Below are 221,257 nucleotides of genomic sequence, written 5' to 3'. Positions count from 1 at the left end.
GCGCTGCTTGCCGCTCTGCCGTGTCACCGGCGCAGCCCCTGCCAAAGCGCGCAAGGCGTGGTAATTTCGTCTGCGCAGAGGCTCTGCGGCCTCGGCAAGCAGTGTGGCGAGATTGACCCTGCCGATTCCTGGCCAGGAGCGTAGGATCGTCACGTCGCACTGCTCCGAACTCTGCCCCGACGGATTCTCCTTGCCCTCGAGCTCGGCACAGAGACGGTCCAGACTCTGATGGGCCTCCTTGATCTGCTGATTGACCAGATGCAGCCGCGCCGCAAGGCTGCGGATGTGGGCACAGGCGGCCTCCGTCGTGCCCGGCGCCACGAACAGCGGTGCCTCGCGCAAAGTCCTGAGCACCGTCGCGGCGTCGAGACGGCGGATACGATAGGCAGTGAGAACGCGCGCGATGGCTTTCTCACTGGCTTTGGCCGCCCGGGCCGGGGTCGGCACCTTCTGCCAAAGCGCCAGGAACCACGCGTCGGCGACATCGTCGGTCAGCTTGGCGGCCTGCGGATAATACCGCCACAACTGCTGGCGCAGGCGATTGGCAAGACGCGTGCGCTCCTGCGTCAGCTCGTCCGCCATGCGCGACCACTCGCGCAGCTCGATGATCACCGGATCGTCGGCCGCAAGCTGGCGGAAGGCTGCACGGTCCGTGCGTAGCGAGCCTCCGAGCACATGGGCATCGCGGCGGTCGTCCTTGGCGCCAGCCACCGTGAAGCGATCACGGAAGCGGTCGAGCTGCTTGGGATTGATGGCAAAGACCGCAAATCCATGCTCGAGCAGCATCTCCACGACCGGGCCATGCGGCATCTCGATCGCCACTGCGATCTGTCCCGGAGCAGCCCTGGTTTTCTCAAGCAACCAATCGCGCAACTCCGTCAGCCCAGCGCCGCCATGGGCGAACTCATGCTGAGCTATTCGTCTTCCTTCGGCATCCAGCAGGCAAACGCTATGGCTCTGCGTTGCCCAATCGATCCCGACGAACCAGTGCACATCTTCCATCATTGTTGCGACCTCCGCGTTCTCAAGGCGGACCACCGCGATCTCGATCGATCCCTGTACTGGCGCTCTCGGCGCATGACCTCCTACTGGATCTCGATCGCGGCCGCTCCGCCGGGGCGCTGTTCCTACGGAGGTGCTCAAGGCACTGGTGGGCAAGGCTGCTCCCAGCGGACCGGTCCGCGCGACCAGTCTATATCAATAGACTGGTCTCGAACCCTCAGAAGGGTACAGGGTGGGCAAAGCGAAAGCGTGCCCACCATTTTGTTCTCCGCCGCCGATCGATGGCGGGCACGGCGCAAGCGCGCCTTTGCCCACCCTACGGCACCGTCACTCCATCACCAGCGCCACGCGCCCGATCGCCTTGCGGTCGAGCAACAGCCGCATCGCCTTGGCGTAATCTTCCAGCGGCATGCGGTGCGAGATATTCGGACGCAACTTGCCCTCCTCTGCCCATTGCAGCAGCGCCTTCAGGCGCACCTCGCCAAGCGCGGGATTTTTCCGCACGGCCTCGCCGGCGCGCACGCCGAGCACGCTGGCGCCCTTGATCAACAACAAATTGGTCTTGGCCGAGCCGATCCCGCCCGTAAAACCGATCACCAGCAGCCGCGCGCCCCAGGCGATGCAGCGCATCGAATTCTCAAACACCTCGCCGCCGACGGGATCGAACACCACGTCGGCGCCGCGGCCGTCGGTGATGCGCTTGACGGCATCGCGAAACGGCTCGCGATCGTAGCGCACGAGATGGTCGGCGCCGCGCGCTTTCGCAATCGCCAGCTTTTCGTCGCTGGAAGCCGTCGCAATCACGGTCGCCCCCAGCATCTTGCCGATCTCGACCGCCGCAAGACCGACGCCGCCGCCGGCGCCGTGCACCAGCAGCACCTCGCCCGGCTCGACCCGCCCGCGATCGATCAGCGCGTGATAGGCGGTGCCGTGACCCGCGAGATAGGTCGCCGCTTCCGCATAGTCGAAGGTCGACGGCATCGGCGTGAGCTGCGACGGCGTCACGACTGCTTCGTCGGTGAAGGCGCCATGGCGCATCTTGACGATGACCTTGTCGCCAACGGCAACGCTCTTCGCCTCCGCACCGACTTCGGTCACGTTGCCGGCGGCTTCCATGCCAGGCGTGAACGGCAGCTCGGGCTTGAGCTGGTATTCGCCGGCCGCCATCAGCACGTCAGGAAAATTCAACCCGGCGGCGCGGATCGCGACGCGAACCTCGCCCGGCTTCAAGGCGCGCGAGGGAAACTCTTCCAGCCGCAGCGTTTCGGGCGCTCCGAGCGCGCGGCAGACGACGGCCCGCACCATCAGGCTGCGCTCGCCTTGCTGCGCAGTAGCGCCTCGCGGATCAGCGGCAGGCGATCATTGCCAAAATACATGTCGGTCTTATTGACGAAGATCGTCGGCGAGCCGAAGCCGCCGCGCGCGACGACCTCTTCCGTGTTGGCCTTGAGCTGATCCTTGATCGCTTGCTCGGAGATACCGGCGAAGAACTTTTGCTCGTCGACGCCAACTTTCTTGCAGATCTCGGCCAGCACCGCATCCTGCGAGATGTCCTTGTCGCCGCCCCAATAGGTTTCGAACAAGGCGGTTGCGAACGGCACCATGTCCTTTCCCAGCCAGATGCAGCCGCGCATCGCCTTGACACTGTTTACCGGAAACACCGTCGGCGGCATCTTGATCGCCAGCCGCGCCGATCGCGCCCAGTCCTGCAGGTCCTTCTTCATGTAGCGCGCCTTCAGCGGCACCGGCTTCTCCCGCTGCGCGTAGACGCTCGGATTGACGGTGTTGAAGATGCCGCCGACCAGGATCGGCCGCCAGGTGATTGCTGCGCCGAGCTCCTTCGCCAAAGGCTGGATGTTGTGGAAGGCGAGATAGGTCCACGGGCTGGAACAGTCGAAGAAGAATTCGATCATGGCGTTTCCCTTGTCGCTTTTATTCTGTCTCGCTCTCTCCTCCGTCATTGCGAGCGAAGCGAAGCAATCCAGACCGTCTCCGCAGTGGCAGTCTGGATTGCTTCGTCGCAAGAGCTCCTCGCAATGACGGCGTGGCGATAAGTCGTCGCCTTTCTGCCCGAACAGTCCCTGCGCACCTCTGTACCCCGACGTTAAGACATGGCAGAAGGGGGCGCAACAGAACCCGCCGGGAGGGACCCATGCTGTTTCCAACGACGATCGCCGGCTCCTTGCCCAAGCCGGAATGGCTCGCCGAGCCCAACATGCTCTGGGCGCCCTGGAAGTCGCAAGGTGACGAGCTTCTCCGCGCCAAGCGCGACGCGACGCTAATCTGGCTGAAGATCCAGGAAGACGCCGGGATCGACATCGTCACCGAGGGCGAGCAGGCCCGGCAGCATTTCGTGCACGGTTTTCTGGAGAAGATCGACGGCATCGATTTCGCCCACAAGGTCGAGATGGGCATCCGCAAGGATCGCTACAAGGCGATGGTGCCGCAGGTGGTGGCGCCGCTGCGGCTGAAGGACCGCGTCCATGCCGACGAAGCACGTGTCGCGCGCACGCACACGAAGAAGAAGCTGAAATTCACCCTGCCCGGCCCGATGACCATCGTCGACACCATCGCCGACCGTTACTATGGCGACCGCGTCAAGATGGCCTTCGCCTTCGCCGAGGCCTTGAACGAGGAAGCCAAGGCGCTGCAGGCCGACGGCGTCGATCTCGTGCAGTTCGACGAGCCCGCTTTCAACGTCTACATGGACGAGGTCAACGACTGGGGCATCAAGGCGCTGGAGCGCGCCGCGCAAGGGCTCACCTGCGCCACCGCGGTGCACATCTGCTACGGCTACGGCATCAAGGCTAACACCGACTGGAAGGAAACGCTCGGCACGCAATGGCGGCAGTATGAGCAGATTTTTCCGGCGATCGATGCCAGCCCGATCCAGCAGGTCGCGATCGAGTGCCGCAATTCGAAGGTGCCGCTCGATCTGCTCGCGCTGCTCAAGACCAAGATCGTGCAGGCCGGCGTGATCGACGTCGCCAGCGATACGGTCGAGACCGCGGAAGACGTCGTGACGGTGATCGACGAGGTGTCCAAATTCGTGCCCAAGAGCAACATCATCGCCACCACCAATTGCGGCATGGCGCCGATGCGGCGCGAGATCGCGGAAGCCAAGCTGATGGCGCTCGGTGCAGGCGCGGCGCTGGCTCGGGAGAAGCTGGGGTGATGGTGGAGGGCAAGGCCGCTGCGCTAGGACGACGCGGTCGGATGCAGCACCGGCTGATAGCCAGCGTTCATCGTGCGTAGCGTCGACGGTGGCGTCAGCAACGCCGCTTCGTCCGGCGGATGCTCCACCGCGACATAACCGGCCGGCGACCACAGCAACGCCCTGCCTTGCGTCACCAGAAAACTCTCCTCGCCCGATTGCACCATCGCGCCCTCAGGCAATTGGTCGAACGGCATCAGCAGCACGTGCAACCGCTTCTTGCCGTGATCGAGCCGCTCATGGTGCAGCACCGTGTCGATATCGTGCATGCGGACGTCGTGCACGCGGTTGCCTTTCTCCCACGCGGCGCGGAAGCGATTGGCATCGTCGCGTCGGCAATAGAAGCACGGACGGTGCCCGGCGGCGAGCGCGGTGGCTTCATCGAGGAAAAACAGCTCGGTCCAGCTTCGCTGCGCCATCACCTCGCGGCGGCGGCCGCGGAATTCGCAGGTGCAGGTCAGCCAAGCCGGCGTCGACCAGCGCTTCTTCAGAAGCGTCTTCGTCGCGGGATCATGGATGATGCCGCGATTGCCGGTGAACAGACCGCGATGCGGGGTGGCGATGATGTCGCCGGTGGGCGTGACGCGGTTTTGCAGGGGCATGAGCGCGCCTATTCAACTGCCGTCATTCCGGGGCGGTCCGCAGGACCGAACCCGGAATCTCGAGATTCCGGGTTCGCGCTCGCGCGCCCCGGAATGACAATTCATCACGCAGCGCCGTCGCGAAGCGGCGGGTGGTAGGACAGCGCAGTGTCCCAGGGAAAGAATATCCAGGTGTCCTGCGACACCTCGGTGATGAAGGTATCGACCAGCGGACGCCCCTTGGGCTTGGCGTAGACGGTGGCGAAATGTGCGTCCGGCAGCATCTCGCGCACCAGCCTGCCGGTCTTGCCGGTGTCGACGAGATCGTCGACGATCAGCAGCCCCTTGCCGGTGCCGCCGCCCAGCTTCATCGCGGCCTCCGAAATGCCCTTCAGCACCTGAAGCTCGCCCTGCTTGGTGTGATCATAGCTGGCGATGCAGACCGTATCGATCACGCGCACGCCGAGCTCGCGCGCCACGATCGCAGCCGGCACCAGGCCTCCGCGCGTGATCGCGATCACCGCGTGGAACGGGCCGACCTCGTTGAGCCGCCAGGTCAGTGCCCGGCAGTCCCGGTGGAACTGGTCCCAGGAAACCGGGAAGGCCTTGCCGGCCTTCTCCTGCGCATTCGGTTCTGGAGCTTCACCAGCCATCGTCGTCTCCTGCATTCGTCTGCCGGCAGCTCCATTTGCTACCGGGTGATGTTCAATCCCGTCAGCATGTCCTTCACCGCCGCCATCGCGGCCGCGAGCTTATCCGCATCGCGCGAACGCACCACCAGATTGGTGTTCGGCTTTTGCTCCTCGTCCATGAAGGGATAGCTGCCGATGATGGTGTCGGGGTGCTCGGCCGCGATCGCTCGCAGCGGGCCGCCGATGTCGCCTTCCCGGGCATTGGCGCGGACCGATTCGGACAGCATGCGGACGCCGGACTTCAGCTTGGGCGAGACGATGTCCATCATCGCCTGCATGATCGAGGGCACGCCGGCCATGACGATGACATTGCCGATCTTGAAGCCGGGGGCGAGGATGGTCGCGCTCTGGATCAGCTCGGCGCCGTCGGGGATGCGGGCCATGCGCAGGCGGGCCTCGTTGAGATCCTGCTCGCTCCAGCGCTCGCGGAAACGCGCGACGACCTCGGGGTGGTGGTCGATGCCGACGCCGAACGCTTTGGCGACGCTGTCGGCGGTGATGTCGTCATGGGTCGGCCCGATGCCGCCGGTGGTGAACACATAGGTGTAGCGTGTCCGCAGTGCATTCAACGCGGCGATGATATCGTCCTCGTCGTCGGAAACGACCCGGACTTCCTTGAGGTCGATGCCGATATTGGTCAGGTATTCGGCGATGAAACCAATATTCTTGTCCTTGGTCCGGCCGGACAGGATTTCATCCCCGATGACCAGAATGCCCGCCGTGACGATCTCGCTCATGCCTTAAGTCCCTCACCTCTGGTCCCGACTTTGCCGAGGTAACGCGTTGAAGTCACGCGGTTTTGCTGCCGAAATAAGCAGTCCTCAGCCATTTTTTCAGGCACGCCGCCGGCCATCCCCGACAAATGCCTCTCCTCCATGCTTATCGCGCTGGCCCGGCCCTTGCTACCTCCTCAAAGTCATGCACTCTTGCCGCATGGCCAGGACGTTGCGGTCTTCACCGAGGCCTCGCGACCTGTCAAATGGCGCAACGCCTTGCGGAGACAAGTCGGGATCTATGGCAGTCGCGTTTGATGAAATGAATATTCCGGGTGGGGACCTTCGCCCCGCCTATCAGGAGCTGGCGCGCTGGCTCAAGGAGACGCCTCCCGAGGCGCTCGAATATCGCCGCCAGGAGGCCGAACTTCTGTTCCGCCGCATCGGCATCACCTTCGCGGTCTATGGTGACTCCGAATCCACCGAGCGCCTGATCCCGTTCGACGTGATCCCGCGGATCATGTCCGGCAAGGAATGGACGCTGCTGGAGAAGGGCCTGAAGCAGCGCGTCCGCGCGCTCAACATGTTCCTGCGCGACATCTATCATGGCCGCGACATCCTCCGGGCCGAGATCGTGCCCGACGATCTGATCTTCCAGAACCCGGTATTCCGGCCCGAGATGAATGGCCAGCAGGTGCCGCACGACGTCTACGTGCACATCGCCGGCATCGACATCATCAGGGTCGATGCCGAGGACTTCATCGTGCTGGAGGACAACGCCCGCACGCCGTCCGGCGTGTCCTACATGCTGGAAAACCGCGAGATCATGATGCGGCTGTTTCCGGATCTGTTCGCCCGCCACAGGGTGGCGCCGGTCGAGCGCTATCCGGATGAGCTGCTGTCCGCGCTTCGCTCGGTCGCGCCGAACAGTGCCTCGGGCGAACCGACGGTCGCTCTCCTCACGCCCGGCGTCTACAACTCCGCCTATTACGAGCACTCCTTCCTCGCCGACAAGCTCGGCATCGAGCTCGTCGAAGGCCGCGACCTCATCGTCAAGAACAACGAAGTCTTCATGCGTACGACGGAAGGGGTGAAACGGGTCGACGTGATCTACCGCCGGGTCGACGACGATTTCCTCGATCCCCTCACCTTCCGGCCCGACTCGGCGCTCGGCGTGCCTGGGCTGATGTCGGCTTATGCCGCCGGCAACATCACCCTCGCCAACGCCGTCGGCACCGGCATCGCCGACGACAAGGCGATCTACTCCTACATGCCGGAGATCGTGAAATTCTACCTCGGCGAGGAGCCGATCCTGAAGAACGTACAGACCTGGCGCTGCCGCGAACCGAAGGATCTCGCTTACGTGCTCGACCACCTCGGCGATCTCGTCGTGAAGGAAGTACACGGCTCCGGCGGCTACGGCATGCTGATCGGTCCTGCCGCAACCAAGGCGACGATCGAAGCCTTCCGCGAGAAGCTCAAGCGCGAGCCGGAAGGTTTTATCGCCCAGCCGACGCTGGCGCTCTCGACCTGCCCGACCTGCACGGCCTCCGGCCTCGCCCCGCGCCACGTCGACCTGCGGCCCTTCGTGCTCACCGGCAGCAAGAGCACGACGATCGTGCCGGGCGGGCTCACGCGTGTTGCGCTGAAGGAAGGTTCGCTCGTGGTGAATTCGAGCCAGGGCGGCGGCACCAAAGACACCTGGATTTTGGACGAGTAGAGAGATGCTGTCGCGTACCGCCGAAAACCTCTACTGGCTCGCCCGCTACGTCGAACGGGCCGAATACCTCGCGCGCACCATCGATGCGACCCTGCGCGTCACCGCGCTTCCCGCCGCCTATATCGGCAAAACCAACGAGTGGGATTCCGCGTTGCTCACCGCCGGCGTCGCGGAAAGCTTCTATCAGACCCACGAGGAGGCCAACGAGCACAACGTCGTCGACTACCTCTCGTTCTCGGCCGACAACCCGTCGTCGATCAGGAACTGCATCGAGGCAGCGCGGCTGAACTCGCGCTCGGTGCGCACCGCACTGACCAGCGAGATGTGGGACACCATCAACTCGGCCTGGATCGAGCTCCAGGCGGTCTGGAGCAAGGGCACCTCCACACGCGAGGACCTGGCAAAGTTCCTGCGCTTCGTGCAGGAGACCTCGCTGCGCTTCGACGGCTCGGCCTACCGGACCATGCTGCGGAACGACGCCTACTGGTTCTCGCGCCTCGGCCTGCATCTGGAGCGCGCCGACAACACCGCGCGCATTCTCGACGTCAAGTATCACGTGCTGCTGCCCGAAGAGGAGCACGTCGGCGGTCCGCTCGACTTCTATCAGTGGAGCTCGATCCTGCGCTCGGTGTCGGCGCTGACGGCCTATCACTGGGTCTACCGCGAGACGCTGAAGCCTTGGCTGGTCGCGGATCTGCTCATCCTCAACGGCACGCTGCCGCGCTCGCTTGCGAGCTGCTACGACAATCTCGTGCGCAATCTCGACCAGATCGGCGTCGCCTATGGCCGCCAGGGCCCGGCGCAGCGCCACGCCCGCGGCATCCGCAACCGGCTGGAACACAGCAACATGAACGACATTTTCCAGCACGGCGTGCATGAATTCATTCAGGAATTCATCGCGGACAACTCCAGGCTGGGCGAAATCATCACGAAGCAGTATTTGATCTAGTCAGGACCGAACCACTCACCCCTTCGTCATTCCGGGGCGATGCGAAGCATCGAACCCGGAATCTCGAGATTCCGGGTCTGGCGCTTCGCGCCATCCCGGAATGACCGACTTAGAAGCACCATGCGCCTGCGAATCCTGCACACCACCACCTATCGCTACGAGCCGGCCGCGACGAGCGTGATCCAGATCCTTCGCATGACGCCGTGCAGCCATGACGGGCAATATGTGGCGGAATGGCAGATCGACGTCTCGACCGACACCAAGCTCGACATCCATGAGGACGCCTTCGGCAATGTCACCCATGTGCTGTCCTGTGGGCCCGTCGACGACATCAAGATCACCGCCGAAGGGCTGATCGAGACCCACGATACCGGGGGCGTGCTGCGCGGCGCCGACGAGCGCTTTCCCGCCGACATGTTTCTGCGCACCACCGATCTCACGACTGTCAATCCCGCGATGGCAGCGGTCGCGCGCCAATTGCGCAGCGAGGCCGAGACCGACACGCTCGGCTTCCTGCACACGCTGATGTCGCAAATCAGCGACCACATGACCTTCGACGAAGATCCGACCAACAGCGGCACGTCGGCGGCCGAGGCGTTCACGCTCAAGCGCGGCGTCTGTCAGGACTACGCGCATATCTTCATCGCCTGCGCCCGCACTGGTGGCGTGCCGGCGCGCTTCGTCTCCGGCCACTTCCTGCGCTCCGACGGCAGCGTGCACCAGGACGCCGGCCACGCCTGGGCTGAGGCTTACGTCGATGGCCTCGGCTGGGTCGGCTTCGATCCCGCCAACAGCATCTGCACCACCGACGCCCATGTCCGCGTCGCGATCGGGCTCGATTATCTCGGCGCAGCACCGGTGCGCGGCACCCGGTATGGCGGCGGCGCAGAGACGCTGACGGTCGCGGTCAAGGTCGAGCAGGCCGGCCGCGGCGGGCAGTCGCAATCGCAGTCGCAGCGGCAGAGCTAGTTTCTTTACCTGCCCCGGAATGACCTCGTCGCGCCCCGGGAATTGGGGTTGGACCAGCCCTTTGAAATTGGCTAGTAATTCCGCGCAAACGCGTTCGGGGACTGGAAATGACCTATTGTTGTGGAATCCTGGTTCGGGACGGGCTGGTCATGATCGCCGACACCCGCACCAATGCCGGCCTCGACAATGTCTCGACCTTCCGCAAGCTGCATATCTTCTCCAAGCCCGGCGATCGCATCATGGCGATCGCCAGCGCCGGCAATCTCGCCATCAGCCAGTCAGTGCTCTCCACCCTGACCGAGGGCCTGGAAGACCCCAACACGGGTGAGATCGAGACGCTGATGAACGCGCCGACCATGTTCCAGGCCGCCCAGCGCATCGGCCGGGCGATCCGGGCCGTGCACGCGACCGAAGGGCCGGCGCTGAGATCCGAGGATGTGTCCTTCGACGTCTCCTTCCTGTTCGGCGGCCAGATCAAGGGCGCGCGCATGCGCCTGTTCATGGTCTACACCGCCGGCAATTTCATCGAGTGCACCACCGACACGCCATACCTGCAGATCGGCGAGCACAAATACGGCAAGCCGGTGCTCGACCGCGCCATGCATTACGACGTCGAGCTCTACGAGGCGCTGAAGACCGGCCTGATCTCGATGGACTCGACGATGCGCTCGAACCTCGGCGTCGGTCTTCCCATCGACGTGCTGGTCGTGCGCGCAGACGCTTGCGATGCCGATCTCAACCATCGCATCGAGGCGGGCGAGCCCTATTTCCACGATCTGCGCTCGCGCTGGTCGGCGGCGCTGCGCGCGGCGCATCAGAACATTCCGCGGCCGCCCTACAAGAACGAAAAAGAACCCAAAACCTGACAACTGAAGAAAAGGCAGGAAACGATGAGTGAAGCAAAAAAGATCGCAGTGGTGACGGGTGCGGGCACCGGTGTCGGGCGCGCGGCGTCGCTGGCGCTGATGAACACCGGCTTCACCGTGGTGCTGGTCGGGCGCAGGCTCGACATGCTCGAGGAGACCGCGAAGCTCGGCCCCGCAGGCAAGAGCCTGTGCGTCACCGCCGACATGACCAAGCCGGAGCAGATCGCCGCGCTGTTCGACAAGGTGAAGGCGACCTACGGCCGGCTCGACGTGCTGTTCAACAACGCCGGCATGGGCGCGCCCGCCGTCAACTTCGAGGACCTGAGCCTCGAGCAGTGGCAGGCCGTGGTGAACACCAACCTCACCGGCCCGTTCCTGTGCACCCAGCACGCCTTCCGCATCATGAAGGACCAGAGCCCGCGCGGCGGCCGCATCATCAACAACGGCTCGATCTCGGCCCATGCGCCGCGGCCGTTCTCGGCGGCCTACACCTCGACCAAGCACGCGATCACCGGCCTGACCAAGGCCTCCAACCTCGACGGCCGCATGTACGACATCGCGGTCGGCCAGGTCGACATCGGCAATGCCGCAACGCCGATGACCGATCGCATGGTCAACGGTCCCGGCGTGCTGCAGCCGGACGGCACTACCAAGCACGAGCCGCGCATGGATGCGAAGGCGGTCGGCGATGCCGTCGCCTACATGGCCGGCCTGCCGCTCGACGCCAACGTGCTGACCATGACGGTGATGGCGACCAAGATGCCGTTCGTCGGACGCGGCTGAACTCAAAACGCGAAAACAACCCCATGCACAGTAGACGGCGGTCTCACCCTGTAAACGGGGTGAGACCGACTAAGCGACTGCGCTGCTTCCACAATCGTCATTGCGCGCGCCACGTCGCGAAATCAAGCTAACGAGGGTGGCTTCGGATTGATCGGCCGACCTTCTGCAAGGCCTCGAAGGCTGCAAAGCGTTCGGTGTTCCAGCTTGCCAGGTCCGCGCGGGGTGGATGTATTTCTCCCAAAGCCGACATCGCTTCCATCGCCTGGCTGACATTGGCGTGATCGCCCGAAGCAACCGATCCGAGCATCGCGGAGCCGAGCAACACGGGCTCTGGAGATGCCGAGGCAGCAACCGTCAAGCCGGTCGTATCAGCGAGCACCTGCCGCACGAGGCGGCTCTGGGCCGCACCGCCGCTGACGACGATCGTATCGATGGCGATGCCCTTATCGTGCTGGGCGCGCACGATCTGTCGCGCGCCGTAACCAAGGCCGCACAGGCCGGCAAGATAGAGGGCCAACAGGCTCTCCAGGTCCGAACGCATCTCGAGTCCGGCGATCAGCGCCCGCGCACCGGGATCGGCAAAGGGCGCGCGGTTGCCGAGGAATTCGGGCACGACATGAAGCTCGCCGACCAAATCACGGACCATCTCTGCACCGCCGCGCGCGTCCACCTGGGCGGCGAGCCAATCGGCGAGCGTCCGCTGGTCCTGACGTGCCGCATGTGTCGCCTGTGCGGAATACGGATGCATCTGTATGAGATGGTCAATTGCGGCACCAGCGACCGACTGTCCGCCCTCATTGAGCCATAACCCCGGCACCATGGCGGAGAAATAAGGTCCCCAAACGCCGGGAACGAAGACCGGTTTCTCAGTGGTCGACATGGTGCAGGCGGACGTTCCGAACACATAGGCCATGCGCGTGAGCGCCGTACCCGCAGCTCCGCGCGCCCCCACCGTGCCGACACCGCCCGCATGCGCGTCGATGAGGCCCGCCGCAACTGATGTGCCCAACTTCAGACCAAGGTCGGCCGCTGCCTCCGCTGTCAGGCCGGCAGCCAGCCGTGTGCCGCCGGGCACGATCTGGGTGCCGATCCGGCAAAATTGCTCGTCCGCCAGCGTGCCGAGACCGACCGAGCGAAAGAAGCCGGCATCCCAGCGGTCTTCGTGGTCCAGATAGGTCCACTTGCACGTGACGGTGCAGGTGGAGCGGGCAAGGCTCCCTGTTGCGCGCCAGGTGAGGAAATCAGTCAGGTCCATGAACTGCCAGGCGTCTGCAAAGCAGCCGGGCATGTTTTCGGCAAGCCACAACAGTTTCGGCGTCTCCATCTCGGGTGAGATCGCTCCCCCGACATAGTCGAGAACTTTCGCGCCCGTGCGGTTGATCCGACGCGCCTGATCCACGGCGCGGTGGTCCATCCATACGATGATGTTGCGGGCGGGATCGCCGGACGGGCCGACCGGAAGCGGCGCGCCGCCGCTGCCCAGCACCACCAACGAGCAGGTCGCGTCGAAGCCGATACCGGCAATGCTGTCAGGCGCGATGCCGGCCTTTCCGACCGCGCCGCGCACGCTGCGGCATACGGCGCGCCAGATGTCCTCGCTCGACTGCTCGACAATATCGCCGGCCTCCCGCCACAACGTGATGTCGGCCTTATCGGTGGCGACAAGTCCGCCAGAGCGATCGAACACCCCGGCTCTCGCACTGCCCGTGCCGACATCGATGCCAAGAAAATGACGGGTCATCGCGGAGTCCCTCACCATGAAGCAAGATCGCAGATGCGGGAGCGCTACAAATCGTTGCTCTGCGGCAGGATAACGAGGTCGCGGATCGTGACATTTCTCGGACGGGTCAACATGAAGAGCACCGCCTGCGCAACTTCCGTCGGCTGGATCAGGCCACCTGCCGCCATTTCCGCCTCGAGCTTCTCCTTCGGCCAGTCGCTGATGAGCGCGGTCACGACCGGGCCGGGCGCCACCGCGCCGACGCGGAGGCCATATTTGGCGACTTGCCGACGCACGGTATGGACAAAAGCCTGCACGGCGTGTTTCGAGGCGGTGTAGATTGGCTCCCAGACGACGGGGACGAGACCGGCGATCGAGCTGGTGACGATGATGTCACCGCTCTTGCGCTCCACCATATGCGGCAGCACCGCGTGGATCGAGCGGAACAGCGCGTTGACGTTGAGGTTGAGCATGCGGTCCCAAGCGTCGGGATCGCCATCGAGCACCTCGCCGCCAATATAGGCTCCGGCATTCGCATGGAAGATGTCCAGCCGGCCGGCCTTTTCCAGCACCTGCGGCATCATGCCCGCCATGCTCGCCTGATCGGTGAGGTCGATACGCAACGGGATCGCGTGGTCGCCCAGTTCGAGGCAGGCACTGTTCAGCGCATCCTCGGCCCGGTCGACCAACACCACGCGCGCGCCTGCTGCGATCATCGTCCTGGCGCATTCGAGACCGATGCCCGAGGCAGCGCCGGTAATCGCGGCAACTTTTCCTGCAAGTTCCTGGCCCACGGTCGGTCCTCTTGTTGGAGTTTGTCTAGGCTCGGCCATGAGAGACGCGCGAGCGTCGTGCCAGCGAGTCGACGATGACCGCGACGGCAAGCACCGCTCCCGTGATCATGTACCGAAGCGACGAAGAGAGATCGAGCAGCGTAAGGCCGCTGGCGATCGACTGGATGACGATGATCCCGAGCAGTGCGGAATAGGCGCTGCCGCGGCCGCCAAACAGGCTGGTGCCGCCGATGACCGCGGCGGCGATGGCGTTGAGGTTCACGTCTCCCGTGCCGGCCTGCTGACTGGAAGATGCCAGCCGCGCGGCGGCAAGGATACCGCCGGCGGCTGCCAGCGTGGAGCACAGCATGAAGGCGCTCGTATGGATCCGGCGAACGTTGATGCCGGCACGACGGGCGGCCTCGCGGTTGCCGCCGACCGCGCTCATTGAGCGGCCCCATTTGGTCCGCTTCAGCGCATAGTTCATGACCACGCACAAGCCGACGAACAGGCCGAACATCCACGGAACGCCGCGAGCGAGATTGAGATAGTAGACAATGAATTCGAGCACGACGACGACCAGCGCACCCTTCAGCAGCAGGCGGCCGAGCGAGCTTGCAGATAGTCCCGCCGCTCGCCTACGTGCGGCCATGCGGTAGCCGGTCGCGAATACGACCACGCCGGCAAGTGCGGCCAGCGTGTAGGATACGATTGGCGGCATGACCAGCATCTGTCCGAAATTGACCAGCGGGGATCCGTAGGGAAGATTGATCGAGCCGGACGAGCCGAGCAGATAGAGTTGCAGGCCGAGCCATGCCAGCAGGCCAGCCAGCGTCGAGACGAAGCTCGGCATGCCAAGGCGGTTGAACAAGAAGGCATAGAGCGCGCCGATGGCGGCACCGAGCCCCAGCGCCGTGACGATCGCCACCGCCACGGGCCAGTCCTGATTGACCCACAGCACGCCAACCAGCGCGGAGGAGAACCCGCTCACCGAGCCAACCGAGAGGTCGATCTCGCCGACCATCAGGATACAAACGATGCCGAGCGAGATGACGCCCACGGTGGAGCAATCGAACAGCAGGTTGACCAGATTGTCGGGCGCCAGGAAGACCGGGTTGAGGCTCTGGAATGCGGTGCAGATGATCAGCAGCCCGACCACCACCGGCAGAGAGCCGAGGTCGCCCGACCGCACGCGGTCGACAAAGGCGCCGATCGTGCTGCCGATCGTGTCCGCATGTGCGACGCGCTCGTCGCGACGGTCCAGCAACCGCGCGGTCGAAACCCGTTGCGTGTTGTCGATCATGGCCGCACCTCCCGCGACTGCTGCGCGCGGCGCCGGCTGGCGCGCCGGGAGACCGAGTTCTCGTCGGCGCCCGTGATGGCCGTGACCAGATCCTGGTTGGAAACGTCGGGTCCGAATTCGCCGTTGTTGCGGCCGAGGCGCAGCACCACGATCCGGTCGGCGACCGCGCGCACGTCCTCCATGTTGTGGCTGATCACGATGACGCCGAGGCCGCGGGCACGCACACGCTCGATCAGGTCGAGCACCTCCGCGGTCTGGGCAACGCCGAGCGCGGCGGTCGGCTCGTCGAGCAAGATGAGCTTGGGCTCGGTCAGCAGTGAGCGCGCGATCGCCACGGTCTGGCGCTGGCCGCCGGAGAGCGACGCAACGGGGTCACGCACGCTCGGAATGCGCGCCGACAGTTCGTTGAGCAAGGTCCAGGCCTGGACCTCCATGGAAACCTCATCGAGCTGGGCGGGATTGAGCTCGCGGCCCAGGAAGATGTTGGCGACCACGTCGAGATTCTCGCAGAGCGCCAGGTCCTGGAAGACCGTGGCGATGCCCAGACCAAGGGCCGTCGCCGGATCGGACAGGACGACATGTTCGCCATCGAAGGCGATCGTCCCCGAGGTGGGCTGGTGCACACCGGCAAGGATCTTCACCAGCGTGGATTTCCCGGCGCCGTTGTCGCCGACAAGCGCCACGACCTCGCCGGCATGAACGTCGAGATCGACGTCGGTCAGGGCGGACACGGCGCCGAAATTCTTGGAAATGCCGCGAAGGCTCAGGACCAGTTCGCCTGGCCCCTGCTGCGGGTGATCGATATCCGAGATCGTGGACATTTCCGCGTCCGCCTTCCCTTCGTTCATCCCGGCCGCGGTGAGCGGCCGGGATCCTGCTTCGCTTACTGCGTGATGCCGAGTTTCTTGCATCCGGCGGCATATCTGCCCGTGCAGAGCTGATCGGCGGTCTGGATCTTCTTGTCGATGATCTCCGCCTTCAGGTTCTGCTCGGTCACGACCGCCGGAATGAACAGCTTCGACGGCGTGTTGAACAGCGTGGTTTCCGCCTTGGGCGTACCGCCCGAGAGGAATTCCATCGCCGCCTGGGCTGCGGCACCTGCAACGATCTCGCTGGGTTTGGAAATCGTATTGTACTGATCGCCGGCGATGATGAGCTGAAGCGCGGCAATCGTGGCATCGTTGCCTGTCACCGGAGGCACAGGATCGACACCGGCGGCCTTGAGAGCGGCAATTGCGCCACCGCCCGTACCATCATTGGCGGCAACGACGCCGAGAATCTTCTTGCCGAAGCGGGTGACCTGGCCGCTGGCCCATTGCTGCGCCTTGGGCGGCGCCCAGTCCGGCGTGTCGTATTCGGCAAGAATTGGATAGCCACTCTTGTCGAGGCCCGCGTGGATGCCCTTCTTGATGAGTCCCGCTGCGGCATCGGTCGGCGATCCGTTGATCTCAAGCACCCCTTCGCCTTCCTTCGGCGTGACCTTGGCGTCCTTCAGATGCTTGACCAGCGATTCGGAGATGGCCTTGCCGATGCCTTCATTGTCGAAGGAAACGTAGAAGTCGGCCTTGGCGTCGGGGATCGGGCGGTCATAGGCGATCACCTTGATGCCCTGGGACTGTGCCATCTTCACCAGCGAAGCGGCCGCGGTCGAGTCGACTGGATCGAGCACGATCACCTTGGCGCCCTGCGAGATCACCGAGTTGAATTGCTGCTGCTGGCGCGCGGCGTCCGCACTGGCGTTCTGGTAGATGACCTTGCAGCTCTGGCAGAGCTTCTTCATCTCGGCAGCAAAGCCTGGATAATCGTGCTGTTCGTAGCGGGTGGAGGCCTGGTCGGGCATGAGGAAAGCAACGGTTGCGTCCTTCACCTCCGCAGCCTGCGAGAACGAGGTCGTTGCGCCGAGCAGCGACAGGACGAGCGCGGCTGTGCCCGTGGTCTTGAACGAGAGTTTCGTCATTCGGACTTCCCTTTCCGAGACTGGGTGTTAGAGTGCTACTCATTGATCTCTAGGAGACACGCCTTCCCTGCTTCCGCAGCCGGACGGCAACGGCGGTCAACGCCGATATCCTCCGAAGCCACGCGGAATTTCCAGACAAGAAATCTCCTTCGCAGGCTGCCATCGGCGCGCCCACGTCATTCTTCCCGTAATCGTCCTCCTCCCTTGCTCCTCCCGGTTAGGCGGCGCGTGCCGCGTTGATGTTGTCCGCCAGCAATCGTCTGAAGCGCGAGGGCGGCATGCCCTTCTCGGCCAGGAACTGGCGATTGAAATTGGAGAGATTGTTGAAGCCGACCTGGAAGCAGATGTCGGTGATGGACGCGTGTTCGTCGCTCATCAGGATCTGGCAGGCCAGATTGATGCGGAGCCGCTTGACGTATTGCACCAGCGACATCCCCGTGTGCCGGCGGAACGAGCGCGAAAACGCGCTTTGCGACTGGCCGGCGATCGTCGCGAGATCTGCTTCGCCGAACGGCTGCGTCAGGTTCTCGCGGATGAAGGCGAGCGCCTTGTTCATTCCAATCGACATGTAGCCGGACGGGTCGGGCAAATAGTTTGGGCTGGAGAGCGGCAGTGCACCTCGGGCGCGGCAGAGCGTCCCCAGGATCATCATGAATAGCTCGATCCGACGCACGCCCTTCGCCGCCACGATCTCCTCCATCAGCGGCGCGAGCTCCTTGCTCGTGTTGCCTGAGAAAAGCACGCCACGCCGGGAGGATTCCAGCAGCGCACCGAGGCCCGAAAGCTCGGGCATCAGCTTCATCGTATCGCCGATGAATTCTTCGCTGAACTGGATGATGCGGCCGCGCAGGGGGATGGCGACATCCACCGGCAGATCGCTCACCCAATTGTGCGGCAGGTTGGGTCCGGTGAGGACGAGATTGCCCGGCTCAAACTGGCCGATGAAATCGCCGACAAAGTAGCGACCGCTCGTCGCCACGACCTGATGGATCTCGTATTCCGGATGAAAATGCCACCTGACCGTATGGAAGGGATAGCCGTGCGACCAAGCCTTGAACGACTCACCGCGCCGTATCTGGACGACTTCCAGGTCTGGTTCCATATCTGTTCCCTCCTGGGCCGGCCCGGTCTGTAAACGCCAGGGCTCGTCCCCGATGGCTGAATTTTGCTCAGCTCTAGCTATTGCAGGAACCGTATCGGGTGGCAGCCGCCGCCGCCACCACGATTCAGATGCCCAACCGATACTCTTTTGACATTCGTTGCCTGGGCGCCGCAATATCGGCCGCCTTCAGGCCTCGTCCTGCTCCCCTATTCCAGGCTCTCCACCTGGCGCAGGCTGGGGAACAGCTTCATCCAGAGCAGCGCCACCGCAACGGTGCAGACGCCGCCGAGCACGGCGGCGGGCATGGCGCCGAACAGGGCGGCGGTGAGCCCGCTCTCGAACTGGCCGAGCTGGTTCGAGGCGTTGATGAAGAGGAAATTGACCGCGCCGACGCGGCCGCGCATCTCGTCGGGCGTTGACAGCTGGACCAGCGAGAAGCGGATCACCACGCTGATCGTGTCGGCGGCGCCGAGCACGGCGAGCGAGAGCACCGACAGCCACATCCACGACGACAGCGCGAACACGATGGTCGCGACGCCAAACACGATCACCGCCTGGAACATGCGCAGGCCCACGTGGCGCGTGATGGCGTGTCGCGCCAGCACCGTCGTCATCAGCAGTGCGCCGACGGCCGGCGCTGCACGCAGCAGGCCGAGCCCCATCGGGCCTGTCTGGAGGATGTCGCGGGCATAGATCGGCAGCAGCGCGGTGACACCGCCGAACAGCACGGCGAACAGATCGAGCGAGATGGTGCCAAGGATCGCCGCATTGCTGCGGATGAAGCGGACGCCGGCGAAAATGTTGTCCGTGACCGTATCCTTGGCGACCGCCTGCGGGCGCGGCCGGATGAAGCCGGTCAGGATCATCCCGAGGATCCAGAACAACAGCATCACGGCATAGGCGAGATGCGGCGCGATCGCATAGGCAAAACCGCCGAGCGCCGGCCCGGTGATGGTCGCGACCTGCGCCGCGCCGCTGGAGACGGCCGTGGCGCGCTGGAGCGATCCTTGCGGCGCGATCAACGGCAGAAGTGCCGCCGTGGTCGGGCTCTCGAAGGCGCCGGCAATGCCGAGCACGAACGTCGCGATGAAAATCTGCACCTCGCTGACTGCGCCGAGATAGGTGATCGCGGCAAGATAGAGCGCGGTCGCGGCTTCCACGAGCTGGCAGAGCTGGACCACGCGCTTGCGCTCAAAACGGTCGGCGGCGTGGCCGGCGACGAAGACGAGCAGCGCAGTGGGCGCAAACTGCACGAGCCCGACCATGCCAAGTTCGAAGGCCGAGCCGGTGAGGTCGTAGATCTGCCAGCCGATCGCGACCGCCGCGATCTGGCTGGAAAAACGTGACAGGCTGCGCGAGAGCAGGAAGAACAGAAAGGCGCGGTGGCGGAGGAGCTCGCCGGCACTGACCGGCGGATTGGCTGAAACTGGCTCGTCTGGCATCGCCGCTTCGGTCACGCTCGGATGGTCCGCCCCTGATATCGACGTGCCCCGCGTGGCTGACGCGGGCCTGCTTGTCAACAGCGGGCAGCGCCTGGAGCCATCCGGCATTGCGTTTGCAACGCAGGCGCGGCCATAATCATTGGGGGCTTGGGGACATCATGCTGCGGCTGCAATCGACACTCGGCGTTTTCGCATTGCTGCTGATCGCCTTCGCACTGGCGGAGAATCGCCGCGCGGTCTCCCTGCGGCAGGCGCTGATCGGCCTGGTCGTGACCTTCGTCACCGCGATCGTGCTGTTGAAGGTGCCCGTCGTCGCGCATGCCTTCGGCGCCATCAACGACGCGGTCGGCGCCATCTCCGCGGCCTCGCGCGCCGGCTCCTCCTTCGTGTTCGGCTATGTCGGCGGCGGTCCCCTGCCCTTCGACCTCAAGGCGCCGGGCGCCGATTTCGTCCTGGCGTTCCAGGCACTGCCGATCGTGCTGGTCATGAGCGTGCTGACGACGCTGCTGTTCTATTGGCGCGTGCTGCCGCCGATCGTGCGCGGCATGGCCTGGCTGCTCGAGCGCACGCTCGGCGTCGGCGGCGCGGTCGGGCTCTCGACCGCCGCCAACATCTTCCTCGGCATGGTCGAGGCGCCGCTGTTCGTGCGGCCGTATCTGGCGCAGATGAGCCGTAGCGAGTTGTTTCTAGTGATGACCGGCGGCATGGCCGGCATCGCCGGCACGGTGCTGGTGCTCTATGCGACGCTGCTGGCGCCGCTCATCCCCGACGCGGCCGCGCATTTCGTCATTGCGTCGGTGCTGGGCGCGCCGGCTGCGATCCTCGTCAGCCTGATCATGGTGCCTGAGACATCCGACAAGCGCACCGGCGGCGCGCTGGAAGATCCCGAGATGGAAGTCTCCAGCACGATGGACGCGATCGTGAAAGGCACGAGCGCTGGCATCGAGCTGCTGATCAACATCGTCGCGATGCTGCTGGTGCTGGTGGCGCTGGTCTATCTCGTCAACGCCATCCTGGGCCTTCTGCCGAACATCGGCGGCGCCGCGATCTCGCTGCAACGGCTGCTCGGCCTCGTCATGGCGCCGGTGTGCTGGCTGATGGGATTGCCCTGGGACCAGGCGGTGACCGCCGGCAGCCTGATGGGCACGAAGACCGTGCTCAACGAGCTGATCGCCTATGTCGACTTCTCAAAACTGCCGCCCGATACTCTCGATCCGCGCTCGCGCCTGATCATGCTCTACGCGATGTGCGGCTTCGCCAATTTCGCCAGCCTCGGCATCATGATCGGCGGGCTCGGCGTCATGGCACCGGAACGGCGCGACGAGATCAATGCGCTCGGGCTGAAGTCGATCGTATCAGGGACGCTGACGACGTGTCTGATGGGCGCGATCGTGGGGGTGTTGAGCTGACTTATAGCAGTGGTCATCCCAGGGCACGGTTAGAGCCTTTTCCGTTCCGATGGAATCGGAACGGGGCTCTAGATTCTTGTTTTGACGCGTTTTCTTTACGCGAACCGGTATCCACTTCGCTCGAAAACGCTCTAGTGTTTCACTTTGGAAACTGACGTTTTTCTTGAGAGACTGCGTGATTTAGATCTTCTTCTTTTTCTTCAATGGCCTGACCTTCGCGGCGTTCTGGGCCGCTGTCCTCGCTTTCCCAATTGCGCGTTCACGCGCATCCCTTTCTTCCGGAGTAAGCTCTCTCAATTCCAATGGTTTCAACGCCATTCGATCCTCCTGTCTTTCGCTAAAACATAATATAGCTACCCCGACAAAGTCGCGAGCCCGGCATCCATTGAGAGCCAGCGTTTGCGGTGAAATGGATTCCGGTTCGCGCTGTGCGCGCCCCGGAATGACAGAAAGCTACGCCTTCAACTCCACCGTCCTAAACTCCGCCGGCAAAATCACCTCCAGCAGTTCGACGTCGTCGGAATAATCCAGGATCATGTGCTTGATCTTCGGCGGCTGGGTCCAGGCGCTACCTTCTTTCATCAAGGTCTCGCCCTGTCCGTCCATGTAGGTCTTCACCCAGCCCTTGAGCACATAGACCATCTGGAAGTCGACATCGTGGAAGTGCAGTTTCGAGACCTCGGCCGGATCGCAAGGGCCCTGCAGGCGGATGACGTGGGCTTGCGCGAGGCCATGGCTGGCGGCGGCGATGCCGAGGTCGCGGTATTTTGCGTAGGCGCGCAGGCCGTCGGCTTTGAAATCTTCCTCGCGGTGATGGCTGATGGCGATGCGCTGCTTCGGGCGCGCGGGTTTCTGTGCCGCAGCCTTGGCCATCGTCGTGCGGGCCTTCGCCTTCACCGCCTTGCGTGCGGAGGATCGCGCTACGGCTTTGGTCGCGGTCCGCTTCTTCATTGCGGCTTGGGCTGCGCTGCGCGATTTTGCTTTCTTGGCCATGGGCCGCCTCCCGTGTTGTTATGAATGGAGGCTAGCACGGAAACAGGTCTCGAAGGGTGGGCAAAGCCACCGGGTCGCGCGAATGCGCGCCCGATGACAGGCTCAGCGTGCCCACCATGGCAGATGCGAGCGCGAGAGACGGTGGGCACGGCGCGCGAAGTGCGCGCGCCTTTGCCCACCTACGAGACCGGTGTCGCCTTCAATTCAGCCGGAACACGCCATCCACGGCACGCAGCTCGGCGGGCTTGATCAACTTGGAATGCGCCACCGTCACCGAATGCAGCGGGCCGTCGAGCTGGTCCTGCCAGAACGCCAGGAAGTCGGTCAGCGCCGGGAATTTCGGGAACATGTCGTAGTTCTGCCAGACATAGGTCTGAAGCAGCGACGGGTGATCCGGCATCCGGTAGAGAATTTGGGCCGTCGTCAGCCCGTAACCCAGCAGCTGTTTCCGGAAATCATCGGAAACGGCTCCAACCCGCAATCCCATGCCAACCTCCTTTGCAGGAGCGCATTCAGGGGGTGGCTTGATCCGGTACGCTTCTTACGAGCCACCCGGTGGAGATGCGCTTACATGAGAAATGTGACGCAAACTGACAACCCATCTCAAGCCCAAAAGTTTAACAAGCTGTTGAAATTCAATGCTTTAGCAGCAGAGGCACCTCCGTGCTAGTACGGATCGCCGATCCGGTTAACGATGGTAAAGGAATCTGGCAGGCGGGCCTTCAGCGTGCCGATTTTTCTGCTAGAAACCCTTGCCCCCGCAAAATTCCTGTCCTATTTCAGCCTCGCCTGTGCTAGCACTCGCTGGCACAGATTGCTAACGACCTAAAATCATCAACTCGTGCAAATGCTTAGGAGAGCTGCATGAAATTCCGTCCGCTTCACGACCGCGTCGTGGTCAAGCGCATCGACGCAGAAGAGAAGACCGCCGGCGGCATCATCATCCCCGACACTGCCAAGGAAAAGCCCTCCCAGGGTGAAGTCGTCGCCGTTGGCCCGGGTGGTCGCGACGAGGCCGGCAAGCTGATCCCGATCGACCTCAAGGTCGGCGACCGCGTGCTGTTCGGCAAGTGGTCCGGCACCGAAGTCAAGATCGACAACGTCGATCTCTTGATCATGAAGGAAAGCGACATCATGGGCGTCCTCGACGTCCCCGCTTCCAAGAAGAAGGCGGCCTAACAGCCCCTTTCTCCCTCAGTCAAACACCTCAAGGAAAAAATCCAGATGGCAGCCAAAGAAGTCAAATTCTCGGTTGAAGCGCGCGACAAGATGCTGCGCGGCGTCGACATCCTCGCCAACGCGGTGAAGGTCACGCTCGGTCCGAAGGGCCGCAACGTCGTGCTCGACAAGTCGTTCGGCGCTCCCCGCATCACCAAGGACGGCGTCACCGTCGCCAAGGAGATCGAGCTCGAGGACAAGTTCGAGAACATGGGCGCACAGATGGTGCGCGAAGTCGCCTCCAAGTCCGCTGACGCGGCCGGCGACGGCACCACCACCGCGACAGTGCTCGCGGCCGCGATCGTGAAGGAAGGCGCCAAGTCGGTCGCCGCCGGCATGAACCCGATGGACCTCAAGCGCGGTATCGACCTCGCGGTCGAAGCCGTCGTTGCGGACCTCCAGAAGAACTCCAAGAAGGTCACCTCGAACGACGAGATCGCCCAGGTCGGCACCATCTCGGCCAACGGCGATGCCGAAATCGGCAAGTTCCTGTCCGATGCCATGAAGAAGGTCGGCAACGAGGGTGTCATCACCGTCGAGGAAGCCAAGTCGCTCGAGACCGAGCTCGACGTCGTCGAGGGCATGCAGTTCGACCGCGGCTACATCTCGCCCTACTTCGTCACCAACGCCGACAAGATGCGCGTTGAGATGGACGACGCCTACATCCTCATCAACGAGAAGAAGCTCTCCTCGCTGAACGAGCTGCTTCCGCTGCTGGAGGCCGTGGTGCAGACCGGCAAGCCGCTGGTCATCGTCGCCGAAGACGTCGAAGGCGAAGCCCTCGCGACCCTGGTCGTGAACCGTTTGCGCGGCGGTCTGAAGGTCGCGGCCGTTAAGGCTCCGGGCTTCGGCGATCGCCGCAAGGCCATGCTGCAGGACATTGCGATCCTGACCGGCGGCCAGGCGATCTCGGAAGATCTCGGCATCAAGCTCGAGAACGTCACGCTCAACATGCTCGGTCGCGCCAAGAAGGTGATGATCGACAAGGAGAACACCACGATCGTCAACGGCGCCGGCAAGAAGGCCGACATCGAGGCGCGCGTGGCCCAGATCAAGGCGCAGATCGAGGAAACCACCTCGGACTACGATCGCGAGAAGCTCCAGGAGCGTCTCGCCAAGCTCGCGGGCGGCGTCGCGGTGATCCGCGTCGGCGGCGCGACCGAGGTCGAGGTGAAGGAGCGCAAGGATCGCGTTGATGACGCGATGCATGCGACCCGCGCGGCTGTCGAGGAAGGCATCGTCCCGGGCGGCGGCGTCGCCCTGCTCCGTGCTTCCGAGCAGCTCAAGGGCCTGCGCACCAAGAACGACGACCAGAAGACCGGCGTCGAGATCGTGCGCAAGGCGCTCTCCGCGCCCGCTCGCCAGATCGCGATCAACGCCGGTGAAGACGGCTCGGTGATCGTCGGCAAGATCCTGGAGAACAAGGCCTACGCTTACGGCTTCGATTCCCAGACCGGCGAATATGCCGACCTCGTCAAGAAGGGCATCATCGACCCGACCAAGGTGGTCCGTACCGCGATCCAGAACGCAGCTTCGGTTGCGGCGCTGCTGATCACCACGGAAGCCATGGTCGCCGAGCTGCCGAAGAAGGGCGGCGCCGGTCCGGCAATGCCCCCGGGCGGCGGCATGGGCGGCATGGACTTCTGATCCAGCCACTCAGGCAAACGACGGAATGCGAAACCCCGGCAGCGATGCCGGGGTTTTGCTTGTGGGCGAAACGCGCGCCGACGATTAACTCTGCGCCAGATCCCGGAAGCAGTGGCGAATCCAGTCTATGGTCACGCGGGTTGCGGCGTCGCGCTTGAGGTGGTTTTGCACGAGCAGCCAGGCGTCGCGCCGCTTCGGCAGCAGCGTGGCGCGCAGGCGGCGATCGCCGAGCAAGTCCGCGCAACTATACTCCGGCAACACGCCGGCGGCCTGATGCGCGCGGATCAGGTTACGGATGACGCGGACGTTGTCGGTGACGCAGCGCGCGCGGGTCTTCTTGGCGCGCAGGAATTGCATCTCGGGAATGTCACCGAGTTCGTCCGGATAGGCGCACAGCACCGGTTCGCCCTCGGTCGCGACAGGCTCGAAATAATAGAGCTTGACGTCACCGAGCCTGGAGATCGCGAAGTCGCCCTTGTCGGGCTTGCGCAGGCGGATGGCGAGATCAGCCTCCCAGCGCGAGAACTTCACGTTCTCGCTCGAGGTGAGGAATTGCAGGGTCAGACCGGGATTGCCGCGCAGGAAATCGCTCGCGCGCGGCGACAGCACCTCCTCTGCGACCGTGTTGGTGGACGCAATGCGCAAGCAGCCGACCGGACCTGCCAGGCTCTCGCCGACGCGACCGATCTCGGCGGCATGTGCGGCCATCGCCTCGACATGCGCCAGCACAGCCTCGCAACTCCGCGTCGGCCGGCGCAATCCGTCGACGGCCTCGAACAGGCGCAAACCAAGCGCACGCTCGATGCGCGACAGCCTGCGCCCAACCGTCGTCTCGTCGATGCGCAGCCGCGCGCTGGCCCCGGCATAGGTGCCCTCGTCCCTGACGGCAGCGATGATGCGCAGATCGTCCCAGTTCATTGCGTGAGGTTATACCGGCTGGAAGGAGGCCTGCAATATCGCAGCCACCCGCTGCAATATCCCTGCATATCGGCAGGCATTCCGCGGGCTATGTTTGTCCAGCCTTTTGCCCCCGGAGATTTCCAAAGCGATGTCGACCGCAAAGACTCTGCTGCAGCTCGCCGGTGCCGATCTCAACCCGCCGCGTCTTGGCGACGCCGCGCTGGTGCTGATCGATATCCAGAACGAATATCTCGCAGGCCCACTCGCTTTGCCCGACGCCCGGCCTGCGATCGCGCGGGCCGCCGCGCTCCTGGCACGCGCACGCGAGAGCGGAGCCGCGATCATCCATATCGCCCATCGCGGCAAGGCCGGCAGCCTGTTCGATCGCGGCGCCGACCGGGGCGCGATCGTCGCCGAGCTCGCACCCGGTGCCGGCGAGCTGGTGATCGAGAAGGAGCTGCCCAATGCGTTTGCCGGCACTGATCTGCAGGCACGCCTTGCCGCAACCGACAAGAAGAACATCGTGCTGGCCGGCTTCATGACGCATATGTGCGTCTCCTCCACCGCCCGCGCCGCGCTCGACCTCGGCTTTCGCACGACTGTTGACGCCGACGCCTGCGCCACGCGCAACCTGCCCGACGGGCGCGGCGGCACGCTGGACGCCCGGACCATCCACGAGGTTGCGCTCGCCGAGCTATCCGACCGCTTCGCGATCATCGCGCGCGGCGATGCACTGAAATAACGGAGCAACGCGATGCTGCAACTCTATTTCTCGCCGATGGCCTGCTCGCTTGCGAGCCGCATCGCGCTGATGGAAGTCGGCCTCGAGGCGCGCTATCATCAGGTGCATCTCTCGACCAAGAAGGTCGCGGACGACGACGGCGATTTTCGCGGCATCTCGTCGAAGGGCGCGGTGCCGGTCCTGGTGCTGGACAACGGCGAGCGGCTGACTGAGAGCGCGGCGGTGCTGCAATACATCGCCGACCTGAAGCCCGAGCGCGGCCTTGCGCCGCCGCCTGGCGATCCCGATCGCTACCGCCTGCAGGAATGGCTGAGCTTCATCGGCGCCGAGATCCACAAGGCGTTCCTGTTTCCGACCTTCTGGTACAAGGACGACGGCTCGCTCGCCAAGCCGCGGGCGCGGATCACGCAGACGTTGTCGGTGCCGTCGGCGCATCTCGCGGACCGCGAATTCGTTGTTGGTCAACGCTTCACCGTTGCCGATGCCCACCTCGCCTGGGCTTTGTTGCTACTCCGCCCCGCGGGCGTCGACATCGCGCAATGGCCGTCGCTGTCGGCCTATCTCAAACGCATGCAGGCGCGGCCTACGGTGCGAGATGCGATCGCAACGGAGATCGCGCTGCGCAAGACCATGGCGGCTTGAGCGCGCCTTACTCCACCCGCGCCAGCACCGCGAGCTTGCGGATGCCCTTGTTGCGATAGGCGTCGAGGAACGCGTAATAGTCCTTGAACGACACGCAGCCGTTGGAGTCGCCGTTCGGCCCGAGCATGAAGGTGTGGGCGAGCAGGCCGTCGCGGCCGTAGATCGCGCTCTCGCCGCCGATCGGGGTCAGACGCAACGCCGGCACGCCGTGAAACAGCGCTTCGCGCGGCTTCAGATTGTAGATGTGCGGCGGCGTCACGCCGCGCATACGGACACGCGAGGAACGGGGATCGTCGAGATTGGAGCCAAGGCCGGAATGCGCTTCGAGCTTGGTGCCGTCGGGCAGGTAAACCGTCTTGGCGGTAATGTCATAGACCGCGGTGTCGCGCTCATAGGGCGCCGAACCGCCGAGCATGGGGTTCTGCTCCTTCGGCGCGATGGCCGAGGTCACGCTGGCATCGGCCGACGCGTAAGCGAGCAAGCCGCCGGACGGCTCACGCTTGCCCCAGAGCTTTTCAACCATCGACTGGCGCGGACCGGTGATCGACATCACCGCGGCCTTGGCGCGATCGGCAAAGGGCTTTGGCTTCGCTTCAGGCGCCGGCACGATCTGGGCCGGATCGGCCGAAGCGAGCTGCACCGGCGCATCAGCGCGCTTGGTCTTCGCGGCGTCCGCGATCTTCTCGACGACCTTGGCCGGGCCCTTCAGCACTTCCGCGACCTTGGCGACGACGGTCGGCTTCGCTACTTCCTTGGCTTCGGCGACCTTCGTCGCGGGCGCAGCACTGGCCGCGTTGGACTCGACGCCCTGCGTCGCTGCCGCGGCAAAGCGCTCGTTGAACATCTCGCGTGAAATCGGTGCAGCCACCTGCAGCCGGTCGGGCAGCAGCGCAAAGGTTTCCCGGATGGCCTCGCCTGCCTCGCGCAGCGCGACCCTGGGCGCGCGCTTGACCACGGGCTCGTCGTAGCCGGAGCTGCCGACAGTCGGATAGACGCTGGCGGCGAAGATGTTGTTGTAGACGGTCCAGCCGGCAAGCACGACGCAGCCGATCACGGCGGCGCCAAGCACGTTTTGGGTGGTCATTTTCCGGGAAGACTTCCGATGAGAATGCTTACTCGGATTCTTGTTCGGATTCTTGGGCTTCCGTGCCGCGTAACTTTGCGCAGCGATACTCGTACTCATTCGCCTTGCGTCCAGGACGGTGTCACTCAGTCCCCCTTCGAAGTGCCGCTGGTCACGTTCCGGAACCAGCATCTCGCAGAGGGTCGGAGCGTCATTAAGGCGACTTTTAGTTAAATGCGGATTAAGTTCGGGCAGATGTGGGGCAGGTCGTTAACGCTGTGCCATTTCGAGAAAAACGCCCGCAGAACTACGGACTTAGGCGAATCTGTTAACTATAATTCTCGGCCGGTTCGGCACGGTCGGCGGACGTCTCCGGCCGCCTCTCTAGACGCACCAACCAAGTCGTTTTCGTGGTCATCAATACCCGGAAGATAGCGGGGAAACGTTGCGCGAGGCTGGCGCGGTCAGCTGCCGATGTCAGCAGCGCAGCAGCACACTCACATCACACATTGCGCGACGATCGCTCACGCGGCACGGCGCCTTGACTGAAAGTTGATCGCGCCGATCTGGAAATGCCCGGGGCGAGAAAGTAGCTACGACCTCGGCACTTTTCAGCAGCCTCTGCGCGTGATACGGTACCGTATCAACATCGCCTTGAACTGTGCCGAGCACGCAAACGGAGGCTCGCATGAGAGGGTTTTCGCACGCTGGGTTTTGCGCCCTGGCGTGGTCATTTGTGTTGATCGGACCCGCAACCGCACAGAATGCCGCCAATGCGGGCTGCACGGCATCGCCGTCGGCCGCAGGGACGCAGACATGGCGCTGCGACAACGGCATCACGATCGTTGCCGAAAGCGGCGCCCGATTTGAACTAAACGACGCCAACCGCGACGGACATATAGACTCCGTGGAGTTGAGCAGCAAAGCGCTGCAGGTCGAGGTGCCCAGGAAGCCCGGCGGCAATCCCTTCAAGGTCCTGACGCCGCAAGCCATCGCCGCCGTGCGCGGCACCAAATGGGCGGTCGATGTCGCCGAGGCCAAGACCTCCGTGTTTGTCGCCAACGGCCGCGTCGGCGTGACCCGCAGGGCGGTGCGTGGACGCGGCGTCGTGCTGGGAGTCGGCGAAGGCGTCGACGTGGAAGCGACCGGTCCGCTGACCGTGAAGACATGGGGGCAGCCGCGCGTCGACGCGCTGATGACAAGGCTGGGTCAATAAGGCTGGGCCAATAAGCTCTGTCGACGCGACCTGCTCAGGCAGGTCCCGACAACAAAAAGAAGATTGCAGTACGACGGAATGAAGAGACGCGTTCAAATTCTGGTGGCACTCGTCCTCACCGCACTGTGGGGGGCGGGCATCTATGCGGGCCACGCCAACGGTCATCTGCGCTTTCTCGACAGGCTCGAGGCTACGCTGACGGATTGGCGAACGCAGGTCCGCGGCGTGCAAGTTCCGCCCGATCTCGTCACCATCGTCGCCATCGACGACACCGTGGTGAAACGCGGCGGCAGCTACCCGCTGCCGCGCGCCGATCTCGCCCGCGTGGTCGACACCATCGTGCAGTTCAAGCCGAAGGTCGTCGCGATCGACCTGCTGCTGGTCGACCGCAGCGCCGCGATCGGCGACGCCACGCTGGCCCACACGCTCGCCACCGGTCCCATGGTGCTCGCAGCCGCTGCGATCTTCCCGAGCGCGAGCGAGACTGTGGCGCCCGGCAGCAGCGAGCCGCTCGCCGCCCTGCCCCAGGCCGAGCGCTTCCTGCTGCCGTTGCCGGCGTTCGCCGAGCACGCCGACGTCGGAATCGTCAACGTCGCGACCGGGCAATCCGGCTCGCCGCTCTCGGTGCCGATGCTGTTCCGGACAGACGACAAGGTCGAACTGTCGTTTCCGCTGCGGGTCGCAAGCCGCGCGCTCGACAAGCCGCTGACGATCGCGCCGGATCATCTCACGCTCGGCGATCGCGCCGTGCCGACCGACACCGACTTCGCGCTGCCGATCACCTATTACGGCCCGCGCCGCACCATCCGCACCGTGAGCGCGCAGAGCATTTTCGACCGCACGCTCGACCGCAAGGCGATCGAGAACCGGATTGTCGTGATCGGCGCCGCCGTCGCCGGCGGCGGCGACTTCTTCCCGACGCCGTTCGATTCTCTGATGCCCGGCGTCGAGGTGATCTCGACCGCGATCACGCACCTCGTCGCCGGCGACAGCATCGTGCGTGACCGCAAGGTTCACATCGCCGATGCGCTCATCGCGATCCTGCTGCCGATGCTGCTGGTGGGCTTGCTGGCCTGGCGCCGGAGCGCGCTCGGCTTCGTCTTGGCAGCCGCGGTGATGGTCGCCTGGGCCGGGCTCAACCTGTTCGCGTTCACGCACGGCGTCTGGCTCGATGCCGCGACCACGCTCGCGGCGGCGGTGCCGCCGGTTGCGGTGTTCATCGGCGTGCAGACGTGGGCCGGAGGCCGCCGCACGCAATATCTCGCCGCCAAGAGCCGATCGCTGGCGCAATTCCAGGCGCCGGCCGTGCAGGAGTGGCTGGCACGCGATCCCAATTTCCTGGCGAAGCCCGTCCGGCAGGATGCGGCCATCGTCTTCATCGATCTCTCCGATTTCACCGCGCTGAGCCAACGGATCGATCCGGAGCAGCTCCAGGACATCCTGCAAGTGTTCCACGCGCTGATCGACCGGGCCGCGGTCGATTGCGGCGGCATGATCACGAGCTTTCTCGGGGACGGCGCCATGATCCTGTTCGGCCTGCCGAGCGCGATGCCGGATGACGCGGCCCGTGCGCTGAAATGTGCGATCGGCCTGCATCGCGGCGTCGAGCGCTGGATCGCGTCACTGCCATCCGAGATCAGCGGCCGGCTCGGTTTCAAGATCGGGGCGCATTTCGGCCCGATCGTCGCCTCCCGTCTCGGCGAGAGCCACCAGCACATCACGGCCAACGGTGACACCGTCAATCTCGCGAGCCGGCTGATGGAGGTCGCCGCGCACAACGGTGCACGGCTCGCATTGACCGACGCGCTGCTCGATGCGGCCGACTTTCACGGGGCGCCCGACGGTGTCCTGTCGGGCCCCCTGCTCACGCAGATCCGTGGCCGCTCCGGCATCGTCACCGTCTGGTTCTGGCGCGACCAGGACAGGCCGAGCCAGGACGCGGCCAAAGTCGAGATGATCGACTGAGGCCGCAGGTGCTTCCGCCTACTACGCCTTGCGCCTCAGTACGCCCAAGCCGCCCAGCTTGCCGCGCGACATCAACTCGCGGAAGCTGTCATTGAGGAGGATCTCGTCGACCTCGTCCGAGATCAGCTTCGCTTCGGCCTCGGTCATGACGTTGGACGTGAATGAGCCGCTCACCTTCATGGCGTTGAGCACATCCTTGACCAGGGGCGCGCCGTTGGACGCGATCTCCGGCGGCTGCCAATCCAGATCCTCGATCACGAACAAGCCGCCCGGCTTCAGCGAGGGAAACAGCACGCCGAGCGTCAGGTGCTGGTGCACCGAGGCGTGAGAGCCGTCATCGATGATGATGTCCAGCGGCTTTTCCTTGGCTGCAAGCTGCTCCAGCAGGTCGCGATCGCCCTGATCGACACGATGGATCCTGACCCGCGGGTGGGAGAACCAGCTGAAATCCTCGATGTCGGCGCCGATGACCTCGGCATTCGGGAAGTAGTCCAGCCACATCTGCAGCGACGGCACCTGATCTTGAGTCCAGCCTTCGACCCGCCCGCGGCACAGACCGATTTCCAGGATGCGAATGGGCTCGAGAGCCTTCGATCGGAACAGCTCGTGATAGATTCGCGTATAGTGATGGGCAAGCTGGCCTTTGTAGACTGCGCCCTTGTCGGAATCGTATTTCGCCGCAAGCTGCGTCAACCAGTTCGGCTCGAGCACCAGCTTCTTGAGATAACCTGCCACGCTCTGTTCGGGGACCGCATCGAAGCGCAGTCCCCTCTCGGCCCACATTTTTCCCCAGAGATGGACACCGGTCACGCGGGGATCGCTCAGGAGGTCGAAGCCGGCCCGGCCCTCGGCGGCGAACAAATCCACTTCGCGCCAGTCGATCGCGTTGAAGGTTGTCGGCGGCAGGATCGACGATTGGAGCTCCTCGTCGCCTGCGACGAGCAGATATTCGCTCAGCAACAGCGGCCCCACCGCGCCGTATTCGACGCGCTTTTCGCTGAACAGCCGCTGCAGTGACAGCGCATACAGATTGGCCATGTGAAGCGAGCCCTTGGGCGCGCGCATCACGTCGCCGACGCACACATGGCCGTTCTCGACGCCCGACCATTGCGCGGAAAACACGTGCTCCCTGCCAAAATCCAGCGGCTTCACGAGCACGATGTCGGTATCGAGCCACCAGCCGCCGAATTCATGAAGAACGGCATAGCGGAAGATGTCGCTGAAGTAGCGGATCTCGCTGTTCACGACGGCATGCTGGTAGATCGCACCCGGCACGAGATTTCCGGCATCGACCACCATGACTCCCGGCGGCACACGCCCCTGCATGGCGGCGACGTTGTCGTAGGTGTACAGCTTGACCGGATGGCCCTGGCGGACCATCGACTGAAGCGAGAGACGCGACATCTCGCTCAACGGCGCGTTCGACCAGAAGCAGTGAATGGGATCGCGGGCTTGTTCCGACCGGGGGCTACTCTGAAGATGAGAGTTGAATTGCGCCGTCAGCGCATTCCAGCCGCTGCGAGGGACCGAACGGCACTCGGCAAGGAATGGCAATTTCTGATACGCGCGAGCGATCAGAAAGCAAAGGCTGGCCTGATTGACATGCCCCGCCCTGTTCAAGGCATTGCCAAAGTTCTCCCAGATTGACGGGTCAACGGGATCGAGCGCCACCGCGCGCTGAAACGCCTCCAATGCCTCCGCCTGAAGCCCCTTCCCTTGCAGAGCCGTTCCGAACGTCGCGAGATAGGTCGCCTTCATCTCGTTCGTCAGCGCACGGCCGGCCCACTCCAGGGCGGCATCGAAATTCCCGTTGAGCAAAGACACACCGGCCATCAGATGAAGTAGGCCGGCATGGTTCGCGTCCGAGGCCAGCCCCTCCCGGCAACGGGCTTCGGCCTGTTCGAGCTCGCCCGTCTTCAGGTGACGAAGACAGATCTGGTAATATTCCTCCCGCGTCGGCGAAGACGGCTCTGTCGAGATCTCGTTTGTTCTTGCGAGAGTGCCGTCGTGATAATTCATCGGGACCTTCCGGATCAAGGGAGAGCGGGCAGCAGCAACCCGATTCCCGAGACTGCAGGAAGGTTGCCCCTTTTCAATTATCCCTTGGAGCTTGCTCGAAGCTGGACACCGCTTTCGCCTCAGCGCGCCGGCGCGTGGCGAATCGAGGGGGCCGTTGATATGGCTGCAACCAGCGATCGGCGCTTTATTCGATCTTTGAATCTGGTCCTTGCATGAAGAACTTTGTCGTCAACCTCAACCGTCAGCCGGAAAAGTACGAAAGCTTCCTGAGACTGAATGCCGGGTCGAAGATCGCCTTCGAACGATTTGAGGCGTCCGATGGCGCATCGTTCTCATCGCAGGATGTGCTCGGGATGAACCTGGTCGTATCAGGAGCACAGTTCACGCCGGGTGCTGTCGGTTGCGCGGCCTCACATCTCCGCATCTGGCAACAGACGGCTCAATCCGAAGTGCCGGCGCTCGTGTTCGAGGATGATGCGATTGTCCGCAATGACATCAGCGAGCGTCTGGATGTCCTTCGCCGTCTCAAGGACTGGGATTACGTCGCGCTCGGCTACAATACGGACTCCATTCTCGAGCTTGAGCTCACGCCCGGCTTCAGGTCCGCGATGGTGTTCACGCCCAAGCAGCCAAGCGACGAAAGTGCGGAAGTTTTTCAGAGATCAACCGCAGAGATCGCCGCGTTTCGGCTCATCAATTGCTTCGGCACGGCAGGCTACGTGGTTTCGCCCCGAGGCGCGAAGAGACTGCTGGAGCTCTGCTTTCCGATGGAGAACCGGTTTCTTCGGGTTGCAGCACTCAATCGCACGATCCCGGTCATGGGGGTCGATGGCATGATGAACTTCATCTACAACTCGATCGAGGCCTTCGCCTGCCTCAGTCCGCTTGTCATTCCAAAGAACAACAACGCGGTCTCGACAACCGTTCCGACCGGCGAAATCCCCCGCTGGTGAATGCAGCCCGCACCGCCAGGTGCGGCCGGGTTCACGGCAGGAGTTCGGGCGGCAGCGAGCGATCCAGCACGTCGCCCTTGGCGCCCTCGAGCAGGTCGACGCCGTAGGTCTCGACCACCAGCGGCCCGCGCTTGCGCTGCAGCTCTGCGACACGCGTCACCTGCGTGAAGAGCTCGTTGAGGGACGGATGACCGTCGGGACGCAGCTCGTCGACATAGATCAGCTTGCCGGCGAGCAGCTTTGGATCGGGCTCGGGCATGTTGACCCAGCGGATGCGCTGGTTCTGCTGCACCACGCAGCTGCCGCGTGGCAGATAGAAGGCAAGCCACCCCGTAGTGCCGTAATCCGGCGTGAGCACGCAGGTCGCACCGCTGCTGACACGCGCCGCTTCGATGCCGGCGGCGAGCTCGCGCCAGCCGACGCCGACACTGCGCACGGTCGCATCGCGGCGATAGCCGGATAACCAGCCCGTATTGGCCTGCAGGATCAGCGCGGCAAACATCACGATGCCGGTTGGCGCAGCCCAGCGCAGGCAAAAATCCACCAGGCGTCGCGCACGCGGCTTCCACTGCACGAGGTTGGCTGCGGCCGCGGCGGCGACGATGAAGGGCGGATAGACCGGCGCAAACCAGTTGGCCTCGACGCGGGCATGCAGCGAATGCCAGACGAAATAGGCGACGATGGTCCAGAACATCGTCTCGATCAGCACGCGCGAGGCCAGTGCACCCGCCCTCCGCCAGGTCAGCGCATGCAGGCCCATCGCGCCGAGGATGAAGACGAGCGGGGTCGCAAACGCGATCTGGGTCGGGATCAGCTCGGCAATGAAGACCGGGCGAAAATCCTCGATCCTGGCGCGCCCGAGCTGCTTGACGAACGAGACCCATTGATGATCCGCATTCCAGAGGATCACCGGCGAGAACAGCGCGAGCGCAACGAGGCCGCCGAGAGAGGGCCAGGGCGACAGGAACCAGCGCCGCAGTTTCGGCACCGAAGCGAGCCAGATCAGGATCGCTGCGCCAAAGAACATCGCGGTGTACTTCGACAGCAGCGCCGCACCGACGGCGGCGCCGACCGCAAGCCACCAGACGCCGCGACCGGTCTCCAGCACTTTTGCGAGGAAGAACAGCACGAAGCTGGAGGCGACCAGCAACGGCGCATCCGGCGTCACGATCAGCGTGCCGACCGAGGCCATCATCGTCGCGTTGAGCAGGATGGCGCTGGTCGCGGCCACCCGGGCGCCGCCGAACAGGATCGCGGCCGAACGATAGATCGCATAGCTCATCGGCAGCGCGAGCAGGATCGAGACCAGACGGACGCCGAGCTCGGTATCGCCGGCGATCATGGTGCCGGCGCGGATGACATAAGCCACCATCGGCGGGTGGTCGTAGTAACCTCCCGCCAGGTTCTTCGACCACATCCAGTAATAGGCTTCGTCGAAGGTGATCGGCGTGAAGGCGGCCGCGACCAGCCGCAATGCGACCAGCGCAAGGACCACCAGCGCCGTATTGCGGACAATCCGCGCGTCAGCCCCGCCCATACAAGCTTCCTTGCAAGCGTCCGTGACGCGCTATTTCTTGCGCCAGACGAACAGTCCGGACATCGCGTAATTCCACACCACGCCCATCAGCGCGCCGGCGAGGCCGGCCAGCCACCAGATCGGCTCCTGGTCGTAGACCGAGAAGGCGACGCCGACATTGGCGAGCAAGCCGACGCTGCAGACGATATAGAACATGATCAGGCCGCGCAGGATCGCAAAGCCCTTCAGCCGCTGGTCGCGATAGGTGAGGAAGTTGTTCAGGACGAAGTTGCTGGTCATCGCGACGATGGCGCCGGCGGCCTGCGCCTCCGCGAACGGCGCCTTGAACAACTCAAGTCCGATGAACAGCGTGGTGAGATGCACCACGAGCCCGATGCCGCCCACCATCGCGAACAGGATGAAGCGCAGCGAGACGATATCGTTGGTCAGCTTCGCCAGCACGAGGCCGAGGAAGTCGAGCGCGACCATGGAATCGAGCTTGCTCTCGCCATGCTGGCGGGCACCGAAGGTGTAGGGAATTTCGACCGCGCGCAAATTGCCCTGCGCGCTTGCGACGAGATCGAGCAGGATCTTGAAGCCGTGCACCGAAAGCTTCGGCGCCAATTGCTCGAAACGGTCGCGGCGAACCATGAAGAAGCCGCTCATGGGATCGGCAATCGCGACCTGGAGCACCTTCCTCGCGACCTCGGTCGCGAGCGCACTGGCGCCGGCGCGCTGCTTGTTGAAACCTTCGCTCTTGTAGCCCTCGATGTAGCGGCTGCCGACGACGAGGTCGGCCTGGTCGCTTGCGAGCAGCAGCAACATCTTCGGCAGCTGTGTCTCGTCATGCTGGAGGTCGGCGTCGATCACGGCTGCGTAAGGCGCGCTGGAGGCCAGGATGCCCTCGATGCAGGCGCCCGACAGGCCGCGGCGGCCGATGCGGCGGATGCAGCGCACGCGGCTGTCCTGCTGCGCCAGCGCCCGCACCACGTCCGAGGTGCCGTCGGGCGAATTGTCGTCGACGAACACGACTTCCCAGGCGACGTTGACAAGCGTCGCCTCCAGCCGCCGGTAGAGCACCGTGACGTTGTCGCGCTCGTTGAAGGTCGGGACGATGACCGACAGTTCCGGCCCCTCTTGAGCCTGCCCGTCGACGCCCGGTCTGATCGCTTCATTCATGACGGCAGCGTATATCCGCAGCGTCTTGCGATGCCAAGCTAGGGATTGTTTCTGTGGGGAACGACCCAAAAGGGGCCTTAAAATACCGACGACCCCGGAATGGCGGACCGCGCGTACATCCGGCGCAAGCCCAAGCTATTCCAAGGTCGTTCCAGCAACGGAGATTGTTACTCAACGTTGCCGTTACAAGCTAAATGGGGACGACACAGCGGCTTCGCAAGGGGCGAAACTGCCTTTTTCGGGCCGCTATTGGTTCGGGACTTCCCGGATCACCGGGCCCCGCGGCGCCGGCGCCGCAGGGGCCATGGCGGAGGGGGCCGGCTCGACCTTGGCCGGCTTCGGGGGTTTTCCGTACTGCCCGATCGGCCCGAAGACGACGGCGACCGCAAGCACGATCGCCGCAACGATCGCGCCACAAATGCCACCTACCGATTCAGACGACATGCCACCCGCCCCTGCTCCAGATGCGGCCAGTCATACCACGGATGAGCGCGCGGCCGGAAGGCCCCCGGGGGCGAGTAGCGAATGGCGAGTAGCGAATGAGGAAGGCGGGTCTTCTTGCCCTATTCGCCATTGGCCATTCGCCATTCGCCACTTCCCTACTTCTGCGGCGGCCGGTGCTTGACGAAGGCGGTCACGATGTCCTTCTGCGCCGCCTCCACCGCCCTGTTCGCGGTCGCGAGATGGGCGCCGGATTCGATGTTCGGATATTGGGAGGTGAGATAGTCGAGCAGCGCCACCCGGTAATATTGCCGCTCCGACGGGCAGGCCCCCGCAACCGACCGGCCAAAATCCTGTTCCGACTTTCCCTGATTGCCGTCGCGCGAATATTCCCGCGCCAGGCAATGCCAGTAGTCGTCGCGGCCCTGCATGGCGAGCTTCTGTGCGCCCTTGGCGTCATCGTCATCCGCCTTGGCAGCAAACGTCATGGCAGCAGATGTCATCATCGCGAGCGCCGCTCCCAGCATCAGCATCCGCATCTTGTTCTCCTTTTTTGCGCAGATTTGTTCGTCAGCTTAGACGGGACACGACAACTGGCCAATCACTTCTGGTTTGAATAGGATACGGCCCTCCCCTTCCCGTCGATGCGAGAGATCCCCGTGGCCAAAGCAAAAACCGCGACAAGAAAATCCGGCAACATCTTCATCGGCGTCGGCGGCTGGACCTTTGAGCCGTGGCGCGGCGTGTTCTATCCGGAGAAGCTGACGCAGGCGAAGGAGCTATCGTATGCCGCCTCGAAGCTGACCTCGATCGAGATCAACGGCACCTATTACGGGTCGCAGAAGCCGGAGAGCTTTCGCAAATGGGCAGCCGAAGTGCCTGATGGTTTCGTGTTCTCGGTGAAGGGGCCGCGCTTTGCCACCAATCGCCGCGTGCTGGCCGAGGCCGGCGATTCCATCAAGCGGTTCTATGATTCCGGGGTGCTGGAACTCGGCGACCATCTCGGCCCCGTGCTCTGGCAATTTGCACCGACCAAAAAATTCGATGGCGCCGATTTCGGCAAGTTTCTGGAGCTGTTGCCGCGCAAGCTCGACGGCCGCGCGCTGCGCCACGTGGTGGAGGTGCGGCATGACAGCTTCTGCGCACCCGACTTCATCGCGCTGATCCGCGAATTCGAGACGCCCGTGGTGTTCGCGGAGCACGGAAAATATCCGGCGATCGCCGACGTTGCCGGCGACTTTGTCTATGCCCGTCTGCAGAAGGGCAATGACGAGATCAAGACCTGCTATCCGCCGAAGCAGCTCGATGCCTGGGCCGAACGCTTCCAGGCCTGGGCCGCGGGCGGTGAACCCGACGACCTTCCGAAGGTCGACAAGGCGAAGCCGAAGAAGGAGCCGCGCGACGTGTTCGCTTACGTCATCCACGAGGGCAAGGTGCGCGCACCGCACGGCGCCATGGAACTGATCGCGCGGGTGAGCTGAGGATCATTCATGGCGAGGGCGAAGAAGCTCTTCACCATCGGCTACGAGCAGACGCCGCCAAAGGCCGTGCTCGACGAACTGGAGCAGGCCGGCGTCAAGCTCGTGGTCGATGTGCGCGCGGTGACGTCGTCACGGCGGCCGGGCTTTTCCAAGAAACAGCTTGCCGCAGGCCTCGACGAGCGCGGCATCGCCTATGTCCATCTCGCAGCGCTGGGCACGCCGAAGGAAGGCCGCCTCGCCGCGCGTAGCGGCCAGTATGACGTGCTGGAGAAGATCTACTCAAAACACCTCAAGACGCCGCAGGCCAGAGAGGAGATGGACGAGCTCTCGGCACTGGTGGAGAAGGCCGGCCCGGTCTGCCTGCTCTGCTACGAGCGCGATCACACTCACTGCCATCGCCAGATGATCGCGGAGATCATCGAGGAGCGCGATGGCGTCGCGGTGAAGAATCTGGCCGGGCGGCAAACTTGATTGTCGTTCCGGGGCAGCCCACAGGGCTGAACCCGGAACCTCGAGATTCCGGGTTCGCGCTTACGCGCGCCCCGGAATGACGAATTACCCCTCCCCCGCCAGTTTGAACGTCCCCTCCATCATCTGCACGCAGCTGCCGCCGACATGGGCGGAGACGATCTTGCCGTCCTGCTTGCGCACGCGGGTCTGGAGGATGCTGGGCCGGCCCATGTCAAAACCCTGGCCGACCGTGAGCTTCAACTCGCCGTCGCGCGTGGGATCGAGATCGGCGAACAGCGCGGCGGCCGCGACCGTCGCGCTGCCGGTGGCGGGATCCTCGGTGAGGCCGCTGGCGCCGCGCATGAACATCCGCGCCTGCCGCTGGCAGGGCGATTCGGCCGCAGGCACGTCGCGCGTATAGAACCACACCGAGCGGGCGCCGTCGCGCGGCAGGACCTTGCCGTAGGCCGTAGCATCGGGCCGGGCCCGCTTCAGCGCCTCGCGCGAATGCAGCTCCATCACCAGAAACGCGTTTCCGACGGTGACGATTTGCGGCGCATGGTTGTCGGTCTTGATGTCCTCTGCACTGAGCGAGATGCAGCTCGCGGCTTCGGCAGCCGGCAGCTGCGACAGCCGCGCCAGCGGCTGCGGCGCAGTGAGCTCGGTCCTGATCACCCGGCCCTGCTCTCTCACGATCTCGACCGGCACGAGCCCGGCCTTCTCCTCGAACAACAGGCGCGGCTTCGGCTCCTTCGCGAGCGAAGCGAGCACGAAGGCGGTGCCGACATTGGGATGGCCGGCAAAGGCAATCTCCAGCACAGGCGTAAAGATGCGCACCTCGGCGTCGTTGGCCTTGTCGCGCGGCGGCAGCACGAAGGTCGTCTCGGAATAGTTGAACTCGGTTGCGATCGCCTGCATCTCACGCGTCGAAAGCCCGCCGGCATCCAGCACCACGGCGAGCTGGTTGCCGCCGAAGGCACGGTCAGTGAACACGTCAACGGTGATGTAGCGGCGCTGCATGTAAAATCCTCACGCATATGGCGGCCGCGACCGGCCGCGTCGCGCAGCACTCTACAAGCCGGTGACATCGCCCGTCATGCCCCAAAATTCGGAGCAATCGGAGCAATCACGAATGACGGATCAGAACCGAAAAAGCTGTCGCGGTGATGCCAGAACCTGTGCGCGCTCACTCTTGTTGACGATCAGCGTGTCGAGGAATTCGCGGTTCTTCGCATAACTCTGCGTTGCCTCGAACTGCGTGTGCGGCCAGTCGCTGCCCCATAACAGGCGATCGAGGCCGTAGGCATTGCGAAGCAGCGGATAAGCCTCGTTCGCAAAGCTCTCGCTGGCCGGACCGTTGCGGTACGGCGCGGAGATCTTGACCCAGACGTTCTTCGTCGCGCCGAGCTTCAGGACCGACTGGAAGCCGGGATCGGCGACGCCGAGCTTTGGATCCGGCAGCGCGTAATGATCGAGCACGACGGTGACGCCGTGATCGAGCAGCTGCGGCGCGAGCGCAGCGAGATCGGAGGCGTTGCGCTGGATCTCGACCTGCCAGCCCATCGCCTTCACGTTCGCAAGCAATCCCCTCCATTCGCTCGCCGCGAGATCGGGCAAGAGCCGGCCAACGAGATTGAGGCGAATGCCGATCACGCCAGCGCGATCGAGTTCGCGCAGCTCCTCTGTGGAGACATTGGGATCGACGACGGCGATGCCGCGCAGGCGAGCGCTGGTCTGCTTCAGACACTCGACCAGATAGGAATTGTCGGTGCCGAGGAAGCTCGGCTGCACCAGCACGCCGTTGGTGATGCCGTTGTAGTCGAGCTGCTCGAGATAGAGCGACAGTGGCGCATCGTAATCCGGCGCGTAGCGCCGGCCGGGCGCGAGTTTCAATCCGCGACGGAAGACATGGGCGTGGGTGTCGATAGCAGGCAAGGCCGTCTCACTCATGGCTCTGGTTGCGGTTGCCGTCGCGAGGGACACCAGGCCCACGCTGAATTGACGGCGCGTCAGACCGCTCTGGGCAAATGTCATGGTTGTTCCTCCCCATTCCCGTCAGACGCGCGCGGCCGCGGTCTGCTCGAAGACCTTGCCGCGGGTTTCGGGTAGCAGCACCACCGCGATCAGGACCAATGCATAAGCAAAGGCAGCATCGATACCGATCGCCGGCCCAAGCCCGATGTGATCGCTGAGGAAGCCGACCAGGAACGGGAATGCGGCGGAGACGATGCGGCCGAAATTGTAGCAGAAGCCGACACCGGTACCGCGCACGCCGGCCGGATAAAGCTCGCTGAACAGCGCGGCCATGCTGGCGGGAATACCGGCCGAGAAGAAGCCGAGCGGAAAGCCGAGCACCAGCATCTCTCCGTTGGTCAGTGGCGCGAAAATGTAGACCAGCACGGTGGCAATGCAGGCGCTGGCGAAGAACGCGACATTGGCCCTGCGGCCGATGCGGTCGCTGATGATCCCGCTCGCGACACAGCCGCAGAAGAATGCGGCGATGATGACGGCGAGATAGCCGCTGGAGCCGAGCACCGACAGGTGGCGCACCTCGCGCAGGTAAGTCGGCAGGAATGTCGTCAGCGCGGCATAGCCACCATGGGCGCCGATGCCGAACAGGCCGCCGACCAGGGTTGAGCGCAGCACGTCGTGCTGGAAAATGCCGGAGAGCGTGGCGAGGAACGGCGTTTCAGCGTCCCTTGCAACGGCGCGCGGCGGCTCCTTCAGCCCACGACGGATGAAGATGATGAGGAGCGCCGGCAACAAGCCGATCGCAAACAGGATGCGCCAGGCGATGTCTGCCGGCGCGTAGGTGAAAACCAGTGCGGACAACAGCACGGCCGCGCCCCAGCCGATCGCCCAGGCGCTCTGCACGGAGCCGAGCGCCTTGCCGCGATGCTCGGAACGGATGATCTCGGCCATCAGCACCGCGCCGCAGGCCCATTCGGCGCCGAAGCCGAGACCCTGGATTGCCTTGAGCACCACGAGCTGGGTGTAGCTCATCGCAAATGCTGAAGCGAACGTCGCAAGCGCGAAGGTCGCGACCGTGATCTGGAGCGCACTGACGCGACCAAAACGGTCGCCGAGCGCGCCCCCGAGCCAGCCGCCGAACGCGCCGAAGAACAGCGTGACCGAACCGAGCAGGCCGGCATCGGCCTTGCTGATGCCGAAGGCCGCGATCAGCGCGGGGATGGCAAGGCCGAACATCTGCACATCGAGCGCATCCAGCGCCCAGCCGCCAAAGCTTGCCCAAAACGTGCGCCGCTCCAGCGGCGAGCTTTCACTGTACCAGTTCGACATGTTTCCTACCCTGTACTCGTTTATTGCTTGATGTCGTTGAAAGTCGCCGTCACCGGATCTCGGCGTGGTAGCGGAAGCGATCCGCCGGCCCGCGCGAGCGGCGCCATTCGATCGGCCGCCGCTCCAGATCGAGCGCGAGGCGCTCGATCACGATCAGCGGTGCGTGAGCTTCGAGCCGCAACAGGCGCGCTTGCATCTCGTTCGCCATCTCAACCGTCAGGATTTCCTCGGCGAAGACCACGACCGCGCCGCAGCGCTCCTCGTAGAGCGGATAGAGCAAGTCGCCGAACTCGGCCGTGTCGATCTCGAGGATCTCGGCGAAACGCGATTGCTGGAGCCAGATCTCTTCGGCGAGCAGCGGCACGTCGTCGATCAGCCGCAGGCGCGACAGGCTGATCACGGGCTCGCCAATGGGAATACGCAACGCCGACGCCACGGCGGATGTCGCCGGCACGCTCTTGCGCCGGATGATGCGGCTCTTCGGCACGCGCCGCTCGCCGCTTTCGGACTGGAAGCGGAAGAAGCGGAACAGCGAGGAGTTGAAGCGTGCACGCCGCACGAAGGTGCCGCGGCCCTGCTGCCGCTCCAGCACGGCGTCCGCGACGAGCTGGTCGATTGCCTTGCGCACGGTGCCGATGGCGACACCATAATGGGCGCCAAGCTCGGCCTCCGACGGAATCGGCTCGCCCGGCCGCCATTCATTGCGGTTGATGCGCGCGGCGAGGTCGTCGCGCAGGCGCTGGTAGCGTGGCAGGCGGTCATCGCGCGGGGCTGAATTCATATGGTCATATAGATGACTAGATGAAAACAGAGTCAAGCACTACTGGAATACCGCGCTTTCGGAGCGCGGTCGCGCTGACTGCCTTGGCCAACCCGACCGCGTCTGACTCGATCGTCAGTTGGTCGTCTTCGGCATGCAAGGCGGCTCCTTGTAGGGCGCAGTGGCATACGCACCCACGGCCGGAGCCCTGACGCAATCCGCCGTTGTCTGAACAGCGGCGCGCCGCGCAGGGGCAACGCCGCGTGCGGCCGCGGACTCGGTTTGATAGACGGCCGCCGCGATCAGGGCGGCTGAGACGAAGGTCAATCGGGTCATGGATTTTCTCCGCGTGGCAAATGGACGACGAAGAATTCCGACGTCCTGAGTGCAAGAGCGGAAGGCAGAGAAAGATATTTCAGCGCGCGTCTTCAAAGAAGCGCGAGCGGCTCCCTCACCCCAATTGAAACACGGCGACCTTCTGTTCGTAGCCGCGCACCGTGACCTCGCCGAGCGCGACCGCATCCTCGCCGTCCTCGCCCAGCGCCTCCCGCACGGACGCGGAGATCAGGAGCTGCGAGCCGAACTCCTTGTTGAGCGCCTCCAGCCGCGAGGCGAAGTTCACGGTGTCGCCGATCACGGTGTATTCCTTGCGCCGGGGGGAGCCGATATTGCCGGCGACGACCTCGCCGAAATGGATGCCGATACCGATCCTGAGCGGCCAGCTCGTCTGCGCGTTGATGCGGTCCATCGCGGTCAGCATTTCGCGGCCGGCGGCGACCGATCGGTGCGCGGCGTCGGAGGCTTCCAGCGGCGCGCCGAACAAAGCGAGAAAGCCGTCACCGAGAAACTTGTTCACGATGCCGCCGTGGCGGTCGAGAATATCGACCAGCACCGCGAAGGCGCCGTCGAGCCGGTCGACGACCTCCTGTGGCGTGCGCGACTGTGCGCCTGCGGTAAAGCCGCGGAAATCGACGAACATCACGGCGACGCGGCGAAGATCGCCCGCCGCGCTCGTCCCCTCCGCCATCAGTCGCTCGACCACCTGCGGCGAGACGTGCTGGCCGAACAGATTGGTCACCCGGTCGCGCGCCGTGGCCGCCGCGATGCTCGCGGCAAATTGCCGCCGCAACTGCGCGCCGACGGAGCCCGCCAGCACGCCGCAGACCAGGATCACCAGACTGCGCACGGTGTGAAAATAGATCAGCGGCTCGCCGTCGTCGCCGGCCGAATTGTAGTACAGCGCGACAGCCAGGAGTTCGGCTGCGGCGACAAATCCCGTGAAGGTGGACAGCCAGAAATCGAGCCGCAGCGTCGAAAGAATGACGAAAATGAAATAGACCAGGGGCAACACAAAGCCGAGCGCCTGGCTCGCGCCCATGCTGCGGATCTGTAGGATCAGGATGAGCGTCGGCAGCGACGTCTCGATGAAGGCGCCGATATAGCGCCTGATCACCGGCAGGTCGCGATCAAGCTTGAGGTTGCGCTTGATCTGGCTGTGGACCCAGACCTCGAAGAGCAGGAAGCCCGTCAAGAGAGCGTATTCGCGGACCATGCCCTCCGTCCCGCGCCAGATCCGGTTCGCGATGGCGGGATCGATCACGAAGGTTGCCGTGAGCAAGACCATCATGACGCAGCCCGTGGTGATCAGCGCCTTCACCCGCAACAGCTCGGTGCGCAGCACCTCGCGCGTCAGCTCCCGCTCGAACTCCTCCGAGAGAACGGCGCGCCCACGGCTCTTCCAATTCGCAAAGCTGACCATCATTCCCCCAGGTCGTTCCGGGGCGACGCGACAGCATCGAACCCGGAATCTCGAGATTCCGGGTTCACGCTTCGCGTGCCCCGGAATGACGTCAGCTATTGTGCCTCAATCCAGCGTGCGGCGGAAGCGCGTCACCGCGATGGTCATGGCGACCAGCATCAGGGCGGCCAGCGCCAGCGTATCGTAACGCAGGTTCTGCATGGTCGCCCCCTTCAGCATGATGGCGCGGACGATGCGCAGATAATGCGTCAACGGCAGGCACTCGCCGACATATTGCGCCCAGACCGGCATGCCCGCGAACGGGAACATGAAGCCGGACAGCAGGATGCTCGGCAGGAAGAACATCATCGACATCTGCATGGCCTGGAGCTGGTTCTGCACCAGCGTCGAGATCGTGTAGCCGATCGACAGATTGGTGGCGATGAACAGCGTCGAGAGCAGCGCCAGCAGGAGAACGTTGCCGAACAGAGGCACGCTGAACAGCAGCACGCCGATGCCGATGATGAGGAAGGCCTGGATGAAGCCGACCAGCACGTAGGGGATGATCTTGCCGAACATCACCTCGACCGGCTTGATCGGCATGGATAACAGGGCCTCCATGGTGCCGCGCTCGACCTCGCGCGTCACCGAGAGCGCGGTGAAGATCAGCATGGTCATGGTGAGAATGGTGCCGACCAGGCCGGGCACGATGTTGAGGCTAGAGTTCGCGGCCGGATTGTAGCGGGCATGCGCCCGGATCTCGAACGGCATCTCGGGGGGATTGCCGATATAGAGATCGTGCGCGAGCGCGGTCTGCACGAGCATACCAAGCGAGCCGAGCGCGGCGCTCGCCGCGACCGGATCGGTAGCATCGGCCGCGACCAAGAGCGCAGGCTTGTCGCCGCGCCGCACCGCGCGCTCGAAGCCGCGGGGGATCTCGACGCCGAACAGCACCTTGCCGGACTTCAAGAGGTTGTCGAAATCGTCGACGTCGTGCACCTCGTAGATGAAGCGGAAATAGGCGGTGTTCTCCATCGCCTTCAACACCGAGCGGGCGAGGTCGGAATCTTCCTGGAGCAGCACGGCGCTCGGCAGATTGTGCGGCGTGGTGTTGATGGCATAGCCGAACAGCAACAGCTGCATCACCGGCAGCATCACGATCATCGCGAACGAGACGCGGTCGCGCCTGAGCTGGATGAACTCCTTGACCAGCATCGCATAGGAGCGCTTCCAGAAGCCGAAGCGCTCCCGGATTTCATGCGCTGGCGCGATACGATCGACGGCGCTCATTGGAACTATCCTTCAAAATTGTCCTTGGATCGGCCCATCAGCTCGATGAACACGTCCTCCAGCGAGGGCGCCGATTTGTGCCAGCGCAGACCGCTCTTGTCGCGCCACGGCGCGATGCTGGCCTCGAGCGCGGCGACGTCGCGCCCGGAGACGTGCAGCGAGGTGCCGAACGGCGCCACCATGTCGACACCGGGCTTGCCGGTGAGCGCGCCCGTGAGGTCGTTCAAATCCTCGCCTGTTACGGTGTAGGTCGTGAGCGCAGATCCCGCGATCACCTCCTCCACCGTGCCATGCGTCAGCAGATGGCCGTAGGCGATGTAGGCGATCTCGTGGCAGCGCTCGGCCTCGTCCATGTAATGGGTCGAGACCAGCACGGTGAGCCCTTCGGCGGCGAGCGCATGGATCTCGTTCCAGAAATCGCGCCGCGCCTTGGGATCGACGCCGGCGGTCGGCTCGTCCAGCAGCAACAGTTTTGGACTGGGCAGCGTGCAGGCCCCGAGCGCCAGGCGCTGCTTCCAGCCACCGGAGAGCTCGCCGGCAAGCTGCTCCTCGCGCCCCGACAAGCCGAGCCGCTTGATCATGTCGCGTGCCGCACCGCGTGCGTCGACGAGGCCATACAGTCGCGCGACGAATTCGAGATTCTCGCGCACGGACAGGTCCTGGTACAGGCTGAATCGCTGGGTCATGTAGCCGACCTGGCGCTTGATCTTGTCGGCGTCCTTCAGGATGTCGTAGCCGAGGCAGGTGCCCTCGCCGCTGTCGGGCGTGAGCAGGCCGCAGAGGATGCGGATGGTCGTGGTCTTGCCGGAGCCGTTCGGCCCGAGAAAGCCGTAGATCGAGCCGCGCTTCACCTGCATCGACAGATCGTGCACGACCTCGCGGCCGCCGAACGATTTAGTCAGCCCCTTGACGTCGATCGCGATATCGTTGCCGGCGTTCATCGCTTGTCCGCTACCGGAGTTTTGGGATTGAGATAGACGTTGATCGGTTGCCCCACGCGAAGCGCGTCGGGCCGCGACGGCCGCGCCTGGATCAAATAGACGAGCTTGTTGCGCTCTTCGAGGCTGTAGATCACGGGCGGCGTGTATTCGGCCGAGGTCGCGATGAAATAGATCTTTGCGGTGAGATCGGCGGCGCAATTGTCGCAGGCAACCCGCACCTCGTCACCAATCGACAATTTCGGCAGCTCCGTTTCCGGCACGAAGAAGCGCAGCTTCATGTTGCCCGGCGGCATGATCGAGAGCACCGGCCGTTGCGCAGCCACCATCTCGCCCTCCCGGAAGTAAATCTGCTGGATGGTGCCGGCAACCGGCGCAAAGCCCTTGCGCCGTGCCAGTCGAGTCTCCGAGGTCACCACCCGCGCTTCCGCAACCCGCAGGTCCGAGACGGCGGAATCGAGCGACGCCTGCGTACCGGAGCCGGTCTTTCTCAGCGACTCCGCGCGATCATGGGTCTGCTGCGCGTTCGCCAGCGTCGCCTTGGTCTGGTTGAGATCGGCAAGCTGGAGATCGTCGTCGACCGAATAGAGGTGATCGCCGACCTTCACCGTGTCGCCCTCGCGGACGTTCAGCTTCGTCACCCGGCCGGCCTCGTCCGGGCTGACATAGATCATGTCGGCCTCGACCCAGCCCTGGAAACCGGGATCGCGCTTCTCATTGCAGCCGGCGAGCGCGGTTGTGAGGACCAGAACCGCGATCGAACAGAGGCGCGGCAGACATTGCTGTCTATCCCTCACCCTGAGGAGCCGAGAAGCGGCGTCTCGAAGGGCGAGAAGCCACAGCCGGGCCTGCATCCTTCGAGACGCGCGTTCCGCGCTCCTCAGGATGAGGTGAGAGATGGTTCGCGACGACCTCATGTCGTCCTCCGTTCGCCAAAAATCAAATCGAGATGGACGCGCAGCATGTCCTGCGCGTCCAGCGGCGCGTGCCGCTCAAACAGGCTTTGCCAGATCACCGCGATCATCGCCGGCGCGACCAGGATCTGCGGATAGCGCGCAAGGTCCTTCTCGCGGATCTCGCCGCGGGCAATGCCGAGCTCGATCAGCGCGCGCATGCCGGCGATCCCGCGCGAAACCACCTCGCGGTAGTAGAAATCGGCGACGGCCGGAAAGCGCGGTCCTTCCGCAACGATCAGGCGCACGAGATCGCCGCGGCGTGTGCCGATGACCTCTTTCAGGAAGTTGCCGGCAAAGGCTTCGACGAGATCGCGCACCGAGCCGGTTGGTGGCGGCAGCGCATTCAGCTTCGCCACGACAGGCACAATCACCGTGCGCACCAGCTCCTCGAACATCGATTCCTTGTCTTTGAAGTGCAGATAGATCGTGCCCTTCGCGACGCCCGCGCGCTTCGCAATGTCGTCGAGCCGCGTCGCGGCAAAGCCGCGCGCGATGAATTCCTCCATCGCCGCCTCGACGATCGCGTCGCGCCGCTCCGCCGCGCGCATCGCACGGTTCGACGCCGGTGCGGTGGCTTCTCCGCCTGCGTCCGGCTTGGGCTTTGGTGTTTTGGCCGCCGCCGCTTTGGTGGGGTTCTTTGTCATTGATTATTTATGACTGACTAGTCAGTCATAGTCAACCGATATCCCCAGCTCGGGACATGCTGATGAATTAGTATTGACTAATGAATTAGCGCCTGCTAATTGATCGACATGATCGAAATCGCCCCTAATCCCGTCACCGCCGTGATGCGCGCCCTCGCCGATCCGACCCGCCGCGCGGTGTACGAGCGCGTCTTCGATAGCAAGGAGATCAGCGTCGCCGAGCTCACGCGCGGCAGCGGCGTGACGCAGGGTGCGATCTCGCAGCATTTGAAATCGTTGAAGCAGGCCGGCCTCGTCGCCGAGCGCGCCGAGGGCCGCAACGTCTACTACCGCGCCGCCCCGCAAGGCCTCGAGCCGTTGGTCACCTGGATGGATCATTACGGTGTCTTCTGGCGCGAGCGCTTCGAGAACCTGCGTGACCTCTTGAAGGAGATCGACCCATGAGTGCAGCCGAGCTGAAAGCCGAGACCCAAGACAAGATGCGGGACATCGTCATCGACGAGGTGGTCCCTCATGCGCCCGAGACGGTCTGGAAGGTACTGACCAGCGCGCAATTGATCGCGCGCTGGCTGATGAAGCCAACCGGTTTTGAGGCCATCGAAGGCAAAGCCTTCACGTTCCAGACGACGCCGGGTGGCAACTGGGACGGCGTCATCCATTGCCGGGTTCTGGAGGTCATCGCGAACCGGCGTCTCGTCTACGCCTGGAAGGGCGGCGATGAGCGCAATACCGGGTATGGCGCGCCGCTCGACACCGTCGTGACGTGGTCCCTCAGCCCAGTCGAAGCCGGCACACGAATCCAGCTGGTTCACGCGGGTTTCGTCATGCCCAGGAACGAGAGCGCCTTCACCGTGATGAGCGGCGGCTGGAAGAAGGTCGTCCGGCAGCTCGACGAGATCAGCGGCGAAGACAGTTAAGGAGTGATCACGATGGATAAGCCCTATACCGGCGGCTGCGCCTGCGGCGCGGTCCGCTATTCGATCACGAGCGAGCCCCTGTTCGCCAACCACTGCCAGTGCCGGGACTGCCAGCGTGAAAGCGGCAGCGGCCACGGCTCCTACGCCACCTTCGCGCGCGCCGGCGTCACCGTGGCGGGCGAGGCCAAGACGTGGGACATGGTCGGCGACAGCGGCAACGTGAAGACGCGCGCCTTCTGCCCCACATGCGGCCTGGCCGTTTACATGACCTTCGCAGCGATGCCCGACATTTTCACCATCCGCGCCGCGAGTCTCGACGAGCCCGCCCGCTACAAGCCGCAAGCGGTCACCTACGCGGCGCGCGCATATGACTGGGATCATCTCGATTCCAGCCTGACCAAATTCGAGACAATGCCGCCGGGCTGAGCGTTTGAGGCCGCACGCGAGGTGCGCTCCCTCTCCCGCTTGCGGGGCCGACCTCTCCCGCAAGCGGGAGAGGTGAAAACAACCAGCACTTGCCTTCAGCTATGGAACTTCAAACCGTCAACAATCTTGTCGATCACCTTGCGCTCGGCGCGCATCGCGATGCCGACGAGATTGAGATCGGTACGCGAAACCGCCTTCACCGCTTCGCGATTCGCGGCATCATGCGTGGTCTTGAACATGTCCTCGGTATAGACCGCCGGCGTGACGTTGCGCGTGAGCGCACGATCGAGTGCGCGCGACAAGGCCGGACCATCGGCACCGTAGATCAGGATCGGCTGTCCGATCAGCGCAAGATATTTCGTTTCTGATGCGTCTTCATAGGCTTCACCGATGCATTCCGGAAAGGCGGCCGCGACGCCGCTCGTCAGGAACGATGCGACATTGAGCTTCTGCCAGGCCGGAAGATCGTTGCGAATGACAACGGCAATCTTGGTGTCGAACTGCATGAATTCTCCCCAACACATATCCAAGCGTCGGGAAAGAAAAGATAATTCCTCGCTCGCCAGCGGCGGACACGAACGTAACCCGGATTGACCCATCGATCACAGCGCGGAAATTTCAATGGAGATGCGACCGGCTGCGCTTCTCCTCGCGAGTCAAGTCGGGTATACGTCGGCGGTCTGTCACCGAACTGTCATAAACTGAGCATGTCCGAAACTGGCGCGATCAAGCGAGCCCTCGACCCCGTACAACGGCTTGCGAAGGCCAACGGACATTCGATCCCCGATGACGGGAAGAAATCCAGCAGTTTCGTTGTTCCCGCTGCTGATGACGCGCCCGGTTCCGCGTTCCCTGACAACGCGTCTTCGCACAATGAGTCTGTTCTGGCTGACCTCCCTGCTGATGAAGCTCGTGCGCCGGAAAGCGCGCCTTCCCGCGATGCCGCGCCTCACGCCGCCGAAATCGAACTCAAGCTGATCGTGGCTTCCGATCGCTTGGCGGATTTCAACGATGCGCCGATCATCGCGGCCAATGCGCGCAACAAGGGGACGCGCAAGCGTCTCAAGGCCGTGTATTACGACACACCCAAGCGCGCGCTTCGGCGCGACGGTTTCAGCTTCAGGGTTCGCCAGAGCGGCGCGCGATTCACGCAGACGGTAAAATCTGAATTCGGCAACGATCCACTGCGCCGCGGCGAGTGGGAGGCAGCGGTCCCGTCGACGACGCCGGACATCGCGCTGGCCATGCCGCTGGTTTCAGACAAGCTGCGCGCCGATCTCGAACGTCACCCCGTCGAAGCCGTCTTCAGCAGCGACATCCACCGGCATCAGCGCCTCGTCAACTTGCCGTCCGGTACCATCGAGGTCGCCTTCGATCACGGACTCCTCACATCCGGCGATCGCTCGCTGCCGGTCAGCGAGATCGAGCTGGAGCTCAAGAGCGGCAGCCCGTCCGCCGTCTGGGAGTTGGCGCTGCGGCTCGCCGAGCATGGTTCGGTGAAACCTTCGATCCGGACCAAATCGGCACGCGGTTTTGACCTGGCGGCCGATACGCCGCCACGGGCACCGAAGCCGCCAAAGCTTCGTCTCGATCCATCGACATCGCTCGATGAAGCATTTTCCGAGATCCTGCGCTCCTGTCTTTTGCATCTGCTGCAGTCGTTGCCCGCCGCCGAGGACGGGCGCGATCCCGAGGGGATGCATCAGCTTCGTGTCGCGCTGCGGCGCCTGCGATCCGCACTCGACCTGATGCGGTCGGTGGTGTCGTTGAACAAGCTCGACCTGATGCGCGCCGAGACGAAGTGGCTCGCCGGAAGTCTCTCCGGCGCACGTGATTGGGACGTGTTTCGACAGGAGACGTTGCGGATCGTCGCGGATGGCTGCCCGTCGGTCGCAGGCTTCGACACGCTGGGTGAGCTCGCTGACGAACGTCGCGCGACCTGCTACGACAAGGCGCGCCTCGCCCTCGCCGACCGGCGATGTCAGTATTTCGTGATCGGGCTCGGCGCCTGGATCGAAGCGCGCGGCTGGCGAAGCGAGGTGGCTCCCGAAGGTCTGGCGCAACTGGCGGAGCCGGCGATCAATTTCGCACGCAACATCCTGTCGGCGCAGCATGCGAAGGTGCTGAAGCGTGGCCGCAGATTCAAGTCGCTGCCGACGGAGGAGCGGCATCGTGTCCGTCTCGCCGCGAAGAAGCTGCGCTACGTCGCCGACTTCCTGCTTCCGCTCTGCGGGCAGCGCAAATCCGCAAGGCGATTTTCGCGCAGGCTCGCCGACCTCCAGCAGGAGCTTGGGGTCTACAACGACATGGCGACGACGACGTCACTGCTTGCGGATGTCGACGCGGGCTCGACCGGCAGCGGCATGGCGGCGGCGGCCATCGCCGGTTGGCAGGCCCATGCCATGGTCGGCATCGAAGCGCGTCTGCTCAAGGCCTGGTCCGAATTCGCTGGGGCCAAGGCGCCGTGGTCGGTGGACGCGCCGGAGCAACCGGCAAAACTGCTGCAAACCAACGCGGGATGGCTGCGCTAGCGGTTCATCGCTGCGCTAGCCGTTGGTTAGCCCTTGGCGTCGCAGGCCCAGGCGCGGATCACGCATTCCTTGCCGCCATATTTGTAGCATTCACGCGTGGCAGCGTTGAGCGTGGCCGAGATCTTCGGCTTCACGGCATAGCCATAGGCGCCGCAGGGGTTGGCCATATCGACCGACATCGCCGCACAGGCGCGCTTCATCGTCACCGTCGTGCAGTCGCCCTTGCACTGCTTTTGTGCAGCGGCACGCGCCTCGTGCTCGGCGCCATAATCATAGGCCTGGCCATAGGCGCCGCACTTGCCGACGGCAAACGCGCCGGCCCCATGGGCTTCGGTGACATGACGGGCGCCGGCGACACACACCGACAGCGCAAAGAAAAACATCGCGCAACGGCGCGCGACGACGTTCGAAACCATGGAAAAGCCCCTCCCCCCAAGGCAGGTGGAGAGGACTCTAAGCGCCGGTCGTTTCCAGATGGTGAACGGGGAGTTGAAATCGCGAGGATTGGGAGGTGCCAATTGGTGGGTTGCAGCGTAGAGAGATGGTGGGCACAGCGCTGCGCGCCTTCCCACCTACGGCACACCGTCATCCGCGTCTCGCCGCTTCCAGCGCCTGCGGAGTGTCGATGTCGAGGAAGGCGCCCTCGCCGTCAACGGGCACTTCGGCGACCGCCTCCGTGTGCTTGGCGATCAGGTGCCGCGCGCCGATGTCGCCGTCGAGCGTCATCAGCTCCTTAAAGAAGCGGCGCGACCACAGCACGGGATTGCCCCGGCGGCCATCGGCTACCGGCACGACAATGAGGTTGCCGCGGTCCGGCGCAAAGCCGTCGATCAAGCGGTCGATCAGACCGGCATCGATCAGCGGCATGTCCCCGAGACAAACCACAGCTCCATCGCTAGCCTCAGAAACGGCTGCGATGCCGGCCTTCACCGAGCTCGCGATGCCGCCGGCGAAATCCGGATTCCTGGCGAAACGCACCTTCAGGCCTTGCAGCGCCTGCTCGACCAGCTCGGTCTGATGGCCGGTGACGACGATCACCTCGGATGCCCTGGAGGCCAGCGCCTGTTCGGTCGCGATCCGCACCAGCTTCTTGCCGTCGAGCTCGGCCAGGAGCTTGTTCGGCCCGCCCATGCGGGTCGAGCGGCCCGCCGCGAGCACGATGGCCGCGATATTGCTGTTGCCGTCGATCTCCGGCTTTGCCCGCGGCTGCGGCCGCGTCACGATCTCCATCAGGAGGCCGCCGACGCCCATGCCCATCAGCTCGGAGCGCGTCACCTTGATGCCAGCCAACAGCCGCATCAGTACCCAGTCAAAACCGTTCTCGACCGGCGAGCGCGCACAGCCCGGCGCACCCAGCACCGGCACGCTGCCGGCGCGCGCGATCAGCAGCAGATTGCCGGGATCGACCGGCATGCCGAAATGCTCGATCTCGCCGCCGATCTCGGTGACCGCGGCCGGGATCACATCGCGGCGGTCGGCGATCGCCGACGCGCCGAACACGATCACCAGCTCGGCGCCGAGTGCGAGCAATTCCTTGATCGCAGCCGAGAGCGCGCGCTCGTCATGCTGCACGCGACGCTCGGCGATGATGCTGGCGCCGGCCGGCGCGAGGCGTTCGGCGGTGACGCGCAGGGTCTTGTCGACCACCTTCGAAGAGAGCCCCGGCAGCAGCGTCGAGACCACGCCGACGCGCTTGATGACATAAGGCACAATTTTCAGCGCGTCCTTGCCGGCGGCCTTCACCGCGGCATCGCGCAAATTTCCTTCAACGCCGAACGGAATGATCTTGACGGTGCCGACCATCTCGCCTTCGACCACCGGCTTGTAGGCGGCGAGCGTGGCGAAGGTGATGGCCTCATCGATATTGTTGATGCGGTCGACCGCGGCGCGGTCAATCACCAGGAGGCCGGGACGCGCAGCAAACAGATTGGCGCGGCCGGTGAAGGCGCGCTCGACATGAATACCCTCGCCGCCGATCGCGAGCGCGATGCTGGCAGCCGCGACGTCCTCGGAGACGTCGCCCTCTTCCATTCGGACCACCACGACGTCCTTGATGCCGGCGCGGGTCAGTGCATCGACCTCGGCAGGCCCGATCGTCGTACCTTTCTTCAGCACCAGCGGACCCTGGCGCAGCGTGTGGACGGTCACCCCGCCGATCGCATCCTTGGGGCTCGCCGGTCCGAACTTCATGCCGCTTCTTCTTTTTCTTTTGGCGGCAGCCGAAGCACCGCGGTGATCTCGGCCATGATCGATACCGCAATCTCGGACGGCGAGACCGCGCCGATCGCAAGCCCAATGGGCGCGTGGATGCGCGCGATGTCAGTGTCCTTTGCGCCCTGCGCGCGCAGCCGGTCGCCGCGCTTGGCATGCGTCTTCCGCGAGCCGAGCGCGCCGATATAGAAGCAGTTGCGCTCGAAGGCGTGCAGCAGCGCGGGATCGTCGATCTTCGGATCGTGCGTCACCGCGACGAAGGCCGTGTAGGCATCGACATTGAGCGGCGGCAGCGCCGTGTCGGGCCATTCGGCGACCAGCGGAATATCGGGGAAGCGCTCGGGGCTTGCAAACGCCGTGCGGGGATCAACGACGGTGACGTCGTAACCGAGCGAGCGCGCCAGCGGCGCCAGCGCTTGGCTGATATGGACCGCACCGACGATGACGAGCTTTGCGGTCGGCGCGTAGACATTCAGGAAGAGCTTTTTGCCACCGACCTCGACATTGGCGCTTTTGCCTATGCGAAGCTGCTTGTCCAATTCGGCGCGGAGCGGATCCTTGGAAAAATCCGCTGACTTCACCAGGCGCTGCTCGCCGCTCTCGGTGTCGGTCACCAAAATCACCGGCCGGCGCGCGGCGCGCTCGGCATTGAGTTCGTGCAGGATTGCGAGCTTCACGGCTAGCCGACCTTCTCGACGAAGACGCGGATGGTACCGCCGCAGGACAGACCGACATTCCAGGCGGTCTCGTCGGCGACGCCGAACTCAAGCATTTTGGGCTTGCCGCTCTCGATCACGTCCATGGCCTCGGTGACCACGGCGCCCTCGACGCAGCCGCCGGAGACCGAGCCGAGAAACGTGCCCTCGTCATTGATGACGAGGCTCGAGCCTGCCGGGCGTGGGGCCGAGCCCCAGGTCTCGACAACGGTCGCCAGCGCGACGCCACGGCCGGCCTTTTGCCAGTCCTCCGCCGCCTTCAGAATATCCTCGTCGCGATCGAGCATGGCTTTGCCTCTCAGGCTGCGGGGCGGATCAGGCTGCGGTGATGCGGCGGCAGCGGCCGGGACAGCGTAGTGATCAGCTCCTGGATCGAACTCAAATTATGTACCGGGCGGAATTCGTCAACGTGCGGGAGCATCATTTTGATGCCCTGGGCCTTGGCTTCGAAGCCGCCGAACCGCAACAGCGGGTTGAGCCAGATCAGCCGCCGGCAGGACCGGTGCAGCCGGTCCATCTCGAAGGCCAGCTTGGAATCGGCCTCCCGCTCCAGCCCGTCGGAAATCAGCAGCACGATGGCGCCCTGGCTCAGCACGCGCCGCGCCCACAATTTGTTGAAGTTGTGCAGCGAGGTCGCAATCCGCGTGCCGCCGGCCCAGTCCTCGACCGCGGCCGAGCAGCTTGCCAGCGCCTCGTCCGGATCGCGCTGGCGTAACGCGCGTGTCACATTGGTGAGTCGCGTGCCGAACAGGAACACCGAGACGCGCTTGCGTGCGTCGCCGATGGCATGCAGGAAGTGCAGGAACAAGCGGGTGTACTCGCTCATCGAGCCGGAGATATCGAGCAGCGCCACGATCGGGGCCGGCTTCTCGATCCGCCCCAAGCGGTGGATGTCGATGATGTCGCCGCCGGTGCGCAAGGACGCGCGCAACGTGCGGCGCATGTCGAGCCGCAAGCCGCGCGGATCGGGCTGGTGCCGGCGCGTCCGCAGCTCCGCCTGCGGCAGCCGCATCATCTCGATGGCACGAAGCGCCTCGGCGATCTCGGCCGCGCTCATCTGCGCAAAATCCTTCTTCTGAAGGATCTCCTTGTCGGAGACCGACAGGCGCAGATCCTGCTCCTGGTGCTGCGGTGTCTCGGTCATGCGCGGCTGCGACATCGCCTCCTGAACCCGGCGCGAGGCGGCCGGCGGCTTCTTCTTGGCGCCATCCGGCAGCGGCACCGAATCCAGCATGTGCTTCCACTCTTCCGAGGCGCGGAAGAACAGGTTGAAGGCCTGCTTGAAGATCAGCGCATGCTCATGGCGCATGACGAAGATCGACTCCAGCGTGGTGAAAACGTCGGCACGGCTGCCGATGTCGATCACCTGCAGCGCGTTCATGGCATCGATCACCGCACCCGGGCCGACCGGCATGCCGGTCGCGCGCAGCGCACGGGCAAAGCCGACGATGTTGTCGGCGAATTGCTCGGTCTGCTCAGGCGCCAGGTGATTGATGGCCATGGTTTGCTACCTGCACCGTTATTCCGAGGCACGCGCAGCGTGAACCCGGAATCTCGAGGTTCTCAGGTGCGCAATTGCGCACCATAGTTCGATGCTTTGCATCGCCCCGGAACGACAATCAATTCTCGCTCGTCGCTTCCTTCAGCACCTTCTGCAGGGTGTCGCCCTGCATCCGCGTGATGTCGTCTTGATACTTGAGCAGCGCGCCCAGCGTGTCGCCGACCACTTCCGGGGTCAGCGAGCGGGCGTCGAGCTCCGACAGCGCGGTCGCCCAATCGATGGTCTCGGCGACACCAGGTGACTTGTAGAAGTCCTGGTTGCGCAGCGCCTGCACGAAGCGCACGACCTGCTGAGACAGCTTTGCCGAGATGCCGGGCACCCGCGACTTGACGATCGCGAGCTCGCGATCGGCGGCGGGATAGTCGACCCAGTGATAGAGACAGCGCCGCTTCAGCGCGTCGTGAATCTCGCGGGTGCGGTTGGAGGTAATGATGACGATCGGCGGATGCGGCGCCTTCACGGTGCCGAATTCGGGGATCGTCACCTGGAAGTCGCTGAGGATTTCCAGGAGATAGGCTTCGAACGCCTCGTCGGCGCGGTCGAGCTCGTCGATCAGCAGCACCGGCGGACCGGCCACATCAGGCTCCAGCGCCTGGAGCAGCGGCCGCTTGATCATGTAGCGGTCGGCAAAAATGTCGCTCGAGAGCTGCTCACGATCGGTATCGCCGGCGGCTTCCGCCATCCGGATCGCAATCATCTGCGCGGCGCTGTTCCACTCATAGACAGCGGAGGAGACGTCGAGGCCTTCGTAGCATTGCAGGCGGATCAGCTTCCGCCCCAGCGCCGCCGACAGCACCTTTGCGATCTCGGTCTTGCCGACACCGGCCTCGCCTTCGAGAAACAGCGGCCGTCCCATGCGCAGCGAGAGATACGTCACCGTCGCCAGCGACCGTTCGGCGAGATAGCCGCGCGAGGTCAAAAGTTCGAGCATCGCATCGACCGATGCCGGCAAGGTCGCTGAAGTCATGAAAGAGCCAGTCTCGCTACGCCCTCACAAGGGGCAGGTATTGGGCCAAAGCGTGAGGGCCACTCACTCCTTGACGTTGGCGGCGTCGACGGCACGCCGCGTCAGCACACCGATGAGATGTGCGCGGTATTCGGCGCTGCCGTGGATGTCGCTGTTCAGCCCCTCCGCCGGCACCTCGATGCCATCAAGCACCTTCGACGAGAACCGCTTCTTCAGCGCCTCCTCAAAGGCCTCGACGCGGAACACGCCGTCCGAGCCGGCACCGGTAACGGCGACGCGCACGTCCGAGGGACGCCGTGCCACGAACACGCCGACCAGCGCATAGCGCGAGGCCTGGTTGCGGAACTTGATATAGGCAGCCTTCTTCGGCAGCGGGAACATCACCTTGGTGATGATCTCGTCGGCTTCCAGCGCGGTCGAGAACAGGCCCTGGAAATACTCCTCGGCCTTGAGGCGCCGCTTGTTGGTGACGATGGTCGCGCCGAGCGCCAGCACGGCGGCCGGGTAATCCGCGGTCGGATCATTGTTGGCGAGCGAGCCGCCGATCGTGCCCTTGTGGCGCACGGCGGGATCGCCGATCTGGCCCGCGAGATCAGCCAGTGCCGGGATCGCTTCGCCGACGATGCCAGAGGCCGCGACCTCGGCATGCCTGGCGGTGGCACCAATCACCAGCGAACGGCCCTTCATCTCGATCGTGTTCAGCCCCTCGATATGGGAAAGGTCGACCAGATGCGGGGGGCTTGCGAGCCGCTGCTTCATGACCGGAATCAGCGTGTGACCGCCGGCGATCACCTTGGCGTCTTCGTTCTTCACCAGGAGGTTGGCAGCCTGCCGCACGGTCCCGGGGCGATGGTATTTGAATTCGTACATCTGAATGTCCTGATCGCGGGATGCGTGCGCGGGTTACGCGAGATCGGATTTCGCCATCGCCTTCGCGCCGGCGGCGATCGAGGCGACGATGTTCTGGTAGCCGGTGCAGCGGCAGAGATTGCCTTCCAGCTCCTCGCGGATGGTGTGGTCGTCGAGCTCGTGGCCCTTGCGATGCACGAGGTCGATCGCGGTCATGATCATGCCGGGCGTGCAGAAGCCGCACTGCAGGCCATGGTGCTCACGGAAGGCCTCCTGCATCGGATGCAGCGGCGCGCCGTCGGCCGCCAGCCCCTCGATGGTCTTGACCTCGTGGCCGTCGGCCATCACGGCCAATGTGGTGCAGGATTTTACGGCCTTGCCGTCGAGATGCACGACGCAGGCGCCGCACTGCGATGTATCGCATCCGACATGGGTGCCCGTCAGCCGCAGATTCTCGCGCAGGAACTGCACCAGAAGCGTACGCGGGTCGACGTTGCCGGTAACAGGATTGCCGTTCACGATGAGGGAGATTTTTGCCATAAGCACTCTCTATCAGCGCCCCGACGGGTCCCGTCGAAGCGGTTCTTTTTTATAATTATTCCAACCCATCATATGGACCATTATCGCCGGGGGCAATATTGCCCCGGGCGCAAGGTGCCATGACGAAAAGCACTATGCTCAAGGTATTTGGGCGTTCAGCCCTGTACCGCCTTGGCGAAATTCGCGAAAAACTCGTCGGCCAGCTTCTTGGCGGTACCGTTGATCAGGCGCTGCCCGAGCTGCGCCAACTTGCCGCCGATCTGCGCCTCGACCTCATAAGAGAGTAGCGTGCCGCCATCCTTCTCGGCGAGCTTGACCACTGCGCCGCCCTTGGCGAAGCCGGCCACCCCGCCCTCACCCTCGCCCGAGATCTTGTAACCGTTCGGCGGGTCGAGATCGCTCAGCGTCACCTTGCCCTTGAAGCGCGCCGAGACCGGGCCGACCTTCATCTTCGCGGTTGCGCGAAAACCGCCGTCGTCGGTCTTCTCCAACTCCTCGCAGCCGGGGATGCAGGCCTTCAGCACCGCGGGCTCGTTGAGCTTTTCCCACACGGCCTCACGCGGCGCCGCAAGCTGGACTTCGCCGTTCATCGTCATGGCCATGGGGCGCCTCCGGGGATATCGAACTTGGATCGCATCAGAATAATATTGCTCAAGTAACGCACGAAGGCCGCAAAGGAAAGGGCAGCCCCCGGTCACGTGCAATGCATATTCGCACCTGCAAAATGTCTTGTGCGGTCGGTCAGGAATTGGCAGAGCCGGAGCATGGTGATTAGGTCCGGCGCAACATGAGCACAGCCCTCTCCCCCCTGCTTGCGCCGATGCTGTCGAGCGCAGCCATGCGCGCCGTCTGCGACGACCGGTCCACGCTGCAAAACATGCTCGATTTCGAGGCAGCCCTGGCCCGGGCCGAGGCCGCCGCGGGTGTGATTCCTGCATCCGCAGTGGGCCCGATCGAAGCCGCCTGCAGGGCTGACACCTTCGACACGGCTGCGCTGGCCGAGGCCGCGACCCGGTCGGGCAATCTCGCGATCCCCTTGGTCAAGGCGCTGACCGCCAATGTCGGCAAGGCCGACAGCGAGGCTGCGCGCTATGTGCATTGGGGTGCGACCAGCCAGGACGTCATCGACAGCGCGACCATGCTCGGCCTGCGCGCTGCAATCGATGCACTGGACGCCGATCTCAGCCGCGCCATCAAGGGCTTTGCGACACTTGCCCGCGCCCATCGCAACACCGCGATGGTGGCTCGGACCTGGCTTCAGCACGCGCTGCCGATGCCGTTCGGGCTGAAAGCCGCCGAATACGCATCGAGCCTCGCCCGCGCCCACTGCCGCCTGCGGCGGCTCCGCCGCGAGGGCCTTGCGCTACAATTTGGCGGCGCCGCTGGCACGCTCGCAGCCCTCGGCGACAACGGGCTCGCGGTGGCCGAACGGCTGGCGCAGGAGCTGAACTTGCCGCTGCCCGAAGCGCCCTGGCATACCCATCGCGACCGCATCGCCGAGGCCGCCTCACACTTCGCGATTCTCGCCGGCAGCTGCGGCAAGATCGCGCGTGACGTCTCGCTGATGATGCAGACCGACGTCGGCGAAGCGTTCGAGCCCGCAGGCGAAGGCCGCGGCGGCTCCTCGACCATGCCGCACAAGCGCAACCCGGTCGCGGCCGCAAGTGCGCTTGGCTGCGCGACCATGGCCCCACAGCTCGCCGCGACGATCTTTGCAGCCCAAGTGCAGGACCATGAGCGCAGCGCCGGGCCCTGGCATGCGGAATGGCCGACGCTGCCGCAATTGATGCTGGTCACCTCGGGCGCGCTTGTGGCCATCGTGGACATCGCCGAAGGGCTGGATGTCGATGCCGCGCGCATGCGCAGCAATCTCGATGCGACGCACGGGCTGATCATGGCGGAAGCCGTCACCTTTGCGCTCGCCGACAAGATCGGCAAGAGCGATGCCCATCATCTGATCGAGGCCGCAAGCAAGCGCGCGGTTGCCGAGAAGAAACATCTGCGCGAAATTCTCGCCGCCGATTCGCAGGTCACTGCGCATCTGACGCCCGAGAAAATAACGGCATTGTTCGAGCCGATGGCCTATCAAGGGGCGTCGCAGGCCTTGATTGACCGGCTGCTCGACAGCCTCGACCGCGAATAGATTCGGAGACGCCGCATGCCCATGATCGATGCCGACGGTTGCCTGATCAACGTCTCCGTCGAGGGCCGTGACGGCGGACCGACCTTGATGCTCTCCAACTCGCTCGGCTGCACTTTGCAGATGTGGGAGCCGCAGATAAAGGCCCTGACGCAGGTATTCCGCGTCATCCGCTACGACCGCCGCGGCCACGGCAAGTCCGGCGTGCCGCCCGCTCCCTATACGATGGAACGTTTCGGCCGCGACGTGCTCGCGATCCTCGACGATCTCAACATCGAGAAGGTGCATTGGTGCGGCCTGTCGATGGGCGGCATGGTCGGGCAATGGCTGGGCGCCAACGCGCCGGAGCGCTTCGGCAAGCTCATCCTCGCCAACACCTCCTGCTATTACGCCGAGCCGACCAAATGGCTGGAGCGCATCGACGCCGTGAAGAAGGGCGGCATTGCTGCGGTCGCGGATGCCGTGATCGCCGGCTGGCTCACCCAGGATTTCCGCGAGCGCGAGCCCGACATCACCGCCAGGATGAAGGCGATGCTGCTCGCGACCCCGGTCGAGGGCTATCTCGCCTGCTGCGAGGCGCTGTCGACCCTCGACCAACGCGCGCTGCTGCCTGACATCAAGAGCCCGACGCTGGTGATCGCCGGCCGCCACGACCAGGCAACCCCGATCTCCGCGGGCGAACTGATCCGCTCGAACATTCCCGGCGCCAGCATGACCATCATTGACGCCGCTCACATTTCCAATGTCGAGCAGCCGCACGCGTTCACCGACGCGGTGGTGGGATTCCTGACGCAACGCTGATTGCTATCGTCGTCATTCCGGGGCGCCTCGAAGAGGCGAACCCGGACTCTCGAGATTCCGGGTTCGATGCTTCGCATCGCCCCGGAATGACTGATCCGGAGGAAACAACATGGACGACCAGAAGCGCCGCGATGCCGGCATGAACGTGCGCCGGAAAGTGCTGGGCAATGCCTGGGTCGACAAGTCGATCGCCAACCGTAACGCCTTCAACACTGACTTCCAGGACATGATCACCCGCTACGCCTGGGGCGAGATTTGGACGCGGCCGCATTTCGACGAGCGTACGCGGCGGGTTCTGGTGATCGGCACCATGGTCGCGCTCGGGCAATGGGACGAATTCCGCCTGCACGTGCGCGCGGCACTGGCCGAGGGCGGCTTCACCCCCGACGACATCAAGGAAATCCTGCTGCAGCAGGCGATCTATTGCGGCGTGCCGGCGGCGAACCACGCCGTCAAGGAGGCCTCAGCGATTGTGCAGGAACTCGGCCTGCTCAAGAGCTAGCAGCGCGGTGTCCGCGACGTCGACGGTCTTTGGCGCAGCCGCGGGCCGCTCGATCACCAGCACGACCGCGGCACCAAGCAGCAGCAGAAGCTCGGTGGCGTGCAGCCGAAGCGCGGCCATCTCGCCGACCTTCGAGGCCATCACCATGCTCACAAACGAGATCAGGCTGCCGATGGCCAGCGCAATGCCGAGCGCCTCGTCGCTCGCGCCGCTCTTGCGGGTGCGCGGAATGGCAAGCAGCGCGAGATAGATCGCGAAGAACGCCACCACGGTCACGCGCCCGAGCGCCAGCAGCCAGGCGGCGCGCACGGTGCTCATGCCAGACATCTGAAGCTGATCGCTGAGGAAGAGCGCCACCGCAACGCTCGGCCGCTCATAGAGGCCGTGCACCGGCGCCATCATGATGTCGAAGGCGACCATCGTCCAGGCCGGAATGAAATAGGCCGCCAGCAGCGCGCCGTTGACCGAGCCGATCCGCCAATTCTTGAACATGCCGCTTCCCGCTTCGCCTGCTACCCGCGCCTTCGACGGAAGGCTTTGCCGGGAGCTAACTCGCATCGGACTGTGGCGGCAATTTAAACCATTTGTTTACCTTAATCGCCCGGCTGGCCGGTTCATCCAATGAAAAAGGCCCCGCCTTTCGCCGGGGCCAGCCTCACTTCACAACCCTTGGTGCTCGGGCTCCCTACTTGTCCTGACCGTGCTGGCCACCCTGCTGCTGGCCGGGCTTATCGCCCTGGCGCATCGGGTCGTTCTGCTGCTGCTGTCCGGGTTTTTGCCCGCCGCCCTGCTGCTGCCCTGGGCGCTGCTGGCCGGGGCTCTGGTTTTGCTGGCCCGGATTCTGGTTCTGCTGCTTCGGCATGGGGAAACTCCCTTGTTGGACGCGGTCCGAGGTAACAACCGGCAGCCGATTTGGTTGCTGTGCGGAACCGGGTTCCTCGCGGTTGCGGGAATTGGGATATGAATCCATAGCCGAAATGATCTCTGTACAAGCCTTTATGCCAAGGCATGGCCAGTTGCAGCCACCAGTTCCCTCCTGTTACAAAACCGTTAGAACGCTCAAGGGCTGCCGGGGCCCGAGAAGAAACTTATCACTCTCTCGAAGAGCTCCCTTTGAGCCGCGTCAGGTTTGGTAACGGCAGCCCATGGACCAGTTCGACTATTTCGCCCAGCAGCTCATCAACGGTCTCGTGCTCGGCTCGATCTACGGCTTGATCGCGATCGGCTATACGATGGTCTACGGCATCGTCGGCATGATCAACTTCGCCCATGGCGACATCTTCATGATCGGCGGCTTCATCGCCCTGATCACCTTCCTGATCCTGGTCTCGATCGGCCTGACCACGGTGCCCGTGATCCTCTTGATCGTGCTGCTGGTCGCGATGGCGATCACTGCGCTCTATGGCTGGAGCATCGAGCGCATCGCCTACCGGCCGCTGCGCCACTCCTTCCGGCTTGCCCCGATGCTGTCGGCGATCGGCATGTCCTTCGTGCTGACCAACTACTCGCAGGTGGCACAGGGCGCGCGCGTCAAGCCGATCCCGCCCCTCATCACCGGCGGCTACACGCTGCATGAAAGCCCCGACGGCTTCGTGATCCAGCTCTCCAACATCCAGATCGTGGTCGTCATCACCACGATCGTGCTGCTGCTGATCTTCAACTGGCTCGTCCTGCGCACGCGGCTCGGGCGCGACATGCGCGCCTGCGAGCAGGACCAGACCATGGCGGCGCTGCTCGGCGTCGACGTCGATCGTACCATCTCAATGACCTTCGTGATCGGCGCGGCGCTCGCCGCCGTCGCGGGCCTGATGTACCTGCTCTATTACGGCCAGGTCGATTTCAACATGGGCTTCGTCGCCGGCATCAAGGCCTTTACGGCCGCGGTCCTCGGCGGCATCGGCTCGCTGCCCGGCGCGATGCTCGGCGGGCTCGCTATCGGCCTGATCGAGACGCTGTGGTCGGCCTATTTCTCGGTTGAGTACAAGGACGTCGCCGCGTTCTCAATCCTGATCATCGTTCTGATCTTCATGCCGACCGGCCTGCTCGGTCGTCCCGAAGTCGAAAAAGTCTGACGAGCCGCGCGTGACAGTCCTCTCGCACGAAACCACCAAAGCCAATCGCACCGCGGGCATCTCCGTCATCCTGAAAAAGGCTTTCTTCAACGCTCTCGTCGCGCTGGTGCTGTTCTCGCTGATGGTCGGCATCCGCACCGAGGCCGGTCCCACTGGGCAACTGACTTATTGGGGGCGCTTCGGCGAGCTCGCCTCCCTCGTCGCCATCGTATTCGGCGGCTCCATCTTCATCGAATTGCTGCGGCAATGGCTCGGGCCGGTGGGGACCGAGAAGCTGGTGCCGCCGGCCGTGCAGCGCGGCCTCGCGTTCGCGGGCCGTTTGGTGGCGCCGGCGCTGCTCATCTTCACGCTGCTGGTGCCGGTTATCTTCTACGACCAGCGCTACATTCTCGACCTCGCAATCCTCGTGCTCACCTATGTGATGCTGGGCTGGGGCCTGAACGTCGTGGTCGGGCTCGCGGGCCTGCTCGATCTCGGCTATGTCGCTTTCTACGCGGTCGGCGCTTATTCCTACGCGCTGCTCGCCACCAATTTCGGCTGGTCGTTCTGGATCTGCCTGCCGCTCGCCGGCATCCTCGCCGCCCTCTGGGGCGTGATGCTCGGCTTCCCCGTGCTGCGGCTGCGCGGCGACTATCTCGCGATCGTCACGCTTGCCTTCGGCGAAATCATCCGACTCGTCATCATCAACTGGCAGAGCCTGACCGGCGGGCCGAACGGAGTCTCCGGCATTCCGCGCCCGACCCTGTTCGGCATCCCGCTCGACAACAGTGATGATGGGCTTGCCGCAAAGCTCGGTATCGAGTTCTCGCCGACCCACCGCATCGTCTTCCTGTTCTACCTGATCTTGGCGCTGGCGCTGCTGACCAACTGGGTGACGATCCGGCTACGCCGGCTGCCGATTGGCCGCGCCTGGGAGGCGCTCCGCGAGGACGAGGTCGCCTGCCGTGCGCTCGGCATCAACACCACGACGACCAAGCTCACGGCATTTGCGACCGGCGCGATGTTCGGCGGCTTTGCCGGCGCGTTCTTCGCGACCCGCCAGGGCTTCATCAGCCCGGAATCCTTCACCTTCCAGGAATCGGCGCTGGTGCTCGCCATCGTCGTGCTCGGTGGCATGGGCTCGCAGCTTGGCGTGGCTCTTGCGGCTCTCGCCATGATCGGCGGCTTCGAGCTGTTCCGCGGGCTGGAAGGCTACCGCATGCTGGTGTTCGGCTGGGCCATGGTGCTGATCATGATCTGGCGGCCGCGCGGCCTGATTGGCCATCGCGCGCCGACGGTCTATCTGACCAAGGCGCAGGCGATCTCCTCCGACCTCGTCAAGGAAGGCCACGGATGAGCGGCCAGCGGATCCTGAGTGTCGACCAGCTCACCATGCGTTTCGGCGGCATCGTCGCCGTCCAGGAGCTGTCCTTCGCAGCGGCGCGGCGCAACATCACCGCGCTGATCGGGCCGAACGGCGCCGGCAAGACCACCGTGTTCAACTGCATCACCGGCTTCTACAGGCCGACCGGCGGCACCATCCGCCTCAGCCACGAGGACGGAAAGACCATCGCGCTCGAACGGCTGAACGATTTCCGCATCGCCAAGCAGGCCAAGGTCGCGCGTACCTTCCAGAACATCCGCCTATTCCCCGGCATGACGGCGCTGGAGAACCTTATGGTGGCGCAGCACAACGCGCTGATGCTCGCCTCCGGCCTCACTTTCCTGGGCCTGATCGGCGTACCCTCCTACCGCACCGCCGAGAAGCGTGCGATCGATCTCGCCACCGCCTGGCTGAGACGGGTCGGCCTCTTGGACCGCGCCGACGACGCGGCCGGCAACCTCGCTTATGGCGACCAGCGCCGGCTCGAGATCGCGCGCGCGATGTGTACCGAGCCCGCCCTGCTGTGTCTGGACGAACCCGCCGCCGGCCTCAACGCGCGCGAGAGCGCCGCATTGAGCGAACTGCTGCTCTCGATTCGCAACGAACAAGGCACCTCGATCCTCCTGATCGAGCACGATATGTCGGTGGTGATGGAGATCTCCGACCATATCGTGGTGATGGACCACGGCGTGAAGATCGCGGAAGGAACGCCGCGCGAGGTCCGCGACGATCCCAAGGTGATCGCCGCCTATCTCGGCGCCGACGAAGAGGAAGCCATGGCCGTCATGGAGGGCGGGTCGTGACGGCGGTATCCCCTCTCCTCGCGATCAGGGGCCTGCGCGCGGCCTATGGCAAGATCGAAGCCCTGAAGGGCGTCGACATCGAGATCAATTCCGGCGAGATCGTCGCGCTGATCGGCGCCAACGGCGCCGGCAAGTCGACGCTGATGATGACGATCTTCGGCAAGCCGCGCGCCCGCGCCGGCCAGATCCTGTACGAGGGCAGGGACATCAGCGCGATCCCCACCCACGCGATTGCCCATTTGCGCATCGCGCAATCGCCGGAGGGACGCCGCATCTTCCCGCGGATGAGCGTCGCCGAGAATCTTCAGATGGGTGCCGACGCCACCGACTGCACCGAGGCGGAACGGGAGACCACGCTCGAACGCATATTCGCGCTGTTTCCCCGGCTGAAGGAACGCATGGCGCAACGCGGCGGAACCCTGTCCGGCGGCGAACAGCAGATGCTGGCGATCGGGCGCGCCCTGATGAGCCGACCGCGCCTGCTGTTGCTCGACGAGCCCTCGCTCGGACTGGCACCCCTGATCGCGCGGCAGATTTTCGACGCCATCCGCACGCTGAACCGGCAGGACGGCCTGACCGTGCTGATCGTCGAGCAGAACGCCAACCACGCGCTCAAACTCGCCCACCGCGGCTATGTCATGGTCAACGGGCTGATTACGCTCGCCGGCAGCGGCGCCGAGTTGCTGCAACGCCCCGAGATTCGCGCAGCTTACCTCGAAGGCGGCCGGAAGGTCTGAAACCCGCGGCCGCCCACGGCGGAACGTTGCGGGATATCTTTGCAATTGCCCGTATTTTGCCGGTGACTTCTCTGCGGATTCATTCAAGAATGCGGCCGGTTTGGACCGGGCATGCCCGGCAATTTCCACAGGCGACCACCCACGAGGTATCTCATGAAGTCACTGAAGCTCATCGGTCTCGCATTCGGCGCATCGATCGCGCTGTCGAGTGCGGCATTCGCGCAGGATCTCACCATCGCAGTCGCAGGCCCGATGACCGGCACCGAGTCCGCCTTCGGCCGCCAGATGAAGAATGGCGCCGATCTGGCTGTTGCCGACATCAATGCCGCCGGCGGCGTTGCCGGCAAGAAGCTCGCGCTCGACGCAGAGGACGATGCCTGCGATCCCAAGCAGGCGCGCTCGGTGGCGGAAAAGATCGCCGGCGCCAAGATCCCGTTCGTCGCCGGCCATTTTTGCTCTTCGTCGTCGATTCCGGCCTCGGAGGCCTATGCCGACGGTAATGTCCTCCAGATCACGCCGGCATCCACCAACCCGCTCTTCACCGAGCGCAAGCTGTGGAACGTGGCGCGCGTTTGCGGCCGCGACGACCAGCAGGGCCTGATTGCCGCCCAGTTCATCGCGAAGAACTACAAGGGCAAGAACATCGCGATCCTCAACGACAAGACCACCTACGGCAAGGGGCTCGCGGACGAGACCAAGAAGGCGCTCAACAAGGCCGGCATCACCGAGAAGCTCTATGAGTCCTACAACAAGGGCGACAAGGACTTCAACGCGATCGTCTCGCGCCTGAAGAAAGAGAATATCGACCTCGTCTACGTCGGCGGTTACCATCAGGAAGCGGGCCTTATCCTGCGCCAGATGCGCGACCAAGGCCTGAAGACGGTGCTGATGTCGGGCGACGCGCTCGCCGACAAGGAATACGCCTCCATCACCGGCCCCGCCGGCGAAGGCACGCTGTTCACCTTCGGACCCGATCCGCGCAACAAGCCGAGCGCCAAGGCGATCGTCGAGCGCTTCAAGGCCAAGGGCATCGATCCGGAGGGTTACACCCTCTACACCTACGCGGCGATGCAGGTCTGGTCGCAGGCGGTGAAGAAGGCGGGGACCACGGACGCCAAGAAGGTCATGGAGACGATCAAGGCCGGCAAGTGGGACACCGTGCTCGGCCCGATCGAGTATGATGCCAAGGGCGACATCAAGCAGATCGACTATGTCGTCTACAAGTGGGATGCCAAGGGCAACTACGCCGAGATCGGCGCCAAGGGCGCCTAAGGACAGCCAACCTGACCTTTCCGTCAGTTGCCGACGCCCCGGTTCGCCGGGGCGTTTTCTTTTCCGATACAGCTCAAACGGCTGCGGACAATTCGCCGCCCGCAGCCCCTTGCGCCTTCCGGAGCGCTTGCAGCAGGTCATTCGGCCGAAACGGCTTTTGCAGGCAGACCACGCCGTCAAGGCCGGGGGCCTCGCCGACGAAGTCCAGCGCCGTCATGCCGGATACCGCCACGATCGGAAATCCGGGGACCCGCTCGCGAATAGCGGCCATGACCTCGATACCGCTGGTGTCGGTAAGAAAAATGTCGACAATCGCTGCGTCGAAGACGTTCTCGCCGAAGGCCTTCAGGCCGGCCGCCCCGCTCTCCGCTTCAACCACGTCATAGCGGTTGACCCGAAGGACAATCGAGACCATGGCGCGGACGTCCTTCTGGTCGTCGACAATAAGGACACGGGGCATGGGAACAACTCCCGGATTCGTATCATGAATTGGTTCAATTCAACGGCAACGTGCGCCGAGGCAGTATGGGTCGGTCAAGTAAAGCCAACCTTACCAATTCCCTGCTCCAAGTACCTGTCCAGGTTAAGTAAGCTGTAACCCTCGGTTGAGTCGCGGGCGCGTCCTTTCGGGGACACGCACCCCGAGCGGGCTACCATGGAGATCAAGGCAGCCGGCCAATGAAGTCACGTGGACTACCCATGCCGACCCAGCGAGAGGTCAACGTGCACGCAAAGAACGACCGAAGCACATTCCTTTCGACCTTGCCGGCCGCGCAGAGCGATCGCACTGCAGCATTGGCAATCATCGGCATCTCGGCGATCCTGTTCGCGCTGGCTGTCCCCTTCGCAGGCAAGCCGCTGGTCCAGGTGCCTGCCTTCGTGGCCAGCTACCAATCGGCGCTCGCCGTCAGCGACATCATCACCGCAGTTCTGCTGCTGTCGCAATTCACCGTGCTGCGCAGCCGCGCGCTGCTGCTGTTGTCGACCGGATATCTGTTCACGGCGGCAGCGGCGGTGACCCACGCCCTCACCTTCCCGGGACTGTTCGCACCGACCGGACTGCTGGGTGCCAGCACACAGACCACCGTCTGGCTCTACATGATCTGGCACGGCGGATTCCCGCTGTTCGTGCTGGCCTATGGCTGGCTCAAGGACGGCAACGGCGGCAACAGGATCGACGGACCGGCCGAGCGTCCCATCGTGCTCGCTGTCCTCGGCGTGATCGTCGCGATGGTCGCGATCGCCTGGATCGTCACGGCGCAGCACGATCTGCTTCCGGTCCTGCTCAGGGACGGCCGCTACACCAACACCATGATCGGCGTGGTGTCGTTCGTCTGGTCCTTGAGTTTTGCGGCGCTGATCACGCTGTGGTTCCGCAAGCCGCATACGGTGATCGACGTCTGGCTCATGGTCACGATGTGCGCCTGGCTGTTCGACATCGCGCTGTCGGCGGTCGTCAACGTGGCCCGCTACGATCTGGGATTCTATGTCGGCCGTCTCTATGGCCTCTGCGCCGCGAGCTTCGTGCTCGCCGTGCTCTTGATCGAGAATGTCCGCCTCCAGGCGCACACGGTGGGCCTCGTCGGCCGGCTGCGCGAACAGTCGGCCTCGGATCGCGACTTCTACTCAAAACGTCTCGCGCTGTATGGCGCCGTCGTCGAGTCCTCCAACGATGCGATCATCACCGAGTCGCTCGACGGCATCATCACCGGCTGGAACAAGGCTGCCGAGCACCTGTTCGGCTATTCTGCCGCCGAGGCCGTCGGCCAGTCGATCTACCTCGTGGTGCCGGAAGACCAGAGGGCCGAAGCCAGGGGCATTCTCAACCGCATCAGCAACAACGAGTCGATCGCCCAGCACGAGACGGTTCGCATTGGCAAGGACGGCCGTCGACACGACGTCGTCCTGAACGTCTCGCCGCTGCGATCGGACAGCGGGCAAATCATCGGCGCATCCAAGATCGCCCATGACATCACCGAAGAAAAGCAATCGCGCGAGAAGCTGCGTCGCGAGATCGAAGAACGCGAACGGATATTCGAAACTTCGCGCGACCTGATCCTGGTCACCGACGGTTTTGGCAATTTCATCCAGGTCAGCCCAAGCGTGAAGGACATTCTCGGCTTGAGCCCGGACGACATGATCGGGCACAGCGCGACCGAATTCATCCATCCCGACGACCTCGAGAAGACGCGCAACGAAATGCGCGCGGCGCGCCACGGCCAGACCAAGCGCAGCTTCGAGGCGCGCTACTACCATTTTGACGGTCACGAGGTCTCACTGAACTGGATGGGGACCTGGTCCGAGCCGGTGAAGCGCCATTTCTTCATCGGCCGCGACCTCACCGAGAAGCAGGCCGCCGAAGCGCAGTTCCGGCAAGCACAGAAGATGGATTCGATCGGCCAGCTGACCGGCGGCGTCGCCCACGATTTCAACAATGTGCTCACCGTCATCACCGGCACGATCGGTATTTTGGCGGAGGCGGTCGCCGACCGGCCCGAGCTCGCCGCCATCACCAAGCTGATCGACGATGCCGCCGAGCGCGGTGCGCAACTGACCAAGCATCTGCTCGCCTTCGCGCGCAAGCAGCCGCTTCAGCCGCGCGAGATTGACGTCAATGCCCTGACGCTCGAGGCGGCCAAGCTGCTGCACCCGACGCTCGGCGAGCAGATCTCCATCCTGCCGCAGCTCACCGAGGATGCCTGGCCCGCTCTGGTCGATCCGGGCCAGCTCTCCACCGCGATCCTCAATCTCGCGCTGAACGCGCGCGATGCGATGCCCGACGGCGGCACGCTGGTGCTGGAGACCCGCAACATCTTCCTCGACGACGGCTATGCCAGCATGAATCCCGACGTCGTCGCCGGCAATTACGTGATGATCGCGGTGAGCGACACCGGCTCGGGCATTCCGGCGGACCTGATCGAGCGGGTATTCGATCCCTTCTTCACCACCAAGGAAGTCGGCAAGGGCACCGGCCTCGGCCTGAGCATGGTGTTCGGCTTCGTCAAGCAATCCGGCGGCCACATCAAGATCTACAGCGAGGAAGGCCACGGCACGAGCGTGAAGATCTACCTGCCGCGTTCCACCGGCGTGCAGGAGACCGAGTACGAGGCGCTCCAGAATGTGCCCATCGCCGGCGGCGACGAGAGAATCCTCGTCGTCGAGGACGACGCGCTGGTGCGGCAGTATGTCATGACCCAGGTCAAGAGCCTCGGCTATACCGCGCTCGAAGCGGCCAACGCGGCCGAAGCCCTCGTCATCATCGATTCCGACAAGGACATCGACCTGCTCTTCACCGACGTCATCATGCCCGGCAACATGAATGGCCGCCAGCTCGCCGACGAGGCGGCGCGGCGGCGCCCCGAGCTGAAGACGCTGTTCACCTCGGGCTATACGGAAAACGCCATCGTCCATCACGGCCGGCTCGATTCCGGCGTGCTGCTGCTGGCAAAGCCCTACCGCAAGTCGGAGCTCGCCAAGATGCTCAGGACGGCGCTGGCGAGTTGAGCGTGCCGCTCGCCTGCGCTATCGCTGAGGCGATGCAGCGGAGTGCCGTCCTTGAAAAACCTCCTCACCGATATCGCCGGCGTCCGCGTCGGCCACGCCCATGATGCAAAACTCGCCTCGGGCACGACGGCGGTCGTGTTCGACCAGCCGGCCGTGGCGGCGATCGACGTTCGCGGCGGCGGTCCCGGAACGCGAGAGGAGGCGTTACTGGATCCTGCCGGCACGGTCGAACGTGTTGACGCGATTGCGCTGTCCGGCGGCTCCGCCTTCGGAATCGAGGCGGGCGGCGGCATCCAGGCCTGGCTCGCCGAGCAGGGCCGCGGCTTCCGCGTGCGAGAGGCGCTGATCCCGATCGTGCCGGGCGCGATCCTGTTCGATCTGCTCAACGGCGGCGACAAGGCGTGGGGCCGCTTCGCGCCCTATCGCGATCTCGGCTACACCGCGGCCGTCTCCGCCGGGACGGAGTTCGCGCTCGGCAGCGTTGGCGCCGGCTGCGGTGCCACCACAGCGACATTCAAGGGCGGGCTAGGCTCGGCGTCCGCCGTCACCAGCAGTGGCATCACAGTCGCGGCGCTCATCGCCGTCAATGCGGTCGGCAGCGCCACCGTCGGCGACGGACCGTGGTTCTGGGCGGCGCCGTTCGAGGTCGATGGCGAGTTCGGTGGCCGCGGGCTGCCTGATGCGTTCACGGACGACATGCTCAGGATGCGCATCAAGGGTGGCCCTGCCGCGACCGAGCGCGAAAATACCACGATCGGCGTCGTCGTCACCGACGCGGTGCTGACCAAGCCCCAGGCCAAGCGGCTGGCGATGATCGCGCATACCGGCTTCGCGCGCGCGATCTATCCGGTGCACGCCCCGATCGATGGTGACGTGCTGTTTGCCGCCGCGACATGCGCAAAGCCGATCGATCCGGTTGTGGGCCTCACCGAGCTCGGCATGGTCGCCGCCAATGTGGTCGCGCGCGCGATCGCCCGCGGCATCTACAGCGCGACCGCGCTGCCGTTCCCGGGCGCGCTACCGGCGTGGAAAGATCGGTATGGTTAGGGCTTCAGAACGCGCTTACACGCTCATCGACATCGAGGAAGAGGCCGCGGTAGCGGACGATACTTGCCCCTGGCGCTGCATCATCTGCGCGAACCAGTCATAGGGCGAATTGCCGGCGCCCGATCCATTTGAAGAGCTCGATGCGCCCGGCACCGTCGTCGTCATCTTGAAGCCGTCGGCATAGGTCACGGTGGTGGTGGTCGAGCCGTCGGCGCCGGTCGTCGTGGTCGAGGTCGAGCCGCCGCTCGAGGAAGACGACGAGGAATCGGAGACGCTGCCTGACGCATCGCCCGAGCCGCTCGCCCCCTGCGCGTGGTGGTGACCGCCGTGATGGCCGCTGCCCTTCAGCGCCTTCGACATCTCGTCGAGGCCGACGTTGCCGTCGGAATTGCCGTCAAGCTTGGAAAACACGTCGTCGGCCTGCGCCAGATTGGTGCCGCCGGCGCCGAGCGCGTTCTCGAACTCCGACTTGGTGATCTGGCCGTCGCCATTGGCGTCGATCTGCGAGAACAGATCTTTCAGCGCATCGTCCTGGCTCGACGAGGTCGAGCTGCTCGTCGCATTCGTGCTGTCCGACGATTGGCTCTGCGCAGCGATCAGCGCGCTCATCGTCTCCGGCGATATCTGTGCGCAGTTGCCTGAATTGACCGAGGAGGTCGCGCCACTGCTCGTGCTGTTGCTGCTGGTGTCGATCGCGAACGGATTGGTCGTCGCGTTTTGCGACGATCCCGTCTTCTGCGTCGACGACGAGGATTTCGAGTTCGTCAGCGATTGAATGGCATCGAGCGCACTCGAGACGGCGCCAAGGGCAAACAACATTGCACAACTCCAACCGATGCGGCATGCCGCGGTCAATGTTCTGGCCGTGAGGTCAGCAAGCGTCGTGCCAGCGCAAAAAGCTCAATGAAATCCGTATCGGCCGCACTCTCTGGGATCGGGGAACATCGGCAATTCATGCCGCCGGCGGCAGAATTTTCCGCCCACAGGAAGCTCATCCTCCGTGCATTGCCCGGCCGAGGGGCCCATGTTAGGCGAGGCCATTCGCTTTTCGGCCGCCACGGGAAACCACGCCATGACCCAAGCCTTCGCCCCCCGCCCCCTGGCAATCGCGCCCTCGATCCTGGCCTCGGATTTCTCGAAGCTCGGCGAAGAGGTCCGCGCGGTGGACGCCGCGGGCGCCGACTGGATCCATCTCGACGTGATGGACGGCCACTTCGTTCCCAACATCTCCTACGGCCCCGACGTCATCAAGGCGATGCGGCCGCACACCAGGAAGGTGTTCGACGCCCATCTGATGATCTCGCCCTGTGATTCCTATCTCGAGGCCTTTGCCAAGGCCGGCTGTGACCACATCACCGTGCATGCCGAGGCGGGTCCGCATTTGCACCGCTCGCTGCAGGCGATCCGCGCGCTCGGCAAGAAGGCCGGCGTCTCGCTCAATCCGGGCACGCCGATCAGCGTGCTGGAATACGTGCTCGATCTGGTCGACCTCGTGCTGGTGATGTCGGTCAATCCAGGCTTCGGCGGCCAGGCTTTCATTCCCTCCGCGATCGGCAAAATCCGCGACATCCGCGCGATGACGGCGGGCCGGCCGATCGACATCGAGGTGGATGGCGGCGTCGGCCCTGATGTCGCGGGCGCGCTCGCCGCTGCCGGCGCCAATGCCTTTGTCGCCGGCACCTCCGTGTTCAAAGGCGGCACGCAGGATGCGTACAAGACCAACATCGCGGCGATCCGCAACGCGGCCGCGGGCGCCCGCGGCGAGGCGATCTGAAGCGTCATAAGCGCGCGCAAATCTGCGGTTCTTGCGGGCGTTGCGAAACGCAATGCCTAAAATTGCAACCACGATCCGTACTCCTCCGGGCTTCTCTGATTCGTGCAAATCACCGCTAGTGATTCCTGCCTGATTTGACAGGAGCACATCATGACGACGACCCTGGTTTGGACTGGCGTAGCGTTGTCGATCGGTTTTTGTGTCTTCGTTGTGTTCGGCCCCTCGGCTGGACCGGTAAGGGCCCCGGCGCGTTCGACCCGCATCATCGGTCGCGACCGCTATCGGGCCTGACGCCATGCAGATCGCCCTCGTGAAGCGTCGGCCGAAACGCAGGTGCCGCATCCCGCGACGTCCGCATCCGAATCTCGACTACTTCTTCGGTCGGCTCGAACGCACCGAGGGCGAGATGCACGATGATCCAGGCGGCGAGACCGCGGACCTGGATCACCCGTTCCGGTCACCGCGCCGGCATTGAAATCTTTTTCCGGACCAAGACTTATGAAACCGCATTGCCCGAACTGCCTGAAGGAGATGACCAAAGCGTCAGCGTCGCGTAACCTCTTCAACTGCGAACCCTGCCGCGAGATCATTCAGCACTTCGGCGGCAGCGCGGATCACGGCGAGGCTGGTCCACACTTCACCTGGCGGATCCGCCGCAGGCGCTCGGTCCACACCGCCCACGCGGCGTGATCGCTTTCCCGACGCCGCCCGCGCGCGGCTTATCCCGCCGCCTCGCCCGCGTCGGCTTCTCCCGCATCCGCAGCCATCCGCGGCGGCCGCACCACAGTGACGGTGCAGGCCGCCTCCGCAGCCACCTTGGCCGACACGCTGCCGAGCAGCGTGCGCCTGAACGAGCCCTGCCGCGCGCCGATGATGACATGGTCGACCTGGTTGACCTCGGCGAACTCCAACAACGCAGCCGCGGGATCGACGGCCTCCAGCACATGAACCGACAGCCGGCTCTCGTCCAGCTTCAACGGCGTCGCCCAATGCCGGAGCGCGACGAGGCGGTCGATGTGCTTGTTGGAGCCCTGCTCGTCCAGCGTCTTGTCGATAGCGATGCGATTAAGCTTCAACACATTGACGCAGGCGAGCCGCGCTGACGGCAGCGTCGCCAGGATGCGTTCCGTGGTGACCCGCAGCGACTCGTTCAGTTCCGGCGCACCTTCCGCCGTGTCGAGCGCGACCGTGACGATCGGGCTCTGCGCGATTTGCGTCGCAAGATCCGATCTCGCGCCCTGTGGCTTGACGTCGGGGTTGAAACGGCGCCGCCAGGCGACGCTGAGGGGATCGCGCTTCATCCGCTCCGCGCGCGCAGTGAGCTTGACCTGGTCTGGATGGGTCAGATCAAAGGCGAGCTGGGCCGCGGTCGGATAACGCCAGTCCGGCTCGATCTCGATGCACCGCAGCACCACCTCCTGGAGCCAGGGCGGATAGTCGCTGCGGAGCGCACGCGGCGGATACGGATCGCGCCACAGCCTTCGCCGCATCGCGCGCAACGTCTCGCCCTCGCCGAAGGGACGTTCGCCGGTGGTGAAAAAATACAGCAGCACGCCGAGCGAAAACAAATCGCTTCGCGGATCGTCGCGGACCCCAAGCAGCCGTTCCGGCGCCATATAGGGTGCGGTGCCGTAAGGCAGGCGAAACTCCGCCTGCAACAGATCTGGCAGATGATCGTGGTGCGAGAGGCCGTAATCGATCAGCACCGCATCACCGCTCTCACGGAACATGATGCTGCTCGGCTTGATGTCGTGATGGATCACGTTCTGCCGGTGCAAATCGGCGAGCGCGGTCGCGATCTTCGCGACGATCAGCCGAACTTCGTCGTAAGGCAGCGGCAGGTCGGGCAGCCGCTTGTAGAGGGTTGTCCCCGAAATGCGCTCGATCACGGCGTAGGCCTGATGCGCGAAATCGCCGGTACCGAAGCAGTGGGGCACATGGGGTCCTGTCAGCCGGGGCAGGATCATCATCTCCATCTCGAAGGAGACGATCGCCGCCGGGTCCTCACCCTCGGACGCTCTCGGAATCTTCATCAGCAGCGGCGCGTCAATGCCGGCATGGGTGACGGTCCAGAGCGTCGCCATGCCGCCGGCATGCACGCATTCGCCGATGGTGTAGCCGTCGATCACGGCGCCGGGTTTGACCAGGGGTTTCGGCATCGGTCTCTAGCGCCCCTCCGACAGCCGGTCGGCGAGTCGATGCGGCAGGCCGTTCTCGCGAATCCGGTTCGCCGCGCTCGCGACGTCATAGGCCGCGCGGCAATACGTGATCTGGCATGAGATCGTGTCGAACAGCACGAAAGCCGCCGATGGATCACCGTCACGCGGCTGGCCGACCGCGCCGAGCACGGCCAGCCATTGCCGCCCGCGCAGGAGTGGCACGGACACATCGGTCTTGGGCACGAGGCCTGTCATCTTCGCCGTTACCGACATCGAATAGAGCGCGGGACGGTGAATGTGGCCGCAGAAGGTCACGTGGGCGGGGGTCGATATCAGGCTCTTGGCAGCATCCGCCGTCGAGCGAATGTAGTGCCAGCGCTGGGGATGAGAGGCTTCCGAGTGCACGAACAGACGGTCGCCGTCCTCGACGAGCATCGGCAGCTCGGCAAGAAACCGGCGCTGTGCGGCGTCGAGCCGTCCGCGCGTCCATTCGATCGCAATCTGGGCCTCATTGTTCATGGTCTCCAACGAGGAGCTCACCGCCTGATCGTGATTGCCACGGACGGCGACGGCGCCCTGGGCAACCAGCTCCATCGCGGTATCCACGACCCATTCCGGATCGGCACCATAGCCGACGAAATCGCCGAGCATGACGAACCGCTCCGCGCCTTTCGCGCGGGCCGCCTTCAGGCATGCCTCGAACGCCTGCCGGTTACCGTGGATATCCGAGAAGACAGCGAGAAGCACGCACCCTCCACCCTCAAATTCTTAATCGATGCCGATAAAGCCAATTTGAGGGAGGTCAACAAGATGCGCCAGCGCGGGGCGGTTTACCAGCGGCACGCTGGCGCAATGGTGAAGAGGCTATTGCTCGTCCTTGGGCGGCATCCGGGGAGGCGGCAGCGGCGTGAAGACCGCTGCTTGCGCGCCGGCCGGCGGGGCATTGAACTCCCCGGTCGAGGAATCGCCGCCGCTGGTCTCGAGGATGACCTTGGGCGTCACATATTCCCGGACCATGTCGATCAGGCTGCCCTCGCCGCCGCCGAAGTCCGCCGCGCGTCCGCCTTGCGGGTGGCCCGCCGCGATCTCGTTCTCGGCTGCATGGGTCTTGTCGGCCAGAGTGTCGTTGTAGGGGACGCGGAAGGCGCGCGGGATGCCGCTCGGACGGTGATCCTCGTCGAGTTCCTCGACCCACAGATAGATCGAGCCGGGATCGCCCTCCAGCGAATGCGGCTCGACGATCCGCGCCTTGAGCAGCTTGAACGCGGTGGGCAGCCTGTCGCTGCTGGCCCAGCCGAGCAGCCCGCGCATTTCCGTGAAGCTGACGACATAGAAGGCGCTGGTCACCACCACCGCGACCGCCTTCAGCGACCAGTGCAGCCGTGCATAGACCAGCACGACCAGCAGCAGCGCGCCGATCACGGCATAGGCGACCGACAAAGTGAGGATGACCGCCTGCAGATTAATCACGACGGATCCTCACACCGGTCTTCGGATCGACGTCAGCGCCGTTGCGCCAGGTGCTGCGGAAGGTTTCCAGCAGCGATTTCGGCCGCTGGTCCACATTGACCACCTTGCCTTCGGTATCGAGCCGGAACCGCACCGCGGTCTTCTCGTCGCCAGTATGGTTGAGCGTGAATTTGTTGTCGAAGACCACCTGCGCAGTCGGATTGAGTTTCTGCACCTTCACATTGGCCGTCACGGGCTCGCCGGTCGTGGCGACGAAATGCGAGACGTTGACGGTGTATTCGCCGGCGACGATGCCGCGCACCGTCACGATCTCCTCGCGGATGGGTGAAGCGATCTTCTTGCCGTTGACCATGATGAAGTCGTTGGCGCCTCCGCGATCGTCGCGATCGAGCGTGAGGAAACCGGCCTCGCGATGGCGATACCAGGCGATGTTGCCGGCGGGATCCTGCACGAACAGGTCGAGATCGTCAGGATGGTTGTCGGGCCAGTCCAGCGTGATCATGAACTCGGCCTTGGAGTCGATCTTGCCTTCCTTGGCGTCGGGAGAGACCGCGAGCAGCGCGAGGAAGAACAGGAAGGCGACCACCTGGAGCGCCTTGAACAGCATCACGCCCAAGGGATCGAACGGCTCCTCGCGCGGATAGAGACCGAAATCATCCATCATGACGGCGTTCCAGCGCCTTTGCGCTCCAGCACCGGCGTCACATAGGTCTCGGTCAGGACCACGGCATCGGAGAACACCCGCTGGGTCGCGGAATCGAGCATGTAGTACTGGATGCGGACCAGGATGGAACCGACGAGACCCGCCAGCGTCGTGTACATCGCAACCGCCATGCCGTCGCTCATCAGCCCCATCGAGGACCTCATCGCGACCTTGTCGGCGGCATCCAGCCCCGCAATCGGCGCCAGCATGATGATAAAGCCGATGATGGTGCCGAGCAGCCCGAGCTTCATCAGCGTATCGGAGACGAAGGCACCGAACCCGTTGGAGCCGCGCAGGCGGTCGGCCAGTGTCCGCAGCAAGAGCGTCTGGTCGACCGGCCGGTAGCCCTGCGCCGCGGCCTTCGTCACAAGGCTCTCGATATGATCGCGCACCAGCCCGCGCGGCAGCGCGGGTGCGCTCGCATCGAGCACCCTGCTGCCGTCGGGCGCCGCCAGCACCGCGCGGCAACGCCGTGCAGCCGCCCCCTCACGGGCGATCGCCCGTGTGCGCAGGAAGCAGTGACCGCAGGTCAGGATATAGAGCACCGCGATCACACTCGAAATATAGGTCCGATCCGAGGTCAGCATCAGATGGATCAGGCCGAACCGCCACAGCAGCACGACGGCAAAGATCGATAGCCCCGTGAAGATCATCCAGAACAGGAGCGCGCTGCGCTCGGATGGGTCGGTCGCGGTGTTCGCAATCGGTCCAATCGTCATCGAACTCATGCGCATTGCTCCTGACCTGCAGGGATTGGCCTGCAACGATTCCACTCGATTAGATCAAAGTCGCCGCGCCCGGTCCAAAGAGCCATGCCCAATCCGGCTTGGGAAATTTGCCCGAGCTGCAATCCGGCCCAAACCTCGCAATTGGCAAGGCCAGGCTGCGTTGTTAGGCTGAGCTTACCAAACTTTGGGGTGATCGCATGCGCCTGGTGCTTCAGCTCGTCGCCCGTCTGCTTGTCATCGTTGCGCTGTGCCTGGGCGCAGCGACCGTGTGGGCCACGTTCGATGCCTACCGCAGCGTCGACCGGGCGACTGCGGCCTCCGCGCAGCGGGTCGCGCAGGCGCTTCAGGGACTGTACTGGCACGAACTCTTGCTGCGCAGCAGCAGAATGCGCGACCATCTCATGCCGGTTCCGGAGTGGCGGACGCTGGAGACGATGAAGCTGATCTCGCCCGGTGTGTGCGTCGAGTTCCAGCCGGCGACTGCATTCGAAAAGCCGCTCTGCGGCCAGAGCCAGGGGATCGGCAGGGCGCCGCCGCACTGGTTCGCGGCCATCGTACCGACCTTCCTCGGCAGCCACGCCGAGGTGGTGCGGCCCGTCAGCCCCCGCGCCGCGGCGGCCGGAACGGTGGTAGCGACCCCGGATGAAGCGGCCGCAATCTCGCTCGCCTGGGAGTACATTCTCAACGTGATCGACGTCGCGCTGCTGATGGCGGCCGCGATCGCGCTGCTCGCCTCGCTCGCGATCGCGCACACGCTGGCACCGGCGCGGACCATTGTGCTTGCCCTGCAACGAATGGCGCGCGGCCAATATCGTACAAGACTGCCGCGCTTCCGCTCGATGGAGCTTGCCATGATCGGCGACGCCGTCGATGCGCTTGGGAGCCGACTGGAAGAGGCCACCGAACAGCGCGCGGCGCTGACGCGTCGCCTGATCGAGATTCGCGACGACGAGCGGCGCGCGCTCGCGCGCGAGCTGCATGACGAGTTCGGGCAAAATCTCTCGGCCATCCTCGCGTTCGCCAACACGATCGAGATGGCGAGCGCGCAGCAGTGCAAGGACCATGGCATCGCGCAGGACGCGCGCATGATCTCGCAGGCCACGCACCATCTGATGGCCTCGCTGCGCGACGCGCTGAAGCGCCTGCGCAATCCCCTGCCCGAGGAATTCGGGCTGGAAGCCAGCCTCGTCAACCTCGTCGACAGCTGGCGCTCGCAGAGCGCGACACAGCCGACGATCCAGCTCGATCTCAAGGGCGACCTCACCGACATCAGCGGTCCAGCCGCCACGACCGCCTATCGCGTCGCCCAGGAATGCCTGACCAATGCGCTGCGCCACGGTGCGGCCCGCGAGATTTCGTTGCACGTCGAGCGGTGCGCGGGCGACGACGATGCGCTTCTGATCCGCGTCGAGGACGACGGCGGCGGCGATGCGGCACGCGTGGCGCGCTCGACCGGCTTCGGCCTCACCGGCATCCGCGAGCGCCTGGCGGCCGCCGGCGGCTCGCTCACGATCCTACCCGCAACCCGCGGCCTCAGCGTCGCTGCAACAATACCGCTCGCCGCATGAGGCCGGCATGAACGAGGTCGCAGCAACAGGTATCTCGGTGCTGCTGGTCGACGACCACCCGATCGTGCGGCAAGGCTACCGGCGCGTGCTGGAGAGCCAGGGCGATCTCCACGTCGTGGCGGAAGCCGACAACGCCGCGGACGCCTACGGCGCCTTCAAGACACACGATCCCGACGTCATCGTGATGGACATCTCGATGCCCGGCGCCAGCGGCCTCGAGGCGATCCGCAATATCCGCGCGCGCAATCCGCGGGCGCGGATCCTCGTCTTCACCATGCACAACGAGGCCGTGCTGGTGAAAGCCGCCTTCAGTGCCGGCGCTTCCGGCTTCGTCACCAAGAGCAGCGCGCCTTCCGCCGTCGTCAATGCCATCCGCAGCGTCGCGCGCGGCGAGCGCGCCATGAGCGACGACATCGCGCATGTGCTGGCCGAGGACAGCCTGTCGACAGGCTCAGCGCTGGATCAATTGGGCGAGCGCGAGATCGAGATTTTGCGCCAGTTCGCCGGCGGCGCCACGACCGAACAGATCGCAACGCATCTCAATCTCAGTGTGAAGACAGTCCAGAACTATCACTATCTGATCAAGACCAAGACCGGCGCGCGCACGGATGCGCAGCTCGTGCGGCTGGCAGCGAGTTGTGGGCTGACCAAGATATAGCAGCGAGGCTGCCGGAATCCAGCCGAACGTACGATTCTTCAATCTGCTGAGCGAAATGGAACGGACACCATCCGGCTTCGGTTAGTAGCCAAGTGGAGGAGTACAACGCCATGAGTAAGGCCCATCATAAGGCAGTCGACCATCCCCCGATCATCACCGTAGGCGAACTCATCGACGAACTTTGCCGCCTGCCGGACACAGCCGTCGTCCACTTCCGTTGCCCTATGCTCGATCAGGAGCTGACATTCTACCACCTTCGCAAGCGGTCAAAGGACGCCGTCGAAATCGCAATCAACACCTACCCGCAGAGCCCGCCGGTCGTGCCGACATCCAACGGCGGATTTCACCGGCGCAGGCAGATAGACGCCTCGTCCCCGGTGCGCGAGGGCGAAGTTCTCCACAAGGCAAGGGGGTAAGTCAGGCGGAGCGATCAGGCCGCTTTCAACCCGCGCAGCAGCAACGCGAGCGTCGCATCGACGCGCGCCGGCAGCTCGGCATCCTTCCACTCGTCGGCATGAGCCGGATGGTGGAAGCGGCAGGTCGCATCGAACAGCGCGCGTGCAGTCGTCTTGACGTCGTCTACAGCGAACACGCCTTGCTTCACGCCGTCGGCAAGGATCGCGGCGATCTGGTCGATCATGGTGTCCTTGTGACACTTGACCGCCGCACAGGCCTCGCGTGCCAGCGTCAGATAGGTCTCGAACATTTCGGGGTCGTCGAGCACGCGCGAGCGCTTCGCCGCGAACAGCGTGCGCAGCCAGCGGTCGAGCCGCGCGGGCGCAGGGCCCTGCTCCTCGGCGATGGCCAGCAGCGGAGCGTCGATGCGGTCGAGCCAGCGTTTGGCGACGGCCTCGCGCAGCGAAGCTTTGCTCGGGAAATGGCGATAGACGCTGCCGTGGCTCACATCGAGCGCACGGGCAACGTCGACCACGGTGGCCTTGGCGAGTCCGTAGCGCCGCAAAACGTCCTCGGTGACTTCGAGGATCCGCTCCGGCGTCAAGACAACGGCTTCGTTCATGCCAGCACCATGTTCCCATTCAGGGCCCAGTTATCCGGCGATGGATGCTTACCGAAGCGCCCATACCGGTCGGTTCGGAAAGCTCTCGCCTAGAGCATGATCCGGAAAAGTGTGTAGCGGTTTTCCAACAAGATCATGCTCAACTCTTAATGAGGCAGTTTTGCAGCCTGCGCCGCGATCTGGCGCGCCACCAGTAAATTGAGCCAATGCCCAATCGTCCCGGTGAGATTGATGATTTCGGTCGTCATTGTCGTAAGTCTCCATTCATCCGCAGTCCCCATCCCCAAACTACGCCCCTCGATCCGCATTCGTTTCGGACCTCAGGCCCCCGGGAGGGACAACCACGGGACGCCCAATCGGAGCGCCCGGGAACGGATATACACGTCTCGCTGACAGATTTCAATATCTGTCATTCAATGATCCGTGATTGACAGTTAATTTCTCAGGGGACCTATGCCTCCCCCAAGCGGATAGCGCGGTGTGATCCGCCTTTCACCCCGATATCGCGGCAGGCTACGCTACGCTGACTCGCCCTACGAACAAGAAACGGACCCAACCCCATGCCCATCGTCAACCGTATCGCCGCCCTTTCCGACGAAATGGCCGCCTGGCGCCATGACTTCCACGAGAACCCGGAGCTGCTCTACGAAGTCCATCGCACTGCCGGCATCGTCGCCGACAAGCTTCGCGAGTTCGGCTGCGACGAGGTGGTGACGGGTATCGGCCGCACCGGCGTGGTCGGCGTGATCCGCGGCCGCAAGTCGGCCTCCGGCCGGACAATCGGCCTGCGCGCCGACATGGACGCGCTGCCGATCGTGGAAACCGCCAATGTGCCCTACGCCTCGAAGATCCCGGGCAAGATGCACGCCTGCGGCCATGACGGCCACACCGCAATGCTGCTGGGTGCCGCAAAGTACCTCGTCGAGACGCGCAATTTCGACGGCACCGCGGTCGTGATCTTCCAGCCCGCCGAGGAAGGCGGCGGCGGTGGCAAGGCCATGGTCGAGGACGGCCTGATGACACGTTGGAGCATCGACCAGGTCTACGGCATGCACAACATGCCGGGCCTCGCCGAAGGCCATTTCGCGACCACGCCGGGTCCGCTGCTCGCCTCTTCCGACAACATCCGCATCACCGTGCACGGCAAGGGCGGCCATGCCGGTGCCACACCGCACCAGGCGATCGACAGCGTCCTGATCGGCGCACAGATCGTCAATGCGCTGCAATCGATCGTAGCGCGCAACGTCGATCCGCTGAAATCTGCGGTGATCTCGGTTACGCAATTCCACGCCGGCACCGCCTTCAACATCATCCCCGAGACCGCCGAGCTCAGCGGCACCGTGCGCACGCTCGATCCTGATGTGCGCGATCTCGTCGAGCGCCGCATCGGCGAGGTCGCCGACAGCATCGCCTGCGCCTATGGCGGCTCGGCGGAAACGAAATACACGCGGATGTATCCGGTGACCTTCAATCATGCGCGCGAAGCCGGCGTCGCCGCCGACGTGGCCCGCGACATCGTCGGCGCCGAGCGCGTCAACGACAAAATCATCCCGATGATGGGTGCGGAGGATTTCTCATTCATGCTGGAGGCGCGCCCCGGCGCGATGGTGCTGGTCGGCATGGGCGACAGCCCGGCGTGCCACCACCCGGCCTATGTCTTCAACGACAACATCCTCGGCCATGGCGCCTCGTTCTGGGTGCGCCTGATCGAGACGGCTATGCCGGTGGGGTAGGAGCTTCATTCGGTGGGTTGGCCGAAGGCTTAACCCAACACGTCCGGCTAAGCGGAAACCATCGCGAGTTGCTTTACGCCTGCACCACCTCGTGCCGCATCACGAACGGCGCGAGCAGCGTGTGCACCTCGCCGGCAACGATTTCGCGCTGGTCCGGAGACAAGCCTGCAAGCGTGACGGTTGCGATCGAGCCGTGGCTGCCATGGGGGCCGACCTTGACCTTGCAATCGATGCCGCGCGCGACGAGCGGCGTCAGCACCTTGGTGAACACGCGTTGCGCCGCATCCCAGCGCAGTTGCGGCTTGAACACCTTGCCGACGCCGGTCACTGGCATCGGGTCGATCGGAATGACCTGCACCGGAACGGCGGCGCGCTCCGGCGTGCGCTCGCGCACCCACGTCTCGAGCTCGCCGGGCTCGACCGACGCGCCGGGCTTCAACTGCACATAGCCCACCGGCAGCTCGCCGGCATAAGCGTCGGGCTGGCCGACCACCGCGGCAAATCCGACGGCGGGATGGTGGAACATGATCTCTTCGATCGGTGCCGGATCGATGTTGTGACCGCCGCGGATCACGAGGTCCTTGGCGCGGCCGGTGATCCAGAGATAGCCGTCGGCATCGAGCCGGCCAAGATCGCCGGAATTGACCCAGACCTCATCGACGAAGGCGCCCCTGTTGTGGGCGTCGTTGAGATAGCCGCCGAACACGCCGGGCCCGGCCATGATGACGACGCCGATCTCGTCCGGCTTGCAGTCGCGGATGAGGCGCCCATCGGCATCGAGTTGCACAATACGAACACGCGCGTAAGGCATGGGCAGACCGACCGAGCCGAGTCGGATCGGCCGTGACGGATAAGCGAGCGTGTGCACGCTCGAGGTCTCGGTCATGCCGTAGACCTCGACCACCGGCAGCTTGAGTTTTTCCTGGATCGCCGAGCCGACCGCGACCGGAATCGCCGAGCCGCCGCCGGCTGCGTATTTCAGGCTGGAGATGTCGGCATTGCCGGGCGGCACCGCGAGCGTCGCGGCGAGCACCGTCGGTACGCTCGACAGCGCCTCGGGCTTGAAGCGCTCGACCAGGCCCCAGATGTTCTTTACCGCATTCGGATTGCGCCAGCCGCTCGGCGACAGCACGACCAGCGATCCGCCTGCGGACAGCGTCAGCAGCACCTGCGTCAGCGATCCGCCGACATGAAACAGCGGCATGCCGAACAGCATGTTGGCGCCGGGCTTCGCTTTCAGCAGCAGATTGAGCGCCCAGGCCTGATAGACTTGGTTGGTGTGGGTGTGCCGCACCAGCTTCGGCGTGCCGGTGGTGCCGCCGGTGTGGAAATAGGCGGCGATGTCGCTGCCCAAAATCTTGCGCCCGCCAACAAGCCGGTCGGACGGCTGCTGCTTGATCAGGTCGTTGAACGCAAAGATTCCGTTGGCGGGATCGCCGCCGCCGGCCACCTGCACGATCGCCTTGAGGTGTTTCAGCTGCGGGCGGATCTGCTCAACCTTTTGCCAGATATCTATGCCCGGCATCGGCCCGAGCGCCACCAGGATCTTCGTGTTCGCCGCTTCCAGGATTTCCGCGATCTGGTGCGGCTCGAGTAGCGGGTTGACGGGATTGGCGATGCCGGCGGCCTCCGCACCGAACAGCGTCACGAAAGCATCGGGCAACAGCGGCAACATAAAGGAGACGACGTCGCCCTTTTCCGCGCCCAGCGCGTGAAACATGTTGGCCGCCTGAGTCACGCGCGCGATGAAGTCGCGGTAGGTGACCACGAGCGGCGTATCCGCCGGATCGGCATTTTGCAGAAACTGGATCGCCGCCCCGTCGGGGTTACGCGCAGCCCCGAGCTTGATGGCATCATAGGTGCTCTCGGCCGCGACACGGTCCGCGTAAGGGACCTGCTCGAAGGCCCGGACCTCCTCGTCCGTCAAGAGCTCCGGATAGTCGTTGCCGATGAGCCGATCGAGCGCGTGTATGCCCGCCATGGAATTCCGTCCTCCCTCAGATGCATTCCCTTGCCGCCTGTCTTTTCGACATTCTGGTTCGGCGAGACCTCGACCGGTGGCCGGTCGAGCGCGGACAGAATGATGGATGATTTGGCGTTCGTCCATGGCTTAACGGCTACGGTCGTAGCGCTCGGGTGCGCGGGCTTTGAACCTCCGCGCCCGATCCGGGGACCAAGAACATGGGGTCGGATTCGCCTGCCAGCGTCCTGCCGCAAGACCTGAGGTGATCATGACCACGCTCCCGCGGGACCGCGCCACACGGCTGATCGTCGCACTAGCCATGGCAGCTGTGATCGCCCTGCCACGCGCCGCACTCGCCGACGACCAGTTCGACAAGATGCGCGCCAAGATCGTGGCCTTCGTCGGCGACAAGATGGAAAAGCTGGGCGGGTCACGCATCATCTACGAGGTGGACAGCTCTGGCCTGCGCGAGAGCGTCGTCACGGATCTGCGCGACGACGTCTACAAGAATTTGCACGACGGGCATATCGCCTTTTCCAATCTTGCGATCCGCGACGGCGGCGTCGATGTAACGATCGCGGACGCCAAAGGCCGCGACCAGCTCGCGCGCAAGCTCGCCTCAGCCGCGGACGGATTGCCATCGCATGCGCTCGCCGTGACCGACGGTGGCGACGGAGCGGTCAGGCTCGCGCCGACCAATGCCGCAGCCGCGGCACGGCTAAATGAACTCGTCGAAGATTCCATCGCCATGATCGAGCAGCGCCTTAAGGATTCCGGCATCACACTTGTCAGCGTCGTCCCCGACGGGACCGACCGCATCCGCATCTTCCTGCCTGGCGTGACCGACCCCGAGCGCATCACCGCGATCTTCGCCCGGAAGGTCAAGGTCAGCTTCCGCCCGGTGGATCTTTCGATACCACCGGAGCAGGCGCAATCCGGCACGCCACCCGAAGGCTCGGAAGTCCTGCTCGGCTTCAAGGACAAGAAGCCCTATCTGGTCACCAAGGAGAGCGCGCTCGATGGCGAGGATATCAGCTATGCGGCCCCCGGCTTTGCGGCCGGCACCAAGGTCCCGGTCGCCATGTTCCACTTCAACGGACACGGCACGCGGCGCTTCGCCCACGTCACCGAAGAGAACGTCGGCAAGCCCTTCGCCATCGTGCTCGACGACAAGGTGATCTCCGCCCCCGTGATCCGCGAGCCCATCACCGGCGGCTCGGGCCAGATCTCGGGGAATTTCACGCTCGAGGAGGCCAACAGCGTCGCCATGTTGCTGCGTGCCGGGTCCTTGCCAGGGCATCTCAACTTGATCGAACAGCAGGTGATCCAGCCTACCGCCAAGCCCTGAGGCGGAGGTAGCCCCGTGTCCGCCTCGCCGGGGCGCCTACGTCCCGTCCCCGACGTCCAGGTCGGCACCCCGGCGACCCCGAATCACGGGCGCGCCGCAGCCATACGCGCAACCAACGGGCAATTGCCGAAACGCCCGATCAGGCTAAAATTTGCCTCTTGCGGCATGGCGGCCGAAGGCTTCATTCAAGCGGTCGTCATTCGATTTCGGCTATACGAATACCGAGCAGGACTGAAAGCCTTACGCAGGGATAGTACCATGCCGTCCGGCAGTGCAGACATTTCCTCGATCCTCGACCGCATTCTGGATGCGGCGACGGATAACCTCAGGATCGCGAAGATTCTGGTCCAGATGGGCCTCGATCCCAACAACGTCACCTACGACGCGATCTTCAGCCGGCTGCTGGAGATCTTCGTCCACAACATCACGCTGGCCAACATGTTCGCCGCGATCGGCGCCGGCTTCTTCGTCGCCACCCTGCTGATGCGGACGATGGTGCCGCTCCGCGTCGCCAACATGATCGGTTGCGGCTTCTTCGCCATCTTCGGCGCGCTCTCGGCCAATGTCTCGACGTTCCTGCTGTATCTGCTGCTGCTTCCGATCAACGCCTTGCGCCTGCGGCAGATGCTCAAGCTGGTCAAGAAGGCGCGCCATGCGGCCGAAGGCGACATGTCGATCGAATGGCTCAAGCCGTTCATGACCGAGCGCAAATATCGCAGCGGCGATACGCTGTTCAAGCTGGGCGACCCGGCCAAGGAGATGCTCCTTACCGTCACCGGCAAGTTCCTGGTCAAGGAGATCAACGTCGAGATTCAACCCGGCGCGCTGATGGGAGAGCTCGGCTTCCTCACGCCCGACAACCGGCGCACCGGAACGATCGAATGCATCGAAGACGGCCATGTGCTGACGATCACCTATGACCGCCTGCTCGAGATCTACTTCCAGGACCCGCAGTTCGGCTATTATTTCCTGGTGCTGACCAGCCAGCGGCTGCTGCAAAACATCGATCGCTTGCAGAATCAGCTCACCGCAGCGCGATCGGCGACCACGAACAGCATCGCGTGAGCACGGGCGACCGGCTGTGCTTCGGCCGCCCGGCTTCCAGTTATTCCCGCGATCAGGCGTTGGTGCCGCCGTCGACCGTGAGGTTCGCGCCCGTGATGTAGGACGCCTCGGGGCTGGCGACGAAGGCGACAAGTGCGGCCACCTCCTCCACCTTGCCGTAGCGGTTGAGCGCGGTCGCCGCCTTCTGCGGGGTCGCCCAGTCGCCGGAGGCAGGGTTCAGATCAGTGTCGATCGGCCCCGGCTGCACGTTGTTGACGGTGATGCCGCGGTCGCCGACCTCACGCGACAGCCCCTGCGTGAACATCCGGATGGCAGCTTTGGTCGCCGAGTAAGGTACCAGCCCGGGCGTCATCATGCGCTCGCCGACGCAGGAGCCGATCGAGATGATCCGGCCGTTGTCGTTCATCTGCTTCAGTGCGGCCTGCGTCGCAATGAACACGCCGCGGATGTTGAGGTTGATCACCTGGTCCAGCTCCTCCAGCGTGGTCTCCCCGAACGTCTTGGGGATCGCCGTGCCCGCATTGTTCACGAGCACATCAAGCTTGCCGAGCGCGCTGACGGTCTTGTCGACCGCGGCCTGCACGGCCTTGGGATCGGTCGCATCCGCCTGGATCGCGACCGCCCTGCCGCCCGCGCCATCGATCGCCTTGACAACGGCGGCAGCAGCGTCCGCACCCTTGCTGTACGTGATGGCGACTTTGGCGCCATCGGCGGCGAGCCGCTTGGCGATGGCGGCGCCTATGCCGCGTGAGCCGCCGGTGACGAGTGCCGTTTTGCCTTCGAGCTTCTTTGACATGGTAGAGTTCCTTGATGGGGGTGGGGGAAAGGACGGCGGCGGCCGGCTCAGAGTTTTGAGCCGCCGTCGACGTGGATGGTGTCGCCAGTGATCCAGCGCGCGTCGGGAGAGGCGAGGAAGGCGACGGCGCCGGCGATGTCGTCGGGCTCGGCGATCCGCTTCAGCGTCTGCATGGCGAGCGTGTAGTCGCGCCCCGCATCGGTCTTGGCGAAAGACGACATCTCCGTCGCCACCACGCCGGGCGCCACCGCGTTGACGCGCACGCCGCGCGCGCCGAGCGCTGCAGCAAAGTGCTTCACCAGCGTATCGATCGCGCCCTTGGTGGCGGCATAGGCCGGCAGCGTCCCGACCACCGCATGGGCCGCGAGCGAGGAGACCAGCACGACACTGCTGCCCTCATGCAGGATCGGCAGCAATTGCTGCACCAGGAAGAACGGCGCGCGGACATTGACGGCAAACAGCCGGTCGAAATCGGCAACCGTCGTCTCTTCGATTGCAGCCGCCTTGCCGACGCCGGCATTGGCCACAAGAATGTCGAGCCGGTCGCCGACGATGTTCTTCACCTGCGCGGCCAGCTGGTGCGGCCCCTCCAGCGCGCTCAGATCAGCCCCGATGGCATCGGCACGGCCGCCGGCTTTGCGGATTTCGGCGACGACAGCCTCCGCCTCCTTGGCGCTTTGCCCGTAATGCACCAGCATCTGCGAGCCGCGCTCAGCCAGCGCCAGCGCCGAGGCGCGGCCGATGCCGCGTGAGGCACCGGTAACGAGCGCAGTCTTTCCCTTGAGATCGGCCATGGTCACTCTCCTTCGCGGCCGGCTGCCTCCCCTCCCTGCCAATCAGGTATGGTTTGGAGCAGCGGCCCTCGTCGAAGTGCTATTTGGTGCAGGCTGGCGATCCTGAAAAAGACTTTGTAAGCTGCGGGACATACCTGCGAGGCATGTACCATGGAGCTACGTCATCTCCGCTATTTCATCGCGGTCGCCGAAGAGGGCAGCCTCACGGTCGCCGCCGAGAAGCGGCTGCACACGGCGCAGCCCTCGCTCAGCCGGCAAATCCGCGATCTCGAATACGAAGTCGGCGTGCCGCTGCTTTCGCGCAGCGTGCATGGCGTCGCGCTGACGGCGGCGGGAAAGATTTTCCTGGATCACGCACGCCTCGCCCTGACGCAAGCCGACGTGGCGATTGAAGCGGCGCGTCGCGCCGGCCGCCCCGAAAAGTCGCGCTTCGCGCTCGGCTTTCTTACCGGCCAGGAGATCGACTGGCTGCCCGAAGCGATGCGCGTCCTACGCAATGAGCTGCCGACGATCGACGTGAGCGTGACGAGCGACTTTTCGCCGATGCTGGCCGAGGGTCTCATGCGCGGCAATCTCGATCTCGCCTTCATGCGGCGCGAAACCGGCGCTGGCGACATCATCTACAGGACCGTGGTCGAGGAAGCGCTGCTTGCCGTGCTGCCGAGCGACCACCGCCTGGCCAAGCTCGACAGCATCGACTTGGTTAAGCTGGAGGGAACACCCTTCATCAACGTGTCGGATACCGCGCCTGCACTTCGCAAGGTCATTGACCGTTATCTCGGCGCCAGCGGTCGGTCGATCGCGGCGGCGCACGAGGCCGACAACCTCGCCATGGCGGTGTCGATGGTCGCCTCTACCCGCGGCTTCGCCCTGATACCGGGCTACATCAAGAACTTTCTTCCCTGGTCCGTCGTCAGCCGCCCGCTCAGGGGCAAGGCGCCGACGATCGACCTCGTCGTCGGCTACCACAAAGCCAATATCTCGCCGATCCTTGCAAAGTTTATCTCGAGGCTGGACGACCTGATCGAGCGCGCAACCAAACACATGCCGCGCTGATCGCGGCTCTGCTCAGCTCAGCAGCAGCGCCATGCCGGGATCGCCCTTGTCCATCGCGCGCCGATAGGCCGGACGTACGCCGATGCGACCGAGATATTTGACCACGTTCGGGCAGCGCGCGAGATCGTAGGGCTGGAAATAGCGCATCGTGGTGAGCGAGAAGCCCGTCATGATGTCGGCCGTGGTGAAGGTGCTGCCGGCCAGATATTCCGCATCGCGCACGCGGGCGTCGACGAGATCGAAGGCACGGTCGACGCGCGCCCTGGTCGCGGCCAGCATCGGATTGTCCTCGGCGAGCTTGAGCCGGTTCAGCATCATCAGCCGGCCCATGCCGGCTTGCAGCGTGCCGTTGGCGAAGTGAAACCAGTACAGGAATTGCGCGAAGCCGGGATCTTCGGCGCGGAGCACCAGGCGACCCTTGCCGTATCTGGCCATGATGTAGTCGACGATGGCGCCGGATTCGGCGAGCACGAGATCGCCGTCGACGATGACGGGGGCCGCGCCGATCGGATGCAGCGCCTTATAGTCGGGCGGCGCCAGCATGGTGACGGAATCGCGCGCATAGCGCTTCAGCTCATAGGGAATCTCCAGCTCCTCACAGAGCCAGACGATGCGTTCGGATTGCGATTTGCCGAGGTGATGGACGGCGAGCATGGGCGTCTCCTTGCGACGTCAAATTGGATTAGCCGCGATGCCACATCATACTCTGTCACAGGGAAGACAGCGTCGATCACCGTCAGCTTTCGTGCCTTTACCCAGCCTCGTCGGTCACCATCCGCGCCACGACGCGGTCGCGGCGAACGAAGTGGTGCCAGAGGGCTGCGACCACATGGACCGCGATCAGCGCGAGCAGCACATAGGCAAAGAAGATGTGCCGATCCTCAAAGGCATCCGCCGCCGCCTTGTCCGGAGAGGTGAACTGCGGCACGTGAAACAGGCCGAAGAAGTCCGAATAGTTGGTCGCGCGCGCGCCGGAATGCGCCCAGCCCAGCGTGGCGACCAGGATGACGACGAGATAGAGCGCGCCATGGCTGACATGGGCCGCGATCTTCTGCCAACGCGAGGTCTCGGCCGGCAGCGCCGGGGTCGGGTTGACCGCACGCCAGACGATCCGCAGCACCGAGAGCAGCAGGATCACGTAGCCGATGTCGGCGTGGATCGAACGGTAGAAGAACTTGTCGGCGCGCGCCGGGATGTGGTTCATCCACCAGCCGAAGCCGATCATGCCGAGGATCGCCAGCGCGAGGCCCCAGTGAAGCCACCGGGCAACGCTCCCCCAGCCGGTCCTCGTGTTTCTGATCATGTCGGCTCCCGAAAATTTACGGATGTCCCGGCCGCAGCGCAGCACGGCTGCAAATAGCGGGAACATACGGCAAAGGTGAAATTGAATCGTTCCAAACTGGGCGCCGGCCGGCCCCGCCGCAAAACCGCCCCAAAAACCGAATGGTAACCATGGCGCCTTAAGGTAACGCCGTGACCAATTCCCCGACGATCCTGGTATTCGATTCCGGCCTTGGCGGCCTCACCGTGCTGCGTGAGGTCGTGGCTGCGCGCCCGGATGCGCATTACGTCTATGTCGCCGACGACGCCTTCTTCCCCTATGGCCATCACGGCGAGAACGAGATCATCGCCCGCGTGGTGCCGCTGATGGGGGAACTGATCGGCACCCATGATCCTGACCTCGTCGTCATCGCCTGCAACACCGCCTCCACCCTGGTCCTATCGCATCTGCGGGCCGCTTATTCCGTGCCCTTCGTCGGCACGGTGCCGGCGATCAAGCCGGCCTGCGCCCGGTCGAAGACCCGCCGCGTCTCGGTGCTCGGCACCAAGGGCACCGTGAAGCGCGAATACACCAAGGCGCTGATCCGCGATTTCGCGCAGGGCTGCGAGGTCACGCTGGTCGGCTCGCCCGAGCTTGCCTCGCTTGCGGAACGCGAGCTCAGCGGCCACCCGATCAGCGACGGCGACATTCTCGCCGAGCTCATCCCCTGCTTCGTCGGCGATGCCGGGGATGCGACGTCGCGCACCGACACGGTGGTGCTCGCCTGCACGCATTATCCGCTGCTGCTCGGCCGGCTGGAGCAGCTGGCGCCCTGGCCGGTCGACTGGATCGATCCTGCGCCCGCCATCGCCCGCCGCGTCTCGGATCTGCTCGGCCCGCTCAATGGCAACATCGTGCAATCCGGCGCCGAGATGATCTTTACGTCGAACCGCGCACATGGGCTCGGGGCGACTCTGACGCCGTTCTTCGGCGGCCGCGCGCTGGTCTGACTTTTCGCAGACACGGCGCGCTGCTAGGCTTCGCCGTCGTCATCTCGCGCAAGGTCATCCCATGCCGGTCCCCGCAACGCCGCTCAATCGCCTCCGCCAATTGTGGAGCGAAGGCCGCCCCGCCTTCGGCGCGATTGCAACAATCCCGAGCGTGCAGATGGTGCAGATCATGGCGCGCTCGCTCGACTGGATCATCGTCGATCTTGAGCACGGCCCGATTGGATTGACCGAAGCGCATGCGATGATCGCCGCGACGACGGGCACGCCGTGCACGCCGCTGGTGCGGATCGCGGCGAACGAGCCGTGGCTTGCGAAAGCGCCGATGGACATCGGCGCCTTCGGCATCAATTTCCCGATGATCACGAACCGCAGCGAGGCCGAGAAGGCCGTGCGCAGCGTACGCTATCCGCCGCGCGGCGATCGTCTGTGGGGTCCGTTCCACGCGCCGTTCCGCTGGGGCCAGTCGATGCCGGACTACATGGCGTCAGCCGACGACGAGATGCTCTGCATGATCACCATCGAGCATGTCGATGCGGTCAACCGCATCGACGAGATCATGGCGACGCCCGGCATCGACGTCGCCGTCATCGGCCCCGGCGATCTCGCCACCTCCATCAACAAGCGCGGACAGATGGACGATCCCGAGCTGCTCGAACTGGTCGCCCGTGCGGAAGCCGGCATCCTCAAGAGCGGCGTGCCGATCGGCGGCGTGGCGCGCACCGCAGGCCAGGCCAACGCCCTGATCGATCGCGGCTACCGCGCGATCGCGCTTGGCTTTGACTGGTCGCTGTTCCAGCGCGGCATCATGGCGGCGTTCGACGGGATCAAGCGTTGAACAGGCCGTGCCATCTTGCCGAAAGCGGGCGATTCCGATCAGATCCCGGCCGGCTGCGTGTATGGCTCCAAGGTGAAAGACACAAGTCTTTGAAATTGCTTGTAATTTACGAAATCGACAAAACCAAGCCGCTGGCTTCGCCGGCGCCCTGATGCGGCGAACCGACCGGCCCCAAAACGGTTGGTTCGTGCTAGAGCAGGCGGCGAGCGGGAACCGGCTCGCTGCCCATATTTTAATCCGCGGGAACCGAAAGAGCGATGCGCGGGAAATCCAAGACCATTTCGCTGCCGCGCCGCCTGATTTGCGACCTCATGCGCGCGTCGATGGACGTGCCGTTCGTCTCGCTGTCCCGTTCGCTCAATATCCGGCCCCTGCTGGAGGCCCGCGCGGGCGCGATGGCGCCGGCCGGCTGGGCCGCGATGTTCGTTAAGGCCTTCGCCCTGGTCGCCCAGGACGAGCCCGTCCTGCGCACCGTCTATGCCAAATGGCCTTGGCCATCGCTCTACGAGCTGCCGAAGAGTGTGGCGCTGATCGCCATCGCCCGGGTCGAGGACGGCGAGGAATGCGTGATGCCACAGCGAATCGCGGCCCCGGAGGCCATGGCGCTGGCTGCGCTCGATGCCGAGATCCGGCGCGCCAAGACCGCGCCGATCGATGACGTCCCAATGTTCCGCAAGATCATGCGGGCGACCCGCCTGCCCCTGCCGCTGCGGCGGCTGTCCTGGGCGGTAGGGCTGAATTTCGGCCGCCAGCGCGGCAACTGGTTCGGCAGCTTCGCGGTGAGCTCGGTGGCCGCCTATGGCGGCGGCGAGCTCCACCCTGTTACGCCCGGCCCCTTCATCGTCAGCTATGGGGTGGTCGAGCCCGACCAGACCATCCATGTCGTGATCCGCTGGGACCACCGGGTCACCGACGCGGCCCCGATCGCCAGGGTCCTGACCCAGCTGGAACAGGTTCTGAACACTGAAATTGCTGCCGAATTGCGGGCGGCCGGCTCCAAACCGATCCGGGCGGTCGGGACGTGAAGTACCGTCGTTCCGGGGCGGCTCGCAGAGCCGAACCCGGAACCTCGAGATTCCGGGTTCGATGCTTGCGCATCGCCCCGGAATGACCGGCTAATGAATTGACAGCGAGCCCCAAACTCCCCTAAAAGCCCCCTGCTCGCGGGCCGATTTCGGCCCGCGAAGCGTTTCGCGACCCGTGGTCCTGTCCCTTCAAGCTTTGGGGATCGGACCTGTCAGTGCCGGGGGTAGCCCGGCACCCAGGAGGGCGCGTTTCCTCAAACCATGTACCTGAAGAGGACGCGATGACTAAGCGCAGTGAGGCGAAGTACAAACTCGATCGCCGTATGGGCCAGAACATCTGGGGCCGCCCGAAGAGCCCCGTCAACCGCAGGGAATACGGTCCCGGCCAGCACGGCCAGCGCCGCAAGGGCAAGCTCTCCGACTTCGGCGTGCAGCTGCGCGCCAAGCAGAAGTTGAAGGGCTACTACGCCAACATTTCCGAGCGTCAGTTCCACGGCATCTATGTCGAGGCGAGCCGCCTCAAGGGTGACACCGGCGAGAACCTGATCGGCCTGCTCGAGCGTCGTCTCGACGCGGTCGTGTACCGCGCCAAGTTCGTCTCGACGATCTTCGCCGCCCGCCAGTTCATCAACCACGGCCACATCAAGGTGAACGGCCGCAAGGTCAACATCTCGAGCTACCAGATCAAGGTCGGCGACGTGATCGAGGTCAAGGACGCCTCCAAGCAGCTCGCCCACGTTCTCGAAGCGAGCCAGCTCCCCGAGCGCGACACCCCCGACTATCTCGAAGTCGACCACGGCAAGATGACCGCCAAGTACGTGCGCATCCCCGGTCTCTCCGATGTGCCGTTCCCGGTGCAGATGGAGCCCCATCTGGTCGTCGAATTCTATTCGCGCTGATAGTTCGGCAGATCAACACTCAAAGGCCCCGGTTTTCCGGGGCCTTTTTGTTTGCGGTAGCCACTCCCACGTCTCGGACCATCCGTGCTATCCTTGCACATAGCGGAGTTGACCATGACGCGTCTTCTGGAAGAGGCCTTCAACAAGGTTTCCGGCTTGCCCGATTCAGAGCAGGACGAACTGGCGCGAGCCCTGCTTGAACTCGCCGGGGTTGATCAGCCTCCGATCCAGCTGACAGCGGCAGAAGAGGCCGACCTCGCCGAGGCCGAAGCTGAGATCGCTCGCGGTGAGCTGGCCAGCGCCGACGAAGTCCGCGCCATGTGGGCCAAGCACGGGCTGTGAAGGTCCGTTACACGAAACGGGCGCTCGCCCAAATCGACGAAGCTCTGACCTACATCAATGCGCGCTCGCCCCAGGGAGCCACGCACGTCCGCGACCGCATTGTCGCGCTCATCGCGCTGCTTGAGGATCGCCCTTATGCAGGACGTCAGACCACTCGCGCATACGTCCGTCGCTTGCCGGTCAACCCTTATCCATATCTGATCGATTATCGTGTTACCTCGACAGAAATCGTTATTATGCGATTTCGCCACGCCGCCCGGCGTCCACCCAGAACTCGTTGACCGCGAGTGAAGCCATTCTCTCAGGGAGCAAGTTGATGCTCTACACCCCTCCCCCGATCGATCCCAAGGCGCCGCCGGTGCGCATCAATCTGCTGTCGGATACGCAGACCAAGCCGACGGCTGCAATGCGCGAGGCGATGGCGCGCGCGGAAGTCGGTGACGAGCAGGTCGGCGACGATCCGACCGTGAATGCGCTGTGCGGGCGCGTCGCCGAGCTGATGGGCAAGGAGGCCGCGGTCTACATGCCCTCCGGCACGATGTGCAACGTCACCGCAACACTGGTGCATTGCCGTCCCGGTGACGAGATCCTCGCGCATGAGACCGCGCACATCATCGCCCGCGAAGGCGGCGCGCATGCCGCGATCGGCGGCTTCCAGGTGACGCAGCTCAAGGGCGCCGACGGCCAGTTCACGCCGGAAACATTCCGCAAGGCGCTGCACCCACGCACGCGCTACCAGCCGACCCAGACGGTCGTCAGCGTCGAGCAGACCGCCAATATCGGCGGCGGCACGATCTGGAAGAAGGCGGCGCTCGACGAGATCGTCGCGATCGCCAAGCAACATGGCCTCCTCACCCACATGGACGGCGCACGCCTGCTCAACGCGACAGTGGCAAGCGGCATCTCGCCGCGCGACATGACCGCAGGCTGGGATTCGGCCTGGATTGATTTCTCCAAGGGCCTCGGCGCGCCGATCGGCGGCGTGCTCGCTGGCACCCGTGCCTTCATCGATGCGGTCTGGCAGTGGAAGCAGCGGCTCGGCGGCTCGATGCGGCAGGCCGGCGTCTGCGCGGCCGCCTGTATCTACGCGCTCGACCATCACGTCGACCGCCTCGCCGACGACCACGCCAATGCGCACGCGCTCGCCCGCGGCCTGTCGCAGATCTCGGGCGTCGAGGTGCAGGAGCCCGAGACCAACCTCGTGTTCTTCAAGCCCGACGGCGCCGGCGTGCCCGGCGACAAGATGGTCGCCGCACTGCGCCAGCGCGGCGTGACGCTTGCGATGATGGACGGCCGCATCCGCGCCTGCACCCATCTCGACGTCAATGCGAGCCAGATCGAGGAGACGATCGGCTATGTCAGAGAGATCGTGCGCGGGGCGTAACGCGCCAAAACAAGAATCTATCGCCCCATCGCCTGATAGATCAGCGTCTTCAGCGCGAGCTGAATTCGGCCGCGTTGCGACGGGGTCTGCACCATGAAAATCCCGAACAGATCGTCTTCGGGATCGATGAAGAAGAAGGTGCCGCCGACGCCGTCCCAGCGATATTCGCCGAGCGGCCACGACGTGCCCGGTGGCACCGAGGTGCGGACGGCGACGCCGAGGCCGTAGCCGGAGCTCTCGCCCGGGTAATAGTTCTTGTCGCGCTCGACGTGAGTCTCAGGACCGACGTGATCCGACGCCATCACGGCGAGGCTCTCCGGCTTGAGATAGCGCCGGCCCTCATAGCTGCCGCCGTTGAGCAGCATCTGTGAGAAGCGTGCATAGTCGCCGACGGTGCCGACCAGGCCGCCACCGCCAGACTCCCACTTAAGCGGTTTCCTGATATCGCGGACCCGCGTCATCGGGCTGATCGCACGATCCTCCGGCATCGGCTCGGCGATGCGCGGCCACTTGGCGGGATCTGCGACATAGAACGCGGTGTCCTTCATCCCGAGTGGATCGAGCAGCCGCTCCTTCGCGAACTCAAACAGCGATTTGCCCGATATCACCTCGATGATGCGGCCGAGCACGTCGGTGGAGTGGCCGTAATCCCAGATCGTGCCGGGCTGTTCGGCGAGCGGCAACGCGGTGATCTTCGCGACCAGTTCGGCGTTGGTCGAATCCTTGTCGAACAGACCGGCGTCTGCATAGAGCTTGTTCACCAGGCCCCCGCCATAATAGCCGTAGGGGATCCCGGCGGTGTGGCGCATCAAATCCTCGATCGTCACCGGACGGTTGAGCGGCTCCAGCTCCAGCGAGATCTTGTCGTCCTCGGCCTTCTTCTCGACGCCGACCTTCATGCCGGCAAAGGCCGGAATGTACTTCGAGACGGGATCGTTGATCGCGAGCTTGCCCTCTTCGACCAGCATCATCGCCAGGACGCACGTGATCGGCTTCGACATCGAATAGAGCCGGAAGATCGTGTCCGCGCTCATCGACATCTCGGTCGCGACATCGCGAACGCCGAAATTCTCGCAATAGACCGGCTTGCCGTGCTGCTGAAGCAGCAGGATCGCGCCCGGAAACTTGCCGGTCGCGATCTCGTTCCTGATGTAATCGGAGACTTTTGAGAGGCCCTCCGGCGTAAAGTTGTGCGCGCGGCCCTCGGAGCCCGCTTGCGCACCGGCAACGCCGAACAAAAAGACGAGCGCCGCAATCAGCCCGCGGCGCCCGAACATGTCACTTCTCCATGGCTTCATAGACTAGCTGCTTCAATGTCCGTTGGATGCGCTGGCGCTCGGTCGGGGTCTGTTCCAGCAGCACAAAGAACATGTCCTGCTTGGGGTCGATCACGAAATAGCAGCCGGAGGCGCCGTCCCACTTCAATTCCCCGAGATCGCCGGGCGGCGGCGGTTTTGCGTTGCCGGGATCAGTGCGGACGGCAAGGCCGAGCCCGAAGCCGAAGCCATCGCCGGGGAAATAGAAATAATCGCGATCGACGCCGGAGCCGGGGCCGATCTGATCGGTCACCATCAGCTTGAACGTCTCGGGCTTCAGGATGGTCTTGCCGTCGAGCGAGCCGCCGTTGAGCAGCATCTGCGCGAAGCGCTCGTAATCGGCCATGGTCGTCACCATGCCGCCGCTGGCGAACTGGATCTTCTTGACGACCGTCGGATCGTTGATGCGGCCAACACGAAAATCGGCGTCATTCGGCACCGGCTGCGCCAGCAGTTTCTGCTTCTCGGGGTCCGTGACGAGGAAGCCCGTGTCGACCATGCCGAGCGGACCGAGCAGCGTCTCCCGCTCAATATCAAGCAGCGGCTTGCCGGCGGCGACTTCCATTACGCGTGCAAGGATGTCGGTGGAATGGCCGTATTGCCAGAGTGCGCCCGGCTGGTTGTGCAGCGGCAGCTTGGCGATTCGCTCGGCGAACTCGGCGAGGTCGAAATCGCCGTCATAGATCTTGGCGGCGCGATAGGCCTGGCGAACGAGGCTGTCGCCATAGAAGCCGTAGGTGATGCCCGAGGTGTGCGTCATCAGATCGCGCACCGTGATCGGCCGGTTCAGCGGCACGAGCTCGAGCGACCTGGTGCCGTCCTCGGCCTTCTTCTCGACGCCGACCTTCACATTGGCAAAGGACGGGATGTATATGGAGACGGCATCGTCGAGCTTGATCCTGCCGTCCTCGACCAGTTTCATCGCGGCCACCGAAGTGATCGCCTTGGTCATCGAGAACAGGCGGAAGATCGTCTTGTCGGTGATCGGCGTCTTGCTGACCACGTCCTGCACGCCGAAGGCCTCATGATAGGCCGGCTTGCCGTGCTGCTTGATCAAGACGGTTGCGCCGGCGATCTTGCCGGTCGCGACCTCGTTCTTGAAGAACTCGCTGATCCTCGCGAGCTTGTCCTGATTGAAATGCGCAGCGGCCGGAATCTCGTAGGTGCCTTCCGCACGCGCGAGCGACATCGCGCCAAACGATACAAGCGCGCCGCAGACGAGCGCACGTAGTCCAAAACGTAAAATCATATCCCCTCCCCGGAACATGGCCGGGCGCAGTGTACTGACGGCGTCATCAGGCACAAGGGTTGCCGTGCCGCGCGAGCGCATCGGCATGGAGTTTGGCGCTTGGCTCGGAGAAGCAGCAGAAAACGACCCGACCAACGGATGGCGCGGCGGGCAACATGTCGACCGTCGTGCGGACGGCGATCTCGGCCGCCCGGTCGGCTGGAAAACGATAGATGCCGGTTGAAATCGCAGGGAACGCCACTGAGGCCAGCTTGTGCGTTCCGCACAGCTCCATCACGCGGCGATAGCAGGAGGCGAGCAGATCGTCCTCGCCGGTTGTGCCGCCATTCCAGACCGGTCCGACGGTATGGATCACATGCGCCGCCTTGAGCCGATAGCCCTTGGTAATCTTGGCATCGCCGGTCTTGCAGCCATGGAGCATCCTGCATTCGGCGACGAGCTCGGGCCCCGCCGCGCGATGGATCGCACCGTCCACGCCGCCCCCGCCAAGGAGCGACGTATTGGCGGCGTTGACGATAGCGTCAATGCTCAGTGTAGTGATGTCAGCAACGATGATTTCGAGCTGGACGCCGCCGATCTGGCGCGTCAGCACCGTCACGTATCAGGCCGCGACCGCGACGCCCTTCTCGGAGAAGAGCTGCTGCAATTCGCCGGCCTGGAACATCTCGCGGACGATATCGCAGCCGCCGACAAACTCACCCTTCACATAGAGCTGCGGGATGGTCGGCCAATTCGAATATTCCTTGATGGCGTTGCGCAGTTCGGCGGATTCGAGAACGTTGAGGCCCTTATAGCCGACGCCGATGTGGTCGAGGATCTGGACGACCTGGCCGGAGAAACCGCACTGCGGAAATTGCGGCGTCCCCTTCATGAACAGAACCACGTCGTTCGACTTCACTTCGTTGGCGATGAATTCCTCGATGCTCATATCCGTGTCCTTTTGGGGCGGAGCCCTTAACAGCCAATTCGGGCAGGCTCAGCCGATTTAACCCGATACCTGCCTATATAGGTAGCCCAAACCGTTGTGCATCCAAAGTAAAATGGCAGCGAATGACCCCTGGGCGGCCGGGCCTGATGGCCCCGGCCCCATTGCATGACGGCACGAATATCATCACCGGGGAGGACTTTCATACCGTAACGGAGCCCCTATCTAGGACGAACCTTGGTTTTGGAACCGGGTCTCGCCAACAACGTTCTCTTGTCCTGTCTGGAGAAAAACGTGACGAAACAAGCCTCCGCTACGGCCAGTCCGCCGCTTTCGTCACCGTCGGCCGACCCGGGCGGCCTCGCCCCGAGGCTGGAGACCGCTTTTCTCGCCGTCCGCAACGAAACCGAGCGCCGCGCCGCGCCGCTCTCGCCGGAAGACCAGCAGATTCAGTCCATGCCGGATGCGAGCCCCGCGAAATGGCACCGGGCGCATACCACCTGGTTCTGGGAGCAATTCTTGCTCGGCGAGCACGCCCCTGGCTACCGGCCCTTCCACCCCGACTTCGCCTTCCTGTTCAATTCCTATTACGTCAGCGCCGGCCCCCGCCATGCCCGCAATCATCGCGGCGACATCACCCGGCCCAGCGCCGACGAGGTCGGCGCCTATCGCCGCTATGTCGATGCGGCGGTCGTCAAATTCTTCCGGGAGGCCGGCGAGGACACGCTCCGCGCGATCGCGCCACTGGTCGAGGTCGGGCTCAACCACGAGCAGCAGCATCAGGAATTGATGTTCACCGACATCCTGCACGCCTTCGCGCAGAATCCGGTTTATCCGGCCTACGATCGCGACTGGCGCTTTCCGTCCGCGACTCGCACCGGCGACGAATGGCTGACGCTCAACGAAGGCATCCACACCGTCGGCCATGGCGATGACAGCTTTCATTTCGACAACGAAAAACCCGCACATCGCGCGCTCGTCGGCCCGGTCAAAGTCGCCCGCAATCTCGTCACCAATGGCGAATGGCTCGCCTTCATGCGCGACGGCGGTTACCGGACCGCAACGCTGTGGCTGATGGACGGTTTTGCTGCCGTCAGCAAGGAAGATTGGCAGGCCCCGGGCCATTGGCGCGAGGTCGATGGCGCGTGGCAGGTGATGACCCTCGCCGGCCTCAAGCCAATCGATCCCAACGCGCCCGTCTGCCACGTCAGCTATTACGAGGCCGATGCGTTTGCGCGCTGGGCCGGAAAACACCTGCCGACCGAGATGGAATGGGAGGTCGCCGCGCGTGCGGGCGCGCTCAACGACGCCTTTGGCATCGTCTGGCAGTGGACGCGTTCTTCGTATTCACCCTACCCCGGCTACCGCGCCATCGAGGGCGCGCTCGGCGAGTACAACGGCAAGTTCATGGTCAACCAGCTGGTGCTGCGCGGCTCCTCGCTGGCGACGCCCGACGGTCACAGCCGCGTCACATATCGCAACTTCTTCTATCCGCACCACCGCTGGCAGTTCACGGGACTGCGGCTCGCCGACTACGAGTAAACATTATCCGACGACAAATACGCGCCGGACAGCGCGTTCAGGAGAGTATCATGAATGTGCACGCCAGCGCTTTGGCCGAAGCCCATCTGCCTGACGAACAGACGACCGCCTTCGCCCGCGAGGCCATCGAGGACCTCTCGCAGCAGCCAAAAAAACTGTCGCCGAAATATTTTTATGACGCGACCGGATCGGAGCTGTTCGAGGCGATCACGCGCCTGCCGGAATATTATCCGACGCGCACCGAACTTGCGATCCTGAAGGAGCGCGGCAGCGAGATCGCAAAGATCATTCCTGAGCATGCGGCGCTGGTCGAGTTCGGCGCAGGCGCGACCACGAAAGTCCGTCTGCTTCTGAATCAGTCCAGGTTCGCGGCCTATGTGCCCGTCGATATCTCCGGCGATTTCCTGAAGGCGCAGGCCAACGGGCTGAAGCGGGACTTCCCCTCGCTCGGCATCTATCCGGTGGCCGCCGACTTCACCACGCCGTTCGAGCTGCCCAAGGCGGTCGCGACGATGCCCAAGGTCGGCTTCTTCCCCGGCTCGACCATCGGCAATTTCGAGCCGCATGAAGCCCAGGCGTTCCTGAAGAGTGCACGCCAAATCCTCGGCAAGGGCGCGCAGATGATCATCGGCGCCGACCTCGAGAAAGAGGAGCGCCTGCTCCACGCCGCCTATAACGATGCCGCCGGCGTCACCGCACGGTTCAACCTCAATGTTCTGGTGCGGATCAACCGCGAGCTCGGCGGCAATTTCGACCTCTCCGCCTTCACCCACGGCGCGATCTACAATCACGCGCGGCACCGCATCGAGATGCACCTGATCAGCCGAAAGAGCCAGACCGTGCGCCTGCTCGGCACCAGCTTCTCGTTCAAGCCGGGCGAGAGTATCCACACCGAGAACAGCTACAAATACAGCCTCGAGCGTTTTGCTGTGCTGGCGCAAGGCGCCGGCTGGCGTGTTCGCGAGAGCTGGACGGATGCAGCCAGGATGTTCTCGGTGCACGCGCTGGAGGCGGTGGAGTAAAGCTCCAGCGCGTCCGGCGGCTCAGTGCTCCTCGGCCTGTTCCGGCTTCGATCCCAGCGACACCGACTCCCACACCGCGACGACGATCATGACCACGCTCGTCGCGACCGACAACCAGAGTGGCGAGAGATCGGCAGCGAGCCACCACAGCGCCAACAGCAGGATGATGCCGATGCCGTGCGAGAGCTGAAGGAAGCCGCGGATCGAGTGCTTGAACAAAATGGTGCCAACCAGGAACACCAAGGGACCACCGATCGTGCTGACGATGGTGCGGACGCCGGAATGTCCGGTCGGGTGCTTCAGCACCAGCTCGTCCGAGACCGCAGTCAGGATGATGCCGGCGATGATCGGCATGTGCAGATAGGTATAGGCCAGCCGCGCCAGCCGGCCCGAATCGGCGGTCTTCGAGATCAGCTCGGCGCCGGCCTCGGCGCCCTTGTGGAAATAGATCCACCACATCGCAATGCTGCCGACGAGCGCGGAGACGAATGCCAGGATGTTGCCCGCGGTCCAGTCTAGCTCGGCAAAGGTCGTGCCGTTGACGACGACGGCCTCGCCGAGCGCGATGATGACGAAGAGGGAGCACCGTTCGGCCATGTGGCCGCCTTCGACGCGCCAGGCCTCGACCGACGAGAAGCCCAGCCTCGGGACCCAGAAGCGCACCGCGGGCGCGATGTACTCCCAGCTGACCGCTGCGATCCACAGCCATAGCCGCGTCTCTCCCTCGGACAGGCCGCCCGCGATCCACAACACCGCGGAGATTGAAAGCCATGTCAGGATCCGGATCGCGTTGTGCCGCACGGCGGTTCGATGCCGCGGGGTCGCCAACAGCCAGAAGGCGGTCCGTCCGACCTGCATGGTCGCGTAGGCGATCGCGAACCAGAGGCCGCGGCCATCGAACGCGGTCGGGATCGTCGTCGACAGCACGAGGCCGCCCAGCATCATCAGGAAGACCAGGATGCGGACCGGCGTCAGCTCGGGGTTGAGCCAGTTGGTGACCCAGGCGGTGTAGACCCAGACCCACCATACCGCCATGAACAGCAGCGTAACCTCGACCGCCCCAAGCGGCGTGAAGTGGTGCAGCAGCGTGTGCGACACCTGCGTAACGGCGAAGACGAAGACGAGGTCGAAGAACAGCTCGGCATTGGTGACGCGGCTGGGCTGGTTCGGCAGGATGACACGAAACAACGCGCCGCGTGGGTTGTCCGCAGCCATCATCGCCCCCGTCGCGCGGTCAGGTCACGTGCCCTCAGATCAAGCGCCCGGCACGCCGGTTTGCAGCGCGAGCGCATGCAGCACGCCGCCCATCTGGCCCTGCAGCGACCGATAGACGATCTGGTGCTGCTGGACGCGGGATTTGCCGCGGAAGGATTCCGAGATCACGGTCGCGGCATAGTGGTCGCCATCGCCGGCGAGGTCACGGATGGTCACCTCGGCATCGGGGATCGCTGCCTTGATCATCGCCTCGATATCGTGGGCGTCCATGGGCATTCGGGTCTTGCTCCTCAGTGTCGGCTTTACAGCCTCGGCGTCGAATCGCTTGCCGGGGTCCCCTCGCCGGCTGGGCCAAACTTAGCGTGAACGGCCTTCTACGTCACGCCTTCAGGCACTATATCCCTGATCCCATCAGGATAAAGGCACGACAAAGTGCCGCGCGCGGCAGATTGATCGAAAAGGCGTGAAATCATGAAGCTTCCAGGCCCCGACCACCCCATCACCATCACCCAAAACCCCCGGCGCGTCCGCGTCACGGCGGGCGATATCGTGATTGCCGAGAGCACCAAGGCGCTGACGCTGAAAGAGGCCAAATATCCGGCGGTGCAATATGTACCACGGGCGGACGCCAACATGGCGCTGCTGGAGCGCACCGAGCGTACCACCCACTGCCCCTACAAGGGGGACGCCAGCTATTACAGCATCAAGGCCGACGGCAAGACGCTCGACAACGCCATCTGGACCTACGAGACGCCGTTCCCCGCGATGGCGGAGATATCAGGCCATCTTGCCTTCTATCCGGACAAGGTGAAGATCGAGGAAGTCGGCTAAGCCCTCTGGCGCCCTGACGCCGGGGGATCATTGGGTCGCCTCCCCTCTGTCGACACAAGGCACGAGATGCCGCGCAAGGCCGCAAGACTAATCGGGGTCTCGTTGCTGGGGTTGGCCGGCGTCCTCGTCGCATTGTCGGCTGCTGGGCTAGGGTTTCGCGCCTATCGTCAGCACGTTGCTGCCGAAACTCTCGCGATCCGCTCGCCGAAGGGCGTGCAGGAAGGCGCGTTCGTCGAGATCGGCGGCATCAAGCAATGGATCCAAATTCGCGGCGAGGATCGGGATAACCCGGTCCTCTTGTTCGTCCACGGCGGCCCCGGAGGCTCCAGTTGGCCAATGTCGTCGGGCTGGCGCCCTTGGGAAAAGCATTTCACCATTGTGCAATGGGATCAGCGCGGCGCCGGTCGCACCTATGGCGCGGCTGGAGACGCACTCGCACCGACGATGACACTCGAGCGAATGACGCAGGATGGCGTCGAGCTGGTCGAATATCTGCGGGCGCATCTACAGAAGGACAAAATTGTCCTTGTCGGGCATTCCTGGGGCTCATTCCTGGGCATTCATATCGTCAAGCAGCGCCCGGATCTGTTTTATGCCTATGTCGGCACGGGACAGGTGGTCGGCAGGGCGACATTCGAGAAGTCATTCGAGCTCGCGATCACGCATCTGCAAGAGTTGGCGCAGTCCGCTGGCAACAGCGAGGCCCTGACGGAATTGGCGCCAATTGCGGCACGACCGCTGATGAATCCGCAGAATCGACTGGTCGCTGACAGGTGGAGCAAGGCGCTGGCCCTGCCATCCATCGAGAGCTTCCAACTGGCGGGTCCAATCCCGCCTCCATTCATGCCGGATTTCTCGCTGCTGGATTGGTACTACTGGCGCAAAGGCATGGCCTTCTCCGCAAGATATCTGCGCGGACGAGAGGGCCCGATGTTCAAGCGCGACGTCGCCTCGCTCGGACTCGCATTTCCGATCCCGGTGATCTTCATCGAGGGCGATGCCGACTACAACACGCCGAGTGAGCCGGCCGAACAGCTATTCAACCAGATCACGGCGCCGCATAAGGAATTCGTGCGGATGCACGGCGGGGGTCACTTCATCCCGTTCGATCGTCCCGATGAGTTCTTGGCGGAGCTGGTTGCCCACGTGAGACCACTCACAGACAATTGAGAGCCGGCGCGACGGCCCGTTACGCCCTGAAGATCGTGAGCCCGAGTATCAGCAGCACCAGGAAGATCACGACGAAGATGTAGAACAGGAAGCGCGCGATGTCGGCGGAGGCGGCCGAGATGCCGGTGAAGCCGAGCACACCTGCCACAATCGAGATCAACAGGAAGATCAGCGCCCATTTCAGGATCGTCATTCGCCAGCTCCGCCGCGTCTGTGCCGCCTTTTGGCGGCCCTCAAGCATTTCGTGAACGCTAACTTCGCCACCCGGAACTGGTTCCTGAGGGTACCGGCCGGTGCAACGAATGGCCCAAACTGGGCTTGCTGAATTCGGTTCCGGGCGGCAGAGTCGTGCAGGGGACAGAGACACAACCGGGGGCCACCATGAGCACGATCTCACAGTCAGCGACGATTGGCGCCGAAGCGCATGCCTCGCCAAAAAGCAAGACACGCAACCTGTCGCTCGATCGCGCCCGCACCTTCCTGACGCTGGTGGTGCTGCTGCACCATGCCGTCATCCCCTATACCTATTTCGGTCACACCGACCCGAAGTTCTTCTTCAGCTTCGACATGATCGTACTCGCCACCGACAGCTTCTTCATGGCGATGTTCTTCTTCCTGTCGGGCTTGTTTGCGTGGTCAGGCATCGCCCGCAAGGGAGCGCTGAGCTATTTGGCAGATCGCCTGCTGCGGCTTGGGCTGCCGTTCGTGATCTGCGCATTCACGATCATTCCACTCGCCTACTACGCCATCTCGCTCCGGCAAAATCCCGAGATCGGCTTCTCGGAGTACTGGTGGAATATGGTCACGAAGGGCCCGTGGCCGAGCGGGCCGATCTGGTTCCTCTGGGTCCTGCTTGGCTTCGACGTGGTTGCCTGCATCCTGCATCGTCTGTCGCCCAACCTGCTCGATCCGATCAATCGCCTGTCGCTGCACGGCCGCCGCCGGCCCGCGGTGTTCTTCGCGGTCATGCTTGCCGTCACCGCGGCGTTCTACGTTCCCGGGCTGATGTATTTTGGGCCAAGCAGCTGGCTCGAGTTCGGGCCGTTTTCGGTCCAGCATGGGCGCGTGATGCTCTATGCGACCTACTTCTTTTTCGGCGCCGGCATCGGCGTTGCGAATATGGATCGCGGATTGCTCTCGGCTGAAGGCAGGATGGCCAAGGTGAGCTGGGACTGGATGGTCCTGGCAATCGTTCCGTATTGCCTGCTCTGGGTGCTGATCTTCATCAAGCGAGTGATACTCGGAAATCCGTCACCGCTGCCGAACTGGTATGAGGGGCTCTATGCCGCCTGCTTCGCTGTCTTCAGCGTGGCCATCATGTTTCTGATCCTGGCCTTCTTCCAGCGGTTCAAACAATCGGGTTCGGCCAGACTACTCGATCCGATGCAGGCGGACGCCTATGGCATGTTTTTGGTGCACTACCCGATCGCGCTTTGGCTGCAATACTTGCTGTTCGACTATGACCTGCCAGCGATCGTCAAGGCGACGGTTGGATTCGTGCTGACAGTCGCGTTCAGTTGGGCGCTGACGCGCGCCTTGCGCCAGATCCCCGGGGCAACGCGGATATTGTAGGGTACGCCATCCCCCGGTCATTGCGAGCGTAGCGAAGCAATCCAGGCTGTCTCCGCGGAGAGATTCTGGATTGCTTCGCTTCGCTCGCAATGACGGAGAATGCGGAAACAGCTTACGCCGTCTTCCCGCCCATATAATCCGGCAGCCAATGCTCGTGCGACCTCCGCAAGCTCTCGATCGACACGGGCGTCTCGCCCGCGATCGCGATCGCATCGCCACCGGTGGTGCCGATCCGCACGCAGGGTACCTCGCAGCCGCGCATCTTGGCGAGCACGCGGCCGGCTTCCGTTTCCGGCACGGTGACGAGATAGCGCGCCTGGTCCTCGCCGAACCAATAGCCGTGCGAGACAAGCGAAGTCGGCGCAGCCAGCAGCTTCGCGCCGAGACCGCCGGCCATCGCCATTTCGGCGAGCGCGATCAGCAGGCCACCGTCGGAGAGGTCGTGCACGGCGGTCGCGGTGCCTGCATGGATCATGCCGCGCACGCAGTCGCCGTTGCGCTTTTCGGCAGCGAGGTCGACCGGCGGCGGCGCGCCCTCCTCGCGACCGCAGATGTCGCGCAGATAAACGGACTGGCCGAGCCAGCCATGGGTGTCGCCGATCAGGAGGATCGCCTCGCCCTCGGCCTTGAACGCGAGCGAGGCCGACTTGGTGAAATCGTCGAGCAGGCCGACACCGCCGATCGAGGGCGTCGGCAGGATCGCGCGGCCGTTGGTCTCGTTGTAGAGCGAGACGTTGCCTGAGACGACCGGGAAGTCGAGCGTGCGGCACGCTTCCGAGATGCCCTTCAGGCAGCCGACGAACTGGCCCATGATCTCGGGGCGCTCGGGATTGCCGAAGTTGAGATTGTCGGTGATCGCGAGCGGCTTGCCGCCGACCGCCGTGATGTTGCGCCAGGCTTCCGCCACGGCCTGCTTGCCGCCCTCAAACGGATCGGCCTCGCAATAGCGCGGCGTGACGTCGACGGTCAGCGCCAGGCCCTTTGGCCCGTCCTGCACGCGCACGACCGCGGCGTCGCCACCGGGGCGCTGCATGGTGTTGCCGAGGATGACGTGGTCGTACTGCTCCCAGACCCAGCGCTTGCTGCACATGTCGGGCGTGCCGATCAGCTTCTCCAGCGCCGCACCGAGCGTGATCGGGGCCGGCACCTCGCGCGCATGCACGATCGGCAGCGCGGCGGAGGGGACATGCGGACGGTCATAGAGCGGCGCCTCGTCGCCGAGCTCCTTGATCGGCAGATCGGCCATGACGTCGCCGCCATGCTTGACCACGAAACGCTTGCTCGGCGTGGTGTAGCCGACCACGGCGAAGTCGAGGCCCCACTTCTTGAAGATCGCCTCGGCTTCCTTTTCCTTCTCGGGCTTGAGCACCATGAGCATGCGCTCCTGGCTCTCCGAGAGCATCATCTCGTAGGCGCTCATGCCGGTCTCGCGGGTCGGCACCGCGTCGAGATCGAGGTCGACGCCGAGGTCGCCCTTGGCGCCCATCTCGACCGCCGAGCAGGTCAGGCCCGCCGCGCCCATGTCCTGGATCGCGATGACGCAGCCCTTCTCCATGATCTCGAGGCAGGCCTCGAGCAGAAGTTTTTCGGCGAAGGGATCGCCGACCTGCACGGTCGGGCGCTTCTCCTCGGACTTGTCGTCGAACTCGGCCGAGGCCATCGAGGCGCCGTGGATGCCGTCGCGGCCCGTTTTGGAGCCGAGATAGACGATCGGCATGTTCACGCCGGAGGCGGCCGCATAGAAGATCTTGTCGGCATCGGCGAGACCCACCGCCATCGCGTTGACGAGGATGTTGCCGTCATAGCGGGTGTGGAAGCGCACCTGGCCGCCGACGGTCGGCACGCCGAAGGAATTGCCGTAGCCGCCGACACCGGCGACGACGCCGGACACTAGGTGCCGGGTCCTGGCATGCTCGGGCGCGCCAAAACTCAGCGCGTTCAGGCAGGCGATCGGACGCGCGCCCATGGTGAAGACGTCGCGCAAGATGCCGCCGACGCCGGTGGTCGCGCCTTGATAGGGCTCGATGTAGCTCGGGTGGTTGTGGCTCTCCATCTTGAAGACCACGGCCTGGCCATCGCCGATGTCGATCACGCCGGCGTTCTCGCCGGGGCCCTGGATCACCCAGGGCGCCTTGGTCGGCAGCCCCTTCAGGTGGATGCGCGAGGATTTGTACGAGCAGTGCTCGTTCCACATCGCCGAGAAGATGCCGAGCTCGGTGAAGGTCGGCTCCCGCCCGATCAGCTCCAGGATGCGCTCGTACTCGTCGGGCTTGAGCCCGTGGGCGGCAACCAATTCGGGGGTGATCTTTGGTTCGTTCTTCATGGATTTTGGGCTTTCGGCGGGCTTTGGCCGTTCTTAGGAACATCGGGGGCTCACGAAAAGCCCTTTATGGCGCATTTTCCCGCTGTCCCGCATTTTGCGGCCGGAGGATGCGGGAACAGGAATTGCAAGGCGCTGACGGATCGGATTTAAGGGCTAACGACCCGCAATTGAAGGCCCATGTCCTTGCACGAATTGACCAAAGCCCCCTCTACCCGCCGTCCCGACCTGCACGTCGCCACCGAGGGCGAGTTCAAGGGCTGGCGGACCTGGATTCGCGACAGTTTTGAGAGCCATATCGGTCCGTTCTGGCATAAGATCGAGGACGACGGCAGCGTCCGCTCAGCGTTCCGGGTCGAGAAAAAGCACCTCAACGGCTCCGGGAACGTCCATGGCGGCTGCTTCATGGCCTTCGCGGACTATTGCCTGTTCGCCATAGCCACCCACGAGCTGGACGGCCCGGCCGTGACCACCAATTTCGCCTGCGATTTCCTCGAAGCGGCGCGCGAGGGCGAGCGGGTCGAATGCACAGGCGAAGTGTCCCGCGCGGGCGGCTCGCTGATCTTCCTGCGCGGCAAGCTGACCTCGGCCGGCCGGCCGCTGTTCACGTTCTCCGGCACGATCAAGCGGGTGAAGCGGAAGTCTCAACCGAACACTTAGCATCAAGCAGCAATCCGCTCGCCAACTGTCGAAATGCGTCCACGGCCTTGTTCAGCACGGCTTTCGGATCGTCGGCTGCGGCGACCCATAATGCGGCACTGAGCGCGGCGCCGTTCAGCAATCGCCCCGCCGCTTCAACATCCACAGGCTTCACCACCTTCTCGTCGATCAGTGAACGGATCGTTCGCATGGTGATGTCCAGGCAGGCGTTCTCGCCGGGCCATTTGGATGGATCACCGAGTACGGCAGGCCCATCCAGAAGCATGATGCGCTGAATCTCAGGATCGAGCGCCATTTCGATATAGGCGCTGCCCTCTGCGAGCAGGCCTTGCCACAAGGTGGGCGCTTGCTCCCGGATCGCACGGAGCCGTTCCGCCATTTCGCCGTCGATCTGCTCGATGACGGCCCAGAGCAGTCCCTTCTTGTCTTCGAAATTGTGATAGAGCGCGCCCCGCGTCAGGCCGACCGAGGCCGTCAGCTCATCCATCGACGCGTCTGCATAACCTTGCGTGGCGAACGCCTTGCGCGCGGCGCGGATGAGCTGGCTCCGATTTTCCGCCATGGCTGCGGCGCGCTTTCCCTCGACCATGCTCGCTCGGTTTCTGGTTGACATACGCCCCGTATGTGAGCGACATCTCACATACGAAGCGTATATGAATGATGTCACGGCCGGCGCCGCATGGCAATTCGGCCGTCTGCTCCACCGTTCTGTCGAAAGGCTCAAGACATGCCCCAACGCGAGGCCATCTTTCCCGCTAACCGCCATGCGCTTTACCAGGCGCATCGGTATTCCCCGGCGATCCGGTCCGGCGACTTGCTCTTCGTCTCAGGGCAGGTCGGCAGTCGTGAGGACGGCTCACCCGAGCCGGTGTTCGAGGACCAGGTCCGGCGTGCGTTCGCCAATTTGCGCGCCGTGCTCGCAGCTGCCGGATGCACGCTGGACGATGTGGTGGATGTCACCACGTTTCACACCGATCCCGACAAGCAGGTCGAAACGGTGATGGCTGTCCGCAGCGCGGAGATTGGTGACGCGCCCTATCCGAACTGGACGGCTGTTGGCGTGAATTGGCCTGCCGGGTTCGACTTCGAGATCAAGGTCGTCGCCCGGATTCCTTCAGCCGCCTAAAGCCTCTCCCGGCAATGCTGGAGGCGCCTAGGGCTTGACGTCATCAGCCAGCATCTTCCGGTATTTCTCGACGTCGCGCGTTACGAGCTTCTGGAGGACCTCGGGCGTGTGCTCGTCGGGATCGGGCGCGACGGTCGAAAGGTCGGCAAAACGCTTCTTCACCGCGTCGGTTTCCACGGCCGTGCGCGCAGCCGCGTTCAGCTTGGCGATGACGGCCGGCGACGTGCCCTTGGGCGCGAACAGGCCGTTCCAGCCCTGCGCCTCGAATTCGGGCAGGCCGGCTTCAGCGGAGGTCGGCAGATCACGCAGCGTCGTGAGCCGCACTGTCGAGCCGACCACGAGCCCTCTCACCAGCTTGTCGTTGATCGACTGCGACACGGAGGCCGCGGCATCGCAGACGCCGTCGATCTGGCTGCCGATCACATCCGTCAGCGCGGGCGAAGCACCGCGATAGCCGACCAGCGTCGCGTCGATGCCGGCGGCCGTCACGAAGCTCTTGCAGATGAGGTAGTTCGACGAGCCGACGCCGGCATGGCCGAGATTGATCTTGCCCGGATTGGATTTGGCGTAGGCGATGAACTCCTTCAGATCCTTCGCCGGAAAATCCTTGCGCAGCGCGACGATGCCGAATGTCTTCGCAACCATCGCAGTCGGCGCGAAGGAGTCCGGCGTGAACGGGAGCTTGGGATAGATCGTGTAGGTCGCGGCATTGGTGCCGGCATTGCCGATCGCGATGGTGTAGCCGTCCGGCTCGGCGCGGGAGGCACGCGCCAGCGCGGTCGAGCCACCGGCCCCGGCAACGTTCTCGATCACGATGGACTGGCCGAGCGCCACGCCCATCTGCTCTGCGACCGTGCGCGCGATCACGTCCGAGGTGCCGCCGGCCGCGAACGGCACGATCATGGTGATCGGACGCTTTGGGAAATCCTGCGCAAACGCAACCGTCGCAAACGACAGCGCCGCGATCGCGGCGAGAGCACGCTTCACCACGAACGAAATCACGCGGCCTTTTCCAGATGCGCGGTGAGGCCTGCGAACAGGCCGCGGCCGTCGGTGCAGCCCATGATGTCTTCGACGTGGTTTTCCGGGTGCGGCATCATGCCGAGCACGTTGCCCTTGTCGTTGACGAGGCCGGCGATGGAATGCGCCGCGCCGTTGATGTTGTGGCTCTCATCGACGGCACCGTCGGCCGCGCAGTAGCGATAGAGCACCCGCCCCTCGCCTTCGATGCGCTTGATGGTCTCTTCGTCCGCTTCGTAATTGCCCTCGCCATGCGCGACCGGGACGCGGATCACCTGGCCCGCATTGTAGCCGCGGGTGAACGGCGTGTCGGAGCGCTCGACGCGCAGATGCACGTCCTTGCAGATGAATTTCAGCCGCGCATTGCGCATCAGCACGCCCGGCAAGAGGCCGGATTCGCAGAGGATCTGAAAGCCGTTGCAGACGCCGAGCACGAGGCCGCCCTTGGCCGCATAGTTGCGCACCGCGTCCATCACCGGCGCCCGCGCCGCAATCGCACCACAACGCAAATAATCGCCGTAAGAGAAACCGCCCGGCACCACCACGAGATCGGTGCCCGCGGGCAGCGAGGTCTCGGCGTGCCACACCATCGCGGGCTCGTTGCCGGAGATCAGCCTCAATGCGCGCGCCATGTCGCGCTCGCGGTTGATTCCGGGAAAGACGAGGATGGCGGCTTTCATGCTTCGGGTTCCGACGGTGACGGGAATCGGACTGGCCAGAGGGCCAATTCGCCTGGAGACATAGCCATTTGACGGGGATTTTACCAGTGCTAGCCTTGCCAAACCGCCTTGTGCACAGGCCATAGCCACGGCGTCCGGCCGCGCGATTTACCCCGGGATTGAAGCCATGAATGTCCCGTCGCTGCCCGCATTCCCCTCTGAACCGGTGTCCACCGAGGGCGTCGTTGCTGCCGGTGCCTATGTCGACGGCCGGCGCGTCGCCAATATCGCCGTCAGCGAAGCCTCGAGCTGGCGGGCCAAGCCCGGCCATGTGGTGTGGATAGGCCTTCACGAGCCCGACATGGCGCTGCTCGGCGCCGTGCAGAAGCAGTTCGACCTGCACGACCTCGCCATCGAGGACGCCAACAACGCCCATCAGCGGCCGAAGATCGAGCAATATGGCGAGGCCCTGTTCATCGTGGCGCGGACCTCGCAGCTGATCGAGGGCCGGATTGCCTTCGGCGAGACGCACATCTTCATCGGCGAAGGCTATCTGGTCTCGGTGCGCCACGGCGCTTCGACGTCCTACACGCCGGTCCGCGAACGCTGCGAAAGCTGCCCCCGGGCGCTGGCGCGCGGCGAGGACTACATCCTCTATGCCATCCTCGATTTCATCGTCGACAACTACTCACCCGTGCTGGAAACGATCCACGAGGAGGTCGAACAGATCGAGGACGACGTGCTCGCCAATCCGATGACGCGGGAGCAGATCGAACGGCTCTATATGCTTCGCCGCGATCTGCTGCGGCTACGCAACGCGATCGGGCCGCTGGTGGAAGTCTGCCGCCGGCTCGAGCACGACAATTTGCCGATGGTGCGCGCGACCATGCAGCCGCTGTTTCGCGACGTCACCGATCATGTGCGCAACATTCAGGAACGCATCGATTCGATGCGCGAGGTGCTGGCGTTTGCGTTCGAGGCGAGCCTTCTGGTCGGCCAGGCCCAGGAGACCGCGGTCTCCAAGAAGCTGGCCTCATGGCTTGCCATCATCGCCGTGCCGACCGCCGTTGCCGGCATCTACGGGATGAATTTCAAATACATCCCCGAGCTGCAATGGGAGTACAGCTACTTCGTCGTGATGGGAATGATGGCGCTCACCTGCGCCGGCCTGTACTGGCGCTTCCGCCGCGTGGGGTGGCTGTGAGGGCGCGGCGAACGCGCGTCGCGCGGTCGCCCCTAGCTTAGGACCTCGACCCGATAATTCTCGATCACGGTATTCGCCAGCAGCTTGTCGGCGGCGTCCTTCAGCGCGGCTTCGGCCTTGGCCTTGTCGGCGCCGGCGAGCTCGATGTCGAACACCTTGCCCTGACGAACGCTGGCGACGCCGTCGACGCCGAGCGACTTCAGCGCACCCTCGATCGCCTTGCCTTGCGGATCGAGGATGCCCGTTTTCAACGTAACGGTAACACGTGCCTTCACGTCACAATCCTCTTCAGCTCTTCACCAGCACCGGACCGGTGCCCTGCGGGCGCTCGTTCTCCATGAGGATGCCGAGACGCTTGGCGACTTCGGTATAGGCCTCGAGCAGGCCACCGAGATCCCTGCGGAAACGATCCTTGTCGAGCTTCTCGTTCGACTTGATGTCCCACAGACGGCAGCTATCCGGCGAGATCTCGTCGGCGACGATGATGCGCATCATCTCGTTTTCGAACAGCCGCCCGCACTCCATCTTGAAGTCGACGAGGCGGATGCCGATGCCGAGGAAGAGGCCGGTGAGGAAATCGTTGACACGGATGGCGAGCGCCATGATGTCGTCGATCTCCTGCGGCGTGGCCCAGCCGAAGGCGGTGATGTGCTCTTCCGACACCATGGGGTCGTTGAGCTGGTCGTTCTTGTAATAGAATTCGATGATCGAACGGGGCAGCTGGGTGCCCTCCTCGATGCCGAGGCGCTGCGACAGCGAGCCGGCGGCGACGTTCCGCACCACCACCTCGAGCGGCACGATCTCGACCTCGCGAATCAACTGCTCGCGCATGTTGAGGCGGCGGATGAAGTGGGTCGGCACCCCGATGTCGTTGAGGTGCTGAAACAGGTACTCCGAGATCCGGTTGTTGAGGACACCCTTGCCCTCGATCACCTGATGCTTCTTCGCATTGAACGCGGTGGCGTCATCCTTGAAGTGCTGGATCAGGGTACCGGGCTCCGGACCTTCGTAAAGAACCTTTGCCTTGCCTTCATAAATGCGACGCCGACGGCTCATTGGGATGTACCGTGTTTTGTTGAAATCCATGTATTTGGTGTGCTCCGGTTACCAGGTTACGACCCACAGCGGAGCTGCCGTGAACGACCCGGAACCCATCTGAAACCGAAGGAAAATTCTAAGGAAAATTCCAAGGAAACAGAACGGGAACCAAGCCTTTAGGCAACCTATCCGATTGGCTGTCCCAGCACAATCGATCCGGCCCATCCGACGCTGACTTATACCGCCTTGCCTGCGGCTTTGCGGCTCGTTGTTTCGCCGACTGTGCCCCCTATCTAGGCATGCGCCGGCGTCCTCGCAACGAGGGTCGCCACGTCCAGCCAGCAGGGAAACGGAAGACGCATGAGCGAAATCAACAAGCGCGAGGAAGGCTTTGAGAAGAAGTTCGCCCTCGACGAGGAGCAGAAATTCAGGGCCGAGGCCCGCCGTAACCGGTTGCTGGGGCTGTGGGCGGCCGAAAAGCTCGGAATATCAGGCGAAGCCGCCGCCGCCTATGCCAAGGAGGTCGTCGCGGCCGATTTCGAGGAGGCCGGCGATGGCGAGGTCCTGCGCAAGATCATGGCCGATTTCGCCGCCAGGAACGTCGCCGTCACCGAACAGGCGATTCGCGGCAAGATGAGCGAGCTGATCGCCGTCGCGGCCGCCGAGGTGAAGGCCGGGAAGTAAGCTTAACAACGAGCGGCGGATGGCCAATGGGAGGCCCCCGCCGCTCGGCCTCTCGGGCTTGCAGCCGGCCCCTGGCAATGCCAAATGGGCGGCATGTCCCAGGATCGCACCCAAGATCGCACCCAAGATCACATTTCCAACGTTCTCGCCCAACGCTATGCCTCGCCCGCCATGCGCGCCATCTGGAGTGGCGAGGGCAAGGTTCGTCTCGAACGCGACTACTGGATCGCCGTGCTGAAAGGCCAGCGCGATCTCGGCATTCCCGTGCCCGATGGCGTGATCGAGGCTTACGAACGCGTGAAGGACCAGGTCGACCTGGACTCCATCATGCGACGCGAGCGCATCACCCGCCACGACGTCAAGGCGCGGATCGAGGAGTTTTGCGATCTGGCCGGTCATGAGCACCTGCACAAGGGCATGACCAGCCGCGACCTCACCGAGAACGTGGAGCAGTTGCAGGTCTACCGCGGGCTCCAGCTCGTCGAGACCAAGAGCATCGCCGCGCTCATTCGCTTTGCCAGGCATGCAAAGCAATTGCGCGACATGCCGTTCACCGCGCGCACGCACAACGTCGCCGCGCAGGTCACGACGCTCGGCAAGCGCATCGCCATGTTCGGCGAGGAGATGCTGGTGTCGCATCAGAGCCTGGTCAACGTGCTCGACACCTATCCCGCGCGCGGCCTGAAGGGCGCGGTCGGCACCCGGCTCGATCAGATCACTTTGTTCAACGGCGATGCCGGCAAGGCCCGCGCGCTCGAGCAGCGCATTCTCGTCCACCTCGGCCTGCCCAGGAGTTTCGATGCGGTCGGCCAGGTCTATCCGCGCAGCCTCGACTTCCGCGCGGTCAGCGTGCTGACCGAGCTCGCCAGCGGTCCCGGCAATTTCGCCAAGACGTTACGTCTGATGGCGGGCCACGAGCTCGCCAGCGAGGGTTTTGCCAAGGGCCAGGTCGGCTCGTCGGCGATGCCGCACAAGATGAACAGCCGCTCCTGCGAGCGCATCAACGGCCTGCATGTCGTGCTGAAGGGCTATCTCGCCATGGCCGCCGGCCTTGCCGGCGATCAGTGGAACGAAGGCGACGTCTCCTGCTCGGTCGTCCGCCGCGTCATGCTGCCCGATGCCTTCCTCGCCATGGACGGCCTGCTCGAAACCCTGCTGTCCGTGCTCGACCAGATGGAAGTGTTCGACGCCGTCGTCGCGACAGAGCTCAACCGCTATCTGCCCTTCCTGCTAACCACCACGGTGATGATGGAAGCGGTGAAGAAGGGCGCCGGCCGCGAAGGCGCGCATGAGGCGATCAAGGAGCACGCGGTCGCCGCCATCCGCGACCTGCGCACCGGCAAGATCGTGCAGAACGACTTACTCCAGCGCCTCGCCGCCGATCAGCGACTCGGCCTAAGCGAAGCCGAGCTGCAGCGCGTGCTCGATCACGGTCGCGCCAATTCCGGCGATGCCGGCGCCCAGGTCGACTATTTCGCCGAGCAGGTTGACGCGCTGGCGAAAGCGAAGCCTGAAGCGGCCAGCTACATGCCGGGCGCGATTTTGTAAGCGAATGGTGAGTAGCGAGTAGCGAATGGAGAAGAAATTCCACTCGCTACTCGCCATTCGCTATTCGCCCTCTTTAAATCCATACTCCGGCACATTGCCGCTGGCGCCGTAATATTTGTACGGCAGGAATTTGCCTGACATCGTGATCTTGACGCGGTCACCCTTCGGGTTGGCGACACGCTCGATCGCCATGTCGAAGTCGATCGCCGACATGATGCCGTCGCCGAACTCTTCTTCGATTAGCGCCTTCCAGGCCGGGCCATTCACCATCACCATCTCGTAGAAGCGGTAGATCAGCGGATCGGTCGGCGGCATCGGCGTGCCGGTACCGCGCATCGGCACCTCGTTGAGCATCGCGGTCTCGGTCTTCGACAGGCCGAACAGCTCGCCGGCATTGGCCGCCTGCGGCTTGGTCAGCTTCATCTGTCCCATGATCGCGCCAACGATCAGCACCTCGGAATAGCCGCCGATCTTCTCGCAGATATGTTTCCAGCTCCAGCCCTTCTCGCGCTTGATGTCGAGCAGCTTCTCGGTGAGGTCTTCGCGTTTCATGTCAGGGTCTCCTTTGGTTAGGCACGTGACGGGCCTGGAGGCACGAAACGTGCCAATAAATGAGGCTTAGGGCTTCAGAGTTTCCGTAAATCGCCTGATCGACTCCAGCACCGGCTGCTGATCGCCGGCAAAGAACCAGCGATCATGGCCGTCGAGCTCGACGAATTGCGCATCCCTGATCCGGCTCGCCACGTCGCGGCCGGCCGCGATACGCACGGCCTTGTCGTCGCGCCGGTGCAGCACCAAGGTCGGCACGGTGATTTGCGGCAGCAGGTGCCGCACATCGGCGTCGCGAAATGCTTCGAGCACGGCCGAGATGCCGCCGGGACTGGACGCCGCGCGCAACAGCCCCGCCCACCAGGCGCGCGCCTGCGGATCGCTCGCAAGGCTCGGCGCAAAAGCTTCGATCCCGACCGGGCCGCCCCATTGCGCGATGAGATGCTTGCTCCAGGCATCATACTGGCTGGCGCGCAGCGCGTGCGGATAGTCTTCCGCCCAGCAGCCCTTGGCCAACGCACCGAACAGAATGAGCCCGGCAACGCGGCTGGGGTCATCGACCGCGAATTTGACGCAGGCGGGCCCGCATTCGGAGGCGCCGAACAGCACGACGCGACGCGAGCCCGCAGCCCGCAGTACGGTGCCGATATCCTCCGCGGTGACATCGATGTCAGGCGCCGAGCCGACGCGGTCGGACAGCCCGATGCCGCGGCGATCGAAAACGATCAGGCGCCCGAGCTTCATCAATGACGCCAGAAATGTCCGGCTTGCGGGATGCTCCCAGGCGCGCTCCACATGCGAGACGAAGCCGGGCATGACCAGGATATCGAGCGATCCGCTGCCGTAGGTCTGATACGCCAGATGCACGCCAGCCCCCTTGACGTAGCGCGTCGTCGGAAGCGCATGCGGCGCGGTGGCGGGGCTCATTAGCGCTTCGGTCTCGGCTTCCGGCGCAACACCAAGCTCGTCGCGCAGCCGCTGCGCCAGCGCGGCGTGATGCCTCTCCGCGGCGCTGCGGTCGCCTGATAGCAGCAGGCTCCGGATCAGATGCCGGCCATAGACTTCGCTGAGCGGATCGAGCTCGACCAGACGCCCCGCATGCGCGGTCGCGGCAAAATGATCGCCGGCGGCATTCTTGTCCTGCACGAGCCGCTCCAGCGCATGCACGAGCCGCCCCCGCAACGCCTCGCGGCGAAAGAACGCCCAATCGTCGAATTCGGGGGAGTCCTCCGGCGAGAAACCGGCCAGGAAGTCGCCCCGATAAATCTGGCAGGCCTGTTCAAACGCGCCGTGGTCGCAGGCGCTCTCGAACAGATGCGAGTCGACCTTCAATTCGGTCTCCGACGACCATCGCACGCTGGTGCGGTCGGTCTCGAAGACCGGCTCGCCAAGCGCGAGTTCGATGCGATGAAGCAGGCGCCGCAATCGCGCCAGCCCAGTCTCGCGGTCGGCCTCGGGCCACAACTGCGTGGCGATCACGTCCCGCGCAACGGCGCCCTTGGCCTCGGCGAGATAGACGAGCAGCGCAAGCCCCTTGCGCAGGGCAAGCTTGATCGGGCGGCCGTCGGCTTGGACCTCCGGGAACCCGAACGTCCCGAGCGAGAAAGCCGTCATGGATATCCTTCCTTCCTCGCAGCAATCCCGGGGGACGCACAGGGGACGGTCGCGCGGTAGCCATCGGGTCAGATCGAGCCCCTTCGCCAGCGAGCGATTCAGGCTCCTGCATGCGGCACCGCTGTCACAGGCACAATAGGAAAAAACATGGTCTCGCGCGTCCTCATCCTGCTCTACGCCCTCGTGAGCTACGCCCTGTTCACGATCTCATTTCTCTATGCGCTCGGTTTCGTCGGCAATTATGTCGTGCCCAGGTCAATCGACAAGTCGATCGACATCGGCAGTCCTTCGAATTTGAGCGAAGCCATCGTCGTCAACCTGCTGCTGATGAGCCTGTTTGCCATCCAGCACAGCGTGATGGCGCGCCCCGCCTTCAAACGATGGTCGGCCAAATTCCTTTCCGCGGCCTGCCAGCGCAGCACTTACGTGCTGCTCTCCAGCCTGATCCTCCTCGTGCTGTTCTGGCAGTGGCGGCCGATCCCGACGCCGATCTGGCAGGCGAGCGGGCTTGCGGCCTGGTTGCTGACCGGCATGCACTGGCTCGGCTGGCTGATCGCGTTCGCCTCGACCCACATGATCGATCATTTCGATCTGTTCGGCTTGCGCCAGGCTGTCTTCGCGTGGCGCGGGGCCGAGATGCCCAGCCAATCTTTCCGGACACCCCTGTTCTACAAGATCGTGCGGCATCCGCTCATGCTCGGCTTCCTGCTCGCGTTCTGGGCCACGCCCGAGATGACCGCCGGCCATCTGCTGTTCGCGCTCGCCAACAGCGCCTACATCCTGGTCGCGCTGCAGTTCGAGGAGCGGGATCTGATCGCCAAGTTCGGCGCGACCTATCAGGACTATCGCCGGCGCGTTCCCATGCTTGTGCCGCGTCTGTTCGCTCGTCGTCCCACGGAAGATCGCAAGCCTGTCGGAGCGCCCCGATGAGAGCAGTGCAGTGCCATTCGTTCACAGGACCGCAGGATTTGCGGCTCGGTGAGATCGCCGAGCCGAAGCCGTCGAGTGACGAGATTCTCATCGACGTTCATGCGGCGTCGGTGAGCTTCATGGACCAGTTGCTGGTCTCGGGCCTCTACCAGATGCGGCCACCTCTGCCCTTCGTGCCCGGCACGGAAGCATCCGGTGTCGTCGTCGCAATCGGCGACAAGGTCACAAAATTCGCTCCCGGCGATCGCGTGGCGTGCAGCAGCTGGACCGGCGGCTACGCCGAACGAATGATTGCCAAGGAATCAAAGAGCGTGCGCCTGCCTGACGGCGTCGCGTTCGAAGCGGCAGCGACGGTGCTGCACAATTACGGCACCGCCTATTATGCGCTGGTCGAGCGGGCACGGGCGCGAGCTGATGAAACCGTGTTCATCACGGGCGCGGCCGGCGGGGTCGGGCTCGCCGCCGTCGACCTCGGCCGCCATCTGGGCCTGGACGTCATCGCAGGCGTCGGCTCCGACGACAAGGCCGCGCTGGTGCGCAGCTACGGCGCCAATGACGTCATCAATTATCGCAGCGAGGATCTGCGCGACCGCATCAAGTCGATCACGTCAGGACATGGCATCGACATCGGCTTCGACACTATCGGCGGCGCGATCCTCGAGCAGATGGCCCGGCTAATGAACTGGGGCGGCCGGCTGATGCCGATCGGCTTCACCAGTGGCGCTATTCCCTCGATCCCGATGAACCTGCCGCTTCTGAAGAACTATGCCATGATCGGCGTCTTCGCCGGCGCCTGGGCGGAGAAATTCTCCGCCGAGGCCGCGCGCATGAACGACACGCTGATGCAATTGCTGGCCGACGGAAACATCCGCCCGCACATCGATCGTGTCCTCCGTTTGGAGGAGGCCGCTGACGCCATGCGCGCCATCGCCAATCGCACGGTTCAGGGAAGAATTGTGCTCAAGATCCGATAGTGTGCGCGTGGCCTAGCAAGACAGGAAGGCAGTTTTGACCGAGATCATCATCGACAAGCGCTTTTGCGGCCCTCCGCACTCCGGCAACGGCGGCTATGTCTGCGGCCGGCTGGCCCAGCACATTCCTGGCGGGGCCGAGGTCACGCTGCGCGCGCCCCCTCCTCTGGACACGCCGCTCGCACCAATCGCGACGGACGACGGCACATGGGAGCTTCGCGATGGCGCCAAGGTCGTCGCCACCGGGCGCGCGGTGGGTGTCGAGCTTGCACGACTGGAGACCGCCAGCTTCGCGGAAGCATCCGCCGCCGAGCTGCTGACGCCGGTCAAGCCGTGAACCGGCCTGTTGCGAACAAGGCCGGGCGCTGCAGAGCGGGTGGGCGGGCATGCTGTTAGAGTTGAGGTCGCTGCGGCGGCAAGCGGTTGGATCAGCGTCCGCCGGTCTTTTCATCCTGATTGCATTCTTCCTGATTGCGACGGCCTCGGTGGCCCACGCGGATTGTACGCCGGCGTCCGCCAACGGCGTGACGGCGACCTGCACCGGCACCACCATCGACCAGGGCGGCGGCGCACCCGGCACCAGTGCCGGCACGGCCGGCTACGGCACCGGCACCGAAACCGGACTCACCGTCAATGTCAGCAGCGGCGGCAGCGTCACCGGCACCGGCAACGGTGGCATCTGGATCGCGGCCGGAACGGTCACCAACAACACCGGCGGTAGCATCAGCGGCGCGGACGGAATTCTTGCCGCCGCCGGCTCCGCCGACGTCACCAATTCCGGCAGCATCACCGGTACGAGCAACAACGGCATGACGCCACCACCGACGCGAAGGTGACCAACAATGCCGGCGCCAGCATCACCGGCGCCAATGCCGGAGTTGACGGTGGCTCAGTCAACATCACCAATTCCGGCAGCATCATCGGCACGGCCGTCTACGGTATCAGGTCAGGCACCAACGCGACGGTGATCAACAACGCCGGCGCCAGCATCAGGGGTGGCCAGTATGGAATTGCCGCCAACGCCGTTGCCGACGTCACCAATTCCGGCAGCATCACCGGCACGAGCACTTACGGCATCGCCGCCGGCACCGACGCGAAGGTGACCAACAACGCCGGCGCCAGCATCAGCGGCGGCGCGGACGGAATTGTCGCCAGCAGCGGCTTTGCCAACGTCACCAATTCCGGCAGCATTGCCGGTGCGAGTACCTACGGCATTTTCGCCAGCACTGACGCGACGGTGACCAACGCCGCCGGCGGCAGCATCGCGGGTGGACAGTACGGAATTTTTACCAGCGCCGGCTCCGTCGACGTCACCAATTCCGGCAGCATCACCACTCAGTCGTCTTCCGCCGTCAGCGCCGCCATCCGTGCCTTCAGCGACGCGACGGTGATCAATAATGCAGGTGGTGTCATCACCGGCGGGAGATTCGGAATTGTTGCCAACGGCTTTGCCGATGTCACCAACTCCGGCACCATCTCCGCCAGCGCTGCCGGCAACGGCTACGCTATTTCTGGTCAAACCGGTGTGGCAGTCACCAACAATGCCGGCGCCAGCATCTCGGGCCTGGGGTACGGGATTTTTAGCGGTGCCGGCGGCTCGTCGGTGTTCAACGCCGGCACCATCAGCGGCGGCACGAACGCGATCCGGTTTTCCGGCACCGGCAACACGCTGACGCTGGCGGCGGGCTCGGTCATCTCGGGCACCATGCTCGGCACCGGCAGCGATACCTTCCAGCTCGGCGGCAGCGCCGCTGCGACGTTCGACGTGTCGCAGCTCGGCGCCGCCGCGCAGTATCAGGGCTTCGGCACCTTCAACAAGATCGACAGTTCGGTGTGGACGCTAACCGGCACCAGCACCTATGCCGGCACGGTCAACGTCAATGGCGGCATTCTGGGCGTCAACGGCGATCTCACCTCGGCGTCGAGCCTCACGGTGAACGCGGGCGGCACGCTTGGCGGCAACGGCATTGTCGGCACCACGCTGGTCAATGGCGGCACGCTGGCGCCAGGCAATTCGATCGGCACGCTCACCGTGACCGGCAGCCTGACGCTGACCGCGGCCTCGACCTACCTGGTGCAGGTGTCGGGCAGCAGTGCCGACAAGACCATCGTCACCACCACCGCCAATCTCGCAGGGAAGGTGGTGGTGGCTCCGCTGACACGGGTGGCGGCGACCACGACCTTTACGATCCTGACCGCGGGCACCGTGAACGGCAGCTTCTCCGGCGCGGACTTCCTCGCCGCCAGCAATTTCGCCCGCAACGCCCGGCTGAGCTATGTCGGCAACGACGTACTGCTGACGCTCGATGCCGGCCTGCTGTCGCCGGCGGTGTCCGGCGGCAACATCAACCAGCGCAATGTCGCGACGGGAATCGACAACGCGCTGACCGCCGGCGGCGCCATGCCGGCCGGTTTCAACGCGCTGTTCGCGCTGTCGGGAAATCCGCTGCTCAATGCGCTGACCCAAGCCTCGGGCGAGACCCCTGTTGGCGCACAGCAGACCACGTTCGATGCCATGAACCTGTTCATGGGCGTGCTGACCGATCCGTTCGTCGCCGGGCGCGGCGATCCGCTTGCATCGCCCGGTGGTGCGACGGGTTATGCCGACAGCGACGCGCTGGCCTATGCCGCTGGCCGCAACCATACGGGTGCCGCGCGCGAGGCCTACGCCGCCATTTATCGCAAGGCGCCGCTGGCGCAGGTCTACGGGCCGCGCTGGAGCGTGTGGGCGGCCGGCTTCGGCGGCTCGCAGGCCACCGACGGCAATGCGACCCTCGGCTCCAACACCACCACCAGCCGCATCGCCGGCGCCACGGCCGGTGCGGATTACTGGTTCTCGCCCTATACCGTCGCGGGCTTCGCGCTCGCCGGCGGTGGCACCAGCTTCTCGGTGGCGAACGGCGGCACCGGCCGCTCCGATCTGTTCCAGGCCGGCGCCTTCGTCCGCCACAACAGCGGCCCCGCCTATGTCACCGCCGCGCTGGCCTATGGCTGGCAGGACGTGACCACCAATCGCACCGTCACCATCGCTGGCGTCGATCAGTTGCAGGCGCGCTTCAATGCCAACACCTGGTCCGGTCGCCTCGAAGGCGGCTACAGATACATCGCGCCGTGGACCGGCGGCGTTGGCCTGACGCCCTATGCCGCGGCGCAGTTCACCACCATCGACCTGCCGGCCTATGCGGAGCAGGTGCTCTCCGGCGCCAACACCTTTGCGCTGAGCTACGCATCGAAGAGCGTCACCGCCACGCGCTCCGAGCTTGGCCTGCGCGCCGACAAGTCGTTCGCGCTCACCGATGCGATCCTGGCCCTGCGCGGCCGCGCAGCGTGGGCGCACGACTTCAACGCCGACCGCGCCGTCGCCGCGACCTTCCAGGCGCTGCCGGGCGCGAGTTTCGTGGTCAATGGCGCGGCGCAGGCGCACGATGCGGCGCTCACCACAGCATCGGCGGAAGTGAAGCTCGCAAACGGCCTTTCGCTCGCAGCCACCTTCGAAGGCGAATTCTCCGACGTCACCCGCAGCTACGCCGGCAAGGGCACCATGCGCTACGCCTGGTGAGGGCGAGCGACGGAGCAGGCGCCGCAATGGACGAGCTCTGAGGAGTGGTTTCGACAGCACCTCAAGACAATTCAGCGCATCGGGGAGTAGTTAGTTGCGGGTCCGGGCTCAGGTCGATTGCGTAATCATCCCCTCGAGCCGCACCAACTCGGCCTCGATATCCCGCTCCACATCGGCGGCCCGGATCTCCAGCACCCGATAATCTCGCGCCTCCAGCCACGCCCGCCGCGAGGCGCGGTCAGCGGCGATCGTCTCGCCCTCGCCCGGATTGACCAGCTCGATCGCGATCCGGTGCTGGAAGGAGACGAAGTCCGGGATGTGGCGGCCGACTGGGGTCTGGCGCTTGAACCCACCTGCGAAGCGGCGATCACGGGTCAACGCCTGCCAGAGCAGGCGCTCGGCATCGGTCGGGTTGCGGCGGAGCAGGCGGGCGAGGCCGCGCACGGTCGAGCCACTGTCGGGGACGCCGCCGCCCTGCCCGTGCTCGGCCAAGAGCGCGCGCAGGCGCGTGGCCTGCTCGCCGTCGAGCACGCCGCCCTTGGCCGGGCCCTTGCGCCCTTCCGCGATCGCCATCACCACGCCGTGGAGGGTGTGCATGTCCTGCTTGGTCGGCTCCATCCGGCTGAAGATGTTGCGCAGGTTGACCAGCATGGTGTCGCGTTTCTCGGCCGGACGCAAAAATTCCACGCGATCGAGCTCGCGGATGAGGTTGTCGAAGAAGGCCTGCATCTGGTGCTGCGAGGCGCGCTCGGAGCGCTCGGGCATGGCGTGCGGCAACTCACCGGACGTCGCCCGCTTGAACCATTCGTAGCCGATCAGCAGCACGGCCTGCGCGAGGTTGAGCGAGGCGAAGCCCGGATTGACCGGGAAGGTGATGATGCGGTTGGAGAGCCCGACCTCCTCGTTGGTCAGGCCCCATCGCTCCCGCCCGAACAGGATGCCGGCCTTGCCTCCGGTCGCGACGTGCCCGGAGATTTCGGCCGCCGCAGCTTCCGGCCCCACCACCGGCTTGGCCTGGTCATGCGGGCGCGCGGTTGTCGCGAACAGCAGCTCGAGATCGGCAACCGCCTGTTCGACCGTGTCGAACAGTTCGACCTTTTCCAGAATGTGGTCGGCGCCGGCGGCGGCCCGCTGGGCCGCGATGTTGGGCCAGCCGTCGCGAGGGTTGACGATGCGCAAGCGGCTCAGGGCAAAGTTGCCCATGGCGCGCGCAGCCATGCCGATGTTCTCCCCGAGCTGCGGCTCGACCAGGATCACGATGGGACCGTCGAGGGCGTGCCCTGCCTTGGTCTTGTCGGTGCCGGACATCTCGTCTCGCTTTCACGCTGGTTCTCAAGGCCTTGTCAGGGCGCTCTCAGGAATTGATTCAAGGCCGCACTTGGGCTCGGTCTTGCCCCGGTCCCAGCCCGGCTGCCGGTCCGCCCGTCGTTTGCCTGTCCTGACAAAATTCTCAAGCGAAATAACGGGTTGGATTCGACTTTTGAATCTCGCCTGAAACTTTAACCCGCCCCACCGCGGGGTCCGCTCCCCGCCCCCCATCTGCGGAAGCTGGATGAGCTAAAAGTGCATAATCCCTTGGCTTTCGCCCGTCGCGCGGCGGTGCTAAGAGGCGCCGGATATTCACGTTGGCGCCGCCGGCGCCGTTCCCAAGAGGGCTTCTCCGATCATGGCAAAAATCAAGGTATCCAATCCCGTCGTCGAGCTCGATGGCGACGAGATGACCCGGATCATCTGGCAGTACATCAAGGACAAGCTGATCAACCCGTTCCTGGATGTCGAGCTGCAGTATTTCGACCTGGGCATGGAGCACCGCGACCACACCAACGATCAGGTGACCATCGACGCCGCCGAGGCGATCAAGAAGGTCGGCGTCGGCGTCAAGTGCGCCACCATCACCCCGGACGAAGCCCGGGTGAAGGAGTTCAACCTCAAGCAGATGTGGAAGTCGCCGAACGGCACCATCCGCAACATTCTCGGCGGCGTGATCTTCCGCGAGCCGATCATCTGCAAGAACGTGCCGCGCCTGGTTCCCGGCTGGACCAAGCCGATCATCATCGGCCGCCATGCCTATGGCGACCAGTACCGCGCCACCGACTTCAAGTTCCCGGGCAAGGGCACGCTGTCGATGAAGTTCGTCGGCGAGGACGGCACCGTCATCGAAAAGGAAGTGTTCAAGTCCCCCGACGCCGGCGTCGCGATGGGAATGTACAACCTCGATGATTCCATCATCGACTTCGCCCGCGCCTCGCTGAATTACGGCCTGCTGCGCGGCTACCCGGTCTATCTCTCGACCAAGAACACGATTCTGAAAGTCTATGACGGCCGTTTCAAGGACATCTTCCAGGACATCTACGACCGCGAGTTCAAGAAGGAATTCGAGGCCAAGGGCCTGACCTACGAGCACCGCCTGATCGACGACATGGTGGCGTCGGCGCTGAAATGGTCCGGCGGCTATGTCTGGGCCTGTAAGAACTACGACGGCGACGTCCAGTCCGACACGGTGGCGCAGGGCTACGGCTCGCTCGGCCTGATGACCTCGGTGCTGCTCACCCCCGACGGCAAGACGGTCGAAGCCGAAGCCGCCCACGGCACCGTGACCCGCCACTACCGCGAGCACCAGAAGGGCAAGGAGACCTCGACCAACTCGATCGCGTCGATCTTCGCCTGGACCCGTGGCCTGTCGCACCGCGCCAAGCTCGACAACAACGCCGAGCTCGCGAAGTTCGCGAACACGCTGGAGAAGGTCTGCGTCGACACCGTCGAGGAAGGCTACATGACCAAGGACCTCGCGCTGCTGGTCGGCGCCGACCAGCGCTGGCTGTCGACCACGGGCTTCCTCGACAAGGTCGCGGACAACCTCACGAAGGCGTTGGCGGCCTAAGCCGGCAACCGCAATTTCGCCCGACTGGGCCAGACATCATCACGGGCCGCGTCTCAACGCGGCCCGTTCGCTTTTATTGGAGCCCTTCGCGGAGACGCGACCATGTCGACCAGGTTTGCTGCCCCCTGCCTGCTGATGCTCGCCACCTTGGCCAGGCCGGCTTCTGCCGCGGAGACGCTGCCCGAGGCCATCGCCGCGCCTGGCGAGAGCGTCGTGCTGAGCGTCCACGCCGAGGGCGCGCAGCTCTATGAGTGCAAGGCCGGCACCGACGGCAAGCTCGCCTGGGCGTTTCGCGAACCGATCGCAACGCTGCTGTCCGAAGGCAAGACGATCGGCCGTCACTATGCCGGCCCGAACTGGGAGCACACCGACGGCAGCACCGTGACTGGCAAGGTCATCGGCAACGCGCCCGGCGCAACGGCTGCCGATATCCCCTGGCTGAAGCTGGACGTCACCTCCCACCGCGGCAGCGGCGTGCTGACGCCGGTCACCACGGTCCAGCGCATCAACACGCACGGCGGCAAGCTCGACGGCGCGTGCGACAAGGCCGGCGAGTTCAAGAGCGCGCCCTACTCGGCCGATTACATTTTCCTGAAGAAGGACTGATCGCTCAGCGGTCCGTGCCCTCGCGCTCGGCCTGCGCCAGTTCTGCCGAGGCGAGATCGCCGGTCTCTTCCAGCCGCGCTTTCGCGGTCTGGTGGACGTGGGCGGCGAGCGTCGGCATGCGCGCGATCAGGGCGTGAAAATCTTGGGCGTCGAGCACGAGCAGGCGCGTCCTGCGCGTCGCCGTCACGGTGCCGCTGCGCTTCGTCTTGTGCAGCAGCGCGATCTCGCCGAAGAAGGTGCCGTCGGTGAGCCGCACATGCTGGCTGGGCAGTGCGATCTCGACTTCACCTGCGGTGATGAAATACATCGACGAAGCCACATCGCCCCGCCGCACCAGGATCTCGCCCTGCTCGATGGTGCGCGCCCGCAACAGCCGCATGATGTCGGCGATCTCCGCAGCCGCGAGATGCGAGAACAGCGGCACCCGCGCCAACATCCCCCAGGTCACGACGAAGTCGCGCCGCTTCACCTCTTCGGCAAAGGCGGTGGAGATGATCGCGACCGGCAGCGCGATCATGGCGAAGCCTGAGATGATCGTGAACACGGAGATGATCTTTCCGAGCGCCGTCACCGGCACGACGTCGCCATAGCCGACGGTGCCGAGCGTCACGATCGCCCACCACATCGCGTCCGGAATGGTGCCGAGCTTGTTGGGCTGCACGTCGCGCTCGATGGCGTAGAGCAGCGAGGCAAACGTCAACACCGCGCCCGCGAGGATGACGAGGCAGCCGATCAGCGCGCGCCGCTCGGCATGCACGGCGGCGAGCAGCGAGCGCATCGCCGGCGAATAGCGTATCAGCTTGAAGAACGGCAGCACGCCGAGCGCGGCCAGCGTCGCGTGTCGTCCCGTGACCAGCACCACTGCGGCCGGCAGGAACGCCAGGAGGTCGATGATGCCGAGTGCTGAGAAGACATAGCCGAGCCGGTCGGCGAGCGGCGAGCCCTTGCGCGGCGTGTGGCCCGCCACCGTCCAGAGCCGCGCGGCATATTCCAGCGCGAACACGATCACGCAGAGGATGGCGACGGCCGAGAACAACACACCGAACTGGGCATCCAGCTCCGGCACCGAAGCGAGGATCATCGCGGCGACGTCGAGCACGATGACGCCAATGATGATCTGGATGAAGCGCGACCCGATCGAATAGGCCAGCGGATCGTGCTCCAGCAATTCGTAGAGGCGATCCCTTAGGTTGGGATCGCGAAGCCCAATTCCTCGCGGAACGAGGCGCATGGCGTTTTACGTGCCCGCCGCTTTTTGTTCGAGCATGGCTTTTTCGATCGCGGCAAGCGCTTCGGTCGCCTTGGCGCCATCGGGGCCGCCGGCCTGCGCCATATCGGGCCGGCCGCCGCCGCCCTTGCCGCCCAGCGTCTCGGAGGCAACGCGCACCAGATTCACGGCGTTGAAGCGCGCGGTGAGATCGGCGGTGACACCGACCACGACGCCGGCCTTGCCGTCCTCGGTCACGCCGATAATGGCGACCACGCCGGAGCCGATCTGCTTCTTGCCGTCGTCGGCAAGGCTCTTGAGATCCTTCATCTCGATGCCCTCGACCGCACGCGCCATCAGCTTGACGCCGCCCGCCTCGCGCACGCCGCTGGCCGCGCCATTGCTGCCGGCTGACGCACCGCCGCCCATTGCGAGCTTCTTGCGGGCGTCGGAGAGTTCGCGCTCGAGCTTCTTGCGCTCCTCCATCAGCGCGGTGATGCGCGCGGGGACGTCGTCGATCGACGTGCGCAGCTCGTTGGCCGCCGTCTTCGCCAGCGCCATGGTCTCGTTGGCGTGCTTGCGCGCATAATTGCCGGTTAGCGCCTCGATCCGGCGCACGCCAGAGGCGACCGCGCTCTCGCCCGTCAGCGTGATCAGGCCGATATCGCCGGTGCGCCGCACATGGGTGCCGCCGCAGAGCTCGACCGACCAGCCGAGTGCGTTGGCGCCGCGCTCGCGCGCGGTCCGGCCCATCGAAACGACGCGAACCTCGTCGCCATATTTCTCGCCGAACAGCGCACGAGCCCCGGCCTCGCGCGCTTCATCGACGCCCATGACGCGGGTGGTGACCTCGTCGTTCTCCAGCACCACGTCGTTGGCGATGTCCTCGACGCGGGCGAGCTCTTCCGCCGTGATCGGCTTCGGATGCACGAAGTCGAAGCGCAACCGATCTGGCGCGACCATCGAGCCGCGCTGGGCGATGTGGTCGCCGAGCACCTGGCGCAGCGCCTCGTGAATGAGATGCGTCGCCGAGTGATGCGCGCGGATCGACGAGCGCCTGCCGTGATCGACCTCGAGCTGCAGCGCGGTGCCGACCTTCAGCTCGCCGCTCTCCAGCGTGCCGACGTGAACGAAGAAATCGCCGAGCTTCTTCTGCGTGTCGGTGACGCGGAACTTGACGCCGCCCTCACCCGTCAGCACGCCGGTATCGCCGACCTGGCCGCCGGACTCCGCATAGAACGGCGTCTGGTTGAGCAGAAGCGCCCCGGTCTCGCCGGCCTTGAGGCTCGCGACTTCCTGGCCGTCCTTCACCAGCGCGGACACCACGCCTTCGGCGCTCTCGGTCTCGTAGCCCAGAAATTCGGTGGCTCCGAGCTTCTCGCGCAGCGGGAACCAGATCGCCTCGGAGGCCGCCTCGCCAGACCCCTTCCAGGACTCGCGCGCCTTCGCCTTCTGGCGCTCCATCGCGTCGGTGAAGGCGGACTGGTCGACGCCGATGCCGCGCGACTTCAGCGCGTCCTGGGTCAGGTCCAGCGGGAAGCCGTAGGTGTCGTACAGCGTGAAAGCGACGTCGCCGTCGAACATGTCGCCCTTCTTCAAGGACGCGCTCTTCTCGTCGAGGATGGCGAGGCCCCGCACCAGCGTCTTGCGGAAGCGGGTCTCTTCCAGCCGCAGCGTTTCCTCGATCAGATTCTCCGCGCGCATCAGGTCGGGATAGGCCTGGCCCATCTCGCGGACCAGCGCCCACACCAGGCGATGCATCAGCGGCTCTTTCGCGCCGAGCAGCTGCGCATGGCGCATCGCGCGGCGCATGATCCGGCGCAGCACATAGCCGCGGCCCTCGTTCGAAGGCAGCACGCCATCCGCAACCAGGAAGGCCGAGGAACGCAGATGGTCGGCGATGACGCGGAACGAGGCGACGGTCTGCGCGTTCGGCCCGCTGCCGAGCGCCGACGCGGTCGCGTCGATCAGGTGGCGGAACAGATCGGTCTCGAACACGCTGTCCACGCCCTGCATGATGCAGGCCATCCGCTCCAGCCCCATGCCGGTGTCGATCGAGGGACGCGGCAGATCCACGCGCTCCTCTTTCGTCACCTGCTCGTATTGCATGAAGACGAGATTCCAGAATTCGAGGAAGCGGTCGCCGTCCTCTTCCGGCGAGCCCGGAGGCCCGCCCCAGATGTGGTCGCCGCGATCGATGAAGATCTCCGAGCACGGGCCGCACGGCCCGGTGTCGCCCATCGCCCAGAAATTGTCCGAGGTCGGGATGCGGATGATGCGGTCGTCGGAGAAGCCCGCGATCTTCTTCCAGAGCCCGTGCGCCTCGTCGTCGGTGTGGTAGACGGTGACGAGCAGCTTGTCCTTGTTGAGCCCGAAGTCCTTCGTGATGAGCTTCCAGGCCAGCTCGATCGCGCGCTCCTTGAAGTAGTCGCCGAACGAGAAGTTGCCGAGCATCTCGAAGAAGGTGAGATGGCGCGCGGTGTAGCCGACGTTGTCGAGGTCGTTGTGCTTGCCACCGGCGCGCACGCATTTCTGCGACGTGGTGGCGCGCTGATAAGGCCGCTTCTCGACGCCGGTAAAAACGTTCTTGAACTGCACCATGCCGGCATTGGTGAACATCAACGTCGGATCGTTGCGCGGCACCAATGGCGAGGACGACACGATCTCGTGGCCGTTCTCGGCAAAGAAGTTCAGAAAGGTCGACCTGATCTCGTTGACGCCGCTCATGTTCATCCAATCGGGTGTGCTTGGACCCGGAAATACGCCATCCAAACCGGTGATTTGGGCTGATATCTGCGGGCCAAAGCGCTTTTAGACAAGGCCAGCTTCGCTGTCCAGAAACTGTGCAGAGAGATCAGTGGGTTGCCGCAGGCGCGTCCTCCCCCTTTGCAATCCCGTTGAAAGCCGCAAAGGGCGCGTTGACAGGCTTGGCCGGGCTGTGGTCTGTACCCATCTGTATCGTACGGCCACGTCGGGAGAGACCGGCTTCACTGCCGGCGCCGAAGGAGCAACCGCCCCGGAAACTCTCAGGCAAAAGGACCGCGTGGCTTTGACGACATCTGGAAAGAGGCGCCGACGGGCAAATACCTTTTAAGAGGGGTTGGCCCGGACTGCGTCCGCCGACGGGATAATACTCTCAGGCACAGCGACAGATGGGGCTTCGACTGGTTCGTCTCGGGGAATCATCCCCGGGGAACCGCCGAGGGCCCCTGTGATGCTTGCGCGCGACGACCAAGATTCCCTCCGACGTACCCCCCTTTACGACCTGCATGTGTCGCTTGGCGGCAAGATGGTGCCGTTCGCGGGCTATGACATGCCGGTGCAGTACCCTGCGGGCGTGCTGAAGGAGCACCTCCAGACCCGCACATCTGCCGGCTTGTTCGACGTCTCCCACATGGGCCAGATCGCGCTTCGGCCGAAATCCGGCAAGGTCGAGGACGCCGCCCGCGCGCTGGAGCGGCTGGTCCCGCAGGATATTCTGGCGATTGCACCGGGCCGTCAGCGCTACGCCCAGTTCACCAATACGGATGGCGGCATTCTCGACGATTTGATGGTCGCCAATTTCGGCGATTACCTGTTCTTGGTGGTCAACGCTGCCTGCAAGGCCGAGGACGAGGCGCATCTGCGCGCGAATCTGTCGGACATCTGCAGCATCGATTCGCTCGCCGATCGCGCGCTGATCGCCCTGCAGGGCCCGAAGGCCGAAGCCGCACTGGCGAAATTGTGTGCAGAGGCTCCCGCCATGAAGTTCATGGATGCCGGCCCGCGCGAGGTTGCGGGCCTCGCCTGCTTCGTCTCGCGCTCCGGCTACACCGGCGAGGACGGGTTTGAGATTTCGGTGCCCGCTGCGGACGCCGAACGGCTCGCGAAGACGCTGCTGGAAAACTCGGACGTGATGCCGATCGGCCTCGGCGCCCGCGACAGCCTGCGGCTCGAGGCCGGGCTCTGCCTCTACGGCCACGACATCGACACCGCGACCACGCCGGTCGAAGCTGCGCTGGAATGGTCGGTGCAGAAGAGCCGCCGCACTGGCGGCGCCCGCGCCGGCGGCTTTCCCGGCGCCGAGAAAATCCTCGCGCATTTCGATCACGGCGCGTCCCGCCGTCGCGTCGGCCTGCGCGCCGAGGGTCGTGCGCCGGTGCGCGAAGGCGCGCTGCTGTTTGCGGATAGCGCGGGCGGCGAGCCGATCGGAAAGGTCACCTCGGGTGGTTTCGGCCCGAGCCTGAATGCGCCGGTCGCGATGGGCTACGTCCCCACCACCCTGAGCGCGCTCGATACAAGACTCTTTGCGGAAGTGCGCGGGCAACGCCTGCCGCTCGCCGTCGCCGCCATGCCCTTCGTGAAAAACACCTACAAACGCTGAGGATCGAGAATGACCACGACGCTGTACACCACCGACCACGAATGGCTCGCGATCGACGGCGATGTCGCCACGGTCGGCATCACGGATTACGCGCAGTCGCAGCTCGGCGACGTCGTGTTCGTCGAACTGCCCAAGGTCGGCCGCGCCCTGAAGAAGGCCGAAGCCGCCGCCGTGGTGGAATCGGTGAAAGCCGCCTCCGACGTCTACGCGCCAATTTCCGGCGAAGTGCTCGCGACCAACCCCGAACTCGCCGCCGAGCCGGCGCTGATCAATTCGGACGCGCAGGGCAAGGCCTGGTTCTTCAAGATCAAGATTACCGACAAGAGCGAACTCGGCGGCCTCATGGATGAAGCCGCCTACAAGGCCCACACGGCTTAAGGACGATGGAGCAAGCGATGACCGCGCACCGTAAATCCAGCGGCGACACCGCCGCCAACTTCGCTCGCCGCCACATCGGCCCGTCGGCGCGCGATGTCACCGCAATGCTAGAGGCGGTCGGCGCCAAGAGCGTCGACGCACTGATGGCGGAAACGCTGCCGGCCTCGATCCGGCAGGCAGCCCCACTCGATCTCGGCAGGCCACTGAGCGAGACCGAGGCGATCGCGCATATGGCCGAACTAGCGCGCCAGAACCAGGTCTTCACCTCGCTGATCGGCCAGGGCTATTCCGGCACGATTTTGCCAGCGGTAATCCAGCGCAACATCTTGGAGAACCCGGCCTGGTACACGGCGTATACGCCCTACCAGCCCGAGATCAGCCAGGGCCGGCTGGAGGCGCTGTTCAACTTCCAGACCATGATCTGCGACCTCACCGGGCTCGACGTCGCCAACGCCTCGCTGCTCGATGAGGCGACTGCCGCAGCCGAAGCCATGGCGCTCGCCGAGCGGCACTCCAAGGTCGAAGCCAAAGCCTTCTTCGTCGACAAGGACGTGCATCCGCAGACGTTAGCTGTGATGCGCACCCGCGCCGAGCCGCTCGGCTGGTCGCTGGTCGTCGGCGATCCCCTCACCGATCTCGACAAGGCGGACGTGCTTGGTGCGCTGCTGCAATATCCTGGAACCTCGGGCGCGGTGCGCGATCTCAGGCCCGCGATCGCGGCGCTGAAGGCCAAGGGTGCGCTCGCGATCGTTGCCGCCGATCTGCTGGCACTGACATTGCTCGCCTCGCCCGGCGAGTTAGGTGCCGACATCGCGATCGGCTCCGCGCAACGCTTTGGCGTGCCGATGGGCTATGGCGGACCGCACGCGGCCTATATGGCGGTGCGCGACGCGCTGAAGCGCTCGCTGCCCGGCCGCATCGTCGGTCTCTCCGTGGATTCCCGCGGGATGCCTGCCTATCGCCTCGCGCTGCAGACCCGCGAGCAGCACATCCGTCGCGAGAAGGCGACGTCCAACATCTGCACCGCGCAGGTGCTGCTGGCCGTGATCGCCGCGATGTACGCGGTCTATCACGGCCCGGAGGGCCTTGCGCAGATCGCGCGCAATGTGCATCGCCGCACCGCCGTGCTCGCGGCCGGCTTGCGCAAGCTCGGCTTCACGCCGAGTAGCGAGGCCTTCTTCGACACGCTCAGCGTCGATGCCGGCGCCAAGCGCGCCGAGATTGTTGCGCGCGCCGCCGCCGAGACAATCAATCTCGGCGTTGGAGAAGCGGCGCTCCGCATCGCGCTCGACGAGACCACGACGCCTGCCACGGTCGAAGCCGTCTGGCGCGCGTTCGGCGGCCAGCTTTCCTACGCCGAGATCGACGCGACCACACGCGAAGCGCTGCCGGAGACGCTGAAGCGCGCGACCTCTTTCCTCACCCATCCCGTGTTCCACGCGCATCGCTCGGAGACCGAGATGCTGCGCTACATGCGCAAGCTCAGCGATCGCGACCTCGCACTCGACCGCGCCATGATCCCGCTGGGGTCCTGCACCATGAAGCTGAACGCGACCACCGAGATGATGCCGCTGACCTGGCCGGAATTCGCCTCCTTGCACCCCTTCGCTCCGCGCGAGCAGGCCGCCGGCTATCATGCGTTGTTTGCGCGGCTGGACAAATGGCTGTGCGACATCACCGGCTATGACGCGATCTCGCTGCAGCCGAACTCCGGTGCGCAAGGAGAATATGCCGGGCTGCTGGCCATCCGCGCCTATCATGCCGCGCGCGGAGAGACGCAGCGGAAAATCTGCCTGATCCCCTCCTCCGCCCATGGCACCAACCCGGCCTCGGCCGCGATGGTCGGCATGGACGTGGTGGTGGTTGCCTGCGAGGCCAACGGCGACGTCGACGTCAACGATCTCCGCGCCAAGGCGGAGAAGCACTCGAACGACCTCGCCGCGGTCATGATCACCTATCCCTCGACGCATGGCGTGTTCGAGGAGCACATTCGCGAGATCTGCGACATCGTGCATGGCCATGGCGGCCAGGTGTATCTGGATGGCGCCAACCTCAACGCGCAGGTCGGCCTGTCCCGGCCCGGCGATTACGGCGCTGATGTCAGCCATCTCAATCTGCACAAGACCTTCTGCATCCCGCATGGCGGCGGCGGCCCCGGCATGGGCCCGATCGGCGTCAAGGCGCATCTCGCCCCGTTTCTGCCCGGTCACCCTGCGACGCAGGCCGATGCCCCAGTCGGCCCGGTCTCGGCCGCGCCATTCGGCTCGGCCTCGATCCTCACCATCTCCTATATCTACATCCTGATGATGGGCGGCGAAGGATTGAAGCGCGCCACCGAGATCGCGATCCTCAACGCCAATTACGTCGCAGCCCGCCTCGATGCGCACTTCCCGGTGCTCTACAAGAACGCCAAGGGCCGCATCGCGCATGAGTGCATCGTCGATCCGCGTCCGCTGAAGACGACATCCGGCGTCACCGTCGACGACATCGCCAAGCGCCTGATCGATTACGGCTTCCATGCGCCGACCATGAGCTTCCCGGTGCCGGGCACGCTGATGATCGAGCCGACCGAATCGGAATCGAAGGCGGAGCTGGATCGCTTCTGCGACGCCATGATCGCGATCCGGAACGAAATCGCCGAGGTCGAGGCTGGCCGCTTCAAGGTCGAAGCGTCGCCGCTGCGCCACGCCCCGCACACCGTGCATGACATCGCCGATGACGACTGGAAGCGCGCCTATACCCGCACTGAAGGCTGCTTCCCTGCAGGCACCTCGCGCACCGACAAATACTGGTGCCCGGTGGGCCGTGTCGACAACGTCTATGGCGATCGCAACCTGGTGTGCTCGTGCCCGCCGGTGAGCGATTACGCGGAAGCCGCGGAGTAGTGGATTCGTAGGGTGGGCAAAGCGACTTGTCCGCCGTAGCTCGGAGAGCGAAGGCGGAAGCGTGCCCACCTCTTTCGTTCGCGTTGAAACTGGTGGGCACGGCGCTTGCGCGCCTTTGCCCACCTACGGGCGCGACTTAGGGTGCAACCAGCGAACGGGTCTGCGGATTCCAACGCCAAAGCCGTTCGTTGGTGAGAAGCGTACCACCCCACCAGCGCCGAATCGGGTTGTGGCGGCGGAAATCCTCCCGGCCTTCAAGGACCGCTCGGCCCAGTTCGGTCAGCGACAGCCGGCTCCGGCGAAAGGCTGCGTTGCGACCTCGTGCATTGTCCGGATCGAGTGTCGCCAGCTTGCCGTCCAGACCTGCAATGGCGGGCGCCGGGCCGAAAGCAAGTCCTTCGAGCAACGCACCCAACTCCCACGGATCGAACACGCGTGACCCGAGCGCGCCCGGCCGAAACAGCGCGTCGGTGCGATTGTGTCCACTCGCGATCAGTTCGAGAAGCCGCGCCTCGGTCGCCCCCAGTCCCGTCGCCGACGACGGCAGTTCTGCGAGCAGGTCCTCCATGGCCGGCTTCACGAAGGACAGCTTGCCGAGCGGCCTGTCGAGCAGCCCGGCGCAGAGCGCGGGCGTCGGCGCGCGGTAGGCCTCCCAGGCCATGCTGGCGATCTCAAAATCGCCTTCTGCGATATCGAACTCCCGCACGTCGCGATGACGAATCTCCGCGGGATCTGCTGCACGCAGTTCGAAATCGACAAATCGTAATCTCAGATTCGCTGGTATGGATGGCCGGGAACGCAGATAGTCGAGGATCCAGATCAACTGCAGCTGACTGTTTGGTTCAGGGTCGAACCAGAGCTCGATGAACTCGACGCCGTAAGTCTCGCAGAAGCAGAGTAATGCGCCTTCCCGATCCAGACGCTGGACATAGGGCAATTGGCGGACGCAATCAGACCAGATGATCTCTTCAAAAATTCTGTTCGCGCGTCCACCGAGATAGCGATTGAGGTGTTCGGCCGAGGGAAGTGGCCCCGACACGAAGCGAAAGATGAACGGGACGACCATGTCGGCGCGATCCGCATGAGCAAGACCAACGCCCGACGAACTGGTCAGGATCACGCGCCTCATGGCATCGAGCGCCCCAAAAAGAAACGGGCACAGACGACGTCGGCAACTCAACGTCCTCAGCGCCCGCTCCTCGCGAAAACTCTACCGGTCAGACTTACTCTTCCGCCGGCTCCTCGCCGTCGGCGTCACGCTCCGGCGCGCCGGCCAGGATCTGCTCTGCGATCAGGCCGGAGTTCTGGCGGATCGAGGTCTCGATCTTGGCGGTGATATCGGGGTTGGCCTTCAGGAACGCTTTCGAATTCTCGCGGCCCTGGCCGAGGCGCTGGCTGTCATAGGAGAACCAGGCGCCCGACTTTTCGACGATGCCGGCCTTGACGCCAAGATCGAGGATCTCGCCCATCTTGGAGACACCCTCGCCGTACATGATGTCGAACTCGACCTGCTTGAACGGCGGCGCCAGCTTGTTCTTCACCACCTTCACGCGCGTGGTGTTGCCGACCACTTCATCGCGCTCCTTGATCGCGCCGATGCGGCGGATGTCGAGGCGGACGGAGGCGTAGAACTTCAGCGCGTTGCCGCCGGTCGTGGTTTCCGGCGAGCCGTACATCACACCGATCTTCATGCGGATCTGGTTGATGAAGATCACCATGGTGTTGGACTTGTTGATGGAGGCCGTCAGCTTGCGCAGCGCCTGGCTCATCAGACGGGCCTGCAGACCCGGCAACGCATCGCCCATCTCGCCCTCGAGCTCGGCCTTCGGCACCAGCGCCGCAACCGAATCGACCACCAGAACGTCGACTGCACCCGAGCGCACCAGCGTGTCGCAGATTTCCAGCGCCTGCTCGCCGGTGTCCGGCTGGGAGATCAGGAGCTCGTCGATGTTGACGCCGAGCTTGCGGGCATAGACCGGGTCGAGCGCGTGTTCGGCGTCGATGAAGGCGCAGATGCCGCCCTTCTTCTGCCCTTCCGCCACCGTGTGCAACGCCAGCGTGGTCTTGCCCGAGGATTCCGGCCCGTAGATTTCGACGACACGTCCCTTGGGCAGGCCGCCGATGCCGAGCGCGATATCAAGCCCGAGCGAGCCCGACGAGACCGCCTCGACATCCATCGACCGGTCGTTCTTGCCGAGCTTCATCACCGAGCCCTTGCCGAACTGGCGCTCGATCTGGGAGAGCGCGGCGGCCAGAGCTTTACTCTTGTCCATGGAAGATCCTTCGACGATACGCAGGGCAGTGGTGGACATTGGTCGTGCTCCTTATGGCGAGGATTCGGGTGCGGGACAAACGATTGGCGCGGCGGGTCGTCGATAAAAACAACGTACACTATTTGTTCTAGGTTCGCAATATGTTCTTTTGCAGATTTCGGTGCTGGCCTGTTTTGACCCCTAGTGGCCTAAGTTGAATTTCGCAGTGGCCTAGTTTGAATTTTGCGCATTGTCTTGTGATGCGCGAGTCCGATGCAGACTGGTTCCTCAATCAGGCTCAGGAGTGCCTGCGAGAGGCTGAGGGAACTAGGAACCCGATCGATAAAGAAGCGTGGTTGCGGCTTGCCGAGGATTGGATGAAGCTCGCGCAAGCCGCCAAAGACCGGGAGCAATAAGTCGGTATAGGCTAAGGAACGATCGCCTTCGTGGCGCGTCTGTTTGGAGCCCCCAGCCAGACAGGTAGCCCCCCGACTGCTGGAGGAAAACTCGCATCAGGCGGGTTGGCGGCCCCCACCTTGGGGCCGTTTAAATTTTCCTAAGGCCGCCTCAGTGGGCGGCCTCTTTCGTTTCAGGCGGCGGCAAACGCTCCATGCCTGCGTATGTAGAATGGAAGTTGTGGCGTCTCATTAAATCGAGGCAGCGAGCGGTCGAGCATTTCGTAGAATTCCGCCCAATTGCGAGCACCGCGCATAGTGGCTAGGACTTCCTTGAAGTGATCGACCAGTTTTGGATGACCTGTCTCTGGCGTCAGCATTTGAAAAAGTTTGTGCTTCGGTCGCCCTTTGTCGTCTCTCGGAATTTTTCGCTTCAACTCCTCAAGCACTGCCGGGGCAAGGCGAGCATAAATGATATCGTTCGTCCAATGGCCGATCACTCCGGGACGCTTTGACGACTCAGAATTGTAGCTCCAGTTGTTGAGCCTGTAGATGTGCTCGTAATAGGCGGCTGGGAACGTCTTGACGTAGGGCTGCAAAATCTTTGCGACAAACTTCTCAAGGATCGCAGCAATACTTTGCTCGGTTCTGAGCCTGTCATAACCAGTCGCGCGGTCGATCAGATCGTTGATGGGCGTGATTAGTGAGCGCCTTACGGTCCGCACCCTCGGTTGATTTTGCGAGTATCCTAATTTCGATCCCGACCATCCCCCGGCAATGTATCAAGGAATTTGCTCCCGACGAACGAATTGCGAGCCGGTGTCTCCGCTGATTGAACACTTGCGTTTTAATGTTCCGGATCGAACTCCAGCGCCCCGAAAAGGTTTATAGTGGAACCTGGTTTCAAGCGGGAGGAGGTCATGACGCGCCTCCGGTTCAAACAGGACAGATCGCTAGGCGAACGGCTCATCCAAGAAGCGCGGCAAGCACGCGAGAAAGCTAAACAATTGCCGCCGGGAGAGGAGAGCGAAATCCTCCTCAAGAAAGCCCGGGAAGCCGAAATCACGGCCAGCATCGATCAATGGCTGAACTCGCCGGGCCTCAAGCCTCCGATTTAAAAGTAAGGCCGCCTCGGTTGGCGGCCTCTTTCATTTGGATAGCTCGTGATTGCCGGCCTCATCCAACTCCTCTTGGTCGGCCAAGAATCCGCCTCTGCGGGTGCGGAAGACGACAGTAAAAGGCCCCAACTCGGGGCTGGCGGAGCTGAGGCCAAGTTACTGGACCAGCTAGGCTTACGCCGGTTCAGGCACGTCAACATGCACTAAGACAGCCTTGTGCGCGATACAGCGGGCGGCGTACCTCGAAAGGGCAGGATGTTCGCTAATTCCCCTCCGCGGGTGTCCTAACTAGCTAGGCCAGCCTGATTCCGGTGCTGTCCGCGTTCGATGACCTCCAGTCGCATGAACGAGATCAGGCAAACCGTCAGAGCATCACCGCGCTCTGGGCTCAACGATCACTGCGGAGGACTGATCCGCCTCTACGGGCTGGTCCTAGCACCGGGCGCTAGAGCCGCTTCGGCGCAGCCGAATCGAGGCGCGCGTTTGCCAGTTTTTGCTCGCGCCCAAATAGTGCGCACCAACAAATGATGAAAAAAGGGCCCCAGCTCGCGAATTGGGGGGCGATGGAGCTGGGGCCAACTTGGGGTCGCCCTTGGGGAAGGGCACCGGGAAAACTTGGCAACGGCGCGAAGGTTCCTATCCTAATTTCAAATCGCGGATGTCCCAATTGGGACAGCCGGATTTCGGCGCTGGCGTGTTTCCGGCCTCAGTGCCCTGACTTGAAAACGGCCGTGGCCTGATTTGAATTTCAAGCATTTGTTAATGACGGAACCACATGGCGGGGCTAACATTTTATCTGCAGATCCAACGGTTAGGACCCGTATGCACGAGGCCCGTCATGCAGCACCGCCGCCGGTTCAAGCAAACCCTGTCCCTTGAAGAACGCCTCGCCCAGGAAGCCGAACGCCTAAGAGCACAGGCCCAGAGGCTCCCGCCCGGCTCTGAGCGCGAAGCCCTCCTCCTCAAAGCCAGACAGGCTGAAACAGGCTCGCACATGAGCGAGTGGCTGCGATCTCCCGGATTGATGCCGCCCGCCTGACGTTCGCATGGCATGAAGGCAACCGGCGCCCCTGCCCTTCGCAAAATGTGAGACCAGCTTCTCCTTCGAAGATGACGCGCATCAAAGACGCGCCGTCATCACTCCGCAATCTTGTGGCACCGAACCTTTCCGCGGCTGCCGACTTGAAACGGGCCGTCGCAATGGGGGATTGGATCATGACGGAAAATACGCAGCACCATGCTGGCAGGCGCAATTCCCGGCTCGAGATGGCGCTCGAGGAGATGCGCAAGTTCGAGCGCAAGGAGAGCGAGTTCCGCAAGAGGGACCGCGCGGAGCGTGCCGCCGATCTGCGCCTGCCGCTGGACGAGATCAAGGTGCACTAGGAAACGCCAGGCGAAACAGGCTGTTGCCTACTATGCATGGGGTTGTTTTCGCGCGGCACGTGCCGCCACAGCTGCGGTTACATCAGCGCCAGCAGCACGATGCCGATGACCAGAATCACGAAGCCAGCCGCCGTCGCGGCGGCGAATGACCGCTCTACCTTATCCATGATGCCACCCCGCTAGCAGCGCGCCACGTTTCCCCCATGGCTTCGCCGTGCCCGCGAAGTGTCGCTAACGGATGTGTCTGAAGTTGTGCGGGGCGATGTCTGAATTGGGACGTGAGAGCGGCTCTCGACGTGGCCGCTAGCTCCATGCCCAGTCGACCCCGCTCTGCCCCGAGCGGGGTTTTCTGTTTCCGGCGATCGGATGCGCGGCCGACTCATCGAAGCGACTCGCGATCCATCGCGGACTGTCAGGCTGTCGTAAGCTGAACCGGCTACGGTCGTCTGGCTATGGTGTTGCAGCCCAGCACCTCAGCCTCCAATAACCTGCTACCCCGCCCGGCTCTCCCCTGGCGGGGTTTTTTCTTGCGCGCATGCATGGATCCATCGTGCACGCTGTGCGTATTTTCCGTGTGAAAAACGCATCCATCAGTTCCATCTTTCGGAATTCGATTTCGCTTGTTTCGAGCTGCGCGCGCTTGCTGAATTCCGATGAGCTATCCGCGACTTAACGGCAAATTTTGCTTGTCGAAGGAATATTTCGACGGCCAACATGTTACCCGACATGGCAAGGTGAATCGTGGAGGTGACCATGAATCACAGGGGCGTCGAGTTCACGGTTGCAAAGACGGCGATCCCAGGCGTCTGGCAGTGGCAGTTCCGGATCGGCGACGAGACCAAGACAGGCAAGACCGAGACGAAGATCGACTTGCTGGCGATCCGTCGCGTGCAGTTGCGCATCGATCGGGAGCTGAAGGCCATCGGCCGCAAGACGGCTGAACCGGCAGGTTGAGAGGCCGGATCAGGGCTAGTCGGCGCTGGGCAGCCGCCGCATGGTGAACTCGATGTCGCCGCCGGGCAGTTCGCGCCAGGTCTCGACTTCGCTCATGTAGCCGGCCTTGGGATAGCGCGCGAAGAAGGCCTGCGCCTTCGCCCGTGCCGCGGCGCGCGGCAGGGTGAAGCTCTCGCGCAGATAGCCGTCGCCCGCATTGCCGCCCGCCCCAGGCGCCGGCTTGCGCCGGCGCGCCATCCGCTCGGCGAGGTCCCGCGGGCGATCCGCCATATCCTGCCTCCTCAACGCAACACTGCGAGGGAATGTAGGATCAGGGCCGGGCCAAGGGGAGTCCCGAAAGTCCGCTTTCGCCGCCGCCCACGGTCAATTGGCGGCCGTACCGGCCTTGGTCCTCTTGGGCGCGCTGGTGGCGGCTGCGGCCTTCGGCGCGGGCTGCTTTGGCGGGTCGGCCCGCATTCCGCCCCAGGGATCGTTGGACGCCTTGGCGTCCGGAATCTTCTTCAACGTGTCCTTGTAGGCCTTTTCGCGCGCAGCATCCGCGGCCTTCTCGTCCTCGGTCTTGGACGGGCCGTCCGCCATCAGATTGATATGGGGCGAATCCTGCGCGAAGGCCGGTCCGGCCACCAGCGCCAGCACCGCCGCCATACGGAAAAGCTTCATCAGTCACTCCTTGATCATTGATAGTGGGGGCGGATGCCGCACCCTGACCTTGTTCATGGCTCCGAGCGCCGCTTCAATCCGCTAGAGCCGGTCCGATCTGCACGATTTCGGCCCGTGGAGCCAGTCGTCCCAGATCGGGCCGCACCTGGTGCAACCGTTCAGCGCCAGACCAAGCGCGGCCAGACAAATGACAAGGACACATCGACGCAACATCGTCCACCCGCTCCCAAGCCCGGCATCATATCGGGCGAAGTCGGGCATTTTCAAGCCGACGGATCACGGGTGACTTTGCCGCGCCCAAACGGGCAGAATGAGCGAAACATCCGACAACACAGGAGCGAACGACAGCCATGTCCGCGCAGCCAGACGTCGAGTTCGGCATCACTGAGGCCAGACGCATCCTCGGCGAAGTCTTTGCGCCCTGGATCCACGATCTCAACCTCTCCGTCGAGCGCCTCGAGCACACCGGGCCTGCCGACGTGCCGGGCTGGCAGCCGGGCGCGCTGCTCCGCATGCCGTTCTCGGAGCGGCTGTGCCGCAATGGCGGGGTGGTCTGCGGCCAGGCGCTGATGGCGCTTGCCGACACCGCGATGGTGATCGCGAACCTCGCCGCCAATCGCGGCTATCGTCCGATGACGACGGTGGATCAGACCACGCATTTCATGCGGGCGGTCTCCTCGTCCGACGTGCTGGCGGATGCGCGCGTGGTGCGGCTCGGGCGCACCATGAGCTTTGGCCGCGTCACCCTGCTCTCCGCCACCGACAACAAGCAGGTGGCGATGGTGTCGAGCGCGTTCGCGATGCTGCCGGGCTGAGTATCATCCAAAAAGAAGAGAGCCGCGTGAGCGCAAATGCTGGCGCTCGGATTCTTTCCGCAATAGGCACCGACCTTCTTGGCGTTCTCGATGAACACGTCGGTTTCGATGATCGCAACGTCGTAAACGAAGTCTGAATCGCTGTGCAAGTAGCGCCAGTATTGAGTTTAGTTCAACGTAATTTCTATGCTCTATTTCACAATCGTGGTCATGGATTAATGCGGATGATCGAGAAGCGCGCATCGCAGCGTTACCGTGTTTTCAAGGGTGGCACGATCACCTTTGAAAATAGCGGTATCGCGTGCACCGTACGAAACATGTCCGACAGCGGCGCCGCGATCGATCTCGAAAACCCTATCATATTGCCGCAATCGTTCACACTGTCGATCGCGCGCGACAATTTTGTACGGAATTGCCGCCCGGTGTGGCGCAACGACAAGCGCGTCGGCCTCGCATTCGTACAGTAGTACATATCGTGTGAATGTCTGTTCGCATCGCGCGCGCGATGCAGCGTCATGCTCGCGCAATATGACGACGGCGACGCATCACCGCAGCCGGCCCGCCACCACGCGCCTCGCGCTATTTCGGTTTCTTGGCGGGCTCGCTCGGACGCGCCCCGCCCCACGGGTCATACTTTTCCTTGGACTCAGGAATGCGCTCAAGCGCCGCCTTATAGGCCTTCTCGTCGACCTTGGGCTTGTTGTCCGCCTTCTGGCCGCTATCCTGCTGCTGGCGCCGGCCGCCGCCCATCTGCGCCTGCGCGGAGGCAACCGTCAGCGCCAGCCCCGCGGCTGCTATGACCAGAATTTTCATTGGTGCAATCCCCCTCATCCAGAGGGCAAACTATCCTGCAATCCCGTAATAGCAAACATGATGGGTTCCACCCCTTCAGCAAATGTTGATCGGCCGGGACTTCGTCCCGTCGGATTCGCGCCTATCTGTTGGCCCGCAGGGGACCTTCACGAATGTTGCGGATTGTTGCTCATGTGGCGCTGCTCGCCGGCGCGCTCGCGCTCGGTGCGTGCGGCTTTGCCGACAGCCGCGCGCCCGTGCCCGACTTCATGCGCCTCAAGGAAGCCGACCAGCCGCCACCCGAACCGCCGCCTGACATCAAGCGCGTGGTCCGCGAGCAGATCGAAGTGGTCTTCCTCAACACCGCCTATCCGCGCGAGGTGCAAGTCGCCCTGCCCCATCACGAGGTCCGCGGACCGGGCTGGACGGCCTGTGTCCGCGCGCAACTCGCCTCGGCCACCGGCTCGGCGCTGGGCACCCAGACCTACATCGTGACAATCAACGGCGGAAGGGTCGTCGACAGGCGGCGCGCGGAAGCCGATGACATCTGCGGGTCGGAAGCCTACGAACCGATTTAGCAATCGATCGTGCCACGACAATCCGATTCCGGGAAAAAGCTGTAATTCACCCGGAACGATCGTCGCCTCCCCTTCTTGTTACCGCCGAGGGCAGTTTCGGAGGAGGAACAGGATGAGGACGTTCACGATTGCATTGCTGGCTGGTGTCGGGGCTCTCGCTGCGGCGAGCGGAGCGAAGGCTGCGGATCTGTACACGACCAGCGAATACACCAACCCCGATCTGATTCAGGAGGTCCGGCTCGTCTGCGACGACGCCGGCAATTGCTATCGCACCCATCGCGGCGCGCGCGTGATCGTGCGCGACTCCTACGCGACCATGCCGCGCGAGCGCTATTACGAGCGCCGCACCTATCGCGACTGGGACGATGGTCCGCGCGCCGGCTTCGGCGTCCGCGCGCCCGGCGTCAGCGTTGGCGTCGGTGTCGGCGACGGCTGGTAAGCGACACAGCATGACTGAAAGGACCGGACGAGACTGCTCGTCCGGTCCTGTCTGCGTCAGGACTCGAGCGGATGAACCGGCGCAGCGATACGCGTCGCTGATTGCAACTGAGCGATGACGCGGGCAAGCACCATGCCGGCGCACATCGCGGCGACGAAGATGACGGCTGAGGTCGAGCCGAAGCCGAGCGCGGTCAGGGCCGGTCCTGGACAGAAGCCGGCCAATCCCCAGCCGATGCCGAAGATCGCGGGACCAACGATGATTTTTGAATCGATGTCGCTGCGCGTCGGCACGTAGAAGCGTTCGGCGAAGAACGGGCGTGCAAGCTTCAAGACATGCCTGAAGCCGGCGAAGGTCACGGCGACCGCGCCGGCCATCACCAAAGCGAGGCTCGCGTCCCATGTCCCTGCCGGGATGCCGCCGAGGTCGAGGAAGTTCAGCACCTTTGCCGGATTCGACATGCCGGAGACGATGAGCCCGAGGCCGAACAGCAAGCCGATTGCGAATTGAACGAGAATGGTCATCGCCGTCAGCTCCAATGCCGGATCACGAAGACCGTGGCGACGCCCGTCGCCATGAAGGTGATGGTCGCGACCAGCGAGCGCACCGACAATCTCGACAGACCGCAGACGCCATGGCCTGAGGTACAGCCGCTGCCCCACACTGCGCCGAAGCCGGTGAGTAGTCCTGCGACAATCAGCATCGGCGTTCCCGCCGCGATCGTCTGCACCGGCAGGCTTCCGGTCACGAGCCGCACCAGCACGGGTGCGGCAATGAGGCCGGCGACGAAGGCGAGCCGGCCGGCAAATTCGCCGTCCTCGTAAGGCGGAAACAACCGCGCCGCGATGCCGCTGACGCCGGCGATCCGTCCCGTCGCCCACATCAAGAGTATGGCGGACAGGCCGATCATCGCGCCCCCGAGCAGCGAGGCAATTGGCGTGAAAGACGTGGCGACCATGTGATCCTCCGGACCGAGGGTTCTCATCATAGCACTCGGAGGCACTCGGAGGCGGGCCAGCCGGATGCTCAATGAGACGTTAACAATACCACTCGAATTGAAGCGGCGTCCCAACGGGATTTTCCAATCTTTTGCGCTAAGCATGACCGCGTAACGCCGGCGACTGCCTGGCGTGAACGGGGACGACGGGACGTGGTCGATATCGCGCATCAGGCTGCGATCAATCCGGCATCGACCAAGGATGCAACGCCCGCGCTCGTCCCGCTCACGGCGATCGAGCCCGGCCAATGGCGCGCGCTGGCGCAGCGGGCGGCCGAGCCGAACGGCTATTATTTGCCTGCCTGGGAGCTCGCCGTCAGCGCAACCGCGCGCAGCCGTATGGGTGCCTCGGCCTTGTCCGTTTACGGCGGTTCCTCGACGCGGCTGATCGGCCTGATGCCGGTAGTTTCGCTTTGGCGAGCCTGGAAGATCCCCCTGCCCGCGCTAGTGAGCGCGCATCCCTATGGCACGCTGTGCAGCCCGCTGATCGACCGCGACGTTTCGATCGAGGCCGCGACGCGCCTGCTGCAACGGGCGCGCGAGGCCGGCGCCCATGCGCTGATCCTGCGCGACGTCGCGCTCGACGGCGCTGCGATGGCATCGCTCGCGGAAGCGCTCGGCCAGTCCCGCCTGAAGCCACGCGTCCTCGGCTCGTATGTCCGCGCCAGCCTCGATGCGACACAGAACGGCGACAGGCTGCTGCACGAGGCGCTCGGCGCCAAGAAGCTCAAGGAGCTGCGCCGGCAGCGCCATCGCCTGGAGGAGCACGGCGCGATCAGCTTCGACGTCGCGCGCAAACCCGACGAGATCAAGCCCGCGCTTGAAGCCTTTATGCAGCTCGAATCCAGCGGTTGGAAGGGCGAGCGCGGCACTGCACTGATTCAGGACGCAGGCGATGCGACGTTCATCCGCCGCGCCGTGCCCGCACTCGCCGAGACCGCGCAATGCGAGATCGTCACTCTGCGCGCAGGCGCGATGCCGATTGCCGCCGGCATCGTGCTGCGCCACCAGGATCGCGCCTTCTTCTTCAAGCTCGGCATCGAGGAACGCTTCGCAAAATATTCGCCGGGCGTGCAGCTCACGCTCGATCTGACGCGCCATCTTTGCGCCGATCCCGCCATCGCAAGCGCGGACTCCACTGCAAGCGCCGATCATCCCATGATCAACCCGATCTGGCGCGGCCGCTTTGCGATCGGCGATGTGCTGATCCCGCTGCGGCGGAACGATCCGATGGTGGCACTCATCCACGCGGCGCTGGTCGCACGTGATTACGCACGCGAGACAGCGCGTCGCGCGACTCACCTGCTGCGCAAATAGACGTACGCTACTCCGCCGCCTGCGCGTTGATCTCGGCCGAGACCTGGCGGATGGCGCGGGCGAGCAGGTTCGGATCCTGCGCGCCCGAGACGGCGTATTTTTGCGCGAACACGTAGGTCGGCACGCCGGAGATGCCCTTCTCGGCCGCCTCCTGCGCATCGGCCGATACGCGCGCGACGTCCTCGTCGGTGGCAAGCCGCTTGCGCACGTCCTCGGCATCGAGGCCGACATCGGCCGCAGCCTGCACCAGCACGTTGATGTCGGTGAGATCGCCGCCATCGCGGAAATACAGCTCCATCAGGCGCTGCTTCATCTCGGGCGCCTTGCCGATCGCGTCGGCCCACAGGATCAGGCGGTGGCAGTCGGTCGTGTTGGGCTGGCGCGCGACCAGCTCGGGCTTGTAGACGAGGCCCTCTTCGCTGGCGGCGGCGACCACGCGCCCCGCAATGCCCTTATAGGCCTCGACCGAGCCGAACTTGGTGGTGAGATAATCCTCGCGGCTGATGCCTTCGCGCGGCACCCACGGATTGAGGAAGAAGGGACGGAAATTCAATTTGACCGGAACGTCGGGCACGAGCGCGAGCGCGCTCTCGATCCGGTGCTTGCCGATATAGCACCACGGGCACACCACGTCGGAGACGACATCGATCTGGAGTGGTTTGAGGGTGCTCATTGGCGCCTCCTTCGGACGGTGCGGTTTTGTCGGAAGATAAGCCGAGAGCCGCCCGAGGCAAGGGCGCTAGGCCACATTTGCGGCCGTCTGTCTTAGCCATTCGGCGGTGCGTTCGTCGGCGGGAAAGAACGTCTCCAGCGCCAGCTCCGACAGGGTGATGTCGACCGGCGTTCCGAACACCATGGTGGTGGAGAAGAAACTCAGGATCCCCCCGTCATGCCGAAGCTTGAACGGGATCGCGACATTGTCGCTCGACAGCGGCCCTGAGCGCGCCGGAATGGGGTAGCTCTTGAGGTCGTGATACAGCTTGATCAGCTCTGGATCGGCCGTCGCCTCGCATTGCCGGTGCAAACGCTCGAGCAGATGCGCACACCATTGTGCGAGATTGACCGTGCGCGGCGCCAGCCCCTCGGGATGAAAGGCGAGCCGCAGCACGTTGAAGGGCTGGCCAAGCAGCCGCTCCGGGATGCCGGCGAGCAGCGGCGCCACCATGCGATTGGCCGTCACCAGATTCCAGTGCCGGTCATAGGCCAGCGCCGGATTGGGTTCGTGGGCTCTCAGCACGAGGTCGATCGCCTGACGGGCTGACTTCAAGGCGGGATCCTCCAGCGAGCGTTGCGGAAAGGCCGGCGCGTAGCCGGCCGCGACCAGCAGCACGTTGCGTTCGCGCAGGGGCACGTCGAGGCGCTCGGCGAGCCGCAGCACCATCTCGCGCGAGGGCGCTGAGCGACCGGTCTCGACAAAGCTGAGATGCCGTGCGGAAATCTCGGCGTCGCCGGCGAGATCGAGCTGACTCATGCGGCGGCGCTGCCGCCATTCGCGCAGATGATCGCCGATATGAACCGGCTGGCTGGGTTCGGCGCGTGCCGTGGATGCATGTGTGGTCATGGTCGAAAACCTACCACGTGCGTTTCGGCCCATCCATTACTCCCGAGGTAATCGAATTGGGGCCCCGACCGGCGCATCTTGCTGGGCACAGGAGAATGACCATGATCGCGCTGCTGCTTTACCGTTCTCTCGCCGACCACCTCATCCCCCTAGTCCTACCTTGGGCCGTGACATTCGCGACCCGGATGCTGGCGCGCAGCCTCAACATGCCCGAGCCGCTGGTGCATTCGACCGGCGACTATGTCGTCGCGCAGGTCACGGCGTTCGAGCACAGCGTCGGCAGGAGCCTCTGCCCATTCCGCCTCGCCCGCCTGCTCCGCGCCTGGTGGCGTGGATTGCATTGAGTTCACCCTAGCCAACCCAACCATGGAGACCTCAGATGATCGACGCATCCACCTTCCTGCGCCGTGCCCTGCTCGCCGACGCCGTGTTCAGCGGTATCGCCGCGCTCGGCTTCACCTTCGGCGCCGGCGCGTTCGCGACTTTGTTCAACCTGCCTGAAGCGCTGTTGCGCGAGACCGGCCTGTTCCTGATCGCCTACACCGCACTGGTCGGCTGGCTCGGCTCGCGCACAGCGGTGCCGAGGCCACTCGTGCTCCTGGTCGTGGTCGGCAACGCGGCCTGGACGGTGGGCAGCATCGCGCTGCTGTTCTCGGGCGCGGTGTCGCCGAACCTCGCCGGCGAGCTGATGGTCGTGGCCCAGGCGATCGCCACCGGCGTGTTCGCCGAGTTGCAATATGTGGGGTTGCGCAAGAGCGGGAGCGTTGTGGCGGCGTGATGCTCTCGTGTCCCGGACGCGCTGCAACGCCGTTCGCGTTGCTGCGCAGAGCCGGGACCCACGCTGCACGGACTGCGCTCGCAATGACGGCGATCGCGAACGCCCCTTTCACGGATCATGATGGACACAGCGATACTACAAAACCGAAGTTCGGTAAATAAGAATATTTTGATCGGTGCGGATTGACTCGGTGGTTTGCCCGACGGGTCGGCGGCTCGCGCAGGCGTTCGGGCCGCGGCCCGTGGAGGCACCGCAGCCTGAGGACCAATCAGGACACTTACGTAAAGGCTGGTACGTAAAGGCTGGCGGCGGTCGAAGCTAAGCCCTTGTGCGGCCGACCTTGCCGGAAAAATGCTTGCCGTTCAGCTTCTTCTTTTTCACCGCGGTGGTTTTCGCGCCCGCCCTCTGCGCCTTGCGCTCCGCGCGCGCCTTCACCTTGGCGCGTTCGGCGCGCGCCTCGGCGCGCTGCTTCTTGCGCTTGTTCTCGCAGGAGGGGCACTTGCAGCCGATCGGCTTCAGATAGGCTTTGAAATAGTCGGTGCCGTAATCGTAGTTGATCTCTTCGCCCGGCTCGATGTTCTTGATGGCGCGGATGAAGACCTTGCGCTCGCGCGGACGGACATCGGATTCCGCGTTGGGCCGGCAGGAATGGTTGATGTAGCGCGCAATGTTCTTGCGCACCGAGCCGTCGATGGTCCAGCGGCCGTTGAGCTCGAACAGATATTTGTTCTCGATGTCGTCCTGCGCAGGGATTCGGCAGTCCAGGATCGGTCCGAAATAACGGATGATCCGGGTGCCCTTCTTGATCGGCATGGTGGCGAAGAGGCCAAGTCCGGTCTTGGAACGGCCGACGCGATAGGATTTGCTGGAAGCGATGACTGGCATGATCAAGTGGAACGAGGACGCGGACCAGGCTGCATGAGCCCAAGCGAAGCCGCTCTTCTAGAACGATTCCGCGCCGCTGTCAGGCCTATCCCGACCGCGCTTGATGCTTGCCCACAGTGAAGATGCCTGATGCGCGCGAGTTCCGCATCATCACTCGCCTGCGCTGGTACCGATGTTCCGCCGATGCCCAATGCTTGGGCGCGACAGCTTGCTCGGGCCGAACGGGCAAGCGGGACGAGAACTGCGAATGTTTCGTTCGATCAGGTTGTTGCCAGCTTTGCTGCCACCGTCGATTTCAGGATCGCCTCAAGGAGTTGCTCCGCCGTGGTGCCAGCCGGCAGCCGTTCCAGAATATCCTCAAGCCGTCCGTCGAGCAGCAGCATGGTGAAGCCGTGCACCATCGACCAGGCCCGTGCGATCGCCGCGCCCTGCTCGATGGTCAGCCTGTCGCCGCTAATCGGCTCCTGCCGCATCGCGCCGATGGCATTGGCAAGGCCGGCAAACGAGGATTCCGCGGCCTCGTGCAGCGAGGGCCTGGAATAGTCGAGCCGCTCGGTGCGGAACATCAGACCGTACATGCCGGGATGGGCCTGGGCGTAGGCGACGTAAGCTTTGGGCCGCGCCAGTGTCCGCTCCAGCGGCGAGGTGGCTGCGTCGCAAGCCGACGCCATCGCTGCGTTGAACTGGCGGAAGCCGATCGCGGCGAGTTCGCTGACGAGGCCGGTGAGATCGCCGAAATGATGGGTCGGCGCCGCATGCGAGACGCCCGCCTCGCGCGCCACCGCGCGCAGCGTCAGGCCGGCGAGCCCATCGCGCTCCAGCACCCGTTCGGCCGCCTGCAGCAGCGCCTCGCGCAAGGCGCCGTGGTGATAGGGCGTCTCGGTCTTCGCGCTCGCCGCACGGCGCGCCGGGCGTGATGCTGCCGATGTTTTTTTGGAGGCACGTGCAGGGCGCGCCGTTTCGCTCTTGGTGTCGGCAGTGGTGTTGCTCTTGGCCATTTGCAAGCTATATGACGCAATATTGACAGTGTAAAGATTTCACTTGACGGAAGCCGCGCATGGCTCTATTTCATCTTTACGATGTAAAGATAGGGAGGGATTCGCCGTGCAGCAGGATGCCATCGCCGAGCGCCGCAACAATATCGCGCCGATTCCCTTCGAGGCGGATGCGCCTTTCCTCAAGATCATCGGCGAATTGCCGCGCGAGCTCAACGGCACGCTCTACCGCAACGGCCCCAATCCGCAGTTCGACGCGCCCGGCGCACATTGGTTCGTCGGCGACGGCATGCTGCACGCCTTTCATCTCGAAGAGGGGCGCGCCTCCTACCGCAACCGCTGGGTCCGCACACCGAAATGGCTGGCCGAGCACGATGCCGGCCGCGCGCTGTTCGGCGGCTTCGGCCGCAAGCTGCCGGATGCGCCCGCCGATCTCACCGACGGCGGCGTCGCCAACACCAACATCGTCTTTCATGCCGGCAAGCTGCTCGCGCTGGAAGAGGGACATCTGCCGACCGAGATCGAGCCGGGCACGCTCGCGACCCGCGGCTATTGCAACTATCAGAGCCGCATCGCCGGCGCCTTCACCGCGCATCCGAAGGTCGATCCGGTCACGGGCGAGCTGGTGTTCTTCGGCTACAATGCGGCGGGACCGCTGACACCCGCCCTTTCCTACGGATCGATCGATGCAAGCGGCAAGGTGACCCGCTTCGAGCGGTTCGAGACGCCCTATGCCAGCATGGTGCACGACTTCATCGTCACCGAAAAACACGTGCTGTTTCCGATCCTGCCCCTCACCGGCAGCATGGAGCGCGCGATGAGCGGCAAGCCGCCCTATGCCTGGGAGCCGGAGAGGGGCTCTTATGTCGGCGTGATGAAGCGCAATGGCGCGGCAAAGGACATCGTCTGGTTCCACGCTGAGGCCTGCTACGTCTTCCACGTCATGAATGCCTGGGAGGACGGCGACCGCATCGTCGCCGATGTCATGCAGTTCGAGCAAGCGCCGCTGTTTCCGCATCCCGACGGAAGGCCGACGGATCCGGAGAAATCACGCGCCCGCCATTGCCGCTGGACCTTCGATCTCTCCGGCAATACCGACCGCTTCCAGCAGACCTATCTCGACGATCTCACCGGCGAATTCCCGCGCATCGACGATCGCCGCGCCGGCTTGAAGAGCCGTCACGGCTGGTACGCCTGCGCCAATCCGCGGCTGCCGATGTTCGGTGCGCTGTCGGGCATCGTTCATGTCGACGGCACCGGCAAGCGGCTCGGCCAGTATCTGCTGCCGGCCGGCGACACCATCTCCGAGCCTGTCTTCGTCGAGCGATCGAAGGATGCTCCGGAAGGCGACGGCTGGCTGCTGGCGGTGGTCTGGCGCGCGCGGGAGAACCGCAGCGACCTCGTCGTGTTCAATGCCACCGACATCGAGGCCGGCCCCGCCGCGCTGGTGCAGCTCGGCCATCGCGTGCCCGACGGCTTCCACGGCAATTGGGTGGGGGCGCAGTAGCTCCCTCTCCTTGTCATTCCGGGGCGCGCCACTTGGCGCGAGCCCGGAATCTATCGAGCCGCAGAGACTGTCTCACGATGGATTCCGGGTTCGCACTGACGTGCGCCCCGGGATGACGGCAAAAGGAGACTTTACGTGCACGTCCCCACCATCACGGCGAACTATCTCGCGATCCTCGCGCTGATCTACGCCGCGCTTGCGCTGCAAGTCATCCGGCTGCGGCGGAGCAACGCGACTCCGTTCAACGACGGCGGCAATGAAGGCCTGCGCAGCGCGATCCGGGCCCATGGCAATTTCATGGAATACGTCCCCATCATCGTGCTGATGATCGCGTTTCTCGAAATGTCCGGCGCATCCTTACGCATTCACCTGCTGATGGGGGCGCTTGTGCTATCGCGGCTGTTGCATCCGCTCGGCATGTACGCGACGCCGGGCTCGCTCAAGTTCATGATCTGCCGCGGCGGCAGCATCTTCCTGACCATCGGCCTATTGGTCTCCTGCGCCCTGACCATCCTGTCGCGCCTGCCCTGGGGCGCATTCGCCGATGAGATTTCAGATCAAGCCATTGCAACAATTGAGTTTTTACAGGTCATTCACGTAATTTTGACACTGTAAAGATTCTGCTTGACCCGGCGCCGGCCCTCCACTATCAATCTTGACATCGTAAAGATTGGCTCGACCGAGGCGTCCATGACGATCTTCCTGATCCTTGCCCCCTATGGCGTCTACACCTTCCTGATGCTCATGACCTCGGCCACGGTCAGCGTGTTCGCGGCCTCCGCGATCTGCTTCGCCACGATCGCGATCGACGTGGCCCGCGGCCGCTCGGTGAAGATCCTGGCAACGGGCTCGGCGATCCTGTTCGCTGGCCTCGGCCTCACCCTCGCGCTGTTCGATCCGAAGCTCGGCAGCCTCGGCGTCAAGCTCTCGGTCGATATCGGCATCTTCATCATCTCGCTTGGCTCGATGATCGCGCGCCGGCCCTTCACGCTGCAATACGCGGTCGAATCCGTGCCGGCCGAAACTGCGGCGATGCCCGGCTTCCTCACCGCCAACTATGTCATCACCGGCGCATGGACCGTGGCCACTCTGCTGATGATGGCCGCCAACATCGTGCTGCTCTACTTCCCGGGCCTGCCGGTCTGGCTCGGCCTCGCGGTCGCCTTCGCCACCCGCAACAGCGCGATCTATTTCACCAAGTGGTATCCAGAACATCACCGGATCAAGTATGGTGCGCCCGCCGGCGCGCTGCCCGAAGCCCAGTGAGACAGGACCGACAATGAAGGACGTATTCGCCCGCCTCGCCTCCGACTTCCTGTCTGCCATCGTCTTCCTGGTGATCTATCTCGTCACCGACAACGTCATCCTGGCGACGTCGGTCGCGATTGCCGGCGCGATCGCGCAGGTGATCTACGCCCGCATCAAGGGGCGCGAGCTCGGCTACATGACCTATGCGAGCGTCGCGCTCGTCATCGTGCTCGGTACGGTCACACTGCTGACCAACGATCCCCGCTTCATGCTGGCCAAGCCTGCGATCGCGCATTTCGCGATCGGCGCGATCATGCTCAAGCGCGGCTGGATGCTGCGCTACATGCCGCCGCTCGTGGCCGAGACCGCGCCTGAATACGTCACCGCTGCGGGCTATGCCTGGGCCGCGCTGATGTTCGTTCTCGGCGCCGGCACCATCGCGGTCGCCGCCACCGGCGATCTGAAGCTGTGGGCGTTCTACATTTCGGCGGTCGCGGGCGGCGCCAAGGCCCTCGCCTTTGCCGTGCAATACGTGCTGTTCAGGCTCGTCGCCACCAGCCGGCGGCGCGCTGCCGCCCGCGCCTAAAGCGCGATATGATCGCGCTTTAGGTTGTTGTTTGAGCATGATCTTATCGGAAAACCGCTGCACACTTTTCCGGATCATGCTCGTATGCCCTGATCGACAGGTTAGGCAGCGGCTTCAAGTTGCGCTATAGGCTCGGCCCAGGATGGGTTGCGGATCATCGCAGCCCGCCGGGACATTGTTCGGGAGACGCGAATGGCCGTGGACGGCAACTGGAATCTGACCATGACGACCCCGATGGGCGAGCGCCAGGCGACGCTGAGCCTGAAGCAAGCGGGCGGCGCACTGACGGGCACGCAGGGCGCGGAGGGCAACACCGCCGAGATTTTCGACGGCACCGTCAGCGGCGACGCCGTCAACTGGAAGGTCTCGATCACCAATCCGATGCCGTTGACGCTCGAGTTCATCGGAACGATTTCCGGCGACAGCATGAGCGGCGAAATGGGCATCGGCCCGATGGGCAGCTTCCCGTTCAACGGCGTAAGGGCTTGAGGCCGCTCCGCCTCACTGTCATTCCGGGATGCGTGCGAAGCACGCAGGCCCGGAATCTATTCTTCTGCACAGACTGAGGCCCGCTGGATTCCGGGTTCGCGCTACGCGCGCCCCGGAATGACGACATCGGAGCATGCCTCAACCCAGATTCAACTCCTTGAAGAAATCATTGCCCTTGTCATCGATGATGATGAACGCGGGAAAGTCGACGACTTCAATGCGCCAGATCGCTTCCATGCCGAGCTCGGGATATTCGAGCACCTCGACCTTCTTGATGCAGTGCTCGGCGAGGTTCGCAGCCGCACCGCCGATCGAGCCGAGATAGAAGCCGCCATATTTCTTGCAAGCCTCACGCACCGCAGGCGCGCGGTTGCCCTTGGCCACCATCACCATCGAGCCACCGGCGGCCTGGAACTGGTCGACGAAAGAATCCATGCGGCCCGCAGTGGTCGGGCCGAATGCGCCGGAGGCGTAGCCTTCGGGCGTCTTGGCCGGGCCAGCGTAGTAGACCGGATGGTTCTTGAAATAGTCCGGCAGCGGCTCGCCCTTGTCCAGCCGCTCGCGCAGCTTGGCATGCGCGCTGTCGCGCGCGACGATCATGGTGCCGGTCATCGAGACCCGCGTCTTGGTCGGGTACTTCGAGAACGTCGCCAGAATGTCCTTCATCGGCTGGTTGAGATCGATCTTGACGACCTCGCCGCCGAGCGACTCCTCCACCTCAGGCAGATACTGCGCCGGGTTGTGCTCGAGCTCCTCGAGATAGACGCCGTCCTTGGTGATCTTGCCGAGCACCTGGCGGTCGGCCGAGCAGGATACGCCAAGCCCGATCGGCAGCGAGGCACCGTGACGCGGCATGCGGATCACGCGCACGTCGTGGCAGAAATACTTTCCGCCGAACTGCGCGCCGACGCCGAGCGACTGCGTCATCTTGTGGATTTCCTTCTCCATCTCGACGTCGCGGAAGGCGTTGCCGTCAGGCGAGCCATGGGTCGGCAGCGCATCGAGATAACGGGCGGAAGCCAGCTTCACCGTTTTCATGCAGAGCTCGGCCGAGGTGCCGCCGATCACGATGGCAAGGTGATAAGGCGGGCACGCCGCGGTGCCCAGCGTCAGTATCTTCTCTTTCAGGAAGGCAAGCAGCCGGTCCTTGGTCAGCACCGAGGGCGTGGCCTGGAACAGAAAGCTCTTGTTGGCGGAGCCGCCGCCCTTCGCCATGAACATGAACTTATAGGCCGAATCTACTTCTGAAGAGCCGCCCTCGGCGTAGATCTCGCACTGCGCCGGCATGTTGTTGGCGGTGTTCTTCTCCTCGTACATCGAGAGCGGCGCGACCTGCGAGTAGCGCAGATTGCGACGGAGATACGCATCGCGCGCGCCTTCCGACAGCGCGGCCTCGTCGTCACCGTCGGTGATGACGTTGCAGCCCTTCTTGCCCATGATGATCGCGGTGCCGGTGTCCTGGCACATCGGCAGCACGCCGCCGGCCGCGATGTTGGCGTTCTTGAGGAAGTCGAGCGCGACGAACTTGTCGTTCGGGCTCGCCTCGCCGTCCTCCAGGATCGCGCGAAGCTGCTTCAGATGGCCGGGGCGCAGATAATGGTTGATGTCGCCGAAAGCCGCTTCCGACAGCGCCCGCAGCGCCTCGCGCGACACCACCAGCATGTCCTTGCCCAAGACCTTCTCGACCCTGATACCCTCGGCCGTGATCTTCTTGTAGGGCGTCTCGTCCTTGCCCAGTGGGAATAGTGGGGTGTGCTTGTAGGGCGGAACGGGTTTTGAGGCATCGGGGAAGGCGGTGGGAGCGTTCATGGGGCGTATCTCGGGGTTTTGGAGCCCTCGCGGGCCTCTAAGCATAGAAGCGTTCTAAGCATTTTTGCCGCAAAGGGAAGGCGTTCTGGCGCGGCCGGGGCATCCCGATTCGGTGCCATGGCGGCCATTTTCCGGTCCCCCTCCTTCGATCAGCGGTTGGCTATGGTTGTGCCCAGCCAAGCCGGGTTGCACCCCTTGCGCTTCGCGCGCAGCGACGGTTGAATGCGCGCGCTCAAGGGGCTTTTGATCATGAATTTCAAACTGCACGTCCGCGGCGCGATTGTTGTCGCCGCCGCCATCACCGGCCTTGTCACCCTCGCCGCGCCGGCGCGCGCGGACCAGTGCGATGACATCGCAAAACAGCTCGCTGGCGGCATCGACGGGCTGAAGGTCAACTTCAAGGCCAGCAACATCATCTACCTCACCCACCCGGCGGCGAAGGAGCTGTCGCTCGGCTGCCGCGCGCAGGGACAAAACTATTCCAACGAGCTCTATGCCAAGGGCGACCGCAAGCCGACGCCGCACTTCTATGATCTGGTCGCCTCCGCGGCCGCGATCATCTTCACGGTAACGAAGGACGACACCACGACCGGCGCGACGCGCTGCCTCAAGCGCATGGGCCTCTTGCGCGGCGACAAGGTGGCGATGCGCTACAAGCGCCTCAACATGGAATGCACGCGCACCAAGACGGACGCCGCGATCGCGATCACGCGGCCGAAGGACGAGTAGGCCGGGCACGATGAAGAGGTCAAATCCCTCGCATTTTAACGATTGGCTTGACGGAGCTTTCGTCCGCTCCGGGGCAGGATCAATTGTTTCAATCTGTGAGGATTTGTGGATGAGCGTTTCCAGCGTTGCGCCGCCGCCTGTAACGATCGTGGTCCCGAGCTACGACACGACCAAGCAGCCGGACGACCAGACCAGGGCCAAGGACAACGACCCGGCCTATCAGCCGACGCCGCCCGCGCCGCTGCCGCCGGGCCAGGGCACGCGGATCGATCAGCTCGCCTGATCCGGCCTGCCTGCGATGGATCGCCCGGTCCGGTTGACCGGGCCTTTCGCACGTCCGGCCGCATCTTCGCCGGATAGCGGGACCATTATCGTGCGCGGCTACTCAGGGAGCTGTGCATGATCGCACGCCTGCTGTTGCAGAACACGGTTCTCACCGCCGGGATGGGCGCGCTGCTGTTCGCCGCCGCCGGCACGTTGCATTGGCCGGGCGCATGGGCGTTTCTCGTCACCTCCGTTCTGCTCGGCCCGCTCTGCGGCTGGTGGCTCTACCGGATCGACCCGGCGCTTCTGGCCGAACGTCTGCGTCCTGTTCTGCAGCGAGATCAACCGGCCGCGGACAAGATCTTCATGATCGTGTTCGTCGTGGCGATGCTGGGCTGGCTCGTCGCGATGGGGCTCGACCGGCGCCATCTTGCGTCACACATGAACGTCGCATGGCAGGTGCTCGGTCTCGTGCTGTTCCTCGCCTCGACACTGTTCACGCTGTGGGTGTTTCGCGAGAATTCGTTCGCAGCACCCGTGGTGAAGCTGCAGGCCGCGCAGCGCGTGATCTCGACCGGGCCGTACGCCTATGTCCGGCATCCCATGTACAGCGGCATGATCCTGTTCTTCGCCAGCGTGCCGCTGATCCTCGGATCAACGTGGGGATTGGCGATTGCGCCGCTCTTCCTCGTGCTGCTTGCGGTCCGCATCCACATCGAGGAGCGCACGCTCATCGCAGGCCTGCCCGGCTATGCCGACTATGCAGCGCGGGTGCGCTACCGCCTGCTGCCGGGACTGTGGTGATTCACACGTCGAGCTCTTTGTAGCGGCGGAAGACGCCCTGCTCGTTGAAGGGAATGCGGCGCTCGCTTGCGAGATAGGCCTTGATGTTCGGCCGCGCCGCGATGCGGTCGTGCAACCCAACGAGACCGGGGATGTTTTTCTCGAACGCCTTCATGCGCTTCGGAAAGGCGTAGCGCAGGCCATCGACGATCTGGAACAGCGAGAGGTCGACGTAAGTCAGGCGCCGGCCGGTGACATAGGCGCCGCCATTGTCGTCGAGCGACTGCTCGAAATAGCCGAGATATTTCGGCACGCGCTCGTCCCAGAAATCGGCGCTGCGCTTCTTCGCCGGCGGCTTCTGGTCTTCGTAGTACATCGAAGGTCCGAGCGGATGATGGGTGTCGTGGATCTCGACCACAAAGTCGGTGATCGTCAGTTGAAGCTGGTGCACCCAGAGTTTTCCGGCTTCGGTCTTCGGCGCGAGGGCGTGACGGGCGCCGAGATAGAGCAGGATGTTGGCGGTCTGGCCGATGACGAGCTTGCCGGCCTTCAGGAACGGCGGCGCAAAGGGCGGCGTGCCCTTGTGGGCCTCCATCATCTTCATCATCGCGCCCGAGCCACGCGGGCCACGTGCGACGTCGTCGTAAGCCGCCCCCGCCTCCTCCAGCGCCAGCCGCACATATTCGCCGCGGCCCTGGATCTCGGGCCAGTAGTAGAGCTCGTATTTCATGGGAGGGGGTCCGTGAGCGTGGAAGCGACGGAACCAATGTAGCATGCAGCCGAAGGTTCCGTCAGCGCGGCGCAATGACGGGCCGAGAGAGCCGGGTCCCAAAAGAAAAAGGCGCCGTGCAAGAAGCACGACGCCTTGATGTCTCCGATCGCGCGCGATCAGTTGGTCTGCTGGATCGCCGACAATTCCCAGGGGCTGCCGGGGCGGCGGGCAAACGTCCAGACTTCGGTGACTTCGCCCGGCTGCTCGCTGCCGGCGACGATCGCGCCGGTGTTGCGGTCGACCGTCTTGTCGATGAGTGCGAAGCGCAATGCCACCGTCGCGTAGTCGGTCTCACCTTCGCGCCAGGCTTCCGCGAGGTCGCCCTGCAGCAGCTTGACATTGGTCACCTTGTTGACGGCATTGCGCGCGCGGTTCTCTGCGAGATCCCTCTCGAAATAAGAGACCATTTCCGGCGTCGCGAGCGTGTGCAGTTTTGCAACATCCTCGTTCGACCAGGCGGCCTGGATGTCGCCGAGCAGACGCTCGAATGCTTCGTAGTCATCAGGCTTGATCTCGAGCGGCGCATTGTTGGCGCCGAAGCCGAAGCCGCCGCCAAGACCACTGCCGAGGCCGCTGCGATAGCTGGTCTGCGGTCCCGGACCGGCGCCGGCGTCAGCGCCGGCATAGGCCGCCTGCGGCGCGTTGCGGCGCTGCCACCAGGACATCGCCAGCCGCACCACGAACACGACGAGCACGATCTGGATGATCAGACCCAGGATCGACGAGAGCCCGCCGAGGCCGCCGAACAGGCCACCGCCGAACAGCATGCCCAGAAGGCCAGCGCCGAGGAAGCCGGCCGCAAGACCACCCAGGAAGCCGCCGCCACGGCCGAACAGGCCGCCGCGCGCGGGCGCAGCCGTGTTCATGCCGGCGCCCGGCTGGCTGTAGGTGCGGTTGAACTGCGAAGTCGAGCCCGGCGCGGTCGTGGTCGACGGCGGGGCCGAGAAGGTCCGCGAACCGCGCGAACCCGACGAGACGCCGCCGCCGACGCGGGCGTCAGCCGACGAGATCGCCAACGCCGTCGGCAGCGCGAGCGCCAGAACGACGGCAATCGTCTTCACGAGAGTGCGGGACCATTGCGAGAAATTCATGTTCGTTTCCCAAATCCCCGGCATGGGGACGTGCCAGTAAGATGGGCAGCCTTTACCAAAAGGGAAGCCGGTTTCGGCTCCCCCGGCTGCGGCCCTCAGTCGCGGGGATGTGGCAAAAGCCCATATTTGCCGGGGGTTTGGTCGGATGCGGGGCGGGAACTAAGGTCGCGGGTTACCGGTGATTTAGACGCGATATCTCCACGACGTCGTCCTGGCGAAGGGCCAGGACCCATTACCCCAAGGGAGCGGTTTGGCGAAAACTGGTCGTTCGGGATTGGCGGCACGCGCAATCGAGAGATCACGCGGTATGGGTCCTGGCTTTCCGCCAGGACGACGGCAGAGCCTCACCCCTGCTTCGTCATCGTCTCCTTCACCGCCGCCACGAGCTGGCTGAGCGTGAACGGTTTTGGCAGGAAGTCGAACTGCTGTCCCTCGGGCAGGCTCTTCTCGAAGGCGTCCTCGGCATAGCCGGAGACGAAGATGAAGCGGATGTCTGGGTTCTTCTCCCGCATCGCCTTGAGCAGCGTCGGGCCGTCCATCTCCGGCATCACGACGTCGGAGACGACGAGATCGATCCCGCCGCTTTGCTCTTCGAGCACCTCCATCGCCTCGACGCCGTTCTCGGCCTCGACCACGGTGTAGCCGCGCGAGCGCAGGCCGCGGGCGTTCAGCGCGCGCAGGCCCTCTTCGTCCTCGACCAGCAGGATGGTGCCCCGCCCGGTGAGATCGGTACGAGCCTTGGCCTCCGCCGTTGCAGGCGCAGCTTCCTTCGCAGCGCCATTCGTCGCGCTCGCCGCGGGCTGCTCGACGTGCACCTCGGACTCGGCGTGATGGCGCGGCAGGAAGATATGGAACGAGGTGCCCTGCCCCGGCTCGGAATCGACGTAGATGAAGCCGCCGGTCTGCTTGACGATGCCGTAGACGGTGGACAGCCCGAGGCCGGTTCCCTTGCCGACTTCCTTGGTCGAGAAGAACGGCTCAAAGATCTTGTCGCGGATGTCGGCGGGGATGCCGGTGCCTGTGTCGGCGACCTCGATCCGCACGTAGTCCGCCGCCGGCATGCCCTTGTAGGCGAGCTTGCCCGCCTCGTCGGTCGCGACATTGGCGGTACGAATGATCAGCTTGCCGCCGTCGGGCATGGCGTCGCGCGCGTTCACCGCGAGATTGACGATGACCTGCTCGAACTGGGAGACGTCGACCTTGACCGGCCAGAGATCGCGGCCGTGGATCAGGTCGAGCTTGACCTTCTCGCCGATCAGTCGGCGCAGCAGCATGGTGAGATCCGACAACGCATCGCCGAGATCGAGCACCTGCGGCCGCAGCGTCTGCCGCCGCGAGAAAGCGAGCAGCTGCCGCACCAGTGTCGCGGCACGCGTGGCGTTCTGCTTGATCTGCATGATGTCCTGGAACGACGGATCCGTCGGCTTGTGCGCGTTCAGCAGGAAGTCGTTCGCCATCATGATGGCGGAGAGCACGTTGTTGAAGTCGTGAGCGATGCCGCCGGCGAGCTGGCCGACCGTCTCCATCTTCTGCGACTGGTTGATCTGGTTCTCCAGCGCGCGCCGCTCGGTGGTTTCGAGCATGTGGACGATCGCGGCTTCAGCATCGTTCTCAGCCGCATCGACCGGCGTGACGAAGAACTGGCCCCAGCGGTCCCTAGTACCCTCCAGCGCCACCTCGACCGGCGCGATGTCGGCCTGGTTTTCGGCGGCCTGGTTGATCGCCGCGATCAGCAGATGACGATCGCGCGCATTGACCGCGCGGAAGATCGACTTGCTGGCGCTATCGAGCCCGAGGCCTTGCGCGAGCTTGGCGTAGCGCGCGTTCGCCCGCACCACGTTGCCGCCGCGGTCGACCGTGGCGATCGCCATCGGCGTGTGGTCGAAGAAGCGCATGAAGCGCACTTCGGCTGCGCGATCGGGATCGCTGCGCTCGTCGCGGGCCCGGCTGATGACGAGCGTGCGCGACGGCCCCGGCGCGCCGTCGGCACCGAAGGCGAGCTTGTGATAGAGCCGGACCGGCATGGTCTTGCCGGTGCGCATGCGGAAATCGATGTCGAAGACTTCCGTCTTCACCTCGCCCGGCACCGCAACGATCGAGCTCAGCAGCGAAGCGCCGTCGCCCGAAACGATGTCGGCAAGCTTCAGCCCACCCGAGCCGATCTCGGCAAGATCATAGTCGAGCCAGTTCGCCAGCGTCGCGTTGACATATGCGAGCTCGCCAACGGGATTGACTGAGAAAAAGCCGCACGGGGCGTGATCGAGATATTCGATCGCGTGCTGCAGCTCCTGGAACACGTCCTCCTGGCGCTCGCGGTCGCGGGTGATGTCGGCAATCGACCACACCGCATATTTGGCCTCGCGCTTTCCGGTGCCGAGCGGACGCACGCGCATGCGCAGCCAGCGTCCGTGGCTGCCGTCCTGGCCGGAAATGCGCACCTCTTCCTGCTGCCTCTTGCCCTCGCGCGCCGCCTTGAGCAGGCGGAACACGGCTTCCGAGACGTCCGGGTTGCCGATGAAGACGCGCTCGACCGGTCGCACATCCTGCGGGCCGGAAGCGCCGGTCAGCGTCAGATAGGCCGCGTTGGAATAGACCACATGGCCGCGCGGATCGGTCACCGCGAGGCCGTCGAAGGCGTGATCGGCGATACGCCCCATCACGGGATCGTCGAGATTGCGGTCGACGAAGCGGATGATGCCGGCGGCGAAGGCGAACAGATTGAACAGGCCGATCATCGCCAGCACGGCGAGGATGCCGAGGATATAGGGCTGCGCCTGCGCGCGCCCGAGCGTCATCAGCCCGACGGCGACCGCGACGAGGCCGGTGGCCACCAGCAGCACCAGCGCAATGCTGCCCGAGCGCGGCGACGGCTCATGCGCCGCAACGGGCTCGCGTGACAGGTCGTGGTCGGTCTCGGCAGTCATTTCACGCTGGCATGGCCTGTCGGCAGAGAATCAACGCGCCACGGGGCACGTGGGGTCCTCCCTGCCTGAATCGGACCCGCGGACGCAAGGGCGGCAGGGGCGAAACCTACGCTGATTCCCAGTTTACCGCCATTTCCGGTACTTTCGGGGGTTTTATTGCCGCGCGGCGCTAAAACCGCGCTTCAGCCGGATGACGTAGCCGATGACTTCGGCGACCGCATGGTAGTGCTCGACAGGGATTTCCTTGTCGATTTCGGCGGTCGCGTACAGCGCACGGGCCAGCGGCACGTTCTCGACGATCGGGATGTCGTGCTCGCGGGCGATCTCCCGGATCTTGAAAGCGAGGTTGTCGACGCCCTTGGCGACGCAGATCGGCGCCGACATGCCGCGCTCGTAGGACAGCGCCACCGAATAGTGGGTCGGGTTGGTGATGATCACCGAGGCCTTGGGAACCGCAGCCATCATGCGCTTCTTGGAGCGCTGCTGGCGCAACTGCCTGAGCTTGCCCTTGATGTGCGGGTCGCCTTCGGACTGCTTGAACTCTTCCTTGATCTCCTGGAGCGACATCTTCTGCCGCTGGAACCAGCTGCGATATTGGAAGAAATAGTCGCCAATGGCGATGATCGCGAGCGCGGCGACCACTGCGCCGAGCAGATGGACGGTCAGGCTGGTGGAGGCGCCCAGCATGGCCATCGGATCGAGCTTGACCATCGCCTCCATGCGGTGCCGTTCCGGCCACAGGATCGTGGTCATGACCGCGCCGAGCACGACGAGCTTGCCGATGCCCTTGAGAAAATTCGCCCCGGCCTGCTTGCCGAAGATCCGCTTGAAACCCGCAGCCGGCGAGAGCTTGCTGAATTTGGGCGTAAGAGATTCGGCCGACCACACCAGCCGGTGCTGGAGCATGTTGCCGGCAATCGCCGCCAGCACCAGCATCAGCAAGGGCACGCCGACCGCCGCGAACACCGCGACCTCGACCTGCTGCATCAGCGCGAGCAGGTTCCCGGGGTCGGTTTTGATCATCCAGGAATTGGCCAGCAGATTGCGCATCGGCGTCAGCAGCCCGCTGCCGACCGAGCCGGAAAAGGTCGAGACCACGAGCGTGCCACCCGCGATCATGAACCAGGTGTTGATCTCCTGGCTTTTGGCGACGTCGCCGCGTTCAAGCGCCTCTTCGAGACGTTTTTGCGTCGGGTCTTCTGTTTGACTTTCTGGATCGTTGTCGTCCGCCATCGACCCCTCTTATTTCAACGGCATCATCTGGTGCATGACACCGATGAAGTAATCGAGGTAAGTGCCCATCATCGCCGTGAGCACCACGGCCAGCACCATGAAGCCCGCGAAGATCGATAGCGGCACGCCGACGAAATAGACCTGCATCTGCGGCATCAGCCGCGCCAGCACGCCAAGCCCGATATTGAAGACGAGGCCGAACACCAGGAACGGCCCCGACAGCTGCAAGCCGAGCAGGAACGCCGCGGAGAAGGCCCGCGTGGCGAGCGAGGCGACGTCGCCGCTCGATACGGTCTCGCCCGGCGCGAATATCGAGTAGCTGTCGTTCAATGCCGCGATCACCAGATGGTGGCTGTCGGTGGCGAACAGCAGCGTGACACCCAGCATGGTCAGGAAATTGCCGACCAGAACGCCCTGCTGCCCTTGCGTCGGATCGACCGAGGTGACGAAGCCTAGTCCCATCTGCTGCGCGATCACGGCGCCTGCGACCTGAAGCGCCGACAGCGTCACGCGCGCGGTCGCGCCCAGCACGATGCCGATCACGATCTCATGCAGCATCAGCACCAGCATCGGCGCCAGCGAGCCCATGTCGACCTGATAGGCGTTGCGATGCAGCGGCAGGATGATCAGCGTCAGAACAAGCGCGATCGACAGCTTCACCCGCGTCGGGATGTTGGTCTCGCCGAGCCCCGGCAGCAGCATCACCATCGCGCCGATCCGGGCGAAGGCGAGCATGAAGGCCGCGGCAAGCGCCGGCAGCAACGAGACGTCGATGCGCATGGTGGGCGCATAGTGCCTCAGCCGCCGATGATTCGCGACGAGATCCGCAGCATGTGGGAATGGAGGGCGTCGGCCATGAACGGCAGCGCCAGCAGCATCGTGGCAAAGATGGCCAGGATCTTCGGCACGTAGACCAGCGTCTGCTCCTGGATCTGCGTCAGCGCCTGGAACAGCGACACGATCACGCCGACCACGAGCCCGACCACCATCAGCGGCGAGGACACGATGACGATGGTCCAGATCGCATCGCGGGCGACGTCGAGGGTCTCGGGTCCGGTCATTGCAAGCTTCCTTTGTTCATTTCCTCGCCTCCCCACCGCCATCCCAGGCGACACGAAGGCCTACCCCCCCGTCATTGCGAGCGAAGCGAAGCAATCCAGGCTGCCGCCCGCGGAAGGATTCTGGATTGCTTCGCTTCGCTCGCAATGACGGTGGGACGAGCACCGAAATCAGATCGGCATCTTCATGATGTCTTCGTACGCCGCGATCACGCGGTCGCGGACCGAGACCAGCGTGGACACGGCAACGTCAGTGTCGGCGACCGCCGTCACCACATCCATGACGTTGGCCTTGCCGGAGGCCATCGCAACGGTCTGCGCGTCCGATTTGCGGCCGGATTCCATGACGCTGCCAACGGCGTCTTTCAGCAGCGAGGCAAAGGACTGCCCGCTCGCCTCGCTGCCCTTGCCGGCACCGGTGTTTTCCAGCACGCGGGCAAGGTTGGCATAAGCATTGGCCGCGATTGTCGGTGTTGCCATGGCTTAGTTGTCCTGTTCAGCTCTTGAGGATGTCGAGCGTGCGCTGGATCATCCGGCGCGTTGCACTGATGATGTTGACATTGGCCTCGTAGGACCGCTGCGCATCGCGCATGTCGGTCATCTCGACCACCGAATTCACGTTGGGATATTTGACGTTGCCGGTGGCATCCGCCGCCGGACTGCTCGGCTCGTATTTGACGCGGAAGTTGGACTGGTCGGGCTTGATCTTGCCGAGCGTGACGACCTGCGCATCGAGCGTGCGATCGAGCGCCGAGGAGAACGTCGGCACCTTGCGCCGATAGGGATCGCCGCCTGAGGTCGACGCAGTCGAATCCGCATTCGCGATGTTTTCCGAGATCACCCGCATCCGCCCGGCCTGCGCCCGCAACCCGGAGGTCGCGATCGCCATCGAGCGGGCAAAGTCGCTGCTGTCATTCGCCATGATTTACCTCCAGCTCTAGCCCTTGCCGATCGCGGTCTTCAGAAGATGCAGGCTCTTCGAATAGAGCGAGGTGACCGCCGCATAATCCATCTGGTTGTTGGCGGACTTCATCATCTCCTCTTCGAGATTGACGGCGTTGCCCGCAGGACGGGTCTCGAAGCCCGCATTCCTGTTCTGGTCGAAGCTCGAGGCCGCGCCCGATGGCGTCATGTGCGAGGTGCTGGTGACGGCCATGGCCAGCGGCCCCATCGAGCCCGCGGGCGCGCCGGTCTTGTCGAATTTCGGCTCGACCAGCTCGCGCGGCCGGAAATTGGGGGTGTCGGAATTGGAGACGTTCTCGGACAGGACGCGCTGGCGTTCCTGGTGCCACTGCATCTTGGTGCGAAGCGCCGACAGCACCGGAAGATCGTTGATGGACATCGTTGCGGCTCCTTGCGCCTCTTGCGGACCCTGAGGTCCGAAGCTAGGCAGAATTTGCCGCGTGTATGGTTAACAGGTGGTTAAGGCGCGGCGGATGCGTGTTTCCGATTGAGACAAGCCATGCTTCCCCCGTGATTTGACCCATTCCAAAAGCCGCATTAACCCAACCGCTTGGCGCCCCCTGCAGAGGCCAAGAAGTCATTTTGGATCGGGCGATTCATGGGTTATTAAGAGTTGGGGACGGCAAAACTTGCCGCGGGACGTTAAAAGATCGCAGTTTTTGGGGCATCGCACGCCGGTGGTCGGCGCATCCGACCATAGGCACGAGAGAAGCGCCATTTGCCGGGGACAGGTATGAACGGTAGCCCTATCACTTTCATCGTCGCGTTCATCGTCGTGCTGGCGTTGATCGGCGTCGCGGCGTGGCTGGTCCGCCGATTCGCGACCACCCGGCTCGGCGCCAACACCCAGCGCGGCAGGATGCCCCGGCTCGCCGTGATCGACGCGGCCGCAGTCGATGGACGCCGGCGCCTGGTGCTGGTGCGGCGTGACAATGTCGAACATCTCCTGATGATCGGCGGCCCGACCGACATCGTCGTCGAGCCGAATATCGTGCGCGCCGCAGCCGGCCGCGACCAGATTCCGCAGCGTCCCAGCGTAGCCGAGCCGCCGCGCCTCGCCCCGATGCCCGATGCCGGCAGCTGGGCCGACGAAGCGCCGCGCCCCGAAGTGCTCGATCATCCCGAGCCGCAGATGCCCGAGCCGCCGCCGCAGCCGGCACGTCCGTCCTTCGCCGACGAAGTCCGCCGGCCGGCGCCCGCTCTGACTGAGCGCCGCGGCGAACCGGCGCTTGGCGGTTTTTCGCCCGACCCGATGCCGCCGCGCGTTGCGCGCAGCGAGCCGCCGCTGATGCCGCGCCCGCCGCGTCAGAGCGAGCCGGTGAAGGTGCCGCCGGTGCGTGCCGAGCGCGCGGCCGCGCCGCCGCCACCGCCTCCGCCGCCCGTGCCGCAGGCTCCGCCCGTTCCGCCGCCGGCGGCTAGCGCCGCGCCGTCGAGTGCCGAGCAAAATCTCGCCGAGATGGCCCAGCGCCTCGAGGCGGCGCTCCGTCGTCCCGGCGGCGAGACCATCGCCCCGCCGGTTGCCCCGGATCCGCCCGCGCCGCCGCCGCGCGCTGCCCGCGCCGAGCCGCCGTCCCCTCCTCCGGCGCCGCCGGCCAGGCCGGCTCCGGAAAAGACCAGCTTTGAAAATCTCGAAGACGAGATGGCCTCGCTGCTCGGCCGTCCGAAGCCGTCTTCGTGAGGCTGCCGTCATTCCCGCGTAGAGTTCTTGTTCCTTCTGTTCTGATCGCCGCGGCCTTGCTCGCCACCCCTGCGCATGCGCAGGATATCAGCATCAATCTCGGTGGCCAGGGCGGCGGTGGCGTCACCGAGCGCGCGATCCAGCTGATCGCGCTGCTCACGGTGCTGTCGATCGCACCGTCGATCCTGATCATGATGACGTCGTTCACGCGCATCGTGGTCGTGCTGTCGCTGCTGCGCACCGCGATGGGCACGGCGACCGCGCCGCCCAACTCGGTGATCCTGGCGCTGGCGATGTTCCTCACCTTCTTCGTGATGGGACCGGTGCTGCAGAAATCCTACGACGACGGCATCCGCCCGCTCGTCGCCAACCAGATCGGCGTCGAGGACGCGCTGCAGCGCGCCGCCGTCCCCTTGCGCGGCTTCATGCAGAAGAACGTGCGCGAGAAAGACCTGAAGCTGTTTCTCGATCTCTCCGGCGAGCCGCCGCCGGCGACACCCGACGAGCTCGCGCTGCGCATCCTCGTCCCCGCCTTCATGATCTCCGAGCTGAAGCGCGCCTTCGAGATCGGCTTCCTGCTGTTCCTCCCCTTCCTGATCATCGACCTCGTCGTCGCCTCGGTGCTGATGTCGATGGGCATGATGATGCTGCCGCCCGCGACGATCTCGCTACCTTTCAAGCTGATCTTCTTCGTGCTGGTCGACGGCTGGTCGCTGGTGGCGGGAAGTCTGGTGCAGAGTTACGGGGGGTAGTGGCGGCGACTTCCGCTGTCATCGCCGGGCTTCGGTCGAGAGGCCAGCAGCAGGGGTCCTACCGCGTCATCTTGATCTGCCGCACGACGGGGATCGTCGGTAGCGAGCCGGTATGATCGGTCTCGTCCTTGGCCTGCGGAGCGGCGGGTGCGCGCGCAGTGGCATCGGGGAAGCGCTGCTTCATCTCGCGGAGGAAGCCGTCGAGCGTGTCGACGCTTGCGGCAAGTTTCGCAATCTCGGCGAATTCGGCGCTGGACGCCGCGGCCGGCTTGCTGGCGATGTCGAAGGCGAGCCGGTCGGCGCTCTCGCTCATCAGGGGGGCGTATTTCTCGCGGAAGCGCGACAGCCCGATCGAGTCGTCGGCGAGCGCATAGCCGACGGCGGCACGGATGATGTCGCTCTTCTCCACCGCGTTGAGCGGCTTGAAGTCGCGGAAGCGGTCGCCGTAATAGAGCTCGATCTGCTCGGCGGATTCGCGCCAGCGCCGCCCCGCCCAGAAGATGTCGGACCGCAGCCGCAGCACCTCGCGCCCACTGACGTTGGAAACGATGTCGAGCGCGAGGTCATGGCGGCCGACATCGCTCTGCGCGCGCGCCTCGAGCAGCAGGCGCTGCTGCCGCAACTCGCCGGAGAGGTCGCTGATGCGGCTTGCGCGCAGCGCCGTGATCGCCATGTCGGGCTTGCGGTTGGCGAGATAGATCATGGCAAGACGCGCGGCGACCTGCGCGCGCGCCGCGCCTTCGAGCCGGTGGTCGACCTGGTATTGCAGGAGCTCGGCGGCCTGGTCGAGCAGATCGATCGAGGCGAGACGATCGGCCAGGCGCCGGATCAGTTCGTCACCGCGTCGGCCGATCGGCGTCAGCTCGCGGAACTCGTAGAACATCCCGAGCGCCTCGACCGGCGGCAGCTCATCGCCCTTCGGCCCGAGGAAGATCTGCGTGAACAGGTCCGACGCCAGATCCTGCGCCTGGCGCGAGGCTTCCGCGTTCGGCTGCAGCCTGGTCGCGGTGCGCGCCGCGGTGAGCGCGTCGCGATAGCGTCCGTTCTCGGAATAAAGCTGCGACAGCATCTGCAGCGTCTTGACCTCGATCGCGTCGCCGCGCCAGGTCATCGACAGCGTCTCGAGCTCCTTCAGCGCGTCTTCCTTGCTGATCTCGTCACGCTTCTGCCGCAGCGCGACCTGGAGCTGCTTGGCTTCGGCGGCGGCCGGCCGGTCGTTCGAGGCGGCGGCGAATTTGTAGTCGTCGAGCGCGTCCTTGTCGTGGCCGAGCGCCTCGGCGAGCCGGCCGTGCAGCACGGCAAAGCCGGGCCCGGCCTCTGGCGACACGCCGACCACCTCGATCTCGCCGCGGCGCTTGGAAGCGCCGGCATAGTCCTTCACCTCGAGCGAGGCGCGCATCGCATCCATCGTCACGATGCGCTGGATGTCGAGCGGCAGCGAGGCGATGGCGAATTCGACATTCTTGAATTTTTCGCGGGCGTCCGCCCATTTGCCCTGGCGCGCATAGGCGAGCGCCTTCCAGAGCTGGGAATCGTGACTGTTGCCGATCACGGGATTGGCGAGATCCTTCAGGCCCTGTGCCGGCCGCCCGATCAGGATGCTCGCGATGGCGTGGATAATCAGCGCACTGCTCTCCTCCTTGTTGAGGGGATCGCTCAGCATCAATTCGGTCACGGACTTGGCTTCGTGATACATCGCGCGCGACATGTAGAACTGGGCGAGATCGAGCCGCGGCAGCGAACGCTGCGCCGGCTCGACGGCCGAGATCGCCGTGATCAGATCGCTCTGGCGGGTCCAGAAATCTTCCGCCTGGCCCTTGCGCCAGCCCTCGGGATTGAAGACCGGCCGCACCGCCGTCGGTGCGCGCTCCGCCGAGACGTCGACCGGCGACAGCGTCAGGCCACTCTTCTTGCCGAGAATGACCTTGTCCGATCCGACCTCGACGCCGACCTCGTCCGAGTTCGGCCGGATCGCGATGCCATGGGCGGATTCCAGCAGCGAGAGATCGACGAGATCCTGCCGCTTGATGAAGCCGCGGACCGGCCGCTGCGCGGTGACGACATAGAGCATGTCGCCGGCATCGGGGTCGGTGAGCTTGTGCAGCAGGCCTGGATTGGCAAAAGGAATGGCGATGTTGGCGAGCGCGGGATCGGTGATGTTGCGCGACATCATCAGCGGCAACGGCGTTGCCTGGATCTTGTCGGCGAGCGTCAACAGCCAGTTGGTCTCCTTGCCGACCTCCTCGCTGGTCAGCGAGTAGACCAGCGGACGGGTGAGACGGATGCGCACCGCCTGCCCCTTCGCGAGCGGCATGCGGCTGACCTCGCCGATCATCGCGCCGCCTCGGGCGCGGATCGCCTCGACGTCAATCGGCTTTGGCGTGTCGAACACCAGCCACACCGTGTCGCCGCGGCGGAACGCGGCGGCCGGCGTTGCAACAGGAATCGGGAACGTCACGCGCAGGCCGTCGCTGTCGCGACGCGCATCGACGCTGGCCGCCGCGGGCGGTGGCGAAGCTTGGGCCTCGACGGGCGCAGGCTTGATCGCCTCCCTGGGCGCTTCCTTGACCGGCTCCTTCGCGGCTTCCTTCACGGCCTCGTTGACAGCTTCGGTTACCACCGGCTTCGCAGGAACAGCCGGCGCGGCGGCTTCCATTGCGGGCGGCACAGGCTTGGGCGCTTCCGTGACGTGCGGAGCTTCGGTCGAGGTGATCGCCGGTGCCGGCTTTGGCGCCTCGGCGGGCGGCATCGCAGCGGGCGCTTCCGGCTTCGCCTCCGATTTCACCTCGGGCTTGACCTCGATCTTGGCTTCGCGCGCGATCGTCTCCGAGGTCGGCGGCTTGATCTCGCCATGAGCGTCATTCGGCTTCGCGGCCGCCGGCTTTTCAGCGGCCGGCCCATGACCGCCGGCTTCGGCTTTCGCGATCGCGGCTTCGGGCGTCGCCGCCATCTTGCCCTTGTCGGGCTGGAAGGCGATGTCGACGACGTAGTTCTTGTCGTCGCGGAAGGAGTGCACGTCGGAATCGCCGATCAGCGCGATCTCGATGCTGGTCTGGTCGATATCGGACTTCTGCTTGATCGAGGCGACGTTCGGCGGTGCGGCGACGACGGCATCCGCGAGGTCGAAGCTGAGATTGGCGTTGAAGGCGAGCGTCAGCTTCTGCTCGTTGAGCACGGAGGAGACGCCGACGCCGTCGGGCATCTCGAACACGAAGCGCACGAAGGTCGGCTGCATCGAGGCGCGCACGCGGATCGGCGGACGCTTCTTGCCTTCGGCCGCGGCGCGCTGGGCGCGTAGTGCGCGCTCGGCGGCGCGCGCGCGCTCGGCGAGTTCCTTGACCACCTCCTGAGGCAGGCTCGGTGGCGGCCCCTTCCAGCCTTCCGGCATCAGATCGACGAAGGTACGCTCGCCGGCATTCATGGTGTTGACGGTGACGCGCCGCGCCAGCGACAGCCGGATAGCGCTGCCGTCGGGATCGCGCCGGGCAGAGTTGACGTAGTCGGGCGCGCCTTCCGGCACGCGTTCGACGGGAACGTCGACGGGACGGTCGAAGCGGATGATGAGAATGGAGCCGGCGGTCGTCACCTCGGAGGGAACGTCCTCGCCGAGCTTGATGACGAGACGGGCAAAGCCGCCACCGGCCGAAAAACTCGCCTCGCCCCGGACCGCATCAGCGGCACGCGCGGGCGCTCCAAGGCTGATCAGGAGGCAGGCTGCCAGCACGTGCGCTTTCCGGACATGGCGCGACAGCCCCAGCGCCGAAGCGCGGGCTCGCGACACAATTCCAGCGGCAGCCTCTCGCGCCATTGGCAATTCTTCCAGCTCGACGGGTCCACGCCGGCACTGGTGCCGGCCCATGCCTTCGAATGTAGGTTTTGCCAATTAAGGACTTCTTAAGTATGAGTCCTCAATTCGGCTTTTGCGTCGGCTTGCCGTCGATCTTGGGAAGATCGCCGGCGGAAGCAGCCTGATCCCCGCCCCCATTGGCGCGGCGCGCCATCTCGACCGTCAGCCGCTCGGCAGCTTCGGACGACATCAATCCGAGGATGTCGGACATCTTGCGCGGAGCGATCGCCGAGGCGATCTCGATCAGCACGCCCATTTCCAGCCGGTCGAACACCCGCGCGGCGTCCTTGGGCTTCATGCCCTCATACATGGTCACGAGGCCCTTCAAGCGCTGGGCCTCCGCGGCCTTCTGCTCGGCCTGAGTCGCGGTGATGCGGGATTCCACCGCCTTCATCTCCTCGACCTTGTTCTCGATGCGCTTCTCGGCCGACTTCAAAAGGCTCTCGCGGATATCGATCTCGCGCTGGCGGGACTCGATCTCCTGGCGGCGCGCCTGCAGCCGTTCCAGGATCGCGCGCTCCGAGGCCGAAACCTGCGGCTGAGCCTCGTCCATCTTGACCGGGGTGCCCTCGGGCTTGGTCTCGGGCGCGGCCGGCTTCGGCGCTTCCTTCGGCGCGCCATGCGTCGAGCCGGTGATGTCAGGGTCCTCGCCCCCGGGAAAATTCAAATTCTCCTGCGCCCAGGACTTCTTCACTTGCTTCGGCTGGTAGTCGAAGACATAGCCGCCATTGATCACGAGCCCCGCCACTTTCAGTGTGGCGAGACCTGCGACCGCAACCAGGACGACCGGAATGACGCGGATGTTACGAAAGGACTTCATACCCTGACTTTATGCAGCAAGGCCGTTGGACCTTCGGCGCTCGGAGAAGGCTTCGGCGGCGGCTGCCACCGCCTTCGCCGGAGACGGCTTGGCCGCGGGCGCGGTCGCCATGTCCGGATTCGTGACGGGGCGCGCCGCGATCGCGATCTTGGAGAGGCGACGCACCACGTTATCGGCCTCGCCGAGCTGCTTGTGGAGCTGGTCGGACATCTGCGTGGCGGCGGCAAGCTGGCTGCCGAGATTCTCGTTGACGTCGCGCACCGCGAGCTTGAGCCCGCCGATCGCGCGCTCGGCGATCTCGGTCGCGGTGATGAGCTCGCCGATCACAGCCTTCAGCGAATGCTCGTCCGCCTTCAGCCGCGTCAGCCGCTTGTTGAGCAGGATGCAGTAGCCGATCGTGAGCATCAGCAGGATAGCCACCAGCGTCTCGATCGCCATTCCCAGGGAGTGGTTCATGGGGCCTCCATTAGCTTGTTCTGTTCGTCCACCTTCTCGAACATCGCAAGTGTCGTACTTGGCTTGCGCAGGGGTTTCGTCACGCGGATCGCAACGCGCTCCCCGACCCGGCCCATGCGTCCTTCGGTGATCGTGACGTCGCCGCAGCGCACGGTGACATTGGCATCGGCGCGCATGTCCAGCGGCAGCGTGTCGCCGACCTTCAGCCGCATCAGCTGCTTGAGCGGAATGTCGGCCTCGTAGAGCACGGCGTCGACGGAAATCTCGGCCTGCACGATCTCGGTGGCGAAATGGCCTTCCCAGATCGGGTCGCGGCCGAACTTCTCGCCCATGAACATCTGGAGCAGGACGGCCCGGATCGGTTCGATGGTCGCGTAAGGCAACAGCAGTTCGATGTTACCGCCGCGATCTTCCATGTCGATGCGCAGGCGCACCAGGATCGCGGCGTTGGCGGGACGGCTGATCGCGGCGAAGCGCGGATTGGTCTCGAGCCGGTCGATCGTGAAGGTTACCGGCGACAGCGGCCGGAACGCCTGCTCGGCGTCCGCCAGCACCACCTCGACCAGGCGCTTGACCAGCTCGGTCTCGATCGTGGTGTAGGGCCGCCCCTCGATGCGGAGCTGGCTCGAACCGCGGCGGCCACCGAGCAGCACGTCGATCATCGAGTAGATCAGACTGGAATCGACCGTCGCCATGCCGAAATTGTCCCACTCCTCGGCCTTGAAGACCGAGAGCACGGCAGGCAGCGGGATCGAGTTCATGTAGTCGCCGAAGCGCACCGAGGTGATGCGGTCGAGCGAGACTTCGACGTTGTCGGAGGTGAAATTGCGCAAGGACGTCGTCAGCAACCGCACTAGGCGGTCGAAGACGATTTCGAGCATCGGCAGACGCTCGTAGGAGACCATCGCCGAATCGATGATCGCGCGGATGCCGGAATGGTCGTCGAGCGTGACGTCGCCGACGGTGAAGCCGAGGAGATTGTCGATCTCCTCCTGCGACAGCACCCGCTCGCCGGAGTTCTTGCCGTTGCCGAGATCGCGGCTGCCATCCTCGACCATGGCCGCCCATTGCAGGGCCATGGTCTCCGATAGTTCGTTTTCGGCAGCAGCCTTCGCGGCCTCCGCGGGATCCTCGGAATCGAGCGACGCCTCCCATTGGGCGGCAATCGCATCCTGGTCCATCTGCTCGTTGCCGGCCATGACGCTAGCCCGTCCCCTTCCGCAGCATCCTCACTGGAGCACGACTTCCTTGAACAGCACCGCGCTGACCTGCACCGGCGCGACCGCGGCGTTGACGCGCTTGGTCAGCTCTTCCTTGAGGCGGAAGACGCCGGCGGAGCCGTTGAGGTCGGAGGAGCGGAGCTCGCGCACATAGGTCTGGAAGATGTCGGTCACGCGCGGCATCGTCGGCTTGATCGCCTCGACCTGCTTCTCTTCCTTCAGCTCGAGCACGATCTTGAGCTTGAGATATTGCACGCGTTCGCCGGGCGCGCCGGCGAGGTTGACCATCATGTCGGGCACTTCGACGAAGACCGGCGGCTTCGGCGGGGGCGCCGCCTCGGCATGGTGCTCGTCTTCGCCATGGCGGAAGAACAGGAACCAGGTTGCGGCGCCGCCGCCGAGCACGACCAGCGCGCCGACAATGATCAGGATCAGCTTGAACTTGCTTTTGGGGGCAGCGGCTTCCGCGCCTTCGGCGGTTGCGCCGCCTTCCGCTTCATTCTCTGCCATGATCGTCCGGGCTCGCTCATCTCAAAATGGGTCGAAAGAGCGAAGCCTCCTGGCAGACAGTGACGCGATACAAATGCCCCAGCGCAAAGCGCTCCTCTTACAAGCAAACGCTACGGTAATAATGGTTAACGGAATCTTTCGATTGGGCCTCCGCTAGGAAAAATCTGCCGGGCAAACATGGCTAACAGAACCTTTCTGCCCCCCACCCGCGCCGCCGGAAAATAGCCAACCCATTGTATTTGCGCATTATTTCAAGTTGGCACGGCTTTCGCTGAGAAAGGGGCGAGACCGAACGGTTTGGGAGAACCCGACGGCCTCGTTCACGGATCGGCCAGGGCGCTTGGGAGAGCGAAATGGCAGATCTCATGCAGGGGAGATTGACCGATGCAGAATGCGCTTCTGATCGGCTTGTCACGGCAGATGACGTTGGAACGGCAGATGGATGTCATCGCCAACAACGTCGCCAATGCCAACACCAACGGCTTCAAGGCCGACCATTCGCTGTTCGAGGAGTACCTCAACTCGAACGCACATGAGGACAATTTCGTCGGCTCCGACCGCCGGGTCTCCTATGTGCAGGACCGCGGCACCTACCGTGACGTCGGCCAGGGGCCGATGGAGGCGACCAACAACCCGCTCGACATGGCGATCAGCGGCAACGCGTTTTTCGCGGTGCAGGCCAATGGCGCCGAGCGTTACACCCGCGACGGCAAGTTCGCGCTGAGCAGCACCGGCCAGCTCATGACCTCCGATGGCAATCTCGTGCTCGGCACCGGCGGCCCGATCGTGTTCCAGCCGACCGACCATGACATCAACGTCGCCGCCGACGGCACCGTCACGGTGCTCGAAGGCACGGCCAAGACCGACTCGATCCGCGGCAAGATCCGCATGGTGTCGTTCGACGATCCGGCCAAGCTGACCAAGCTCGGCGCCAATCTCTATAGCGCCGGCTCCGCCAACCAGCAGACCGACTCCAAGTCCACCCTGCAGCAGGGCTACATCGAGAAGTCGAACGTGAATTCGGTCGGCGAGATGAGCCGCATGGTCGAGGTCATGCGCAGCTACACCGCGATCGCCAACCTGCTCCAGCAGCAGAGCGACCTCCACAAATCGGCGATCGAAAAGCTCGCCGACGTTCCGGCCTGACGAGGGGACCACTGACATGCAAGCGCTCCACACCGCTGCGACCGGAATGGCGGCACAGGAACTCAACGTTCAGGTGATCTCCAACAACATCGCCAACCTGCGCACCACCGGCTTCAAGAAGCAGACCGCGGCGTTCCAGGACCTGATCTACGAACACGTCCGCCGCGTCGGCGCGCAGGCCTCGGACCAAGGCACCATCCTGCCGGTCGGCGTCGACATCGGCGGCGGTGTCAAGACCGTCGGCACCCCCCGCAGCATGACGCAGGGCACGCTGTCGCAGACCGGCAACGACCTCGATCTCGCGATGTCCGGCGAAGGCTTCTTCAAGATCCTGATGCCTGACGGCACCTACCAGTACACCCGCGACGGCACGTTCCAGATGGACAACCAGGGCCGCGTCGTCACGGCGCAGGGCAACCCGGTGCAGCCGACCATCACGATCCCGAACAACGCCTCGGGCATCACCGTCAACGAGCAGGGCCAGGTGTCGGTGACGCTGCCGGGCTCGTCGAGCAACACCATTCTCGGCCAGATCGGCGTGACCCGTTTCATCAACAAGGCGGGCCTGCAGCCGGTCGGCAGCAACCAGTTCACCGAGACGACGTCGTCCGGCGCGCCGCAGGACGGCACCGCGAACTCCGAAGGCTACGGCAAGATCACCCAAGGCAGCCTCGAACAGGCCAATGTCGACGTCGTCTCGGAGATGAGCGACCTGATCGCCGCGCAGCGCGCCTACGAGATGAACGCCAAGGTGATCAGCGCCGCAGACCAGATGATGCAATCGACCACGGCGCTGTTCCGCTGAGGTGATGATCATGATCCGCACCACGCTCATCACCCTCTCCGCCCTGCTCGTGCTGGCGCTGCCGGCGCAGGCCGCCGACGACGGCATCGCGGCGCTGACGCTGCGCGCCAGCGTCACCGTCAGTTCGGATGTGGTTCGGGTCGGCGACCTCATCGACAATGCCGGCTCGGCCGCGCTGATCCCGGTCTATCGCTCGCCCGACCTCGGCACCACCGGCGCGCTGCCGGTCGCCCAGGTCCTGAGCGTGCTCCGGGCCAAGCAGGTGATCGGCGTGATGACCGGCGATATTAGGGAAGTCCAGGTCACGCGGCTGGCCCGCACCCTTGCCAACAAGGATCTCGAAAACGCGGTCGCCGCCGCGCTCGAGCGCCGCTTCGGCCTTGGCGGCGCCGCCAACATCGCCGTGACCTTCGACCGCGGCGTTTCCGACATGCGGCTCGATGCCTCCAACTCCGGCGCGCTGCAGCCGGTCGCGACGCGCTACGACGCCCGCAGCGGCCGCTTCGACCTCGCCTTCGAGATCAGCAACGACAGCAACGCCGCGCCGACCAAGCTGCGGTTGACCGGCACTGCGATCGAGACCGTGGAGGTCGCCGTCCTGACCCGCGACGTCGAACGCACCGAGACGCTGAAATCTTCGGACGTCGCGCAGGAGCGACGGCCGAAGGCCGACGTGACCGGTGAGCCTGCGCTGCGCGACCGCGCCGTCGGCATGCAGCTGCGCCGGCCGATGCGCGCCGGCACGCCGATCCGCGCCGCCGACATCGCCAAGCCCGAATTCGTAACGCGCGACCAGAGCGTCACCGTCATCTACCAGGTCCCGGGGATCTATCTCACCACCCGCGGCAAGGCGATCGAGAGCGGCGCCGAGGGCGACACCGTCAGCGTCCTCAATTTGCAGACCAAGCGTACGCTGAGCGGCGTCGTCACCGCCCGCGGCCAGGTGACCGTGCAGGGCGCCAGCCAGTCCGCGCCGATGCCGGCTGCCGTCGAGCAGACCTCCTCGCTCAGGCGTGACGAAGCGCCCGCCCCCGTCGACACCGATGCCCTCGTCCGGAACCTGGTCCAGGCCCCCGCGTCGCCGGCCCAGATCGCACAAGCCCAGATCCCGCAAGCTCGCGTCTCGCAAGCTCAGGCAAAGTAAGAGTAAGTCATGTCCTCGTTCAGTTCGGCTTCCCGTCTTCGTCGCATTGCGATCTCTGCCCTGCTGCTCGCCACTTGCGCGCTCGCAAGCGGCTGCTCCTCGATCGACCGCCTGTCGCAGATCGGCGAGCAACCGAAATTGTCGGCGATCGACAATCCGACGACGCAGCCCGGCTACAAGCCGGTGCAGATGCCGATGCCGAAGCCGGAAGTCGCCTCCTACAATCCGAACTCGCTGTGGCGCAACGGCAGCCGCGCCTTCTTCAAGGATCAGCGCGCCCACCAGGTCGGCGACCTCCTGACGGTGGCCGTCAACATCACCGACAAGGCCAATATCGAGAACGACACCCAGCGCAGTCGCACCAACAAGGAAGATTCAGGCATTACCGACTTCATCGGGGCGAAGACCATCACGCAGGCGAACAAGATTCTGCCCGGCCGCATTCTGACCGCCGACTCCACCGCCTCCAGCGAAGGCAAGGGCAGCGTCGACCGCAAGGAAGCCTTGCAGACCAACGTCGCCGCGGTCGTGACGCAGGTGCTGCCGAACGGCAATCTCGTGGTCGAAGGCAAGCAGGAGATCCGCGTCAACTACGAGATCCGCGAACTGATCGTCGCCGGCATCGTTCGCCCCGAGGACATCCAGAGCGACAACACCATCGATTCCACCAAGATCGCGCAGGCCCGCATCGCCTATGGCGGCCGCGGCCAGATCATGGACGTGCAGCAGCCGCGCTACGGCCAGCAAGTCATGGACGTGCTGCTGCCCTTCTAAGTCTCTCCCGAGCTCCCACATCGTGTTCGCGAACCTAGGCGCGAACGACGATGTACGACGCGGCCCTCGCTAGCTCCCCTGGCGAGGGCCGCATGTATTTTGGGCGATGGTGTGACCTTACGCTCCGTCATTGCGAGCGTTGCGAAGCAATCCAGAAATGCATCCGCCGAGAGACTCTGGATTGCTTCGTCGCAAGAGCTCCTCGCAATGACGTTGGAGAGAGCGTCCACTCCTCACGCCGCATCCGCGACAGCCCGTATCTCCAGATGCACGCCGGTCTCCTTCTGAAGCGCGTGGATCACCGCCATCAGGTTGGCCATCGTTGGATTTCCGCCCGGCCCGAACATCCGCATCAAGCTCTTCTGCGGGCGATCGAGCACCTCGCTCAGCCGCTCGAAACCGATGGTCGCGTTGATGTAGGTCCGGAGCGCGGTGCGGCAATAGTCGGCGTCGTCTTGCAACAGGGACTGCATCGCCTCCTGAAACAGTGCCTCGCGAAAGGCGGGATCGCGCTCCGCCCGGGCGCGAATGGTTTGTTGAAAACTATGGGTCAACGGCATCGGCTCATCCCTTCTTCCGCTTTCGTGCCTTGTAGTCGCGCCACCGGCGAAGCGCGACACTGATGTCGCTCTGCTGCCTCTGCTTGGTGCCCGATCGACTTCACGTTCGAGGTATTTCCATCGGCGAGCCGTCCAATTGCAACGGAGACAGCCGCGGCTGCCTGCGCGTCAAGCCCATCATGCCACTCGCGAAAGGGGCTGCGATCATCGGTGCTGTATTCCGCGATCTTGACCTTTGGTACCATATTCGTTACCAATTTTCAATTTCAGAATTTTCGGATTAATGAAATTCTTGTTGACACGATCCGACCGTTCCATTATGTTCCCGTTATGTTCTATTCCACAAGAGGGCGTGTGCCAGCCGGCGCCCGGCCTTCCCTGCGCCTTCTTGATCTTCAGGAGGGTGAGACGATTGCAAAACTCGGGCGGAGATGCCGCGAGGATGCGAAGGTATGTCTGCGAATGCGATGTAGATTGAAAGAACGAAGTCGCGCCGCAACCTACGTCGATGACGGCGGAGGGTGCCGCGGCGCCCTCACGTAAACTCCGCCTCCACCACGCCCAGCCCGTCGAGCTCCATCCGCACCTTGTCGCCGGCTTTCAGCCACAGTGTCTTGACCAGGCTTCCGGTCAGCACGAGCTGCCCCGCATGCAAACCCTTGCCGTCGGCGGCGAGGTGGTTGGCGAGCCAGGCGAGAGCGTTGTGGGGATGGCCGAGCACGTCGGCGCCGGTGCCGTGGCTGACCTCCTCGCCGTTGACGAGGGCGCGGCCCTTGACCGCCTTCAGGTCCGGCACCGCCGAGCGCGGAACGGAGGCGCCGAGCACGCAACCGGCTGCAAAGAAATCATCCGCGATCAACGTCGGCGCGCCCATCGTCTGCCATTTCACGTAGCGGTCGTCGACAATCTCGATCGCGGGATGATAGGCCTCGATCGCTTCGCCGACCCATTCGGCGGTGAACGGCGCCTCGCCGGCGGCGAGGTTGCGCTGCAGGCGCACGGCGATCTCGCACTCGACGCCGACCCGGACATAGTCGGAGGCGGCGAGCTTGACGCCGCTGTCATGCACGCCCTTCTGGAACACGCCGCCGCCGCAGGGGTGCGGGATGCCGATGTACTCCTGCATCACCTGGCTGGTGCAGCCGATCTTGTAGCCGACCAGCGGCCCGACATTCTTCAATAGAAGGTCATGCAGCGCGCGCTGGACCTGATAGCCCTCGGCTTCGTCATCAGGCGGAACCTCGAGTGCCGCAAGCGGTGCATGGTTGCGGCGCGCCAGCGCGATCGCCTTTGCGGCTTCGAGAATTTTGTCCATCGGCGCCGCCTCCCACGCATCACAATCGAGGGCGGCAGTGGAGCATCCCTGCTCGGGCCTGACAAGCGCGGTTGGTTCTTAGGCCTTGACCAGGCCGAGCCGGATCAGGCTCTCGGCCGTGGCGAGGATCGCCTCATCGTTGGAACGGGGCTGCCAGCCGAGTTGCGACCTCGCCTTGGCGCTGGTGGAATGCCTGACGCGGCCGAGCATCGGCACGACCGCCTGCAGGCGGGGAATCCGGCGCGCGGCAAGCCGCACCAGCCAATCCGGGGCCTGGAGCCGCGGAACCCGGCGCGCTTTTGGTCCCAGTTCCCGCCGCAGCACCCTGCCGATGTCGAGGATCGACAGCGTCTCGCCGGACACGGCGATGAAGCGCTCGCCTTTGGCTTCCGACGCGGTCATCGCCCGCAAATGCAGATCGGCGACGTCGCGCACGTCGACCACGCCGCCGGCATGGCGCCGTCGAGCAGCGATTTGACGATCTCGATCGAGCCGGAGAAATCCGGCCCCAGCACCGGGCCAAAAATGCCGGCGGGGTTGATCACCGACAATTCGAGCCCGCCGCCCTCGCGCGCGACGAAATCCCAGGCCGCACGCTCGGCCAGCGTCTTGGACTTGATATACGGCTGCACGTCGCTGCCCGCGAGATTGGTCCACTCGGTCTCGTCGAACGGCCGGTCCCGCGGCGGATGGCCGTAGCCGATCGCGCCCAGCGACGAGGTGATGACGACCCGCCGGACGCCGGCGTCCCGGGCCGCACGCAACACCCGCAGCGTACCGTCGCGGGCAGGCACAATCATCTCGTTCTCGTCCTTGGGCACACTGGTCGACAGCGGCGAGGCGACGTGGAGCACGTAGTCGCAGCCCGTCACCGCCGCCTGCCAGCCCTCGTCTGCCGTGAGGTCCGCGGTGAAGAAGGACAGATTCTCCGGCGAACCCGCCCCACCCTCGCGCAGCATGTCCAGCACATCGGCTTGCCGCTCCGGCCGCCGCACCGTCGTTCGCACCGCATGACCGGCGGCCAGAAGCTGCAGGACGACATGGATGCCGACAAAGCCGGATCCGCCGGTGACCAGAACAGTGCTCATTGCCAAATTCCCCTCATGCCGGGTGCGCAAATTGGTTCCGCCATCCTGCTCCAGGCCGCATCTGGTCACTATCTCCCAAGGGAACAAGTAGAATGGATTTCGAGACCGGTATGGAAAACCTGACCAGCGTTTGCGACGGCGACTGCGATTGCAGCCCGGACCCCGCCCTGCTCGCCGATTTCAAGCGCGCCATCCACGCGCTCGGCGGCAAATGGAAATTGGAGATCCTGTTCGCGCTGATGAACGGCGCGGTTCGTTTCGGCGCGTTGCGGCGGTCGATCGGCGGCATCACCCAGCACATGCTGACCACGCAGCTGCGCGAGCTCGAGCAGGACGGGCTGGTGTCGCGCACCGCCTTCGCGGAGAAGCCGTTGCGGGTCGAGTACGAGCTGACGGATGCGGCTTACGGCCTGCTGCCGGCGTTTAAGGAAATATTGAGCTGGTCCAGGCGTTATGGAGAGGCGCGCCTTGCAGCGTCACTTGAAGCCCGATTGCAGCGAAACTTGATGCTGCTTGATCAGTCCCTCAGCATCCGAGCCGATCTCGTTGATGCGACTCGCAAATCCTCCCGCACCTGAAGTGAAGGCTGTTTCTCATGTGAACTCACGTGAGCTTGCAGGAATCGACTCTACCTCATTGATCCCGAGTCATTTTTCGCGATCGCGACGGCACCACGACATGACCAAACCGAAGCTGCTCGCCTCAGGCGTAGCCAAGCGCCATCCGGATTGCAATTTCGACCGGCGAGTAGTCACCGTCTGCGCGATCCAGCCGATAGGGCTCGGCCGGAGGAAGGTCGGGCTGTGCCATGAAGCGTGGTGTCCGTCCGCGGTGCTTTTGCGCAGCGTGCACCAGGAAAGGATGGCACAGATAGACCGTGCCCGCCTTACCCGTCGCAAGGGCGATCTCGCAATCGGCTCCCATGTCATCCAGCACCATTCGCGCACGACCCGCCTCGCCCGCCGGCGCGAGATAGCGCGCCATTGGCATGTGCGAGCCGCTCCTGATCCGCGTCGGCGCGTCGTGCTCGCCAACATCGGAGAACAGGAACAACATCAGCAGCGCGCGGCCGCGCGAGACGATGTTGGCTCGCCACGCCGAATAGTCGTGCTGCTCGTTGGGGTCGCAGTCCTTACCGGGGAAGCTGAGGTCGATATGCCAGCCGGCATCGCCGGGATCGTCCGGATGCGGGAAGCGCACCGGAAAGGTGCCGCCGATGTCCTTGCGCGCCCGCCAACGGCCGGCGCCGACCAGCTGGTCGAACGCGCGATGCAGCACCGGCATGTTGGCGATCTCTCGAAATGGCGGACCGCCATAGCCGGACAGCCGGATCACGGGGCGCGTCCAGGTCGATGGATCGTGCTCGCTGCACGGCAGATCGCGCCACAGGATGGCTCGGCCCTGCTCGGCGAGTTCGCGGGGAAAGGCGTTGTCGATCCGGACAAAGCCCTGTTCGATGAATTGCTGGATTTGCGCAGGCTCAAGCGCACGCGTGTCATCTCGATCGGCCATGATTGTCTCTCAAGCTGTCGCCAGCCATCATCGGCCCGCGTCATGCGGAACCCGGCCGGCTCATTTCGGTTCACTGGAGTTCCGGCAGGCGCAGCCTGCGCGGTCGATCAGCGCTTCCGGCTGGAAGCGGGATCAGCCCAGGAAGAAAACCGAAGCGATATTGAGAGTGCAAACCATCATGGCGGCGGGAATCTACGCGCGAAAACGGCGGCGCTCAAGCGGCGCCGTGAGCCCAAAAACAAAGAGCCGCATCTCTGCGGCTCGGACTCTATTCGTCGCGATAGACCTTCTCGCGTTTCTCGTGGCGCTCCTGAGCTTCCACCGAGAGCGTCGCGATGGGCCGGGCCTCGAGCCGCTTCAACGAGATTGGCTCGCCGGTATCCTCGCAATAGCCGTAGGTGTTGTCCTCGATACGCTGGAGCGCGGCGTCGATCTTGGCGATCAACTTGCGCTGGCGGTCGCGGGCGCGGAGTTCGATGGCGCGGTCGGTTTCGGACGATGCCCGATCGGCGAGATCGGGGTGGTTCACGTTCTCCTCCTGCAGCGCCTGCAGGGTGAGCTTGGACTCTTTGAGGATCTCATCCTTCCAGGCGAGGAGCTTCAAACGGAAGTACTCCTTCTGCCGGTCGTTCATGAAAGGCTCTTTTTCGGTCGGTCGGTAGTTTTTCAACTTTTCCAAGGGCGGCCCATCTTTTTAAGCAACGACTCGTGAACGGAACGGGGTCCGTTGAGCCGGGGCTTATATAGCTACCCCATGTGACAGACAATATTTCCTTAATGGCGCGGTTACCGCCCCCAAGCCCTTGCACAGGAAGGTTTATCCTGGAGAGACCGGGGGCGGCCAAAAGCCTAGTAGCCGACCGTGAAGCGCTGCCTCAAATGGGCCGGCCTCTCGATCTCGTCGGCGAGTGCGATGGCGTAGTCGGCGAAGCTGATCCAGCTCTTGCCGTTCGCATCTGCGAGAAGCTGGTCGGTGCCAAGCCGGAACTTGGTGGTCCGCTCCCCCTCGATGAACAGCGCCGAGGGCGAAAGGAAAGTCCAGTTCAGTTCCTTTTCCTGCCGCAGCAGGTCGAGAAAGGCCCCACCCGCCTCCGCCTCGGCCTGGTATTGGGCCGGAAAACCAGGGGTTGTGACCAGTTTGACGCCGGGAGCGACCTCCAAACTGCCGGCGCCGCCGACGATCAGATAGCGACCGACCTTGGAGTCCTTGGCCGCGCCGATCAGCTTGTGCGGGTCGCTCGCCAGGAAGTGGACGGAACTCACCGCAACGTCATGCCCTGCCCAGAGCTTGGTTAGACCGGCCTGGTCGAGCACATCGCCCTGGGTCGGCGTGACGTTCGGCAGGCCCGCGATCTTGTCCGGGTTCCGGGCAATGGCGCTAACGCCATGGCCACGGCGGGACAGTTCCTTGGTGATCTCCGAACCGGCCCGGCCCGAGGCGCCGGCAACTGCGATTTTCATTGGAAGGCTCCTTTTGTAGTAACTAGTGGTTACTAGATATCGCAAAGGATGCTGGTGTTAAGAGAGCACTTTGTGCTTACCTGATTACGCAGGAGTAACCGATGAGGACCGACGATGAAGCCAGACGTCTATGCAGCGAACTGCCCCACGCGCCAGATCCTCGATCGCGTCGGCGACAAATGGGCCGTGCTGATCCTGCTGCTGCTGCGCGAGGAGCCGATGCGCTTCAATCAGTTGCGCCGCACGATTGAAGGCATCTCGCAGAAGATGCTGAGCCAGGTTCTCAAGTCGCTCGAACGCGACGGCCTGATCAAGCGCCGCGCCATCGCGACCGTGCCGGTGACGGTTGAATATTCGATCACGCAACTCGGCCTGACGCTCGCCGCCGCGGTTGATCCGTTGCGCGATTGGGCCGAGGAGAATCTGAAAGACGTGCTCGCCGCCCAGCGCCGCTACGACGCGCAGCAGAAGGAGCAAGCGGCGTAGTGCGCTCTCGCGAGAGTACGTAGCGCCACCCCAAACTCCGCTGTAATGCCCCGGCCTTGGACCGGGGCATCCAGTACGCCGCGGCTTCTCGGTTCAACAATGACTATCTCTGGAATACTGGGTCGCCCGGTCAAGCCCGGCGACGACAGCTGCTGTGCCTGACTACGCCTGCCCGGCCTTGGCCAGTTCGACCTCGACGCGCAGCTCGATTTCGGAGAGCACGGAATCCAGACCGGGATCGCCGGAGGACGATTTCAGGTTCGCGGCCGCATCGCGCAGCCGCAGCACGGTCGACGCGTCGAAATTGCCGGACAAGAGTCCCATCTTGAGATCGTCGAGCACGTCGAGCGCGGTCTTGCCGCGGGCGACCGAGCGCTTGCGGCGCTCGATCGGATCTTCCTCGATGCCTTGCAGTGCGAGCAGCGCATCGATGTTGGCGGAAGCTTTGGGTGCGGCGGCGCTGCGCGTCTCCTGCGCCGACGTCGTGTCGGGCAGCACGAAGGTGCCGGAGCTCGTTCGCCTTGCCTGGCTGGCCGGCGTCCCAAGCGTGGTGCCATTCGGTCCGTAGATGCGCATCGAAGCAATCCGGGTGATCGGTGCGCCACATTCGCCGCTTTATGGTTAACGGGACGTAAACGGCCCGGCAAAATCTGCCGGGATGCGGCAGTTTCGCTCCTTAGGGCGAATGCCGGCTGGCGCCGATCCGAAGAGATTTATTCAACCTATTCAATCGCCTAACCCCTCTGCCCCGTGTTGGCACAGCGCTCGCAAGGAAAGCGTCGGACCAGCTCGTCATGGGAGTGTCGCAGTCGGTCCGAGATGTGAGGAGCCTCGGGGAGCAGAGGATGCCAGGCGTTCGTTGGGTGAAGATTCTTAGCGGGGTTTTTGGGGTGGCCTGTGCCGCGCTGTCAGCGCTGGCACTCTCGGCTGCCGCTGTAAACGCGACCTCGCGCATCAAGGATCTCGCCAATATCGAAGGCGTGCGGCAGAACCAGCTCATCGGCTACGGCCTCGTTGTCGGCCTCAACGGCACCGGCGATACCCTCAACAACATCCCCTTCACAAAGCAGTCGCTGCAAGCGATGCTCGAGCGCATGGGCGTCAACATCCGCGGCGCCACCATCCGCACCGGCAATGTCGCCGCCGTGATGGTGACCGGCAACCTGCCGGCCTTCGCGACGCAAGGCACGCGCATGGACGTCACCGTCTCCGCGCTCGGCGATGCCAAGAATCTCCAGGGCGGCACGCTCCTCGTCACCCCCCTGCTCGGTGCCGACGGCAACGTCTACGCGGTGGCACAAGGCTCGCTCGCGATCTCCGGCTTCCAGGCCGAGGGCGAAGCTGCGAAAATCGTGCGCGGCGTACCGACCGTGGGCCGTATTGCCAACGGCGCCATCATCGAGCGCGAGATCGAATTCGCGCTCAACCGGCTGCCCAATGTGCGCCTAGCGCTGCGCAATGCCGACTTCACCACCGCCAAGCGCATTGCAGCGGCGATCAACGACTATCTCGGCGTCAAGACCGCCGAGCCGATCGATCCCTCGACGGTGCAGCTTTCGATCCCGCCCGAGTTCAAGGGCAACGTCGTCGCCTTCCTCACCGAGATCGAGCAGCTCCAGGTCGATCCGGATCTCGCCGCCAAGATCATCATTGACGAGCGCTCGGGCATCATCGTGATGGGCCGCGACGTTCGCGTCGCCACCGTCGCGGTTGCGCAGGGCAATCTCACGGTCACGATCTCGGAGAGCCCGCAGGTCAGCCAGCCCAACCCGCTGTCGCGCGGCCGCACCGTGGTCGCGCCGCGCAGCAGCGTCAGCGTCACCGAGGACGGCAGGAAGCTGGCCCTCGTCAAGGACGGCGTCTCGCTGCAGCAGCTCGTCGACGGCCTCAACGGCCTCGGCATCGGCCCGCGCGACCTCATCAGCATCCTCCAGGCGATCAAGGCCGCCGGCGCGATCGAAGCCGACATCGAGGTGATGTGATGCACATCAACACGACCACCTCCACCACTGTCGCCAACCCGGCCTTCTCGGTGGAGAGCCGCAACGGGCGGCCCGACTTCGAGCTCGCCGCCGCGCTTCAGAAGGTCTCGCCACAGGTGCAGACCAAGGCGCAGAAGACCGCCACCGATTTCGAGGGCATGTTCCTCAACAGCATGTTCGCGCAGATGACCTCGGGCCTGAAGGGCGAAGGCCCGTTCGGCGATACGCCGGGCACCGGCGTGTGGCGCTCGATGCTGACCGAGCAATATTCCAAGAACTTCGCCAGCGCCGGTGGCGTCGGCGTCGCCCGCGACGTCTACCGTACCCTGATCATCCAGCAGGCGAAAACCACTCTTCGGACGGCATAAGGTCAAACGAGATGAACCATTTCAGCGCGTCACGTCGGCCGATGCCCGCAGAGCGCCCGAACAACACGCCCGAGAGCTCTGTGGCACGCAAGCTCGCAGAGGACCTGATGGACGCGATGAGCGCCCTGCTCGGCCTGATCGAGCGCGAGACCGAGCTCGTCCGCGCCGGCAAGGTTCGCGATGCGATGGCGCTCGAAAGCCAGAAGCAGGAGCTGTCGCGGCGTTACGTCGGCGCCGTCAGCCAGTTGAAGGCGAACCAGGCACAACTCGCGAAATCCGCGCCCGAGCTGCTCTCGACGCTGCATCGACACCACGACGCCTTCCGCGCGATGCTTCAGGTCAACCTCACAGTGCTCGCGACCGCGCACGCGGTCTCCGAAAGCGTCGTGCGCGGCGTCAATGCCGAGATCCAGAAGCGCAACGTGCCGAACACCTATACGGCGGCGGGACGTCGCGCCACGCCCGGCCCGCGTCACATCACGCCGCTCGCGGTCAGCCGCTCGCTCTGAGCGCGCGAAAACAGCTTACGATTTTAGGAAAAACCGCGCGACGATATCGTCGCGCGGTTAGGCACGTTTACTTACCTGATCTTCAATCCTGGTGTTCCATGGTTGCTTATTGAGAGGGGTTGGGATTTGACTCAGTCGAGGCAACCAGGAGGCTGCCATGAGCACAGATTTCAGCATCAGGCCGGTGGGGATACCGGCCGCTACGCTACCCATAGCGACGTCGAGCGCGGCGGCCAACGACGCCGTGCGGACCGATTTGCCCGTGAGCCAGGCCGTCAGTGCTGGCGACGCCGGCGCGGCCGCGCGCAATGATCTGCAGTACAGCCAGAACGTTTCGCGCCAGGTCGTGTTCAACCAGGCCGCCGCGTCCTTCGTTTTCCAGGTCGTCAACGAGAAGACCGACCGGGTCGTGGAGCAATTTCCGGACGAAGCGATGCTGCGCCGCCGCGCCTATTTTCACGCGCTCGACCTCAGCAAGGCCGATGCAGAACGCCCGCTGTCGACCGACCGCAGCGCCTGAAGACATGCAGGCTGATCAGAGCTAAACGCTCTGCTTCAGCAACTCCTCCTCACGTCTGACGAGCTTCTGGATCTCCTTCAATGAATTGTACAGAGAGCCGCTCAGGATCAGCTTGCTTGCAGCCTCGATCGACGTTCTGAAGCTCGGCACCGCCTCGAGCAGATCCTTGACGAAGCTCACATAGAGCTCCTGGTATTTCGGAATATCGTTTTCCAGATACATCATCTGGATGCAGAGATAGAGCCGCTTCACGGGCGTATTGGCGGTCTCCGCGGTCAGCAGGTCCTTCTCGCGCAGGATCGGCGCCTCTCCCGAGATCAACAGCCTGGTTCGCGTATCGGAGTTGGTGATGAGGCTTTGGCCGATGATGATTCGCTCGAAGGGCTTCAGTTCAACTTTCAGCGCCATCGCTGTTACCTCCTGCGCTCATACCAAAAAAGCCGTCTGCGTTGGCGCATTCGACGAAGCGAGAAATGAAAGGCTCCTGCTCCGTCGAGCTGACCAGGTTCATCGCATGGAACCCCACCGCCGGCTGCGCACGGGCCGGCTGAGCTACTTTCGAACGGTCGGCTTACGGCCTTAGCGTGGATTTCCGTTGCCAAACGGTAAATGGATTTGGTTAACGAGACATTAACTCGCGCGGCGCGACAACGCAGATCGGTGACCAGAACGCTTCGCGATGCGGAGCCCGGGCGCGATCAGACCAGGTCGGCGTATGCCGTGTTGAGCACGTTCGCCCCGGTCGCAGGATTGGTGACGACCGTCTTGATCTGCGCGTGACCGATCTTCTTCAGCAGGAACTTGGAGTCGCCGATTCGGAAGGAATTTTCCTTGATCAGTACGTCCTGGTACTGAACTGGGCCCGTGCCGCTCTGGTATTTGACCTTGGCGCGAAACCCTTGAACGTCAGAGATTGTGAACGAAAACTTCTCGCCTGTGGAGTACGTCCCCTTCCAGGTTCCCGTATAAAGGGTGGAATCGACCGGAACATACTTCACATTCGATGACGACGGCGTTGGCGCCGTCTTATAGCTGTTGCTCAGAATGCTAAGGATGTCGGCCATCGCCCGAATTCACCTCAATCGGCAGGTCCCCTCAGACGCGCCCGCTCAATCCGGCTGCAATGTTGCGGTTTATCTCGATCAGCGGCTTGAAGTGCTCCCGCTGGGGGCTGATCTGCAGCGCCGCTGTCTGGGACAGCACGAAGATGCTGATGTTGGCGATGTTCTGCCGAACATCCATTGGCTGCGGGTTCCCATCGCGCTGAGCTTCGCTGAGAAAGATTGTCCAGAGCTTGCGGTTATAGATCAACGCCTCGGACATCTGCACATAGCTCGCATCGGGGTCGGATACGATGGCTTGCAGCTTGTTCGCCGCCTTCAACAATGCCTGGGCTTCAATATCGCGCGGGGATGAGGTGGTACTCGCGACGCGCGCGTAGGCTTGAGCGGCAGCACTAGACATTCGTCACCTCAGCAAACCTTGTTCCGTCTGACAAGCTTCCGGACTTCCTCGTAGTAACCCCTAAAGGCGGCCAATTAAGATTAACTTACCCGCTGACTGAATTTGCGTCATCAGATCTGAACCAGAGGAGTTTCGGGCTCGAACCAAGGGCGGATTTCGAATTGAGATCGTCGCTGACCGGCCTGCCGAAGCAGGACCCAGCCAGCAGCGCGGCGTTGTCCAGCACTGCCCCAGCCGTCGCCGATCGGAACGTCTCGTTAACCACGTTTCGTAAGCAGTGGTTAATCATATTTTAAAAGCTTTTGTTCACTCTTGCGAAGGCTGAAACCACAAGCGCATTGACCCGGACTAGGACGCCGGCGGTGCACACAAGGGAAGTCATTCAAATGTCCGACGTCGTCCTTACCGCAGCAGTCCGTCAGAACCTGCTCTCGCTGCAGGGCACCGCTGATCTGCTCGCGACCACGCAGGGCCGTCTCGCCACCGGCAAGAAGGTCAACAGCGCGCTCGACAATCCGACCAACTTCTTCACCGCCGCCGGTCTCGACGCCCGCGCCAGCGACATCAGCAACCTGCTCGACAGCATCGGCAACGGCGTGCAGGTCCTGCAGGCCGCCAACACCGGCATCACCTCGCTGACGAAGCTGGTCGATACCGCGAAGTCGATCGCCAACCAGGTGCTGCAGCAACCCACGGGCTACAGCACCAAATCAAACATCCAGTTCACCGGCACGGGCGCTCCCACCGGGACGGGCGGAGCCACTTCCGCGGACCTCACGACAAGCAAGCTCAACGGCGGCGTTTACACGTTTACCAATTCCGCCGGCACTGCTGCCACGATCACCATCGGCACTGCCCCGTCAAGCTTCAATCCGGTGACCAAGACCGCACAGGTCCAGTCGCTGGCACAGCTCAATCAGGCGCTGGCGGATGCGGGCGTCAACCTCGCGGGCTCAATCACCGGCCCTGACAGTCTGACCTTTACGTCGACCAATGACGGTGCGGGACAGGTGATCACGGGTACCGCCGCTCCCGCTGCTCCCGCCGCGTTGGACGCCATCAATATCAGCGGCAATGCCGCGGGCGGTGGCGCAGGTGGTGCCGTCGTTGCGGCGGTGCCCGACCCGATCTCGCAGCAAGCCAGGGCGACCCTCGTCAGCCAGTACAACCAGATCCTTCAGCAGATCACCACCACGGCGCAGGACGCCTCCTTCAATGGCGTCAACTTGCTGGATGGCAACTCGCTGAAAATGATTTTCGACGAGACTGGCAAGTCGACGCTGACGATCGCGGGCGTGACCTTCAATCCGAACGGTCTCGGCCTGAGCCAGTTGACCGCCGGCGTGGATTTCACGGACAACGTCCTGACCGGTAAGGTTCTGACCGCGCTCAATGCCGCCAGCACCACGCTGCGGTCGCAGGCCTCCGCCTTCGGCGCCAACCTGTCGATCGTGCAGATCCGCCAGGATTTCTCGAAGCAGATTATCAACGTGCTGCAGACCGGTTCGTCCGCCCTGACGCTCGCCGACACCAACCAGGAAGCGGCCAACAGCCAGGCGCTCTCGACCCGCCAGTCGATCGGGGTCTCCGCGCTGTCGCTCGCGAACCAGTCGCAGCAGAGTGTGCTACAGCTCTTGCGCTGACGGCTCGTCTCCGCAGCGCTCGCGACAAGCGGCAGGGCTTTGTCCTGCCGCTTTTTTCGTCGCTGGATTCCCGGGCATTACAGCCTCGGAAACGATCCAACGAGATATTCCTGGCCAACTCTCAAACTGGTCCGGTCAATAGAAAAGCGGCGGGACCAAGGTCCCGCCGCCTGGTTTTCAGCTATCCGTCGAACTCAGCGCAGCAGCTGCAGAACGCCCTGCTGCGACGTGTTGGCGAGCGACAGCGCGGACGTCGCAATCGACTGGCGGGTCGACAGCGCCTGGCTGTTGGCCGCTTCCTCGTTGGAGTCGGCCAGCGTCAGGGCGGACGAACCGGTCTGCAGCACGTTGATGATGTTCTTGTTGAAGTCCTGGCGGATCTGCACGATCGACAGGTTGGCGCCGAAAGCCGACGCCTGCGACCGCAGAGTGACGCTGGCGGTGTTGAGCGCCGTCAGGACGGTGTTGGTTGCACTGTTGTCGATGAAGTCGCTACCCGCGGTGAGCGACTTCAGGCCGAGACCGTTCGGATTGAAGGTCACGCCCGCAATCGTCACGGTCGACTTGCCGGTTTCGTCGAACACCAGCTTCAGCGAGTCGCCATTCAGCAGGTTGATGCCGTTGAACGAAGCGTCCTGCGCCGTGGTGGTGATCTGCGTGATGATCTGGTTGTACTGGCTGACCAGCGACGAGCGCGTGGCCTGCGACACCGGGTCGGCAACTGCGGCGACGATCGTTCCGGCGGTGAATGCTGCACCGCTGGTGGTGTCGATATTTACCGAGGTCGACGCCGTGACGGGCGGGGCGACATAGGCAGCACCGTTGGTGATGACCTGGGATGCCGCATCATTGGACGAGGTGAAGGTCAGCGAGCCGTTGGTATTGATGCTTGCGATCAGCTGAATACCCGCCGCCGAAAGCGCGCTGTTGAGGCCGGTGATCGTGTTGACCTGGTTCGCGGCGGAGCCGAGCGTGATCGTGGTGGTGCCCGCGGCCGTATCGAACTTGATGGCCTGGCCACCCAGCGAGTTCGTGCCGCCAACGGTCAGATCGGTTGCCGTACCCGCGACAGACAGCGGACCGGCACCGGTCGGCGCGGCGCTGGTGAAGGTGGCCTTTGAGGTGTAGCCGGAGGGCTGCTGCAGCACCTGGTTGGCGATCGACTTCGCGGTATCGACCAGCTTCGACAGCGAGGTGATGCCGGTATTGGCGGCCTGCAGGACCTGCACGCCGTTGCCGATGCTGTCGAGCAAATTGCTGATGTCGCTGGCGCGGGCGTCGAGACCGGCGGCGGTGAAGAAGTTGGTCGGATTGTCGAGCGCGCTGTTGACCTTCTTGCCGGTGGCGAGACGGCCCTGCGTGGTCGCGAGCAGATCAGCGGTGCCCTGCAGCGAGAGCAGGTTCTGGCGGACCGCCGCGGAGAGCGTGATGTTGGACAGAGACATGCGAAACGACCTTTCTGGTGTAACTCAGCGGGCCTTCCTTGGCCGCGCATGGGGAAACCCTAGGGACCCTATGGTCAACAAAGGATAAAGCAGGCCGGTCTTGGTTAACGCCCGAGGCGCTTTCGAAAACTTATGGTTAACAAACGGTCAAGACCGGTCGATCGGTCAAGCAGCCTCCCCGGGGCCAGGCCTCGAACGATTCCGGAAAACACAAACTGCAGCGCAAGAGAAGAAAACGGCGGGGCCGAGGCCCCGCCGCTCTTCCAGATCGAGAATTGCGCCAGGCTCAGCGCAGCAGCTGCAGAACGCTCTGCTGCGACTGGTTGGCGAGCGACAGCGCGGACGTCGCAATCGACTGGCGGGTCGACAGCGCCTGGCTGTTGGCCGCTTCCTCGTTGGAGTCGGCCAGCGTCAGGGCGGACGAACCGGTCTGCAGCACGTTGATCAGGCTCTTGTTGAAGTCCTGACGAATCTGCACGATCGACAGGTTGGCACCGAAAGCCGACGCCTGCGACCGCAGCGTGACGCTGGCGGTGTTGAGCGCCGTCAGGACGGTGTTGGTTGCAGTGTTGTCGATGAAGTCGTTACCGGCGGTGAGCGACTTCAGGCCGAGACCGGCCGGATTGAAGGTCACGCCTGTAATCGTCGTCGCCGATTTGCCGGTTTCGTCGAACACCAGCTTCAGCGAGTCGCCATTCAGCAGGTTGATGCCATTGAACGACGAGTCCTGCGCCGTGGTGGTGATCTGCGTGATGATCTGGTTGTACTGGCTGACCAGCGACGAGCGCGTGGCCTGCGACACCGGGTCGGCAACCGCGGCGACGATCGTTCCGGCGGTGAATGCTGCACCGCTGGTGGTGTCGATGTTTACCGAGCTCGACGCCGTGGCGGCCGGGGCGACATAGGCAGCACCGTTGGTGATGACCTGGGATGCCGCATCGTTGGACGAGGTGAAGGTCAGCGAGCCGTTGGTGTTGACGCTTGCGGTCAGCTGAATACCCGCCGCCGAAAGCGCGCTGTTGAGGCCGGTGATCGTGTTGACCTGGTTCGCGGCGGAGCCGAGCGTGATCGTGGTGGTGCCCGCGGCCGTATCGAACTTGATGGCCTGGCCACCCAGCGAGTTCGTGCCGCCGACGGTCAGATCGGTTGCCGTACCCGCGACAGACAGCGGACCGGCACCGGTCGGCGCGGCGCTGGTGAAGGTGGCCTTTGAGGTGTAGCCGGAGGGCTGCTGCAGCACCTGGTTGGCGATCGACTTCGCGGTATCGACCAGCTTCGACAGCGAGGTGATGCCGGTGTTGGCGGCCTGCAGGACCTGCACGCCATTGCCGATGCTGTCGAGCAAGTTGCTGATGTCGCTGGCGCGGGAGTCGAGACCGGCGGCGGTGAAGAAGTTGGTCGGATTGTCGAGCGCGCTGTTGACCTTCTTGCCGGTGGCGAGACGGCTCTGCGTGGTCGCGAGCAGATCAGCGGTGCCCTGCAGCGAGAGCAGGTTCTGGCGGACCGACGCAGAGAGCGTGATGTTGGACAGAGACATGAAACAACCTTTCTGGCTTTACGCAACTTCGGCCTTCTTGGCCGAGTACCCCGACGCTACGAAGCAACTGATCAACGAAACCTGAATCGGACCGATAGGATGCCCCGATCCCCGCGGGCTTCGGAACTCATGCTTTAGGAAGGATGAAAATCGTTCGAAAACTTGATGGAGTCGACGGCGGCGGCCCATCGCACGCCAATCATCGTGGTTAATGAGCAACGAACAGGTTGCAGGAGTTATCACTCACGTGCCAAATCGCGGCCGGCAGCCGTCCACGAAAGCTGCGCGACAGTCGCTCGTTACCGAAGCGTTGATGGAGAACAGGCGTGGCCCTCAAAGTCGAGCTCAGACCGCACGAACGCATCATCGTCGGCAACTGCGTGATCACTAATACCGACCAGCGCGCCCGCCTCCTGATCGACGGCGAGAACGTGCCGATCCTGCGCGAACGCGACATCCTCACGCCCGAGACCGCCGACACGCCGGCCAAGCTCGTCTATCTGGCGGTGCAGCTGATGTACATCTCGCCGGATCCGCAGACCCAGCACGGCACCTATTTCAACCTGGTGCGCGACATCGTCACCGCCGTGCCGAGCGCCTGGCCGATCATCGAGGGCATCAACAACAACATCATGAGCGGCGATCTCTACCGGGCGCTCAAGGAAGCCCGCAAGCTGATCGCCTATGAAACGAAGCTGCGGGACCAGTACGAGGCCACGCATCCCAAAGGCGACGTCGGCTCGGCCGTCTGAGCAAGCTTCGCGCATCCGAACGAAAAACGCCCCGGACAAGGTCCGGGGCGTTTTTCGTTTCAGCCGCCGTTGGCCTTACTGCGCCGCGAGCGGCGGCGCATCAACCTCGATCAATCCGCCGGTCCGCTGCGCACCGAACTTGAGCACGGCCGACACCAGCGCGTCGATATCCGTCTCGGCGGTGCGATGATTGACGATGGCGGCACGGATCGCGAACTTGCCATCCAGCGTCGTGCTTGACGGTGCGGCGATGCCGGACTCCTGGACATCGGCGACGATCTCGCGATTGACCGCATCGCTCGCGCGATAGCGGAAGCAGACGATGTTGAGATTGACCGGCGCGAGCAGCTCGAGCCGGGGCTCGGCGAGCACGCGCGTCTCGAGATATTTTGCGAGCGCGCAGCTGCGCGCGATCACCGCACCCAGCCGGTCGGTGCCGAATGTCTTCAGCGTGAACCACGTCTTCAGCGCGCGGAAACCGCGCGACAGATCCGGACCGAGATCGCACGGCCAGACAGCACCGGCCGCAAGCCCCCTCGCCTCGCGGCTCAGATAAGCCGCCGGCTGCGCAAAGGCCTGCCGATGCCGCTCGCCGTCGCGCACCAGCAGGAAGCCGGCATCATAGGGCACCTGCCCCCATTTGTGGAAGTCGAGCGCGATCGAATCCGCGAGCTCGATGCCCTCGAGCAACGGCGCGAGCTCGGGCGAGAGGATCGCGAGCGCACCGAAGGCGCCATCGACATGAAACCAGATGCCTTCTTCGCGGCACAAATCCGCGACCGCCCTGAGATCGTCGATCGCGCCGATGTCGACGGTGCCGGCCGATGCCGTGACCAGGAACGGCTTGAAGCCAACCTCGCGATCGATCGCAATCTGCGCGCGCAGCGCAGCGACATCGATGCGATGATCGGCATCGATATCGATCTTCCGCAACGCGTCGGTACCGAAGCCTGCGATGTCCATCGCGCGGGAGATGCAGCCATGCGCGGCCTTCGACGCGTAGGCCGTGAGCAGGGCGCCGTCATTGCCGATACCGTGTTGCCGCGCCAGCGCGCCGAGCGCGCTCGTGCGCGCAACCAGCACCGCCATCAGATTGGCCATCGACGTACCGGTGACGAAAATGCCGCTCGCGCCTTGCGGAAAACCGAACAGGCCGCGCATCCACGCGACGATCTGGCGCTCGACCTCGATCGGCATGTGATCGCGGCCGCCGACATTGGCATTGAGGCCGGCCGCGAGCATCTCCGCGACCATGCCGACGGCGGTGCCGCCGCCGTGCACCCAGCCCATGAAGCCGGGATGAACATTGCCGGTCGCGTAAGGAGCGACATTCTCGGAGAATTCGCGATAGACATCCGCGAGAGAAGTCGCTTCGCGCGGCACGTCGGTCCGGACCGCCGCGCGAACCTCGTCGGGGATTGGCTGCCAGACCGGACGCGCGCGGACATTGGCAATACCGTCGATCGCCTCGTCCAGCATGCGATGGGCGAGTGCACGAAACTCGCTCCAGTCCTGCGGATCGAGCGATCCGCTCGTGACGGATGCCTGCGTGTTGCGGATGATCTCGTTCATGCTGCACTCCCCACGCCCGCTTTTGCATGCCGCGACAGCATCGCGGTGAACGCGGCAAAGATCTTGCGCATCTGCGGCGGCTTGTACGGAAACACGACGGGCGAATCCATGTTGTGCACGACGGCGGTGTTGTCGGCCTCGAACACCAGAAGCTCGCCGTTCTGGTTCTCGGCGCAATCGACGATGAAATAATCAAGGCCGACGCGCCGGCTCATTTCATCGAGCGCAGCCTTGTGACGTGCTGCGAAGGCGCGATCGAAGTCCTGCATGAAGATGGCTTCTTCAGCGCGCTTCTCCTCGCTGAACGCCATGTAGGCGTTGAGATACCAGATGTCCCAGCGATCCGCGATCGCCATGTGGCAAGCATAAGGCTTGCCGTCGACCATCGTGAGCCGAATTTTGCGATAGAGCCCATCGGGGCTCGCGTAGTTGACGAAGCGCGCGACGAAGAAGTCCTGCTCCTGCCGTTCGGCAAGATAGGCCGCGAGCGCCGCCGCATCGTCGATCTTCGCCAGCCCGACGCCGGCGTGCGTGCCGCGCGGCCGCACGATCATCGGAAAGTGCAATTCGCCCGAGATCTCCGCGCAAGCGATCCGCCCCTCCGAGAGAGCGGTCAATTGCGCACGCGTCGCGTTGGCGGTCACGGGAATTTCGAGGCCGGGGATGCCAGCCAGCAGCCGATAGAGCTTGTCGCGATCGAGATTGCCGATCAACTCGGGGCGATTGAGCAGCGGCCGCGGCCAGCGCGGCGCGGCCTTCTCGATCAGCGCCAGCGCCTCGCGGCATTCTTCGGAGTCGGATGCGACCACGATGGCAACATCGTGATCAGGCAGCGTCTCCGGCAAGCCCGTTGTCTTGGTCACATAAAGCGTCAGGAGCTCGATATCGGAGCCTTCGAGCAAAAATTCGATCGGCGTGTTGCCGCCCATGTCGATGTCAGCTGCAAGCGCAAGCACGCGCAAGCCCGGCTTCGGCACTGCGGCGGGCGTGCGAAACAGTTGGTGGAAGGAGAGCACCTCCGACTGGATCACCAGCCCGGCTTCCTTCTCGCCCTGAAGCTGGGCAATCAGGGACAGATCGAGCCCCTCGCCCGCCTGCGCCGTCCCCTCCGCGATCCGCGCCAGCAGCCGCTCTCGCAACGGGTGCAGATCGACGCCCTCGAAGGCCTGGCGCGTCAAATGCGCAAAGCCGATACGGTCGGCAAAGTTCGGCGCGGCAAGCGGATGCAACATCTCACACCTATAAGGGCTACGCCGGCACAGCGGCGGCTTGGTCAAGCAGCAGCTCGGTCTTCACCAGGACGTGGGCGATGCGATCGAGGATGTGCTGCACATTGCGTTGCGCTTGTGCGCTGTCGGCCGACCAGGCGTCGGTGACGAGCCGCGCGCCGACACACAGCCGCAGCGCAGCCTGCGGCACGCCGTCCGGTTGCTCCAGCCGCACCGGCTGGCCGACGAGACAGCGTTGTGCGGCAACCTGCCGGTCCGCTGCGCTCCCGACGATGTCGTCGTTCATGTCGCGCGCCAACGCACGATGGACGGCGCCGGTATCGGCGATGGACACCGGCTTGCCGTTACGAAGCAGCGTGAATGGAAAAACCGTACGCTGCGCGAATTCCTCGTCATCCGCATTCGCCTTGTCGAAGGCTGCCGGGACAGCGCGCAGCGACGGCGACAGCGCGATCATGCTGTCGATGCCGGCCGCAAGCTCGGCGAGCGCCTTGGCGCGGAACGCCCCGGGCACGGCGTAGTAACTGCCGATCTCGGCCAGCGCCGCTTCCCAGCGCAGCCACTGGCCGAAATTCGGACGGCGTTCGAAGCGCGAGCGCAGTGCCGTCCACGTCATCGGCCAGTCGCAGCGGCCGACATAGTCGAAGAAGCCCGGCGCGACGCCTTCGATCCGGTCGAGCCCGCGCGACAGGCCCTTCGGCACCAGCAGCGCGCCGCTGAAGGCAGGCCCGCCAAAGAACTTCGAACCGGTGATCAGCACCATGTAGCCGCGATCGAGATAGGACCGCAGCCGGCGGCAGCCGAGCCGCGCCTGACAGGCATCGACGACGACCTGAACCTTGCGCGGCCAGCGCCGCGCGATCTCATCGAGGCAGGCGGCACTCGGCGCGCGCCAGCCGAGCTTTGACGAATCCATAACGTGCAACAGTACGCGCCGGCCTTGCGCGAGGCTGTCCTCGATTGCACGCATCACCTCGGCATCCGCATCGGTGCGCATCGCGAGGCCGAACGTGGCGTCGAGCAGCGGCACCGCGATGCTGTCACCGGCGAGGCCCGCGATCGCAGCGTCCTTGCGCACCGCAACGCCGCTCGCCGTCATCGTGCTGAAATGGTGTCCGCGCGCGGTATGCGCCGTGCCGCTGCCGGTCTGATCGGCGCCGACCACGATCGTCACTGGCGGCGCCCCGAGCGCCGCGTGCGCCAGGAACAAGGCATGGAGCTGGGAATCCGTACCCGACGGCGAGAACACGACATCGACGCGCGGCGGCAGCTGAAAGTGCCCGCGCAATTCGTCGCGCAGGTCCTCGCAGCGCCGGTCGAAGGCGATCTCGACTTCGTCGAACAACGATTTGTGGACCAGCTCCTCGCGCGCCAGCGCAGCGCGGTCATAGCCGGCTTGCGAGATCGTCGATGCGGTCGATGAGGCGAAATTCCAGATCTGGGGTTCGGGCGATGGCGCGCAGCCATAGGCGTTGACGCGCTCTTTCGGATCGAGCGCCAGCCGCGGGTCTCCGCCAGAGACGAGCAGCGTATCCAGCGGCGTGAAGAGATCGCGCAGGCGGTAGCGCGAGCCGCCCTCGGACGCTCGCTCGGTCTCTGGCAGACGGGATGCGCCGGCGCTCATCCCGACAGGCTCACGCCGCATCGGCCGCGGCCGCAGGTGCGGCTGCGAATTGCGAGGCGATGTGGCCGTGGGACACCGATGGCGGGACCTGCCCGCCGAAGCTCGGCGTGGCCACGAGTTGCATCCGATCCCACATCAATGGCTCCGCAAGCGGCCTCAATCCTCACCAAGAGGTAAACAGGCATGGTTAATGGAGCCTTAACGCGGGCTCCTACAGGAACTTGACGAGCGACAGCTGCGCGAGCTTTGAAGTGGTCTGGTAGGACGCCTGGAGCGCGTTCTGAAGTGACAGGATTTCGCTCGCCACCTGGTCCGGCGGGGCCGACTCGGCCTGGTCAATGATGTTCTGGAGCTGCGCCTTGGCCTGGGTTTGGCGCGCGGTGGCGTCCTTCATGGTGTTCTGGGCCATTGCGATATCGGTCTGGATGTCCTCGATGCGCTGCTGTCCAGGCTGCGGCGCAAGCGCCTGAGCCACCCTCTGGCTCAGCGCCGAGACCTGTCCGCTGGAATAGGTCCCGGCCGGCGAGGTCGAGAACGTGCCGAACACGGCGATCGCCTGCAACTGCCGCCGGATCGCGCTCTCATCGGCCTGTGCGCCATATTGAATCGTGATGGAATCGTCGACCCGTGCCACCGCGGTCGAGCGCGGCGAGCCGGGCCCGTCATTGCCGGTGTACCATTTCACGGTGTTGGCCGAGCCGTTCACCAGGGTCGTCGCCGAGCTCGCCGGCGAGGAGCCGACGCGCAGCGGCGGTTGCGTGGCGGTGATCGGCGACGTGCTGAAGCCGAGCGCGCCCAGTGCGGCCGTCGCGGCCGGAGTCGAGCCCGATATGCTCAGGCTCGCCGCATCGTCGGTGTTGATCGTGATCGAACCGCCATGGATGGTCGACGGCTTCGAGGTCCCCGTGATCTGGTCGATCTTGCTCATCAGCGTCTGGATGCTATCGGTGACGTTGAGCTGGTTGCCGGTCGCGCCCGACGCGACGAAGCTGAGCGTCGTGCCGTTGACCGTGATGGCGTCGCCGACCGAAAAGCCGGGCGAGATCGAGTTCGAGGGAGCCGTGCCGGACAGCGCGGTCGCCCCGCTGATCGGTGCGGGTGGGGCCGCCTGGTTGTTCTTGGGAGTGCCGATCGCAGAGCTCGCGGTGTTGAAGAAGTTGTCGCCGGCGGTCACGGCGGATGCCGCCACCAGCGAGGTGTTGGCGAGCTTCGTGATCGCGGTGTTCAACGCCGTATTGAGGTTCGCGGCGGTGTTGCCGGGGATGGTCGCATTGATCGCAAAGCTGCCGATCGGCGTCGGCGTGGCGGTCGAGGCGGTCAGGTCGATCTGCTCGGTCGAGCCGTCCGGCAGCGTGAACTGCACGCTGAGCTTGTCGCCGTTGTTCGGGTTCACGCCGTTGAGATCAACGGAGAACGACACCGGCGAGCCGCTTGGGCCGGTGACCGTCGCGCCCGTCAGCGTCGAGGAGACCGCGGCGATCTTCAAGCCGAACGGCGATCCCGCGACGTCCTCCGACACCTTCACCGAGCTCGGCGTCGGCTGCGTCTGCACCAGCCGGCCCATTCCGTTGGCACCGAGATCGGCGGCCTGGCGCTCCGCCATCACGGTCTTGAAGCCCGCCTGCGTCGTGGTGCCGTTGATGATGTCGCCGGCGTCGGTGACCGACGGCGTGTTGACCGCGGTTCCGGAGAACAGATAGCGGTTGCCTGACTGCGTGTTGAGGACGCCGATCATCGAGCCGAACTGGGCAGCCGCGGTGTTCTGCGCCACCGTCTGGCCGTTGACGTTGAGATCCTGCGACGTATTCGCAGCGCCCGTCTGCGCCGTACTGCGGATCGTCGTCAGCGCTTGCAACGCCGTGTTGGTGAGGTTGATGTTGACGTTGACGTTGGTGATCGTGTCGGTATAGGCGTCGATGTTGGACAACTGCGAGCGCGAGGCGATCGCGAAGCCCTCGTTGGTGCCCATCCCCGAATAGTTCTGCGATAGCTTGCCGGTCGAGAGCTGCGTCGACAGATCCGTGAGCTGCTGATTGATGTTGCGGATCTGCGCGCCGAGGATCGACGAGGAGTAGTTGATGCTGCTGATCGACATGTTTCATCGCCCTTACACTTGATACGCGCGGTTATCCTTGAGCCTGGAGCAGCGTGTTCATCATGCTTTGCACCACCGACATGAGATGGGCATTGGCCGCGTAGGCATTCTGGAGCTGGATCAGGTTCGACATCTCGGCGTCGAGATTGACGCTGGAGGTCGAGTTGAACTTCGCCTGGAGCGTCGAGACCACGACGCTCTGGCCCTGCTGGAGCTGGGTCGCCTGGGTCGATGCGTTGCTCTGGACGCTCAGGAATTGCTGAAGGTAGTTCGAGACGCTGCCGCTGAACGGCTGGGTAGCCGAACCGAGACCGGTCTGCGGCGAATAGGAGAACACCGCCGTGGTGAGCTGCGAATAGAGATAGTCCGAGCGCGTGGTGTCGCCTGCCGGTGTCACCGGCGAGGTGCTGTAGACCGACAGCCGGGTCGGATCGGTGGCGAGCTGCGTGTTCACTGCGATGCGCCCGGCAAGGCCGGTCATCTGCGAGCCCGCTGCCGTGATCGCGCCGGTGTAGAGCGCCTGACCGCCGTCGGTGAACAGCGGCAGCTGCGGACTGCCCGAGGTCAGCGAGGAGATCGTCTTGGTGATCGAGGATGAGTTGACCTTGGCTAGGCCGCTGCCGTCATCGGTCATCCGCAGCGTCGTGGCCGTGGCGGGCAGCGGGGCCGCGGAGAATGACAGGTGCGTACCGGACAGCGCGGTGTTGAGCGCAGACGCGATCGCGCTCATGCCGCTGGAGAAGTCGACGCCGACCTGCATCGGGTTCGCATTCGACGCGTTTTGGAGCGGCAAGGCCGCCGGGTCGGTCACGTTGACCAGCGTAATCTGGCGCTGCGTGTTGGTCGTCGTGTCGGTGTAAGTCAGGTTGACGGTGTTGCCCGGTGCGGCGCCGGCGAGATCGACGTCGAAGCCCGCCGGTGGGCCCGAGACCGCCGTGCCCGCCGTGGACTTGTCCGACAGCGCGCTCGACATCGTCGCGGCGAGCTGGTCGATCTGGGTCTGCGCCTGCACCAGCGTCTGGTCGCGCAGCTTCAGATCCGCTGCGATCTGGCCGGAGGAGACCACGTTGTTGGCGACGACGTCGACCTGCGCCCCGTTCGGAAGCTTGATGTTGAATGCGCCGACACCGGACTTGGCCGGATTGGTGTTGTAGAGCGAGGTCGCCGAGAGTGCGCCGGCGGAGGCGAAGGTGAATTGCGAGGCGAGCCCCGCGCCGACGAGCTGGATGCCCGTGGTGGTGTAGATGTTGGCCTGGTTCGATCCGTCGGTGGTGACGCGGACGTCGACATATTTGGACAGCGAGTTGATGGCCTGGTCGCGCTGATCCATCAGCGTCGCGGTGGACGGATCGCTCGAAGACAGGCCCTGCAGCTTGGTGTTGATGTCGGCGATCTGGTTCATCGCCGCGTTGGCCTGCTGTGCCGAGGTGCCGAGATCCTGCTCGGCGTTGGAGCGCAACGACTGGATGCCTTTGGTCGTGACGTTGAGCTGCGTCGCCAGCGCCTGCGCCGCGCCGACCGCGACCGTCTGCGCCGACGACGAGCCCGCGCTCGTCGACAGCGCCTGGAGCGAGCTGGTGAAGTTATTCAGCGCCGTTTCGAGCGTGCCGCTGCCGCCGGGGTTGCCATAGACATTCTGAAGCTGCTTCAGGATGTTGGCCATCTGGTCGGCGTAGCCGCTGCCGCCGGTCTCGGTGCGAAGCTGGTTCTGCACGAAGGTGTCGAGCTCCCGGCTGACGCCGGTCGTCATCACCGACGATCCGAAATCGGCGGTGGTGACCTCGACCTGGTTCGGCGTCTGGGTGACGTAACCCGGCGTCTGCGAGTTTGCGACGTTCGACGAGACGATCGAGAGCGCGGCCTGGTTGGCACGCAGACCGCTCATCGCACTGGCGAGGGCTGAACTCAAACCCATGTTGACCTGCCGCCTTTGGTTACGTTACGCGCCGGTGGACCGATCAGCGCAACACGTTCAAGAGGTCCTGCACCATCGAATTCGCCGTCGTGATCACCTTGGTGTTGGCCGAATAGGCCTGCTGGGTCACGATCAGCTTGGTGAACTCGTCGGCGATGTCGGTGTTGGATCCCTCCAGCGACGAGCCGCTGATGGTGCCCGAGGCGCCCGCGATCGCCGGGCCCGACTGATCGGTCACGGCATAGGCGCCGCCGTCCAATGCCTTCAAATAGTTGGTGCCGTTGAAGTGCGACAGCGTTACCGAGGCGAGATCGAGGTTCTGGCCGTTGGAAAAGGTGCCGACAACGAGGCCGTTGTTGTTGACGGCGACCGAGCGGAGCTGGCCGGCGGCGTAGCCGTTCTGCGTAATTGTGTTGATGGTCACCGCGCCGCTCGTGCTCGCAAATTGCGTCAGCCCGCCCGAGGAGATGTTGAAGGCGACCGAGCCGAGCGATTGGCCGCTCACGCCGACGTTGTTGATGGTGATGCCCGAGCCGCTCGGCGAGGTGAGCGAGCCGTCACTGGCGAAGGCGAAGGTCTGGCCAGTGTTCACCCAGGCCGGCTGCGTGCTGGTGGTCGCACTGGGGTCGGTCTGGTAGAACAGGTTCCAGGTATCGCTGTGTGTGGGGCCCAGGGCGGAACTGTCGGTCTTGGCCCAGCGCAACTGCAGATTCACGGGCGTACCGGCCGCGTTGTAGGCCGTCACCGCGCCGCCGCTGATCGATTCCTTGGTGAAGGTGGCGACGTCGCTGCCCATCACCACACCGGTTGCGGTCATGCCGGTGCCACGTGCCTGGGTCACCGGGCTCGTCAATCCGAGCGCGGAGAATGCGGGCGCCGTGCTTGTGATGCTGAGATCCTGCGCCGTGCCCGTATGGAATGTGATCTTGCCGTTCGAGGCGTTGATGGACGGCGCTACGCCCGTGGCGGTGCCGATCGCCGTTAGCAGGTTGCCGACGGTGTCGTCGGCGCGAACGTGCGTCGCGTCCTGCAGGCCGGTGCCCGCCGCAGTAATCGTGATTGTCGTCGCAGGCGAACTACCGACGATGATGGTGTCACCGGCCGCGAAGCTCGTTGTCAGCGAGTCGCTCGGCGCGGTGCCCGACAATTTCGTCGCACCGGTGATCGGACCGGGCACACTGTTGTTGGCACCCGCACTCGTGATGGTGGCGTCCGTGCGCGGAGGCGGACTGCCGATCGGCAGGGGGTTCGACGCAAGGAAGTCAGTCGGATCGAGACCGCCATTGGCCAGCAGCGTGTGGCTCGCCGCGGTCGAGCTCGCCACCGTGTTCGGCGTGGTCGGCAGGTTCGCCGCATACTGGATCGAGGTCGTCGCCTGCGCCGGGACGAAATTGTTCTGGAATTGCAGCACCGTCGGCACGCTGCCGGTCGGATTGCCGGTCTTCGGGTCGACCGCAACGCCCATCAAATAGTAGCCGGCGCCGTTGACGAGATTGCCGTTGGCATTGACCTGGAAGTCGCCGCGGCGGGTGTAGTAGTTAACGCCGTCGAACACCGGCACGTTGTCGACGACGCCGGTCGCCTTCTGCACCGAGAAGAAGCCATCGCCCGTGATCGCCATGTTGGTGGCGACACTGGAGCCCGAGATCGTGCCCTGCGTGGTGATGGTTGCCTGGGCATGCGCGGTGACGCCGCCGGCGACCTGCTTGTTGGGCACCGAGGAGTCGGGGATGAGATCCTCGAAGCTGGTTCCGATGCCCTTGTAAGCGGTGGTGGATGAGTTCGCGATGTTGCCCGAAATGTTCTGAAGCGCGTAGGACTGCGCCTGCAGGCCACCCACCGAGGTGTTCATTGCATCGAAGATACCCATAACTTTGTCTCCAAATCCGATCTCGGCGGCCGGCAGACCCGTGGCCGCAGTCGGAGGAGACGTCGCAAGGCCTATGCCAATGCGGGTATTCTCAGAAAATCAATGACTTAAATAGACATGCCCCGGTCGGATGACCGGGGCACAATTGCCGGGCCGGCAACAATTGCCGGGATGCATGGTCGTTACGGGGCGATGCGAAGCATCGAACCCCTCGAGAATCCGGATTCGATGCTCGCGCATCGCTCCGGAACGACTCCAGCGAGCTTTACGTCGCCGACGGCGCCGCGGGGTGGAACACCAGCCCGAAACCGTCGATGCAATAGCGCAATCCGGTCGGCTTCGGACCGTCGTCGAAGACATGGCCGAGATGGCCGCCGCAGCGCCGGCAATGCACCTCGGTGCGCACCATGCCGAAGGTGCGGTCCTCGGTTTTGCCGACATTGCCCTCGATCGGCTGGTAGAAGCTCGGCCAGCCCGTGCCGCTCTCGAACTTGGTCTCCGAGGCAAACAGCGGCAGGTCGCAGCCGGCGCAGGCGAAGGTGCCCTTGCGGTGCTCGTTCAGCAGCGGGCTGGAGCCCGGGCGCTCGGTGCCTTCCTTGCGGAGGATCTCATATTGCTGCGGGGTGAGCTGGGCCCGCCACTCGGCGTCGGTTTTCTCGATCTCGAACTTCTGCGCGGCTTTCTCTCCAGCCTCGGCCGGCGTTGCTCTCAGCCAGCGGAAGGCCGAAAGGCCGAACAGGCCGGCGACGGTCGTCAACAGGATGCGGCGGTCAAACATCTCATTCTCCGTGCGCAGGAAATCCACGCCCTGAGATACGGGCTCTAACGGCCGATGTTACACTTCCAGGCGGGATTTTTCTCGGGCTTATTGCGAGACACCGTGCTCCTGGGGGGCTGGTTCCGCCTCCTGCGTCGCAGCCGGCTGCGGCGCCGAGGCCACCCGCGGCCGAACCCCGGGCGGCGGACGGCGCGGACCGGTGCCGGCGGCCCGGTTGGCCTCGGCCAACCGGGCCTCGCGTTCCCTGTCCTTGATCCGTGCCCGCTCGCGGTAGCGGGCGAGCGAGCCCGCGGCGGCGGAACTCGCCCTGCCCCAGATGCCGACCAACTGGCCCGCGACCCGTCCGGTGGTGCCGCCCGCCCAGACCAGCTCGAACGGCGAGAACAGCTTCCAGCGATCGTCGCCCCACAGGATGCTGCGCGCGATCAGCTGCCCGGCCATGGCGGACGTGTTCATGCCCTGGCGGCCGAACCCGCTCGCCACCCACAGGCCTTTGCGCAACTGGCCGATCTGCGGCATGCCGTGCACGGTCCGGCCGGTGGCGCCGCCAAACGTCTCAGTGATCTCGACATTGCCGAGCTCTGGGAAGATCGACCGGATCCGCCGCCCGACGCTTCCTGCAAAGCGCTGCGGCCGCGCGGCCCAGGTGGTCTCCGGGCTCTCCCACATCAGGCGATCGCCATCGACGATGCGGAAATGATCGACGCCGTCGGAATCCATCACCGATCCCTTGAAACCGATGATCTCGTGCACGCGCTCGCCGAGCGGCGCGGTGATGCCGGCATAGCGCCAGACCGGCAGCAGCGTCTCCGACAAGCGCCGTAACGGCGCGCCGAGATGGATGTTGCCGGCGAGCACGATATGCGTGGCGCGCAGCCGCGCCGACGGCGTCACGATGCGCTTGCGGATACCGGAATGATCGATGCTGACGACCGGCGTATCCTCGAAGATGCGGGCACCGGCCCGCCGCGCCAGCGCCGCCAGGCCGTGCACATATTTGCGGCCATCGACCTGGAACGCCCTGGGATAGTACACGCCGTGGAAGTAACGATCGGTCTTGAGCGCCTCACGAACGCGATCGACTTGCCAGCCCTCGGCCTCGGTGTCGAAATCCTCGTTCAGCATTTGGAGCCGGCTGATCAGCCGGTCGCCGGCATCGACATTGGAGACCTCAAGCACCCCGTCGGAAAGTCCAATGCCCGGCATGTTCTCTTCGGTGGCATTGGACCGGACGAACTCGGCGCCTTCCTTCGAGAGCGTCCACAATTCGCTGGCGTCCCCGAAACCAATGCGCTCGATCAGCTCGGTGAGCGGCAGCGCGAAGCCCGGCATCACGGTGCCGAGCTGGTTGCCGGAGGCGTTCCAGCCGACATGGCGGCCCTCAAGCACCGCGACGCTGGCCCCGAGCCGGGCCGCCTCCAGCGCAATGGAGAGGCCGGCAACCCCCGCCCCGATCACGCAAATGTCGGCGTCGAGATCGAACGACAGCCGCGCACGTTCACGAAAGCCGGCTTCTTCCTGGGACACGCTTGTGAAAGTCTCGCTCATGTCGTTTTGTCAACGGAGCGATCTTCTTAAAGGACCAATCGGGCGCTTGTCACCTTGTCCTCAACCGGCGCCTGTAGATTATTCTGGACTGGAACGATTCGAGAATGCCATGCGCCGTTTGATGCTGCTGCGTCACGCCAAGACCGAGACCGACGCGCCGAGCGGCCGCGACCAGGACCGTCGGCTCGCCGACCGCGGCCAGCGGGATGCCGCCGAGATGGGCGACTGGATCGCCACCCATCGGCCCGCTCCCGATGCCGTGCTGGTGTCGCATGCCGTCCGCGCCCGGCAGACCTGGGACATCGCCTGGGACGCCATGAAGGACCGCGTCGCAGCGCCTGAGGTCGAGATCCTGCCGGAACTCTATGGTGCCGATCCCGCGCAGATCCTCGAAACCATTCGCACTGCAACCGCCGCGGCCAATCCCAAGCGCTTGCTGCTGGTCGGGCACAATCCGGGTATGCACGAGGCCGCACTGATGCTGATGAGCAGCGACGATCCGGCCGGCGCCAAGGCGCTCGCCGACAATCTTCCTACCGCGGGACTTGCGGTCCTCGATTTTGACGTCAAGGATTGGGGTGACGTGGCCTACCGCCGCGGCAAACTGGTGCTGTTCGTCAGCCCCAAGTTGCTTCGACTGCGATGAGACGCGCGGGTGCCGTCTCGACCGGTTGATCCAGCTTGGTCACTAGGGAGGCGCAGATGTTCAAGTCCATTCTCGTGCCCATCGACCTCGCCGACACCGATCTGGCAAAGCCTGCGATCGCGACCGCGACAACGCTGTCGCAGAACTGGAGCGGATCGGTCCGGCTGCTCAACGTGCTGCCGATGACGCCGGTGATGCTCGCCGAATATGTCCCTGCCGACTTCGACGAACAGCAGCGCCAGACCTCGGAAGAGGCGCTCGCCATCGTCGCGCGCGAATCCGGGATCGAGCCGTCCCACATCTCCAGCGTGGTGCGCCAGGGCGGCATCTATCACGAGATCCTGGAGGAAGCCGCGCACATGAAGGCCGATCTGATCGTCATGACCTCGCACCGGCCTGCGATGCGCACCTATTTCCTCGGCTCGAACGCCGGGCATGTGGTGCGCTATGCCAAGTGCTCGGTGCTGGTGGTGCGGCACTAAACTCGGAGCAATGTCGTGAAGCAATGGTGGCGGAGATGGACCTACGAGGTCCCGCTCGCGATTGGCGAAGCGTTGTGGGAGGTGCTGGTCGTGCAGCTGGCCGCGCTGCTGGACAGGCTGACGGTGCGGAAGGTCATCGCCTTCATCCCTGTCGTCATCCTCATCGGCGCCTACTATCACAGCATCCCGATTCCACCGGAGCTGATGCTGATCGGCGATTTCCTCGCCTATATCGACATCTTCTCGGTGCTGTTCCTGGTCGGCGTGCTCAGTCGCGTCACGACGATCCTGTTCGTCGTCAAACAGGCGGCGGCGCGCATCGCCTCGCTCGCAGGCCACCTCGTCACACATCTGCAGCGCCTCGATGTCAGGCATCGGCGCCAGCGTGGCGCTCCGACGCGGCCTCGCCGCAAACCCGACAAGTCCGAGGACGATCGCGCTTATGGCAGCGCGTGGGGCCAGGTCGCGCTGGCTTGACGTTCCGGTCTCGTAGGGTGGATTAGACGACGGCTGCGCGAAGCGCAGTCGCCGGCGTAATCCACCAAAGCTGTCACCGCTGAGACAAACAGTGGTGGGTTACGCCTGCGGCTAACCCACCCTACACAGCTATTGCTTGCGTTGCCCGACGGGCAAAACACGCCATCCCTTGGTCGATACTGATCATCGAAAATATTCCACTTTACCGAAATTCGGAAACGACGTATGTTTCGCTCATTCCGGCCCAAGGAAGAGGGGCGTATCGCGATCGTCACGAACGCGGGCCGGATGGCGGTGGACGTGGATTACATCGGCGCGAAGAGATTTGCAGGGCGGGCAACCGTGAGCGAAGACCTCGCGCGCACGACCGGTGTGATCGGCGTACGGCGAAATCGTGTGGTCCTGACGCCCGGGGTCTGTGCGTCAAGGCTCGTGGTGATGCGTGTGGCTCAACCGGGCCCTCGTGTCAGTCATCTGCGAGACGACGGGGGCAATAGTGCATCGCTCCCCGGGGAGAGCACGACATAAGCCGTCAAACCACTGCGCAGGGAAGGCCGGATGTCACGGCTTCACCTGTATGCCGCTGTGCAGCCTCTTGTAGCGCAACCATCGCACAGTGGACCGCGGGTGCCAGCCAGCACCCGGTCTTCCCTGCGCCCTTTTCAATTGAGGGTGAGGCGACGGCCAAAGCTCGGGTGAGATGCGCCGCGAGGATGCGAAGCTGTGTTCGCGAGGCCGTAGGATGGGTAGAGCACTTGCGAAACCCATCATGTTTCCGCGTGGAAGAAGCGTTGATGGGTTTCGCTTTCGCTCTACCCATCCTACGACTACTGCGCAGCAGCGTAAGAACGCTGCAGCGCGTCCGGGACACAGGCAGAGAGACTCACAGATACCGCGTCAGCTCGGCTTTGAACTCTCCGTACACCGCGTCCTCGATCTGGCTGCGGTTGATCCCGATGTCGCGCAGCGCGCGGTCGTCGAGCTCGTTCAGCGTCTTGACGGCGGAGCGGCGCTCCAGGCGGTCGAACAGCGCATAGGCGGCGTTGACGAGCGTGGCAAAAAATCCGCTCGACGAGGATGGGCGTAAACTCCGCCCGGCAGTTTGCGAGATCGTGGTCATGTTTCTTCTCCGGCCTTTGGTCCTGCGCGGCGAAGCGGATGCCGTTGGCGCAAATGCCTGGGCATCTGCACCTCATTTGCCGTCGGATTGCTCTCGCTCTCCTCGGCTCAATCGCGGACCTTGATGGAACTTAAATGCTCCAGTACATTGCTCGGAGCAAGAAAAACATTGCTCTCGGTGCAATAATGTCCAAGTTCGAGTACGTGAAGCTTGCGGATGCCATTGCCGCAGATATCTCTAAAGGCACGTTAAGACCCGGCGACCGGCTGCCGCCGCAGCGCAATTTTGCCTATGACCGTGGCATTGCGGTCTCGACGGCGAGTCGGGTCTATACGGAGCTGTTGCGCCGCGGCCTCGTGGTCGGCGAGGTCGGCCGCGGCACCTTCATCTCCGGCGACATCAGGCGCGAGGTCGAGACCCTCACCGAACCGCACGATGCGCGCATCGATTTCGAGGTCAATTATCCGCTGCTGCCGCAGCAATGGGCGATGATCGCCAAGAGCCTCGCAGGGCTCGAACGCGTCGATGCACTCGAAGCCGTGCTGCGCTCGTCGACCAGCACCGGCACCAAGAGCGCACGCAACGCGGCCGCCGCCTACCTCGCGCGGAAGGATTTCACGCCGCAGGCCGAGCAGATCCTGTTCACCGCCAATGGCAAGCAATCGCTCGCGGCCGCGCTCGCAGCGCTCGTACCGACCGGCGGCCGTTGCGGTGTCGAGGCGCTCAGCTACCCCTACGTCAAGAGCATCGCCGCGCGGCTCGGCATCACGCTGGTGCCGATCCCGATGGACGATTTTGGCGCGCGGCCCGACGCGATCCAGAAGGCGCATCGCGAAGCGCATCTGTCGGCGCTGTATCTCCAGCCGATCATCCAGAATCCGCTCGGCGTCACCATGAACGCAACGCGGCGCGCCGACATCATGCGCGTCGCCGAGAAGCTCGATCTCACCATCATCGAGGACGCCGTCTACGGATTCCTCGCCGACGACACGCCGCTGGCGGCGCTCGGGCCGGACCGCTGCATCGTGCTCGACAGCCTCTCAAAGAAAGTCGCGCCGGGTCTTGCGCTCGGCATCCTCGTCGCTCCCCCGCACTTGCGCGAGAGCGTGATGAGCGCGGTCCGCACCGGCGGCTGGATCGCCTCGGGCCACGCGCTCGCGTCCGGCCAGCGATTGATGGCCGACGGCACCGTCGCCGAGCTGACACGGCTCAAGCGCATCGACGCCGCGCGCCGCCAGCAGACCGCGGCACGACTGCTCGCGGGCTACCAGATCGCCGCCGATCCGCGCTCCTATCATCTCTGGCTGACGTTGCCGCCGCACTGGCGCTCGCAGACATTCGTTGCCGCCGCGTCGCGGCGCGGCATCGCGCTGACGCCGTCATCGACTTTCGCGGTCGCGCATGGCCATGCCCCGAACGCGGTGCGGCTGGCGCTCGCCCCGCCCTCGTTCGAGCAGCTCGATTCCGGCCTGCGCACCATCGTGTCGCTGCTCGGCACCAAGGAGGAAGATTTCGATTCGACGGAGTAACCAAAGCGTTTTCGAGCGAAGTGGATCCTGGTTCGCGTGAAGAAAACGCGTCAAAACAAGAATCCTCCCTCAGGCCTCCGGCCATTCCGCGATAAACCCCTTCGCCTTGTACGGCTCGATCTTGTCCCATTCGTGCAGGACACGGCGGCGAAATTCGGCGGCGGTATGCCAGAGCGTGCGCGGCGTCGCAAAACTGTCGACGGTAAGCAGCAGCTTCGTCACCTCGGGCCAGTGCCGGTGCAGCGTCATCGGATAGCGCCGCGCGGTCCAGGTGTTGCCGAGGCAGATCACGCTGCGGATATGGTGCAGTCCCAGCGCAGCATCGATGATCGGCAGCGAGAAGATCACGTTCTCGCCCGTGTTCATCGCGCGATGCTCCTCGAGGATCCGATCCGCCGGAATGCCCGCATCAACCATTGCCGCCTTGATGATCGTGCACTCGGATTGCTCCGAGCCGGGCGTCACGCCGCCGCTGACAATCGACCAGCGGAAATAGCCCTCGCGCCACAGCCGCGCGGCGGTCGCGGCGCGCAGCGCAACGTCCTCGCGGGTGCCGAACAGAAACAGCAAATCGGCCGGCTGGAGCGGCGTATCGATGAGATGGGTGCGATTGATCTCGGCGATCTCGTCCGCCGTCGGCAGGCGCGTGCTGCGATCCGTGACTGTCATCGCGGCACGATGCGGGACCGGCGCGCGGCTGCGAAGTCAATTTTGGTTGCGGCCGATTGCAAGCGCTAGGGCAGCAAGGACCGAGGCAGCCGATCAAAACCGTAGCTGCGCGGCTGGTTGCGCCGGACGAAGCCGCCGACCTGCCAGGCGAACAGCGCGGCGAAGCCGAGGATGAACAGCACGCCGGCGAATTCGCCGATCATCAGCGCGCGGATCAACAGCCCGGCCATAGCCACGGCCAGCATCGCCAGGAATGCCAGCACCGCCGCATAGGTTTTGCGGCCGAGGCCGGCGGTCAGCTCGGCCCGGCTGCCGGCCTTCGCCATCCGCGCGTGCAGCTCGACGAGAAAATCGCGAAACCCGCGGTCCTGCGGCGCCATCAGCGCTGCGGTCTGCCAGCTCGTCGACAGGATCGCAATGCGACCGCCACTGGCACGGCTGACATCCGCGCGAAAGCGGTGCTGCTGCATCGAGACCGGGCGGAACGACAGCCTGACAGCACTGATCTCATCGTAGCGCCAGACGCCGGAGCGGCCGGCGATGTGCCAGGACAATCCCTCATCGGTCAGCTCGAAGCGATGTGCCGAGCCGATCAGCGACGCCTTGTAGGCATAGCTCGTGACCGGGGCGCCTCGCCCATCCGAAACCTGCATCTGTCAATCCCGTCCGCGATCCGCTTGCGCGATCGCCCTCCCCCATCCTACAAGCGGGGCATGGCTGAGACGATCTATTTTCCGCGCCGCCTGATTCTCGGGGCCGCCATAGTCTCGGGCGTGCTGCTCGCGCTCGCCGTGCATATGTTGGGTGCGCGCTACGGGCTCGACCTCGGCGGCCTCTGGCGCTCGGACACGCATGAGTTCATGCCGACCGGTGCTGCGATCGCCTGGTGGCTGATTGCGACCGTCGGATTCTCCGGCGGCTATTTCACGGCGACATTGATGCAGAGCGCGGTCGACGGCCAGATCCCGCACCGGATGCGGCAGTTCCTGATCGCAGTCGGCGTGCTCCTGCTTGCGGGTGCTGGCCAGGCCGCCTCGGCGCCGAGCGCTGTCCCGACATTCGCAGGCGTGCTGGCCGCCCTCGCGGCGCTGTGTCTCGGCGCCGTGATGGCGTTTTGCGGCGCGCATTTCGCGCTGCGCCGCGGGTAGCAATTAGGCCGAGGCGAGCAGGCGCGGCCGTTCCAACATCATCGCAACGTCGCAAGCAGGCCGGGGCTGGCTGAACAGATAGCCTTGCGCCTGGGTGCAGCCTTCACGGCGAAGCAACTCGAGCTGCGCGTCATTCTCGACGCCCTCCGCCGTGGTGACGATGCCGAGGCTGCGGCCGAGGCCGGTCACGGCGCGGATGATCGCCACCGAATCTTCGCGCGTGGCGAGCTCGGACACGAAGGAACGGTCGATCTTGATCTTGTCGAACGGGAAGCTGCGCAAGTAACTCAGCGACGAATAGCCGGTGCCGAAATCGTCGAGCGAGATCCGCACACCCATGGCGCGCAGGTCGTGCAGCGTGGTCAGCGTCGCCTCGCTGTTCTGGAGCAGCACGGATTCGGTGATCTCGAGCTCGAGGCGGCGCGCCGCGAGCCCTGATTTCTCCAGTGCATCGGTCACCGACGCGATCAGGTTTGGATTCTTGAACTGTACCGGCGAGAGGTTGACGGCGACGCCGATGTCATCCGGCCAGGTCGCGGCATCCGCAC

General features: G+C 64.3%; 229 protein-coding genes, 3 pseudogenes and 1 riboswitch (2 of these 233 cut by a window edge). Of the genes and pseudogenes, 104 read left to right on the top strand and 128 right to left on the bottom strand.

The genetic code is table 11. From position 1 onward, the window contains the following. From JJC00_RS15625 to JJC00_RS15615, 3 genes are all read right to left on the bottom strand, one after another. Positions 1–1,002, bottom strand: partial view of an IS110 family transposase gene (locus tag JJC00_RS15625; RefSeq protein WP_246774273.1) — the 5' portion only. It extends 246 nt beyond the left edge of the window; 1,002 of the gene's 1,248 nt are visible here — the first part of the coding sequence; it begins with the start codon at positions 1,000–1,002; its stop codon lies beyond the left edge, outside the window. A gap of 327 nt (positions 1,003–1,329) precedes the next feature. Continuing rightward, a complete protein-coding gene (locus JJC00_RS15620) occupies positions 1,330–2,307 on the bottom strand; it encodes an NADPH:quinone oxidoreductase family protein (protein WP_200473421.1) in 978 nt (325 codons plus the stop codon). Further along, entirely contained in the window at positions 2,307–2,915 is a 609-nt protein-coding gene (locus JJC00_RS15615) for a 2-hydroxychromene-2-carboxylate isomerase (protein ID WP_200473420.1), read from the bottom strand. The genes JJC00_RS15620 and JJC00_RS15615 overlap by 1 nt, the downstream gene beginning before the upstream one ends. A gap of 239 nt (positions 2,916–3,154) precedes the next feature. Between JJC00_RS15615 and JJC00_RS15610 the strand changes: the two genes are divergently transcribed. Beyond that, positions 3,155–4,177 carry a methionine synthase gene (locus JJC00_RS15610; RefSeq protein ID WP_200473419.1) on the top strand — a complete coding sequence of 341 codons (1,023 nt, stop codon included), beginning with the start codon at positions 3,155–3,157 and terminating at the stop codon, positions 4,175–4,177. 23 nt (positions 4,178–4,200) lie between these two features. Here JJC00_RS15610 and JJC00_RS15605 read toward each other — a convergent pair whose 3' ends face one another. The 3 genes from JJC00_RS15605 to JJC00_RS15595 form a co-directional block, all read right to left on the bottom strand. Then, complete coding sequence (locus tag JJC00_RS15605) at positions 4,201–4,818, bottom strand: hypothetical protein (protein WP_200473418.1); 618 nt, start codon at positions 4,816–4,818, stop codon at positions 4,201–4,203. 104 nt (positions 4,819–4,922) lie between these two features. Beyond that, positions 4,923–5,450: a xanthine phosphoribosyltransferase gene (gpt, locus tag JJC00_RS15600; RefSeq protein ID WP_200473417.1), complete on the bottom strand. Its 528-nt coding sequence runs from the start codon at positions 5,448–5,450 to the stop codon at positions 4,923–4,925. Positions 5,451–5,488: 38 nt separating this feature from the next. Further along, positions 5,489–6,226 (bottom strand): competence/damage-inducible protein A, encoded by a 738-nt coding sequence (locus JJC00_RS15595; RefSeq protein ID WP_200473416.1) that lies wholly within the window; start codon positions 6,224–6,226, stop codon positions 5,489–5,491. Between the two features lie 277 nt (positions 6,227–6,503). Between JJC00_RS15595 and JJC00_RS15590 the strand changes: the two genes are divergently transcribed. The 5 genes from JJC00_RS15590 to JJC00_RS15570 all read left to right on the top strand — a co-directional run bounded on the left by JJC00_RS15590 (position 6,504) and on the right by JJC00_RS15570 (position 11,489). After that, complete coding sequence (locus JJC00_RS15590) at positions 6,504–7,922, top strand: circularly permuted type 2 ATP-grasp protein (protein ID WP_200473415.1); 1,419 nt, start codon at positions 6,504–6,506, stop codon at positions 7,920–7,922. A gap of 4 nt (positions 7,923–7,926) precedes the next feature. Further along, complete coding sequence (locus tag JJC00_RS15585; protein ID WP_027535663.1) at positions 7,927–8,871, top strand: alpha-E domain-containing protein; 945 nt, start codon at positions 7,927–7,929, stop codon at positions 8,869–8,871. Between the two features lie 120 nt (positions 8,872–8,991). Then, on the top strand, positions 8,992–9,840 hold the full coding sequence (locus JJC00_RS15580) for a transglutaminase family protein (RefSeq protein WP_200473414.1): 849 nt from the start codon (positions 8,992–8,994) through the stop codon (positions 9,838–9,840). Between the two features lie 107 nt (positions 9,841–9,947). Beyond that, positions 9,948–10,706 (top strand): proteasome-type protease, encoded by a 759-nt coding sequence (locus JJC00_RS15575; protein WP_094895555.1) that lies wholly within the window; start codon positions 9,948–9,950, stop codon positions 10,704–10,706. Between the two features lie 24 nt (positions 10,707–10,730). Further along, positions 10,731–11,489 carry an SDR family oxidoreductase gene (locus JJC00_RS15570; RefSeq protein ID WP_200473413.1) on the top strand — a complete coding sequence of 253 codons (759 nt, stop codon included), beginning with the start codon at positions 10,731–10,733 and terminating at the stop codon, positions 11,487–11,489. A 127-nt stretch (positions 11,490–11,616) separates the two neighbouring features. Here the strand turns inward: JJC00_RS15570 and JJC00_RS15565 are convergent, their stop codons facing one another. The 7 genes from JJC00_RS15565 to JJC00_RS15535 form a co-directional block, all read right to left on the bottom strand. Further along, positions 11,617–13,230, bottom strand: coding sequence for an FGGY-family carbohydrate kinase (locus JJC00_RS15565; RefSeq protein ID WP_200473412.1), 1,614 nt, complete (start codon positions 13,228–13,230; stop codon positions 11,617–11,619). Between the two features lie 44 nt (positions 13,231–13,274). Then, positions 13,275–14,003 carry an SDR family oxidoreductase gene (locus JJC00_RS15560; RefSeq protein WP_200473411.1) on the bottom strand — a complete coding sequence of 243 codons (729 nt, stop codon included), beginning with the start codon at positions 14,001–14,003 and terminating at the stop codon, positions 13,275–13,277. Between the two features lie 25 nt (positions 14,004–14,028). After that, complete coding sequence (locus tag JJC00_RS15555) at positions 14,029–15,285, bottom strand: sugar ABC transporter permease (protein ID WP_200473410.1); 1,257 nt, start codon at positions 15,283–15,285, stop codon at positions 14,029–14,031. Next, complete coding sequence (locus JJC00_RS15550) at positions 15,282–16,106, bottom strand: ATP-binding cassette domain-containing protein (protein WP_200473409.1); 825 nt, start codon at positions 16,104–16,106, stop codon at positions 15,282–15,284. Before JJC00_RS15550 ends, JJC00_RS15555 begins: the two co-directional genes overlap by 4 nt. Before the next feature lie 62 nt (positions 16,107–16,168). Then, positions 16,169–17,242 (bottom strand): ABC transporter substrate-binding protein, encoded by a 1,074-nt coding sequence (locus JJC00_RS15545; protein WP_200473408.1) that lies wholly within the window; start codon positions 17,240–17,242, stop codon positions 16,169–16,171. A gap of 217 nt (positions 17,243–17,459) precedes the next feature. Beyond that, positions 17,460–18,344, bottom strand: coding sequence for an AraC family transcriptional regulator (locus tag JJC00_RS15540; RefSeq protein ID WP_200474128.1), 885 nt, complete (start codon positions 18,342–18,344; stop codon positions 17,460–17,462). Positions 18,345–18,550: 206 nt separating this feature from the next. Then, on the bottom strand, positions 18,551–19,786 hold the full coding sequence (locus JJC00_RS15535) for an MFS transporter (RefSeq protein WP_200473407.1): 1,236 nt from the start codon (positions 19,784–19,786) through the stop codon (positions 18,551–18,553). A 158-nt stretch (positions 19,787–19,944) separates the two neighbouring features. On the opposite strand from JJC00_RS15535, the gene JJC00_RS15530 reads away from it, so the two are divergent. After that, a complete protein-coding gene (locus tag JJC00_RS15530) occupies positions 19,945–21,195 on the top strand; it encodes a NupC/NupG family nucleoside CNT transporter (RefSeq protein ID WP_200473406.1) in 1,251 nt (416 codons plus the stop codon). A 180-nt stretch (positions 21,196–21,375) separates the two neighbouring features. On the opposite strand, the gene JJC00_RS15525 is transcribed toward JJC00_RS15530, so the two are convergent. The 3 genes from JJC00_RS15525 to JJC00_RS15515 all read right to left on the bottom strand — a co-directional run bounded on the left by JJC00_RS15525 (position 21,376) and on the right by JJC00_RS15515 (position 22,675). After that, a complete protein-coding gene (locus JJC00_RS15525; protein ID WP_200473405.1) occupies positions 21,376–21,513 on the bottom strand; it encodes a hypothetical protein in 138 nt (45 codons plus the stop codon). A 135-nt stretch (positions 21,514–21,648) separates the two neighbouring features. Beyond that, positions 21,649–22,188, bottom strand: coding sequence for a cupin domain-containing protein (locus tag JJC00_RS15520; RefSeq protein ID WP_200473404.1), 540 nt, complete (start codon positions 22,186–22,188; stop codon positions 21,649–21,651). A 199-nt stretch (positions 22,189–22,387) separates the two neighbouring features. Next, on the bottom strand, positions 22,388–22,675 hold the full coding sequence (locus JJC00_RS15515) for an usg protein (protein ID WP_200473403.1): 288 nt from the start codon (positions 22,673–22,675) through the stop codon (positions 22,388–22,390). Positions 22,676–23,052: 377 nt separating this feature from the next. Here JJC00_RS15515 and JJC00_RS15510 point away from each other — a divergent pair, with 377 nt between their 5' ends. Together JJC00_RS15510 and groL are read left to right on the top strand one after the other, a co-directional pair. Then, on the top strand, positions 23,053–23,367 hold the full coding sequence (locus JJC00_RS15510) for a co-chaperone GroES (protein WP_008139213.1): 315 nt from the start codon (positions 23,053–23,055) through the stop codon (positions 23,365–23,367). A gap of 45 nt (positions 23,368–23,412) precedes the next feature. After that, positions 23,413–25,053: a chaperonin GroEL gene (gene groL / locus JJC00_RS15505; protein ID WP_200455893.1), complete on the top strand. Its 1,641-nt coding sequence runs from the start codon at positions 23,413–23,415 to the stop codon at positions 25,051–25,053. 84 nt (positions 25,054–25,137) lie between these two features. Here groL and JJC00_RS15500 read toward each other — a convergent pair whose 3' ends face one another. Then, positions 25,138–25,971 (bottom strand): LysR family transcriptional regulator, encoded by an 834-nt coding sequence (locus tag JJC00_RS15500; RefSeq protein ID WP_200473402.1) that lies wholly within the window; start codon positions 25,969–25,971, stop codon positions 25,138–25,140. 130 nt (positions 25,972–26,101) lie between these two features. On the opposite strand from JJC00_RS15500, the gene JJC00_RS15495 reads away from it, so the two are divergent. Together JJC00_RS15495 and JJC00_RS15490 are read left to right on the top strand one after the other, a co-directional pair. Then, a complete protein-coding gene (locus JJC00_RS15495; protein ID WP_200473401.1) occupies positions 26,102–26,695 on the top strand; it encodes a cysteine hydrolase family protein in 594 nt (197 codons plus the stop codon). Positions 26,696–26,707: 12 nt separating this feature from the next. After that, positions 26,708–27,337: a glutathione binding-like protein gene (locus JJC00_RS15490; RefSeq protein WP_200473400.1), complete on the top strand. Its 630-nt coding sequence runs from the start codon at positions 26,708–26,710 to the stop codon at positions 27,335–27,337. A 7-nt stretch (positions 27,338–27,344) separates the two neighbouring features. On the opposite strand, the gene JJC00_RS15485 is transcribed toward JJC00_RS15490, so the two are convergent. Then, positions 27,345–28,421, bottom strand: coding sequence for a tlde1 domain-containing protein (locus tag JJC00_RS15485; RefSeq protein WP_200473399.1), 1,077 nt, complete (start codon positions 28,419–28,421; stop codon positions 27,345–27,347). A gap of 667 nt (positions 28,422–29,088) precedes the next feature. On the opposite strand from JJC00_RS15485, the gene JJC00_RS15480 reads away from it, so the two are divergent. Together JJC00_RS15480 and JJC00_RS15475 are read left to right on the top strand one after the other, a co-directional pair. Further along, positions 29,089–29,616: a FecR domain-containing protein gene (locus tag JJC00_RS15480; RefSeq protein WP_200473398.1), complete on the top strand. Its 528-nt coding sequence runs from the start codon at positions 29,089–29,091 to the stop codon at positions 29,614–29,616. A gap of 78 nt (positions 29,617–29,694) precedes the next feature. Further along, positions 29,695–31,581 (top strand): CHASE2 domain-containing protein, encoded by a 1,887-nt coding sequence (locus tag JJC00_RS15475; RefSeq protein ID WP_200473397.1) that lies wholly within the window; start codon positions 29,695–29,697, stop codon positions 31,579–31,581. A gap of 21 nt (positions 31,582–31,602) precedes the next feature. Here the strand turns inward: JJC00_RS15475 and JJC00_RS15470 are convergent, their stop codons facing one another. After that, the gene (locus JJC00_RS15470; RefSeq protein ID WP_200473396.1) at positions 31,603–33,600 is read right to left on the bottom strand and encodes a glycosyltransferase; all 1,998 of its coding nucleotides are present in this window, start codon (positions 33,598–33,600) and stop codon (positions 31,603–31,605) included. A 212-nt stretch (positions 33,601–33,812) separates the two neighbouring features. Between JJC00_RS15470 and JJC00_RS15465 the strand changes: the two genes are divergently transcribed. Continuing rightward, positions 33,813–34,553, top strand: coding sequence for a glycosyltransferase family 25 protein (locus JJC00_RS15465; protein WP_200473395.1), 741 nt, complete (start codon positions 33,813–33,815; stop codon positions 34,551–34,553). A gap of 31 nt (positions 34,554–34,584) precedes the next feature. Here the strand turns inward: JJC00_RS15465 and JJC00_RS15460 are convergent, their stop codons facing one another. The 4 genes from JJC00_RS15460 to JJC00_RS15445 all read right to left on the bottom strand — a co-directional run bounded on the left by JJC00_RS15460 (position 34,585) and on the right by JJC00_RS15445 (position 38,228). Beyond that, entirely contained in the window at positions 34,585–36,090 is a 1,506-nt protein-coding gene (locus JJC00_RS15460) for a glycosyltransferase family 39 protein (RefSeq protein ID WP_200473394.1), read from the bottom strand. Between the two features lie 30 nt (positions 36,091–36,120). Beyond that, positions 36,121–37,248 (bottom strand): glycosyltransferase family 2 protein, encoded by a 1,128-nt coding sequence (locus JJC00_RS15455; protein ID WP_200473393.1) that lies wholly within the window; start codon positions 37,246–37,248, stop codon positions 36,121–36,123. Positions 37,249–37,494: 246 nt separating this feature from the next. Further along, positions 37,495–37,692 carry a hypothetical protein gene (locus JJC00_RS15450; protein ID WP_200473392.1) on the bottom strand — a complete coding sequence of 66 codons (198 nt, stop codon included), beginning with the start codon at positions 37,690–37,692 and terminating at the stop codon, positions 37,495–37,497. Between the two features lie 155 nt (positions 37,693–37,847). Further along, entirely contained in the window at positions 37,848–38,228 is a 381-nt protein-coding gene (locus JJC00_RS15445) for a hypothetical protein (RefSeq protein WP_200473391.1), read from the bottom strand. A 105-nt stretch (positions 38,229–38,333) separates the two neighbouring features. Between JJC00_RS15445 and JJC00_RS15440 the strand changes: the two genes are divergently transcribed. Both JJC00_RS15440 and JJC00_RS15435 read left to right on the top strand, forming a co-directional pair. After that, complete coding sequence (locus JJC00_RS15440) at positions 38,334–39,170, top strand: DUF72 domain-containing protein (protein ID WP_200473390.1); 837 nt, start codon at positions 38,334–38,336, stop codon at positions 39,168–39,170. 9 nt (positions 39,171–39,179) lie between these two features. After that, positions 39,180–39,641 carry a DUF488 domain-containing protein gene (locus JJC00_RS15435; RefSeq protein WP_200473389.1) on the top strand — a complete coding sequence of 154 codons (462 nt, stop codon included), beginning with the start codon at positions 39,180–39,182 and terminating at the stop codon, positions 39,639–39,641. Between the two features lie 84 nt (positions 39,642–39,725). Here the strand turns inward: JJC00_RS15435 and JJC00_RS15430 are convergent, their stop codons facing one another. The 10 genes from JJC00_RS15430 to JJC00_RS15385 all read right to left on the bottom strand — a co-directional run bounded on the left by JJC00_RS15430 (position 39,726) and on the right by JJC00_RS15385 (position 49,246). Further along, the gene (locus JJC00_RS15430; RefSeq protein WP_200473388.1) at positions 39,726–40,640 is read right to left on the bottom strand and encodes a PhzF family phenazine biosynthesis protein; all 915 of its coding nucleotides are present in this window, start codon (positions 40,638–40,640) and stop codon (positions 39,726–39,728) included. Positions 40,641–40,760: 120 nt separating this feature from the next. Beyond that, entirely contained in the window at positions 40,761–41,654 is an 894-nt protein-coding gene (locus JJC00_RS15425; protein ID WP_200473387.1) for an amidohydrolase family protein, read from the bottom strand. 21 nt (positions 41,655–41,675) lie between these two features. Next, entirely contained in the window at positions 41,676–42,920 is a 1,245-nt protein-coding gene (locus JJC00_RS15420) for an MFS transporter (RefSeq protein ID WP_200473386.1), read from the bottom strand. Positions 42,921–42,969: 49 nt separating this feature from the next. Continuing rightward, positions 42,970–43,701 (bottom strand): GntR family transcriptional regulator, encoded by a 732-nt coding sequence (locus JJC00_RS15415; RefSeq protein WP_200473385.1) that lies wholly within the window; start codon positions 43,699–43,701, stop codon positions 42,970–42,972. Between the two features lie 114 nt (positions 43,702–43,815). Next, entirely contained in the window at positions 43,816–44,016 is a 201-nt protein-coding gene (locus JJC00_RS15410) for a hypothetical protein (protein WP_200473384.1), read from the bottom strand. Between the two features lie 115 nt (positions 44,017–44,131). Further along, positions 44,132–45,439 carry an adenylate/guanylate cyclase domain-containing protein gene (locus JJC00_RS15405; protein WP_200474127.1) on the bottom strand — a complete coding sequence of 436 codons (1,308 nt, stop codon included), beginning with the start codon at positions 45,437–45,439 and terminating at the stop codon, positions 44,132–44,134. A gap of 105 nt (positions 45,440–45,544) precedes the next feature. Continuing rightward, positions 45,545–46,708: an ABC transporter permease gene (locus JJC00_RS15400; protein WP_200473383.1), complete on the bottom strand. Its 1,164-nt coding sequence runs from the start codon at positions 46,706–46,708 to the stop codon at positions 45,545–45,547. Positions 46,709–46,713: 5 nt separating this feature from the next. Continuing rightward, positions 46,714–47,649, bottom strand: coding sequence for an ABC transporter ATP-binding protein (locus JJC00_RS15395; protein WP_200473382.1), 936 nt, complete (start codon positions 47,647–47,649; stop codon positions 46,714–46,716). Then, the gene (locus JJC00_RS15390; RefSeq protein WP_246774219.1) at positions 47,646–48,563 is read right to left on the bottom strand and encodes an HlyD family secretion protein; all 918 of its coding nucleotides are present in this window, start codon (positions 48,561–48,563) and stop codon (positions 47,646–47,648) included. The genes JJC00_RS15395 and JJC00_RS15390 overlap by 4 nt, the downstream gene beginning before the upstream one ends. Next, positions 48,560–49,246 carry a TetR/AcrR family transcriptional regulator gene (locus JJC00_RS15385; protein WP_200473381.1) on the bottom strand — a complete coding sequence of 229 codons (687 nt, stop codon included), beginning with the start codon at positions 49,244–49,246 and terminating at the stop codon, positions 48,560–48,562. Before JJC00_RS15385 ends, JJC00_RS15390 begins: the two co-directional genes overlap by 4 nt. Before the next feature lie 108 nt (positions 49,247–49,354). Here JJC00_RS15385 and JJC00_RS15380 point away from each other — a divergent pair, with 108 nt between their 5' ends. The 3 genes from JJC00_RS15380 to JJC00_RS15370 are packed head-to-tail and all read left to right on the top strand — an operon-like array spanning position 49,355 to position 50,589. After that, positions 49,355–49,690 carry an ArsR/SmtB family transcription factor gene (locus JJC00_RS15380; RefSeq protein ID WP_200473380.1) on the top strand — a complete coding sequence of 112 codons (336 nt, stop codon included), beginning with the start codon at positions 49,355–49,357 and terminating at the stop codon, positions 49,688–49,690. Further along, the gene (locus JJC00_RS15375) at positions 49,687–50,163 is read left to right on the top strand and encodes an SRPBCC family protein (RefSeq protein WP_200473379.1); all 477 of its coding nucleotides are present in this window, start codon (positions 49,687–49,689) and stop codon (positions 50,161–50,163) included. Before JJC00_RS15380 ends, JJC00_RS15375 begins: the two co-directional genes overlap by 4 nt. Positions 50,164–50,175: 12 nt before the next feature. Then, on the top strand, positions 50,176–50,589 hold the full coding sequence (locus tag JJC00_RS15370) for a GFA family protein (RefSeq protein ID WP_200473378.1): 414 nt from the start codon (positions 50,176–50,178) through the stop codon (positions 50,587–50,589). A 95-nt stretch (positions 50,590–50,684) separates the two neighbouring features. Here the strand turns inward: JJC00_RS15370 and JJC00_RS15365 are convergent, their stop codons facing one another. Further along, positions 50,685–51,095 carry a DUF2000 family protein gene (locus JJC00_RS15365; protein WP_200473377.1) on the bottom strand — a complete coding sequence of 137 codons (411 nt, stop codon included), beginning with the start codon at positions 51,093–51,095 and terminating at the stop codon, positions 50,685–50,687. A gap of 201 nt (positions 51,096–51,296) precedes the next feature. Here JJC00_RS15365 and JJC00_RS15360 point away from each other — a divergent pair, with 201 nt between their 5' ends. Next, positions 51,297–53,120 (top strand): CYTH and CHAD domain-containing protein, encoded by a 1,824-nt coding sequence (locus JJC00_RS15360; protein ID WP_200473376.1) that lies wholly within the window; start codon positions 51,297–51,299, stop codon positions 53,118–53,120. A gap of 26 nt (positions 53,121–53,146) precedes the next feature. Here JJC00_RS15360 and JJC00_RS15355 read toward each other — a convergent pair whose 3' ends face one another. From JJC00_RS15355 to JJC00_RS15315, 9 genes are all read right to left on the bottom strand, one after another. Then, positions 53,147–53,536, bottom strand: a complete 390-nt coding sequence (locus tag JJC00_RS15355) for a DUF4189 domain-containing protein (protein WP_200473375.1) — start codon at positions 53,534–53,536, stop codon at positions 53,147–53,149. A 169-nt stretch (positions 53,537–53,705) separates the two neighbouring features. Continuing rightward, a complete protein-coding gene (locus tag JJC00_RS15350; RefSeq protein ID WP_200473374.1) occupies positions 53,706–55,310 on the bottom strand; it encodes an NTP transferase domain-containing protein in 1,605 nt (534 codons plus the stop codon). Further along, on the bottom strand, positions 55,307–56,008 hold the full coding sequence (locus JJC00_RS15345) for an XdhC family protein (protein WP_200473373.1): 702 nt from the start codon (positions 56,006–56,008) through the stop codon (positions 55,307–55,309). Before JJC00_RS15345 ends, JJC00_RS15350 begins: the two co-directional genes overlap by 4 nt. A gap of 2 nt (positions 56,009–56,010) precedes the next feature. Beyond that, complete coding sequence (locus tag JJC00_RS15340; RefSeq protein ID WP_008564652.1) at positions 56,011–56,334, bottom strand: XdhC family protein; 324 nt, start codon at positions 56,332–56,334, stop codon at positions 56,011–56,013. Between the two features lie 11 nt (positions 56,335–56,345). Then, positions 56,346–57,548 carry a vWA domain-containing protein gene (locus JJC00_RS15335; RefSeq protein ID WP_200473372.1) on the bottom strand — a complete coding sequence of 401 codons (1,203 nt, stop codon included), beginning with the start codon at positions 57,546–57,548 and terminating at the stop codon, positions 56,346–56,348. A gap of 118 nt (positions 57,549–57,666) precedes the next feature. After that, positions 57,667–58,575 carry an AAA family ATPase gene (locus JJC00_RS15330; protein ID WP_200473371.1) on the bottom strand — a complete coding sequence of 303 codons (909 nt, stop codon included), beginning with the start codon at positions 58,573–58,575 and terminating at the stop codon, positions 57,667–57,669. 63 nt (positions 58,576–58,638) lie between these two features. Next, entirely contained in the window at positions 58,639–59,445 is an 807-nt protein-coding gene (locus tag JJC00_RS15325) for an FAD binding domain-containing protein (protein ID WP_200473370.1), read from the bottom strand. Positions 59,446–59,478: 33 nt separating this feature from the next. Beyond that, positions 59,479–59,964, bottom strand: coding sequence for a (2Fe-2S)-binding protein (locus tag JJC00_RS15320; RefSeq protein WP_200473369.1), 486 nt, complete (start codon positions 59,962–59,964; stop codon positions 59,479–59,481). 155 nt (positions 59,965–60,119) lie between these two features. Beyond that, positions 60,120–60,566, bottom strand: a complete 447-nt coding sequence (locus JJC00_RS15315) for an SRPBCC family protein (protein WP_200473368.1) — start codon at positions 60,564–60,566, stop codon at positions 60,120–60,122. A gap of 185 nt (positions 60,567–60,751) precedes the next feature. Between JJC00_RS15315 and JJC00_RS15310 the strand changes: the two genes are divergently transcribed. From JJC00_RS15310 to JJC00_RS15300, 3 genes are all read left to right on the top strand, one after another. Further along, entirely contained in the window at positions 60,752–62,107 is a 1,356-nt protein-coding gene (locus JJC00_RS15310; protein WP_200473367.1) for a 3-carboxy-cis,cis-muconate cycloisomerase, read from the top strand. A gap of 15 nt (positions 62,108–62,122) precedes the next feature. Then, positions 62,123–62,905 (top strand): 3-oxoadipate enol-lactonase, encoded by a 783-nt coding sequence (pcaD, locus tag JJC00_RS15305; RefSeq protein ID WP_200473366.1) that lies wholly within the window; start codon positions 62,123–62,125, stop codon positions 62,903–62,905. Positions 62,906–63,014: 109 nt separating this feature from the next. Continuing rightward, the gene (locus JJC00_RS15300) at positions 63,015–63,407 is read left to right on the top strand and encodes a carboxymuconolactone decarboxylase family protein (protein WP_014494190.1); all 393 of its coding nucleotides are present in this window, start codon (positions 63,015–63,017) and stop codon (positions 63,405–63,407) included. Here the strand turns inward: JJC00_RS15300 and JJC00_RS15295 are convergent. Together JJC00_RS15295 and JJC00_RS15290 are read right to left on the bottom strand one after the other, a co-directional pair. After that, positions 63,369–63,899 carry a hypothetical protein gene (locus JJC00_RS15295; RefSeq protein ID WP_200473365.1) on the bottom strand — a complete coding sequence of 177 codons (531 nt, stop codon included), beginning with the start codon at positions 63,897–63,899 and terminating at the stop codon, positions 63,369–63,371. The two genes, JJC00_RS15300 and JJC00_RS15295, sit on opposite strands and share 39 nt — an antisense overlap. Positions 63,900–64,092: 193 nt before the next feature. Next, positions 64,093–64,269: a hypothetical protein gene (locus tag JJC00_RS15290; RefSeq protein WP_200473364.1), complete on the bottom strand. Its 177-nt coding sequence runs from the start codon at positions 64,267–64,269 to the stop codon at positions 64,093–64,095. A 283-nt stretch (positions 64,270–64,552) separates the two neighbouring features. Between JJC00_RS15290 and JJC00_RS15285 the strand changes: the two genes are divergently transcribed. From JJC00_RS15285 to JJC00_RS15265, 5 genes are all read left to right on the top strand, one after another. Next, positions 64,553–65,479 (top strand): ABC transporter permease subunit, encoded by a 927-nt coding sequence (locus JJC00_RS15285; protein WP_200473363.1) that lies wholly within the window; start codon positions 64,553–64,555, stop codon positions 65,477–65,479. A 10-nt stretch (positions 65,480–65,489) separates the two neighbouring features. Continuing rightward, complete coding sequence (livM, locus tag JJC00_RS15280) at positions 65,490–66,815, top strand: high-affinity branched-chain amino acid ABC transporter permease LivM (protein ID WP_200473362.1); 1,326 nt, start codon at positions 65,490–65,492, stop codon at positions 66,813–66,815. Then, positions 66,812–67,645 (top strand): ABC transporter ATP-binding protein, encoded by an 834-nt coding sequence (locus tag JJC00_RS15275; protein ID WP_200473361.1) that lies wholly within the window; start codon positions 66,812–66,814, stop codon positions 67,643–67,645. The genes livM and JJC00_RS15275 overlap by 4 nt, the downstream gene beginning before the upstream one ends. Beyond that, positions 67,642–68,382 carry an ABC transporter ATP-binding protein gene (locus tag JJC00_RS15270; protein ID WP_200473360.1) on the top strand — a complete coding sequence of 247 codons (741 nt, stop codon included), beginning with the start codon at positions 67,642–67,644 and terminating at the stop codon, positions 68,380–68,382. The genes JJC00_RS15275 and JJC00_RS15270 overlap by 4 nt, the downstream gene beginning before the upstream one ends. A 153-nt stretch (positions 68,383–68,535) precedes the next feature. Further along, positions 68,536–69,654 carry a branched-chain amino acid ABC transporter substrate-binding protein gene (locus JJC00_RS15265; protein WP_200473359.1) on the top strand — a complete coding sequence of 373 codons (1,119 nt, stop codon included), beginning with the start codon at positions 68,536–68,538 and terminating at the stop codon, positions 69,652–69,654. Positions 69,655–69,727: 73 nt separating this feature from the next. Here JJC00_RS15265 and JJC00_RS15260 read toward each other — a convergent pair whose 3' ends face one another. Next, positions 69,728–70,114, bottom strand: coding sequence for a response regulator (locus JJC00_RS15260; protein ID WP_200473358.1), 387 nt, complete (start codon positions 70,112–70,114; stop codon positions 69,728–69,730). A 239-nt stretch (positions 70,115–70,353) separates the two neighbouring features. Between JJC00_RS15260 and JJC00_RS15255 the strand changes: the two genes are divergently transcribed. Both JJC00_RS15255 and JJC00_RS15250 read left to right on the top strand, forming a co-directional pair. Beyond that, positions 70,354–73,158, top strand: coding sequence for a PAS domain S-box protein (locus JJC00_RS15255; protein ID WP_200473357.1), 2,805 nt, complete (start codon positions 70,354–70,356; stop codon positions 73,156–73,158). Between the two features lie 51 nt (positions 73,159–73,209). After that, positions 73,210–74,205 carry a P1 family peptidase gene (locus JJC00_RS15250; RefSeq protein ID WP_200473356.1) on the top strand — a complete coding sequence of 332 codons (996 nt, stop codon included), beginning with the start codon at positions 73,210–73,212 and terminating at the stop codon, positions 74,203–74,205. A gap of 15 nt (positions 74,206–74,220) precedes the next feature. Here the strand turns inward: JJC00_RS15250 and JJC00_RS15245 are convergent, their stop codons facing one another. Further along, entirely contained in the window at positions 74,221–75,024 is an 804-nt protein-coding gene (locus JJC00_RS15245) for an EF-hand domain-containing protein (protein WP_200473355.1), read from the bottom strand. 253 nt (positions 75,025–75,277) lie between these two features. On the opposite strand from JJC00_RS15245, the gene rpe reads away from it, so the two are divergent. Both rpe and JJC00_RS15235 read left to right on the top strand, forming a co-directional pair. Then, positions 75,278–75,979 (top strand): ribulose-phosphate 3-epimerase, encoded by a 702-nt coding sequence (gene rpe, locus JJC00_RS15240; protein WP_200473354.1) that lies wholly within the window; start codon positions 75,278–75,280, stop codon positions 75,977–75,979. A 295-nt stretch (positions 75,980–76,274) separates the two neighbouring features. Continuing rightward, complete coding sequence (locus tag JJC00_RS15235; RefSeq protein WP_200473353.1) at positions 76,275–76,454, top strand: hypothetical protein; 180 nt, start codon at positions 76,275–76,277, stop codon at positions 76,452–76,454. Between the two features lie 244 nt (positions 76,455–76,698). Here JJC00_RS15235 and JJC00_RS15230 read toward each other — a convergent pair whose 3' ends face one another. The 5 genes from JJC00_RS15230 to JJC00_RS15210 all read right to left on the bottom strand — a co-directional run bounded on the left by JJC00_RS15230 (position 76,699) and on the right by JJC00_RS15210 (position 81,039). Further along, entirely contained in the window at positions 76,699–78,138 is a 1,440-nt protein-coding gene (locus JJC00_RS15230; protein WP_200473352.1) for a serine/threonine protein kinase, read from the bottom strand. A gap of 6 nt (positions 78,139–78,144) precedes the next feature. Continuing rightward, a complete protein-coding gene (locus tag JJC00_RS15225; RefSeq protein ID WP_200473351.1) occupies positions 78,145–78,885 on the bottom strand; it encodes a metallophosphoesterase family protein in 741 nt (246 codons plus the stop codon). A gap of 117 nt (positions 78,886–79,002) precedes the next feature. Then, entirely contained in the window at positions 79,003–79,608 is a 606-nt protein-coding gene (locus JJC00_RS15220; protein ID WP_200473350.1) for a hypothetical protein, read from the bottom strand. Further along, positions 79,601–80,272 carry a hypothetical protein gene (locus JJC00_RS15215; protein WP_200473349.1) on the bottom strand — a complete coding sequence of 224 codons (672 nt, stop codon included), beginning with the start codon at positions 80,270–80,272 and terminating at the stop codon, positions 79,601–79,603. The genes JJC00_RS15220 and JJC00_RS15215 overlap by 8 nt, the downstream gene beginning before the upstream one ends. Further along, the gene (locus tag JJC00_RS15210) at positions 80,269–81,039 is read right to left on the bottom strand and encodes a MotA/TolQ/ExbB proton channel family protein (protein ID WP_200473348.1); all 771 of its coding nucleotides are present in this window, start codon (positions 81,037–81,039) and stop codon (positions 80,269–80,271) included. The genes JJC00_RS15215 and JJC00_RS15210 overlap by 4 nt, the downstream gene beginning before the upstream one ends. A gap of 197 nt (positions 81,040–81,236) precedes the next feature. Between JJC00_RS15210 and JJC00_RS15205 the strand changes: the two genes are divergently transcribed. The 3 genes from JJC00_RS15205 to JJC00_RS15195 all read left to right on the top strand — a co-directional run bounded on the left by JJC00_RS15205 (position 81,237) and on the right by JJC00_RS15195 (position 83,681). Beyond that, entirely contained in the window at positions 81,237–82,607 is a 1,371-nt protein-coding gene (locus tag JJC00_RS15205; RefSeq protein WP_200473347.1) for a sensor histidine kinase, read from the top strand. A gap of 7 nt (positions 82,608–82,614) precedes the next feature. Beyond that, complete coding sequence (locus JJC00_RS15200) at positions 82,615–83,265, top strand: response regulator (RefSeq protein WP_200473346.1); 651 nt, start codon at positions 82,615–82,617, stop codon at positions 83,263–83,265. Between the two features lie 110 nt (positions 83,266–83,375). Continuing rightward, positions 83,376–83,681 carry a hypothetical protein gene (locus JJC00_RS15195; protein ID WP_200473345.1) on the top strand — a complete coding sequence of 102 codons (306 nt, stop codon included), beginning with the start codon at positions 83,376–83,378 and terminating at the stop codon, positions 83,679–83,681. Positions 83,682–83,695: 14 nt separating this feature from the next. Here JJC00_RS15195 and JJC00_RS15190 read toward each other — a convergent pair whose 3' ends face one another. Next, complete coding sequence (locus tag JJC00_RS15190; protein WP_200473344.1) at positions 83,696–84,283, bottom strand: TetR family transcriptional regulator; 588 nt, start codon at positions 84,281–84,283, stop codon at positions 83,696–83,698. Positions 84,284–84,843: 560 nt separating this feature from the next. Here JJC00_RS15190 and JJC00_RS15185 point away from each other — a divergent pair. Beyond that, positions 84,844–86,016: a M20 aminoacylase family protein gene (locus JJC00_RS15185; RefSeq protein WP_200473343.1), complete on the top strand. Its 1,173-nt coding sequence runs from the start codon at positions 84,844–84,846 to the stop codon at positions 86,014–86,016. 73 nt (positions 86,017–86,089) lie between these two features. Here the strand turns inward: JJC00_RS15185 and JJC00_RS15180 are convergent, their stop codons facing one another. After that, positions 86,090–87,997 (bottom strand): acyl-CoA synthetase, encoded by a 1,908-nt coding sequence (locus JJC00_RS15180; protein ID WP_200473342.1) that lies wholly within the window; start codon positions 87,995–87,997, stop codon positions 86,090–86,092. A gap of 250 nt (positions 87,998–88,247) precedes the next feature. On the opposite strand from JJC00_RS15180, the gene JJC00_RS15175 reads away from it, so the two are divergent. Together JJC00_RS15175 and JJC00_RS15170 are read left to right on the top strand one after the other, a co-directional pair. Beyond that, entirely contained in the window at positions 88,248–89,327 is a 1,080-nt protein-coding gene (locus JJC00_RS15175) for a SecDF P1 head subdomain-containing protein (RefSeq protein ID WP_200473341.1), read from the top strand. Between the two features lie 258 nt (positions 89,328–89,585). Further along, complete coding sequence (locus tag JJC00_RS15170) at positions 89,586–90,392, top strand: Crp/Fnr family transcriptional regulator (RefSeq protein ID WP_200473340.1); 807 nt, start codon at positions 89,586–89,588, stop codon at positions 90,390–90,392. A 52-nt stretch (positions 90,393–90,444) separates the two neighbouring features. Here JJC00_RS15170 and JJC00_RS15165 read toward each other — a convergent pair whose 3' ends face one another. Continuing rightward, positions 90,445–91,188: an SDR family NAD(P)-dependent oxidoreductase gene (locus JJC00_RS15165; protein WP_200473339.1), complete on the bottom strand. Its 744-nt coding sequence runs from the start codon at positions 91,186–91,188 to the stop codon at positions 90,445–90,447. Positions 91,189–91,235: 47 nt separating this feature from the next. Continuing rightward, a complete protein-coding gene (locus JJC00_RS15160) occupies positions 91,236–91,982 on the bottom strand; it encodes an SDR family NAD(P)-dependent oxidoreductase (protein WP_200473338.1) in 747 nt (248 codons plus the stop codon). A gap of 150 nt (positions 91,983–92,132) precedes the next feature. On the opposite strand from JJC00_RS15160, the gene JJC00_RS15155 reads away from it, so the two are divergent. Beyond that, complete coding sequence (locus JJC00_RS15155; RefSeq protein WP_200473337.1) at positions 92,133–93,038, top strand: LysR family transcriptional regulator; 906 nt, start codon at positions 92,133–92,135, stop codon at positions 93,036–93,038. A gap of 12 nt (positions 93,039–93,050) precedes the next feature. Here JJC00_RS15155 and JJC00_RS15150 read toward each other — a convergent pair whose 3' ends face one another. Both JJC00_RS15150 and JJC00_RS15145 read right to left on the bottom strand, forming a co-directional pair. Continuing rightward, positions 93,051–93,692 carry a glutathione S-transferase family protein gene (locus tag JJC00_RS15150; protein WP_200473336.1) on the bottom strand — a complete coding sequence of 214 codons (642 nt, stop codon included), beginning with the start codon at positions 93,690–93,692 and terminating at the stop codon, positions 93,051–93,053. 97 nt (positions 93,693–93,789) lie between these two features. Next, positions 93,790–94,341, bottom strand: a complete 552-nt coding sequence (locus tag JJC00_RS15145) for a cytochrome b (protein ID WP_200473335.1) — start codon at positions 94,339–94,341, stop codon at positions 93,790–93,792. 170 nt (positions 94,342–94,511) lie between these two features. Here JJC00_RS15145 and murI point away from each other — a divergent pair, with 170 nt between their 5' ends. The 7 genes from murI (at position 94,512) to JJC00_RS15110 (ending at position 99,794) form a co-directional block, all read left to right on the top strand. Continuing rightward, positions 94,512–95,309 (top strand): glutamate racemase, encoded by a 798-nt coding sequence (gene murI / locus JJC00_RS15140; RefSeq protein WP_200473334.1) that lies wholly within the window; start codon positions 94,512–94,514, stop codon positions 95,307–95,309. A gap of 61 nt (positions 95,310–95,370) precedes the next feature. Beyond that, positions 95,371–96,144 (top strand): HpcH/HpaI aldolase family protein, encoded by a 774-nt coding sequence (locus JJC00_RS15135; protein ID WP_200473333.1) that lies wholly within the window; start codon positions 95,371–95,373, stop codon positions 96,142–96,144. 257 nt (positions 96,145–96,401) lie between these two features. Next, positions 96,402–97,169: an acyltransferase gene (locus JJC00_RS15130; RefSeq protein ID WP_200473332.1), complete on the top strand. Its 768-nt coding sequence runs from the start codon at positions 96,402–96,404 to the stop codon at positions 97,167–97,169. A 281-nt stretch (positions 97,170–97,450) separates the two neighbouring features. Continuing rightward, a complete protein-coding gene (rpsD, locus tag JJC00_RS15125; RefSeq protein WP_200473331.1) occupies positions 97,451–98,068 on the top strand; it encodes a 30S ribosomal protein S4 in 618 nt (205 codons plus the stop codon). 114 nt (positions 98,069–98,182) lie between these two features. Next, complete coding sequence (locus JJC00_RS15120) at positions 98,183–98,410, top strand: hypothetical protein (protein ID WP_200473330.1); 228 nt, start codon at positions 98,183–98,185, stop codon at positions 98,408–98,410. Further along, on the top strand, positions 98,389–98,691 hold the full coding sequence (locus JJC00_RS15115) for a type II toxin-antitoxin system RelE/ParE family toxin (RefSeq protein ID WP_200473329.1): 303 nt from the start codon (positions 98,389–98,391) through the stop codon (positions 98,689–98,691). The genes JJC00_RS15120 and JJC00_RS15115 overlap by 22 nt, the downstream gene beginning before the upstream one ends. 35 nt (positions 98,692–98,726) lie before the next feature. Next, a complete protein-coding gene (locus tag JJC00_RS15110) occupies positions 98,727–99,794 on the top strand; it encodes a threonine aldolase family protein (RefSeq protein ID WP_200473328.1) in 1,068 nt (355 codons plus the stop codon). Positions 99,795–99,811: 17 nt separating this feature from the next. Here the strand turns inward: JJC00_RS15110 and JJC00_RS15105 are convergent, their stop codons facing one another. From JJC00_RS15105 to grxD, 4 genes are read right to left on the bottom strand one after another with little or no spacing between them, the layout of a single operon-like run. Next, a complete protein-coding gene (locus JJC00_RS15105; protein WP_200473327.1) occupies positions 99,812–101,071 on the bottom strand; it encodes a serine hydrolase domain-containing protein in 1,260 nt (419 codons plus the stop codon). A 1-nt stretch (position 101,072) separates the two neighbouring features. Next, positions 101,073–102,359 (bottom strand): serine hydrolase domain-containing protein, encoded by a 1,287-nt coding sequence (locus JJC00_RS15100; protein WP_200473326.1) that lies wholly within the window; start codon positions 102,357–102,359, stop codon positions 101,073–101,075. Between the two features lie 46 nt (positions 102,360–102,405). Further along, the gene (locus tag JJC00_RS15095) at positions 102,406–102,957 is read right to left on the bottom strand and encodes an O-acetyl-ADP-ribose deacetylase (protein WP_200473325.1); all 552 of its coding nucleotides are present in this window, start codon (positions 102,955–102,957) and stop codon (positions 102,406–102,408) included. A 3-nt stretch (positions 102,958–102,960) separates the two neighbouring features. Further along, positions 102,961–103,287 (bottom strand): Grx4 family monothiol glutaredoxin, encoded by a 327-nt coding sequence (grxD, locus tag JJC00_RS15090; RefSeq protein WP_200473324.1) that lies wholly within the window; start codon positions 103,285–103,287, stop codon positions 102,961–102,963. A gap of 240 nt (positions 103,288–103,527) precedes the next feature. On the opposite strand from grxD, the gene egtB reads away from it, so the two are divergent. Both egtB and egtD read left to right on the top strand, forming a co-directional pair. Then, positions 103,528–104,826 (top strand): ergothioneine biosynthesis protein EgtB, encoded by a 1,299-nt coding sequence (gene egtB, locus JJC00_RS15085; RefSeq protein WP_200474125.1) that lies wholly within the window; start codon positions 103,528–103,530, stop codon positions 104,824–104,826. 50 nt (positions 104,827–104,876) lie between these two features. After that, on the top strand, positions 104,877–105,848 hold the full coding sequence (gene egtD, locus JJC00_RS15080) for an L-histidine N(alpha)-methyltransferase (protein ID WP_200473323.1): 972 nt from the start codon (positions 104,877–104,879) through the stop codon (positions 105,846–105,848). Positions 105,849–105,869: 21 nt separating this feature from the next. Here egtD and JJC00_RS15075 read toward each other — a convergent pair whose 3' ends face one another. Together JJC00_RS15075 and JJC00_RS15070 are read right to left on the bottom strand one after the other, a co-directional pair. Further along, the gene (locus JJC00_RS15075) at positions 105,870–107,063 is read right to left on the bottom strand and encodes a low temperature requirement protein A (protein ID WP_200473322.1); all 1,194 of its coding nucleotides are present in this window, start codon (positions 107,061–107,063) and stop codon (positions 105,870–105,872) included. A gap of 39 nt (positions 107,064–107,102) precedes the next feature. Beyond that, complete coding sequence (locus tag JJC00_RS15070; RefSeq protein ID WP_014494139.1) at positions 107,103–107,339, bottom strand: BolA/IbaG family iron-sulfur metabolism protein; 237 nt, start codon at positions 107,337–107,339, stop codon at positions 107,103–107,105. A 195-nt stretch (positions 107,340–107,534) separates the two neighbouring features. Between JJC00_RS15070 and JJC00_RS15065 the strand changes: the two genes are divergently transcribed. Further along, positions 107,535–107,894: a DUF427 domain-containing protein gene (locus JJC00_RS15065; protein ID WP_200473321.1), complete on the top strand. Its 360-nt coding sequence runs from the start codon at positions 107,535–107,537 to the stop codon at positions 107,892–107,894. A gap of 66 nt (positions 107,895–107,960) precedes the next feature. Further along, the gene (locus JJC00_RS15060; RefSeq protein ID WP_246774218.1) at positions 107,961–109,064 is read left to right on the top strand and encodes an alpha/beta fold hydrolase; all 1,104 of its coding nucleotides are present in this window, start codon (positions 107,961–107,963) and stop codon (positions 109,062–109,064) included. A gap of 19 nt (positions 109,065–109,083) precedes the next feature. Here the strand turns inward: JJC00_RS15060 and JJC00_RS15055 are convergent, their stop codons facing one another. Further along, positions 109,084–109,257 (bottom strand): DUF1328 domain-containing protein, encoded by a 174-nt coding sequence (locus JJC00_RS15055; RefSeq protein ID WP_027534540.1) that lies wholly within the window; start codon positions 109,255–109,257, stop codon positions 109,084–109,086. Between the two features lie 188 nt (positions 109,258–109,445). On the opposite strand from JJC00_RS15055, the gene JJC00_RS15050 reads away from it, so the two are divergent. Continuing rightward, on the top strand, positions 109,446–110,636 hold the full coding sequence (locus JJC00_RS15050; protein WP_200473320.1) for an acyltransferase family protein: 1,191 nt from the start codon (positions 109,446–109,448) through the stop codon (positions 110,634–110,636). 112 nt (positions 110,637–110,748) lie between these two features. Here JJC00_RS15050 and purL read toward each other — a convergent pair whose 3' ends face one another. Beyond that, positions 110,749–112,959, bottom strand: a complete 2,211-nt coding sequence (gene purL / locus JJC00_RS15045) for a phosphoribosylformylglycinamidine synthase subunit PurL (RefSeq protein ID WP_200473319.1) — start codon at positions 112,957–112,959, stop codon at positions 110,749–110,751. Positions 112,960–113,142: 183 nt separating this feature from the next. On the opposite strand from purL, the gene JJC00_RS15040 reads away from it, so the two are divergent. Then, complete coding sequence (locus tag JJC00_RS15040; RefSeq protein WP_200474123.1) at positions 113,143–113,616, top strand: PaaI family thioesterase; 474 nt, start codon at positions 113,143–113,145, stop codon at positions 113,614–113,616. Here the strand turns inward: JJC00_RS15040 and JJC00_RS15035 are convergent. Then, on the bottom strand, positions 113,579–114,205 hold the full coding sequence (locus JJC00_RS15035) for a TetR/AcrR family transcriptional regulator (protein ID WP_200473318.1): 627 nt from the start codon (positions 114,203–114,205) through the stop codon (positions 113,579–113,581). The genes JJC00_RS15040 and JJC00_RS15035 overlap by 38 nt on opposite strands. Positions 114,206–114,343: 138 nt before the next feature. On the opposite strand from JJC00_RS15035, the gene JJC00_RS15030 reads away from it, so the two are divergent. Next, positions 114,344–114,742, top strand: coding sequence for a RidA family protein (locus JJC00_RS15030; protein ID WP_200473317.1), 399 nt, complete (start codon positions 114,344–114,346; stop codon positions 114,740–114,742). Positions 114,743–114,769: 27 nt separating this feature from the next. Here JJC00_RS15030 and JJC00_RS15025 read toward each other — a convergent pair whose 3' ends face one another. Next, a complete protein-coding gene (locus JJC00_RS15025; RefSeq protein WP_200473316.1) occupies positions 114,770–115,744 on the bottom strand; it encodes a tripartite tricarboxylate transporter substrate binding protein BugD in 975 nt (324 codons plus the stop codon). Continuing rightward, positions 115,741–116,442: a phosphoribosylformylglycinamidine synthase subunit PurQ gene (gene purQ, locus JJC00_RS15020; protein WP_200473315.1), complete on the bottom strand. Its 702-nt coding sequence runs from the start codon at positions 116,440–116,442 to the stop codon at positions 115,741–115,743. Before purQ ends, JJC00_RS15025 begins: the two co-directional genes overlap by 4 nt. 166 nt (positions 116,443–116,608) lie before the next feature. On the opposite strand from purQ, the gene JJC00_RS15015 reads away from it, so the two are divergent. Further along, positions 116,609–117,625 carry a magnesium and cobalt transport protein CorA gene (locus JJC00_RS15015; protein ID WP_200473314.1) on the top strand — a complete coding sequence of 339 codons (1,017 nt, stop codon included), beginning with the start codon at positions 116,609–116,611 and terminating at the stop codon, positions 117,623–117,625. A 32-nt stretch (positions 117,626–117,657) separates the two neighbouring features. Here the strand turns inward: JJC00_RS15015 and purS are convergent, their stop codons facing one another. After that, on the bottom strand, positions 117,658–117,900 hold the full coding sequence (purS, locus tag JJC00_RS15010) for a phosphoribosylformylglycinamidine synthase subunit PurS (protein ID WP_200473313.1): 243 nt from the start codon (positions 117,898–117,900) through the stop codon (positions 117,658–117,660). 13 nt (positions 117,901–117,913) lie between these two features. Continuing rightward, on the bottom strand, positions 117,914–118,681 hold the full coding sequence (gene purC / locus JJC00_RS15005) for a phosphoribosylaminoimidazolesuccinocarboxamide synthase (protein WP_172782948.1): 768 nt from the start codon (positions 118,679–118,681) through the stop codon (positions 117,914–117,916). Between the two features lie 342 nt (positions 118,682–119,023). On the opposite strand from purC, the gene JJC00_RS15000 reads away from it, so the two are divergent. Further along, entirely contained in the window at positions 119,024–119,347 is a 324-nt protein-coding gene (locus JJC00_RS15000) for a DUF1476 domain-containing protein (RefSeq protein ID WP_200473312.1), read from the top strand. A gap of 84 nt (positions 119,348–119,431) precedes the next feature. Further along, entirely contained in the window at positions 119,432–120,895 is a 1,464-nt protein-coding gene (gene purB / locus JJC00_RS14995) for an adenylosuccinate lyase (protein WP_246774217.1), read from the top strand. Positions 120,896–120,955: 60 nt separating this feature from the next. Here the strand turns inward: purB and cynS are convergent, their stop codons facing one another. Next, complete coding sequence (cynS, locus tag JJC00_RS14990) at positions 120,956–121,447, bottom strand: cyanase (RefSeq protein ID WP_200473311.1); 492 nt, start codon at positions 121,445–121,447, stop codon at positions 120,956–120,958. Between the two features lie 66 nt (positions 121,448–121,513). Beyond that, complete coding sequence (locus JJC00_RS14985; protein ID WP_200473310.1) at positions 121,514–123,058, bottom strand: alpha/beta fold hydrolase; 1,545 nt, start codon at positions 123,056–123,058, stop codon at positions 121,514–121,516. 147 nt (positions 123,059–123,205) lie between these two features. Here JJC00_RS14985 and mddA point away from each other — a divergent pair, with 147 nt between their 5' ends. The 5 genes and pseudogenes from mddA to JJC00_RS14960 all read left to right on the top strand — a co-directional run bounded on the left by mddA (position 123,206) and on the right by JJC00_RS14960 (position 128,518). Further along, positions 123,206–123,988: a methanethiol S-methyltransferase gene (mddA, locus tag JJC00_RS14980; RefSeq protein WP_200473309.1), complete on the top strand. Its 783-nt coding sequence runs from the start codon at positions 123,206–123,208 to the stop codon at positions 123,986–123,988. After that, positions 123,985–124,962, top strand: coding sequence for an NADPH:quinone oxidoreductase family protein (locus tag JJC00_RS14975; protein WP_200473308.1), 978 nt, complete (start codon positions 123,985–123,987; stop codon positions 124,960–124,962). The genes mddA and JJC00_RS14975 overlap by 4 nt, the downstream gene beginning before the upstream one ends. A gap of 34 nt (positions 124,963–124,996) precedes the next feature. Further along, a pseudogene (locus tag JJC00_RS14970) lies at positions 124,997–125,293 on the top strand (hypothetical protein); the annotation flags it as partial. Positions 125,294–125,345: 52 nt separating this feature from the next. Next, positions 125,346–125,795 carry a hypothetical protein gene (locus JJC00_RS14965; protein ID WP_200473307.1) on the top strand — a complete coding sequence of 150 codons (450 nt, stop codon included), beginning with the start codon at positions 125,346–125,348 and terminating at the stop codon, positions 125,793–125,795. Then, complete coding sequence (locus JJC00_RS14960) at positions 125,792–128,518, top strand: autotransporter outer membrane beta-barrel domain-containing protein (RefSeq protein ID WP_200473306.1); 2,727 nt, start codon at positions 125,792–125,794, stop codon at positions 128,516–128,518. Before JJC00_RS14965 ends, JJC00_RS14960 begins: the two co-directional genes overlap by 4 nt. A 108-nt stretch (positions 128,519–128,626) precedes the next feature. On the opposite strand, the gene JJC00_RS14955 is transcribed toward JJC00_RS14960, so the two are convergent. Beyond that, entirely contained in the window at positions 128,627–129,826 is a 1,200-nt protein-coding gene (locus JJC00_RS14955) for a TrmJ/YjtD family RNA methyltransferase (protein ID WP_200473305.1), read from the bottom strand. A 358-nt stretch (positions 129,827–130,184) separates the two neighbouring features. On the opposite strand from JJC00_RS14955, the gene JJC00_RS14950 reads away from it, so the two are divergent. Beyond that, the gene (locus JJC00_RS14950; RefSeq protein ID WP_200473304.1) at positions 130,185–131,399 is read left to right on the top strand and encodes an NADP-dependent isocitrate dehydrogenase; all 1,215 of its coding nucleotides are present in this window, start codon (positions 130,185–130,187) and stop codon (positions 131,397–131,399) included. 102 nt (positions 131,400–131,501) lie between these two features. Further along, positions 131,502–132,005 carry a DUF3455 domain-containing protein gene (locus JJC00_RS14945; RefSeq protein WP_200473303.1) on the top strand — a complete coding sequence of 168 codons (504 nt, stop codon included), beginning with the start codon at positions 131,502–131,504 and terminating at the stop codon, positions 132,003–132,005. Between the two features lie 4 nt (positions 132,006–132,009). Here JJC00_RS14945 and JJC00_RS14940 read toward each other — a convergent pair whose 3' ends face one another. Together JJC00_RS14940 and alaS are read right to left on the bottom strand one after the other, a co-directional pair. Beyond that, positions 132,010–133,236: a cyclic nucleotide-gated ion channel gene (locus tag JJC00_RS14940; RefSeq protein ID WP_200473302.1), complete on the bottom strand. Its 1,227-nt coding sequence runs from the start codon at positions 133,234–133,236 to the stop codon at positions 132,010–132,012. Positions 133,237–133,242: 6 nt separating this feature from the next. After that, on the bottom strand, positions 133,243–135,939 hold the full coding sequence (gene alaS, locus JJC00_RS14935) for an alanine--tRNA ligase (protein ID WP_200473301.1): 2,697 nt from the start codon (positions 135,937–135,939) through the stop codon (positions 133,243–133,245). A gap of 235 nt (positions 135,940–136,174) precedes the next feature. Further along, positions 136,175–136,263, top strand: a riboswitch (glycine riboswitch). A gap of 163 nt (positions 136,264–136,426) precedes the next feature. Between alaS and gcvT the strand changes: the two genes are divergently transcribed. Genes gcvT through gcvP form a run of 3 tightly spaced genes read left to right on the top strand, consistent with a single transcriptional unit; the run spans position 136,427 to position 140,838 of the window. Further along, complete coding sequence (gene gcvT, locus JJC00_RS14930; protein ID WP_200473300.1) at positions 136,427–137,575, top strand: glycine cleavage system aminomethyltransferase GcvT; 1,149 nt, start codon at positions 136,427–136,429, stop codon at positions 137,573–137,575. 9 nt (positions 137,576–137,584) lie between these two features. Next, complete coding sequence (gene gcvH / locus JJC00_RS14925) at positions 137,585–137,953, top strand: glycine cleavage system protein GcvH (RefSeq protein ID WP_200473299.1); 369 nt, start codon at positions 137,585–137,587, stop codon at positions 137,951–137,953. Between the two features lie 17 nt (positions 137,954–137,970). Next, the gene (gcvP, locus tag JJC00_RS14920) at positions 137,971–140,838 is read left to right on the top strand and encodes an aminomethyl-transferring glycine dehydrogenase (protein WP_200473298.1); all 2,868 of its coding nucleotides are present in this window, start codon (positions 137,971–137,973) and stop codon (positions 140,836–140,838) included. A gap of 136 nt (positions 140,839–140,974) precedes the next feature. Here the strand turns inward: gcvP and JJC00_RS14915 are convergent, their stop codons facing one another. From JJC00_RS14915 to JJC00_RS14905, 3 genes are all read right to left on the bottom strand, one after another. Then, positions 140,975–141,967 carry a hypothetical protein gene (locus tag JJC00_RS14915; protein WP_200473297.1) on the bottom strand — a complete coding sequence of 331 codons (993 nt, stop codon included), beginning with the start codon at positions 141,965–141,967 and terminating at the stop codon, positions 140,975–140,977. A 94-nt stretch (positions 141,968–142,061) separates the two neighbouring features. Continuing rightward, positions 142,062–143,150 (bottom strand): recombinase RecA, encoded by a 1,089-nt coding sequence (recA, locus tag JJC00_RS14910; protein ID WP_200473296.1) that lies wholly within the window; start codon positions 143,148–143,150, stop codon positions 142,062–142,064. A 529-nt stretch (positions 143,151–143,679) separates the two neighbouring features. After that, the gene (locus tag JJC00_RS14905; RefSeq protein ID WP_200473295.1) at positions 143,680–144,210 is read right to left on the bottom strand and encodes a P63C domain-containing protein; all 531 of its coding nucleotides are present in this window, start codon (positions 144,208–144,210) and stop codon (positions 143,680–143,682) included. A gap of 195 nt (positions 144,211–144,405) precedes the next feature. Here JJC00_RS14905 and JJC00_RS14900 point away from each other — a divergent pair, with 195 nt between their 5' ends. From JJC00_RS14900 to JJC00_RS14890, 4 genes are all read left to right on the top strand, one after another. Beyond that, complete coding sequence (locus JJC00_RS14900; protein WP_200473294.1) at positions 144,406–144,603, top strand: hypothetical protein; 198 nt, start codon at positions 144,406–144,408, stop codon at positions 144,601–144,603. Positions 144,604–145,441: 838 nt separating this feature from the next. Then, positions 145,442–145,642: a hypothetical protein gene (locus JJC00_RS38115; RefSeq protein WP_246774216.1), complete on the top strand. Its 201-nt coding sequence runs from the start codon at positions 145,442–145,444 to the stop codon at positions 145,640–145,642. 176 nt (positions 145,643–145,818) lie between these two features. Beyond that, positions 145,819–145,986, top strand: a complete 168-nt coding sequence (locus JJC00_RS14895) for a hypothetical protein (RefSeq protein ID WP_200473293.1) — start codon at positions 145,819–145,821, stop codon at positions 145,984–145,986. A 753-nt stretch (positions 145,987–146,739) separates the two neighbouring features. Beyond that, entirely contained in the window at positions 146,740–146,940 is a 201-nt protein-coding gene (locus JJC00_RS14890; RefSeq protein ID WP_200473292.1) for a hypothetical protein, read from the top strand. A 15-nt stretch (positions 146,941–146,955) separates the two neighbouring features. Here JJC00_RS14890 and JJC00_RS14885 read toward each other — a convergent pair whose 3' ends face one another. Both JJC00_RS14885 and JJC00_RS14880 read right to left on the bottom strand, forming a co-directional pair. Further along, positions 146,956–147,210: a hypothetical protein gene (locus tag JJC00_RS14885; RefSeq protein ID WP_200473291.1), complete on the bottom strand. Its 255-nt coding sequence runs from the start codon at positions 147,208–147,210 to the stop codon at positions 146,956–146,958. Positions 147,211–147,303: 93 nt separating this feature from the next. After that, a complete protein-coding gene (locus JJC00_RS14880) occupies positions 147,304–147,600 on the bottom strand; it encodes a hypothetical protein (RefSeq protein ID WP_200473290.1) in 297 nt (98 codons plus the stop codon). Between the two features lie 350 nt (positions 147,601–147,950). Here JJC00_RS14880 and JJC00_RS14875 point away from each other — a divergent pair, with 350 nt between their 5' ends. Both JJC00_RS14875 and JJC00_RS14870 read left to right on the top strand, forming a co-directional pair. Continuing rightward, positions 147,951–148,415 (top strand): PaaI family thioesterase, encoded by a 465-nt coding sequence (locus tag JJC00_RS14875; protein WP_200473289.1) that lies wholly within the window; start codon positions 147,951–147,953, stop codon positions 148,413–148,415. Positions 148,416–148,639: 224 nt separating this feature from the next. Further along, on the top strand, positions 148,640–148,882 hold the full coding sequence (locus JJC00_RS14870; protein ID WP_200473288.1) for a PilZ domain-containing protein: 243 nt from the start codon (positions 148,640–148,642) through the stop codon (positions 148,880–148,882). A gap of 112 nt (positions 148,883–148,994) precedes the next feature. On the opposite strand, the gene JJC00_RS14865 is transcribed toward JJC00_RS14870, so the two are convergent. After that, positions 148,995–149,228, bottom strand: a complete 234-nt coding sequence (locus JJC00_RS14865; RefSeq protein ID WP_200473287.1) for a hypothetical protein — start codon at positions 149,226–149,228, stop codon at positions 148,995–148,997. Positions 149,229–149,380: 152 nt separating this feature from the next. Between JJC00_RS14865 and JJC00_RS14860 the strand changes: the two genes are divergently transcribed. Together JJC00_RS14860 and JJC00_RS14855 are read left to right on the top strand one after the other, a co-directional pair. Next, entirely contained in the window at positions 149,381–149,785 is a 405-nt protein-coding gene (locus JJC00_RS14860) for a hypothetical protein (protein ID WP_200473286.1), read from the top strand. A gap of 112 nt (positions 149,786–149,897) precedes the next feature. Continuing rightward, on the top strand, positions 149,898–150,224 hold the full coding sequence (locus JJC00_RS14855) for a hypothetical protein (RefSeq protein WP_200473285.1): 327 nt from the start codon (positions 149,898–149,900) through the stop codon (positions 150,222–150,224). A gap of 56 nt (positions 150,225–150,280) precedes the next feature. Here the strand turns inward: JJC00_RS14855 and JJC00_RS14850 are convergent, their stop codons facing one another. After that, positions 150,281–150,748 (bottom strand): DUF6691 family protein, encoded by a 468-nt coding sequence (locus JJC00_RS14850; protein WP_200473284.1) that lies wholly within the window; start codon positions 150,746–150,748, stop codon positions 150,281–150,283. A 5-nt stretch (positions 150,749–150,753) separates the two neighbouring features. Continuing rightward, entirely contained in the window at positions 150,754–151,182 is a 429-nt protein-coding gene (locus JJC00_RS14845; RefSeq protein WP_200473283.1) for a YeeE/YedE family protein, read from the bottom strand. A gap of 192 nt (positions 151,183–151,374) precedes the next feature. Here JJC00_RS14845 and JJC00_RS14840 point away from each other — a divergent pair, with 192 nt between their 5' ends. Next, a complete protein-coding gene (locus JJC00_RS14840; RefSeq protein ID WP_200473282.1) occupies positions 151,375–152,538 on the top strand; it encodes a GNAT family N-acetyltransferase in 1,164 nt (387 codons plus the stop codon). 7 nt (positions 152,539–152,545) lie between these two features. Here the strand turns inward: JJC00_RS14840 and JJC00_RS14835 are convergent, their stop codons facing one another. Then, positions 152,546–153,211 (bottom strand): DsbA family oxidoreductase, encoded by a 666-nt coding sequence (locus tag JJC00_RS14835; RefSeq protein ID WP_200473281.1) that lies wholly within the window; start codon positions 153,209–153,211, stop codon positions 152,546–152,548. 66 nt (positions 153,212–153,277) lie between these two features. Further along, a complete protein-coding gene (locus JJC00_RS14830; protein WP_200473280.1) occupies positions 153,278–154,099 on the bottom strand; it encodes a helix-turn-helix domain-containing protein in 822 nt (273 codons plus the stop codon). 101 nt (positions 154,100–154,200) lie between these two features. Between JJC00_RS14830 and JJC00_RS14825 the strand changes: the two genes are divergently transcribed. Together JJC00_RS14825 and JJC00_RS14820 are read left to right on the top strand one after the other, a co-directional pair. Then, positions 154,201–154,443 carry a hypothetical protein gene (locus tag JJC00_RS14825; RefSeq protein WP_200473279.1) on the top strand — a complete coding sequence of 81 codons (243 nt, stop codon included), beginning with the start codon at positions 154,201–154,203 and terminating at the stop codon, positions 154,441–154,443. Between the two features lie 35 nt (positions 154,444–154,478). Next, positions 154,479–154,877, top strand: coding sequence for a hypothetical protein (locus JJC00_RS14820; protein WP_200473278.1), 399 nt, complete (start codon positions 154,479–154,481; stop codon positions 154,875–154,877). A gap of 318 nt (positions 154,878–155,195) precedes the next feature. Here JJC00_RS14820 and JJC00_RS14815 read toward each other — a convergent pair whose 3' ends face one another. Both JJC00_RS14815 and JJC00_RS14810 read right to left on the bottom strand, forming a co-directional pair. Further along, positions 155,196–155,762: an SET domain-containing protein gene (locus JJC00_RS14815; protein WP_200473277.1), complete on the bottom strand. Its 567-nt coding sequence runs from the start codon at positions 155,760–155,762 to the stop codon at positions 155,196–155,198. Between the two features lie 260 nt (positions 155,763–156,022). After that, the gene (locus tag JJC00_RS14810; protein WP_200473276.1) at positions 156,023–156,760 is read right to left on the bottom strand and encodes a TetR/AcrR family transcriptional regulator; all 738 of its coding nucleotides are present in this window, start codon (positions 156,758–156,760) and stop codon (positions 156,023–156,025) included. Between the two features lie 106 nt (positions 156,761–156,866). Between JJC00_RS14810 and JJC00_RS14805 the strand changes: the two genes are divergently transcribed. From JJC00_RS14805 to JJC00_RS14785, 5 genes are all read left to right on the top strand, one after another. After that, positions 156,867–158,264, top strand: coding sequence for a carotenoid oxygenase family protein (locus JJC00_RS14805; RefSeq protein WP_200473275.1), 1,398 nt, complete (start codon positions 156,867–156,869; stop codon positions 158,262–158,264). A 135-nt stretch (positions 158,265–158,399) separates the two neighbouring features. Beyond that, a complete protein-coding gene (locus tag JJC00_RS14800) occupies positions 158,400–158,879 on the top strand; it encodes an MAPEG family protein (protein WP_200473274.1) in 480 nt (159 codons plus the stop codon). Between the two features lie 75 nt (positions 158,880–158,954). Continuing rightward, on the top strand, positions 158,955–159,530 hold the full coding sequence (locus JJC00_RS14795) for a hypothetical protein (RefSeq protein ID WP_200473273.1): 576 nt from the start codon (positions 158,955–158,957) through the stop codon (positions 159,528–159,530). Between the two features lie 13 nt (positions 159,531–159,543). Then, positions 159,544–160,098 (top strand): inner membrane-spanning protein YciB, encoded by a 555-nt coding sequence (locus tag JJC00_RS14790; RefSeq protein WP_200473272.1) that lies wholly within the window; start codon positions 159,544–159,546, stop codon positions 160,096–160,098. Between the two features lie 192 nt (positions 160,099–160,290). Then, positions 160,291–160,587, top strand: coding sequence for a hypothetical protein (locus tag JJC00_RS14785; protein WP_200473271.1), 297 nt, complete (start codon positions 160,291–160,293; stop codon positions 160,585–160,587). 138 nt (positions 160,588–160,725) lie between these two features. Here JJC00_RS14785 and JJC00_RS14780 read toward each other — a convergent pair whose 3' ends face one another. Continuing rightward, the gene (locus JJC00_RS14780; protein ID WP_200473270.1) at positions 160,726–162,396 is read right to left on the bottom strand and encodes a fumarate hydratase; all 1,671 of its coding nucleotides are present in this window, start codon (positions 162,394–162,396) and stop codon (positions 160,726–160,728) included. Between the two features lie 249 nt (positions 162,397–162,645). Here JJC00_RS14780 and JJC00_RS14775 point away from each other — a divergent pair, with 249 nt between their 5' ends. The 3 genes from JJC00_RS14775 to JJC00_RS14765 all read left to right on the top strand — a co-directional run bounded on the left by JJC00_RS14775 (position 162,646) and on the right by JJC00_RS14765 (position 164,193). Continuing rightward, complete coding sequence (locus JJC00_RS14775) at positions 162,646–163,125, top strand: hypothetical protein (protein WP_200473269.1); 480 nt, start codon at positions 162,646–162,648, stop codon at positions 163,123–163,125. Positions 163,126–163,234: 109 nt separating this feature from the next. Continuing rightward, complete coding sequence (locus JJC00_RS14770) at positions 163,235–163,408, top strand: hypothetical protein (RefSeq protein ID WP_200473268.1); 174 nt, start codon at positions 163,235–163,237, stop codon at positions 163,406–163,408. 116 nt (positions 163,409–163,524) lie between these two features. Then, positions 163,525–164,193, top strand: coding sequence for a methyltransferase family protein (locus tag JJC00_RS14765; protein ID WP_200473267.1), 669 nt, complete (start codon positions 163,525–163,527; stop codon positions 164,191–164,193). A gap of 1 nt (position 164,194) precedes the next feature. On the opposite strand, the gene JJC00_RS14760 is transcribed toward JJC00_RS14765, so the two are convergent. From JJC00_RS14760 to flgB, 9 genes are all read right to left on the bottom strand, one after another. Continuing rightward, positions 164,195–164,902, bottom strand: coding sequence for a glutathione S-transferase (locus JJC00_RS14760; RefSeq protein ID WP_200473266.1), 708 nt, complete (start codon positions 164,900–164,902; stop codon positions 164,195–164,197). A 158-nt stretch (positions 164,903–165,060) separates the two neighbouring features. Beyond that, positions 165,061–166,059 carry a Tim44 domain-containing protein gene (locus tag JJC00_RS14755; RefSeq protein ID WP_200473265.1) on the bottom strand — a complete coding sequence of 333 codons (999 nt, stop codon included), beginning with the start codon at positions 166,057–166,059 and terminating at the stop codon, positions 165,061–165,063. A 320-nt stretch (positions 166,060–166,379) separates the two neighbouring features. Next, a complete protein-coding gene (gene cckA, locus JJC00_RS14750; protein ID WP_200473264.1) occupies positions 166,380–168,959 on the bottom strand; it encodes a cell cycle histidine kinase CckA in 2,580 nt (859 codons plus the stop codon). A gap of 153 nt (positions 168,960–169,112) precedes the next feature. Then, on the bottom strand, positions 169,113–170,192 hold the full coding sequence (gene flhB, locus JJC00_RS14745) for a flagellar biosynthesis protein FlhB (RefSeq protein WP_200473263.1): 1,080 nt from the start codon (positions 170,190–170,192) through the stop codon (positions 169,113–169,115). Between the two features lie 9 nt (positions 170,193–170,201). Continuing rightward, complete coding sequence (gene fliR / locus JJC00_RS14740; RefSeq protein WP_200473262.1) at positions 170,202–170,972, bottom strand: flagellar biosynthetic protein FliR; 771 nt, start codon at positions 170,970–170,972, stop codon at positions 170,202–170,204. 17 nt (positions 170,973–170,989) lie between these two features. After that, positions 170,990–171,253: a flagellar biosynthesis protein FliQ gene (gene fliQ, locus JJC00_RS14735; RefSeq protein WP_027534765.1), complete on the bottom strand. Its 264-nt coding sequence runs from the start codon at positions 171,251–171,253 to the stop codon at positions 170,990–170,992. Positions 171,254–171,421: 168 nt separating this feature from the next. Continuing rightward, positions 171,422–171,730: a flagellar hook-basal body complex protein FliE gene (fliE, locus tag JJC00_RS14730; RefSeq protein ID WP_200473261.1), complete on the bottom strand. Its 309-nt coding sequence runs from the start codon at positions 171,728–171,730 to the stop codon at positions 171,422–171,424. 16 nt (positions 171,731–171,746) lie between these two features. Continuing rightward, positions 171,747–172,172, bottom strand: coding sequence for a flagellar basal body rod protein FlgC (flgC, locus tag JJC00_RS14725; RefSeq protein ID WP_200473260.1), 426 nt, complete (start codon positions 172,170–172,172; stop codon positions 171,747–171,749). Positions 172,173–172,187: 15 nt separating this feature from the next. Then, positions 172,188–172,592, bottom strand: coding sequence for a flagellar basal body rod protein FlgB (gene flgB, locus JJC00_RS14720; RefSeq protein ID WP_200473259.1), 405 nt, complete (start codon positions 172,590–172,592; stop codon positions 172,188–172,190). A 354-nt stretch (positions 172,593–172,946) separates the two neighbouring features. Here flgB and JJC00_RS14715 point away from each other — a divergent pair, with 354 nt between their 5' ends. Together JJC00_RS14715 and fliP are read left to right on the top strand one after the other, a co-directional pair. Then, positions 172,947–173,891, top strand: a complete 945-nt coding sequence (locus JJC00_RS14715) for a flagellar biosynthetic protein FliO (RefSeq protein ID WP_200473258.1) — start codon at positions 172,947–172,949, stop codon at positions 173,889–173,891. Then, a complete protein-coding gene (gene fliP / locus JJC00_RS14710; protein ID WP_200473257.1) occupies positions 173,888–174,643 on the top strand; it encodes a flagellar type III secretion system pore protein FliP in 756 nt (251 codons plus the stop codon). Before JJC00_RS14715 ends, fliP begins: the two co-directional genes overlap by 4 nt. Positions 174,644–174,701: 58 nt before the next feature. On the opposite strand, the gene JJC00_RS14705 is transcribed toward fliP, so the two are convergent. The 5 genes from JJC00_RS14705 to fliL form a co-directional block, all read right to left on the bottom strand. Then, a complete protein-coding gene (locus tag JJC00_RS14705; protein ID WP_200474121.1) occupies positions 174,702–178,451 on the bottom strand; it encodes a tetratricopeptide repeat protein in 3,750 nt (1,249 codons plus the stop codon). 100 nt (positions 178,452–178,551) lie between these two features. Beyond that, on the bottom strand, positions 178,552–179,310 hold the full coding sequence (locus JJC00_RS14700; RefSeq protein WP_200473256.1) for a MotE family protein: 759 nt from the start codon (positions 179,308–179,310) through the stop codon (positions 178,552–178,554). Between the two features lie 9 nt (positions 179,311–179,319). After that, positions 179,320–179,766 (bottom strand): DUF6468 domain-containing protein, encoded by a 447-nt coding sequence (locus tag JJC00_RS14695; RefSeq protein WP_200473255.1) that lies wholly within the window; start codon positions 179,764–179,766, stop codon positions 179,320–179,322. Further along, complete coding sequence (gene fliM, locus JJC00_RS14690; protein ID WP_027534776.1) at positions 179,763–180,965, bottom strand: flagellar motor switch protein FliM; 1,203 nt, start codon at positions 180,963–180,965, stop codon at positions 179,763–179,765. The genes JJC00_RS14695 and fliM overlap by 4 nt, the downstream gene beginning before the upstream one ends. 30 nt (positions 180,966–180,995) lie before the next feature. Next, positions 180,996–181,496, bottom strand: coding sequence for a flagellar basal body-associated protein FliL (gene fliL / locus JJC00_RS14685; protein WP_200473254.1), 501 nt, complete (start codon positions 181,494–181,496; stop codon positions 180,996–180,998). Between the two features lie 384 nt (positions 181,497–181,880). On the opposite strand from fliL, the gene flgF reads away from it, so the two are divergent. Genes flgF through flgH form a run of 4 tightly spaced genes read left to right on the top strand, consistent with a single transcriptional unit; the run spans position 181,881 to position 185,365 of the window. Further along, positions 181,881–182,642 carry a flagellar basal-body rod protein FlgF gene (flgF, locus tag JJC00_RS14680; RefSeq protein ID WP_200473253.1) on the top strand — a complete coding sequence of 254 codons (762 nt, stop codon included), beginning with the start codon at positions 181,881–181,883 and terminating at the stop codon, positions 182,640–182,642. 16 nt (positions 182,643–182,658) lie between these two features. Beyond that, complete coding sequence (gene flgG, locus JJC00_RS14675; protein ID WP_027534779.1) at positions 182,659–183,447, top strand: flagellar basal-body rod protein FlgG; 789 nt, start codon at positions 182,659–182,661, stop codon at positions 183,445–183,447. 10 nt (positions 183,448–183,457) lie between these two features. Continuing rightward, positions 183,458–184,591, top strand: coding sequence for a flagellar basal body P-ring formation chaperone FlgA (flgA, locus tag JJC00_RS14670; protein ID WP_200473252.1), 1,134 nt, complete (start codon positions 183,458–183,460; stop codon positions 184,589–184,591). A gap of 9 nt (positions 184,592–184,600) precedes the next feature. After that, complete coding sequence (gene flgH / locus JJC00_RS14665) at positions 184,601–185,365, top strand: flagellar basal body L-ring protein FlgH (RefSeq protein WP_200473251.1); 765 nt, start codon at positions 184,601–184,603, stop codon at positions 185,363–185,365. 233 nt (positions 185,366–185,598) lie between these two features. Here the strand turns inward: flgH and JJC00_RS14660 are convergent, their stop codons facing one another. The 3 genes and pseudogenes from JJC00_RS14660 to JJC00_RS14650 form a co-directional block, all read right to left on the bottom strand. Further along, the gene (locus JJC00_RS14660; protein ID WP_200473250.1) at positions 185,599–185,925 is read right to left on the bottom strand and encodes a DNA-binding protein; all 327 of its coding nucleotides are present in this window, start codon (positions 185,923–185,925) and stop codon (positions 185,599–185,601) included. Between the two features lie 535 nt (positions 185,926–186,460). After that, positions 186,461–187,240: a 2-keto-4-pentenoate hydratase gene (locus tag JJC00_RS14655; protein ID WP_200473249.1), complete on the bottom strand. Its 780-nt coding sequence runs from the start codon at positions 187,238–187,240 to the stop codon at positions 186,461–186,463. A 78-nt stretch (positions 187,241–187,318) separates the two neighbouring features. Further along, a pseudogene (locus tag JJC00_RS14650) lies at positions 187,319–188,328 on the bottom strand (SDR family oxidoreductase). Positions 188,329–188,420: 92 nt separating this feature from the next. Here JJC00_RS14650 and JJC00_RS14645 point away from each other — a divergent pair. Further along, positions 188,421–188,816 (top strand): annotated as a pseudogene (locus JJC00_RS14645) (winged helix-turn-helix transcriptional regulator); the annotation flags it as partial. 214 nt (positions 188,817–189,030) lie between these two features. On the opposite strand, the gene JJC00_RS14640 reads toward JJC00_RS14645, so the two are convergent. The 3 genes from JJC00_RS14640 to JJC00_RS14630 form a co-directional block, all read right to left on the bottom strand. Next, positions 189,031–189,840, bottom strand: a complete 810-nt coding sequence (locus tag JJC00_RS14640; protein ID WP_200473248.1) for a phytanoyl-CoA dioxygenase — start codon at positions 189,838–189,840, stop codon at positions 189,031–189,033. Between the two features lie 268 nt (positions 189,841–190,108). After that, complete coding sequence (gene dksA, locus JJC00_RS14635) at positions 190,109–190,474, bottom strand: RNA polymerase-binding protein DksA (protein ID WP_008554760.1); 366 nt, start codon at positions 190,472–190,474, stop codon at positions 190,109–190,111. A 215-nt stretch (positions 190,475–190,689) separates the two neighbouring features. Further along, a complete protein-coding gene (locus JJC00_RS14630) occupies positions 190,690–191,301 on the bottom strand; it encodes an NAD(P)-dependent oxidoreductase (protein ID WP_200473247.1) in 612 nt (203 codons plus the stop codon). A gap of 114 nt (positions 191,302–191,415) precedes the next feature. On the opposite strand from JJC00_RS14630, the gene JJC00_RS14625 reads away from it, so the two are divergent. Beyond that, complete coding sequence (locus tag JJC00_RS14625; protein WP_200473246.1) at positions 191,416–191,787, top strand: winged helix-turn-helix transcriptional regulator; 372 nt, start codon at positions 191,416–191,418, stop codon at positions 191,785–191,787. Positions 191,788–191,949: 162 nt separating this feature from the next. Here the strand turns inward: JJC00_RS14625 and JJC00_RS14620 are convergent, their stop codons facing one another. Next, positions 191,950–192,363, bottom strand: coding sequence for a flagellar assembly protein FliX (locus tag JJC00_RS14620; protein ID WP_200473245.1), 414 nt, complete (start codon positions 192,361–192,363; stop codon positions 191,950–191,952). A gap of 269 nt (positions 192,364–192,632) precedes the next feature. Here JJC00_RS14620 and JJC00_RS14615 point away from each other — a divergent pair, with 269 nt between their 5' ends. The 4 genes from JJC00_RS14615 to JJC00_RS14600 all read left to right on the top strand — a co-directional run bounded on the left by JJC00_RS14615 (position 192,633) and on the right by JJC00_RS14600 (position 195,166). Further along, entirely contained in the window at positions 192,633–193,769 is a 1,137-nt protein-coding gene (locus JJC00_RS14615) for a flagellar basal body P-ring protein FlgI (RefSeq protein ID WP_200473244.1), read from the top strand. After that, positions 193,769–194,137, top strand: coding sequence for a flagellar assembly peptidoglycan hydrolase FlgJ (gene flgJ, locus JJC00_RS14610; protein WP_200473243.1), 369 nt, complete (start codon positions 193,769–193,771; stop codon positions 194,135–194,137). Before JJC00_RS14615 ends, flgJ begins: the two co-directional genes overlap by 1 nt. Before the next feature lie 11 nt (positions 194,138–194,148). After that, complete coding sequence (locus tag JJC00_RS14605) at positions 194,149–194,646, top strand: hypothetical protein (RefSeq protein ID WP_200473242.1); 498 nt, start codon at positions 194,149–194,151, stop codon at positions 194,644–194,646. A gap of 157 nt (positions 194,647–194,803) precedes the next feature. Next, entirely contained in the window at positions 194,804–195,166 is a 363-nt protein-coding gene (locus tag JJC00_RS14600; RefSeq protein WP_200473241.1) for a hypothetical protein, read from the top strand. Between the two features lie 21 nt (positions 195,167–195,187). Here JJC00_RS14600 and flbT (JJC00_RS14595) read toward each other — a convergent pair whose 3' ends face one another. The 3 genes from flbT (JJC00_RS14595) to flaF all read right to left on the bottom strand — a co-directional run bounded on the left by flbT (JJC00_RS14595) (position 195,188) and on the right by flaF (position 196,630). Next, complete coding sequence (flbT, locus tag JJC00_RS14595; protein WP_200473240.1) at positions 195,188–195,574, bottom strand: flagellar biosynthesis repressor FlbT; 387 nt, start codon at positions 195,572–195,574, stop codon at positions 195,188–195,190. 290 nt (positions 195,575–195,864) lie between these two features. Then, positions 195,865–196,230, bottom strand: coding sequence for a hypothetical protein (locus JJC00_RS14590; RefSeq protein ID WP_200473239.1), 366 nt, complete (start codon positions 196,228–196,230; stop codon positions 195,865–195,867). A 31-nt stretch (positions 196,231–196,261) separates the two neighbouring features. Then, complete coding sequence (flaF, locus tag JJC00_RS14585; protein ID WP_200473238.1) at positions 196,262–196,630, bottom strand: flagellar biosynthesis regulator FlaF; 369 nt, start codon at positions 196,628–196,630, stop codon at positions 196,262–196,264. A gap of 386 nt (positions 196,631–197,016) precedes the next feature. Here flaF and JJC00_RS14580 point away from each other — a divergent pair, with 386 nt between their 5' ends. Beyond that, positions 197,017–198,273 carry a flagellin gene (locus tag JJC00_RS14580; RefSeq protein WP_200473237.1) on the top strand — a complete coding sequence of 419 codons (1,257 nt, stop codon included), beginning with the start codon at positions 197,017–197,019 and terminating at the stop codon, positions 198,271–198,273. 194 nt (positions 198,274–198,467) lie between these two features. On the opposite strand, the gene JJC00_RS14575 is transcribed toward JJC00_RS14580, so the two are convergent. Further along, on the bottom strand, positions 198,468–199,718 hold the full coding sequence (locus tag JJC00_RS14575) for a flagellin (RefSeq protein WP_200473236.1): 1,251 nt from the start codon (positions 199,716–199,718) through the stop codon (positions 198,468–198,470). Positions 199,719–200,004: 286 nt separating this feature from the next. Further along, positions 200,005–201,255, bottom strand: coding sequence for a flagellin (locus JJC00_RS14570; protein WP_200473235.1), 1,251 nt, complete (start codon positions 201,253–201,255; stop codon positions 200,005–200,007). A 326-nt stretch (positions 201,256–201,581) separates the two neighbouring features. Here JJC00_RS14570 and flbT (JJC00_RS14565) point away from each other — a divergent pair, with 326 nt between their 5' ends. Then, positions 201,582–202,007: a flagellar biosynthesis repressor FlbT gene (flbT, locus tag JJC00_RS14565; protein ID WP_200473234.1), complete on the top strand. Its 426-nt coding sequence runs from the start codon at positions 201,582–201,584 to the stop codon at positions 202,005–202,007. 75 nt (positions 202,008–202,082) lie between these two features. Here flbT (JJC00_RS14565) and JJC00_RS14560 read toward each other — a convergent pair whose 3' ends face one another. The 9 genes from JJC00_RS14560 to JJC00_RS14525 form a co-directional block, all read right to left on the bottom strand. Continuing rightward, entirely contained in the window at positions 202,083–203,579 is a 1,497-nt protein-coding gene (locus tag JJC00_RS14560; protein WP_200473233.1) for a pyridoxal phosphate-dependent decarboxylase family protein, read from the bottom strand. Then, complete coding sequence (locus JJC00_RS14555) at positions 203,576–204,811, bottom strand: ATP-grasp domain-containing protein (protein WP_200473232.1); 1,236 nt, start codon at positions 204,809–204,811, stop codon at positions 203,576–203,578. Before JJC00_RS14555 ends, JJC00_RS14560 begins: the two co-directional genes overlap by 4 nt. Positions 204,812–204,827: 16 nt before the next feature. Next, the gene (locus JJC00_RS14550; protein ID WP_200473231.1) at positions 204,828–206,453 is read right to left on the bottom strand and encodes a hypothetical protein; all 1,626 of its coding nucleotides are present in this window, start codon (positions 206,451–206,453) and stop codon (positions 204,828–204,830) included. Further along, a complete protein-coding gene (locus tag JJC00_RS38600; RefSeq protein ID WP_283816818.1) occupies positions 206,443–206,568 on the bottom strand; it encodes a hypothetical protein in 126 nt (41 codons plus the stop codon). Before JJC00_RS38600 ends, JJC00_RS14550 begins: the two co-directional genes overlap by 11 nt. A 75-nt stretch (positions 206,569–206,643) precedes the next feature. Then, on the bottom strand, positions 206,644–208,527 hold the full coding sequence (locus JJC00_RS14545) for a flagellar protein (protein ID WP_200473230.1): 1,884 nt from the start codon (positions 208,525–208,527) through the stop codon (positions 206,644–206,646). A 31-nt stretch (positions 208,528–208,558) separates the two neighbouring features. Next, on the bottom strand, positions 208,559–210,442 hold the full coding sequence (gene flgK / locus JJC00_RS14540; RefSeq protein ID WP_200473229.1) for a flagellar hook-associated protein FlgK: 1,884 nt from the start codon (positions 210,440–210,442) through the stop codon (positions 208,559–208,561). 43 nt (positions 210,443–210,485) lie between these two features. Next, complete coding sequence (locus JJC00_RS14535) at positions 210,486–212,312, bottom strand: flagellar hook protein FlgE (protein ID WP_200473228.1); 1,827 nt, start codon at positions 212,310–212,312, stop codon at positions 210,486–210,488. Positions 212,313–212,577: 265 nt separating this feature from the next. After that, positions 212,578–213,090: a peptide-methionine (R)-S-oxide reductase MsrB gene (msrB, locus tag JJC00_RS14530; RefSeq protein WP_128950827.1), complete on the bottom strand. Its 513-nt coding sequence runs from the start codon at positions 213,088–213,090 to the stop codon at positions 212,578–212,580. A gap of 87 nt (positions 213,091–213,177) precedes the next feature. Beyond that, the gene (locus JJC00_RS14525; RefSeq protein ID WP_200473227.1) at positions 213,178–214,638 is read right to left on the bottom strand and encodes an NAD(P)/FAD-dependent oxidoreductase; all 1,461 of its coding nucleotides are present in this window, start codon (positions 214,636–214,638) and stop codon (positions 213,178–213,180) included. Between the two features lie 109 nt (positions 214,639–214,747). Between JJC00_RS14525 and JJC00_RS14520 the strand changes: the two genes are divergently transcribed. The 3 genes from JJC00_RS14520 to JJC00_RS14510 are packed head-to-tail and all read left to right on the top strand — an operon-like array spanning position 214,748 to position 216,243. Continuing rightward, positions 214,748–215,284 (top strand): SixA phosphatase family protein, encoded by a 537-nt coding sequence (locus JJC00_RS14520; RefSeq protein WP_200473226.1) that lies wholly within the window; start codon positions 214,748–214,750, stop codon positions 215,282–215,284. Between the two features lie 56 nt (positions 215,285–215,340). Beyond that, positions 215,341–215,766, top strand: coding sequence for a universal stress protein (locus JJC00_RS14515; RefSeq protein WP_027534806.1), 426 nt, complete (start codon positions 215,341–215,343; stop codon positions 215,764–215,766). A 15-nt stretch (positions 215,767–215,781) separates the two neighbouring features. Continuing rightward, complete coding sequence (locus JJC00_RS14510) at positions 215,782–216,243, top strand: hypothetical protein (RefSeq protein ID WP_200473225.1); 462 nt, start codon at positions 215,782–215,784, stop codon at positions 216,241–216,243. 883 nt (positions 216,244–217,126) lie between these two features. Here the strand turns inward: JJC00_RS14510 and JJC00_RS14505 are convergent. Beyond that, on the bottom strand, positions 217,127–217,363 hold the full coding sequence (locus JJC00_RS14505; RefSeq protein ID WP_200473224.1) for a DUF1127 domain-containing protein: 237 nt from the start codon (positions 217,361–217,363) through the stop codon (positions 217,127–217,129). Positions 217,364–217,548: 185 nt separating this feature from the next. Here JJC00_RS14505 and JJC00_RS14500 point away from each other — a divergent pair, with 185 nt between their 5' ends. After that, the gene (locus tag JJC00_RS14500) at positions 217,549–218,892 is read left to right on the top strand and encodes a PLP-dependent aminotransferase family protein (RefSeq protein WP_200473223.1); all 1,344 of its coding nucleotides are present in this window, start codon (positions 217,549–217,551) and stop codon (positions 218,890–218,892) included. A 69-nt stretch (positions 218,893–218,961) separates the two neighbouring features. On the opposite strand, the gene JJC00_RS14495 is transcribed toward JJC00_RS14500, so the two are convergent. Together JJC00_RS14495 and JJC00_RS14490 are read right to left on the bottom strand one after the other, a co-directional pair. Next, positions 218,962–219,561 (bottom strand): YdcF family protein, encoded by a 600-nt coding sequence (locus tag JJC00_RS14495; protein WP_200473222.1) that lies wholly within the window; start codon positions 219,559–219,561, stop codon positions 218,962–218,964. Positions 219,562–219,626: 65 nt separating this feature from the next. Then, a complete protein-coding gene (locus JJC00_RS14490) occupies positions 219,627–220,214 on the bottom strand; it encodes a hypothetical protein (RefSeq protein ID WP_200473221.1) in 588 nt (195 codons plus the stop codon). Between the two features lie 60 nt (positions 220,215–220,274). On the opposite strand from JJC00_RS14490, the gene JJC00_RS14485 reads away from it, so the two are divergent. Continuing rightward, positions 220,275–220,709, top strand: a complete 435-nt coding sequence (locus JJC00_RS14485; RefSeq protein WP_200473219.1) for a hypothetical protein — start codon at positions 220,275–220,277, stop codon at positions 220,707–220,709. 3 nt (positions 220,710–220,712) lie between these two features. On the opposite strand, the gene JJC00_RS14480 is transcribed toward JJC00_RS14485, so the two are convergent. Next, positions 220,713–221,257, bottom strand: partial view of a bifunctional diguanylate cyclase/phosphodiesterase gene (locus JJC00_RS14480; protein WP_200473218.1) — the 3' end only. It continues 1,855 nt past the right edge of the window; 545 of the gene's 2,400 nt are visible here — the last part of the coding sequence; the start codon falls outside the window, past its right edge; its stop codon occupies positions 220,713–220,715.

Source organism: Bradyrhizobium diazoefficiens, from assembly GCF_016616885.1.
Taxonomy (GTDB): domain Bacteria; phylum Pseudomonadota; class Alphaproteobacteria; order Rhizobiales; family Xanthobacteraceae; genus Bradyrhizobium; species Bradyrhizobium diazoefficiens_F.
This window is presented reverse-complemented; position numbering and strand designations above follow the sequence as displayed.

What these genes read in the sequence shown, in the direction of transcription:
- JJC00_RS15185 (WP_200473343.1), top strand. Translation starts at nt 84,844, where the DNA reads ATGCCCATCGTCAACCGTATCGCCGCCCTTTCCGACGAAATGGCCGCC.
- JJC00_RS15315 (WP_200473368.1), bottom strand. Translation starts at nt 60,566, where the DNA reads ATGGCCATGACGATGAACGGCGAAGTCCAGCTTGCGGCGCCGCGTGAG.
- flgJ (WP_200473243.1), top strand. Translation starts at nt 193,769, where the DNA reads ATGCACATCAACACGACCACCTCCACCACTGTCGCCAACCCGGCCTTC.
- JJC00_RS15555 (WP_200473410.1), bottom strand. Translation starts at nt 15,285, where the DNA reads ATGATCGACAACACGCAACGGGTTTCGACCGCGCGGTTGCTGGACCGT.
- JJC00_RS15210 (WP_200473348.1), bottom strand. Translation starts at nt 81,039, where the DNA reads ATGAGTTCGATGACGATTGGACCGATTGCGAACACCGCGACCGACCCA.
- flhB (WP_200473263.1), bottom strand. Translation starts at nt 170,192, where the DNA reads ATGGCGGACGACAACGATCCAGAAAGTCAAACAGAAGACCCGACGCAA.
- JJC00_RS15550 (WP_200473409.1), bottom strand. Translation starts at nt 16,106, where the DNA reads ATGTCCACGATCTCGGATATCGATCACCCGCAGCAGGGGCCAGGCGAA.
- JJC00_RS15000 (WP_200473312.1), top strand. Translation starts at nt 119,024, where the DNA reads ATGAGCGAAATCAACAAGCGCGAGGAAGGCTTTGAGAAGAAGTTCGCC.
- JJC00_RS15320 (WP_200473369.1), bottom strand. Translation starts at nt 59,964, where the DNA reads ATGGCAAAAATCTCCCTCATCGTGAACGGCAATCCTGTTACCGGCAAC.
- JJC00_RS15525 (WP_200473405.1), bottom strand. Translation starts at nt 21,513, where the DNA reads ATGGCGTTGAAACCATTGGAATTGAGAGAGCTTACTCCGGAAGAAAGG.
- JJC00_RS14885 (WP_200473291.1), bottom strand. Translation starts at nt 147,210, where the DNA reads ATGGCGGATCGCCCGCGGGACCTCGCCGAGCGGATGGCGCGCCGGCGC.
- flgF (WP_200473253.1), top strand. Translation starts at nt 181,881, where the DNA reads ATGCAGAATGCGCTTCTGATCGGCTTGTCACGGCAGATGACGTTGGAA.
- JJC00_RS14640 (WP_200473248.1), bottom strand. Translation starts at nt 189,840, where the DNA reads ATGGCCGATCGAGATGACACGCGTGCGCTTGAGCCTGCGCAAATCCAG.
- JJC00_RS15575 (WP_094895555.1), top strand. Translation starts at nt 9,948, where the DNA reads ATGACCTATTGTTGTGGAATCCTGGTTCGGGACGGGCTGGTCATGATC.
- purL (WP_200473319.1), bottom strand. Translation starts at nt 112,959, where the DNA reads ATGAAGAACGAACCAAAGATCACCCCCGAATTGGTTGCCGCCCACGGG.
- JJC00_RS15100 (WP_200473326.1), bottom strand. Translation starts at nt 102,359, where the DNA reads ATGATTTTACGTTTTGGACTACGTGCGCTCGTCTGCGGCGCGCTTGTA.
- JJC00_RS15230 (WP_200473352.1), bottom strand. Translation starts at nt 78,138, where the DNA reads ATGCCGAAACCCCTGGTCAAACCCGGCGCCGTGATCGACGGCTACACC.
- JJC00_RS14560 (WP_200473233.1), bottom strand. Translation starts at nt 203,579, where the DNA reads ATGAACGAGATCATCCGCAACACGCAGGCATCCGTCACGAGCGGATCG.
- JJC00_RS15535 (WP_200473407.1), bottom strand. Translation starts at nt 19,786, where the DNA reads ATGCCAGACGAGCCAGTTTCAGCCAATCCGCCGGTCAGTGCCGGCGAG.
- JJC00_RS14780 (WP_200473270.1), bottom strand. Translation starts at nt 162,396, where the DNA reads ATGAACGCTCCCACCGCCTTCCCCGATGCCTCAAAACCCGTTCCGCCC.
- JJC00_RS15580 (WP_200473414.1), top strand. Translation starts at nt 8,992, where the DNA reads ATGCGCCTGCGAATCCTGCACACCACCACCTATCGCTACGAGCCGGCC.
- JJC00_RS15335 (WP_200473372.1), bottom strand. Translation starts at nt 57,548, where the DNA reads ATGGCCATCAATCACCTGGCGCCTGAGCAGACCGAGCAATTCGCCGAC.
- gcvH (WP_200473299.1), top strand. Translation starts at nt 137,585, where the DNA reads ATGACCACGACGCTGTACACCACCGACCACGAATGGCTCGCGATCGAC.
- JJC00_RS15465 (WP_200473395.1), top strand. Translation starts at nt 33,813, where the DNA reads ATGAAGAACTTTGTCGTCAACCTCAACCGTCAGCCGGAAAAGTACGAA.
- JJC00_RS14770 (WP_200473268.1), top strand. Translation starts at nt 163,235, where the DNA reads ATGAGCGTTTCCAGCGTTGCGCCGCCGCCTGTAACGATCGTGGTCCCG.
- JJC00_RS14860 (WP_200473286.1), top strand. Translation starts at nt 149,381, where the DNA reads ATGTTGCGGATTGTTGCTCATGTGGCGCTGCTCGCCGGCGCGCTCGCG.
- JJC00_RS15475 (WP_200473397.1), top strand. Translation starts at nt 29,695, where the DNA reads ATGAAGAGACGCGTTCAAATTCTGGTGGCACTCGTCCTCACCGCACTG.
- JJC00_RS15610 (WP_200473419.1), top strand. Translation starts at nt 3,155, where the DNA reads ATGCTGTTTCCAACGACGATCGCCGGCTCCTTGCCCAAGCCGGAATGG.
- JJC00_RS14845 (WP_200473283.1), bottom strand. Translation starts at nt 151,182, where the DNA reads ATGGTCGCCACGTCTTTCACGCCAATTGCCTCGCTGCTCGGGGGCGCG.
- JJC00_RS15390 (WP_246774219.1), bottom strand. Translation starts at nt 48,563, where the DNA reads ATGAGGTCGTCGCGAACCATCTCTCACCTCATCCTGAGGAGCGCGGAA.
- JJC00_RS14785 (WP_200473271.1), top strand. Translation starts at nt 160,291, where the DNA reads ATGGCCGTGGACGGCAACTGGAATCTGACCATGACGACCCCGATGGGC.
- pcaD (WP_200473366.1), top strand. Translation starts at nt 62,123, where the DNA reads ATGCCCATGATCGATGCCGACGGTTGCCTGATCAACGTCTCCGTCGAG.
- JJC00_RS14950 (WP_200473304.1), top strand. Translation starts at nt 130,185, where the DNA reads ATGGCAAAAATCAAGGTATCCAATCCCGTCGTCGAGCTCGATGGCGAC.
- JJC00_RS14550 (WP_200473231.1), bottom strand. Translation starts at nt 206,453, where the DNA reads ATGCGGCGTGAGCCTGTCGGGATGAGCGCCGGCGCATCCCGTCTGCCA.
- JJC00_RS14820 (WP_200473278.1), top strand. Translation starts at nt 154,479, where the DNA reads ATGATCGACGCATCCACCTTCCTGCGCCGTGCCCTGCTCGCCGACGCC.
- groL (WP_200455893.1), top strand. Translation starts at nt 23,413, where the DNA reads ATGGCAGCCAAAGAAGTCAAATTCTCGGTTGAAGCGCGCGACAAGATG.
- JJC00_RS15590 (WP_200473415.1), top strand. Translation starts at nt 6,504, where the DNA reads ATGGCAGTCGCGTTTGATGAAATGAATATTCCGGGTGGGGACCTTCGC.
- JJC00_RS15110 (WP_200473328.1), top strand. Translation starts at nt 98,727, where the DNA reads ATGCTCTACACCCCTCCCCCGATCGATCCCAAGGCGCCGCCGGTGCGC.
- JJC00_RS14850 (WP_200473284.1), bottom strand. Translation starts at nt 150,748, where the DNA reads ATGACCATTCTCGTTCAATTCGCAATCGGCTTGCTGTTCGGCCTCGGG.
- JJC00_RS14965 (WP_200473307.1), top strand. Translation starts at nt 125,346, where the DNA reads ATGCTGTTAGAGTTGAGGTCGCTGCGGCGGCAAGCGGTTGGATCAGCG.
- JJC00_RS15265 (WP_200473359.1), top strand. Translation starts at nt 68,536, where the DNA reads ATGAAGTCACTGAAGCTCATCGGTCTCGCATTCGGCGCATCGATCGCG.
- JJC00_RS15485 (WP_200473399.1), bottom strand. Translation starts at nt 28,421, where the DNA reads ATGACCACCCAAAACGTGCTTGGCGCCGCCGTGATCGGCTGCGTCGTG.
- JJC00_RS14975 (WP_200473308.1), top strand. Translation starts at nt 123,985, where the DNA reads ATGAGAGCAGTGCAGTGCCATTCGTTCACAGGACCGCAGGATTTGCGG.
- cynS (WP_200473311.1), bottom strand. Translation starts at nt 121,447, where the DNA reads ATGAAACGCGAAGACCTCACCGAGAAGCTGCTCGACATCAAGCGCGAG.
- JJC00_RS15065 (WP_200473321.1), top strand. Translation starts at nt 107,535, where the DNA reads ATGAAGCTTCCAGGCCCCGACCACCCCATCACCATCACCCAAAACCCC.
- JJC00_RS15515 (WP_200473403.1), bottom strand. Translation starts at nt 22,675, where the DNA reads ATGGGATTGCGGGTTGGAGCCGTTTCCGATGATTTCCGGAAACAGCTG.
- JJC00_RS14485 (WP_200473219.1), top strand. Translation starts at nt 220,275, where the DNA reads ATGGCTGAGACGATCTATTTTCCGCGCCGCCTGATTCTCGGGGCCGCC.
- JJC00_RS15440 (WP_200473390.1), top strand. Translation starts at nt 38,334, where the DNA reads ATGCGAGAGATCCCCGTGGCCAAAGCAAAAACCGCGACAAGAAAATCC.
- JJC00_RS15035 (WP_200473318.1), bottom strand. Translation starts at nt 114,205, where the DNA reads ATGGTCGAGGGAAAGCGCGCCGCAGCCATGGCGGAAAATCGGAGCCAG.
- JJC00_RS15410 (WP_200473384.1), bottom strand. Translation starts at nt 44,016, where the DNA reads ATGACCCGATTGACCTTCGTCTCAGCCGCCCTGATCGCGGCGGCCGTC.
- JJC00_RS15365 (WP_200473377.1), bottom strand. Translation starts at nt 51,095, where the DNA reads ATGCAGTTCGACACCAAGATTGCCGTTGTCATTCGCAACGATCTTCCG.
- JJC00_RS14760 (WP_200473266.1), bottom strand. Translation starts at nt 164,902, where the DNA reads ATGAAATACGAGCTCTACTACTGGCCCGAGATCCAGGGCCGCGGCGAA.
- JJC00_RS15060 (WP_246774218.1), top strand. Translation starts at nt 107,961, where the DNA reads ATGCCGCGCAAGGCCGCAAGACTAATCGGGGTCTCGTTGCTGGGGTTG.
- flaF (WP_200473238.1), bottom strand. Translation starts at nt 196,630, where the DNA reads ATGTCTAGTGCTGCCGCTCAAGCCTACGCGCGCGTCGCGAGTACCACC.
- JJC00_RS14695 (WP_200473255.1), bottom strand. Translation starts at nt 179,766, where the DNA reads ATGAACCACTCCCTGGGAATGGCGATCGAGACGCTGGTGGCTATCCTG.
- JJC00_RS14775 (WP_200473269.1), top strand. Translation starts at nt 162,646, where the DNA reads ATGAATTTCAAACTGCACGTCCGCGGCGCGATTGTTGTCGCCGCCGCC.
- flbT (WP_200473240.1), bottom strand. Translation starts at nt 195,574, where the DNA reads ATGGCGCTGAAAGTTGAACTGAAGCCCTTCGAGCGAATCATCATCGGC.
- JJC00_RS15155 (WP_200473337.1), top strand. Translation starts at nt 92,133, where the DNA reads ATGGAGCTACGTCATCTCCGCTATTTCATCGCGGTCGCCGAAGAGGGC.
- flgA (WP_200473252.1), top strand. Translation starts at nt 183,458, where the DNA reads ATGATCCGCACCACGCTCATCACCCTCTCCGCCCTGCTCGTGCTGGCG.
- JJC00_RS15510 (WP_008139213.1), top strand. Translation starts at nt 23,053, where the DNA reads ATGAAATTCCGTCCGCTTCACGACCGCGTCGTGGTCAAGCGCATCGAC.
- gpt (WP_200473417.1), bottom strand. Translation starts at nt 5,450, where the DNA reads ATGGCTGGTGAAGCTCCAGAACCGAATGCGCAGGAGAAGGCCGGCAAG.
- JJC00_RS15050 (WP_200473320.1), top strand. Translation starts at nt 109,446, where the DNA reads ATGAGCACGATCTCACAGTCAGCGACGATTGGCGCCGAAGCGCATGCC.
- flgC (WP_200473260.1), bottom strand. Translation starts at nt 172,172, where the DNA reads ATGGCGAATGACAGCAGCGACTTTGCCCGCTCGATGGCGATCGCGACC.
- rpsD (WP_200473331.1), top strand. Translation starts at nt 97,451, where the DNA reads ATGACTAAGCGCAGTGAGGCGAAGTACAAACTCGATCGCCGTATGGGC.
- JJC00_RS15145 (WP_200473335.1), bottom strand. Translation starts at nt 94,341, where the DNA reads ATGATCAGAAACACGAGGACCGGCTGGGGGAGCGTTGCCCGGTGGCTT.
- JJC00_RS15540 (WP_200474128.1), bottom strand. Translation starts at nt 18,344, where the DNA reads ATGGAACCAGACCTGGAAGTCGTCCAGATACGGCGCGGTGAGTCGTTC.
- JJC00_RS15375 (WP_200473379.1), top strand. Translation starts at nt 49,687, where the DNA reads ATGAGTGCAGCCGAGCTGAAAGCCGAGACCCAAGACAAGATGCGGGAC.
- JJC00_RS15070 (WP_014494139.1), bottom strand. Translation starts at nt 107,339, where the DNA reads ATGCCCATGGACGCCCACGATATCGAGGCGATGATCAAGGCAGCGATC.
- JJC00_RS14875 (WP_200473289.1), top strand. Translation starts at nt 147,951, where the DNA reads ATGTCCGCGCAGCCAGACGTCGAGTTCGGCATCACTGAGGCCAGACGC.
- JJC00_RS15300 (WP_014494190.1), top strand. Translation starts at nt 63,015, where the DNA reads ATGGACGACCAGAAGCGCCGCGATGCCGGCATGAACGTGCGCCGGAAA.
- JJC00_RS15130 (WP_200473332.1), top strand. Translation starts at nt 96,402, where the DNA reads ATGCGCGGGAAATCCAAGACCATTTCGCTGCCGCGCCGCCTGATTTGC.
- JJC00_RS15400 (WP_200473383.1), bottom strand. Translation starts at nt 46,708, where the DNA reads ATGAGCGCCGTCGATCGTATCGCGCCAGCGCATGAAATCCGGGAGCGC.
- JJC00_RS14545 (WP_200473230.1), bottom strand. Translation starts at nt 208,527, where the DNA reads ATGTCGATCAGCAGCATCAACTACTCCTCGTCGATCCTCGGCGCGCAG.
- JJC00_RS15425 (WP_200473387.1), bottom strand. Translation starts at nt 41,654, where the DNA reads ATGACATTTGCCCAGAGCGGTCTGACGCGCCGTCAATTCAGCGTGGGC.
- JJC00_RS38600 (WP_283816818.1), bottom strand. Translation starts at nt 206,568, where the DNA reads ATGTGGGATCGGATGCAACTCGTGGCCACGCCGAGCTTCGGCGGGCAG.
- JJC00_RS14620 (WP_200473245.1), bottom strand. Translation starts at nt 192,363, where the DNA reads ATGCGCATCTACGGACCGAATGGCACCACGCTTGGGACGCCGGCCAGC.
- fliM (WP_027534776.1), bottom strand. Translation starts at nt 180,965, where the DNA reads ATGGCCGGCAACGAGCAGATGGACCAGGATGCGATTGCCGCCCAATGG.
- JJC00_RS14830 (WP_200473280.1), bottom strand. Translation starts at nt 154,099, where the DNA reads ATGACCACACATGCATCCACGGCACGCGCCGAACCCAGCCAGCCGGTT.
- JJC00_RS14490 (WP_200473221.1), bottom strand. Translation starts at nt 220,214, where the DNA reads ATGCAGGTTTCGGATGGGCGAGGCGCCCCGGTCACGAGCTATGCCTAC.
- JJC00_RS15015 (WP_200473314.1), top strand. Translation starts at nt 116,609, where the DNA reads ATGAATGTCCCGTCGCTGCCCGCATTCCCCTCTGAACCGGTGTCCACC.
- gcvP (WP_200473298.1), top strand. Translation starts at nt 137,971, where the DNA reads ATGACCGCGCACCGTAAATCCAGCGGCGACACCGCCGCCAACTTCGCT.
- recA (WP_200473296.1), bottom strand. Translation starts at nt 143,150, where the DNA reads ATGTCCACCACTGCCCTGCGTATCGTCGAAGGATCTTCCATGGACAAG.
- JJC00_RS15030 (WP_200473317.1), top strand. Translation starts at nt 114,344, where the DNA reads ATGCCCCAACGCGAGGCCATCTTTCCCGCTAACCGCCATGCGCTTTAC.
- JJC00_RS15615 (WP_200473420.1), bottom strand. Translation starts at nt 2,915, where the DNA reads ATGATCGAATTCTTCTTCGACTGTTCCAGCCCGTGGACCTATCTCGCC.
- alaS (WP_200473301.1), bottom strand. Translation starts at nt 135,939, where the DNA reads ATGAGCGGCGTCAACGAGATCAGGTCGACCTTTCTGAACTTCTTTGCC.
- JJC00_RS14940 (WP_200473302.1), bottom strand. Translation starts at nt 133,236, where the DNA reads ATGCGCCTCGTTCCGCGAGGAATTGGGCTTCGCGATCCCAACCTAAGG.
- JJC00_RS15330 (WP_200473371.1), bottom strand. Translation starts at nt 58,575, where the DNA reads ATGACTTCAGCGACCTTGCCGGCATCGGTCGATGCGATGCTCGAACTT.
- JJC00_RS15620 (WP_200473421.1), bottom strand. Translation starts at nt 2,307, where the DNA reads ATGGTGCGGGCCGTCGTCTGCCGCGCGCTCGGAGCGCCCGAAACGCTG.
- JJC00_RS14515 (WP_027534806.1), top strand. Translation starts at nt 215,341, where the DNA reads ATGTTCAAGTCCATTCTCGTGCCCATCGACCTCGCCGACACCGATCTG.
- JJC00_RS14755 (WP_200473265.1), bottom strand. Translation starts at nt 166,059, where the DNA reads ATGCCGGGGATTTGGGAAACGAACATGAATTTCTCGCAATGGTCCCGC.
- JJC00_RS15490 (WP_200473400.1), top strand. Translation starts at nt 26,708, where the DNA reads ATGCTGCAACTCTATTTCTCGCCGATGGCCTGCTCGCTTGCGAGCCGC.
- JJC00_RS14700 (WP_200473256.1), bottom strand. Translation starts at nt 179,310, where the DNA reads ATGAAGTCCTTTCGTAACATCCGCGTCATTCCGGTCGTCCTGGTTGCG.
- JJC00_RS15480 (WP_200473398.1), top strand. Translation starts at nt 29,089, where the DNA reads ATGAGAGGGTTTTCGCACGCTGGGTTTTGCGCCCTGGCGTGGTCATTT.
- JJC00_RS14590 (WP_200473239.1), bottom strand. Translation starts at nt 196,230, where the DNA reads ATGGCCGACATCCTTAGCATTCTGAGCAACAGCTATAAGACGGCGCCA.
- JJC00_RS14600 (WP_200473241.1), top strand. Translation starts at nt 194,804, where the DNA reads ATGAGCACAGATTTCAGCATCAGGCCGGTGGGGATACCGGCCGCTACG.
- JJC00_RS14575 (WP_200473236.1), bottom strand. Translation starts at nt 199,718, where the DNA reads ATGTCTCTGTCCAACATCACGCTCTCCGCGGCGGTCCGCCAGAACCTG.
- JJC00_RS15460 (WP_200473394.1), bottom strand. Translation starts at nt 36,090, where the DNA reads ATGGGCGGGGCTGACGCGCGGATTGTCCGCAATACGGCGCTGGTGGTC.
- JJC00_RS15325 (WP_200473370.1), bottom strand. Translation starts at nt 59,445, where the DNA reads ATGTACGAATTCAAATACCATCGCCCCGGGACCGTGCGGCAGGCTGCC.
- JJC00_RS15595 (WP_200473416.1), bottom strand. Translation starts at nt 6,226, where the DNA reads ATGAGCGAGATCGTCACGGCGGGCATTCTGGTCATCGGGGATGAAATC.
- JJC00_RS14765 (WP_200473267.1), top strand. Translation starts at nt 163,525, where the DNA reads ATGATCGCACGCCTGCTGTTGCAGAACACGGTTCTCACCGCCGGGATG.
- JJC00_RS15585 (WP_027535663.1), top strand. Translation starts at nt 7,927, where the DNA reads ATGCTGTCGCGTACCGCCGAAAACCTCTACTGGCTCGCCCGCTACGTC.
- JJC00_RS15195 (WP_200473345.1), top strand. Translation starts at nt 83,376, where the DNA reads ATGAGTAAGGCCCATCATAAGGCAGTCGACCATCCCCCGATCATCACC.
- mddA (WP_200473309.1), top strand. Translation starts at nt 123,206, where the DNA reads ATGGTCTCGCGCGTCCTCATCCTGCTCTACGCCCTCGTGAGCTACGCC.
- JJC00_RS14855 (WP_200473285.1), top strand. Translation starts at nt 149,898, where the DNA reads ATGAGGACGTTCACGATTGCATTGCTGGCTGGTGTCGGGGCTCTCGCT.
- JJC00_RS15165 (WP_200473339.1), bottom strand. Translation starts at nt 91,188, where the DNA reads ATGTCAAAGAAGCTCGAAGGCAAAACGGCACTCGTCACCGGCGGCTCA.
- JJC00_RS15285 (WP_200473363.1), top strand. Translation starts at nt 64,553, where the DNA reads ATGGACCAGTTCGACTATTTCGCCCAGCAGCTCATCAACGGTCTCGTG.
- JJC00_RS14795 (WP_200473273.1), top strand. Translation starts at nt 158,955, where the DNA reads ATGACGATCTTCCTGATCCTTGCCCCCTATGGCGTCTACACCTTCCTG.
- JJC00_RS15405 (WP_200474127.1), bottom strand. Translation starts at nt 45,439, where the DNA reads ATGGTCAGCTTTGCGAATTGGAAGAGCCGTGGGCGCGCCGTTCTCTCG.
- JJC00_RS14915 (WP_200473297.1), bottom strand. Translation starts at nt 141,967, where the DNA reads ATGAGGCGCGTGATCCTGACCAGTTCGTCGGGCGTTGGTCTTGCTCAT.
- msrB (WP_128950827.1), bottom strand. Translation starts at nt 213,090, where the DNA reads ATGTTTGACCGCCGCATCCTGTTGACGACCGTCGCCGGCCTGTTCGGC.
- JJC00_RS15470 (WP_200473396.1), bottom strand. Translation starts at nt 33,600, where the DNA reads ATGAATTATCACGACGGCACTCTCGCAAGAACAAACGAGATCTCGACA.
- JJC00_RS14525 (WP_200473227.1), bottom strand. Translation starts at nt 214,638, where the DNA reads ATGAGCGAGACTTTCACAAGCGTGTCCCAGGAAGAAGCCGGCTTTCGT.
- JJC00_RS14810 (WP_200473276.1), bottom strand. Translation starts at nt 156,760, where the DNA reads ATGGCCAAGAGCAACACCACTGCCGACACCAAGAGCGAAACGGCGCGC.
- JJC00_RS15370 (WP_200473378.1), top strand. Translation starts at nt 50,176, where the DNA reads ATGGATAAGCCCTATACCGGCGGCTGCGCCTGCGGCGCGGTCCGCTAT.
- JJC00_RS14790 (WP_200473272.1), top strand. Translation starts at nt 159,544, where the DNA reads ATGAAGGACGTATTCGCCCGCCTCGCCTCCGACTTCCTGTCTGCCATC.
- JJC00_RS15350 (WP_200473374.1), bottom strand. Translation starts at nt 55,310, where the DNA reads ATGAAGTTCGGACCGGCGAGCCCCAAGGATGCGATCGGCGGGGTGACC.
- JJC00_RS15310 (WP_200473367.1), top strand. Translation starts at nt 60,752, where the DNA reads ATGAGCACAGCCCTCTCCCCCCTGCTTGCGCCGATGCTGTCGAGCGCA.
- JJC00_RS14505 (WP_200473224.1), bottom strand. Translation starts at nt 217,363, where the DNA reads ATGACCACGATCTCGCAAACTGCCGGGCGGAGTTTACGCCCATCCTCG.
- JJC00_RS15205 (WP_200473347.1), top strand. Translation starts at nt 81,237, where the DNA reads ATGCGCCTGGTGCTTCAGCTCGTCGCCCGTCTGCTTGTCATCGTTGCG.
- JJC00_RS15170 (WP_200473340.1), top strand. Translation starts at nt 89,586, where the DNA reads ATGCCGTCCGGCAGTGCAGACATTTCCTCGATCCTCGACCGCATTCTG.
- JJC00_RS15500 (WP_200473402.1), bottom strand. Translation starts at nt 25,971, where the DNA reads ATGAACTGGGACGATCTGCGCATCATCGCTGCCGTCAGGGACGAGGGC.
- JJC00_RS14985 (WP_200473310.1), bottom strand. Translation starts at nt 123,058, where the DNA reads ATGACGGCTTTCTCGCTCGGGACGTTCGGGTTCCCGGAGGTCCAAGCC.
- JJC00_RS14580 (WP_200473237.1), top strand. Translation starts at nt 197,017, where the DNA reads ATGTCCGACGTCGTCCTTACCGCAGCAGTCCGTCAGAACCTGCTCTCG.
- JJC00_RS15340 (WP_008564652.1), bottom strand. Translation starts at nt 56,334, where the DNA reads ATGCTCGATCGCGACGAGGATATTCTGAAGGCGGCGGAGGACTGGCAA.
- JJC00_RS15380 (WP_200473380.1), top strand. Translation starts at nt 49,355, where the DNA reads ATGATCGAAATCGCCCCTAATCCCGTCACCGCCGTGATGCGCGCCCTC.
- JJC00_RS14570 (WP_200473235.1), bottom strand. Translation starts at nt 201,255, where the DNA reads ATGTCTCTGTCCAACATCACGCTCTCTGCGTCGGTCCGCCAGAACCTG.
- JJC00_RS14555 (WP_200473232.1), bottom strand. Translation starts at nt 204,811, where the DNA reads ATGTTGCATCCGCTTGCCGCGCCGAACTTTGCCGACCGTATCGGCTTT.
- JJC00_RS14615 (WP_200473244.1), top strand. Translation starts at nt 192,633, where the DNA reads ATGCCAGGCGTTCGTTGGGTGAAGATTCTTAGCGGGGTTTTTGGGGTG.
- JJC00_RS38115 (WP_246774216.1), top strand. Translation starts at nt 145,442, where the DNA reads ATGCAGCACCGCCGCCGGTTCAAGCAAACCCTGTCCCTTGAAGAACGC.
- JJC00_RS15420 (WP_200473386.1), bottom strand. Translation starts at nt 42,920, where the DNA reads ATGTCGAACTGGTACAGTGAAAGCTCGCCGCTGGAGCGGCGCACGTTT.
- JJC00_RS14655 (WP_200473249.1), bottom strand. Translation starts at nt 187,240, where the DNA reads ATGGACAAAATTCTCGAAGCCGCAAAGGCGATCGCGCTGGCGCGCCGC.
- JJC00_RS15190 (WP_200473344.1), bottom strand. Translation starts at nt 84,283, where the DNA reads ATGAACGAAGCCGTTGTCTTGACGCCGGAGCGGATCCTCGAAGTCACC.
- JJC00_RS14495 (WP_200473222.1), bottom strand. Translation starts at nt 219,561, where the DNA reads ATGACAGTCACGGATCGCAGCACGCGCCTGCCGACGGCGGACGAGATC.
- JJC00_RS14715 (WP_200473258.1), top strand. Translation starts at nt 172,947, where the DNA reads ATGAACGGTAGCCCTATCACTTTCATCGTCGCGTTCATCGTCGTGCTG.
- fliQ (WP_027534765.1), bottom strand. Translation starts at nt 171,253, where the DNA reads ATGACCGGACCCGAGACCCTCGACGTCGCCCGCGATGCGATCTGGACC.
- JJC00_RS14815 (WP_200473277.1), bottom strand. Translation starts at nt 155,762, where the DNA reads ATGCCAGTCATCGCTTCCAGCAAATCCTATCGCGTCGGCCGTTCCAAG.
- purQ (WP_200473315.1), bottom strand. Translation starts at nt 116,442, where the DNA reads ATGAAAGCCGCCATCCTCGTCTTTCCCGGAATCAACCGCGAGCGCGAC.
- dksA (WP_008554760.1), bottom strand. Translation starts at nt 190,474, where the DNA reads ATGAACGACCGGCAGAAGGAGTACTTCCGTTTGAAGCTCCTCGCCTGG.
- JJC00_RS14605 (WP_200473242.1), top strand. Translation starts at nt 194,149, where the DNA reads ATGAACCATTTCAGCGCGTCACGTCGGCCGATGCCCGCAGAGCGCCCG.
- JJC00_RS15245 (WP_200473355.1), bottom strand. Translation starts at nt 75,024, where the DNA reads ATGTTGTTTGCCCTTGGCGCCGTCTCGAGTGCGCTCGATGCCATTCAA.
- JJC00_RS15605 (WP_200473418.1), bottom strand. Translation starts at nt 4,818, where the DNA reads ATGCCCCTGCAAAACCGCGTCACGCCCACCGGCGACATCATCGCCACC.
- JJC00_RS14955 (WP_200473305.1), bottom strand. Translation starts at nt 129,826, where the DNA reads ATGTCCGGCACCGACAAGACCAAGGCAGGGCACGCCCTCGACGGTCCC.
- flgH (WP_200473251.1), top strand. Translation starts at nt 184,601, where the DNA reads ATGTCCTCGTTCAGTTCGGCTTCCCGTCTTCGTCGCATTGCGATCTCT.
- JJC00_RS14870 (WP_200473288.1), top strand. Translation starts at nt 148,640, where the DNA reads ATGATCGAGAAGCGCGCATCGCAGCGTTACCGTGTTTTCAAGGGTGGC.
- grxD (WP_200473324.1), bottom strand. Translation starts at nt 103,287, where the DNA reads ATGAGCATCGAGGAATTCATCGCCAACGAAGTGAAGTCGAACGACGTG.
- JJC00_RS15430 (WP_200473388.1), bottom strand. Translation starts at nt 40,640, where the DNA reads ATGCAGCGCCGCTACATCACCGTTGACGTGTTCACTGACCGTGCCTTC.
- JJC00_RS15235 (WP_200473353.1), top strand. Translation starts at nt 76,275, where the DNA reads ATGCAGATCGCCCTCGTGAAGCGTCGGCCGAAACGCAGGTGCCGCATC.
- JJC00_RS15415 (WP_200473385.1), bottom strand. Translation starts at nt 43,701, where the DNA reads ATGAATTCAGCCCCGCGCGATGACCGCCTGCCACGCTACCAGCGCCTG.
- JJC00_RS14865 (WP_200473287.1), bottom strand. Translation starts at nt 149,228, where the DNA reads ATGAAAATTCTGGTCATAGCAGCCGCGGGGCTGGCGCTGACGGTTGCC.
- cckA (WP_200473264.1), bottom strand. Translation starts at nt 168,959, where the DNA reads ATGACTGCCGAGACCGACCACGACCTGTCACGCGAGCCCGTTGCGGCG.
- flgK (WP_200473229.1), bottom strand. Translation starts at nt 210,442, where the DNA reads ATGGGTTTGAGTTCAGCCCTCGCCAGTGCGATGAGCGGTCTGCGTGCC.
- JJC00_RS15565 (WP_200473412.1), bottom strand. Translation starts at nt 13,230, where the DNA reads ATGACCCGTCATTTTCTTGGCATCGATGTCGGCACGGGCAGTGCGAGA.
- JJC00_RS15105 (WP_200473327.1), bottom strand. Translation starts at nt 101,071, where the DNA reads ATGTTCGGGCGCCGCGGGCTGATTGCGGCGCTCGTCTTTTTGTTCGGC.
- fliL (WP_200473254.1), bottom strand. Translation starts at nt 181,496, where the DNA reads ATGGCAGAGAATGAAGCGGAAGGCGGCGCAACCGCCGAAGGCGCGGAA.
- JJC00_RS14890 (WP_200473292.1), top strand. Translation starts at nt 146,740, where the DNA reads ATGAATCACAGGGGCGTCGAGTTCACGGTTGCAAAGACGGCGATCCCA.
- JJC00_RS15530 (WP_200473406.1), top strand. Translation starts at nt 19,945, where the DNA reads ATGCTGCGGCTGCAATCGACACTCGGCGTTTTCGCATTGCTGCTGATC.
- JJC00_RS15055 (WP_027534540.1), bottom strand. Translation starts at nt 109,257, where the DNA reads ATGACGATCCTGAAATGGGCGCTGATCTTCCTGTTGATCTCGATTGTG.
- JJC00_RS14520 (WP_200473226.1), top strand. Translation starts at nt 214,748, where the DNA reads ATGCGCCGTTTGATGCTGCTGCGTCACGCCAAGACCGAGACCGACGCG.
- JJC00_RS14895 (WP_200473293.1), top strand. Translation starts at nt 145,819, where the DNA reads ATGACGGAAAATACGCAGCACCATGCTGGCAGGCGCAATTCCCGGCTC.
- flgG (WP_027534779.1), top strand. Translation starts at nt 182,659, where the DNA reads ATGCAAGCGCTCCACACCGCTGCGACCGGAATGGCGGCACAGGAACTC.
- purC (WP_172782948.1), bottom strand. Translation starts at nt 118,681, where the DNA reads ATGAGCCGTCGGCGTCGCATTTATGAAGGCAAGGCAAAGGTTCTTTAC.
- JJC00_RS15570 (WP_200473413.1), top strand. Translation starts at nt 10,731, where the DNA reads ATGAGTGAAGCAAAAAAGATCGCAGTGGTGACGGGTGCGGGCACCGGT.
- JJC00_RS15385 (WP_200473381.1), bottom strand. Translation starts at nt 49,246, where the DNA reads ATGACAAAGAACCCCACCAAAGCGGCGGCGGCCAAAACACCAAAGCCC.
- rpe (WP_200473354.1), top strand. Translation starts at nt 75,278, where the DNA reads ATGACCCAAGCCTTCGCCCCCCGCCCCCTGGCAATCGCGCCCTCGATC.
- JJC00_RS15120 (WP_200473330.1), top strand. Translation starts at nt 98,183, where the DNA reads ATGACGCGTCTTCTGGAAGAGGCCTTCAACAAGGTTTCCGGCTTGCCC.
- JJC00_RS15175 (WP_200473341.1), top strand. Translation starts at nt 88,248, where the DNA reads ATGACCACGCTCCCGCGGGACCGCGCCACACGGCTGATCGTCGCACTA.
- JJC00_RS15445 (WP_200473391.1), bottom strand. Translation starts at nt 38,228, where the DNA reads ATGCGGATGCTGATGCTGGGAGCGGCGCTCGCGATGATGACATCTGCT.
- JJC00_RS14535 (WP_200473228.1), bottom strand. Translation starts at nt 212,312, where the DNA reads ATGGGTATCTTCGATGCAATGAACACCTCGGTGGGTGGCCTGCAGGCG.
- egtD (WP_200473323.1), top strand. Translation starts at nt 104,877, where the DNA reads ATGAATGTGCACGCCAGCGCTTTGGCCGAAGCCCATCTGCCTGACGAA.
- JJC00_RS15160 (WP_200473338.1), bottom strand. Translation starts at nt 91,982, where the DNA reads ATGGCCGATCTCAAGGGAAAGACTGCGCTCGTTACCGGTGCCTCACGC.
- JJC00_RS14835 (WP_200473281.1), bottom strand. Translation starts at nt 153,211, where the DNA reads ATGAGCACCCTCAAACCACTCCAGATCGATGTCGTCTCCGACGTGGTG.
- JJC00_RS15455 (WP_200473393.1), bottom strand. Translation starts at nt 37,248, where the DNA reads ATGAATGAAGCGATCAGACCGGGCGTCGACGGGCAGGCTCAAGAGGGG.
- fliE (WP_200473261.1), bottom strand. Translation starts at nt 171,730, where the DNA reads ATGGCAACACCGACAATCGCGGCCAATGCTTATGCCAACCTTGCCCGC.
- JJC00_RS15135 (WP_200473333.1), top strand. Translation starts at nt 95,371, where the DNA reads ATGCCGGTCCCCGCAACGCCGCTCAATCGCCTCCGCCAATTGTGGAGC.
- JJC00_RS15450 (WP_200473392.1), bottom strand. Translation starts at nt 37,692, where the DNA reads ATGTCGTCTGAATCGGTAGGTGGCATTTGTGGCGCGATCGTTGCGGCG.
- purB (WP_246774217.1), top strand. Translation starts at nt 119,432, where the DNA reads ATGGGCGGCATGTCCCAGGATCGCACCCAAGATCGCACCCAAGATCAC.
- JJC00_RS15495 (WP_200473401.1), top strand. Translation starts at nt 26,102, where the DNA reads ATGTCGACCGCAAAGACTCTGCTGCAGCTCGCCGGTGCCGATCTCAAC.
- JJC00_RS15150 (WP_200473336.1), bottom strand. Translation starts at nt 93,692, where the DNA reads ATGCTCGCCGTCCATCACCTCGGCAAATCGCAATCCGAACGCATCGTC.
- JJC00_RS14660 (WP_200473250.1), bottom strand. Translation starts at nt 185,925, where the DNA reads ATGCCGTTGACCCATAGTTTTCAACAAACCATTCGCGCCCGGGCGGAG.
- JJC00_RS15435 (WP_200473389.1), top strand. Translation starts at nt 39,180, where the DNA reads ATGGCGAGGGCGAAGAAGCTCTTCACCATCGGCTACGAGCAGACGCCG.
- JJC00_RS14625 (WP_200473246.1), top strand. Translation starts at nt 191,416, where the DNA reads ATGAAGCCAGACGTCTATGCAGCGAACTGCCCCACGCGCCAGATCCTC.
- JJC00_RS15360 (WP_200473376.1), top strand. Translation starts at nt 51,297, where the DNA reads ATGTCCGAAACTGGCGCGATCAAGCGAGCCCTCGACCCCGTACAACGG.
- JJC00_RS15520 (WP_200473404.1), bottom strand. Translation starts at nt 22,188, where the DNA reads ATGGCCAAGAAAGCAAAATCGCGCAGCGCAGCCCAAGCCGCAATGAAG.
- JJC00_RS14945 (WP_200473303.1), top strand. Translation starts at nt 131,502, where the DNA reads ATGTCGACCAGGTTTGCTGCCCCCTGCCTGCTGATGCTCGCCACCTTG.
- JJC00_RS14825 (WP_200473279.1), top strand. Translation starts at nt 154,201, where the DNA reads ATGATCGCGCTGCTGCTTTACCGTTCTCTCGCCGACCACCTCATCCCC.
- JJC00_RS15200 (WP_200473346.1), top strand. Translation starts at nt 82,615, where the DNA reads ATGAACGAGGTCGCAGCAACAGGTATCTCGGTGCTGCTGGTCGACGAC.
- JJC00_RS14630 (WP_200473247.1), bottom strand. Translation starts at nt 191,301, where the DNA reads ATGAAAATCGCAGTTGCCGGCGCCTCGGGCCGGGCCGGTTCGGAGATC.
- gcvT (WP_200473300.1), top strand. Translation starts at nt 136,427, where the DNA reads ATGCTTGCGCGCGACGACCAAGATTCCCTCCGACGTACCCCCCTTTAC.
- JJC00_RS15075 (WP_200473322.1), bottom strand. Translation starts at nt 107,063, where the DNA reads ATGGCTGCGGACAACCCACGCGGCGCGTTGTTTCGTGTCATCCTGCCG.
- JJC00_RS15290 (WP_200473364.1), bottom strand. Translation starts at nt 64,269, where the DNA reads ATGCCGAAGCAGCAGAACCAGAATCCGGGCCAGCAAAACCAGAGCCCC.
- JJC00_RS15275 (WP_200473361.1), top strand. Translation starts at nt 66,812, where the DNA reads ATGAGCGGCCAGCGGATCCTGAGTGTCGACCAGCTCACCATGCGTTTC.
- JJC00_RS15215 (WP_200473349.1), bottom strand. Translation starts at nt 80,272, where the DNA reads ATGATGGATGATTTCGGTCTCTATCCGCGCGAGGAGCCGTTCGATCCC.
- JJC00_RS15355 (WP_200473375.1), bottom strand. Translation starts at nt 53,536, where the DNA reads ATGGTTTCGAACGTCGTCGCGCGCCGTTGCGCGATGTTTTTCTTTGCG.
- JJC00_RS14880 (WP_200473290.1), bottom strand. Translation starts at nt 147,600, where the DNA reads ATGAAGCTTTTCCGTATGGCGGCGGTGCTGGCGCTGGTGGCCGGACCG.
- JJC00_RS15260 (WP_200473358.1), bottom strand. Translation starts at nt 70,114, where the DNA reads ATGCCCCGTGTCCTTATTGTCGACGACCAGAAGGACGTCCGCGCCATG.
- JJC00_RS15295 (WP_200473365.1), bottom strand. Translation starts at nt 63,899, where the DNA reads ATGTTCAAGAATTGGCGGATCGGCTCGGTCAACGGCGCGCTGCTGGCG.
- JJC00_RS15180 (WP_200473342.1), bottom strand. Translation starts at nt 87,997, where the DNA reads ATGGCGGGCATACACGCGCTCGATCGGCTCATCGGCAACGACTATCCG.
- JJC00_RS15395 (WP_200473382.1), bottom strand. Translation starts at nt 47,649, where the DNA reads ATGAACGCCGGCAACGATATCGCGATCGACGTCAAGGGGCTGACTAAA.
- JJC00_RS15545 (WP_200473408.1), bottom strand. Translation starts at nt 17,242, where the DNA reads ATGACGAAACTCTCGTTCAAGACCACGGGCACAGCCGCGCTCGTCCTG.
- flgB (WP_200473259.1), bottom strand. Translation starts at nt 172,592, where the DNA reads ATGTCCATCAACGATCTTCCGGTGCTGTCGGCGCTTCGCACCAAGATG.
- JJC00_RS14900 (WP_200473294.1), top strand. Translation starts at nt 144,406, where the DNA reads ATGACGCGCCTCCGGTTCAAACAGGACAGATCGCTAGGCGAACGGCTC.
- JJC00_RS14705 (WP_200474121.1), bottom strand. Translation starts at nt 178,451, where the DNA reads ATGGCGCGAGAGGCTGCCGCTGGAATTGTGTCGCGAGCCCGCGCTTCG.
- JJC00_RS14500 (WP_200473223.1), top strand. Translation starts at nt 217,549, where the DNA reads ATGTCCAAGTTCGAGTACGTGAAGCTTGCGGATGCCATTGCCGCAGAT.
- JJC00_RS15255 (WP_200473357.1), top strand. Translation starts at nt 70,354, where the DNA reads ATGCCGACCCAGCGAGAGGTCAACGTGCACGCAAAGAACGACCGAAGC.
- fliR (WP_200473262.1), bottom strand. Translation starts at nt 170,972, where the DNA reads ATGCGCATCGACGTCTCGTTGCTGCCGGCGCTTGCCGCGGCCTTCATG.